The organism is Yersinia sp. SCPM-O-B-9106 (C-191) (assembly GCF_026183365.1).
In the GTDB taxonomy this organism is placed as follows: Bacteria; Pseudomonadota; Gammaproteobacteria; order Enterobacterales; family Enterobacteriaceae; genus Yersinia; species Yersinia rochesterensis.
This window is the reverse complement of record NZ_CP110791.1, coordinates 2,015,786-2,246,471: the sequence shown is the minus strand read 5'-3', so window position 1 is coordinate 2,246,471 and position 230,686 is coordinate 2,015,786. Positions and strand designations below refer to the sequence as shown.

Below are 230,686 nucleotides of genomic sequence, written 5' to 3'. Positions count from 1 at the left end.
GACCTTTTACTGGCCAACAAAATCGGAAACTCGCGCCTCCTAACGAACTGGCATCAACGGAAATACTCCCCTGATAAGCCAATGCAATGGAGTGAACGATTGCCAGGCCCAATCCACAGCCCCCGGTTGCGCGATCCCGGCTAGGGTCCAGCCGGACAAAAGGCTCAAATACTCGGGCGCGTTCTTCTAATGGAATCCCCGGCCCGTCATCTTCAACTTGTAAGCAAGCATTATCGCCATCAAACCACAGCCCAATTCGCAGCCGTTGGGTCGAATAGCGCAGGGCATTATTGACCAAATTATCCAATACTCGCTCCATCAGACGTAAGTCAACTGCGCCGAAATCGCCACGATGAGGAATATCGAGTTCTATTTCGCGCTCACTATGAATCAAGCGCATATCCATAACTTTTGCCGTGAGCCAGGCCGGTAAGTCGATAGGTTCCAGATTGAGTGAGACTTGCGGGCGATCCAGCCGAGCATAGGTCAGCAGTTCGTCAATCAATGCTTCCAACTGGCCAATATCGCGACTCAAAGCCAGTTGCTCACTTTCAGTCAGGTTGTCACTCATGGCTAACCGATAGCGCAAACGAACCAGTGGGGTGCGCAGCTCGTGAGCAATTCCATCAATAAGCAGTTTCTTGCTGACAATCAAGGTGCTGATGTTGTCAGCCATTTGGTTAAATGCGACACCTAAGCGGCTTAAACTTGAAGTGGGGTCAAAATGCGTGCGCTCGTCCAGGTGGCCCGACCCTAGCCGCTGGGCGGCATTCTCCAATTTAAGCAAATCTTTCCAATGGGGGCGCATCCAAAGAAATACCGGTAGAGCCAAAGAGAGGCCAATCAGGATAAGTAAGGCCAAATCAAGCAGCCGCATTTGATGCAAATAAAATAAATAAGGGACTGGGCCAACAGCAAGGACATAGCGGCTGCGGGGGATTCGTTGCAGGAAAGTATATTCATCATCCAAAGCAATGATTTCACCGGCTCGTAGGCGTTTATTCAAGCGCTCACCGAGATTCCGTTTATCGAGAGGTTCGATATGTAATTGAAATGAGAGATTTAAATCTAAAGTGGCAATGGTTTTATTCCAATCTTTCAGTGGAATTTCCCGCAGCTCACTGCGCATCAATGAAAGCGAGCTTTTCATCAAGTCATCTAATGACTGGCGACCAGCACGTTCCGCTGTCACTTTATAAACCAGCCCAACCAACATCGCCATCACCATAAAGCAGACGAACAGTAATAAGAAAAACTGAATAAATAGCTTCCTCATTGCTGCACAGACTCCCAGGCATTCGGGGCGAACAGGTAACCTTTATTGCGGACGGTTTTGATTCTAAAAGGTTCGAGGGCATTGTCGTAAAGTTTGCGGCGCAAGCGCGATATCGCAACATCGATACTGCGGTCCATCCCGTCATAGCTGACACCACGTAAATTCTTCAATAATGCTTCCCGGTCCATGATAATCCCGGCATGGGTTGCCAGTTCCCACAGCAAGTCAAAATCTGAAGTCGATAAAGTAATTTCTTCATCACTAAGATTAACTTGTCGATTAACAGGATCAATGCAGAGCAGACCGAAGTGAATTGCATTATACCCAGTGAGTGGCGGGCTGATGGTTTCTTTGGTTTGTTGTTGATTATGCTGGCGTAAATGCAAACGTAACCGCGCCAACAATACTGCCGGGGGCGTTGTTTTCAGGATATAATCATTCGCACCCATCTCCAGGGAAAGGATATGGTTCATATCACTGTCAAGTGAGGTCAACAGTACGATAGGGCCTTCATAGCTTGGTCGCAGGTCACGGCACAGCGTCATCCCATCTTTCCCTGGCAGCATGATATCGAGCAACACTAGGTCAGGTTGTTGCTGTTCAATAACGGCTTGTGCAGTATCGCCTCGTGGTTCAACAAACACATCAATATCATGTTTGCCAAGGTAAGCTGCAATCAGTTTTCCGACCTCCGGGTCGTCTTCTACAAAAACAATATTGGTCATGTTTTTCAGTTTATAAAAGTGCCGGAATTCAGCATAGCGCGCTGTTGGTAGCAATACTATGCACGTTACTTGATTATTAATGCCAATGAATTATCAATGCCAATGACTGATCGGTAGACAACGGGCAAAGCATTTCATTATATTAACTGGAGTGATTGTATCGTCATCTCTATTTATACCCGTCATACTTCAAGCTGCATGTGTGTTGGCTACGTTCAATTACCCGAATCACTTACAACACAGTAAGCTCATCGGGATTCTCTCTCTTGCCGCCTTCCTGCAACTCGAATTATTTAGGGTATTATAGTTGGGTCTATCGTTTATATATCAATACTTATGGTTAATGAATAGCTGTATCAATCAGCTAAGGACTGAGGGATGAGTGGCGAACACACTGGTGTGCCAGCGCACAATGAAAAAGTCTGCTTCGATTACACGGAATTTTTAGCGGTTTCTTGCAAAAAACGATGGAGTTTTATTGATGCTATTTATGGTGTCATGCCGATTTTTGGTATGGTGGTAAAGTCGCAAACTGCATCGGAAAAAACGCCTCAGGAGCGGCTGACTGCTTTAGCGCTACAGGTATTATCGACCCAACTTAGCGATGAAACGAATATTATTCGATTAATTCGTCTCGCTGAACAGCAGGGGATAACTGTATTGGAGATCCAATTACCTTACTCTCTGGAAACCGCACAACTCAATGAAATAAAACAAAAATTCCCACTTTCGATGCGGTTAAGTCAGATGGGCGAATGCTTATCGGTGGACATATCGGGAGAATAAATCGTCTTGGTAGATGATGAGGATGAGTTTATCTGCAACCAATACTCAAATGGACAGCCAGTGTCACTGGCGTGCCCATTGTCGAGTGTTTCCAACTTAATGCATTACCATCCAGGTTGCTGGAATGGTCGCAATCAGCACCAGGCCAATCGCCGCGCGTTCCACTGTATTAAGTAGCCGAAGACCTTCATGCCCTTTACGTGCATAAATAAACACCAGTAAACCGGGGGCATACAATAGGGCGGATAACAGCAGATACAGCAAGCCAGCCGCATAAATCAGCCACAAACCATACAAACAGGCGCCACTGGCGGCAATAATCAATCGCCAGTCCTGACGTTTCAGGGCCACTTTAAATAAGAATGCACCCACCAAAAAATAGGGCACTAAAATCATCTCTGATGCAATGGTCAGCAAGGTGTTGTAGTTACTGCCCGTCAGCCAGATAAGAATCAGCGCCACTTGCACGGCACAGTTAGTCAGCCATAGTGATTTCGCGGGTGCATTGTGTTTATTCTGATGTCGGAATATTTTAGGGAATGCACCATGTTTGGCCGCCACCATAGGGACTTCTGCGGCCATAATGGTCCAGCTAAGATAAGCGCCGCACACCGAAATAATCAGTCCGGTGGCAATAATCACTTCCCCCCAAGGGCCAATCATCTCTACCATAATGCCCGCCATTGATGGGTTCCGCATGCCCGCTAATTCAGCGCGCGGTACTACCCCAAGGGACAATAAGGTTATTAGCAGATAAACACATAAAGCTGAGATAACCGCCAGCATTGTCGCCCGGCCAACATCTTTTTTATTGCGCGCTCTGGCAGAAACAACAACAGCGCCTTCCACCCCAATAAAGACCCATAATGTGATGAGCATCGTGTCTTTCACTTGCTGCCAAACCGGGGTGTGTAGGGCAATACCAGTAAAATCAACGCTAAAGGTATCGAGGCTGAAAGCCATGCCGGCTAAAACAATAAACCCGCCGATGGGCAACAGTTTTGCCAGTGTCGCGGCCAGGTTGATACTGGCTGCGGTTTGAACACCACGCAATACCAATGCATGAACCATCCACAACAGGAAAGATGCACCCAAGAGCGCCTGCCAGGTATTCCCCTCACCAAAGATAATGCTGCCAGACTTATCGGTAAAAAAGCTCAATGCGGCAAAAACAATCACCAAATAAGAGACATTGGCAATGACGGCGCACAACCAGTAACCCCACGCGGAGAAAAAGCCAATAAGATCACCAAAGCCTTCTTTGGCATAGGTGAATATTCCACCATCCAGATCAGGGCGCAGACGCGTTAACAGTAGCATGGCAAAAGCCAAAAAAACGATCCCCACCCCGGTAATACCCCAGCCAATGAGTAAGGCCGCTGGGCTGGCAACTTCAGCCATATTTTGTGGCAAGCTGAAGACACCTGCACCCAGCATTGAACTGAGAACCAGCGCGGTGAGCGCCGTCAGGCCGAGTTTTCTTTCCAATTATAAATCCTGGTTTTTAGAGTATTAATGAATGGTTAATGGCTTGTAAGTAGCATTATATGAGGCTAACTTATCAATGTTTGACAGATAATAGCCCTATAATTTTCGGGCGATTTTACGGAGTGGGAGGCGATCATGCAATGATTGGTTATGCGATTTGGGCAAAAAATTATTCAGTCGGAATTCATCAGGCAAATCGCCCCCGCTGACAGATAAAAAAAGGGCAGCCAATGGCTACCCTTATGATTACGATTGCAGCAAACTTATTTAAACAAGTCAGCGCTAACACTCAGGTTACCACCACTTTGGTTCTGCCACTGGCGAGTAACATGATAATACTTCGCCCCTTTAGCCGCTGCGCGCTTAGCGACTTCATGGGAAACGTCGGTCATGCTGTTGTAGTGACCGCTGAAGGTAATTGAGTCAAACGGCACCATCTGCGCGGCAGTGGTGTTGTTTAATTCTTGAATTTGAGTGCCGTCATTAAGCGTGACAGTGTAACGCTTACCTGTGGATGATTGCGTTTCAAAGAAACGGCCCACATCAGCACTTGGTGTACCTGAAGAAGCAACGCCTGGAATTTCTACATTCGCAGCCGCAGCACCACCAGCAGCCAGTGCTGCGCGGCCAGCATCTGAATCGGCGGGGATCACATCAGGGCTTTGCACGGTACGTTTGGCAGCATCTTCTTTATAAACATACGCCGTGACGAACTGGTTGCCACCTTGGTTAGCATCAACCTGGCGCACGATGAAGAAAGAGTAAGCACCTTTCTCTTTTGCTGCTTTGGAAATAGCATCGTTAATATCTGGCTGGCTGCGGAAGAAACCACTGACAGAGACGGTATCGTAAGGTTGTAAACTGTAGGCTTCTGTTTTTGGTAATTCTTTGATGCCATTAAAAATACGATACTGAGTCTCTTTGCTCACTTCCTCAGCATCTTTATGATAAACATCGGCCGTTACACGCCAGTTGCCACCATTGCCATTGCTGTTGAGATCTTGAATATAGAACGAATCAGCGCCCAATTTATCAGCACGACGGGATACAGCATCGGCGGCTTCATTAATTGCATTAAATCTGCCGGTAATAGTAATACGATCAAATGGTTTAATGGCTGCTGCTTGCTCTGGTGTGAGTTCTTTTGCCGCATGTGCAGCAGAAAGCGCCGAGAGTGATAGCAATGCCGACGCGATGATCGTGTATTTCAGCTTCATAAAAAATCCTTTCGCCTTGCGCATTAACGTTGATACATGCGGAACAATTGATGTGTAACAGAATAGCAGATGATTATTACATGTAATAATGGCGGGTGTCTCCGCAATTTATATGACTAAATAATTTATATGACTAAATATATGAATTCCGGAGTTAGGCCTGCTAGCACTTTACATGAAGAATAGAGATAAGCTTTACGAATAATGGCTTTAACGTCATAAACACGGATTATTTACATTTTTCCAACCTGATGCCGCGCCATCACTGGGCTGCCTTATTATACTAATGCTTATTATTTTGGCTCAAACTTGCAGGACAAGCCGCTAGTAAATATTATTTTTATAGTGAATTATACAGAGTTCTTTCCGCCTGCCAGTTTTAGTGCAAAAACTGCTGCAGAACTGCATACAGATATGGATCATAAGTCACATTTTCAGTAGGTTATAGGGAGCCGTAACTAAGCAGGTTTGTCAGTAACCAAAAGAACTGAGCATATCCGAATTAATTGGCGTTACAGGTAGGTAGCTCCCGATGCGCTGACATAAGTCAGTGATGTGAGTTAATGAGCGCCGCTAACACCCATAACTTCAATTAAGAAGGGTATGGCAATCTTCATCATTAAAGATAGGTAAAGGGAACATTATGCGTATTGGTGTACCAAGAGAGCGGTTGGCCAATGAAGCCCGTGTTGCAGCAACGCCGAAAACGGTAGAACAATTGCTGAAATTAGGTTTCACCGTGGCGATTGAAAGCGGAGCTGGTCATTTAGCCAGTTTTGACGATGCGGCGTACCAGGAAGCGGGTGCCACCATTACGGATACCACCGATGTGTGGCAATCCGACCTTATCCTCAAAGTGAATGCCCCATTTGAGGACGAAATTGCCCTGATGCGTGCGGGGAGCACCTTGGTCAGCTTTATCTGGCCAGCCCAGAACCCGGAATTACTGCAAAAATTAGCAGAGCGTCAGGTCACTGTATTGGCGATGGATTCTGTGCCGCGTATCTCGCGCGCGCAATCCATGGATGCCCTCAGCTCAATGGCTAACATTGCGGGCTATCGCGCAATCGTCGAAGCTGCTCATGAATTTGGCCGTTTCTTCACCGGGCAAATTACCGCGGCGGGTAAAGTCCCACCAGCAAAAGTAATGATTATCGGGGCCGGTGTTGCAGGGTTAGCAGCCATTGGCGCGGCAGGGAGCTTAGGGGCGATTGTCCGTGCTTTTGACACCCGTCCGGAAGTCAAAGAACAAGTCCAAAGTATGGGCGCTGAATTCCTCGAACTTGATTTTGAAGAAGAGGCGGGCAGTGGCGATGGTTACGCGAAGGTCATGTCTGAAGCGTTTATCAAAGCCGAAATGGCGCTATTTGCTGCACAAGCGGCCGAAGTGGATATCATTGTTACCACCGCATTGATTCCAGGTAAACCCGCACCGCTCTTGATAACCAAAGAAATGGTTGCGTCGATGAAGTCCGGCAGCGTGATTGTCGACTTGGCCGCGCAGACCGGCGGTAACTGTGAATTGACTGTGGCTGATAAAGTGACGGTGACCGAGAATGGCGTGAAAATCATCGGTTATACCGACTTGCCAAGCCGTTTACCGACACAGTCATCCCAGCTTTATGGTACCAACCTGGTTAACTTGCTGAAATTACTCTGCAAAGAGAAAAATGGCGAGATCGATATTGATTTCGAAGATACCGTCATCCGCGGTGTTACCGTGGTCAAAACCGGTGAAGTGACCTGGCCGGCTCCGCCTATTCAAGTTTCAGCTCAGCCTCAGGTCGCTAAAGCAGCTCCGATTGTCAAAGAAGAGACTAAACCTTCATCGCCTTGGCCTAAGTACATCATCATGGCACTGGCTATCGTACTGTTTGGTTGGTTGGCAAATGTGGCACCGAAAGAGTTTTTATCTCACTTTACGGTCTTTGCTCTGGCGTGTGTGGTTGGATATTACGTGGTGTGGAACGTCAGCCATGCGCTACATACTCCACTGATGTCAGTCACTAACGCCATCTCCGGCATTATTGTGGTGGGCGCATTGTTGCAGATTGGTCATGGCGGCTGGGTGAGTTTCTTATCCTTTATTGCCGTATTGATTGCCAGCATCAATATTTTTGGTGGCTTTACTGTCACCCAGCGCATGCTGAAAATGTTCCGTAAAAACTAGTTTTTCCTGTGAAAACTGAGTTGATATATACACTAAATAATTCGAGTTGCAGGAAGACGGCAAGCGAATGAATCCCGATGAGTTGACGCCCGTCAATGATTTGGGTGAAAGAGAGTAGCCAACGCACATGCAGCTTGAAGTATGACAGGTATAACACCATGACTTATAAGAATGAAGGGGTAACTGATGTCTAGTGGTCTCGTTACAGCTGCGTACATAGTTGCTGCGATTTTATTTATTTTCAGTTTGGCTGGGCTGTCGCGCCACGAAACATCCAAACAAGGTAACACTTTCGGTGTGACCGGTATGGCCATCGCACTTATCGCGACCATTCTGGGGCCAGATTCAGGGAATGTTGCCTGGATTATCATTGCCATGGTGATTGGTGGGGCAATTGGTATTTATCTGGCGAAGAAAGTCGAAATGACCGAAATGCCGGAACTGGTGGCTATTCTGCACAGTTTCGTGGGTCTGGCGGCGGTTCTGGTTGGCTTTAATAGCTATCTGGATCATGGCACCGTGGTCATGGATGCGGTGATGGTGAATATCCATCTGACCGAAGTGTTCTTGGGGATCTTTATCGGGGCGGTAACATTTACCGGTTCAATTGTTGCCTTTGGTAAGTTACGCGGGATTATCTCATCCAAACCGCTGATGCTGCCACAACGGCATAAGTTAAATCTGGTGGCGCTGGTTGTTTCATTCCTGCTGATGATTATGTTCGTCAAGACAGATAGCGTGGCCCTACAAGTGGTCGCACTGCTATTGATGACCGTGATTGCTTTGGGCTTCGGTTGGCATCTGGTGGCATCCATCGGTGGTGCTGATATGCCGGTTGTGGTTTCGATGCTGAACTCCTACTCCGGTTGGGCCGCAGCGGCCGCAGGCTTCATGCTCAGCAATGACTTGCTGATTGTGACCGGTGCGTTAGTGGGTTCTTCCGGTGCCATCCTGTCGTACATCATGTGTAAAGCGATGAATCGTTCGTTCATTAGCGTGATTGCCGGTGGCTTTGGTACCGATGGATCTTCTACCGGTGATGCTGAAGAAATGGGTGAATACCGTGAAACTAACGCGGAAGAAGTGGCTGAGCTGCTGAAAAATGCTAGCTCTGTCATCATCACTCCTGGATATGGTATGGCGGTGGCACAGGCACAATATCCGGTGGCTGACATTACAGCAAAACTGCAAGCTCGGGGGATCAAAGTACGTTTTGGTATTCACCCAGTAGCAGGGCGCTTACCAGGCCATATGAATGTGTTATTGGCTGAAGCCAAAGTACCTTACGATGTGGTGTTGGAAATGGATGAAATCAATGATGATTTCCCAAGCACTGACGTCGTGCTGGTTATTGGTGCTAACGACACGGTAAACCCTGCCGCACTTGAAGATCCTCGCAGCCCAATTGCAGGTATGCCAGTGTTGGAAGTGTGGAAAGCGCAAAATGTTATTGCCTTTAAACGGTCAATGAACACCGGCTATGCGGGCGTACAAAATCCATTGTTCTTCAAAGACAATACTCAAATGTTATTTGGCGATGCCAAAGACAGCGTAGAAGCCATTTTACGCGCGTTGTAATGGCGCAGTAGTCTTTGATTAAGGGCCACCTCGGTGGCCCTTTTCTTTGGATTTAATCAGAATAGCGCGTGAGAAAGGGAGTTATTCGACATCATTTTGATCTTCATTGCTTTCCACCGGGCAAGTAAAACCTTCCGGTTTAATCGCTAATAAATCACATTTAAGATGATCGATCACATGTTCTGTGGTATTCCCGATAAAGGCGGCAGATAGCCCTGTACGCCCCAAAGTACCTAAAACCACCACCCCAGCGCGTAAATGTTCAGCGAGGTCAGGAATCACCTCTTCGGGCAAACCTTTTTCTACATGAGTGAATTTTTCATCAATACCAAACTGCTGGCGCAGTGCTTTCATTGCGACCAAATGCTGACCGCGAATAGCATCGTTATAAACACTCGGATCAAAATCAGGTAACTCGATGGCGATATTAATCGGAGTGACCGGATAGGCGCTAATCAAGTGCACTTGAGTTTGGTTGAGATTTTCAGCAAGTTCTCGGGTTTCTTTCACTAAACGTAAATTGAGTGGGTCATGCAGCGGGTCTTCACTTGAGAGGTTGACGGCCACCAGTGCCGTGCCACCCTCCGGCCAAGGTTGGTCTTTTACCATCCACACCGGGCAGGGACATTTGCGCAATAAATGCCAGTCAGTCGGGGTGAAGATAATAGACTCTAGGCGGTCATGCTGATGTGCCATTTTTAGCAATAAATCGTGTTTAAATTTCAGGACTTCCTGAATAATGGCTTCGTAGGGCCGATTGTGCCATACCACTTTGATTTCAATCGGTATCCCTTCATCAAGATAAAATCGGCACTGCTCGTTTATCCAAGCTGAGCGTTGGCTGATAACCCCTTTGCGCATAGCGGTGCGCTCATCGGGTGACAGCAGGGTGGTCATGTCATAAGACAAGTCATAAATAGCTAAAAATGCTTTGATTGTGCCGCCGTTGCGCCGCACAAGATAGACTGCACGTCTTAATGCAGGTTGATCATCCTGATTGGGGTCAATAGCAACCAGAATATTCTGATACTTTGCCATAGAGTCTCCTTACAACCGTGAATTAACAGTATGTTAGTTAAAGAGTAAACCATGAAAGTGAAAGAGGACAGGTGAGAGAACGAACCAGAGCAATAATATATCAATCAGCTTTAGAGTTGTAGGTGTATTGGTTGCCCTTAATCCTCCGAATCACTGACGGGAGTATGCTCGCCGGATTTATGAGCCTCCTCCTTGAGACTCACTCTGCATATTGAAACCTGGTGGGTATGGAAATTACAGACTAGGTCTTGGGTTACCCGCCAGCTTAGCCAGTGCTTCGGTATTCTCGATAGTTATATATTTACCTTTCACACTCAGAATATCGCTTTTCTGGAAACGGCCCAACAAACGGCTGATAGTTTCTACCGTCAGACCCAAATAGTTGCCGATGTCACCACGAGTCATGGTGAGACGGAATTCACGTGGTGAGAAACCGCGCTGAGCAAAACGGCGAGAGAGATTATAAATAAAGGCCGCCAGACGCTCTTCTGCATTCTTTTTAGAAAGCAGTAAAATCATGTCTTGATCACCTTTGATCTCACCACTCATTAGACGCATCATCTGTTGGCGCAAATTTGGCATTTTGCCGGATAAGTCATCCAGTGTATCAAATGGGATTTCGCAAACCATTGATGTTTCGAGGGCTTGCGCAAAGCTTGGATGCTGTAGGTTACTGATGGCATCAAAACCGACTAAATCGCCCGCCAAATGGAAACCGGTAATTTGCTCATCACCTTCTTCGGTAATGGTGTAACTTTTGATGGTCCCGGAACGGATGGCATACAGTGATTTAAGCTCATCACCTGCTTTAAACAGCGCCTGTCCTTTCTGAATAGGTTTTTTTCTTTCAATGATATTGTCGAGCTGATCCAGCTCGTTTTCATTCAAAGTAAATGGAATACAGAGCTGGCTGATACTGCAATCCTGACAATGGATTGCACAACCACCAGACTGAATACGTCGGATTACGCGTTTTTCCGGGATCATAGGGTATTCCCAATAATATTGATATGCGTCAATTTTAACATCTTTTCTTGCGTCTGATAAGAGCAAGAATAGTTAGCGTACTAAAAGATAGCCCTCATGCATTAATAGCCAGCGTTTTCGCTCGACACCACCGGCATAGCCAGTCAATGCACCTTGCTGCCCAATGACTCTATGGCAAGGGACAACAATTGAAATGGGATTCAAGCCATTAGCCATCCCTACAGCCCGCGAAGCTGTGGGGCGGTTAATGCGTTTTGCTAATTCGCCATAAGTAATGGTTTCACCACAAGGGATTTTACGCAGTTGTTCCCAAACCTGGCGCTGAAAGTCAGTACCGGCTGTTTTTACGGGTAAATTATCTATAATACTCAGCTCACCAGCAAAATAGCGCTGCATGCTGTCACTTAACCCACCGGGATTCCGTTTTTCCACTAGGGTAAAGGTATTGGTGCCGTAATGATTGCGTAGCAGTTTCATCAGGCGCTCATAATGATCCGTCCAATCAATGGCGCGTAGCCGGTTTTCTTCGTCTGCAATTAACAACAGTTCACCCTGTGGGGTTGCCATCCGATCAATTAAAAACGTTTCCATAGTTCTCCACGACTTTGCTACCACGGGTTAAGTACAAATAAATATTTACTGAAGATTATTACATGAAAAATAACATCAATAGATGACTATCAGGAACGAAAAGTAAAAACCTGCTGTTATTGCGGGGCTAATCGCATAAACCATAAAGTTTAAGTATAAGGTCGGGGTGTGCGAAGTAAGGATAAGCCGCTAGGATAAAAGTCTGTTATTTACGAAATCCATTCATATCAGGTATTCAATTCATGTCCAATGTCACTTTGATTCCTTTATTACGTGATGGCGAACCTCCGGCTGCGGCCATTGAACGCCCAGAGAGCCGTTCACCTTTTATCTTGCTGGCAGACCATGCCGGGCAGCGTATTCCCGCCCAACTTGGGGATTTGGGGTTACCCGCCGGGGAGATTGACCGCCATATTGGTTGGGATATTGGCTCATTGGCTACCGCGCAATTACTTAGCCAATATTTGGATGCAACATTGATTCATCAGCGTTACTCGCGCTTAGTGATTGATTGTAACCGCACGCCGGGTATCGCCAGCTCTATTCCTGAAATTTCGGAAAACACGCGGATACCACGCAATATTGGTGTCACGGTAGAAGAGGCTCAAGCCCGTCGAAATGAGGTATTCCAGCCTTATCATGACTTAATTACACAGACACTTAATCAGCGCCATGATTGCGGCCAGAGCAGTGTCATTATTTCCATGCATAGCTTTACCCCGTCGTTTAAAAACATTTCACGCCCGTGGCAAGTTGGAACTTTATTTAACCGTAATCCTGAGTTTTCTTTGCAGTTAGTGGCATTTTTACAGCAAGATGGCTCCTTAAATGTCGGAGTTAACCAACCTTATGCCATGACAGATGCAACCGATTTCACTTTGCCATTTCATGCGGAACAGCGCCATTTACCTTATGTAGGAATAGAGATTCGTCAGGATCTTATCACTCAACCCGATGGGCAGGAACAGTGGGCAAAGCGCCTGGCGAGATTGTTACCGCAAGTCTTATCCGCCTATAACCATTCAAAATAGGCCGCGCTCTATTTATTAACCCAAGAAATATCTGCTTTGCGTTAATTATTTTCTGAGTTTATGACTGGCCACTATTAATTGGTTATTATCGGTGGCTATAGTTATTTTTAATTCATCACTAATTCATTTATCACACAATAGTAAGGTTGAAAATCTCGTGGAATCCAAACCTGCGCGTATCCTGATCAGTGCCTGCTTGATGGGGAAACCTGTCCGTTATAACGGCAGCGCTCTGTCTGTTCATGATGAAATTATTCAGCGCTGGCAGGATGAAGGGCGACTGGTGCTAATTTGTCCAGAATTAGCCGCAGGAATGCCGGTGCCACGCCCACCAGCAGAAATTCAGCAAGGTAATGGCGAGTCGGTATTACAGGGGCAGGCGCGGGTGATTGAGCAATGGGGTAATGATGTCAGCCGGGAATTTCTGCAAGGGGCTTATCAATCCTTGGAATTGGCTCAAAAACATCAGTGCACATTGGCCATTCTGACTGAAGGTAGCCCATCTTGTGGTAGTAGCCGTATCTATGATGGCCATTTTAATGGTACTCAACGCGCAGGACAGGGAGTGACAACAGCTTTACTGCGTCGTCACGGGATCAAGGTATTCAGTCATCTTCAACTTGAACAAGCAGATGATTTTTTGCGAAACAGTTCGCAAATCAAGGTTAAAAACTAATCAAATGTCATTAAATCCCGCTATACTGTATGAATGTACAGTTATGGCGTGAGTTCGTATCTTTAGTCACTTAGTTTTTATTAAAACCATTGAGTCGAGGTAGCGATATGACATTCAAGATAGTCGAAAAAGAATCGAAAAAGATTGTGGGTATCCGAGTTGTTGGGCCTTATCACGAGACCATCCCGAAAGGATTTGACCAACTATCATCACTTTATACCCAGCACCAAATTCCAGGAAAAGATTGGTTAGCACTTTACTGGGATAACCCAGAAACCAATCCACCGGCTGAGTTACGGGCTGATGTATCCTTATCTGTCGCTGATGACTATGTCTTACCAGTAGAACTTCGCGGCCAGTTGGAGTTACAGGTGATCCCCTCAGGTCTATATGCGGTGTATCACACCCGAGTAACGGATGATGATGATGGTTATGCTAAAGCTTGGGGAGAATTGTATCACCAGCATTTACCACAAAGTGGCTATCACCCAGCCGAGGGCGCTTGTTATGAGGTTTACCTCAATGACGGCAGAAGTGACGGCTATTTTGATATCGATATCTATCAATCCGTTGAAAAAGACTAATAAATTAGCGTTGTAGCCGAGCTGGCTAGCTCGGCTGCTTATGGTGTCAGCAGCATCGCCTTTCAAGGAGATATTATTGTCAGGAAAATGCTTTCAGGAATACTTGGTTCAGCCAGTCACTGAAAATACGCACCCGTGGTGACAATTGTCGATTACGTGGATACAGAAAAGAAACCGGCATGGGGGGCGGGGCATATTCTGGGAGAATATCAATCAGTGTTCCGGCACGTAAGTCTGATTCGATGTGATAACGTGGTACCTGAATGATCCCTAATGCCAGCCGTGCGGCAGCCACAAAACTTTCTGCGCCACTAACGGATAGAACCGCCGGTAATTTCACATTTTGAACTTTCATATCTTGAACTTCAGCTGATAAATAGGGCTGTAGCCGTTGATATGAAAGCTCTTTCCTGGCGGAGGGCTGAGATTGTGTGCTGATACAAAATTCTAATGGCATTAATCCGCCAGTCGCACTGGAACGAAACCCTACCATTTGATGCCCGGCTAACTCATTAGGTGTGAGTGGTGTTCCATGTTGTTGCAAATAGCGCGGTGCAGCACAAGTTACCTGTGGTAGCAGTGCCACGCGGCGGGCCACCATATCACTATCTTGCAAATTACCGACACGCAATACGCCGTCAAAGCCTTCACGAATCAAATCAACTAGCCTATCTCCTTCGCTGATAAATAATTCGATATCGGGATATTGTGCTATAAAATCAGGTAGTTGTGGTAATACAAAATGGCGAGCCAAGGTGCCTTGTACATCGATTCTCAGTAAGCCCCGTGGCTTAGCATTAGCAAACGCCATTTCAGCATCTTCTATATCAGCAATAATTTGCAGGCAGCGCTGGTAGTAAGCTTCCCCATCCAGTGTCGGACTGACATGCCGGGTAGTGCGTTGCAATAAGCGGACATTTAAGCGTTTTTCAAGCTGCTTAACTGCATCCGTCACACTAGATCGAGGTAAATTTAAGTCTTGTGCGGTTTGGGTAAAACTGCGCTGTTCCACTACTCTGATAAACACGCGCATTGCATCAATTCTGTCCATACTATTGTTCGGCTTTCTCGGATAGTGTTAACGAATAATAGGTGATTATCCGAATAAGTAAAAGTGGCATGCTCTGTGTACCGGTTTCCGTGGGTGCAGTTCTTGAGAACATGGCTTGAGAACTAACTGCCCATAAACGAGTACAAATAATGAAATACATATTCAGGAGAATATTATGATGAAAACTACTCAGCAGGTCGCCATTGTCACAGGAGCATCACGAGGTATTGGTGCAGCAATAGCCGAGCGTTTAGCTCAGGAGGGTTACACCGTTCTCATCAATTATTCTCGAGCTGATGAGGAAGCCGAAGCTTTAGTGCGTAAAATCCAACAAGCGGGCGGAAATGCATTGAGTGCTAAAGGGGATATCAGTGATTCCGCCGCTGTAGTTCAATTGTTTGCTAAAGCAGAAGCCGCTTTTGGTGGCGTTGATGTTTTGGTCAATAATGCCGGAATTATGTCACTCAGTACGATTGCCGATAGTGATGATGAACACTTTGACCGCCAGATTGCAATTAATCTGAAAGGGAGCTTTAACGGGATGCGGGAAGCCGCAAAACGCCTTAGAGACGGTGGGCGAATTGTTAATTTTTCAACCAGTGTGGTGGGTTTAAAGTTGGAAAAGTATGCTGTTTATGCTGCGACCAAAGCCGCGGTTGAAACAATGACGGCAATCCTGGCGAAAGAGTTGCGGGGCCGCAATATTACCGTCAATGCCGTGGCTCCGGGGCCTACCGCAACTGACCTTTTTCTTAATGGGAAATCGGAAGAACTTATTGAAAAAATGGCAAAAATGGCACCATTGGAAAGGCTGGGTACACCAGAAGATATTGCTGCGGCAGTAGCATTTTTGGTGGGTAAAGACGGTGGTTGGATTAATGGGCAAGTGCTGCGCGCTAACGGTGGCCTGATTTAGCGCCATTTTGTGGAATGGTGGCGACAGAACAGGGGGATGGCTCTGAAAGATAAGGGATAATAATCAATCGTGGTTTTTATAAAAGCATTGATTGTTATAAATACGTGGATTGCCATAAAAACGTTGATTGTCATAAAAGCGTCATTCGCCTGTTCTAGTATCCGTTGTAACCAATCAATACAAATTGTATGACTGTTTTACAACAAGGAACTCTACTGATGCAGAACCGCGTATCCACTTTGTCCGGCATAGCGCTATCGACCCTGATGCTGAGCAGCTCTCTGTTCGCACCCAATGCTGTTGCGGTCGCCACCGGTTTATATGACCGCAGCGCCCACGGTGATATCACCCAGTTTGGTGGCGCTCGCCGTTTGACAGAAGATCAAACTCAGGCTCTTCGTGATTCGTTGTCTAACAAAACAGTAAAAAATGTCATTTTACTGATTGGCGATGGGATGGGAGACTCAGAGATTACTTCGGCGCGTAACTATGCCATGGGCGCGGGCGGTTTCTTTAAAGGAATTGATGCATTGCCGCTGACCGGGCAGTACACGCACTATTCATTAGATAAAAAAACGCAGAAACCTGATTATGTGACTGACTCAGCAGCTTCAGCTACCGCATGGTCGTCAGGTGTGAAAACCTATAATGGCGCACTGGGTGTTGATGTGTTTGGGAAAGACCATGTCACCCTATTGGAACTGGCTAAAAAAGCAGGTAAAGCCACCGGCAATGTTTCAACGGCTGAACTGCAAGATGCAACTCCCGCGGCACAATTTGCTCATGTCACCGGCCGGAAATGTTATGGCCCGGAAGAAACTAGCGAAAAATGCAGCACCAATGCGCTAGAAAATGGCGGCCGTGGCTCCATTACTGAGCAAATGATTGAAGGGCGCGCCGATGTTACATTGGGCGGCGGTTCTAAATCATTCAGCCAACTCGCTAAAGCGGGTGAATGGAAAGACAAATCTTTGCGTGACCAAGCTCTGGCTCGCGGCTATGTGATTGTCGAAAATCTTGATGACCTGAATGCAATCAAACAGGCCGACCAACAAAAACCGCTGTTGGGACTCTTCAGCCCAGGCAATATGCCGGTTCGCTGGCAGGGGCCAAAAGCCTCTTATCACGGTAATATAGATAAACCGCCAGTGGTTTGTGAAAACAATGCCGAACGAACTACAGGGACACCGACCTTAGCCGTGATGACGGAAAAGGCTATCGATTTGCTGAAAACCAATAAAAATGGCTTCTTCTTGCAAGTTGAAGGGGCATCAATTGATAAACAAGATCACGCGGCTAACCCTTGTGGCCAGTTTGGTGAAACTGTCGATCTGGACGAAGCGGTTCAAAAAGCGTTGGAATTTGCCCGCGCTGATGGCAATACATTGGTCATCGTGACCGCAGATCATGCCCATTCCAGCCAAATCATTGAAGCTGATGCTAAAGCTCCGGGTTTGACACAGGCATTAACCACCAAAGACGGCGCGGTAATGGCTATCAGCTATGGTAACTCTGAAGATGATTCTCAAGGCCATACTGGCACACAATTACGCATCGCCGCTTACGGCCCACATGCGGCAAATGTTGTTGGTCTAACCGACCAAACAGATTTGTTCTTTACCATGCGCGATGCGATGGCCCTTAAATAAATACCGGCCTATTGGTAGCAGATCCCAGTGCAGTAATGGCTGGGATTTTTCTTTTCTGTCATATGCCCATCGTATTTTTAACCCGTTTTTTAACCGCTATTTGTAGTATGGCGTTTATCAATAGAGAAAACGTGGATGGTTTGATTAAAAAACAAACCAGAAACATTCAATTCCATTATCTGAACACAAATTACCCGCCACCTAACCTTATTATTTAATTTATTCTAACCAGACACGAGACAAACTGAAATCATGGGAGTTTATCCTGCGGTTACAGAGTCTTTACTAGCTGATTGCATAATGAACTGGCATAATTGATTTATTGAAAGTTTTATCATGCTGTTGTGCCAGGCAAGCTGTTATTAACATAAAATATTGATTTATTATTTAACCGATAAATTCGACTTAAGTTAAATTTATCGGTTATCTCTATGGTTTTTTGCTGCATTTTTTGGTTAAAAAGAATTTTTTATTAAAAATTGCCATTAAAGGCAGAATAAAAATTATTATTTTAGGATAGGGGCATATAAATCATCGTGACGAAAAAAAAGTCTACCGGTACTGGCTGGGTTATCCTACTGATAGTCGTTTTGGGGCTGATCACCGGTATCCCGAGAGAGGCGTGGATTGCACTGAGTGCGGCTATCTTATGCCTGTATTTTGTCTGGCAAAATATCCGTAAGACTAAGACGCATGCGGGCCAACCGGGTAAACCTAATAGGCAAGAGATTGCGGTGATACCGGATCTGGGCAATTATCAAATGGCCCCGTCACAGTTGGAACCAGAACAAACTACTGCACCCGATGAGCTGAACAAGAAGCCCTCCGCTGAACCTAAAGTAAAACAACCCGACATCTCACGGGGTTCTCTAGCCCGTGCATCCTGGTTGCGTCCTGGTGAACTGGCCGTGGTTGCAGGAATAAATTTACCTGATGGTATGGTTTACATTGGTAATAAATACAAAAGTAACCGTACTGGTGCAGAACCCGCCTTTATTAATCCATCAATGGATGTTGCGCCAGAAGAAATAGATATTTCATTACCTCTGATTGATAGTGCACCTGATTATTCGACCTGCTCACCAGAGGCGCGAAAAGGGTATTTACAATGGTTATCAGAGGGCCGTAAATCACCCAACGCAGATATTAGCTATGTTTTCTTATTTTTCTATGGACTAGAACATAGAATACTCATTGATGCTGCTATAGATCCGATAGCAAAAAAAGAACTGCCCATTCTTGAATCTGAACTTAATCGCTTGCTAAATATTTACGGGAAAAATAACGCATTCAATCATTATGCGCAGAACTTATTAGTTTATATCACCAGGGTAAATATAGATGAGAAACTCTATCTTTCTGCCCCTCCGGCAACCCGCGAAGTTTCAACTGAACTGCCACTGGCATTATTAGTTGGATTGGGGCAATTAGCTCTTGACCAGAAACCCTTGCCGGTTGAGTGGGCGCTCGCGTGGGGGGAAGCCGACCCCGCGATTAACCAAAATATCTCAATGGCACATTGTGCAGATATTTTTGCCACATTGTTCCGCCAGCGCTACCAAGAACAATATGGCGATGGATTTTTATTACCCGTTAATAAAACAAAATTACAAATATTCTATCGTCCAGCATCTACGGGCTTAATGGGGCAAGAATTCTTTCGGCAAATTACTGATCTACCCAATGTTGCTGTGTGCAAATCTCATCGCGATAAACTGCGAGCAATCTTTGAGATATGTCAGCAGGAACTTGATATTTACAATCGTTTTGCCAGCATCAACCCGAAGAAAAAAATGTCATTAGAAGGGCAGTTATTAATGCCCGTGGCGTTATGGTCTGTGGCATTAAAAACCGAATTAGAGAATATCAAAACCCGAGTGGGTTATGGTTTGCTAATGGTCACTTTGGGTGAGTTGTTTCTTCAACTCAGTACCGCCTGTGGCACCAAACCACCAGAGCGCCTGTCGCGCAGCCATGTAATGGCATTAACTTACGCATTAGCTTCTTTGCAAGTGGGTATCGAACCTGATGTCAGAGCGGATAATCGCACACCGGTATTGCAGGACACTGTTGCACTGTTTCCTATTGAATCGCTGGTTACAGAATCGACCACCTTTGATGCCTATCGCGTCACTATGCTTACCGTTGAATTGGCTTGTGCTGCGGTGATGTTTGATGGCCGAATCGGCGAACCTGAATCCATAATATTGACCCGGCACATTGATGCATGGGGCTTTCTTAGCCCCGGCCAACGTATGCGCTTAAAAGCCTACCTGCAACCGGGTATACGAAAAAATAACACATTGTTGGCTCTGAAGAATAATATGGAACCACTCTCGTTGGAAAATCGTCGTGTTATTGCGCGTTTCCTCGCACACCTGCTGCAAGTTGAAGGGACAATTACACCTCAAGAAGTGAAGTTTCTTGAGCGGGTATACCAACGTTTTGCGCTGGACAGTAAATGGGTTTATGCCGATTTGGATAGCCGTGCAACCCCAATGACATTGAGTTTACCGTCGGCGGCTGTTGAAGTGGTGACAGATACCGACCGTGTGAACCTGCTGAAAAAAGAAAGCCAAGAATTAGCCAAATTATTGAAGGATTTGTTTATCACGGCCAGTGTCGCGGCAGCGACTACGGCAGATATTAATCCGCAATCTCTGGCAGCCATCACCGCTCATTTACCTGATAGCATTGCGACATTCTTGAAATTACTGATTTCACGTGATTCTTGGGATCGTGAGAAATTAGTGGATATCACTGCGGATATGGAAGTTAAACTTGATGACGCTTTGATTGAAATTAACCGGAAAATATTAGCCGCGTTTGATGCCCCGTTAATCACCGGTGATGTCACTATTACCATCAACCGTGATATATCAGCGGCACTCCTTATTTGAAAGAAAAAGGATGTGTTAGGGGGGTGGCGTAACTTGAGCTGGGCCTCAATACTCGCTACCATAGCGCGCCTAATAATGCCAAATGTCAGAGAGATAATCGTGATGAAATACCAATGGATACTGTTCGATGCGGATGAAACTCTATTTCACTTTGATGCTTATCAAGGGTTAAAGCTCATGTTTTCCCGCTTTAATGTAGATTTCTCTGCACAAGATTTCGACCATTATCAGTTGGTTAATAAACCTCTCTGGGTTGATTATCAAGACGGAAAAATATCCGCGGCCGAATTACAAAGTACCCGTTTTGAAATGTGGGCCGAGAAGCTCGGCGTGACAGCGAACCGCCTGAACAGTGAGTTTTTAATTGCCATGGCGGATATCTGTGCATTGTTACCTGGCGCGCGCGAGTTAGTCGATGCTTTGAGTGGCAAAGTAAATATGGGCATCATTACTAATGGTTTCACCGAATTGCAGACCATCCGATTGGAACGCACCGGGTTAAAAAATGTCTTTTCTCCGCTGATTATTTCGGAGCAAGTGGGTGCGGCTAAGCCCGATGTTGCGATATTTGAGCATGCTTTCAATTTAATGAATAACCCGGCGAAAGAAGATATTTTGATGGTGGGAGATAACCTCCATTCGGATATTCAAGGTGGTATCAATGCAGGTATTGATACTTGCTGGCTTAATATTCATGGCGCTGTGGCGGATGAAAATATTGCGCCGCGTTATCAAGTCAGTTCACTGGCTGAGTTACAGAAATTACTGCTGGCGTAATTGAGTTATATTCCATGAAATAAGGGCTGTTAACGATATCGTCTCGATAACAGCCCCTTGTATTTTCGTCATACATTATTCAACTCATCGGATAATAAGTATTAATCTATTGACACGTATTGCTCTTTACCGACACTGCCATTTAATCGCAACAGTGTCGATGAAAGAGGGTGACCTGTTATCGTTGATTGGCGACTAAGTCTTCAACCTGATCAAAAATCGGCATTTCAGAGTCAAAGCGGCAAACCTGAAGCACATCTTCGAGTTTTTCCAGTTGGCTTATCATTTGTTGTAAGCGCTGATCATCTAAGACCTGCAACCAGATACGGCTCTCTTCTCCGCCGGCCAGTGGCATACATAATATTCCATCGACGTTAAATGCGCGGCGGGCAAATAACCCACAAATATGGGACATGACTCCAGGATGGTTGCGTACGGTGAGCAGTAACGTGACGCGCGCAGAAATGACTTGCTGCGGGGTTATTGGTTGAGCTGTCATATTATTCACCTCCAATCATATCAATATTTGCCGCGCCCGGAGGCACCATTGGGTACACTTTTTCATCCACATCAATCAGTGCGTGAATCAGTACCGGGCCAGGGCGGTTTAAAGCCTCATGTAAAGCAGCATAAGGATCGCTGGCAGTATTAAGGTCACAGGTCGAGAAGCCAAACCCTTCAGCAATATGAATAAAATTAGTGCGATAAGGGTAATCCGCGGCAAAAATTCGTTTGCCGAAGAACAAATCTTGCTGTTGATGGACTAAACCTAATGACTGGTTGTTCATCAAAATAATCTTAACGTTCAGCTGTTGCTCTGCTGCTGTTGCCATTTCTTGAATGTTCATCATCAGGCTACCATCACCCGAAAAACACACCACTTTTGCTTGCGGCTTGGCCAGCGCGGCGCCAATCGCAGCGGGCAGCCCAAACCCCATAGTACCCAGCCCGCCGGAGGTTAACCACTGTCGAGGGCGATGCAGAGGGTATGCTTGCGCCACCCACATCTGATGCTGGCCAACATCTGTGGTAATGATAGTCTCGTCATCAAGCGCAACCGCGGCCGCACGAATCAACCCATAGTGGCACAATGGGTTACCGCTATTGGGTTGATTGAACGGAAATTCGCGCTGTATATCACTGACCATAGAACGCCATTCATCGCGTGTTTGCATGTCAATTAAGGGCAGCAAGTGGGTCAATACCTGCTTGATATCTGCATTCATTGCCAGATGTGGGCGGCGAATTTTGCCCAGTTCAGCTGGGTCAATATCAATATGAATGATACTGGCATCAGGGCAGAACTGTTCAGCTTTGCCGATAGCGCGATCATCAAATCGTGCACCTAACACAATCAATAAATCAGCTTGTTGCATGATGAGATTGGTTGAGCGCGCGGCGTGCATACCCAACATGCCCAAAGATAATGGGTGGTCAACTGGCATCGTGCCCAATGCCATTAATGTCATTGTGGTGGGTAAACCGGCATGTTCGGCCAACTGTATTGCCTGCTGATGAGCTTCAGAACTGACTATTCCGCCTCCCAGATAGAGTACCGGCCGCACAGCGCGGTTGATCATTTGAGCGACTTGTTCAATTGCCGCCAGATCAATTTGACCTGGTTCATCAGCAACACCCGGTTCTGGCAAGCTATCAAGCTCGATTTCCGCTGTCTGAACATCTTTAGGAATATCAATCCAGACCGGGCCAGGGCGGCCCGACTGGGCGATGCGAAATGCGGCGGGGATCACCCGTGTGAGTTCACTGATGTCGCGAACCAAATAATTATGTTTGGTAATAGGGATCGACATTCCATAGGTATCAACCTCTTGAAATGCATCGGTACCAATCATTGAAGATGAAACTTGCCCAGTAATACACACCAGTGGAATGGAATCGAGCTTAGCATCAGCGATTGCTGTGACCAGATTAGTTGCGCCCGGGCCACTGGATGCCAAACAAACCGCAGTTTGTCCAGTCGCTCGAGCCATGCCTTGAGCCATGAAACCCGCACCTTGTTCATGTCGCGCCAGCACATGGCGAATAATACGACTTTGCCCCAGAGCATCATACAGCGGTAGCGCGGCTCCGCCTGGAATACCCGCAACAGTGGTAATGCCTTGCTGTTCCAGCAAACGAACTATCAATTGGGCGCCTGTATAACGCATGGTTATATCCTTCATCAGGGCCGGTAGCTAACAGAGTGGGGCTAAAAAGAAACCCCGCTCGGCTGGCGCCGGCGGGGTTTGGGAATCTTTCTGGATTCGGTACCCGTTACGGCGCGCTGCCGACCACCACCACCACGCGCACGACCACGACTGCGTCAACATGCGCAGTATTGAGTAGGTCGATGCTTAGTAGAGCTAAGTTGGCAGCGGAATAGTTCACGGGGTATCTCATCAGTAAATGTAATAAGCCTTAAAAGATAAACACGATTGGTAACAAGGCACAAGAGCATGGGATGAAAAGAATGCAAAAATCTAAGATTGATCACAAATTGACGCCCACCAAGACTAAAAGGAGAATAATTTAATCAATTGAAAAAGAGAGAGTTACCCCTATTTTCATGGTAATTAACCTTGCGGGGGAGTGTTCAAAAAAGTCCGACGACCAGGTTGTCATGATTAATCAACCTCATTGAATGGAATCTTGTTGATGCGTTGTTTAAATATCAAACAGTAAGGTGGCAATTCTTAGCTTGTATGGAATAACTGGATAAGACGCAAAAGGGACTTATGTATAAATCATTATCTTTGGCTGTAATAGTAGTTTTAGCGGGCTGTGGCGCGAAAAATAACCCTCAAGAAAGAGTTGATATTGATAATTACACGGCTAATCGCATAACTGCCATTATAGAAACACAAGTAAAAACAACCGATAGCCACCAACCCGGAGAGATTATTAATAAAGTCTCTGCTAATTTTCTGGGAACGCCTTATAAGGCGAATATGCTTATTGGCTCACCGACAAAACCTGAAGAGTTAGTGATTGATTTCAGAGGGCTAGATTGTTTTACTTATCTTGATTATGTTAACTCGCTGCGTCAGTCTAAAGATACAGCAGATTTTATTCAGCAGCTTATTGCCACTCGCTATATTGATAGTGATATCAGCTATAAAAATCGAAAGCATTTCTTTACTGACTGGTCTCATCAGCAACCATTAAACGCACAAGATATTACTGCAAAAATAAGTTCACATGCTGTTACCGTGGTTAAATTTTTGAATCAAAAAAAGGATGGTGGTGAGTTTATTCCGACATTGGGCACGGTTAAACGCAATGTTGTTTATATTCCAGCTGAGTTTATTAATGACGCTGTTGTCAGTCAGTTAAAAACCGGTGATTACATTGGTATTTATACAAAAATCAATGGATTGGATGTGACGCATACGGGCATTTTTATCATGACACCTGATGGGCCAATGCTGCGTAATGCCTCTTCACTTAAAAGTAATATGAAAGTTGTTGATTCACCTTTTATTCAATATGTTAAAGATAAACCTGGGATCATCGTCCTTAGAGCACTATAAAGTATCATATGGATGAAAAGAGAAAATTGTATTAATTGATATATATTGACTGAAATTCAAATTACAAGGAGTTTAATATGTATATGATTGACTATAATAATTTTCGCGCTATCAAATCATTTAATTCCCGTGTGCGATTCTTAGTTTTGCACTACACCGCTGAGAATTTTGAAAACTCTATAAAATCCCTAACAGGTAATAACGTCAGTGTTCATTATTTAGTGCCCGACCTTAACGATGAAAGTTATAAAAAATCCGGGTTTAATGATATACGGATATTTAACTTGGTAGATGAAAATGCGCGAGCCTGGCATGCAGGGGTCAGTAGTTGGGCAGGGCGCACTAATCTCAATGACACCTCTATCGGCATTGAGATTGTCAATTTAGCCACTGAACATGGTGGCATTTTCAACTTCCCTCCGTATCCGGAAAACCAAATTGCCGCCGTAAAACAACTGGCGGCGAATATTTTACAACGCTACCCTGATATTTCGCCGGTAAATGTTGTTGCTCACTCTGATATTGCCCCCACTCGCAAAAGTGACCCAGGGCCAGAGTTTCCTTGGCAAGAATTGTATAATGACGGTATTGGTGCTTGGTATGATCCGGATACTAAGGAAAAATTCACTCAGCAATTTACCCAACACGGATTACCGGCTAAAACTGACTTACTAAATCACTTTAGTACTTATGGATACGATGTTTCTATTGCCAGCAATGATGATGGTTATCAACATCTGATACGCGCATTTCAATTGCACTTTAGGCCCAATAATTATCAAGGTAATATTGACATTGAAACAGCCGCCATTTTATATGCTTTAGTGGAAAAGTATTTTCCGGCGTCTTGATAATGAGTATTTAACGCATTAATGACGATGCCCCCTCCTGCTGATTATGGGAGGGGGTTATTATAGCGATGAGTTTTACTCGCTATGGGTTAATTAATGTTGGTTTTGTTTGACCAATATTAAGATAGCCGCCAACTGCTCACGATGATGATCACTGATTTCACTGCTGGCAGAGTAACCCTCATTGTGAATAATCATTTCACCTAAGCCGACCAACCAATCATAAATATAAAATGCAGTATTATTAGTCGGTGTGAGGGCCAATTTAGTTAGCCTTTGTGATGCACCCAATGGTGATGATGATTGAGGGGATTGAGCGAAAATCTTATAGCCTCTATTAATTCGGCTATCTGGCCGCAGGGCTTCATTAATGTGTAAAAAACCAAGCCAAGCGACGAAATCACCTAATACTGTCAGGGCACGAGACACTTGGCGGTCAGCCTTAGTATCACGATGTAAGCCAACTTGCTCATTATCAGCCAGTATTTTGACTAATTGTCCGGTGATATCTAATCGGATACTGGTAGTTATTAGCTCTGTAACCAGCAGCTCAATCGTCGGTTTGGTGATGCCCAATAACTCAATGAGTGGGGCATTATCTGGTAACTGCCTCAGGTGATTGATCCAGTAACGTTGCACATTTTTGGCATATTCTGTTTCATAATCGCCACTTGATGGTGTTGCTGCTGACGTTGGCAGTTCAGGCGATAAAGGTGGGTCGCTGAATAAATCGATATCAATGCCAATACTGAACGGCTCGTGATGACTGACGGTTGGGGTGACCAGCTCAACAGCACGGTTTTGTTGTCGCAAACGGTTTGGTTGTTGTAAATAGAGGGCGCGCAACTCATCACGCGAAGGCAATAACCGCTCCAATAACTCGCCGTGTAAGCCGGTTCGGGTTTGTAGTGTTTTAAGCAATGTTTCGGCGATACACTGCTTTTGTTGTAATTCGCTGGTTGCAGGTTGAGCCCAACCTACCAACAAATTCTCTGTCAGCTCTCGCTGGAGTTCATGGAGTTGCTCAGTAATACGTTTGGCTTTAATGTCACGACGAATTTCTTGTGCCAGATAAGTCACCATGCGCTCAATACCGCGGGTATCCAATGCCAGCATAGTGCCCCAGCTATCACCGGGGTTTCCGACATAACGTTGTACTGCTTCGTCATGGTTTTTCGCGCCAGCCGAGGAAATGCGTTGATCAAAAGGCGTTAGCGCCCAGATAAGCCCTGGGTTTCTACGCGAACGAACGTGTTTATTTTCGCCCTGAGACTGTTTAACCCAATAGTCCAGCGCCTTACCCACCACTTTTACTTCGGTACGGTTGTTCGCAGCAGTACAGACCAGTAACAGGTTTATTTGTTGTTTGTCTGTGTAGCGCTCAAGCAGATAGGTATTCTTAGCCTGTGATAGCGCAGCGGCTAGCGGATAAAGTGTGTGCTCAACATGAGTTGGGACATCGAATACGTCGCTATAATCGGGGAACTCCAATAAGTCGACGGATTCAAACACCTTATCTGAATTAAGTAAATGGTCGGCCGCCGACACGCGTAGCGGGATCTGTAATTCAACTGACAGTAACGTTAGCTCCGCGAGTGACACTGTCACGGGGTCTCTTGCAACAATATTCTTTGCTGCAATATTCTTTGCTACTGAGTCTTTCAGTGGCAAAACTTGAATTTGAGTGTCAGCTGGGGTGTTTAGGTAGTTGAGTGCGGCGACATTCATGATGCCGTTGGCAGGTAACAATGTATCGTCCACTAACACACTGAGTGGGGCTAATAATTGCGACGTGCCTCCCAAGTGCTGCAAGGTATAGGCAAAATGACGATAAGCATCCGTCAGCGGTGGTGACTCGGCCCACAGCAATGAGAATAAAATAGCCCGATCATCAATACTTAAATAAGGTGCCAATTCAATCGCGAAGGGCCAGAAATGCGTGTCTAGTGTCTTCTGGCGTAATGCGTCATGGCGAATCAAATAATCCCAAAGACTAATGACTTCATCACTGGTAATACCCGCGATGGCTAACGGTTGTCTACGCATCACCAATTGTTGTAGATGATCGCTAATATGTTGCTCATCCAGTGAATACATGCGCATTTCTTGCTGTTTATCCCGCAAAAACACACTTGCCACTATTTTGGCAATATCCATTTCATTGAGTAGCGAAAGCTGCACTGGATGGTTTTCATGATGACTTATTGATTGATGATTAGCTGAATCATTGACAGTTGAATGACTAATAACTGCTTGATGGCTAAAGCGGGTCACCAATCCACTAGACTGATATCCGGGTTTAATTTGTTGCCAAAAGTTGAGGGTCTTCCCCGCGAGGGTCGTTTCCAGTTGGCCATTTTCACCAGCAATCAATGCAGAAATTAGGTGCTGCTTCCCGGCGGAGGATTGCCCGAAAAAGCCAATGCTCATAGGGGTTAGCGCCATTTCAGACAGATGGCGAGCTTTGTTACGGTGGCGGCGCAGTTTAACCGCCAGTTGAGAGGCTTCTATGTCCAGACGGATGGCGTGTTGGCGCGTATTGTTAATCCAATCAATCGTCTGATCAATACCTTGAGTCACCTGCTTAAGCTGGCTATTGAGCTGCTGGTTGGTTAATGATTTCATTTTTTAAATACGCTCCCACTATCAATCCAATAATGGGTTGATGCTGAGCCATTGCTGGCGAGTGTGTTTAGCTTGAGACGCAGATGATGCAACGGGACACGGCTGCCATCTTGCAGTACGGCGTCAGCTATCTCAAAACGTTCTGGGCTACCCTTTTTATCAATAAATGGCTTATCACCTTTGGTGAGTTTCAATCTAACATGCAACACGCTGTCACCGGCGACTTTGCGGGCCAGTTCTTGATCCACAATTGACAAAGTATAGAGAGGGGATGGCGGCCAACGGTCATTATCAAGCTGGCGGAATCCAAGGCACAATGAGCCTCTCACCTGAAAACGAGTGTCGGATGGCAGAGCAAAATCAGCACTATCCAAGTCGATATCACGATAGTAAACATTTTCATCCGTCAGGGTATCGTTACTGCCCAGCATACCAAGGTAGCGGATGGTCGAATAAGGTTGGAAATCGCCTGCTTTAAAGTAAAAACCCGCCAGCCGTAAATCGAGCGCCAGCAAACACAGCATTGCACCCACCGCAGCAGTGGATTTCGGGTTATCAATTCGGCCCTGTTTGTTAAACGGATACCAATCGCTGGTATGGTATCCATCCAGCGAAAGAATACGATTATTCGGTAGCGGTTGTAGATGGCGGAATAAAGCTTGAATACCGGGGAAGCGCGAAGGGCGGCCAGTCAATAGCAGCACGTCGCAACAATAGAGCGACACCACCTCGGACAACGAACGTAGGTTTTGCGTAATGCTCATCCGGTTAGACAAAAACTCGCCATGCAATTTACTTAATTTCAATACCAGCGGCACATGCAAGATATCAAATTCCCCGGCATCGGCGGGCAATTCACGCTGAACTTCACTGTTAATGTATTCCAATACTTTCGATGTTGGGTTCTGGGATAATAACTCACCAAAGCTGGCGTCAATTTCTGCATTGGTATCCAGTGGATCAAAGCCTTCATAAGCTTCAAGAATTGCTCGCCCGACTGGCATAAATATTTGTAACGTAGCTTGTTGGCGCAATGCCGATTGCCCATCCATCCGGCCATCATTGCCAAACAATTTATCCATCAGGGCATCAGTATTGATAACCGCTGCTTTCTTAAGCCGAGCTTGAAGTGCCGGTAAAATATACAGTTGAATAACATCCAGCAAAATATCGTCGCCAGCGACTTTGAAACCTTCACGGAACAGCAGGCGTGGGCTGATTTTAACATTATTACCTATGCCATCGTCTAACCAGTATTGTGTGATGGCCAGATCGGTGGTGCCGCCACCAATATCAATTGAGGCGATGCGTAAGGTTTTTCCTGCAGTTTCTCCGGCTTCAAGTTGCTTGTCTGGCCGCGCCATACTGGCAAAAAAGGCCGCAGTCCGGCCACCGAAGTTAACCTGGGTTTCGTTATACAGATAAACCATCTGGCCACAGGTGGCTTCATCCCACTCCATCTGGACAGTCGGTACCGGGACTTGGCTTTTGGCGCGGTCTTGCTCGGAGACAAAGTTATCATCTGCCGGATGCCAACCCATTGATTTCCAGACCAGAGCAATAGCTTCATTCATCCGGCGGCGGAAAATTTCTCGCTCAGGTTTGGGCATGGCTGACGGCAACGTCAGAATAATGGCCCGTAACTGCCGTGGGGCGTTGGCATGGGTCATTTTCAAACGTTGGGCGGCGCTATTAATGTGCATCAACGCCTGTGTTAGCAATTCCGATAACATAAAAGTCATCAATGAACTGCGGCTATAATGTGGCGAGAATACCGGCAGCCGATCATCCATCGGCATGCTATACAGGGGCTGGCCGTCATCATTAACCAAATTAATCAGCGGCAATGCGGTCGCCAGCGGCTCATGTATTTGCGTGGATGATGCTTGTGTAGATGATATTTGTGCAATGGGGGTTTCATTAAATCGCCAACCTGGGGTATAGGTCTCTTCATCCCACAGGTAGCGGCGTGGGCTGGAAATACCGGTAGAACCCTCAGTGCCCAAGCGGTGTAGCGCCATGCGGCTGGCTTCGCTGCCAACACGGGTAATCGACGGCCAAATAAAGGCGTCATCACGGCCACTTTCTACTGAAAAGTTCTGCTTGCCGAATTTCGCTGGTGAAAATTCAACTCGGCTTTCAAACAATTCGTTATACAGATGGTGAGGCTCACTCAAATCACGGATTTGTAATTCATAGGTTTGTTTCAAACCATGACTTTCATCGCTACTTTCTTCCACTAAAATACCGCAGGTATGTGAATTGCCGACATCAAGAATAAGGTCGACGCTCACAGCGGGTTCTTGCAGGGTACTGGTATTGATTTTAATTTCTGGCACACCGACCTGACTACCCAGTAATTCCAATAAGTTAAGGTAGTGGGCTTGATATTCAAACTCGCGCAATGAGGCACTAATATGGCGAGCGGTACGTTCTTCCTGCTCAGAGGCTTGCTGAATAAAGACTTCCCGCAACCAACCATCAACCCAGGTTAAATCAAGGAATTCGGCTAATTCTTCATTATGGTAAGCCAGCGCAAAACTCAATCCTGTTTTAATATCGTTTTCGTTGGGTGCCAAATATTCGTTGGCGTGGCCTTCAGGGTAAACTTTGGTGTCAAAGGCCATGGTGATCCGTAATGTATTGCCATCCTGATCCGGGCTATCCAACACTAAAATTTGTACTCTGGCCCAATTATCCGGCCCACTGACGAAAGTGCGCGGCGGATTAAAGCGCATGAAAGGCAGGGGGAGCCAAATTTTATTCAGCAATTTCAATGATTGTTCTAGCGAGAAACTAAACTCGGGTTTAACAATTTCAGGGGCCGCGCCCGGTACCATCAGCGAATATTTGCCATTATGCTCATGATAATTCAGGCGCAGCAGCGGGCCATTAGCACTTTTACGCACAAATTTATTCGGCAGTTCGCTATTACATTCAGGTTTTAAGGCGAAGTCCAAAAACTGGATACCACTATTCTGAATCAGCGAAATTTTCTGTTTATAGTCAGTGATCGTTGCCAGCATAATATTATTTAGTCTCGCGCTTCATCGTCATTGGAAGTGTGGTATTGGCATCATAGCGGCCTTTGCAATCAGCAACGCCGGTAATGCCTTGCTTACAGACGATCTCAGGAATTTGATATTTTGAACCATCACTACACTGCGCCCTATAGCGGCTGTTGATCACCAGATTGCCCGATTTCATTAACCCGGCGGTAATATTAGCCTGGCAGGTGACATTATCACCGTGGGTAATTCTTACCGTGCCTTTGCCATTTTTAATCTGATATCTCAAGCTGGGCGCTTTACCGGTTTGGGCCGCTTTAATATCGGGGCTGACGCGCCAATTGCCATTAAGAAATGCCGTTGACCCCACTTTGACCGCCTCGAAAGGCAGTATCAGTGCGCGTTTGCTCTGCGCCGCAGTTAACTCTGGCACTTCCACAGACTCCGCTACCACCGGTTGAGAGGGAATAATGGTGGCATTATTCAGCGGGAGTTGCGGCTCAGGGGCGGGCTGGATGATCGTGATGGCAGGGGCACTGACCTCTGGTGCGCTCTTCTCCTCAGCCGTTATATCTGCAACAATTTTATCCTTAGACACCACTGGCGCTGCCGAAACGCTCTCTGGCATACCGCCACTAAATTGCACAATTAATGCAATGATTAAGGCCAGCACTGGCAATATCCAACTGAACCGCAACCAGCGGGGCAGTTTTTTCTCTGGTGTGGATAGCAATGTGGGTTCTACGGCTACAGCCGGCTGTATCACGGGAGCAATATCGGTTGGCGGGGGTAATTCGGCAGCGGCAACCGGTGGCGTTATCGGCGCAGAGGGCGCAGCACTTAGGGGGATAATAGTTGGCTCAATGGCTTCAGCTGTTTGCCGTAAGCAATCAAGAGGATCCGTCCGTGTTTTCTGACCCCGGCTGACAAAGCCCCAGAAGGTCAACACCGGCTTGCCCGCCACCAGATAAACATGATTCTGATCAGGGAATTGCATGGTTTTCGCTAGCAACACCCCTAATAATCGGTGGGCGGCTTTATCTGATTGTTGTGCATGCTGGCATAAATCATTGATGCTAGACAGACAGGCTGACAATTGCTTTATGGCGGATTTTCGCTCAGTGGTGCTGGCCGCAACCCATGAGGTGACTTTACCTTCAATAGGGGCATACCAATCAATGCGATCCCCTCGCTCATTGAGCTGAGGAATCGCCAGGCAATCAGCAATATGTTGCTGTTTTTTAAGGCGTAATGCCTCTCTAATCTGAAACGCAGAAGCATAAACGGGTTGTCCGTTTTCGCCCAACGCCAGAATATCGTCCAAACTACCACTGCGTAAAAATGATTTCGCCACGCAAAAGAGACCTTTTCAAAGCAGAAAATAAAGTGTTATCTGCGACAGTAACTATTTTAAGGTGGGTGAAGGGAATCAAACGCAGGAATAAGTGGCAAAATGGGTCGTTGTTTATAAGAAAAGCGCTGACCCGACAAGGTCGCGGCTCGCGATAATAAGTCCACCGTGGGCACCGCTTATAATCTCAATTAACCATTTTAATCCTCATATTTCTATTTCTGCCCAGCTTTATTGAGTAAGCTAAACACCGCCTTTACGCGTATTGAAAGGAGATACCTTGAATCAATCACAAGTTACAACTCATCTCTCGGCCATTGAGGCAATAGAGAGACTGGAGACGTTATACGAGGCGGCGCTGAGCGCATTGCGTGATGCTATCAGCGCATATATTCGTGATGGAGCTTTGCCAGATGTGGGTGACCGGGCGAAAGGCTTATTTTCGTATCCGCAACTCAGTGTCAGTTGGGATGGCCGATTCCGCTCACATCAGCGTACTCGGGCTTATGGGCGCTTCTCACGCACTGGCCAATACAGCACCACTATCACTCGGCCAGCCTTATTCAGGGAGTACCTGACTGAGCAACTCACATTACTGGAAGCTGAGTATGGTGCAGTATTCGAAGTGACAGCGTCACAACAAGAAATGCCTTATCCCTTTGTTATTGATGGCTCCGACCTTATTCTCGACCGCTCGATGACAGCAGGGCTAGCTCAGCACTTCCCAACCACGGATCTGGCTAAAATCGGCGATGCCATCACTGACGGTATTGATATTGCTGGCGCTGATTTCCCGTTATCGCATTTTGATGCGCTGCGCACTGACTTCTCCCTGGCGCGGCTCAAACACTACACCGGCACACCGGCAGAACATATTCAGCCCTATATTCTGTTTACCAATTACAGCCGCTATGTTGATGAGTTTGTCAGTTGGGCTTGTGAGCAAATCCTTGATCCCGCCAGCCCCTATAAAGCCTTATCCTGCGCCGGGGGGAGCTACATAACTGTGGAAAATGCCGATCCGGAGAAGACAACCTCCGATCTGGCGTGGAAAAAATATCAAATGCCCGCCTATCACTTAATCGCAGAAAGTGGGCATGGCATCACCTTGGTGAATATTGGCGTTGGCCCATCCAATGCCAAAACCATTTGCGACCATCTGGCAGTGATGCGGCCACACGCGTGGCTGATGATCGGGCATTGCGGCGGTTTACGTGAGAGTCAGGCGATTGGCGATTATGTCTTGGCGCATGCTTATTTGCGCGACGACCATGTGCTGGACGCGGTGTTGCCACCGGATATTCCAATTCCAAGCATCGCTGAGGTTCAACGGGCATTATATGACGCCACCAAAGCGGTGAGTGGCATGCCGGGCGTTGAAGTCAAACAACGGCTGCGTACCGGAACCGTGGTCACTTCCGACGATCGCAACTGGGAACTGCGTTTTTCTGCCTCTGCCTTGCGTTTTAATCTCAGTCGGGCGGTAGCCGTTGATATGGAAAGTGCCACGATCGCGGCACAAGGTTATCGGTTCAGAGTACCTTATGGCACATTATTGTGTGTCTCAGACAAACCTTTGCATGGCGAAATCAAACTGCCGGGGCAAGCGAATCATTTTTATGAGGGCGCTATTTCCGAACATTTGCAGATTGGTATTCGGGCAATAGATTTGCTGCGCGCGGAGGGCGACCAACTGCATTCACGCAAGTTGCGCACCTTTAACGAGCCGCCGTTCCGTTAATATCCCGTGCAATAGCGAGCAAGGTATTCGTTGATATTTTGCTCGCTATTCAATTGATTTAAATACAGAAATAGGTCAGTTTTTGCCTTTAATTCACGGCCACATTCAGTATATAAACGCAGTAATGTAACAACAAGGGGCGGGAACCCCGTCTACCTGCGAACTCCGGTACCAATACTGATACTGGATATGCCGCTCGAACCGCCACTCACACCAACATGGCCGGTATTGGCACAGGCCACCAGTAATAAGGTGAGCATCACGAGAGTTAATTTTTTCATTTGACGCCCTTGGTTAGATAAATATCAGCAACTTTGTCATTAACCTCAGCTTGTATCATATCATTCAGTATATAACTAAAGCGTATGGGAAACGGTGGTTTCATTTTGCTGACAGCGGAATAAGTCGTGTGGAAAATTATAAACAGCGTAAATGTATAGTCGTAACGGGCTGATTCAACCTGATTGGTGACAGTATCTGTTTAATAATCAGATCAATAGTTTCGCTCCCAATTAAGAGAATCGCTATGTACTTTACTCAAGCTATTGCCAGACTCCCTGCTGATACCTGTGGTAGCGGCCAGACAACCTCCCAATTGGGTGCGCCGGATGTTGCCGCCACCGGCCAACAATTTCTGGCTTATGTGGATACTTTGCTGCGACTTGGCCTGAAAGTGACCATCTTACCGGCGGCATCGGCTTTTCCAGATGCCCACTTTGTCGAAGATACCGCAGTCGTCATGCCGGAACTGGCGGTGATAACTCACCCCGGAGCGCCGAGTCGCCAGGGCGAAGTTGACACCATCGAGCCACTGTTTACCGACCGCCCGGTTTTTCGCATGAGTCCCCGCGGGCACCTCGATGGCGGTGATGTGTTATTGGTGGATAAACAGTTTTTTATCGGGCTGACATCCCGCACCGATGAAGCGGGCATTAGCGAATTTACTGCGGCAGTAGGGCGTTATGGCTATCGCGTGACCGCCATTGAAGTGAGTGCCGGGCTGCACCTGAAATCCATTGTTAACTATGTCGGTCGCAATACTTTATTGCTAACCGCAGATTATCAACATCATCCTGCCTTTGCCGATTTCAATACTATTGTGATTCCAGAAGCGGAGTCGTACGCCGGTAATACCTTATGGATCAATGATACGCTGATAACGCCGCGAGGTTATCCTGATACATTGGCGCAAATTGAAAAGCTGGGGATGCCCATTGTTCAACTTGATACCAGTGAATTTAAAAAAATGGATGGCGGCTTAACCTGCCTCTCGTTGCGTTTCTAACAGCTTGCTGTTGCTATGACTTACCGCTTCTATGGCTTACCTAAACGGGACTTTAATGATGAAAAAAACATTAGCTGCATTATTGACTGGTTTGATACTTTCCGCGCCCGTGGCGGCTCAAACAATAGAAACTATCAGTTTTGGTGTGGACGGCGGATATCCACCTTTTGATGTTCTGGCCCCCAGTGGCGAGATCACCGGTTTTGATATTGATATCGCGAATGCTTTGTGTGACAACCTGCATGCCAAGTGTGTTTTCGTCAAACAGCCCTTTGAAAGTATGATTGCGGCCCTGAATGCGCGCAAGTTTGATGCCATTATTGCATCGCTCAGTATTACCGATGAGCGCAAAAAAGAAGTCGATTTCACTGACCGCTATTACCGCAGTGCCGCGCAATTAGTCGCGCGCAAAGGCAGCCCATTATCACCGGATGTTGCCAGCCTCAAAGGAAAAACCGTCGGGGTTCAGACCGGGTCTATCCATGAAACTTACGCGAAAAAACATTGGGGCGGGCAAGGGGTCAAAATTGTCTCTTACGCCAATCAGGACAATGTCTATCTCGATCTGCTGTCAGGGCGCATCAACGCCTCGTTGCAAGATAATATTCAGGCCGCCAGTAGTTTTATCGACACCCCGCGCGGGCAAAAATTTGCTTTTGCTGGGCCAGTCATTCAAGACGAAACTATCTCTTCTGATGTCGGCATCGCCGTCGGTAAAGATAATCCGGCTTTGCGCGATGCCCTTAATGGGGCCATAAAGGCGATTCGTGCTGATGGCACCTATGATGCCATTCAGAAAAAGTATTTTAGTTTCGATATTTACGGCGAGTGATTTTTTGCCATAACTGTGACGAGCACCGGGCAATGGCACCCATGCCCGGTTGCCGTTGGTTAGCCTCGGGAGGTCAATAATGGTCACAGACTATTTGCCGTTACTGGCACAAGGGGCGGGGTTATCACTGTGCGTGATGCTGCTATCACTGGCTGTCGCACTCACACTCGGCCTGATCAATGCGGTTATCAAGCTGTTTGGCCCGCGCTGGTTACGTTGGATATCAACAGGTTACACCACCTTAGTGCGCGGCATTCCTGAACTGGTGATTATGCTGCTGCTATTTTTTGGTGGCGAAATGCTGGTGAATGGTTTTCTCGGCCTGTTGGGCTTGGGGCCGGTTCGCTTCAATACTTTTATTTCCGGTGTACTGGCCATAGGCATTGTCTTTGGTGCGTATTACACGGAAACCTTCCGTGGTGCTTTTCAAACAGTCGATCGTGGTCAGTTGGAAGCCGCAATGGCTTACGGCATGCGCCCCAGTCAGGTGTTCCGGCGCATTATGCTGCCGCAAATGCTCAGTTTTGCCATTCCCGGCATCAATAATAACTGGCTCGGTCTGATGAAAGCTTCGGCCTTGATATCCATTCTGGGATTGGAAGATATGGTGTGGCTGGCCGAGCAGGCAGGGCGCGCGACACAAAAACCTTTCCTGTTTTACTTCCTGGTGGCGATGATTTACATGGCCATTACTGCGTTGTCCAGTTGGGGCTTTAGTCTGTTGGCGCGGCGTTATGCGCTGTCGACTTCAACTGCGGCGAGGGCGCGCTGATGAATCTGCAAACCATATTGGAAGCAGTCCCGACATTTCTCTACAGCGACGGCTCTGATACCACGGGTCTGGCGATGACGGCCAAACTGTTTTTACTCTCGGTGTTTCCTGGCTTATTACTGGCGCTAGTGATGGCGGTCGGGCAAGCATTTGGCCCACGCCCGCTGGCTTGGCTTATCCGCAGTGTGACTTATTTCTTTCGTAGCACGCCGCTCTATCTGCAACTCATGCTTATCTACTATGGTCTGTCGCAGTTTGATATTGTGCAGTTGGGTTGGCAGGACGACCAACCTTTCTGGCTGCTATTTCGGGATGCCACTTTCTGCGCCACACTGGCCTTGGTGCTCAATACCAGTGCTTATGTCGCGGAATTATTGGCCGGCATGATGGTGACTTTTCCACGTCAGGAGTGGGTGGCTGGCGAAGCGTTCGGTATGAGTCAGTGGCAAATCATTCGCCGATTAGTGTTACCGGCGACATTACGCCGTGGTATTCCGGCGTTGAATAACGAAATGGTGTTCTTGCTGCATGCCACCTCTCTGGCCAGCACCGTCACCTTGCTCGATATCACTGGCGTGGCACGGGCTTTCTATGCCACCACTTATTCGCCATTTATTCCGTTTTTAATGGCGGCGGCGCTTTATTTGCTGTGTACCTTTATCTTGATTTTCTTGTTTTCGCGCGCGGAACGGCGCTGGCTAGCCTTTGCCCGCCATGATTGAGTCCGGCGGGCAAACCAGCTTTAAGCATTTTTAACCGTGTTAAGCGCGTTTGATAGCTTGTAACTCAGTGATGGTGACGATTTTATCGACGCGGAATTTTTTGCTGGTTAGCCAAGTGTCGGCCAATAGTCGGTAATGCTCCATGTTGCGGCACCCAATGCGCACCAAAAAATCAAAGCTACCGCCGACCAACCAGCAATCCAGCACTTCGGGCGTTTTACGCACTTCTTGCTCGAAAGCCGCCTGTGAGTGTCCGTGGTCGGCCAAGGCAATTTGTGCTTGGATAACAAAGGCATGCTCAGGTTCTGGCAGCTCAATAATCGCGCTGTAGCCACGGATAATACCGGCGCGCTCGAGCAGCCGAACCCGCTCCAGACAGGGGCGGGCGGTCAAATTGACCTGCTCGGATAGCTTCTGATAAGAGATACGGCCATCCTGGCTGAGGATTTCAAGGATTTTTTTGTCAATTCGGTCAAGCCGGGGTTTCTTTTCCACAGATAGGACGTCCAATGAAAATCAATAACCATAAGTTACCTGAACATGCCCTGAGTGGGCAGCGTCAATTAACCAGTTTTCATTTCGGCCAGCCGGGTGTGGGCGAGAAAATCTACTTACAGGCTGGCCTACATGCCGATGAACTGCCCGGAATGTTGGTATTACATTATCTTAAAAGATTACTGAGTCAGGCGGAACGGCGCGGAGAAATTCAGAGTGAAATAATTATTGTGCCAATCGCTAACCCGGTTGGTATGGCGCAAGTACTGCTAAACAGTGGAATAGGCCGCTTTGATTTGGTCAGTGGCCGCAATTTTAATCGTGATTTTCCCAATCTGGCTCAGTTAGTCCATCAGCAATTGGGCGCGGGCGTATTAAGCGAAAAAGAGAATTTGTGGCAACCAATTCGCCGTGCCATGGTAGCGGCATTGCAAGATTTACCGGCACGGAGTGAAGTGGATGCCTTGCGCCAACACTTGCTGATGCTGGCCTGCGATGCCGATCTGGTGCTGGACTTGCACTGCGACGACCATGCTATTTTGCATCTGTACGCAGATCCGGCTTGGCGAGAATCAGTGGGTATTCTCGCGCGTTTTTTGCATATCGACACTGTGTTACTTTCACAAGACAGCGGCGGCGGTTCTTTTGATGAGGCCTGCGGCTTGCCGTGGCACCGCTTGACGGCACATTATCCTGACCTGGCTCCAGCTTGTATGGCGGTGACTGTTGAATTGCGCGGACAGCAAGATGTCAGTCACTCGCTGGCCAGTGCTGATGCCGAACGTATTTATCAATATTTACAACATCGTGGTGCGATTGTCGGCGAACAGCCTGAAATTCCACAGCGTGAGGTGGTAATGCTGCCGTTTTCTGCGGGAGAGATAGTTAATGCCCCAGCCAGTGGTTTGCTGTTGTTATTGCGTCAGCCGGGTGAATGGGTGGCTAAGGATGAAGTGGTCGCTGAAATCATTGACCCAATAACGGATACAGTTAAAGCGGTGCGGGCCAAAGCGGGCGGGATTATCTATGCCAGCAGGCGCGCCCCCTTTGTGACGTTGGGCGCTGAAGTGATGAAAATTGCCGGAAAAACCCCCTACGCAGGCGGTGGGGGGTTAGCATCCTAAAGGTTAAAGACTTAACTCACGTAGCAGTGAAAATGCGTGTTGGGTCTGCTCTTCACTGACCACAAAAGCGCGTAACTGATGCTGGCTGTCTGTTGCGCGCGCAGTTATTCCTTGTGGCGTGAGATTTATTTCCCAGTTAAGGTCACGTCGGTGGGTTTCACCCGCGAAATATAACGGCAAATCTGGTGTTTTGACTTTAACCAGCATCGCTGGCAGCGTAAGGCAATGTGCGCCGCCTAATAGATTTTTCGCCAGAGTCATGGCACCCATCAATATGGGCTGCAAAAAAGGCATCACTTTCCCATCAATCTCAGCACAATCGCCAATAGCAAAGATATTAGGATCCGTGGTTTGCAACTGTTGGTTAACCTTGATACCACGTCCTATATCAAGCCCGGCCGCCGCCGCGACAGCGGTTTCCGGCTGTAATCCCATTGCCGCAATAACAGCATCAACACTATAGCTATGGCCGGAATGGAGTACGACGCGTAATCCATCCGCCACTTTTTCAATGCTGTTCAGCTGATTATTAAAGGCGAGGGTAATGCCCATCTGACTGAAGCTATGCTGCAAGCGGCTGCTAATTTCCACTGGCAAGACCGAGGCCAGCAAACTGTGGGCTTTATCCACCAAAATGACGCGTTTACCCGCGCGGTGTAAGTCCATCGCCAGCTCCGCGCCGATTAAACCGCCGCCTAATACCAAGATACGGCGGGCTTTTTGGAGTAACTCTTGATGCAATCGGTACTCATTTTGGCTGTTAAATGTGCATATCAACTCATTACCCGCGATTGGTGGCAGCATTGCCGTAGCCCCGGTTGCCAATACCAGCTTGTGATATTGAAATACCTGATGGCCACATAAAATTTGCTTTTCCTGTCGCTGAATGGCAGTGACTCGAGTCTCGGTGTGCAAGGTCAGGTTATTCTCTTGCGCAAATTGTTCAGCGGACATGCGAGTCAGGTCGTCAGCACTTTGCTGATGACTAAAGACATGACTCAAATCCGGTTTGTTATAATCAACGCCACTATCAGCGGCGATCATATTGATTGCTATCTGTGAGTCGAGTTTGCGGATGTTTTTTACCACCTGGCGAGCAGCAAACCCTGAACCGACAATCACAATATTCTCTACCATGGCCGCCTCCTTTAGAGTGGATCAAAAACAGATTTGCCCAACCCACATTCTGGGCAGAGGAAGAAATCCGGCACATCATCCCAGCAGGTTCCCGGTTTAACATCTTGAAGCGGCTCACCCAGTGCGGGGTCATATATCCACTGGCACACACTGCATTGCATTGAAATACCCAGATCCAGAGGTGCAACAGATGTACTTTCTGTATTAATGGAACGACTTCCCGTATTAATGGATGGAGTTTCGACATCAAGCAATGTGCTGTTATTCAACGGATGTAAGGCCCATTCGCGGGCAATCTTGCGCCCATGTTCGCGGCATTCGTCCAACCCATCATTGTCCGGTCGCCATTTCATTTTTAGTGAGAGCGAAATATCAAATCCGGCATCCATCAGGCGAGTTTGAATCCGGTCAACCGCGCCGCCCGTCCAACCAAAACTGCCAAAAGCCGCCGCTTTTTTATTACGGAATCGCAGTCCGGCCAGTTCTTCAAGCATGCCGGCAATTTTGGGCATCATCACATTGTTCATGGTTGAGGAGCCGACTAACACACCTTTAGAGCGGAATACCTGTGTCAGTATTTCATTCTTATCATGGCGAGCAATATTGTAGATTTTCACAGCAACAGCGGGGTCGGTTTCATGAATCCCCTGAGCAATAGCGTCGGCCATCATCCGGGTATTGTTTGACATGGTGTCATAGAAAATGGTGATACGGTCTTCTTGATAATCAGCTGCCCACTCCAGGTATTTGGCGACAATTTGGGTGGGATTATCCCGCCACACCACACCATGAGAGGTGGCAATCATGGATACCGGCAGGTTGAAGCCAAGGATTTCATTGATCTTGGGTGTGACTAACCGGCTGAAAGGCGTCAAAATATTGGCATAATAGCGGGCGCATTGCTCATACAGTTCAATTTGGTCCACTTCATCATTGAACAAATGCTCGTCACAATAGTGCTGGCCAAAAGCATCATTACTAAACAGCACTGCATCGCCAGTGATGTAAGTCATCATGCTGTCAGGCCAGTGCAACATAGGTGTTTCAACAAAAATCAGTTGTTTACCATTACCGATATCCAGTGTGTCACCCGTTTTGACCGTGATGAAATTCCATTCAGGATGATGATGATGCCCATTAATAGAATCGATAGCATTTGTGGTGCAATAAATCGGAATGTGGGGGATACGCGCCATTAACTCGGTTAATGCACCGGCGTGGTCTTCTTCTGCATGGTTAATAATAATGTAATCAAGCGCATGCAGATCGATTTCCCGCTCTAAGTTAGCCACAAAATCGCGGCCAAATTTCTGGTCGACGGTATCAATCAGCACGTTTTTTCCTTCGCGGATCAAATAGCTGTTGTAGCTCGTGCCTTTAAGGGTTTTATATTCGGTACCATGAAAATCACGCACTTCCCAATCACGCTGCCCAACCCATTTAATATTATTTTTAACCTGAATGGCCATGAACCGTTCCTTACTAAAGTGAATGAAGAACCTCACTATAAATAGCAAAGAGCGTGCCAGTGTTTATCCAATTGATTTTATTGATTTAAAATTTAACGTTTGTCATTTGGACACTATCGGATTATTGTCATAAAGACTAATACAGTGTCGGAATGACAATACATGAGTTTATCCATTCAATCGCTCGCTCAAATAGCCATTGAGCTACAAAGCGGTTTATCTGGGCAGGATCGTTTTCAAAAATTAATCAGCAGCTTAAGGCAATTATTACAATGTGATGCTTCGGCGCTGTTGCGTTATGAACATCAATTGTTTCGCCCACTAGCGATTGATGGCCTATCACCCGATGTGTTGGGAAGACGTTTTTCGCTGTCATCTCATCCTCGGCTAGAAGCTATTGCTCGCGCCGGTAATGTGGTGCGTTTCCCCACGGACAGCCACCTTCCTGACCCTTACGACGGCTTGATCCCTGGCCATGATGAACTTAAAGTTCATGCCTGCATTGGTTTACCTTTATTTGCTGATCAAGAACTTATCGGTGCGTTGACTTTCGATAGTATGAATCCTGCTCAATTTGACAGATTTAGTGATGAAGAGCTGAAACTGATTGGAGTATTGGCCTCCTCAGCACTGAATAATGCGCTGTTAGTGGATGTTTTAGAAAAACAAGCTGTGCCCACAGTCAGCTCTTTAAATATCCACAAGCAGATAGTTCAACATTCAGAAGATGAGATGATTGGCCTTTCGCCGTTGATACTGCAACTTAAGCATGAAATCGAAGTCGTTGCCGGATCAGAATTGAATGTGTTGATCACCGGCGAAACCGGGGTAGGGAAAGAACTGGTTGCCAAGGCAATTCACCATTTATCCCCCAGAGCGACCAACGCGCTTATCTATTTAAACTGCGCGGCATTACCGGAAAATGTGGCCGAGAGTGAATTGTTTGGTCATGTTAAGGGCGCTTTTACCGGTGCGATACATGACAGAACCGGCAAATTTGAAATTGCTGATAATGGAACCCTTTTTCTGGACGAAATTGGCGAACTTTCTTTGGTGCTTCAGGCCAAATTGCTGCGTGTTATCCAATATGGTGACTTACAAAGAGTGGGTGATGACAGCACCAAGCGGGTCAATGTGCGTATTATTGCAGCCACTAACTGTGACCTGAAACAAGCTGTCATCGAAGGGCGTTTTCGCGTTGATTTGTTCCACCGCCTCAGTGTATTCCCGTTACATGTTCCGCCACTGAGAGAAAGAAAAGGGGATATCATTCTACTGGCGGGATTTTTTGTTGAGCGAATAAGAAAGAAGTTAGCCATCAAGCAATTAGGTATTCCGCCAGCGACATTGGCTATGCTTGAAAATTACCGTTGGCCGGGGAATGTCCGTGAGCTGGAACATGCTATTTACCGCGCGGCGGTATTAGCTCGCGCCTCACAACATCCGGCAGAGTCATACTTTTTATATCCTGACTTATTTAATATTGTCGCGTCAGCAGCGCCGAGTATTTCACACGAGATATTTAGCGATGATAAAAATATAGCCCCGCAAAATTTACAATCTGCCACCCGTGATTTTCAGCGGCAATTAATAACTAAGGTGCTAAAAGAAAAGGGGATGAATTGGTCGGCTTGTGCTCGCGCTCTTGAGCTTGATACCGGCAACCTGCACCGTCTTGCCAAGCGGCTGGGCATCAAACGTTCTGGCTAAATAACCGCCCTAAAACCCGGTGAGAATAGGGCGTTAGGGCGATGTTATTGATTAAGAAAAGTCAGTTATAAGTGGTCAAAATCGGAAGCATCATGACGTTCAGCTAACTGTTCTTCTGCTGCACCCCAGGTTTTATTGACGATACGGCCGCGCTGTACCGCAGGGCGCTTGGCAATAGTTTCAGTCCAACGTATTAGGTGGGGATAGGATTTCACATCTAGGAATTCACCCGCCTCATATTGCAAACCCAACACCAAATTGCCATACCACGGCCAGATAGCAATATCCGCAATAGAATACTCATCACCGGCGATATATTCATGAGTCGCGAGCTGTGTATTGAGCAAATCGAGCTGACGTTTGGCTTCCATGGTGAAACGGTCGATGGCGTATTCGATTTTTACCGGTGCATAGTGATAAAAATGACCGAAACCGCCGCCTAAATAGGGGGCAGCGCCCTGTAACCAAAATAGCCAATTGAGCGCTTCGGTTCTTGCCGCAGGAGATTTTGGCAGGAAATGGCCGAATTTATCTGCTAAATAAAGCAAAATAGCACCAGATTCAAATACCCTGATCGGCGGGGTGGTTGAATGGTCCATCAAGGCTGGGATCTTTGAATTTGGATTGACGGCAACAAAACCACTTGAGAACTGGTCACCCTCGCCGATACGAATCAGATGAGCATCATATTCCGCACCTTTTTCGCCCAAAGCCAACAACTCCTCCAGCAGAATGGTGACCTTCTGACCATTCGGCGTCCCCATGGAATACAGCTGCAATGGGTGTTTACCAATAGGTAGGCTAGCTTCATATCTGGCACCCGCCGTTGGGCGGTTGATTTTCGACCACACACCGCCGCTGGCGTTGTTTTCTGTCCAGACTTTCGGTGGCTGATATTCGTTATCTTTCATCATGGATGACCTTTTTGCGAATGAATACGAAATTAATAATACTCATAGTGATTATGCCTCAATCATAAAGAATAACAGGGATAATATTTCTGTCATTCCCGCTCCCTATAGTGAAATTGCTTTTTACCTTTGGGCAATAAAAACAATTAGGGGACTTAACATGCATATGAGCAAATTCCGCTTGGCACTGCTGGCCAGTAGCATCGCGTTCAGTACCTCTTTATGGGCGCAGGCTGTCGAGGTACCCGCAGTCCTCGCCGGGCATGCTATTCTGCCGGTGAAATCGACGGTGGCGACTCCTGCGGATGCGCCGACTGATTTACAGCAAAGTGGTAAATACACCAGTGGCCAACGCGTGAGTACCTTGGGGGCCGTAGCCGGCAAATCCGCCGATCGTCCAACAGGTATTGGCTTGCCGATCTCTGGGCAGCCATTGCAAGGGCATTCGGGTATCAAACACATGCCGGATGGCACATATTGGGTGCTGACCGATAATGGATTTGGTAGCAAAGCCAACTCGCCGGACGCCATGTTGTATCTCAATCACTATAATATTGATTTTAAAAATGGCAGCGTAACACCGCTGCAAACTGTGTTTCTGCACGATCCAGATAAAAAAGTACCTTTCCATATCACCAATGAAAGCACTGAAAAACGCTATCTGACCGGCAGCGATTTTGACCCCGAAAGCTTCCAGTTTGCTGATGACGCACTATGGGTGGGGGATGAGTTTGGCCCCTACCTGATTAAAGCCGATTTGAATGGTAAAGTGCTGGCAGTCTTTGAGACTCAGGTTGATGGCAAGGTTGTAAAATCGCCGGATAATCCAACGCTTACGTTGCCAGGAGCTCCTGATGGTAAGCAGAATTTTCAGGTGGCGCGCTCCAAAGGATTTGAAGGAATGGCGGTGTCACCGGATGGCAGCAAACTGTATCCAATGTTAGAAGGGGCGCTGTGGGATGGTGAGCAATTTGAAAACATTGATGGTAAACGTTACCTGCGAGTGCTGGAATTTGATGTTAAAAATCAAGCATGGACAGGGCGCAGTTGGCAATATGTTCTGGAAGATAACCAGAATGCCATTGGTGACTTCAATATGATTGATACGAACCATGGATTGGTTATTGAACGCGACAACGGCGAAGGCACGGCGGATAAAGCCTGTGCTGCTGGGGCGGCGACAGACAAATGTTTTAGCCAGATAGCCAAGTTCAAACGTGTCTACAAAATCGCATTCTCTGATGATAACGTCGGCAAACCGGTAGAAAAAATATCCTATATTGATTTGCTAAATATTAAAGACCCGCAGAACCTGGCGCGTAAACCGCTAAATGACGGCGTGCTGACATTCCCGTTCTTTACCATTGAAAACGTTGATGTGGTGGATGCCGACCATATCATTGTCGGTAACGATAACAATTTCCCATTCTCCTCCAGCCGGCAACCTAATGAGGCGGACGATAACGAATTTATCTTACTGGATGTGAAACAGTTATTGAGCCAATAGTCGATATTGAGTTAATAGCTGACGCCATTCTTCTTGAAAAGCCCGTGTAGCGCGGGCTTTTACTCTTCAATATCCGGCTTCATACCGCACTTTTGATGCTTCTTTAACCTGTCTTTCAAGAAGATTAAGCGTCGTGGATAATACATTCTCTTGCTCTCTGAACCATTTATCTTTATCGGGTAAAGAAGTGGCCAGTCGCCATGATTCTTCTTCCTCAAGAGTGTTCAGCTCGTGCAATATCACGTCAATCTGCTTCCTGACATCATTAATTTTTCGGCGAAGCCGTTCAAGGTCATCAATAAGGTCACTGGCCATCAGTGGCTCAAGCCCTTGCTTTAAACTCTCCAGCAAAGCATGAATTGTCGGAAAATCCCCTTTTTGGCGAGCTTGATTAAGCTGAACCATCAGTTGATGGGCTTTCTCTTTAAACTCATCTGCCACTAAATCTGGATGGCACAGCCGGCTAGCTTGCCGCCATAACCGCTTGAGTTCCTGACGTTGTTCAGAAGAGAGTTTCTTATCGTTATTGAGCCGCTGCTCGGCATCGGTTTGTTTTTCCTGATAACTTTCGTATTTCTCTTTGGCTTCTTCACGGGCTTTGCGTGTTGACTCAGTATTGCGGGTGCAAAAACTGTTTTCCAATCCTTTGATCTCCGCCAGCAATGCGGTAATCAACTCAGCTTGTTGCTGAATCCGGTTTCGAATCTCAATAGTTTCATTCGAGATGGTGGAGAGTGACAGCCAGCGCTGTTTTAGCGAAGCAAGCTCATCTATAGCTTGAGAAATATACTGTTGGCAGTTGCGATAATCGCGCTCTCTGCGACGGGCTTCCGCCTCGGCTTTACGCAAGGTACTTTCCGCCAACTGTTTGCGTAAATTGAGGATTTGCTTCATTAATGGGCCGAGGCGCACCAGGTAAAGGTCATTAAAATCATCTAGCAACTGAATACGTTCATTGCGTTTATCAATCAAATCGCTTAACTGTTCCTCCAGCGCTTTCAGCTCAAGTTTGCAAGCTGATAATTCGATATCTTGCCACTGCGTGACACCTTGCTTACTGCCCAACCATGCTGAAATAGCTTCCAGAGCATGGATGAATTTTCCCTGTTCAATCGCCATGACGATAAAAACAAGCACAGCATCCTGAGTCTCACTTTTAAGATAAGGGAGTTGATGCCGAATAATGTCGTCATCTTCAAGCTCAATACCGCTTTTAATGATCTCCAGCCGTTTAATAAGTTTTTTCATAAATATATAATTTGCTGATAGCGTAGACAGGATACCTACATATTAAACAACGGCTTCGCATTGTTCCAGATGAATGAGGAGTGATCCCGTCCGGATAGTAAGATAGTTAAGCGGGCATGTGCTATAAATCACATTCAACGCGTCGACGGCAAAATCAAAGTGAATCTACAGGGTAGGGAGAGACAATTTCTCAACACGACTACGTGGATTCTGCATCATTACGGTACTGCAAAAAATACAGAATTCGCGTAGCGCGATCGTTGGGTTATTATTGTTTAAATTCAAAAAGTTAAAATGAGCTAATTTGGAGTTAATCAAATCAACCTGATTAAAAGTAGAATAGGGTGGCCGCACCGCAAAATATTGAAATAGCGTTTTAAAAAACGTAAGATCCATTGACACGTTAACGACCATGCACCGCCACAACAAGTTGCCAAAATGAATAAACCACAAGAACCTGCTAGCGCGGCGACTAAAAACCCCTTCAAAAATCGAGAAAATAGCGACATCAGCGCGGAGAAAAATGAGTGAATGCCAATACCGCAGGCTCATCTTCCCGCCATGTATTTCACTATGCGCCGTTTAGAAACTTATTTTTCGCCCGACTTCTCACGGTATTAGGCAATGGTATTGCGCCTATCGCCTTGGCTTTTGCTGTGCTGGATATTGGCGGTTCCGCCACCGACTTAGGTTTGGTGGTTGCAGCGCGCTCTATTTTCAATGTGGCTTTCTTATTGATTGGTGGGGTGCTCGCCGATCGCTATTCCCGCAGCATGGTGTTGCTCTCTTCATCCACCATTGCCGCCTTATCCCAAGGCGTTGTTGCCTGGTTAGTGCTTGATGGAACAGCAACCATCATGGGGTTGGCTGTACTTGGAACTATTAATGGCGCAGCGGCGGGTATCGCGCTACCTGCTTCTTCGGCTATGGTTCCACAAACTGTACCCGCCTATAACCTCAGGGCGGCCAATGCTTTTATTCAAGTGGGTATCTATGCAGGAACAGTGATTGGAGCTTCATTAGGCGGCATTCTGACCAGTGCTGTTGGGCCAGGATGGGGTTTAGCTGTTGATGCTTTAGGATTTGCTGCCTCCGCACCACTCTATTTTTTTGTTCGAACCAACTCAGCACCATCTTTAGCATCGAACACCAACATCTTGCAGGATCTGCGCGATGGGTGGAAAGAATTTATTGCTCGTGCGTGGGTGTGGTCTATTGTCGCTCAGTTCACGGTTATTAATGCCGCTTTCAGCGGTGTCGTGATGATCCTTGGCCCGATCATTGCCGATAATTCATTTGGTCGGGCAAGTTGGGGCATGATAGTGGCAGCAGAAAGTGTTGGCCTGATTATCGGCTCATTTATTGCTCTGCGCTGGCGTCCTCGACGCGACTTGTTTATTGGTGTGATTCTGGTTTCGTTTTGCGCTATCCCGATTATTCTCCTCAGTATGGTTTCTTCAACATTCATTCTGATGACAGGATTTTTTATTGCTGGGATTGGTTTTGGTCAATTCGGTGTAGTTTGGGCGAATGCGCTACAAACGCATATTCCCCCCAATAAACTCGCTCGTGTTTATGCCTATGATGCTATGGGGTCATTCGTGGCGATCCCCATTGGGGAACTTGCGGCAGGCCCACTGAGTATGCATTACGGTAATTCCGCTGTTTTATTGGCTTCCGCAGTTGCTGTGGTGATAGCCACCGTCGCAACCGGCCTTACCCCAGCGATTAGGCAGCTTGATAATGGGTCTAAAGTAAAATCATGCGATGAGCGATAACCGCATTCGTGGCAAAATATGGCGGAGTAAAAGGGCAGGGAGCGGCTATTTTCCAATACCGCTATGTAAGTTCTGCTCTTCTTACTTGATATTATTTATTGGAGTATGGGGTTAACCCTGAACGCAAGGTTTTACAAACTTAGGTGGGATATATAAATCTAAACCTAAGTGACCACAATATTCTCTAAACATATTTATGGATCTAACACCGGACTTTTCATATATCAGTCTTAATTTATTTTCTATTGTCCTATGCGATAAAGACAGCCTTTTAGCAACCATTTTAGACGTCATTGGCTGCAATATGAAAAAAATTATCTCAAGTTCTTTCTCGCTGAAAAGGTCAGTGGGCGGGGTCAGTGTCAATACTGAGGGGGTACGGCGGCCTATATATTGGGAAAGAGAAATAAAATTTAATTTACTGGCATTTGTTAATGTTCCTATACATTCACCAACTTTATTGTAAATAGGAAACCTGGGTAAATAATAGGGTTCTAATATTTTGTCTCGCCCATAATAATTGGTTGAAATAATGGCTACTCGCTTTCCACTTTTTTCCGCTTTTCTGTCATTGGCTTGATATTGCTCAGCAAATTCTGCCCAATCCGCAGGGCATTCGTTATCTAATCTTCCCTCAATATCAAAGTCAGCGGGTAAACTTAAAAAGTCCAGACCAGCTTGATTTACATACACATAGCGGGATTCGCAGTCTCTTATAACCCAAGGTTCATTACTGTATTCCATAATAGAAATCAGTGGCAATGAATTTAGGGATTCTACAATTAATTTATTGGCATTCAGTGGCTTATTTTTTTCATCCATGATTAACTCAGCCTCTCGATTTTTTCTTTACTAAAATAAAAACTCGACGATTGACTCTAACCGTTTAAATCTTACTCCTGAAAACTTGCCACATCAAGATGGTTCAATTTATTAATCCTTTTATAAATTAATTTACCTGCCTAAGTATTCTTTGCAATAGTAGTTATTTTTAATAAGTAAATTACCAATTCATTATGAAGCTTAACTCGTATATTTATAAGTGGAATGATTTTGCTAGATGCAGTTCAATAATAATGATACTAATTAGGGTCACATAGGGTTGTCCGGCAATTTCTGCCGACGTAGGTCGCAACTCAAAATCTCTTATGAGGATGTTATCGCCAGATGTTGCCCCCGGTAAGGTGCTGATGAGAATCACCAGAGCAGCAGAGCGACATTCACAGAAACCTGCATTATCTGATGTAAACAACCGGCACGAATAAGCGCGGACTTTTTGTGTCTGTCGTTTAGCAAAATCTGACGGGCAATCATGCTGTCAGTTATACAGATTTCACGTAGCGTCATCGGACAAGAATGAGGGAAGGGGTTTTAATTTGTAGCTTTTGTTATTCTGGCTGAAGTATATAGCTAAAGAATTATGGTTAACAGAAACATGACTCGGCTGAATGAATTACAGGTGGGGCTAGAAGAAACCCTTAGCGCACATAAATATTCAATTTAACATAATATACATTATGCGCACCAAGATGAGGATAGGCAGAATCTGGGGTTTTGTGGTCATGATTTGGGCTGATGCGATAACGCCGGTTTTTCCCCATTGCTTGAGTCTTTATCTTTATCTTGATCTTTCTTCCAACGGATAACTCTGGAAACTCCATAGTCCGTCAGTTTGTTATAAAAAATCTCCGTTTTATAAACTATGCTTTAAAACAATTCATATATGAAATATCATATGTATTATTGTCTTTCCTTGAGGTTAAACATGCTACAGCCTGTTCAGCTTTTTAAACTACTCGCTGATGAAACCCGCTCGACTATCGTGATGCTCCTCAGGGAGTCCGGCGAGATGTGTGTCTGTGACATCTGTACAGCAACAACAGAGTCTCAGCCCAAGATTTCCCGTCATATGGCTCTGTTACGTGAGTCTGAGTTGGTCGTCGATCGCCGTGAAGGAAAATGGGTGCATTACCGGCTGTCGCCCCAAATGCCTGCATGGGCTGCGATCATTATTGATTCAGCGTGGAATTGCGAGCGAGAAAAAATACGAAATAAACTCAGTGGCGCGTCTTCGTCCTCATGCTGAAATTGAGAGTATATATGCATCTAATTAGATATGAATGGAGTTCATGATGTTACTGGCTGGTGCAATTTTTTTGCTCACTCTCGTTCTGGTTATCTGGCAACCCAGAGGACTCGGGATTGGCTGGAGCGCAATGTTGGGCGCTGGTCTGGCATTACTGACCGGTGTCGTTCACCTGGACGATATCCCAGTAGTCTGGCAGATTGTCTGGAATGCGACCGCCACTTTTATCGCCGTGATTATCATCAGTCTGCTGTTGGATGAGTCCGGTTTCTTTGAATGGGCTGCATTGCATGTTGCCCGCTGGGGCAACGGCCGTGGCCGATTGCTCTTTACCTGGATTATTTTGCTGGGTGCGATGGTCGCGGCATTGTTTGCCAATGATGGTGCAGCTCTTATCCTGACCCCGATTGTTATTGCGATGCTGCTGGCGCTGGGTTTCAATCAGGGGGCCACTTTAGCTTTTGTCATGGCTGCGGGATTTATTGCAGATACGGCCAGTCTGCCGCTGATTGTCTCGAATCTGGTGAATATCGTCTCGGCTGATTACTTTAACATCGGCTTCACTGAGTATGCCGCAGTCATGGTGCCTGTTAACCTCGCCGCCATCGCTACAACGCTAGTCATGTTGCACCTGTTTTTCCGCAAAGACATTCCCGCTGTTTACGATGTTTCCCTGTTAAAAGAACCGAAAAAAGCTATCCGAGATGTCAGTACCTTTAAAACCGGCTGGCTGGTGCTGGTCTTGTTGTTAGTCGGTTTCTTTGGCCTCGAACCACTCGGTATACCAGTCAGTTTGGTCGCCGCCGTTGGCGCACTGATTTTGCTTGCTGTCGCGAAGAAAGGCCATGCCATAAATACCGGCAAAGTACTGCGTGGTGCGCCCTGGCAGATTGTGATTTTCTCACTGGGTATGTACCTGGTGGTTTACGGTTTACGCAATGCAGGACTGACTCACTACCTTTCTGCCCTGCTAAATCAACTGGCTGAACAGGGATTGTTGATATCAACTTTAGGAACAGGGTTCCTGGCGGCTTTCCTCTCTTCCGTTATGAACAATATGCCGACCGTTCTGGTCGGGGCCTTGTCGATTGATGGCAGCGCAGCCACGGGTGTTATCAAAGAAGCGATGATTTATGCCAACGTAATAGGTAGCGACTTGGGGCCTAAGATTACTCCAATTGGCAGTCTGGCGACGTTGCTATGGCTGCATGTTTTGTCGCAGAAGAATATGACGATTACCTGGGGATATTACTTCCGGGTCGGCATTGTAATGACCGTCCCTGTGCTGTTTGTCACACTGATGGCATTAGCCTTGCGGTTATCCGTCGTACATTAGCTATTGTTTAACACATAGCTCCAGGCGCAATAATGTACTGGAGCCTCGACAAGAGATCATCCCGATGAGCAATGTCATTATTTATCATAATCCCGCATGTGGGACGTCCCGTAACACGTTGGCATTGATTCGCAACAGTGGCACTGAACCTAAAGTTATACTGTATCTGGAAACACCGCCAACCCGTGAAGAGTTGATGAAGTTGATTACAGATATGGGCATCAGGGTTCGGGCGTTGTTGCGCAAGAATGTCGAACCTTATGAACAATTGGGCTTGGCAGAAGATGCCTTTAGCGACGAACAATTGATTAATTTCATGTTGCAGCACCCTATTCTGATTAACCGGCCAATTGTTGTTACCCCTCTGGGTACTCGTTTATGCCGACCTTCTGAGAGGGTTCTGGATATTTTGACTGATGTGCAACGCGCTGCGTTTACCAAAGAAGATGGTGAACGGGTTGTTGATGAACAGGGTAAGCAGATCAATAAATAAGCACTGAAGCACTGATCGAGGGGGGCACTAAGTATTAGCCTATAAGCATTCACTTAGTACGCCCTATCCCACCTTTACTCTCTTTAATTGACTTCGGTCAACCATATGTCTGTATCCCATCATCATACAAGTCACTAGCAGAAATAATGGGTTTTATTTTAGTGACGCCGTCACGTAAATCGGATCTTTTTAAACCCTGTGGAATCTAATTTGAGGTTTGATAGTTAGGGTCTTGAGAATTGGCCCCGCTGTTACCTCCCTGGGAGCTACTGCCACCACTCGAACTTAGTTGACCACTACAGACAAATATCGCATTTTGTATGCTTCGCTCCCACTGGGCCAAATAGCCAATACCCACACAAAAGATAACATATGATTAAATCAATCAACATTAAATTAACTATTGTTGCACTATTTATTCTTTCAGTATCTGCATGCTCATTGAACCAGGGAGCTAGTCATTTCGAAAAGGCATTGCTCACTCCAGAACATATCAAAGAAGCAATTACCTACCAGAAGGATGCAGATAAAAATCAGGATGTTGAACCGAAACATGGGGAGAAATGGTTTAACGTTATCTTAGGTCGGGGGCCCATTATCATCAGCGCTCCACATGCTACCCAACCGTTTCGGGATGGGAAATATCGTTTCTCTGACGGAGGGGGTACGGCAGCTCTGGCAGTTATGTTGGGAAAACTGACGGATTCGACGGTGATCTATACAACAAAAGCCTCTCCTTCAGACCCCAACTATTACGATAATAATGATTATAAAGTGAGGCTGGCCGAATTAATAAAAGCACAAAAGCCGAAACTCATTATTGATATCCATGGCAGCCATCCTTTCCGACCATATGATGTCGATATTGGAACCATGAATGGAAAATCGCTGCTGGGTAAAGACGAACTGGTGACTAAGCTCATAACCTCATTACGAAATGAGGGTATTTCCAATTACTCAAACAACTATTTTGCCGCCTCCAAAAACGAAACGATTACAAAGTTCGGCGCAGCACATGGCGTACCAACGATCCAACTGGAGTTCAGTAGCATTTGGATGGTGCCAAGTGACGGTAATTATGAATCACATCGGTTTGCACAACTGCTCCAGGGCATGGTTCGTTACGTCACTACAGTTAGCTCCAACTAAGACAAATGTCGCATTTTGTAGCTTCGCTCCCACTGGGCCTTTTAGCTGTTTTTGCTGGTAACTTGGCCATGAAGCCTTTTACCTCCGCTATCTTATATCGATTCCGTTTCCGCTCTACCTTGCTGATCAATGGGTTATTGAATGCAGTGGCTATCCCCGTTGGAAAATTTCCAGATAGCATTTGTGGTTATTGGTGTAGTCGCATTACTATCAATTGTGGATATATTAACACTTAGCCGTGATGCGGGTGATGAAGTGCGTAAGAGGCCGTCCAAACTGAAATGAAGACAGCCATGCGATACGGCAATAGCGTCCTGCTGTACTTAAGAGTATGTTAATCATATCAATTATATTATTGGCACCGAAAAATAAGGAATGCACATGATCGTTTTCGTCACAGGCGCGACCTCCGGGTTTGGTGAAGCTATCACTCGCAAGTTTATCAGTCACGGTCATCAGGTTATTGCAACGGGGCGGCGTCAGGAGCGGTTGGAAGAATTAAAGGCCGAATTAGGTGAACCGCTGCATATTGTGCGGTTAGATGTCCGTAATCGCGCGGCTATTCAACATGTTATTGATGAACTCCCGACAGAGCTGAAAAACATTGATGTGCTGGTGAATAATGCCGGTTTGGCATTGGGGCTGGAACCCGCTCACAAAGCCAATGTTGAAGATTGGGACACAATGATTGACACCAATACCAAAGGTTTGGTGAATATGACCCGAGCTTTGCTTCCTGCAATGGTGGCGCGCGATATGGGGCATATTATTAATATCGGTTCTACCGCGGCTAACTGGCCTTATGCCGGCGGCAATGTGTATGGTGCGACCAAAGCTTTTGTTAAGCAGTTTAGTCTGGGGCTGCGCGCCGATCTGCATGGCACCCATATCCGCGTAACGGATATTGAGCCAGGAATGGTCGGTGGCACTGAATTCTCGGCAGTTCGTTTTAAAGGCGACGGGGATAAAGTCAATAAAACCTACGATGGGGCCAATCCATTGATACCTGAAGATGTTGCTGAAGCGGTATATTGGGTGGCCACATTACCTGCTCGCGTGAATATCAACACACTGGAAATGATGCCGGTGAGCCAATCTTTTGCTGGATTAAGTATTCACCGCGAAGGTTAGCCGATAAGTAATATCGATAGATAATATCGTGTTTGGGGCGTTGACCGCCCCACTCTTAATTTACCCGCCAGCCAGCAACAATAATTAGCATGCCCGCCAGCGCTACTGCCGCGCCGACCCAATCGAATACTGAGAGCTTCACACCATCAACAACACGTAGCCAAATTAATGCTGTCGCGACATAAACGCCGCCGTATGCGGCATAGACTCGCCCACTGGCCGTGGGATGCAGGGTTAATAGCCAAACGAATAAGGCCAAACTGGCTGCCGCTGGCAATAATAGCCAAATAGTTCCGCCTTTTCGTAACCACAAATAAGGTAAGAAACAACCAATAATCTCAGCCAATGCGGTTACAAAAAACAGTAACGTAGTTTTTATCACATTTAGATCTCTTTTAATGTTGACAATGAGTTACGTCAAAACAGTTGTGGGAATTAATAGTAGCCCTAAATAATGCGAGTTGCAGGAAAGCGGCAAATGAGGGAACCCCGCTGAGCTTCACCGCGCATGTAGCTTGAAGCATGACGGGTATACCTATTATCAACAAGCTTATCACTGACTAGTCTATATGCTGCGAGCGATGGTATAATTTTTTATCTGCTGATAATGGCCTGATGAATTAATATCACCGACTCATAAAGGACTTAAGACGATGAACATAAGTAGCCTGCCACGCCTGATGCGCGTTTTCCTCCCCTTAGCCGTGTTGGCTTTACCGCTGATGTGGCAAACGCCTGCGTTGGCGCAATCGGCCACTTGTACTCAAGGTAGCACCTGTGTTTCCGTTGGCGGGAACAATGACCCAATGTCAAAAGAACAAGCACGCCAAAGCCAACAACAATGGGATGAAACCCAGCGCCTGCGTAACAAAGTGAATAACCGGGTAGAAAAGAATTTCGATAAAGACGACCGTGCTGAAGATGCGAAAGATAATTGCGAAAGCAGCGAAAATCTCAATGCTTATTGGGAACCTAACACCCAACGCTGTCTGGATCGTTTGTCCGGTCGTAAGATTAATCCCTAATAGACGAGATTGGCTCAGATTAACTTGAGGTTATGTGAACCAAGGCTATCCTTAGGTTAGGCAAGCTATTCATCCACATAAGGATTTTATGATGAAAAAAACGTTTATTATCAGCGTATTGTTATTATCTTTAGCACCATTGGCTGCTTTGGCATCTTGTGAAAGTGTCAAAGCCGATATCACGCAAAAGATTATCAGTAATGGCGTGCCTGAATCTGGTTTTAAATTGGATATCGTTCCTAACGATCAGGTACAACAAGCGGGTGGACAAGTTGTTGGGCATTGTGAAAATGATACCCAGAAGATTGTTTATACCCGTATCACTGACGGCGAATAACGTTTTGATTTTAGGGTGCACTTTTCGGTGCGCCCTTTCCGTTTATGCTTATCAACTCTTCATCAAACCGGAACCAGCCAGAACCCACATAACACGGGGGACAGGACAGGAAACATATATATCCAGGATTCTTTATTCAGGTGTGGTCGTTTCTTTGATGTCTGGCAGATAAAAATAATATTGACGATTAAGCAGCATATGAAATAAAAGACTGCCAACATGTCATAACCCAAGCCACCATATCCTGTATTTTTCGGGATGATAAAGTAAAGAAGCGCCGCTGATGCAACCGGATAGAGTGATAACAACAGCAACCATAATATCTGGCTGCGAACGCTTATAGTTTCCTTCATGGTACTTGTCCTTCCCTGAGAATAAAGCTGCGTTTGAAAACACCAATATATACTTATTATTTATATTAATGTGGAATTTTACTGAGCAGTATCAAGAAAATATTACTTCGGGAGTCATCTATACAAAAAGCAGTATTGGCGTAGGATATTATTAATTTGGCCCTACCCTAAAATTTACTGGTCATTAGCGTGATGACCAGTAACAATCTATCTGTATACCTACCTCTTTATGATAAAAATATGGGGCCAACCGCGATATGTCAGTCAGTTTTTTGCTATGAAACGGCCCGCTCATTGGTATTACTACCGCGCAATGCTGCGCCGACTGATAATTGCCATCATGCTGGGCATCATGTCTGCGGTGATTGTTTGGTTATTTCATCAGGCAATGTTGGGTCTTGAGTGGGTATTATTTGCTCGGACGGATGGCAGCCTGGTCGCGGCGGCTTCTTCTATTAATGGCTGGCGGCGTGCAGTAACACCGGCTCTAGGTGGGCTGGCCGCAGGATCATTATTATGGGTCTATCAGCGTTATCGACATCAAAAGCCCAGTGCCCCTACCGATTATATGGAAGCCATTGAAATTGGAGATGGTCGATTAGATGTTTCCGCCAGTTTAATCAAGTCTCTGGCCTCATTATTGGTGGTTTCTAGCGGCAGTGCTATTGGCCGTGAAGGTGCGATGGTGCTTTTGGCGGCATTGTTTGCTTCTGTTTTCGCACAGCGCTATGCCAAACCCAAAGAATGGAAATTATGGGTTGCTTGTGGTGCCGCCGCCGGTATGGCCAGCGCCTATCATGCACCACTGGCTGGTAGCTTATTTATTGCAGAGATTCTGTTCGGTACTCTAATGCTGGCTTCTCTCGGGCCAGTGGTTATTGCGGCCGTCAGTGCATTGCTCACCAGCAATTTGTTACACGGCGGTCAGGAAACACTGTATCAAGTACAAGCACTGCCATCCCCCTGGCCGATACAGTATCTCCTAATGGCACTATTAGGATTATTAGCCGGTTTTTGTGGGCCTCTATTTCTCAAAGCGATGACCGCCAGCGGACATGCTTTTCGGTCGTTGAATTTATCACCGCCACTACAATTAGCACTGGGCGGGATAATTGTAGGGTTATTATCGCTAATTTTCCCGGAAGTCTGGGGCAATGGTTACAGTGTGGTGCAATCATTATTAACCACGCCTCCGGGGATTTTATTAATTGGCGGCATACTAATTTGTAAGTTATTGGCGGTATTGGCCAGTAGCGGCTCGGGGGCTCCCGGCGGGGTATTTACCCCCACTCTGTTTGTTGGTGCGGCGCTAGGTATGTTATGTGGGCAAATGTTTGCCTGGTGGCCATGGTTTGGTGGCAATATGTTTGGCGACAATATTGCGCTATTAATGGCATTAACAGGAATGGCGACATTGCTGGCTGCCACCACGCACGCGCCTATCATGGCCGCGCTGATGGTGTGTGAAATGACCGGTGAATACACCCTGCTTCCAGGGCTACTATTATCCTGTGTTATCTCGACAACAATAGCCCGTTGGTTACGCCCTATTTCTGTCTATCATTCACGCTAAAATGCGTCGATAAAGACGTCAATTAGAGACGATTATTAATTTTACCAATAACACTATTTCACTTATAACACTATCAACAAGTAACCGTCATAGCCCCTAAATAATTCGAGTCGCAGAAAGGCGGCCAACGCACATATAACTTGAAATATGGCGGATATAAATATATCACTTAACCATTGCGGTTAGATCTAAATACTTGGCCAGAGGCTTTTGTTCTGGGTGCGGCAGATAAGGTAATTGCCCTAATTGTGGTGCAGGTAAACGCTCGCGTAACATTGCGATTGTTTCAGCATAATGGGCAAGTCCGGGATTAATACGGTTAGCAACCCACCCTAATAAGGGTAAGCCATCATTGATAATAGCTTGAGCTGTTAATAAAGCATGATTAATACAGCCTAATTTAATTCCGACGACTAAAATAACCGGTAACTGCTCTTGCACCACCCAATCAGAATAAAAGCGCTGATCATTCATCATCACTTTCCAGCCGCCACAACCTTCGACGACAACAGTGTCGGCTTTGGTGGCTAATTGCCGCAATCCTTCCGTCATTTTGTTGTAGTTAATGAGGGTGCCCGAACAAGCATGGATAACATCCCCAGCCAGTGGGTATGGGTTAACTTCCTGATAATCCACTTCAATTGAAGATGAAGCTTGTAAAATCAGTGCATCCTGGTTACGCAATCCATCCGGAGTTTCTTGACTCTCTGTCGCTACCGGCTTATAGCCCACAGCTGTTCTGCCATTTTGGCTTAAGGCCTGAAGTAAGGCCCGTGACACTACGGTTTTACCAACAGCTGTGTCGGTACCCGTCACAAAAACACGCGTTAACATAACAATACTCCGCAATCTGGCCACGTCGACTCAAGTCTTTCCGCCTAATATTAGCGAAATTGATAACATAGATAAAAGTCTAGGCGATGCCGACAACAGACAGCTTGCGTTAGCGCAATGTTTTGCTGAACTGGGTGATATTTTTAACGGATAGTGCCCAATAACACTGGGAATATGGCCTATATACTCACTAATAATTAACTCTTAATTATTAGTGACGCCCTATCCTTGGAGTAATTTCACCAACAATGAGCCATTATATAATGCTTCTTTTACCAGTGCCGCTCCGGGCATGGTTCCCTGATTAAAAAATGCGGTCGGTTCAACAAGAATATTCTCACTGTAAGCTAGAAGCGCTTGCTGGCGGATACAAGATGCAATGGCGGGATGGAGAATAGAGGCCGCTTTATTTAATGGTGAACCAACCAGAATTTTTTCTGGATTAAATAAATTGACCATAATGGCAATAATTCGCCCGACGCTATGGCCAACACCTAAAATAATATCTTTAGCTAATTGATCACCAGTTAAAGCCGCATCACATAAAGATTCAACGGTCAGTGGTGAGCCATGTAATAAAGAACTCATTGAGCCATTTAATCGTTGCTGAGCAATTTCCAGCATATTTTCAATACTGGCAACGGTTTCCAGGCAACCATGATTACCGCAATAACAGCGTTTGCCATAAGGGTCAACTTGAGTATGACCAATTTCAATAACACTACGGCTACCCGCATGTAATACTCGGCCAGCAGTAATCACCCCAGCGCCAACATTATGATCAATCACGACTTGAATAACATTCTGGCAGCCGCGCGAAGCCCCATACAGAGCTTCAGCCATCGTCCAAGCGCAAATATCATGTTGCAGATAAACCGGTAACCCAGTTAACTCTTCTAACGCCGGGCCAAGTAGCATCTCATTGACGTCATAAAACGGCATTTTATGCACAATACCTGCTGGCGCATCAATGATGCCCGGCATGGTAATGGCGATGGCAGTCAGCCTTTCAAGTTTTTCCTGATGCCGGATAAAGAACTGTTCGACTTCGCTGAGAATACGGTTAAGTAAAGGTTCTGGATGACTATCCGGTAATGGAATCTGGTCTTCGACGACCAGTTTACTGCTGAGATCACGCAATGCGAGAGTAATAAAACCTCGGCTGATTCGCCCAGAGACGTAGTGCCAAGCCTCGGTATCGAGCACCAAACCAATTGCTGGCCGCCCACGGCTGCCCACATCTTGATATTCGGTCTCTTTCACCAGATGCGCTTCAACCAATTCCCGCACAATCTTGGTGATACTGGCGGGGGCCAGTTGCGCCCTTTTAGACAGTTCAATACGGGATATCGGGCCGAACAAATCAATCAGCCGATAAACAGCCCCTGCATTGGTTTGCTTGATTTGATCAATATGCCCAGGCGGTCCATCCGTTATCACTAAACCGGCTCCTTCTCTGTCACCGAGTATTTTTCGCGCTTCTAAATAAAGATTATGGGCTATGTTGGGGCTTTTAGCATATGGCGTCAACTATTTGATTAGTTATGTGATTTACTGCACATAATCACCCATACCCTTTGACTCCGTGCTGGTTATTCACACGAAATAAGCTTAAAAAAACAGCCGCCACCATTATTGACTCTCGGCAGACTAAACTGCCGCATCGGGAAGATCCGCCATCATCAGGCGAATCAATGCTTCTGCCGGCGCGGTCACTGGCCGATTTTTATGATTAACCAACCACACCTCGGTAGTGGCACTGGCTTCCGCCAAGGGTAAATATTTCACCCCATCCACTTTTACCCGTGTAAATGACGCGGGCAAGATAGAAACACCTAAACCTGAGGAAACCAGACCGACAATCGTCATCGCCTCCCCGACTTCTTGCGTAATATAAGGCGTGATACCGGCGCGGGCTAACAATGCAAGAATCTCATCGTAAAGTGCGGTACCAACCTCCCGCGAAAAGAACACAAAAGGCTGTTCAGCCAAGGCGCTAAATTTAATACGGCCTGGGGGCAAAGCGGCTAACGGACTTTCTTCGTGCACCACCGCGACTAAGGGCTCACGTAACAGCAGACGGTATTGCAATGCATCTGGCAAGCGAGTGTTGCGCATTACGCCAAGATCAAGTCGCCCGTCCAATAATGGTTCAATTTGCTGTTTGCTATTGATTTCACGCATTTTAATATGGACTTGCGGATGTAATTGACGAAAAGCCCGCAAATTTTTGGACACTGTGCTAATAAAAGGGGCGGATGAGGTAAAACCGATGGTCAGTTCCCCGGATTCTCCGCGATGCAGCCGCGCAGCTTTCTCAGATGCCGAATTTACCTGCGCCAGAATTTGATAAGCTTCTTTTAAAAACAGTTCGCCAGCTTGAGTCAGACTGACATTGCGGTTATTGCGGGCAAACAACCGCGCCCCAATTTGTTCTTCCAGAATTTGAATTTGTTGACTCAATGGTGGTTGAGAAATACGCAAGCGCTCTGCAGCTCGTCCGAAGTGCAACTCTTCTGCCACCGCAATGAAATAACGTAAGTGCCTGAGTTCAATACTCATTCAACCCCATTGATACTTTTAAAGTATTATTACTAATGATTAATATATTAGACAAAAAACTCCGCTATTCCTATGATTTTGTTATTAGCTGGCCCCTTGCTCCCGCAGCACCTGTATTATTGATAAGGAAATACCGTGACTCCCTCTTTGCGCGCTCCGACGACGGATACCGCAGTGCCATCCCATCCAGTAAATGATGCTACCACTCGCTTAATTGCGGCGCGAAAACGCCCTTATATTCAACGCGGTACGCCAGAGTTTATGCGCGTCACACTGGCTTTTTTTTCCGCTGGTTTAGCCACCTTTGCCCTACTCTATTGTATACAACCCATCCTGCCGCTGTTATCGCAGGATTTTTCTATCTCTCCGGCAAGCAGCAGTTTATCGCTTTCATCTGCGACTGGAATGCTGGCCTTGGGGTTGATGTTTACCGGCCCATTATCAGATGCAATTGGCCGTAAATCGGTGATGGTGGTCGCGCTGATGCTGGCGGCTATCTGCACATTAATTTGTTCTTTTATGACCAGCTGGCATGGAATTTTGTTGATGCGGGCATTGATTGGCTTATCCCTTAGTGGGGTTGCTGCTGTGGCCATGACCTACCTCAGTGAGGAGATCCACCCCAGTTTTGTTGCTCTCTCTATGGGGCTGTATATCAGCGGAAACTCTATTGGCGGGATGAGCGGCCGCTTGGTCACTGGGGTATTGAGTGATTTCTTTTCCTGGCGCATTGCATTGGCGGTAATTGGTTTATTTGCTTTGGCCGCCGCTTGTCTGTTCTGGCGTATTCTTCCAGCTTCTAAACACTTCCGGGCAACCCCGCTACGGCCCCGAACGCTGGTGATCAATTTCAAGCTACATTGGCGTGATTCGGGCTTACCTTTGCTGTTCGCCGAAGGTTTTTTAATTATGGGCAGCTTTGTGACTTTATTTAATTACATTGGTTATCGTTTGTTGGCGCAGCCCTATTATCTCAGTCAGGCCATCGTGGGTTTATTATCGATAGTTTATCTTACCGGCTCTTATAGCTCACCCAAAGCCGGTGCTTTGACTAGCCGTTATGGTCGGGGGCCGGTGTTAATGGCGTCAATAAGCATGATGTTGATTGGGGTTATCATCACCGGTTTCTCCCCTGTGATAATAATCTTTATCGGGATGATGATATTTACCGCTGGTTTTTTTGCCGCACATTCTGTGGCCAGCAGTTGGATTGGTCGCCGTGCCCGTCGTGCTAAAGCACAGGCTTCTTCACTTTATCTATTTTGCTATTATGCAGGTTCGAGTGTTGCAGGAACATTAGGCGGTATTTTCTGGCTTAATTTAGGTTGGACTGGCGTTGTTTCATTTATCGCCACTCTTTTGTTGCTCGCGTTGTATGTCGGTCAGAGATTACGAAAATTGCCCGAAGCCGCCAGAATTTAATCTAAAATCAAATAAAGTCGATGTGATGTCACATTACAATTTGACGTCCTCTCTGCTATGTACCTATGATTAGAACGAACCTAACGATTTTAGGTGACTGTTGCTTGGAATATAAATTAAGTCTCTAATGTATTAAGGGATTTTATGACGAGACGTTTCCTTAATTTATTTAATGTCAGGAGAAAATATGACAACTCACTTTCTTACGCTTTGGGACATACTGGCGACAACATTTTCAATTTTCTTTTTCATCGCATACTTGCTGATTTTGTTCCAGGTCATTTCCGACCTATTCAGGGATCATGAGCTTGGTGGCTTTTATAAAGCAATTTGGATCTTGTTCTTGCTCTTCATCCCGTTACTCACCTCTCTTGTGTATCTTATTACCCGTGGCAAAGGCATGGCGCAACGCTATCGGGCCTCGGTGCAGAAATCAGTTTCTGATACTAATGAGTATATCCGGCACGTTGCGGGTAAATCACCGGCAGAACAGATCGCTGATGCTAAAAAATTATTAGATGAAGGGACTATCAATGAAAGCGAATACCAGCAGCTAAAAGCTAAAGCGCTATCCTAACATCCTGATTTTTGACTAAAGGCTAACGGGCATTCATTTGCCATTTAGCCTTTTTTTATTCCCAGGATTAAATGGATAAAAGTAATCGACAGTGTTTAGCGAGATTCGGCAATGAAACATTATTTATTACCGCGCTCACGACACAATCCTTTTGTAAATGACTCAAGCATAGAGAGGAAGGCCGGCGATGGCTTTCTCATAATAATATCTGCCGCAGTCAGCCCCACCCACCTGGTGATGCCGATAATGTTGTTCCATGCTGCATATATCAGTTTATTAATAGATAACTCAGGGCTTTCATAGGTGTCTTTTTACTGATATAACAGATGTATGTTGTAACTAAAATGGCATTTTTTAGAAAAGATGATGAATAAATATGATTTGATAGATCGACTAAATAACCGCTTTACCTCATTGGAAATCGGATTGCAGGATCTCCACCAGCAACTGGCTGATTTACCTTTACTTGCTGCTCGTGTTTTTTCTTTGCCCGAAATAGAAAAAGGCACCGAGCATCAGCCGATAAATCATATTCCCGTGAGCGCAACGGTTGGTACTCAAGCTCGAGAACTGGCTTTACAGCATTATCAGCGATTATTTATTCACCACCAAAGCCAGAATGTCAGCAGCAAAGCCGCCCTCCGGCTCCCTGGGGTACTCTGTTTTTCAGTGACCGATAGCCAATTAGCAGCTTGCCAACAGAGCATCCAATACATTAATCAGTTAAAAATAGAGCTGGAACATATCATTACCGTTGAATCAGGCTTACCGAGTGAACAGCGTTTCGAGTTTGTTCACACCCACTTGCATGGGCTGATAACATTAAATACTTACCGCACTATTACCCCGTTAATAAATCCCAGTTCGGTACGTTTTGGCTGGGCGAACAAACATATTATTAAAAATGTCACACGCGAAGAAATTCTGACACAGCTAAACAAAAGCTTGAATGCAGGCCGTGCTGTTCCACCATTTACCCGCGAGCAATGGGCTGATTTGATTAATAAAGAAATTAATGATGTTAAGCAACTGCCAGAAAAGGCGCGCTTAAAAATCAAACGGCCGGTAAAAGTGCAACCTATTGCGCGAATCTGGTATCAGGAACAGCAGAAACAAGTACAACACCCCTGCCCTATGCCATTGATTGCATTTTGCCAGGTTCAATCAGAGATTGAATTGCCTAAATTAGGGGAGTTAACCGACTACAATGTCACTCAGATTAAGCATAAATATAAACCCGAAGCCAAACCTTTGCGTTTGTTGGTGCCAAGGTTGCATTTACATGTTGAAATAGAGAAATAAAATATAGGTCAATTATTATGCTGTATATAAAACCTAAACGTTATGCTTCTCTCGGGGTTATTATTGCAGCTCAATCACCAGAAGAAATTAACCCCTTCGCGGAGAATTTTCTTAGGGACATAGTTATTCAACCCTGACGCGTGACAATATTCAATCAAATCTTTTAAAGAGTGACATCCCACTTTTTCATAAATAAACCTAAGCCTATTCTCGATAGTTCTCTTTGATAAGTATAGTTTCTCTGCTATTTCTTTTGCTGTCATTCTTTGAATTGCATAAAATATTATATCAAGCTCTCTTTCTGAAAAATTATCTACAGGAGGGGTTAGTGTAATAACAGAGGGTTTTAAACTGTTAAAGAAATCACATACAGAAATAAAGTTAAATTTTTTACCAAAAAAAACAGTCCCTAACACATTCCCATTGGGGCTATAAATAGGAAACTTAGGGAAATACCATGGCGAAAGAATCCTTTCACGGCCAAAAGGCGAAGTAACAATGATCTCAGCGCCCTCTCTGCTTTGCTCCGCCTTTCTGTCGTGAGCCTTGAAATCATCACTATACTCAGACCATTGGCATGGCATCTCCTCATCTAAACGCCCTTCAAAATCAAAACCAGGCTGAATATCAAACAAATCAAGACAAGACTCATTTAAGTAAACAAATTTTGAGTTGTTATCTTTTATCGCCCAAGGAATACTGGCCTTTTCCATTATGGAAATAAGCGATGTTTTACTGAGCGAATTAACCGTCAAGCTAGATTTATCTTGGGGGGCTGATTTTTCATCTTCCATAAAGTAAACTCCTGCCGAATAAAAAATAATATCTTAATAAATACAAGCCACCTTAACTATAGCCACCAGACGGCTCACGTAAAAACACTACTCAATGAAATTACTTACGAAACTAAATAACCGCTCAATTAAAAATACATTATTAATATATATCACGCATAGAGAAGTGAGTATTATTCTAAGCTAAAAACGAAAAAAAACACTACCTAAATAAGATGATTTTTTTATTTTCATCCTATTCGCTGACACTATTTTTAATCATTACGCTTATTACATTCTGATAATATAATGCAATTGGATTCCCCCTAACCACGCCGAAAAAGATCCCGACGTGGTAGGAGAGGCTTAAATGAACGTTATTTCATACTTCCAACCATATCCTCTGGTTTGACCCATTCATCAAACTGCTCATCAGTAACATAGCCGAGTTTCAAGGCAGCCGCTTTGAGTGTTAGCCCCTCTTTATGGGCTTTTTTGGCAATCTCCGCCGCTTTGTCATAGCCAATATGTGTATTCAGCGCAGTAACCAACATCAGCGATTCATTTAATAGCTGAGTAATTCGGTCGCGATTTGGCTCAATTCCCACCGCACAATGCTCATTAAAACCGCGCATACCATCAGCCAGCAAACGAATGGATTGCAGGAAGTTATGAATCACCAACGGACGAAATACGTTCAGTTCAAAGTTACCGGACGCCCCGCCAATATTGACGGCCACATCATTACCCATCACTTGCGCGCATAACATGGTCATAGCTTCACATTGTGTCGGGTTCACTTTACCCGGCATGATAGAACTGCCCGGCTCATTCTCAGGAATGGAAATCTCACCAATACCACAGCGAGGGCCTGAAGACAGCCAGCGCACATCGTTGGCAATTTTCATCAGCGATGCTGCTAAACCTTTCAATGCACCATGGCCATGAACTAATGCATCACAGGTGGCAAGTGCTTCAAATTTATTCGGCGCGGTGATAAAGGGTTGCTGAACCAATGCAGCTATCTCATTGGCTACGCGCACAGCATATTCTGGATGAGTATTTAGGCCGGTTCCCACGGCGGTGCCACCTAGCGCCAACTCACAAAGGTGAGGAATAGTCGCTTCAATATGCTGTACGCTGTGGGCCAACATTGCCACCCAGCCCGAAATCTCCTGCCCCAACGTCAATGGGGTGGCGTCTTGTAAATGCGTCCGACCAATCTTCACTATATCGCGATAGGCTTCGGCTTTCTTAGCCAAAGTCCCCTGCAATGCTTTTAACTCAGGCAATAAATGTTCTCTTAACCCAATAACTGCAGCAACATGCATTGCGGTTGGAAATACATCATTTGAACTTTGGCTTTTATTAACATCATCATTAGGATGAACCAAACGATGATTACCCCGCTCCCCCCCTAATAATTCACTAGCACGGTTAGCCAGCACCTCATTCATATTCATATTAGTTTGGGTGCCGGAACCTGTTTGCCAAATAGAAAGCGGAAACTCGCCAACATGGTCGCCATTCAATACTTCGTCAGCCGCCGCCATGATAGCTTTAGCGCGATCGGTGGGTAACAAGCCCAGCGCCATATTGACCTGTGCCGCCGCCCGCTTGGTCAGCGCCAACGCATGAATCAATTCGGTCGGCATTTTCTCTTGCGAAATACGGAAATGTTCCAGTGAACGCTGGGTTTGTGCGCCCCATAATTGACTTGCCGGCACATCGATAGGCCCCATTGAATCGTTTTCACTGCGGGTGGTCACCATCACTGTCTCCTTAGCATATAGAACAAAAAGTTGAGGTCTGACGGGTATAGCATGGCATATTTATCATCTTCTTTATGCGACTGATTCGCATTTTCACCATTTTAGTCGTTTCAGCGCCTTGGGGAATTGCATTACCACTTGCAACCCCTACATCCCCATTGTTTACTAAGGGGCAATTTTTTATCAGGATAATGTTTTTATCCGGGCGATAAGTTTCGCCAAACTCGATGGCAGATAATCAACATGCAAAAAATGAAGAATGCAGTACAAAACTACGCCTGGGGCAGCACGGATGCACTGACTAAACTTTACGGCATGGCGAACCCGCAAAATCAGCCCATGGCTGAATTATGGATGGGTGCTCATCCCAAAAGCAGTTCTGAAGTGGCTGATGCCAAAGGGCAATGGCATTCATTGCGTGAAGTTATTGAGCAAGATCCCGATGCCAATCTAGGCCATGATGTTTTCCAACGTTTCGGCGAATTACCTTTCCTGTTCAAAGTGCTGTGTGCTGCTCAGCCATTATCCATTCAGGTACACCCCAGTAAGGCTGCGGCTGAAATTGGCTTTGCTAAAGAGAATCAAGCCGGTATTCCACTGGATGCTGCCGAACGCAATTATAAAGATGCCAACCATAAGCCAGAGTTGGTTTATGCCCTGACCCCTTTCCAGGCCATGAATGGTTTCCGCATGTTGGATGACATCGAAAAATTACTCCAGCCGATAGCCGCCGCTCATCCGGATATCGCCGCGTTTCTCCGCGAACCTGACACTGAACATTTAGCAACATTATTTGCCCATTTGCTGAGTATGGCTGGCGAAGAGAAAACTCGCGCGCTGGGAATTTTGAAAGCGGCCTTGAATAACCAATTAGGTGAGCCATGGGATACTATCCGCAGTATTTCGCGTTTCTACCCTGATGACAGTGGTTTGTTCTCGCCCTTGTTGTTAAATGTGGTGACACTGCAACCCGGTGAAGCCATGTTCCTGTATGCCGAAACACCGCATGCCTATCTGGACGGTGTGGCGCTGGAGGTGATGGCGAACTCTGATAATGTATTACGCGCCGGGCTGACACCTAAGTTTATTGATATTCCCGAGTTAATGGCTAATCTGCAATTTATCCCGAGACCCGCGTCTACTCTGCTGACAACACCGCAACAGCACGGTCACGAATTAGTGTTCCCAATCCCGGTTGAGGATTTTGCCTTTTCGCTGCATACCTTAACGCCAGAGCCGCAAATGTTGGCGCAGAACAGTGCCGCGATCATATTTTGCGTTCAAGGCCAAGCGATATTGAAGAAACAACAGCAAGTCATTACGCTGCAACCGGGAGAATCCTGTTTTGTTCCGGCGAATGAATCGCCAGTGAGTGTCCTTGGAGTGGGGTCAATTGCCCGTGTTTACAACGGAGGGTGAACGAACTCACTCATTTTGTTGTCTATTGCTGGTCTTTTGATGCTGCGGTGGTTAAATTTCACCATCGCAATAAGTCTTTATCGTCGCAATAATATTTGTGAATGTTTAATCTAGGCCTATATTAGTTTGGGATATGTTGTTTTCTTACGGTGTTATTTAATTAGTCACTCATTACCGCGTTCAACATAGTGAATTTGGTGTATTAGAAAAGGATGAACAGAACAATGAAAAAATCGTTAGTGGCTGTCAGCGTCATTGTGGTACTTGGCGCTGCATGGACTGGGGCCTCATGGTATACCGGCAAATTGATTGAACAACGAATGGGCGAATTGGTTAACAACGCAAACGACCAGATCAGAACTTTGCTACCTAAAGCTGGCGTAAAATTCGCCTATAAAGATTATCAGCGCGGTCTGTTCAGTAGCCAAGTTCGCTATATTTTACAATCTGATAGCACTGTTTCCGGCGAAAAAGCCTTAAAAGATGGCGACGAAGTGGCATTTATCGAAACTATCGATCACGGCCCATTCCCATTAGCGCAGTTAAAAAAATTCAATCTGATCCCAAGCATGGCCTCGGTACACACCGAGCTTGCCAATACGCCAGCATTGAAAAAACTGTTTGAAGTCACCAAAGGCCAATCGCCCTTTACTGCAGACTCCCGCATTTCATACAGCGGCGATACCTCTTCTGCCATTACTTTCATTCCGATTGATTATCAGCAAAACACCACCAGCATGAAATTCGCTGGTGCTAAAATTGATGCTGATGTGTCGCGAGATCTGCGCAAGGTGAAAATGAGCGGTTCTAGTGACAGTCTTGTTTTTGCGAGCAAAAATCATTGGGATCAACTTGAGCAATTTAGTCTGCAAGGTTTGGTCATTAAAAGTGACACCAATGTAGGCAAGTTTGATCTCAGCATTGGTGACCAACAACTGAGCATCAAGCAGATCGGTTTAAATATCGATGGCAAAGACACCGCGACACTGGTTGGTTTTAACCTGAATACTCAATTAGGCGAAACCGATAAAGATTTGAACGGTAAGTTGACCTATACATTAGACGCGCTAAAAATTCAGGATAATGACTTTGGTGCCGGTAAATTGGCCTTCAGTTTCGACCATCTGGACGGTCAAAGCTTGAAACAATTCTCCAGCGCCTATAATCAACAAGCCTTGAAAGCTGTTCAGGCGGGTGAAAATCTGGATCCGGAAGCTTATCAGCAACAAATGGCCGAAATATTACTGGCTAACCTCCCTGCGTTGCTGAAAGGTAATCCGACAATTAGCATTGCACCACTGAGCTGGAAAAATGCCAAAGGGGAAAGCACCTTTACTCTGAATGTTGCTCTGACTGATCCAACACAAGCGAAAGCAACTGATGAACCGCTTCTCGCGCAGTCAGTGAAAAAAATCGACGCGACGCTGACCATTCCGATGGCAATGGCAACCGAACTGACAACCCAAACCGCGCGTCTACAGGGCTACAGCCCAGAAGAAGCCCAAAAAATGGCACAACAACAGGTTCAAGGCATTGCTGCTATGGGCCAGATGTTTAAACTGACCACCACCAAAGATGATGTTATCAGCAGCAGTTTCCATTTTGCCGATAACCAGGTTGATTTGAATGGTCAGAAAATGTCGCTGCAAGAATTCGTTGGCCTGTTTGGTATGTTCGGTGGTGCACCTGCTGAAGAAGATACCGGCCCCGAGTCTGAAGGTATGCCAGTAGAACCTGCACCCGCAGTTCCAGCACAATAAGTTGTTGAACGATTCTCAGTAATAGAATTCAGTCATAAAATTGAAATTGCGAACGGGGCCTGATGGCCCCGTTTTTTTATCCATCAAGGTTAGGTTTTCGCGGATAATAAGGTTTTGGTCAATTTGACCGACTGGCTGGATAAAGAATTTTCATACACAAGCGAACCCCTGCCGCAATAATTATCATTAAAATAATCCTCTTACGTGCCATAATTTAAATAACGGGTCATGTGACTATTTTTGACAAATTGTGATTTCAAAATCAGAATATCGCTTAATCGAACGTATATATGACAGGAAAGAAATGATTTAACTGCCCCTGAGTTATCGCTGTAATATGTCAATCGCTTCTGAAAATGACAAATACGCTGGCAGTTACACAGAATTATAGACAGGCTCCGTTCAACACATTGCTACATTGCTGCTGCTTTTTTGCTGACAGCATAATTGTGTATATCATGACAAACAGAGAAATATAACGATGAAACCGTCGTCAAACCTTACGCAAAAAGTTATCCCCATAGTAATCTGGACGTTGATTTATTACCTTTCTGGCGTAATTTCTCTAAAATTTGACGATCCAGCCTCACATATTTCGATTGTCTGGTTTCCAGCTGGGGTCGCCACGGCGGCTTTTTTATGTGCACGTTGGCGTCAATGGCCTGTGTTACTGGGCTGTTTTGTTATTATCAATCTTGCTCTTGATAACTCACTACAAGAAAACTATATATTATCAATAGGTTATGCGTTTCTCTCCATGCCATCAACCATGCTTATCGCCTGGATAGTACGCCACTATTCCCGTCCAAGAGATGATCTGCATGTCGTTCTCATGTGGACCTTTTCTACCATTATTGTCAGCCTGTTAGATGCACTGTTTGTCTCAATCGGTTTTGTTCTGTTTAATAAAGGGACATTTCAGGAGATTTTCTGGATCGGGTTTGTTGCTGATGTTACCGGGATATTCTTCGCTACCACGGTCATCATGGGGTTCTTCAATACTCGATTTCGTACCCAAATTTCGCCGGTCAAGAATAAGCTTTTAGGTTCTATCATCTGGCTTATGCTGTGTTTATTGACTTTATTAATCTTCAATAATTCACTAAAAGAATTTAGTAGCAATATATTACACCTCCATAACGATATGCTCATTTTCACCTTTGCCTGTCTGCCGATCATCCTGGCTGTCATGTTATCTATCTTATGGGGAAATCATGGCGGCTCTATTGCCCTACTGACATTGGCGACTATTGTCATTTACTTCACTGGGAAAGGCTATGGGCCATTTTTCATCAATGGGTTGCACCACGGGGAGCCTTTGCTTTTAGTCCAATGCTATCTGACAGCAACGGCGCTGCTCATGGTTTTCCTGCGTGTTCTTACGCGAAGTATGCCTCATTTTGACGAAACCGATGGGGTACAACATGCCGTTTACCAACTCAATCTAAACACCGGTGAGATTGAGTGGGGCCACCTTTCTGGCGAGTTGGCCAACATTGACTCCGCTATTATGTCCACGATGAATAAATTAATTGAGCAGATTCACCCTGATGACAGAAATAAAGTGCTAGAGCATTGGGGAAGCTGCGGCGAGCAACAGAACTTACCCCGACTCGACTTCCGATTTAATGACCAAAAAGGCAATTGGGTAACCATCACTGACAGTGAAAGTATTTTGTTCAACCACCATGAGCCACGCATGATCATTGGAAATTGGCATATTACGAACTCTGTACCCCTTTTTAAAGCCAACTGAGACAGGATAGTCAAGATGATCCAGATCGCATTATTACTTTTTGGCGCAGATTTCGTTCGAACAAAGTCAAAATACCTGTGGTTCATCGGCTTTCTATGGGGGATTGCTGGAAGCCTTATTTTTATCGACGGGCTTGATGGCCAGCTTTATTTCCCGCTAAAAACTTTCGGTTTTTTTCTTATATTAGAAAGCCTAATAACATTAAGTGTGGCCTCAAGTGGGGTCGGGTCCCAAAAAGCAGTCCTGTATTTTAAAGGCGGGATATTTTTCTTCAGTGCCGTGATCATTATCCTTAATCAAACCTACAGTAATCTGCTGCTCTCGATCATTTTTGGGTTTGCTTATTTTATCATCGGTTTGTTTGTTGGCGTTTCAGCCTGGGTTGTACGTTTCCCGCACTGGCGAACGGCGGCATTCTATGGTCTGGTACAGATTATTTTTGCATTCTTCCTGTTTATTCACTCCCAAGCTACCATCTCATTTTTCCTCGGTTTTTTGATGATAGACAGCGGGTACAGTTGCCTAAAAATGGCCCGGCGTACCAGCCAGATGAAGCGTGCAACATCCGTATTCCAATTGATGCAACCTACAGATATATTGATATATGAAAGTGCTAAAGAAAATCAGGAAAAAACGGAGGCGATCATAGCTGAGAATACTGATCTTTCGTTACTCCCCGCTCTCATTGTTCATATCTGGACACCGGAAGGCTCCGCAAATAATCGCCCAGTTCCACGTCCTGTCATTAACCGTTATATTGCGGCAGTAGATGAAACCGGGGTCATCTCAACAGGCCATGCGGCACTTGAAGCCCCTCCGGATGTCTACATCAGCTTATATCCTGCTGAAGATCTTGATCGCTCCCCTTCAGAGTTTTTCCGCTTGCTCAAGGCAACTCGCGACAACGATGTCAAAGGGATGTTCCAACCAAGCTATGCTGTGGAATCAGCGAACTGGTGCGATTCCGACCGGAGGATTAGCTTCAGGGATTATAATATTGAAGCCCTGTCTAATTTTTGGCAAAGTTATCGCAGAGAAGAGTCTTATAACCTGACTTACCGCAATTGCTCAAGCAGTGTCGCCTATGCGCTGGAAGCCGCGCTTGATGGTGTACTGTCGCCACGTAGCAAAAACTGGCTAACGACCTTTAGAGTGTTTTTCATGCCTGAATTGTGGATAGCAGCCCAAGTTCGTAAACGGGCATTGATGATGGCCTGGACACCGGGATTAGTGATGGACTATGCACGAGCACTCAGTGCCATTGTGCAGCCGGTTCCACAACCCTGGCATCAACGGATGCCGTGGAAAGTGCGTGGGGCTAATCAGAATACCCCTCAAGAAAAAGAGTAATATCAACCCAAATCAAGCCGAACCGCGGCGAATCAATACCGGCGGTAATATGACGTTTTGCAGTTGTAAATCGACACCGGCGATACGCTGAAGTAACCTCTGCCCGGCACTGTAGCCAATTTCTCGGGCAGAGCTGGTGATGAAGGTTAGTGGCGGTTCAGTGAGTTCTGCTTCAGGGACATCACCAAAACCAATTAATGCCACTTGCTGATCGAGATAAGCATCGACTCCGGCGCTGCCAATCGTCCGGCCGGTGCGCAAAATACCAAAGTATGCCCCTAGCGCGACTGATGCTTGATGGCAAACGATGGCACTGACATTGGGGTGATGACGTAATAACCCCTCGGCGGCATCTGCCGCGGCTTGCTGCTGACCATCACATTCAACCACCCATTCCGAACGAAACGGTAGCCCATATTGCACTAGCGTGGCACAAAATCCCCCTATCCGCTCGGCCCTGGTCAATGAGTGCGAATGCCCGCCAAGATAGGCAATTTGCCGATGACCACGACCAATAAGGAATTCTGTTGCCATTTTAGCCGCTTGCATATTATCGGGCCGTACCACATCCACCCCGTCCAATACATTTGAACGAGCAGCACAAATCAGCGGAATATCATGCTCTGCGGCCTTTTCTTGTAGCCCCATCTCGCGTTTAGCACCACCGCCCAGTACCAATCCATCGACACCTTGATCAATCAGCGTATCAAAACACCGCAATAACCCCTTTCCTTCACGGCCACTTTGCGTCAGGAACAACAGCTTGCCCTCCGCCTCAATAGCCTCACTCAGCCCTGCGGTCATTTCTGCATAAAAGGGGTCACTGATATCGCGCACAATCAAGCCAATTACGCCAGATGCCCCGCCGCGTAATTGTGCCGCCTGACGGTTACGCACATAGCCTAATTGTTCAATGGCCTGATTGACCCGGTCGGCAGTTGCCGGGGAGATACGTCCTTTGCCGCTGATTGCTAACGAGACGGTTGCCACGGACACACCCGCCAATTTAGCCACATCGATAATGGTTATTTTTTTTGTTGTCATAACTGCTGATAAATAAGCCAAGTTAAACGTTTAATCTGATGATTTACTCTAATACAAAAATAGGATCAGTAATTGTGACATATCACTCATATTATCTGGGTTAAACGTTTTATCTTGTTTTACCTCCAGACAGGGAGACGAAATAGTCGCCGTTATCCATCAATCAATCGTTATCTATCAATATTGTGTAAACGGCGTTTTTTAACATCAGGTGTATCAGTACAGGAGCCACTATGTCAGCGGCAAAAAAACAAAAAATTACGCTGTGGGAGTTTTTCCAGAGTTTAGGGAAAACCTTCATGTTACCGGTCGCCTTGCTCTCCTTCTGCGGGATCATGCTGGGTATCGGCAGTTCGCTTAGTAGTAAAGATGTCATCACTCTCTTACCGTTTATTGGTCACCCTGCTTTCCAGCTATTGTTTACCTGGATGAGTAAGGTTGGTTCATTTGCCTTTAGCTTCTTGCCCGTGATGTTCGCCATTGCAATTCCATTAGGGATGGCTCGTGAAAACAAAGGCGTTGCGGCTTTCTCTGGCTTCGTCGGTTTCGCTGTACTGAATCTGGCCACCAACTTTTACCTCACCACCAACGGTGTGTTACCCACCACAGACCCGTTGGTACTGAAAACCCATAACATCCAGAATATTTTAGGTATTCAGTCCATTGATACCGGTATTTTGGGTGCGGTGATCGTGGGGATCATTGTTTACTTACTGCATGAGCGCTTCAATACCATTCGCTTGCCTGATGCATTAGCTTTCTTTGGTGGCACCCGTTTTGTGCCGATTGTCACCACCGTGGTGCTTGGGTTAGTCGGCTTATTGATCCCATTGATCTGGCCTTGGTTCGCAGCAGGTATTAATGGGTTGGGCCGATTGATTAACGGCGCGGGTATGTTCGGGCCAATGATCTTCGGCAGCGGTGAGCGCTTATTACTGCCTTTCGGCTTACACCATATCTTAGTTGCACTGATTCGCTTCACCGAAGCGGGCGGCACCATGGATGTATGTGGCCACAGTGTTAGCGGGGCTTTAACCATCTTCCAGGCGCAATTATCTTGTCCAACCACCACCGGTTTCTCTGAAAGTGCCACGCGCTTCTTGTCGCAAGGCAAAATGCCCGCTTTCTTGGGCGGTTTACCGGGCGCTGCACTGGCGATGTATCACTGTGCAAAACCTGAAAATCGTCATAAAATTAAAGGGTTGCTGATTTCAGGGGTAGTTGCGTGTGTCATCGGCGGCACCACAGAACCGATCGAATTCCTGTTCCTGTTTGTGGCCCCATTCCTGTATCTGATCCACGCCATTCTGACCGGGCTGGGCTTTACTGTCATGGCGTTGTTGGGTGTGACCATCGGAAATACAGACGGCAATCTCATTGATTTCGTGGTATTTGGCATCTTGCACGGCACGGCAACCAAATGGTATTGGGTGCCAGTGGTTGCTGGGATTTGGTTTGTCGCTTACTACTGCATTTTCCGTTTTGCTATTCAGCACTTCAATATCAAAACACCGGGCCGTGAGAATGAGACCGCCGCCAGCAGTCATGCAGAAAAAGCCGCCAGTGGTGCGATCACCGGGAAGTCTGGCTATAACTCCCCTGCTATTTTGGCTGCTCTGGGTGGCGCTGATAACATTGTCTCATTGGATAATTGCATCACCCGCTTGCGGATGTCAGTTAAAGATATGAATTTGGTAGATAAAGAGGCGCTGAAAGCTAACCGCGCTATTGGTGTGATTCAGCTCAATGACCATAACCTTCAAGTTGTTATTGGCCCACAAGTGCAATCAGTGAAAGATGAATTAGACTCACTGATAGGCGGTGAACAATTCGCAACATCTTAGGATGGTAATTCGCTAAATAGCGTTGCCTCAATATTAATTACATAGAAACTATACCCAAAGTCATTGGAGTCGCAGGTAGGCAGCCAGCAAACTCATCCCGATGAGCTTACACAAGTCAGTGATTCGGGTAAGTGAGTGCAGCTAACCCCCTGCGGCGTCAAGGGCGAAGGGTATATTTGATAAGCGAGATGCTGATGTTTGATTTCTCCACCCCTGTCGATCGTCACGGTACTTGGTGTACCCAATGGGACTATATTGCTGACCGTTTTGGTGCTGCGGACTTGCTGCCATTCACTATCTCGGATATGGACTTCCCCACAGCGCCAGTTATTTTACAAGCACTTAATCAGCGCATCGGGCACGGTGTGCTGGGGTATAGCCGCTGGCAACATGAAGATTTTCTCGGGGCAATTCGTCATTGGTATCAACAGCGTTTTCATTGCTCGATTGATACCTCAATGGCGGTCTATGGCCCGTCGGTTATCTATATGGTGGCCCAGTTGATCCGCTGCTGGTCAGCGCCCGGTGATTTTGTCGTCACCCACACTCCCGCTTATGATGCTTTTTATAAAGTGATCCTCGGCAATCAACGCCAATTACTCAGTTGCCCACTGCAAAAAATTGATAATCAGTGGCAATGTGATATGGCGCATTTGGAAGCATTACTGGCCCGCCCGCAAACTAAAATATTGTTGCTGTGCAGCCCGCATAACCCCACAGGGAAAGTTTGGACAGCGGAAGAACTTACACTCATGGCGGAGCTGTGTGAGCGCCATCAGGTCAAGGTTATCAGTGATGAAATCCACATGGACATGACTTGGGATAATCAAGTACATACCCCCTGGAGTCAGGTGGGACAAACCCCGTGGGCTTTACTGACCTCCGGCTCTAAGACATTTAATATCCCCGCGTTAACCGGTGCTTACGGTTTTATCAGTGACACTGAAACCCGCGATAGCTACAACCAAATGCTAAAAGGCCGCGATGGCCTCTCTTCTCCGGCGGTACTGGCGATCGTCGCGCATATCGCCGCTTACCGGCAGGCAGAACCTTGGTTGGATGAATTACGCCGTTATCTGCAAGCCAATTTAGCTTATGTTGCGCAGCGGTTGCATGAAGCATTTCCTGCTTTAAACTGGCAGCCACCACAGGCAACTTACTTAGCGTGGATTGACTTACGCCCATTAAATATTGACGATCATCAATTACAGAACGTGCTGATTGAAAAAGAAAAAGTCGCCATTATGCCCGGTTTCACCTACGGCGAAGAGGGTCGCGGCTTCCTACGTCTCAATGTCGGTTGTTCGCGCAGCAAAGTTGAAGCTGGGATGGATAAATTGATTAGCGGCATCCAGTTTTTACAGGGGAAATAGCATTTCCCCTCGGTTTTTATCGGCACCTTTTTATCTCTAAAAGGTGCCAAAGTGAGATATAAGTCACTTTTTCATGCAACACGTTAGCTATTTTCACTGGTTTGTTTTTATAATGTTCTGCACTTTACCGACAAAATCCATTTAAAAGAGTGAGTGCACCTATGATTGACCTCCGCCTTCCCTTGACTGACATTCATCGCCATCTTGACGGCAATATTCGTGCGCAAACTATTTTGGATTTGGGCCGCCAGTTTAATCTGTCGTTACCTGCTGATGAATTAGAAACCCTGCGTCCACATGTTCAAATCACTCAGACTGAACCTGATTTGGTTAGCTTCCTGCAAAAACTGGATTGGGGTGTCGCGGTGTTGGGTTCTCTTGATGCCTGCCGCCGTGTGGCGTATGAAAACGTCGAAGATGCCGCCAATGCAGGATTGCATTATGCCGAGCTGCGTTTCTCCCCATTTTATATGGCGATGAAACACCAGTTACCCGTCGCCGGTGTGGTCGAAGCTGTCATTGATGGCATCCAATCGGGTTGCCGTGATTTTGATATTGATATTCGTCTCATCGGGATCCTTAGCCGCACTTTTGGTGAGCAAGCCTGTTTGCAAGAACTTGATGGTTTACTGGCGCATCGTGACGGTATTACTGCGCTGGATCTGGCGGGTGATGAGCTGGGTTTCCCTGGCGGCCTATTCCGCAGCCATTTTAATCGCGCGCGGGATGCCGGTTTGCGGATTACTGTCCATGCCGGTGAAGCTGCAGGCCCTGAAAGTATCTGGCAAGCTATCCGTGAGTTAGGCGCAGAACGTATCGGTCACGGTGTTAAGGCCGTGGAAGATATTAAGCTGATGGATTATTTAGCTGAGCACAGCATTGGCATTGAGTCCTGTCTGACTTCCAATATTCAGACCAGCACGGTTGCCTCACTGGCGGCTCACCCCTTGGCCATCTTCTTACGCCATGGGGTGTTAGCATCAATAAACACCGATGACCCTGCAGTGCAAGGCATTGAAATTGCCAATGAATATCATGTTGCCGCGCCAGCTGCGGGCCTAACACCACAAGAAATTCGTCAGGCTCAGGAAAATGGGCTGACAATGGCCTTTATTAGCGAACAAGAAAAACAGGCGCTGCGCGATAAAATCCGCGCTTAAGTGACTGAAAGAATACTAACAAAAACGCCCGTGTTTCAATGAAATACGGGCGTTTCTTATTGATAACTCGCTATGACTTGGTTTCAGTATTCTCAGCCAAAAGCGGTTGGGCGCTCGCCAGCTCTTTGGCCGCATTTTCTTTAGCAACCCGTTTGGCGTAATGTTGTGCCAATACCGCACAAACCATCAATTGAACCTGATGGAATATCATCAGCGGCAATACCATAACCCCCACCACTGAGGCAGGAAACAGTACATTAGCCATCGGGATCCCATTTGCCAGACTTTTCTTCGAGCCACAGAACACAATGGTAATCTCATCGGCCGTGTTGAAACCCAGCCAACGTGCAGCCAGCGTATTGATAACCAATACTAATGTCAGTAACACCATTGAACAAACTAATATTGCCAACAAAGACCAGCCGTCGATTTGGTGCCAAATCCCCTCAACCACTGCCTCACTGAAAGCCACATAAACCACCAATAAAATTGATGACCGGTCAGTAATATTAACCAGCTTTTTATGACGTTCGACCCATTTGGCAATCAGTGGACGGGATAAATGGCCGACAATAAATGGCACCATCAATTGCATGACGATAGAACCGATAGCATGCAAAGTATCAGTATCGCCCCCTTGTGTTTGCATCAGCATGCCCACCAGAATCGGTGATAAAAACACACCGAGGATACTGGAGGCCGATGCGCTACATATGGCGGCCGCCACATTCCCGCCCGCCACCGAGGTATAGGCGATGGCGGATTGAACTGTCGCTGGTAATGCACACAGATAAAGGAAACCCAAATACAATGTTGGTGTTAATACCCCCGGAACCAATACATTCATGCCCAATCCCAGTAACGGGAACAGAGCAAAGGTACTGAGAAATACCACCAAGTGCAGCTTCCAATGCCCCATACCGGAGACTATCGCGGCGCGGGAAAGTTTGGCCCCGTGCATAAAGAACAATAATGCGATAGCCGCCGTCGTCAAGTGCTCGAACCACACCTTAACTTCGCCCTCACAGGGGAAGATTGAAGCAATGATAACGACCAGTATCAATACCAATAAAAATTTATCTATCCGTAAGCGTTGTAGCCAGGACATGCCTTAGTCTTCCTTCAATTATCCCCGTCATACTTCAAGCTGCATGTGCGTTGGCTGCTCTCTCTCACCCGAATCATTGACTGGCGTCAACTCATCGGGATTCATTCGCTGGCCGCCTTCCTGCAACTCGAATTATTTAGGGTATATACCTTTCGAACTTTTCGTCTCTGGGAATTAGCTACGCACGCTCACCGGCAGCGCTCTTTTCTGTTGATCAGAAGCGATACCCAGCTCAATCAACTCCATCACCTTAATCGCCTCAGAAGCTGGCACCGGATTGGCTGCTGTACCCCAAATGGCATCGCGGATCCCGGCATAGTAAGCAGGATAATTACCCGGTAATGTCAGCAGAGGTTTCTCGGCCAGCACACCGTCATGTGACAGTGTCACGATACCATCGCGCATATCATAGCCCCAGTCAGCCTGTGGTAAACGCTCGCCCGCCTTCAGCCGGTCTTCCTGCGGGTCTAAACCAAATTTAATATAGCTGCCCTGCATACCGTGGACGATATAACGCGCGGTTTCTGCGGCCGCGACCACCGTGCCGTGCAAGACCACGCGTTGCCCCGGATAGCTGAGAATGGCATGGAAATAGTCAACGGATTGCGCTCCTGGGCGCAACATCCCTAAATCCACATTCAGCTGGTCTGGCAAACCAAACAATTGCAGCGCTTGATCCAATAAATGTGGCCCCAAATCGTACCAAATGCCACTGCCAGCACCGGCTTGTTCACGCCAACGCTGGCGGATCTCCGGGCGATAGCGGTCAAAGTGAGATTCAAAATAGACCACTTTGCCCAGCGAGCCTTCCGCCAGTAAGGTTTTTAATGTCAGGAAATCACTGTCCCAGCGGCGATTGTGGAACACAGACAACAAAAGACCGGCGTCATCAGCTTGTTGCTTCAGAGCATTTGCTTGTGACAGTGTCACAGTAAACGGCTTATCAACCACCACATGCTTACCCGCTGCCAGCGCCTTTTGAGCCAAAGGAAAGTGGGTATCATTAGGGGTTGGAATGACGATGAGATCAATGGCAGGGTCATCAAATAACGCTTGCGGGTCAGAAACAACAGTCATCGACGGCCAGTCAGCATGAACTTTACTGGCATCACTACTAGAAACGCCCGCCAGTTCCAGCCCCGGAGTCCCCATAATTAGCGGCGCATGAAACGTTTTACTGGCGTAGCCATAACCCAGTAAACCCACTTTTATTTTTTCGGCCATCATGTATTTCCTCTTGCCCAATATATGCCCTAAATAATGCAAGTTGCAGGAAGGCGGCAATTGAGTAAATCCCCAGGAGCTTACTCAAGTAAGTGACTGGGGGAACGAAAGCAGCCAACACAGATGCAGCTTGGAGTATGACGGGCATGCCCGCTATTTGATATCACTCGAGCAATAGATTTGACACCATGATGATTGCCGCGACAAGAGGTAATTTCTTGCTGAACATGACTGGCGGGTTAAATCCGCGTCATTTCCGCTGAATCATTACGCCATTCAGGGGCGCGCAAGCTACGTTGTGGGTAGTTGGTTTCAATGCTACGACGCCTGAAATCACTGGGGCTGACGCCAACACGCTTACGGAAGACCCGGGAGAAATACAGCTGGTCATCATAGCCCACGACACGGCCAATGGCGGCAATAGGTTCTTGCGTGGTTTGCAGCAATAATTTAGCTCGGATAACCCGTTGGTCTTCGCGCCAACGCAAGATATTGATACCCACCTGATCGCGAAATAGATGCGCCAGCCGTGACGGCGACAAACACACATGCCGCGCCACTTCATCAATGCGCAACTCACCAGCCAGATTGCCAGTGATAAATTGACATGCTTCGATAACGCGTGGGTCCATAATGCGTTGCGGGCTGAGGGGGTCTTCTTCCATTGAACGCAATAACAGCCGCTCCAGTAAGTTCATCCCTAGCTCTTCGCCAAAACGCCGCCCAGACTTTTGGGTTTCTTCTATATTGGCAAACAGCCGATCAAACTCCAGCAGTAAATTATTGTTGGTATTATTCGGTAAGGATAAACGCCCTACTTCATGGGCTTTACTGTGCCACTCTAGCCAATCAGCCCAATAGGCCCGAGGCCGGAAATAGACCCAACGGTGATACCAACAATCACTGCTAGGTGAGCGGCCATAATAATGAGCAACCTTAGGCGGAAATAACAGCAAGTCACCGGGATTACTGTAAAACGTGTTTTCTCCGTCAAAAATTTGGCCCTGCCCCTTAATCGTCAGGTTCAGAATGTAACCTTTCATACCGCCGGGTCGGTCGATAAAAAAATCGAGCGGCCCATCAGCCAGAATAGGCGTTAATCCTGCCACCAGATAAGCATTAAAGGTATAACCTGGCAGCAAGGGGTTAGGTTGCGGTTCCTGAGCCATTCGATGATACATTGAGTCTCCTTGCCGTCTCTTTCTGATTTTATGCGCTTCTCTCAGTTTATCGGACCAATTTTTGCGCTGCCCGATAGTGATGACAAAATTGTGAGCCAGAGTGGTTTTTTATGGATTATTCTGTCACCCATCCACTGATACTGTCTATTTAGCCCACAGTTTCTGATGTCAGCCTTATGGATTGGCCGTGGTATTGCTTCTCACTTTTTTATGCCCTTCCATTAGCCACCTTTTCATAAGATCTAAATAAATGTACAACCCGATTTAATAAACCGTTCAGGAATATAACGATTCAAACCTTCTGCTTTGCAGTATTCTTTAAAGGTGCTTAGCGAGTTTACTTTTGCCTTGCCGTATATCAATTGCAATTTATTTTCTATTGTGCGGTAAGAAAGATTGAGTTTTTGCGCTATCTCTTTAGCGTTAAGGGATTGTAATAAGAAAAAAATCACTTCAAGTTCTTTTTGATTAAAATCATTTGTAGGTGGTTTCATTACCAATACAGGAGGAATCTCCTGATTAAATAAGTCATATAAAGAAATAAAATTGAACTTTGTCACATGATAAATAGTGCCTATACATTTTTTTTCATTATCAAAAAGAGGGAATTTTTCGCAAAGCGTATGCTCTTGTCCCCATAAACAGGTCTGAATCATCGCCACACGTTGCTTATCTGTTTCAACCTCCCGGTCTTGTTTTTGTAAATCTGACGCAAATTCTGCCCACTGGGCAGGACACTCGCTGTCTAATCGGCCTTCAATATCAAAATTAAGCGGTAATTGGCTAAGTTTAAGGGTGGCTTTATTGACATACATAAAGCGCGATTCGCAATCTTTTACGCCCCAAGGCTCTTCATTATTTTCCATAAATGATACGAGCGAACCAAAAGTCTCTTCATTAAGGCCTTTAGAACCCATTATTTTTGGGCGATTAATTTTATCTATCATTATTAGCTCCTTTTAAAAGGATCAATGTTCTATGGTAAAATGCCGCAACATTATCATTTAAAATATTATTTTTTCTTTATGCTACCCATTATCCAATAAATAACACTGGCAATGATTAATGAATTGAATGACGGAATACCAAGTTCAATATTCATACTGCCGATAGTGCCCACGATACAAGCCGCAATAGCCTTCCAGCCAATTAATGACGTTGATTCAGGCAATGTCTGTGCCTGGCGAGTGGCATCAAGCAATTGGCGGCTGCTGCGTAACACATAGTAGTCCACCAGCATGACACCTGATATTGGCGGAAAGACAACACCGAGTAACGTGAGAAAATCAGTAAACTTATCTAAAATCCCTGCGATTGAAAGGAGAGTCCCTACGATACCGAGTAACAGCGTCAGCCAAGTGCGACTCCACCGGTTACCCGTGACTCCCTCTACCACGTTGGTCAGGGCGAGCGATGATGAATACAAGCAAACATCATTTATCTTGATAGTCGCAAGAATAACGGTAAGCAACCCGATCCACCCTGATGTTTGGATCATGATGGTGACCACATCGTCAGTGTTGAGCGCATGCGCAATCAATATGGCGATGCCATTGACCATAAACTCCCCCACCAAGATGCAGACCATCGTCATCCAGAATACGTGCCTGCTATTTTTACAATAGCGGCTAATATCGGGTGTCATCAGTGCGCCGACGATGTATCCCCCGGCAACCATCGTAGCACCTGCAGCAATAGTCATCGGCGTTCCGGTCGGGATGACGACAGCCAGATCAGCAATATTGTGTCCGGCTAGCAGATTTAACGAAATCCAACCTATCGCCAAAAAAAAGAGCGGCACGGCAAGTTTTGCCGTCCAGCTTAACGCTTTGAATCCAAATGCAACCAGTAGTGTAAATACCATGCCAGAGATCGCAGCAGCCCATTTAAAGCTGAGATAATCGCCCAACATATGATTCAAACTATTAGCAAAAACGGCATTCAATATACCAAACCAACCCAGAAGGCTAATAGCAATTCCGCTGCCAATAATCACCGAACCAACACGACCAAAACCGCACCAGCGAGCCAACAGACTGATTGACAATCCCTCACGCGCACCGGCAATGCCGAGTCCAAGACTAATAAATTGGAGCAGTAAACTCCCTAATAAAGTGGCCAGCATCGCCTGGCTAAACGTCATCGCATGCCCTAAAGTGGCACCTAACATAAATTGTGCTAAGGTTGTGATTGCGCCCACTCTGATTAAAGTGACGGAGAGAAAACTTGATTTTGCAGATAACGGTAAGCGACTCAAGGAATAATCGTCACCGGGGGAAGAGAGTCCATTCATATGCTTATACTCCTTATATTCTTGAACTTTAAACCACTTCAAATTGGCTTTATTAATGTGAATGGATTTGGCTTCATTTATACAAATAAAATCAGCCTTATCAATGAAAATATATTTATAATTATTCCATGAACCATTGTCTTAAATGGAGGATTTATTATAAGATAAATAACTCCGAAAGGATTAAAAAGCAAGTTCCGTTTAATCTAAAGCAGCTAATAATTTTTATTTTGTAATATAACCTTACTCAATATTTAACATGAGAATTATATGTGCAAAAATAACAAACACTTTCACCTTCCTAACGAAGTTCCATCGCAATTCATTTTTTTGTGGGAGAGTAGTGATGAAGCTTGGGGTTTCAAAGACATTGATTCACGCTATTTATATGCTAACACCCCATTTCTTGAACTATTAAATTTGCCACCAAAATTTCGTATTAAAGGTTTGTCACAGAGTGAACTGCCCCACTCCTCTTTTGCAAAAATATCATCCCAATTCAAAGCACAAGAGCAGCTAGCGATAATAACTAAAAAACGAGTCTCTTCAATTGAGATTCAATATTTTGGCCGCGAACAAAAACTTCAACCTTATATATTTGATAAATTCCCACTTTTAAATAGAGAAAAAGAATGCCTGGGTGTTATTTTCCATGGGAAAAAACTGGATTTACTCACCGCTGAGCAATATGTTAATCAAGAGTTACCTCTTGCATTCTTAGTTGAAAAGCCAGATGATTTTTTTACTGATGAAGAGTTTGATGTCGTGTTTTATGTACTTCAAAACGCAAGTAATAAAACTATCGCCCAGAAGCTGGCACACTCTGAGCAACAGGTCGAAAGTTATCGGAGAAAAATTTATCTTAAAGCACATTGTTATTCATTCTATGACTTTAAAAAATTCTGCCATAAAAAGGGATATAACCATTATGTTCCGCAAAAATTCCTCGAACCTAGTTCAATAATAATTCCGAATGCAGCATGGAATTTTGGTGATACCGGGCGGCCAGACGAACAAAATTAGCCCGGCGGCTGCTTGTTGTTGACTGACATCACAAAAACACTATACGAAGCAGAAAAGTGCATACTTCCAGCGATTGGCTCCTCACCTTTGCCTGCCACTCACTCCTATCTTTGTTAGCAATCAATGGGCAATTGCCAATGAATCTTTTTTCAGCAATGAGTTAGGAGCAACCACCATGACAGGCGAAGTTATATCGATAGACAGCCCTATCGCGCTCGGGTTGGATTTTGGCAGCGATTCTGTCCGGGTATTGGCGGTGGATTGTCAACATGGCACCGAGATTGATACTGAGGTTGTTTACTATCCTCGCTGGCAAAAAGGGCTTTACAGCAACGCGGCACAAAACCAGTTCCGTCATCATCCTCTCGATTATATCGAAGCTATGGAACAGGCTATTTTTCAGTTAGTTAGCCGTCTATCAGCAGAGCAACGTCAGCATATTATCGGCATTGGCGTGGATACGACCGGCTCAACTCCTGCACCGATTGATGAACACGGTCAGGTATTGGCGTTACGCCCTGATTTTGCTAAAAATCCCAATGCTATGTTTGTGTTATGGAAAGACCACACGGCTATAGAAGAAGCCGAGGAAATCAACCGTTTATGCAGCAGTGGTGAATTTGAGGATTATGCGCGTTATATCGGCGGTGTGTATTCATCTGAGTGGTTTTGGGCAAAAATTCTGCATGTTACGCGTGCGGATCAAGCCGTCCGTGACGCGGCAGTGTCATGGGTTGAGCTGTGCGACTGGATCCCAGCACTACTCTCTGGCACCACTGCCCCTAAGGATATTCAGCGGGGGCGGTGCGGCGCCGGGCATAAAAGTTTGTGGCATCCATCTTGGGGAGGATTACCCCCTCGCGAATTTTTGGCCGCACTCGATAGCCGTTTAGTCGACCATCTCGATTATCCAATGTTCACCGATACCTACACGGCTGAACGCCCGGTGGGCAAGATTACGGCTGAATGGGCCGAGCGCTTAGGATTACCCACGACTGTGGTTATTTCTGGTGGTGCATTCGATTGCCATATGGGTGCCGTCGGTGCAGGTGCTCAACCTTATACTTTAGTGAAAGTCATTGGAACTTCCACTTGCGATATTTTGATTGCCGACAAAAAGTTAGTCGGTGAGCGGGCAATTGCAGGGATTTGTGGTCAAGTGGAAGGTAGCGTAGTGCCCGGTTGGATAGGTATGGAAGCGGGCCAGTCTGCATTCGGCGATATGTATGCCTGGTTCAGCCGGTTATTAAGCTGGCCATTGCATCAAGCCGCGCTGGCACAGCCAGAATTACAGCCACAGTTAAAATTGATTGAATCTACTTTACTGGCCTCACTGACGACAGAATGGGCTAAAAACCCTTCATTGGAGAACCTGCCAGTGGTGTTGGATTGGTTTAATGGTCGCCGCACCCCAAATGCTAATCAGCGGCTAAAAGGGGTTATCACTGATCTGAACTTGGGGACTGATGCCCCCACGCTGTTTGGCGGTTTTATCGCTGCTACTGCATTTGGTGCTCGCGCGATAATGGAATGCTTCGAACAGCAGGATATTCCGGTTGAAAACATACTGGCCTTAGGCGGTATTGCACGTAAATCGCCGGTTATCATGCAGGTTTGTGCTGATGTCATGAATAGGCCGCTCCAAATTGTGGCATCGGATCAATGCTGTGCATTGGGTGCGGCTATTTTTGCGGCTGTTGCCGCGGGTGTTTTTGCTGATGTCCCAACCGCACAGCGCCATATGGCGTGCAAAATTGAGCGCACCCTGACACCCAATGAGACCCAAGTGGCCCGCTATCAGCAGCTTTATCAACGCTATCAGCAATGGTGTTTGTCGGCCGAGCCACACTACATACCCGTCACCAAAACGACACTATGACCTTGATGATCAGGACGATTTATCACTGTATGCTGTATGAAAATTGATTAAATGGAGTATTCGATGGACGTATTCAAGCAATCAGAAGTATGGTTTGTGGTCGGTAGCCAAAATTTGTATGGCCCTAAAACCCTGCAACAAGTTATGGATAATGCCCATCATGTCGTTAACAGCCTGAATAATGAAGCCGGTTTACCGATAAAACTGGTGCTGAAACCGCTGGTAACTACGCCAGATGAAATCACTACTTTGTGTCGTGAAGCCAACTACAATACCACCTGTGTCGGTGTTATGGTCTGGCTACATACTTTTTCTCCCGCCAAAATGTGGATTGGTGGACTGAGTATTCTAAGTAAGCCGTTGCTACAATTCCACACCCAGTTTAATGCTCAAATCCCATGGGAAACCATGGATATGGACTTTATGAACTTGAACCAAACCGCCCATGGTGGCCGGGAATTTGGTTTTATCGGTGCACGGATGCGCCAGCAACACAGTGTTATCGCCGGCCACTGGCAAGATAAAGCAGCACATCAGCGTATCAGCCAGTGGATGCGCGTCGCGGCGGCTAAACAGGAAAGCCAACAACTGAAAGTCGCCCGTTTTGGCGATAATATGCGCGAAGTGGCGGTTACCGAAGGAGATAAGGTCGCGGCACAAATTCAGTTTGGCTATTCGGTTAATGCCTATGGTATTGGTGATTTGGTTACAGTGGTAGATGCCGTCAGCAAAGGTGATATTGATACCTTGGTTGAAGAATACGAAGTGACTTACCGGCTGACAGACGCCGTGAAATTGAATGGCAATAAACGCGAAAATATACTAGATGCTGCTCGTATTGAGTTAGGTATGAAGCGTTTTCTGGAACAAGGTGGCTTTAAAGCTTTTACCACTAACTTTGAAAATCTTTATGGATTGAAGCAGTTACCGGGTCTGGCTGTTCAACGCCTGATGCAACAAGGCTATGGTTTTGGTGCCGAAGGCGATTGGAAAAGCGCCGCGTTATTGCGCATTATGAAAGTGATGGGAACTGGCCAGCGAGGTGGTACGTCCTTTATGGAGGATTACACTTATAACTTCCAGCCGGGTAATGATTTAGTGGTTGGCTCCCATATGCTGGAAGTCTGCCCGTCGATCGCCAAAGAAGAAAAACCGCTGTTAGATGTACAATATTTAGGTATTGGTGGTAAAGCTGATCCCGCTCGGTTGATCTTCTCGACTCCCGCTAGCACGGCACTGAATGCCAGTTTGATCGATATGGGTAACCGCTTCCGTTTATTGGTTAATGTAGTCGACACCATTGAGCAACCCCATCCGTTGCCCAAACTGCCGGTAGCCCGTGCTATTTGGCAAGCTCAGCCTTCACTAGCAACAGCCGCCGAAGCTTGGATTATCGCCGGTGGCGCACACCATACTGTGTTCTCGCAAGCTATCGGCGTAGATGAGTTGCGTTTGTATGCCGAAATGCATGGCATTGAGTTCCTGCTTATTGATAACGACACCACTTTGCCCGCATTCAAAAATGAAATTCGCTGGAATGAAGTGTATTACCATCTAAACCGTTAAATTAACCGCTGCGCATTTAGCGTTTATTATCGACAAACTTTATCGGCGATGCCAGGGGCCTAACCGCCCCTTATATTTTTAACTCATTATTTTTTAAACTTATTTTTTTTACTATATATCTCTAACGTGATGGCCATTGCCAATCTGGGTTAGTTTCTTGTTGTACCGTCGTTTCACTTAGTTCTTTATGTAACAAGATATGGCGGCAGTTCTTTTCCTGCTCAAGCGCGGCCACCAATTCTGCGGCATGGGAAACAACAATCACCTGGGTGTGTTGTGCTGCCTGAGCAATCAGGCGGGCTAAAGGTTTGAGTAAATCAACATGTAAGCTAATTTCTGGTTCATTGAGAATCATCATTTCTGGTTCATTGAGAATCATCATTTCTGGCGGACGTGGAGAGAGCAATGCCGCCACCAGCAATAAATAACGCAATGTGCCATCAGATAGCTCGGCCACTTTAAGGGGCCTTAACAAGCCGTGCTGTGCCAGCAACAGCTCAAAGTTCGATTGGATGTTCAGAGTGGTACCGGGAAATGCATCGGCAATGGTATGGTTTAGCGCCTCGATGTCCCCTATCTCTCTGATAGTTTGCAGCGCTGCGGCCAAATCAGATCCGTCGCTAGCAAGCACCGGTGTGTAAGTTCCAATTTGTGCCTGACGTGCCGGTGCATGGCGATCTGTACGCAGGTTGTCATAAAAACGCCATGCCCGCATTCGCTCACGCATGACCAAAATCTCCGGGGCATCACGGGGGTCGGTACTGTGCGTCATCATGCTGTCATAGGCTGCCAGCCCATGATATGCCTCGCGCCAAACACCGTTGTCATCACGAATTTTAACTCTCGGGCCACGACGTTCAGCAAAAATATTACTGTGGTGTAGAGCATCGCCACACCATAAGCTTTCAACCTTAATTTCAGGGTCACGAGTAAAAAAGGAGCCTTCAACCCCAGCATTACTGACAGCAAAGCCACCGCGAGCAACAGGAAGCCCTAAGTCGATGGCATAGCCGTAATCTGCCCCTGAAAACCCGAGTTTTAGGCTAACAGGATTATTACGAACCACGCCTTGAATCGGCTGTTCTCCTTGTTTCATTGCCCGAGAGAATGACTCCGGCCCAGCCCAGAGAGTAGATTGTAACCCCCCCTCTGCCGCCAGTGACTGGATAACCTGCCCTTGGCCAATATCTGACAGCAATCGTAGCGCACGATAGAGGCTAGATTTACCGCTGCCGTTAGCACCGGTAATCACATTCAACTGCCCCAATTCCAGCACCACATCACGTAAAGAACGGTAGCCAGAGATAGCAAGCCGAGTAATCATAACTCTCCTTTTGAAACGACAAGTTCCATAACATCCAATAAACTGATTATATATACAGTAGTTTCTGATTGCACGGCTTGTCTAATCTCTGTTTAGCGAATATTTAATTTCTATGGAGTGTTTACAGCATCCGTACACTTACTCGGTCTGCAATCGCCACAAACGTGCATAAGTACCGGACTGATTCAGTAACTCTTGATGGCTACCTTGCTCCAATATTTGCCCCTCTTTTAATACAAAAATACGATGACATTGGCGCAACGTATTTAGCCGATGCGCGATGCAAATGACAGTACGATTGCGGGTGATTTCGGGTAACTGGCGCATGATCGCGGCCTCTGACTCATAATCCAATGCACTAGTGGCTTCATCAAGAATCAGTATTTTGGGGTTTGCCATCAATGCCCTTGCCAAGGCGATTCGCTGCCGTTGCCCACCTGATAACAGCGCGCCCCGCTCACCCACTTGCGTTTGATAGCCCTGTGGCAATGCCGTAATAAAATCATGTGCACCAGCCAGCCGGGCAATATGCTCAACCTGTGTATCATCCGCCGTTGGGTGACACTGGCATATATTGTCTCGTATCGAACCAGAGAACAGTATGCTTTCTTGTAACACCACACTCATCTGGCAACGTAATGTGGTGGCATCAGTAATAGCCAAATCCTGCCCATCGACTAGAATTTGCCCGTGTTGCGGAGTGTATAATCGTTGGAGTAGCTTGGTTAATGTCGATTTTCCACAGCCGGATGGCCCGGTAATGCCGATAAATTCCCCCCCTGCAATCTCTAAATTTAGGTTTTGTATCACTTCAGCAGTATCTGCCCGATAACGAAAACGCACCTGTTTAAAAGCCAAACTCCCTAGCCTATGATCTTTAGATAGCAGCCCAGCGCTGCCCGGCTCGGTGGGGGAGTCCAAAATGGTGCCAATGCGTTTTAGCGCCACTTGCGTATGCTGGAAATCTTGCCATATCTGTGCCAAACGTAAGATAGGCTGAGTGACATAGCCCGAGAACAGTATAAACGCGATAAACTGCCCTGGGCTGAGTTCCCCAGCCAATACCAGCGTCACGCCACTCCACAGCAAAATCGCCGCCGTCACTTTATTGATGAGCGCGATACCTTGCTCAGCAACATTGGCCGCTCTGGCACAGGCAAATGAGGCTCGCACATAACCGGCCAATGAGTGCCGCCAGCGCCGATTAAACTGAGGCTCAGTGGCTGATGTTTTGATGGTTTCCAACCCGCTGATGGCTTCGGTTAGAAACGCCGAATTCTGTGCACTGGCTTCATATTGGCGTTCCACCCGCTGACGTAGCATCCCACCGGCAGCCCACCAGAACACCAAATAGCAAATCAGAGAACACAATACTATCCATGTCAGTTGGACACTGTAGCAAAACATCACCGCAATAAAGGTGCTGACAAAGACTAAATCCAGCAACATAGTAAGAGCAGAACCTGTCAGAAAGTGGCGTATTTGCTCCATTTCCCGCACTTTAGCAATGGTTTGTCCGGTTTGTTGCGAAGCAAAGTAACCCAGTGGCAGCCCCATTAAATGGCGATAAAGCCCGGTATTCAGTTCAGTGCCCACTCGGCTGGATAAATGTGAGAACAACCAGCCGCGCAAAAAGGTATAGCACGGCTCCACAATGGCCAGCGCAACCATGGCAATCCCCAGCACCATCAAGCTCCCCATCCCTCGGCTCACCAAAACTTTATCGATAACAGTTTCAAATAGCATCGGCGTCACCAGCAAAATGCTCTGCAATAGCAGTGACACCAAGATGATATTACGCAACTGATGGCGATATTTAGTGATGACCGGCCTAAACCAGCCAAACCCAAAAGGTGTTTGTTTTTGCCCCTGTGGTTCGGCTTTCGCCAATAATATCGCCTCACCACACCACAAACTGGCGAGTGCCTGCTGGCTTATCTGTTTCTGCTGGCCCTCGGCAGAAGAATAAATGCGGGCTCCTTGTGCATTAAGGGCCAGCAGCACATACCACTGCGCGCCATTATTGAATAAAATAGGCAGCGCCAAATGGCCTAACCGCGACAAGGGCTGATTGACGATTCTGGCCCGTAAACCAATCCAACTCGCACAGCGGCAGACGGCAATATTATCGATATCTTGAGGCGCTAATCCGACCTTGTGGGCTAAGTGCGATGCCTCGACGGCCAGATCAAAACACGCCGCAGCGCGGACCAGTGCATCTAATGGCTGAATGGCCTGAGTCACGGTTGAATTTATCATATCAACGCTCCCTCATGGCTTCTGATTGATATTGCTGCAAGGGGCTGAGTAAGTAATCAATAACGCGTCGGCGGCCAGTTTTAATCTCGACGCTGACAGCCATACCGGCAGATAACCGCACCGGTTTGCCCTCAACGGTTAGCGTATCGCTATTGAGCCGGACACGGGCCGGAAACACTAAACCTTGCTGTTGATCTTCCATAGCATCACGGGAGATATGTTTGACTTCACCAGAAAGCGTGCCGAACCGGGTATAGGGAAAACTGTCGATTTTGGCCTCTACCGCTTGGCCGGGGTGAACAAAACCGATATCTTTATTGAGGATCATCACATCCAGCTCTAGCTGATAATTTTCCGGCACCAACACCATCAGGGGTTGAGCGCTGGTAACCACACCGCCAAGCGTATGCACCGTGGACTGCTGTATCACGCCAGCCACCGGCGCGCGTAAGGTTTGTTGCCGCTGTTTTTCAACCAATTTCACCCGTTCTTGCTGCAATTGATTGATGACTTCGTGGGCCTTATTCAATTGCTCCTGATAACTTCGCTTTTTCTCCGCCAAATAGTGCAATTGGGTTTGCTTTAGATGGTGTTTTTTAGCCTGCAAAACAGCTTGTTCATTCTGTAAGCGACTGGCTTCCGCCTTGGCATTCAGCCATTCTCTTTCTTGTATTAATACCTCGATCTCAGCAATGGATTTGGATTTCGCCAGTGTCCGCAATGCCTGTAACCTTTGATAAATATTTTTCATCAAATCTTGCTGATGAACAACATTAGCGCCTCCAGCCTGAATATAAGCTTGATTAACCGCCTGTTCACTGCTTTGGCGGGTCAGTTCGGCATTCACCTCGTCATTTTCTTTCGCTAACAGCGCGTTAGCTGCCGCCACTAAATTATCAGGACTATTAGGGGGATAGATGAAGGACGTGAGCGGATCATCGGTCAGTAGCGCCGTCATTCGCGCAGCTTCCAGCGAACGATGCATTAATTGTTGGTTAATATTGCTAACCTCGGCATCAATACCAATAGGGTTAAGTTCTATTAACACTTGGCCCGCTTCCACCCGGTCGCCATCACGCACCTTAATTGCTGCTACCACCCCCGGTTCGAACGGTTGGATAACCTTGGAATGCTCGGAAACAATCACCTTGCCATTGGCGGAGGCATGAATATCAAGCTCCCCAACAATCGACCAGATTAATACCAATAACAATGTCAATGTCAAAAACCAAGCGGTACGCCGTGCCAATGGTGCTACCGGGCGCTCAACAATATCCAGATAAGCCGGGAGAAAGTCATATTCATCACGGGTTCGTGCGGCTGAAAAATGGCTTTGCCAGCGTTTTTTTAGCGCTTTAAAAATCGGTAACGTCGCCAGAGATTGCTTCAGTTTCATGTCGCCCCCCCAAGGGAAAAGACGGCTTGCTGCCGCCAAAGTTGGGCATAAACGCCTTTTTGGGCCAGCAGTTGGTCGTGATTTGCCAGCTCAGACACCCGGCCTTGAGTTATGACGGCGATACGATGGCAGTGCCGTACCGTCGAAAGACGGTGAGCAATGGTGATAACCGTGCGATTGGCGATAATTTGGGCCATGTTTTTCTGTACTTCGGCCTGTGACTCATCATCCAGAGCACTGGTTGCTTCATCAAAAATCAACACGCGGGGGTTCGCCAGCAACGTGCGGGCAATAGCAATACGTTGACGTTGCCCACCAGAAAGAGAGGTTCCGCCCTCTGACAACACAGTGTCATACCCTAGCGGCAAGGCCAGAATAAAGGCGTCGGCACCAGCCAAACAGGCGGCATCGACGACCTCACTGAGCGAAGCGGTTGGCCGAGAATAGGCAATGTTTTCACGCACTGTGCGGTTAAACAGGTAATTTTCCTGCATCACCACACCGACTTGACGGCGTAAGTATTCAGGAGGGAAATTACTTATCGGGCAGCCATCAATATTAATAACGCCCTGTTCAGCTATATAAAGGCGCTGTAATAACCGCGCGACGGTACTTTTACCCGAGCCTGATGGGCCGACCAGCCCAATATGCTCGCCCGCACGCAGTGACAATGAGAAATTATTCAGCACGGGTTCAAGATCAGGGCGATAACGAAAAGTCACATTTGCCAGTGTGATATCTCCGTTTATTTGGCGGTTAGGCGGTGCGGCACCGGTAGCGTGTTCGACCGGCAAACTCAATATATCGGATATCAGCATTAGTCCAACTTGGGCTCGTATGCTCTGTTGCCATAAATCAACCAATTTACTCATCGGCATTAATGCCTGAGTGGCCAGCATGTTAAAGGCAATTAATTGCCCGATACTGAGCTGTACAGACATCACTTGATAGGCACCAATGACGATAACCAGTGCCCCTGCCAGCTTTTGCAGTAATTGAGCACATTGACTGCTGAAGTTTTGCAGATTTTGCACTTGGAAATTGGCTTGGGCAAAATCCCGCGTTTGTATTTCCCAGCGCTGCTGCATTTGCGGCTCTAGCGCCAAACTTTTTACCGTTTCGACCCCCGAGACAGTTTCGGTTAAAAACGCGCCATTTTGTGCTGCACAGCCGCACAGCATTTCGACTTTTTTTTGCAATGGCCGCGTAGTCAGTGCCGCCAATAACAGATAAAAAGGCAATGTGCCCAGAATAATGGCGGTCAGGAGCGGTGAAATACACCACATAACAATAAATAATACGAAAGTAAAAACAACATCGACGCATAAAGTCAGGGCGGTGCCGGTAATAAATTCACGAATATTATCTAATTCCCGCACTCTGGCGACAATATTCCCCACATGGCGCTGCTTAAAATAACTTAATGGCAATTTAATTAAGTGGTTAAATAGTTTTCCACCCAATAAAATATCCACTCGAGTGGTAGTATGACTAAAAATATATTCACGCAGGAAATTCAATGAAACTTCATATATCCCAACCACCAGCAATACAATAATTAATACATCGAGTGTCGTCAGTGCATTATGGACCAAAACCTTATCCATGATGACCTGAAAGAAAAGCGGTGATATCAATGCTAAGAACTGCAATAATATTGATAATACTAATACCTGAATCAGCGATTTACGGTGATGCAATAAAACCGGAATAAACCAACGAACACCAAAACGCGAAGAGTGGCAACAGAGTACCACTCCGCCCCACAACTCACTAAGTTGTTGATAAGTTATCACTTTAGGTTTGTTGCTGTCAGGATATTGCAATAATGCCTGATTATCATTTAATCCAGCCAATAAGATAAACCGGCCTTGAGTATCACGAAATGCCAGTGGTAATTGCCCTGCTTTGATTGTCTTTAACGGTTGTTTTTTGACCTTAAAACGGGTGGCTGTCGCGCGTGATAATTGTGATAAATACCGTTTTAATGACGTAAATGTAACTATCATGGCGCTATCGATAGCCGCATTTCGACTGAATATCTCCACGGGCTCGGCATTAACCCCCGCTAAACGAAGTAACCGCGCCGCACAGACTAAAGAAGAGTGAATGTGATTTCCCATAAATTACATTGCCTGTTATTTTATTGTTAAAGGCAGATGACTGCCCATCGTCATAGAATATAATGATGGAATTATAGGGCCACGTAGATATACAGTTTTCATGCAATAAGGCTTTATAATGAGTTTCAGTTCAAAACTTCTTTCATTTTATTTTAAAAAATGAAGCTCATCTCAAAATCTCACAAAATTAAATATCTAGAATATCAATCAAGATTATGGTGTCTCTGGTGATACCACCTAGCCTATCGTGCTGTATAGCCACTTATCCCTCACATTAATTGATTTGTATCGCCAATTCCGGGTCGCTTTATGTGATAATTTTGCGGTGATTTATAGCCTAAATAACTCGAGTTACAGGAAATTCCTCACCATGACACCCAAACTACCGACGACCGCCAATGATCTCGCCCCGCTATCTGATGCCAATCCTGATGCCCATTTGCGCCCTATCCAGCATATTGCTCAACAATTAGGCTTGACCGCAGAGGATTTAATCCCGTATGGGCATCATATGGCGAAAGTCGATATCAGCGCATTACGCCCCGGTGGCCCACAGGGCAAGCTGATTCTGGTTTCCAGCATTACCCCTACACCGCTGGGAGAAGGTAAAACCGTCACGACGATTGGATTAAGTCAGGGAATCAACCGGCTAGGTTATCGGGGGGTCGCTTGCATCCGTCAGCCTAGCCTTGGCCCGGTGTTTGGTGTTAAAGGCGGCGCAGCAGGCGGCGGGGCAGCCCAAGTCTTGCCCATGGAGAAACTGAACCTGCATTTGACGGGGGATATCCATGCCATCAGTGCCGCGCATAATCTGGCGGCGGCGGCGCTGGATGCGCGGTTATATCATGAACAGCGTCTAGGGCAGGCTTTTAGTCAACAAACCGGGATGCCACTACTCAATATTGATGTCCAACAAATTCTCTGGCCACGGGTGGTTGATCATAATGATCGGGCGCTGCGGCACATCCGAGTGGGCATGGGCGGTGGGACTCACGGAGTGGAACGGCCCGACCATGTGGAAATTACTGCCGCATCAGAACTGATGGCAATTTTAGCGCTGTCCGAAAGTTTGCATGATATGCGCCAGCGTATTGGCCGGATTATTTTAGCCCACAGCACCGCCGGGCACCCTATTACTGCCGATGATTTGGGCGTGGCCGGTGCCATGACCGCGCTGATGAAAGAAACTATCCACCCAACTCTGATGCAAACCAGTGAGCAAACACCGGTGCTGATCCACGCGGGGCCATTTGCCAATATTGCACATGGGAACTCCTCAGTGCTGGCCGACCGTCTGGGATTGCAGTTAGCTGAGTATGTGGTGACTGAGGCCGGTTTTGGCTCGGATATGGGCATGGAGAAATTCTTTAATATTAAGTATCGCCAATCCGGCATTGCCCCGTCCTGTGTCGTCTTGGTCGCCACATTGCGTAGCCTGAAAGCTAATAGCGGTGTTTTTGACATCAAACCGGGCCAACCCCTACCCGCTGACATTCTCAATACCAATATCCCGTTATTGAGCCAAGGTTGCGCCAATCTAAAATGGCATATTCAGCATGCTAAAAGCTATGGTTTACCGGTGGTGGTGGCGGTCAATCGCTTCCCTGATGACAGTGCCGAAGAACTGGCGTTTTTGAGCGACTATGCGCTATCCTCCGGCGCAGTTGCCTGCGAAATCAGTGAAGCGTTTGCCAAAGGCGGCCTCGGGACGACCGCTCTGGCGCAGCAAGTTATCAATGCCTGTGCCCATGCCCCTGAGCCTGTTCTGCCTTATCCTGATAGCGCCTCACTGGAGCAAAAAATAGCGGTTTTGGCCCAAAGTTATGGTGCCCGCGACATCACCTTTACCCCGCAAGCACGCCAGCAACTTGCGGCCATCACGGCGGCAGGTTTTGCTCATTTACCCCTGTGTATGGCCAAAACGCCACTTTCTATCAGCGCCGATGCCCGTTTGAAGAATGTTCCACGGGATTTTGTGTTGCCCATCACCGCCTGTGCGGTGTCAGCCGGTGCCGGATTTGTCCGCATTTATGCGGGGGATATCATGACAATGCCAGGGCTGGGAACTCAGCCCGCGTATTATCATATTGATATAGATGACGAGGGGTGTATTCGCGGGTTAAGCTAGTATGATGCAGATAAGGGATTACCCTAATGATGGGTTATCCCTTTTAATGAATAAATAAGGTTTATTATGTCTCAACAGCAAGAATATCAACGTATTGGCGGCTGGCTATTGGCTCCACTGGCCTATCTGATTGTGACATTGCTCAGCGCCAGTTTAATGTTGGCGCTCTATGCTATGGCGATATTTACGCCAGAATCCAGAGAATATCTGGTGACTAACTCACAGGCATTTACCCTGCAATGGTATTTCTCTGTGGTTACCACACTAGTGATGTGGCTTTATACTTTATGGGTCATCTGGCTGTTTTGTAGCCGTTCAAAGCGTTTGCCCAAATGGCTTATTTTGTGGTTATTACTCACCGTATTATTAGCGTTGAAGGCATTTGCTTTCTCGCCAGTCAGTGATGATATCGCCTTGCGCAGCTTGGGTTGGCCCCTGCTGGCGGCCGCTGTTTTTGTGCCCTATATCAAACGTTCTCAGCGGGTGAAGCATACGTTTATCGAACATTAAGGCGATTTCATACCTTTTCCCTCTTAAATCGTAATAACCTTGTACTTCATCTGTTGTCCTTAGGCCGCCAATTCTGGATAATAGGCGGCTTTGATTTTTTTAGGCTCCGCAATGACTTTTTAGGCTCCGCAATGACTGAATACCTGCTCCTGTTTGTCGGTACTGTTTTGGTAAACAACTTCGTTCTGGTCAAATTTCTTGGCCTGTGCCCTTTCATGGGCGTCTCCAAAAAACTGGAGACCGCCATTGGTATGGGGTTGGCGACCACTTTTGTACTGACTTTGGCCTCGGTTTGCGCCTGGATGGTTAACAGCTTTATTTTGCTACCTCTTGGTTTGGTCTATTTACGGACGCTGGCCTTTATTTTAGTTATCGCGGTGGTGGTGCAATTTACTGAGTTGGTGGTGCGCAAAACCAGCCCGACGCTTTATCGCTTACTGGGGATTTTTTTGCCGCTTATCACCACTAACTGTGCGGTGTTAGGTGTGGCTTTGCTTAATGTCAATCAATCCCACAATTTTATGCAATCGGCGGTTTATGGCTTCAGTGCTGCCGCCGGTTTCTCTCTGGTCATGGTGTTATTCGCCGCAATCCGTGAACGGCTGGCCGTTGCTGATGTTCCCGCGCCTTTCCGCGGTTCATCCATTGCGCTGATAACCGCCGGGCTGATGTCATTGGCCTTTATGGGCTTTACTGGGTTGGTGAAGTTCTAATGATGTCGCTATGGATTGCCATTGGGGCATTAAGTACATTGGCGTTGATTTCTGGCGTAGTGCTGGGTTTTGCTGCCCGTCGTTTTCAGGTTGAACAAGACCCGGTCGTCGAACAAGTTGATGCTATCTTACCGCAGAGCCAGTGTGGTCAATGCGGCTATCCCGGCTGTCGCCCTTATGCCGAAGCGGTTTCGGCTGGTGGTGAAAAAATAAATAAATGCGCACCAGGCGGCGAGCAAGTGATGCTCAAATTGGCCGAGTTACTGGCCGTTGAACCACAACCGCTGGATGGTGACGAAACTGCCGCCCACCCACAACGCAAAGTCGCATTTATCGATGAAGAAAATTGCATCGGTTGCACTAAATGCATTCAGGCCTGCCCAGTTGATGCCATTGTCGGTGCGACCCGCGCTATGCATACCGTGTTGCCAGATCTCTGCACCGGTTGCGACCTCTGCGTCGCTCCATGTCCGACCGACTGCATTGAAATGATCCCGGTAGCTACCACCACCGCCAACTGGAAGTGGGATTTAAGCACCATCCCAGTGAAGAATCTTCCTAGCCAATTAGCTGCCTCGCAGATGATTCCGGTGAAAATGATAGATGTGGAGCAACATGTTTAAGCTGTTTTCTGCCCGGCAAATTTTTGTCCATCAACACGACAAAATTTGGGATTTCGACGGCGGTATCCATCCGCCGGAAATGAAGCTGCAATCCAGCCAAGTTCCGATGCGTATCGCGACGTTGCCGGATCAAATGATTATTCCTTTGCAGCAGCATCTCGGGCCTGAAGGTGAACTGCGTGTCAGAACCGGCGAACAGGTGTTAAAAGGGCAACCACTGACGATAGGTCGTGGCCGCACGGTGCCGGTACACGCGCCAACTTCCGGTGTTATTACCGCCGTCGCCCCACACACCACCGCCCACCCATCGGGTTTGGCGGAACTCTGTGTGCATATTACCCCAGACGGTGAAGACCGCTGGCGCGAGCAACAGCCGTGGGGGGATTATCATCAGCGCGATAGAAATGTGCTATTGGAGAGGATCCACCAGGCGGGTATTGCCGGTTTAGGTGGCGCTGGTTTCCCCACCGCCAGTAAGTTACAAGGCGGTTTGAACAACGTTACCACACTCATTATCAACGCAGCTGAGTGCGAGCCTTATATCACCGCTGATGACCGTTTGATGCAAGACCATGCTACTGAAGTGGTCTTGGGGATTCAGATTTTAATCTACTTGCTGCAACCTCAGCAGGTGTTGATTGGCATTGAAGATAATAAACCCGAAGCTATCGCCGCCCTGCAACAGGCGCTACGCGGTCAGGATGAAATACAGCTACGCGTGGTCCCCACTAAATATCCGTCAGGTGGGGCCAAGCAACTCACCAAAATCCTGACCGGCAAAGAAGTGCCTTTCGGTAAACATTCGTCATCCATTGGGGTATTGATGCAAAACGTCGGTACCGTGGTAGCTATCAAGCGGGCGATTATTGACGACGAACCATTAATCGAGCGCGTAGTGACATTAACCGGCGATGCATTATCACAACCGGGAAATTTCTGGGCCAGGATCGGCACCCCCGTCTTGCATTTGTTGAAACTGGCGGGCTTTATGCCGCAGCAACAGCCCATAGTCATTATGGGCGGCCCCTTAATGGGCTTTACCCTTCCCAGCTTAGATGTGCCGATTGTTAAAATTAGTAACTGTATTTTGGCTCCCGCTGAAGCTGAGATGGGGTTATCCGAGCCGGAGCAATCCTGTATCCGCTGTGGTTTATGTGTAGATGCCTGTCCGGCGGGCTTGTTACCTCAGCAACTCTATTGGTTTAGTCGTGGCGAAGAGCATGAGAAAGCTCGCAATCATAATCTATTTGACTGTATTGAATGCGGTGCCTGTGCTTATGTTTGCCCAAGTAATATTCCGCTGGTGCAATATTACCGTCAGGAGAAAGCCGAAATACGCGCCCTTGATCAAGAGGCCGCGCGCGCTGCCGAAGCAAAAGCGCGGTTTGAGGCCAAACAAGCACGTCTTGAGCGGGAAAAACTGGCGCGAGAATTGCGCCACAAACAAGCTGCCGTCAAGCTGACCGATGTTGATCAGCAGACTGTTGACGCAGCCGTCAGCCGTTTAGCGCGTGAGTCTAATAAGACAGATTCAGCTATCACTGTGCCCCTTGGACAAACACCGGATAACAGTGCGGTTATTGCTGCCCGTGAAGCTCGTAAAGCCCAAGTCAGAGCGCGTCAGGCAGAGAAAGAACGGGCTGCCGTCGAGGAAGAAACTAACGCCACTGATCCACGTCAGGCAGCAGTTGCTGCGGCGATCGCCCGAGTAAAAGCCAAAAAAGCTGCCCAAGCACAGCTTGAATCAGAACCGGTGGAAAATGAAAGCGCAGCGGCAGAGGAAGATCCGCGCAAAGCTGCCGTCGCCGCAGCCATCGCCCGAGTAAAAGCCAAAAAAGCCGCCCAAGCACAGCTTGAGTCAGAACCGGTGGAAAATGAAAACGCAGCGGTGGAGGAAGACCCGCGCAAAGCTGCTGTCGCCGCAGCCATCGCCCGAGTAAAAGCCAAAAAAGCCGCCCAAGCACAGCTTGAGTCAGAACCGGTGGAAAATGAAAGCGCAGCGGTGGAGGAAGACCCGCGCAAAGCTGCTGTCGCCGCAGCCATCGCCCGAGTAAAAGCCAAAAAAGCCGCCCAAGCACAGCTTGAGTCAGAACCAGTGGAAAATGAAAGCGCAGCGGCAGAGGAAGACCCGCGCAAAGCTGCCGTCGCCGCAGCCATTGCCCGAGTAAAAGCCAAAAAAGCAGCCCAAGCTGTTAATCCGGATTAACGACTGAACTGACGCCCTGCAATAGGGTGTCAGTTCACTGACATCAGGTAAGTATAAGCGGCTGTAATATCGCGCAATTTAGATTCTGCATGGCAGCTATCCACCTCAATAACCTCCATTTCGATACCGCCGCCGAACTCATCACGCAACTTAGGCAGCACTTCATTAAACAGATATATTGAAAACTTTATACATTCTTTAGCATTACCTTGATGGGAAATAGATAAAAACTCTCCCGCCGGGATAGACAGCGCATCAACCTCGCGATGTCCCTGAATTTCATGCCGTTTCTCTTTATCAATGGCAGTCGAGTAATACATACTTTTCTGTCCTTGCTGAGACGGCTTAGCGGACAACAGTGAATAGATCCGCTGGCAAGAAAAATTTACTTCCTTGAAAAAATCGAGCAAAATTTCATCTTTCATGGCCATACAAGACGAATGTTGACCACTGCAATGATTGTGTTCATCAAAATCCAGCCGTCGGGTAAAGCCCACTAGCTCTTGTGGAGGTAAAGATATCCGCTTGATTTCTGGCGTATAATTTTCATAGAAATTAAAACGGGGAAGCATCCCTTGCACATCCCACTGCTCCATCTGGCGAAAACTATTGGGAGTAACACCAAAACGCTTCTTAAAAGTACGAGTAAACGTCTGTTGTGAGTCAAAACCCAACTCATCAGAGATTTCAATGATGGGCCGACGCGAGATACGCAAGGCTACCGCCGCACGAGTCAGTACCCGCCCACGTATATAGGACGCTAATTGTAACCCCACAACACTTTTAAATTTTCGTTGCAGATGCCATTTTGAATATCCGGAAATTTTTGCCACATCATCCAATGTGGGGCGTTTTTCTAAATTAATTTCAATCCATTCAATTAATTCATCTATAAACAATATGTCTTCATTAATCATTTCATTGTTCTTTAAATATATAATTACCCTGCATACTACATTAATTTATCATTATGCCAACGCTTTTCTCAACCCTAATTTCAATTGTTAATAAGTCTTTAACTTACAATTAATTACAAATAAAACACCCATAATAGTCGCTATTATAATCAAGTTGTTAGGCTCCTTTTCTGTTACTAAAACCTAATTATTCTCATAGAAAAAACAGTATTCCCGAGGGGGAACTTGTTACTAGTCGGATATAAATTGCAAGTGAATTCTTAAGATTAGCCGTTTATTAAATGCACGAATTCCCTTAATATTTCTGCATATAATGAATAATAACCCTATGATTAAAGCGTATTACACTTTGCCCGAATAGGGTAGAATCCGGCACTTGTATTATCCTCCTGACGACTGAGTGTACCAACGCCTGCGTTTGAGAACTCTGTTAAGTATTCGACATATGGTTGCAATTTCATGAAATTCAGGCCTGTAACACCGACCCATAACAAAGGGTTGCAGATAGCCAGTTCCCCTTTTACACATAATCAACGTAGCACCCGCAGTATTATGCTGCTGGTTATTTTGGCTTGTATTCCGGGGATTGTCGCCCAGACCTATTTCTTTGGTTATGGCAGCCTGATTCAGATGGCGTTGGCCATGGTGACCGCCGTGCTAGCCGAAGGCGCTGTTTTGCAATTACGTCAACAGCCCATCCTGATGCGGTTGCAGGATAATTCTGCCCTGCTCACCGGCTTGCTATTGGGGATAAGCCTTCCCCCGCTGGCCCCTTGGTGGATGATTGTATTAGGGACGTTATTCGCCATTGTCATTGCCAAGCAGTTGTATGGGGGCTTGGGGCAAAATCCCTTTAACCCCGCCATGGTCGGCTATGTCGTTCTACTGATTTCATTCCCGGTGCAAATGACCAGTTGGCTCCCTCCGCTACCCTTGCAGGGAACCCCGGTTGGTTTCTATGACAGTCTATTAACCATATTCACGGGTTTTACCCAGAACGGCGCGGATATTCATCAATTGCAGATTGGCTATGATGGGGTCAGTCAGGCCACCCCGCTCGACAGCTTTAAAACCGCCCTGCGTTCGCAACCGACCGAGCAAATTCTGCAACATCCTATTTTTGCTGGGGGGCTAGCGGGCGTCGGTTGGCAATGGGTTAACCTCGGTTTCTTGGCGGGTGGGCTGTTACTGCTGTGGCGTAAAGCGATTCACTGGCATATTCCGGTGAGTTTCTTGGTGGCTTTAGCCGCTTGTGCCGCCCTCAGTTGGATGATTGCGCCACAAAGTTTTGCCCCGCCGATGCTGCATTTGTTTTCCGGTGCCACCATGCTAGGGGCTTTCTTTATTGCCACCGATCCCGTCAGCGCATCAACCACGCCCCGTGGGCGACTGATTTTCGGCGCATTAATTGGTATTCTGGTGTGGCTCATTCGTGTTTATGGCGGTTATCCTGATGGCGTAGCATTTGCTGTGCTGCTGGCTAACATCACTGTTCCGCTGATTGACCACTATACCCAGCCACGCGTTTATGGTCATCAGCGTGGGCACAAATAAGGAGCCGTTATGCTAAACACCATGAGGCGTCACGGCATCACTCTGGCACTGTTTGCTGCCGGTGCCACTGGCTTGACGGCAGTAGTTAATGCCCTGACTGAAACCACCATTGCTCATCAGGCGGCGCTACAGCAAAAAGCCTTGCTGGATCAGGTTGTTCCCGCTGAGTATTATGACAATGACATGCAAGCTGAATGTTACGTTGTCACAAATCCTGCATTAGGTAATATGGCCCCTCACCGCCTTTATCTGGCACGCAAAGAGGGTCAGCCGGTCGCCGCCGCCATTGAAACTACCGCACCAGATGGCTATTCCGGTGCTATTCAATTATTGGTTGGGGCAGATTTTCGCGGTAACGTACTAGGCAGCCGAGTAGTCGAACATCACGAAACCCCCGGTCTGGGTGATAAAATTGATATCCGCATTTCTGATTGGATAAGTCATTTCAGTGGTCAACAGGTAGAAAGTGAACAAGATAAGCGCTGGGCGGTGAAAAAAGACGGGGGTGATTTTGATCAGTTTACCGGTGCGACCATTACCCCCAGAGCAGTGGTTCAGGCGGTGAAAAATACCGCGCTATTTTTAGAAACTCTGCCAGCAAAACTTGATAGTTTGCCCGCCTGTGGAGAAAATCAATGAGTGAAGCAAAAGACCTCTTCGCCCAAGGGCTATGGAAAAATAACTCGGCATTAGTGCAACTGCTGGGCCTCTGCCCCCTGCTGGCCGTCTCATCAACGGCAACCAACGCACTGGGCTTAGGGTTGGCCACCACGCTGGTATTAGTGTGCACCAACACAGCAGTATCGGCGTTACGCCGCTGGGTGCCGAATGAAATCCGCATTCCTATTTACGTCATGATTATTGCGTCAGTGGTCAGTACCGTCCAAATGCTGATTAACGCCTATGCCTTTGGCTTATATCAGTCTCTTGGAATATTCATCCCATTGATTGTAACCAACTGCATTGTGATTGGCCGGGCGGAAGCCTATGCCGCTAAAAATCCAGTGGGATTATCTGCACTGGATGGCCTCGCGATGGGGCTGGGAGCAACTTGCGCCTTATTTGTCTTGGGTTCACTACGTGAAATTTTGGGTAACGGCACCTTGTTTGATGGCGCAGATATGCTGCTCGGAAGCTGGGCAAAAGTGTTGCGCATTGACGTCTTGCATCTGGACAGCCCGTTCCTGTTAGCCATGTTGCCACCGGGCGCTTTTATCGGCTTAGGTTTACTGTTAGCCGGTAAATATGTGATTGATGAAAAAATGAAAGCGCGCAAAACCAAAGCCAAAGCATTAGCGGCTGCGCCACAGGCTCGGGATATCGTGGTAGAGAAAGTCTTATGAATAAAGAAAAACGCGTCGCTATTTTGACTCGCCTGCGGGATAACGACCCACACCCCACGACCGAGTTAGTCTATAGCACGCCCTTTGAGTTATTGATTTCGGTACTTTTATCGGCGCAAGCAACTGATGTCAGTGTCAATAAAGCCACTGCCAAGCTCTATCCGGTAGCTAACACTCCACAGGCTATGCTGGATCTGGGTGTTGATGGCCTCAAATCATATATTAAAACTATTGGTCTATTTAATACCAAAGCCGAAAATGTGATTAAAACCTGTCGGATATTGCTGGAAAAACATCAAGGCGAAGTGCCAGAGGATCGCGCTGCACTTGAAGCGTTGCCAGGTGTGGGCCGCAAAACAGCCAATGTGGTGCTGAATACCGCCTTTGGCTGGCCTACCATTGCGGTTGATACTCATATATTCCGCGTATGTAACCGTACCGGTTTTGCCCCCGGCAGTAATGTGGATCAGGTTGAAACCAAGTTACTCAAAGTGGTTCCGGCTGAATTTAAACTGGACTGTCACCACTGGCTTATTCTGCATGGTCGCTACACCTGTGTTGCTCGTAAGCCGCGCTGTGGCTCATGCATTATTGAAGACTTATGCGAGTTTAAAGAGAAAGTCTATCCTGAACATTAATCACCAGGCCCAGCAAAATAGGCTGGACTGGTGATTTAAATAGGCTGCCGGCTACACTGATACTCCATTGCTAGGTTCAGGCTGACCACTCATAAAACTGCCGACCTCCACCTGTTTAGCATCAATATTCTTACTACTGGCATAAGCATCTTTAGCCGCTTGGGTAAATGCCCCTGTCTCTTTGTGATTAGGATGATCTATCGTCTGTTTACGATAATATTTTACTTTACCCAACGTGCCAGAATCCATTGATTGAACCATATATTTAGGCATAGTTAACCTCGAAAGTGTCAGTGAAATAAAATATCATTTAAGTGAGCATCGGCTTAAATGAGTTATTACCATGATAGAACAGCACTCATTGTGTTATAACTGAACGAACTGTTTGATTAATGACTCTAAATAACTCTGTTGTTTTATTAGTGGCTTAGATAGCCCAATTTCATTCAGTGCTGTACCCTGCAATGCCGTTATCTCATTAATAAAAATATGCCATGCGTGGCTAAGTTTTTCAGCTTCAGCAACAACAGCACTTTTCTCTTTATCAATTTTAATGACAGCGTTAATACCAGAAACTAACTTATCTGACTTTTCTAACTGATGATTTAGCTCTGTTAAATGGGTGGAAATTGTATCTATTTGGTTATCCAGTTTTTTCCGTGCTTCAGTTAAATCTATATACTTCAAACCCGCAGAAAACTGCCCCAATACTTTTTTGGTAATCTCTAATGACTGTTTAATCAACTCCAGTTCAGGTTTAGCCAGATCTAATTCACTTAGATTTTCTCCTGTCGGAATAAGATCTTTAAATGCATCAATTAGATTATGCTCACGGATAACATCCATAGCCTCTATTATTTTATCCCTTTTTTTCTCTATCTCTTTTATTTCCAGTTTTTTTATACCGACATCCTCTGTCAGTTGTTTCTGGCGTAATTGTTCAGCTTGCAAGACTTTATCGGTTCCCTCAATAATGACTACATTATGAAGATCAGCCGCCGATTTATCGAGTAACTCCGCTTTTTCGATAAAGAGTTTCCTCAGTTGAGCGATGTCATTACCTAAACTTTTAATCAAATCAAGGCGCTCTTTACGCATTTCAGATTTACTTTCTTCATCAATATCATTACTTCCAAGTGCCTCGTCGATTTCCTCCAGGGTAGTAAAATAGGTTTGTGCCAGCGTATTTTTCAATTTAACCTGTAGGCTTGATAGTGACTCGCGCACATTAACATCCAACCTTTGTGAATATAAACTGACTCGCAACGCTTTTTCCTGTAATACTTCGATGCCTTCCGTTTTCAACTGAGCAAGATGTGATATATTTTTAACCCCTTGGTTCAGAGCTTTAATGTTAACGTCTGGGTAATTCAGGGCACTGTGCGGAAATGTGCTTATTTCAGCCATAGTGATAATCCTCATAATAAATGATTAAACAGGGTAAAATGGATTAGCCATATACTTTTTTATATTCATTTATTGCTTCATCAAATATATGCACCAGCTGGAGGGCCGAGTCTGCGACACTTTTCCATGGTGTAATCACCTGCTGGAATTTATTAACAAAGCTAGTCAGGCGCAATGCATTGTTAATCGTGCTGAACTGCGTCTGAGACTCATTGATTTGATTGAGAACAGATAACCACATAAAATCCAGATGGTTAAGTGCAGACTCGGCATCCACCATCCGAATGCCAATATCACTGAATAACAGAGAAAGTGTCTCTAACGAGCTTTGCAATGTTCTTTGATGGCTAACTTTCGCTTCTAATTCAGAAACTTCATGGATTAATGCATTCTTTTCTTTCCTGGCTTTTTCGGCTTTGGCACCAAAGATCCCACCAGTAATAGCAATACCTATTATGCCCCCGGCGGCCCCGGTAAAAGATAGACCGACAAACTTATCGTAATCTTTTTTTAACTGCTCAATTCTCTGTTTCTTCTCTTTTATTTTTTCGTCTAATTCCTTTATTGACTTTCTCATGTTGTTTTTTTCCATCAGGTCATATTTTGCTTTGACCTGCGGCTCCAATCCATTCACTTTATTTCCCGATGATAGTTCACCGCCAGTCAAGGTTATTCTATAATTCGATACCTTTTTCCTAATATTTTCAGTTGTTTTCTGATGTCTATTGATATCTGTCTTCATGTCATCAAGTATATCTTTTAATGCTGTGGCTATTTCATGATCAGCAGATTCATAAGTGATATTTTCCAACTGTTTATCTGTAATATCACCCAGCAAGGTTTTGACTCGCACTGTTATTGGCATTTGATTTATCACATTGATAATTTCATCACCCGTGCTGACGATATTCTTGGCGGCAACATCCAAGTCCAGACTCTGTTGCAATACGCCTTGTTCAACATCGTTCCAATTTAATGCATGATTATGAATCTCATCAAATAAAACTTTAATATCTGTCGGTTCAAGACCAGGAATATCTATTTTTTTATATCCAAGGTAAGTTTCCACTTCATCCTGCTTGATGGGTAAAGAGAGTCCCTTCCTGACATAAAGCTTAAGGTTAATTAAGTCCTCTTTGGTGAAAATGCCCCCAGAGCGCGCAACACCTGTTTGTTCCCCGGTAATAAAGTCCAGGACAACTTCTGGTAACTCATTAATTTTCACTGTGCTTTCAGCACTCGCCAAGACATTATCAATAGCCAGTTGGGTTTGTGTCATTGTATTATCCTCACCTAAATCATTAGGGGTATAGACGAGTAAAGGCAGGTAAAATTTGCCTTTATATTTCAACAGTAACGTGAACATCACTGTTATTATTATTTGTTTTTTAGAATGACCATCATGAAGATATAAAATGCCATTTCGCACTTATATCCTCATGAATTTTAATCACATGGTGTTTGTAATGAGATGTGATAAACCAGCGAACACAGCAACATGGTTTAAGTATAATAGTAGCTACTTTGGGTTATTTATATTTAGTCTTATATTAAACAAGCTAAGCTGTCTGTTATTCAATAGTAGAGCAGTTAAATAATATTTCCATCATTTAAACCAGATGATTAGACTGTTATAAGATAAATATCAGTCTAATAATCTAACGAAGCGAACAATCAAGACGAAAATATCATTAAAGTGATTAATTTATTTGATTAAATAGGATTTTAATAAAACAATCTTATTTCCTTTCATAAATTGATTAGCAAATTAATAATTTAAATTAAATCTATATTTTAAGCATAATCAATTTTATTATTTATCGACTTAGTTAGGGTCTCATACTGAATAAATGCCCTCATATGCAATGCCATAGCGCCCAGCTAACCAACCAGTGATAGGCCCCCTCTATGCCGCGATTGCAGGTTTCGATTAGACGTCAGTGCCGCGCCCCACTAGACTTGTGACAAAATAGAATCAAGTTGTTAATGATTTAGCTACCAACTTGAAACAATAAAAACACCTGCGGCGTATCATGATGAAATTTAAATCGACCATAAAACCCTACACTGGCGCGGCTGGTGGCTGGGGTTCTCTTGAAGCAACCACGCGCTTTGTGCTCGACAGCAAGCAAGCATTGAAAAATATCCGTAACTTGTTACGCGTCAATCAGGTTAAAGGCTTTGACTGCCCCGGCTGCGCATGGGGAGATGACAATCACAGCACTTTCAGTTTTTGTGAGAATGGGGCTAAAGCAGTCAGTTGGGAAGCCACTCGCAAGGCGGTGGAGCCGGAGTTTTTTGCTGAACATAGCCTTACGACGCTGCGCCAACAAAGTGACTATTTCCTTGAATATCAAGGGCGAATTACTCACCCTATGCGCTATAACCCCGACACTGACCGCTATCAACCGATCAGTTGGGAAAGCGCCCTTGAATTAATTGCTAAGCATATTAATGGGCTGGATAGTCCAAATCAATTGGAGCTGTATACCTCAGGCCGCGCCAGTAATGAAGCTTCCTACCTTTATCAGCTATTTGGCCGCATGTTGGGGACAAATAACTTCCCAGATTGCTCAAATATGTGCCATGAAGCCAGTGGCACTGGGCTGAAACAGAGTATTGGGGTGGGTAAAGGCACCATTCGTATGCAGGATTTTGAGCTAGCTGATGCCATTTTTGTCTTCGGGCAGAATCCGGGCACTAATCACCCAAGAATGTTACACAGTTTGCGCCATGCAAAAGACCGCGGGGCGCGGATTGTCAGCTTCAATACCTTGCGCGAACGCGGGTTGGAACGTTTTGCTGACCCACAAAATCCGATTGAAATGTTGACGCCAAAATCCTCGCCGATCAGTTCTGCCTATTTTCAGCCAAACCTTGGCGGTGATATGGCGGCAGTGCGCGGTATGGTGAAAGCGCTTCTGGAAACCCATCGCCATCAACGGGTACAAGGGTTGCCCGGCTTATTCGATGAAACCTTTATTGTTACGCACACCCAAGGAATTGATGATTATCTGGCGGCGGTTGATAGTACCTCATGGGCGCAGATTACCCAGCAATCGGGCCTAACGGAGGAGCAAATACGCCACGCGGCAGATATTTATCAGCATGCAGATCGGGTGATTTTGACGTGGGCGATGGGTATCACCCAGCATAAACATTCGGTGAGAACCGTCAGAGAGTTAGCCAACCTGCAACTGTTGTTTGGTCAGTTAGGCAAACCCGGTGCCGGTTTATGCCCGGTTCGCGGCCACAGTAATGTGCAAGGCAACCGTACCATGGGGATTGATGAAAAACCCTCTGCCTCGATGTTAGCGCGCTTAGGCCAGCATTTTGGTTTCACCCCACCGCAAGCCGCCGGCCATAATACTGTGGAAGCGCTGGAGGCGATGCTGCGCGGTGAAGTTAAAGTGTTGATTGCCCTGGGGGGTAATTTAGCCGCCGCTGCTCCGGATACCGAGCGCACCGCGCAAGCATTGCGCCGTTGTGACCTAACTGTGCATATCAGCACCAAACTGAATCGCAGCCACCTGATTACCGGTACTGAAGCCCTGATCCTGCCAACATTGGGCCGCACAGAGCGCGATATGCAAGCCAGCGGTTCGCAATTTATTACAGTAGAAGATTCATTTAGCATGGTGCATGCCTCTGAGGGCGTGGGTAAACCGCTGGCGGAGACTCAATACGCTGAAACGGCTATTGTTTGCGGTATCGCTAACGCGGTTTTTGCTCAAAAACCCGCTGAAGGTAAAGCGCTGAATTGGCTGGCATTAGCCGATGATTACAACTTAATTCGCGACCATATTGCCGCCACTACTCCCGGCTTTGATGATTTCAATGCCCGTTGTGAGCAACCGGGTGGCTTCTATCTGGGCAGTGCCGCTGCCGACATGCAATTTGCTACCCCCAGTGGTAAAGCCGAGTTTTGCGCATCCATGTTGCCAGAGAGTTTGTTCCCGCAGATTGCGGGCGTGCCCGTTCCCTTTGTGCTGCAAACCTTGCGCTCGCATGACCAATACAACACCACCATTTATGGCCTCGATGACCGCTATCGCGGGGTGTACGGTCAACGGGAAGTGCTGTTTATTAACCCACAAGATTTGGCCGAGCTGGCCTTGGAAGATGGTGATTTAGTCGAAATTGAAACCCTGTGGAATGACGGAATCACCCGAAAAGTCAGTGGATTCAAACTGGTGAGCTATGATATTCCGCGCGGGAATCTGGCGGCCTATTACCCTGAAACCAACCCGCTGGTGCCCTTGTCCAGCTTTGGTGATGAGACCCACACACCCACCTCAAAATCTGTGCCGGTGACCGTGCGCCGTTGGCAACAGCCGCAAACATTGCGCATTGCTTGAATACGGCCCTGATTCGTCGGGGCCAATTATTGTGGATCACGGCTGACAAAAGGCACCAGACATACCCCTGCCTTTAATAGGGAATTCCTCTACAAAATGATATGCCGCTTGCCCGATGGGGCTGATTCGCGTAAAACTGTCAGCCGGATTAATCCCACTTACTAGACCATTCACTGGACGATATGTTTCAAGATAACCCGCTGCTGGCGCAGCTAAAACAGCAACTTCACACTCAGACTCCACGCGTCGAAGGCGTCGTTAAAGGTACTGAGAAAGGCTTTGGCTTTCTTGAGGTAGACGGGCAGAAAAGTTACTTTATTCCGCCTCCACAGATGAAAAAAGTCATGCATGGCGATCGCATTATTGCGACCCTTCATACCGATAAAGATCGTGAAATTGCTGAGCCGGAAACCCTGGTTGAGCCATTTTTATCGCGCTTTGTTGGCCGCGTGCAACGAAAAGATGACCGCCTGTCTATCGTCCCTGACCATCCTCTGCTGCGCGATGCCATTCAATGTCGTCCGGTGCGCGAACTGACGCACGATTTCCAAACCGGTGATTGGGCCGTAGCCGAAATGCGCCGCCATCCATTAAAAGGTGACCGGGCTTTTAATGCTGATCTGACTGCTTTTATTACTGATGGTGAAGATCATTTCGTGCCTTGGTGGGTGACATTAGCACGCCATAATCTGGAGCGTGAAGCGCCAGCGATGGTGGAATCAGCTCTGCATGATGCCAATCTGCAACGTGAAGATTTGACTGCGCTTAATTTTGTCACTATCGATAGCGCCAGCACCGAAGATATGGATGACGCCTTGCATGTGAAAGACAACGGAGACGGTTCTCTGTTGTTGACCATTGCCATTGCAGACCCTACTGCTTATGTCGATGAGAACAGTGAGTTGGATTTAATTGCCCGCAAACGCGCATTTACCAACTATCTGCCGGGCTTTAATATCCCGATGCTGCCACGCGATTTATCCGACAATCTCTGCTCACTGCGCCCGAATGAACGCCGCCCGGTATTGGTGTGCCGTGTCACTATTGCCGCTGATGGTGCGCTGGGTGATGACATTCAATTCTCAGCCGCTTGGGTAGAATCAAAAGCCAAGCTGGTCTATGACGAAGTGTCTGACTGGTTAGAGGGTCAGGGTGACTGGCAGCCGCAAAATGCTGATATTGCAGAACAAATCACATTACTGAAACGTGTTTGTGAAGCGCGCAGCAATTGGCGTCAGGCCCATGCACTGGTGTTTAAAGACCGGCCGGACTACCGCTTCCTGTTGGGCGAAAAAGGCGAAGTGCTGGATATCATTGTGGAACATCGCCGCATTGCTAACCGCATTGTTGAAGAGTGCATGATTGCCGCCAACGTCTGCGCCGCTATTGCGCTGCGTGATAATCTTGGCTTTGGCATTTATAACGTGCATGCCGGATTTGATCCTGCGCTGGTTGAGCAAGCCGCCAATGTGTTGCAAGCCAATGGGGTGGAAGCCGATCCACAAGCGCTGCTGACTCTACCTGGTTTCTGTGAATTGCGCCGTCATCTTGATGCCTTGCCGACCCAGTTCCTCGACAGCCGTATCCGTCGTTTCCAAACATTCGCTGAAATCAGTACAGTTCCTGGCCCCCACTTCGGTTTGGGGCTTGAAGCTTACGCCACCTGGACCTCGCCAATTCGTAAATACGGCGATATGGTCAATCATCGCCTGCTGAAAGCCATTATTACCGGCCAGCATGCAGAGAAGCCACAGGATGAAATCACGGTGCAATTAGCTGAACGCCGTCGGTTGAATCGCATGGCTGAACGCGATGTCGGGGATTGGTTGTATGCCCGTTACCTGCAACCTATGGCTGGCACAGATACCCGCTTCCCTGCGGAAATCATTGATGTCACCCGCGGTGGTCTACGCGTACGCTTACTGGATAACGGCGCAGTGGCCTTTATTCCGGCACCCTTTATTCACGCGGTACGTGATGAAATGGTATGCAGCCAGGAAACCGGCACCGTGCAGATCAAAGGTGAAACGGTCTACAGCCAGAACGATAAAATTGAAGTGCGCATTGCAGAAGTGCGAATGGAAACACGCAACGTGGTTGCCCGCCCAGTGGTTTGATAGAGTAACCAACGCACATGCAGCTTGAAGTATGACGGATAGAAGCCGTGGTGATGCACAACATCCCACGGCTTTTTTATGTTCATCATCCCCGCCCCCATTACTTTGGCCTCATGATCAGCACAGTCGGGTGGCCGTCACAATATGTAAGAAAATGATACCAATGGTGAGAAAAAAACAATTAGCTCATCACAGTTCTCACTTTCGCTACTTTTCTTTCACATTAAACCTCCTATGTTAACTAGCAGTTTGCATCTTTTGTCATAAACAGGTGCTGATAATTGCTATAGCCTAAATAATTCGAGTTGCAGGAAGGCGGCAAGTGAATGACAAATTGGTTGTAAACCATTTTGAACAGCGCCAGCGCTGGCCCACAGGGTGAGCCTCATTGAGGCTCATAATCCCGATGAGTTGACGCCAGGTCAATGATTCGGGTGATTGAACCTAGCCAACGCACATGCAGCTCGAAATATAACGGGTACCCCTAACATAACAAGGAGTTGTTCCCCATGAAGAACGTCAAGACTGTCTTCATATGGCTGACCGTGGCGTTAATTGGTGCATTTGCTTTTGCCATGCTGGCACTGAGCCGAGGCGAGCATGTCAACGCCATCTGGTTGGTGATTGCATCGGTAGCTTGTTACAGCATCGCTTATCGTTTTTACAGCCTGTTTATCGCCAAGAATATCTTTGAACTGGATGACCGCCGTTTAACCCCCGCTGAGCGGCGTAATGATGGTCTGGATTATGTTCCAACCAATAAATGGGTACTTTTCGGTCACCACTTTGCCGCTATTGCTGGTGCAGGGCCGCTAGTTGGGCCTATTTTAGCCGCACAAATGGGCTTCTTACCCGGCACTATCTGGATTCTGGTGGGGGTGATGATGGCCGGTGCGGTGCAGGACTTCTTGATCCTGTTCATCTCCACCCGCCGCGATGGCCGCTCATTGGGGGAAATGGCAAAACAAGAATTAGGGGCTTTTGCCGGTATTATCACCATGTTAGGTGCATTGGGGGTGATGATCATCATCTTGTCCGCACTGGCCTTAGTGGTGGTAAAAGCTTTGGCAGACAGCCCGTGGGGTCTGTTCACCATTGCGGCCACCATCCCAATCGCGCTGTTTATGGGCGTGTATATGCGCTTTCTGCGCCCGGGTAAAATTGCCGAAGTGTCATTAATTGGTTTTGTGCTAATGATGGCGGCAATTATTTACGGCGGGAATATTGCGGTTCATCCTTATTGGGGGCCATTCTTCACCTTACACGGCACTACCCTAACTTGGGTGCTGGTTATTTATGGTTTTATTGCCTCCGTGCTGCCGGTATGGCTGCTGCTGGCACCGCGAGATTATTTATCGACCTTCCTGAAAATCGGCGTCATTATCGGTTTGGCAGTGGGTATTGTGTTCGCCATGCCAGAAATGAAAATGCCCGCCGTCTCGCGCTTTATTGATGGCAGCGGCCCGGTGTTCTCCGGCAGCTTGTTCCCATTCCTGTTTATCACCATCGCCTGTGGCGCGATTTCGGGCTTCCATGCGCTGGTTGCCAGTGGTACCACGCCGAAACTGATTGAACGCGAAAGCCACATTCGCTTTATCGGATATGGCGCGATGCTGATGGAGTCATTCGTCGCCATTATGGCGCTGATTTGTGCATCGGTTATTGATCCGGGCGTTTATTTTGCGATGAACTCCCCGGCGGCGCTGATTGGCACCACTGTAGAAAGTGCCGCGTTAGCTATCAACAGCTGGGGATTTGTCGTCACTCCTGAAACTCTGGCTATGGTTGCCAAAGATGTCGGCGAGAACTCGATATTGTCTCGTGCTGGCGGCGCGCCGACCTTTGCCGTCGGGATGGCACATATCATTAGCGAAGTCTTTAATAGCCGCAATATGATGGCATTCTGGTATCACTTCGCCATTCTGTTTGAGGCGATGTTTATTCTGACCGCCGTTGATGCCGGTACCCGTGCTTGCCGCTTTATGGTGCAGGATTTGGTGGGGGTGGTGGTGCCGAGTCTGGCGAATAACCGCTCCTGGTTGGGTAACTTATCCGGCACCACCGTGGCCGTGGCTTGCTGGGGCTTCTTTGTTTACCAAGGGGTGGTCGATCCACTGGGCGGCATCAATACCCTGTGGCCATTGTTTGGTATCGGTAACCAAATGCTGGCGTCAATGGCGCTGATTTTAGGGACTGTCGTCCTGTTTAAAATGAAGAAGCAGCGCTATGCTTGGGTAACCATCCTGCCAACAATTTGGCTGTTTATTACCTCAATGACGGCCGGCTGGCAGAAGATTTTCCATGAAAAACCGAGTATTGGTTTCCTCGCTCAGGCGAAAAAATTCTCGGCGGGTGTCGAGCAAGGGGTATTGATTGCCCCGGCCAAGAGCATTAAGGACATGGAAACTATTGTGTTTAACAACCAGATCAACGCCGCCTTGTGCGCCTTCTTTATGCTGGTGGCAGTGACGATGTTAATTTCATCTTTCTTCGTGATTCGGCGCGCGCTGAAATCCAGCAAGCCCACCACGCATGAGACTGAAGTTGTATTCCGTGAGGAGACTGTTCGTGGCTAATGTAGGTATCCCACTGCGCAGGCAGCACCCTAATCTGTTGCATAACCGGCCATTACCCGCTGGACCGCGTCAGATTACACGCTGCATACCGCTGGTTCCCATAGCAACTCGCCCGACCACGTTGTGGGCTTGGGTACGTCTGATTACACGCCGGGTGGCACAAAGTTTTCGCTTGATGGTGGGAGTGCAGGATTATGGCAATTATGTCAATCATATGCGCCGTCATCATCCCGAGACACCGCCCATGACCGAGCGTGACTTCCACCGTTATTGTCTGGAGGCCCGTTTCCCGAGTGAAGCGGGTAAGTTGGGGAAATGCCCTTGCTAGGATAAAAGCCGTTTTATCCCGCCCTAACAAGTGACACCGTAACGCCCTGTGATTTTCTAGCAGGGCGTTTTTTTATGCTTTAGTGTGTGAATGAAACATTAGTCCGTGAATGAAACTCTAGCTCAAGATTGTCGAGCCAAATGCGCCCTGCCAATCATGTTCAAACTGTTCAACTGCGGCTTTAACCGCCGGTGTACTGATAAATTGCTCTGCAACATCCACAGGAATAGTCACTGACTGACATCCCGCCAGTAAGCAATCCAGTACCTGCCGTGGCGTCCGGAAGCTAGCAGCCAACACTTTAGCCCCCGGAGCATGTAAGGTGAGCAACTGCTGTAATTCGCGCACCATGGCGATGCCATCGCCCCCCTGGGCATCTAACCGGTTAACATAAGGGGCAACATATTCAGCCCCGGCTAAAGCCGATAATAGGCCTTGTCCGGCACCGTAAACCGCCGTACCCAATGTCGGGATTGACATCGTTTTCAACTTTTTGATTGCCGCTAACCCTTCTGCGGTGGCGGGCACTTTGATAACCAAACCGGGAACCCGCTGTGACAGTAAAACGGCCTCCGACACCATCAACTCGCTGTCACTGGCCAACACTTGTGCAAAAAGTTTACCTGTTCCCCCCAAAGCATCGCGCAGCGCAGGGAGCACTTCCCAGATAGGTTTGCCCGCTTTAGCCAAAATACTGGGATTGGTGGTGACGCCCTGCAAAGGCAGGACTCGCGCCAGCCGTTTAACTGCGGCCACATCTGCTGTGTCGAGATAAAGCTCCATAACAACCTCCGATTGTGATGATTAAAGCAGCCAAACTGGTTAGCCGCAATCATAGAGCAACCCTTAATCAATAACGTGATCTCGCTCAAACATCTTTCATTCGAAAGTGAATTACACTTCAAACGAAAGTTTATTTTTTGGCTGACCCATTATGAACCTAAGACAGCAAACAATTTTACAGCAAGTGAATGACCGTAAGCGGGTTAGCGTTAGCGAATTATCGCAAACGACCCAGGTATCGGAAGTGACTATTCGGCAAGATCTTAATCTGCTGGAGAAACGGGGTTTTCTCAAGCGCGTACACGGCTCTGCTGTTGCCCTTGAAAGTGATGATATTGATGTTCGTATGATGCGCCATTTTTCTATGAAACAAAAACTGGCCAATCATGCAGCCTCGCTGGTCAATGACGGCGAAACAATATTTATTGAAAGCGGCAGCAGTAACGCCCTATTGGCCCATCAGTTGGCAAAACGGCCGGCCATCACGCTGGTGACAGTCAGCGGCTATATTGCACGGCAATTAAAAAACTCCGCCTGTGAAGTCATTCTATTGGGGGGGATTTATCAGAAGAAAAGTGACAGCATGGTCGGCCCATTAACACAACTGTGTTTGCGTCATGTGAATTTCAGTAAAGCATTTATCGGCATTGATGGCTATCAGATGGACTGCGGGTTCACCGGCCGTGACATGTTACGCGCCGATGTGATTAACAGTGTGCTGGCAAAAGGTGCCGAAAATATCATCCTGGCGGATGCCTCTAAATTTGGTCAGGTACATCAAAATTTGCTGGCCACTGACTCAGTTATCAGCAGAGTGATTACCGATAATCGCCTGCCCGCGTGCTATCAACAGCAGTTGACGGCGCAAGGAATTCAAGTCGACATTTTGGGCGAGTAATGGCTGAGTTATCATTATCAAACCGCCCTAATCGGAGCAATACTCATGGCAGAGATGACGTTTACCCGCGAACAAACACAGCGGATGACCTACAAACTTCAGCGTTACCTGGAGCAAGAACACAATATTGAGTTGGAGGATTTTGACACGGAGTTTTTACTGCAATTTATCAGCCGTGAGTTAGGTGCGCATTTTTACAATCAGGGAATCAATGACGCCATCACGCAAATCGAAGCAAAAATGCTCGATATCAGTGACGCCATATTGTGGTTGGAAAAGCCCGTGCAAGACTAAACACGGGCAGCCGTCAAACGCGGTTTTTATTGCCCATAATAGGCATTTTTCCCGTGTTTGCGCAGGTAATGTTTATCCAACAATTGCGGCTGCATATCCGCCAATTGCGTGTTCAACTGGCGAGAGAAAATGCCCATATAAGCCAATTCTTCTAACACCACCGCATTGTGCACCGCGTTATCAGCACTGCTTCCCCAGGCAAATGGCCCGTGCGAATTCACTAAAACGGCGGGCACATCTTCTGGCTTAATACCGCGTTGTTGGAAAGTTTCGACAATGACATTACCGGTCTCCCACTCATAACGACCAGCAATCTCTTCCGGGGTCATCAAACGGGTACAGGGAATAGTGCCATAGAAATAATCCGCATGAGTGGTGCCCCAGGCGGGTAAATCTAAACCGGCTTGCGCCCAGATGGTGGCATGGCGTGAATGGGTGTGAACAATACCGCCGATTTGTGGGAAATTAAGGTAAAGCGCCCGGTGAGTATCGGTATCCGACGAGGGTTTCTTGCTGCCCTCCACTACTTTGCCACTGTCCAACTCCACGACCACCATATCGTCAACCGTCATGACATCATATTCCACGCCCGAAGGTTTAATCACCAGAAGCCCTCGATTTCGGTCGACGGCACTGACATTTCCCCACGTGAAAGTGACCAGATTATGGCGCGGCAATGCCAAATTAGCGGCGAGTACCTGCTGCTTCAGTTCGTTGAGCATGGTCATATCCTGAATAACTGAATTTGTCTCATTTTCAGCGCCACAGGGGAGAATCGGTATGGGATAAATAGCTATAAACTGCGTGCGGATCGGCTAGAAAGCGCAGTATGAGAGATATACGCCCATACAGCGAAGCTTTATTGAGCGGTGCCAAGAGGTTAATTCAGTTTTGGCTTCAGATAATCCTTAATTACTGCCCACATTAGGCCAAATTAGGATTATTCACCTATCAAATAACTCTCGGACATTTATACTATTTTTCATTAGTGATAAACCTAGTTTTTAGCATTAATCCTGAATTTAAACTTAAATGCCGTTCTTTATTCTGAACACTAACCGAATAAGACCTCGGCTAAAATGAATACAAAGCCTATACTTAGTCTAGGCAAGTTCATTCTGATACGGATAGCTCAGGGCATATAAGTTGAAGACCTTTACGTTGAAGGTCATAACCTGCTCGATCCGTATTTAGCCACTGTCTGGAGAATTATTATGATGATAATCAATAAACGATTTGCTACTGCCGCGCTGGCACTCACTCTGGCTTTATCTCTATCCGCCTGTTCTAACATGTCCAAACGTGACCGTAATACCGCGATTGGTGCCGGGGCCGGTGCCGTTGGCGGTGCAGTCTTGACGGGCAGTACACTAGGGACGTTAGGTGGTGCTGCTATTGGTGGGGTTATTGGTCATCAGGTCGGTAAATAACCTTTATCCTTCGTACTTGTCGTTGCAGGGGTGTTAGCTACACTCACTTACCCGAATCACTTACCCGTGTAAGCTCATCGGGATACGTTTGCTTGCTGCCTACCTGCAACACCAATGACTTTGGATAATATGGACGTGATAGTTTTGTAAGGCGTTTAGTGGTAAACGCCTTAATATATACTCAACCACCCGCCAGTTTGACTTTCATCCCTTTGGCTTCGAGCAATTGTTTGAGCAGATCGCGCTTATCTCCTTGAATTTCAATCACGCCATCTTTCAGCGCACCGCCACAACCACACTTTTTCTTCAATTCTGCCGCCAATTTCTCAAGCATCTCATCACTGCCATCAATACCGGTAATCAGACACACGCCCTTTCCTTTGCGGCCACTGGTTTGGCGCTGGATGCGAACAATACCATCGCCCTTAGGTCGCTGCGGTTTTACCTCGGGTTCGGTGATACGGCCAGTGTCAGTTGAATACACTAAGCGGCTATTATCATCACTCATTGTGCCCCCTTAGGTAGCGACGCCAAAATATCAGTCAGGGCTTTTTCAGGATCAGGAGATTGGGTGATCGGACGCCCTATTACCATATAATCCACCCCGGCGACCACGGCTTGTGGCGGTGTCATAATGCGGCGCTGATCACCCGCATCACTGCCTTCAGGGCGGATCCCCGGAGTGACCAGTTTGAAATCCTCACCGCACACTTGTTTTAGCCGCACCGCTTCATGGGCAGAGCACACCACGCCGTCTAAACCGCAATCCCACGTCAATTTCGCCAACCGCTCAGCCTGTTCAGCTGGGGTGATGTTAATGCCAATATCACGTAAATCTTCACCATCCATACTAGTGAGCACGGTCACGGCAATCAGTAACGGCGCTTGCGGCCCGTAGGGCAATAAAGCCTCTTTTGCTGCGCTCATCATACGCGCCCCGCCGCTAGCATGGACATTCACCATCCACACGCCGAGTTCCGCTGCCGCCGCGACAGCACGGGCGGTGGTGTTAGGAATATCGTGGAATTTCAAATCAAGAAACACTTCAAAGCCGCGTTGATGCAGATCACGTACCAATTGCGGGCCATATAAGGTAAACATCTCTTTGCCCACCTTTAACCGGCAATCTCGCGGGTTAACACGATCAGCAAAGGCTAGCGCCGCGTCTTTATTGGCATAATCCAGTGCGACAACAATCGGGGAAGATATTGAGCCACTGTTATTAGTTTTAGTTGCAGACGTCATTTTCCAGCCTTTTTCAGTCAGTCATTATTTTTCAGTCAATAACCAGTCATTATTTTTCAGTCAATAGCCAGTCATTATTAGTCAATAAATAGTGGTAACGCCCATATTCTACAGGGTGTATCACAGAAATTACAGCAATCGGACGTTCGAGGTTTACCGTCTGTTTGTCAGACTTTGATTGGGTAGGTCAATTTAGGTAAAACAGACAGATGCCCCATACCCGCAGTTGAGTAAATTAGTTTCAAGAATCGTAAATTCTTAATCAATATATTTGATTATTCAGCTCAGTATTTTGGCATTTCATTTAAACGACCATGCGGTATCATGCACTCCATCGCCAGACAATGATTGTCTAACCAATGATTTAAATAATAATTTATTATTTAAATGGTAAATAAGTAACTGGAGTATTACATGAAAAATATTAAATATATCATCCCTGCATTGGCCCTTTCTTTCGCATCCTTTGCCAGTGTTGCTGCAACACAAGTCCAGCATGCTCCCTCAACTGGATTGAATCAGATTGGCACCATCTCAGCCAGTAATGCCGGTACTTTGACTGAATTAGAGAATACACTGGCGAAAAAAGCAGATGAAGCCGGTGCAACCTCATATTTGATCACCTCTGCGACTGGCAATAACAAACTGCACGGCACCGCGGTCATTTACCGCTAAGTTGCCCCGACCCTCAAGTTAAGTCTGTGTCGTAGCAACCAAAGAACACTAAAGTGCTCTTTGGTTGCTTTTCCAATGTGAATTTTTTGTGACAATTGTGTTATCCCCTAGACAGTTCTGCGTTCCTCGCTTAGCTTGGTATTTTCCCTTAAGTTGAAGGTTATATGATGAGCGAAATATCTACCTTAACCATTAAAATCCCTCTGGAATTAAAAGAAAAAATCAAAGCCGCCGCCTTAGAAAAGCAATTCTCTCTCAGTACTGAAGTCTGCGAAAGATTAGAACAAAGTTTTGAGCTTGAGGTTAAAAGTAGCAAAAGCAGCCGTAAAGAAGCCAAGTTGCATCACAGCGAGATTGATAATCAAGGTGTGGAAGAAATGTCAGAACAGCCATTGAGTCAGAAAGAATTGAAGAAATTGCGCCAATTGCTGAAAGATGGCGTTAAAGCGCCGCAGAAGAAAAAGTAAGCCATTTTATTGTCATACACGACCTATTCATCGGGTGATTCAATTCACCCGATACTTATAGCTAATCCAAATTATAGCCATCTCACTTATTGCCCATCTAGCCCTCTGATGGGCTTAATCGATGCCCAGGCACGGCAAGATGGACAATGCCAGTAGAGCGAATGTGCGGTAAAACCACATTTGTGGCAGCGATAACGCGGTTTGGTGCGGATTTGCTCACCGACCATATCACGCAACAACAGCAAACTCTCTTTTGCTCGCCCGTCTTCAGCATCGGCCAAGTGATAATCCATTAAACGATAGAAAACTCGCATGGTTGGATGGCGCTGTAACTGGCGATTAATATAGGTTTGCGCTACATCCCGGCCTTCATTCTGCTCAAGAATTTCGGCCAACATTAACTCAGCCATCGCGCCGGTATTATCTTCAACACAGCGTTTAAGAAAATTAGCCCATGCTTCGGGTTGCTGTAAGTGCTGATAACATTCACTCAGCATCTGCAATGCTTCGCTGACCACTTCTTTGTCTTGATCTAACACGCGCTCCAGCGCCTCGACGGCTTTTGCGTATTCACCTTTGGCCAAATAGACCCGGCCTTGCATGATGGACACTCTGGCGCACTGTTTATCGGCTGAAGCCGCTTTTTTCAACAGGCTCATCGCCTTATCAAGGTCATCACTGCCCATGGCTTGCAGCGCTAACTCACAATAAAAATGCGCAATTTCCAACCGCTGATTATCTTTGCCCATCTTGACCAGCTTTTCTGCCACTTCAATGGCATTGTTCCAATCACTGGTGGCCTGATAGATAACTAATAACTGCTGTAATGCACCCAGGCGAAAATCTTTCTCTTCAACCAATTGGTTGAACATATCTTCCGCTCTGTCATATAGCCCCGCCGCCATGTAATCGCGCCCCAACTGCTGGACCGCCAACAAGCGCTGTTCAAATGTCAAGGAAGCGCTCTCCATCAAGGCCTGATGGATGCGGATAGCGCGGTCAACTTCACCACGAGAACGGAACAGATTGCCTAACGTCAGATGCGCTTCAACTGTTGAACTGTCTTCTTTCAGCATTTCAAGAAACAGATCAACCGCTTTGTCTTGCTGGTTTGAGAGAAGGAAGTTAACCCCGGCCACATATTCACGAGACAGGCGGTTAGCATCCTGCTGCCTATCCTGCTGAGCACTTCTTCGCCCCATATACCAACCATAGGCGGCAGCGACCGGTAACAGCAGAAACAGCATTTCTAACATAGAAAATTATTCCTTGCTGACAGCAGGTATAGATGCCGTCGCGCTGGGTTCAATCGGTAGCTCTTGCTGCGATTCAAGACGTTTGATTTTCCGCTCGGCGCGGCCCAGTAAAATCCGAACTCGCAGATAAAAAAGCCCGCAAATAATCCATCCCAACACCAGACCCGCAGCAAAAAGCGCCGCTAATAAGGTCGATACACGATATTCGCCCTGAGCCAATAAATAATTGAAGGTAACGACCTGATCGTTATTTGCCCCTAACGTGATCGATATCACAAAAACCACGAGTACTAATAAAAAAATCAGCAAATATTTCACGTTTTTTCCTAAAGGCCGAATCAACCTGATGAATTATGCCAAAAATGTGGCGTCCTTACTCAATAAATTAGCACTTCCATACCCAGCAAAGAAACCCTGCACCAAGATAAAGCGCTGAACCTATGCTTAATAGAGATTATTTTAAGCAATTTAGTTGAGAATCCTGAACGGTGAAAAATCATTAATCGCTTAATTTTCCCCGTGCTCGCGCTTTTCTATTTCCTGTTGTTCTTGCGGTGGAATATTAAGTGGCCCGAACCACCGCTGCACCAGACTACAAACAATAGCAACCAATAGACCGCTGATAAGGGTGGCCGCCATCAAATCGCCGGGCCAATGCATCCCTAAGGCCAAGCGGCTCATCATCACACCCTGCGCCCAAAGCATCAGTAAAATAACCGTTTTGTAATGTCGACGTGGCCATAACAGCCCAACCGCCAATAATGCCCAACTGGCAGCAAAAACAGTATGTCCGGAAGGAAAAGCAAAACCGGTTTCAAATTGCCAGTGGCTGCTTAACCACGCTGGAATGATGGATTGGTCCTGCAATTGCTGCTTAACCAACTCGCTGCGCTCGGTACGGGGTAAAGAATAGAAAAAGCGGTTATCAATATGATATTCAGCTTCAAGCCACACCACAAAGGGCCGCGGCTCCTGCACATTTTCTTTAATCAGCGATTTCAAACCCTGCCCCAACACAATGACCACGCCCAGTAGCGCTAATAGCCCGATAGCCGGTTTGAGCCGAAAACGCAGGCACCACAAAAACCAACCACTAAGGATAATACTGGTGATGATGCCCCACGGCGCGGTCACTGTCTCTGTCACCCAAAAAAGCGCTTTTAACGCACTTTCACTGCCACCTGGCTGCCACTGCCAACCAGAAAGCCAAATGACAAAAGTTGGCAACAGTAAAATAACTGCTCCCACGGTAATTCGTTTTGTTATATTCCACATCTGTTGCCCTTCTTTCTGGCAAAACCCACAACACATTACCCGTGGTGATGGCACGTTTTATATAAATGCTATACCCAATAGATTTCGAGTTGCAGGTAGGCGGCAACAAAATGAACCCAAGGAGTTGAGATAACTCAATGACTTGGGTGAGTGATGACAGCCAACACCCCTGCATTTTGAAAGGTGACGGGTATATATCTATATAATATAAGTCTCTCTAACCATTGATAACATACAAAATTTTTTTGTCACTTGCGAAATAAATCTCAAACAGCCATTCATGCTGGCCTTATTGCTGCTTTGTTGAACAGCAGGTCATCAAAAGTTATGGCAATATAGCTAATAATGATCGCAGAAAATTTTTTATTTAACCTTTATATCGCAACATACCGAGGTATAAGGTTAAAACAGGCATTCACGGTAGGGTGTGCGACAACCTTTCTAAGGGTATGAAGTTATAATATGAACAATAAGATGCAGCTAAAACGTGTAGCAGAAGCTAAATTACCGACTCCTTGGGGTGATTTTCTGATGGTCGGTTTTGAAGAATTAGCCACTGGCCATGACCATCTGGCATTAATCTTTGGCGATATCAGCGGTGATGAGCCGGTGCTCTCGCGTGTTCATTCTGAATGTCTGACAGGTGATGCCCTGTTTAGCCTGCGTTGTGATTGTGGTTTCCAGTTAGAAGCTGCACTGGCGCATATTGCCGAAGAAGGCCGTGGTGTGCTGATTTATCATCGTCAGGAAGGCCGTAATATTGGTTTGCTAAATAAGATTCGAGCTTATGCCTTGCAGGATTTGGGGGCCGACACTGTTGAAGCCAATCATCAACTGGGTTTTGCTGCCGATGAACGCGATTTCACACTGTGTTCTGATATGTACAAGTTATTGGACATAAAAGCGGTGCGCTTGCTGACCAATAACCCGAAGAAAGTTGAAATTCTCTCCGAAGCGGGGATCAATATCGTCGAGCGCGTCCCTCTGATTGTCGGGCAAAATCCTAAGAATGAACACTATATGGCAACAAAAGCGGCTAAAATGGGCCATTTGTTGACCAAGTAATCACCTTGGATTCTCACTGCTTATATACGTTTTTGGCTAACACAAGCTATAAGGGTGGTCTCGCAACCACCCTTTTTAATGATTTAATTTAATAGTGACACCGTCACATAAACATCAATCTATTACAGCATTTTGCGGATCACATAATGCAAAATGCCGCCATTTTCGAAATAAACCAATTCATTGCCAGTATCTATGCGGCAGCGAGTATCAATCTTTTGTTGCCGCCCGTCAGCATAGGTGAGTGTTACAGGAACAATTTGCCCCGGAGCTAAGCCTTGTAACCCACTGACACTAATAGATTCATCGCCCGTCAGGCCCAATGTTTTGCGGTCTACACCAGCAGGGAACTCCAGCGGCAGAATGCCCATCCCGATTAAATTAGAGCGGTGAATACGTTCGAAAGACTCCGCAATCACCACCCGAATCCCCAGCAAACGCGGCCCTTTAGCAGCCCAGTCGCGGCTTGAACCTGAGCCATATTCCTTACCGGCAATCACCGCTAATGGCACATTTTCCTGCTGGTAACGCATAGCCGCATCATAGATAGCCATTTGATTTTGCGATGGAATATGGCGAGTAATTCCCCCCTCAACACCGGGCACCATTTCATTACGGATACGGATATTGGCAAAGGTTCCGCGCATCATCACTTCATGGTTACCCCGGCGCGAGCCGTAGGAGTTGAATTCTTTAATTTCAACCCCGCGATCACGCAAATAACGTCCTGCTGGGCTGTCCAGCTTGATATTTCCGGCGGGTGAAATGTGGTCGGTAGTGACTGAATCGGCCAAAATTGCCAAAATACGGGCGTTATGGATATCCTGAACGGGTTCTGGTAATGCTTTCATATCACTGAAGAAAGGCGGCAAACGAATATAGGTAGAATCACTCTGCCAATCATAGGTGGGCGTACTATCAACTTGAATCGCCTGCCACTCTTCATCGCCATCAAACACCGCAGAATACTCCTTGCGGAACATATCGGTTTTAACCTCTTCAACCGCTTTGGCGATTTCAAGGCCGGTCGGCCAAATATCTTTTAAGTAGACCGGATGACCCTCGGGATCGTGGCCCAACGCATCTTGCGTCAAATTGACATTCATATTCCCCGCCAGAGCATAGGCGACCACCAGCGGCGGCGAGGCCAACCAGTTGGTTTTTACCAAAGGATGAATGCGTCCCTCAAAATTGCGGTTGCCAGAAAGCACCGCCCCGACGGTTAAATCCCCTTCTTTGATGGCATTTTCTATTGGTTCTGGCAATGGGCCGGAGTTACCTATACATGTGGTGCAGCCGTAACCCACCAGGTTGAAACCCAAATGATCCAGATAAGAGGTTAAACCCGCCGCTTTCAGGTATTCGGTCACCACTTTGGAGCCAGGAGCCAGGGAGGTCTTCACCCATGGCTGAGTTTTAAGCCCCTTTTCTGCCGCTTTCTTGGCGAGTAATCCCGCCGCCATCAGTACACTGGGGTTCGAGGTATTGGTGCATGAAGTAATGGCCGCGATGACCACCGCGCCCTGTTGCAGCTCGTGGGTTTTGCCCTCCAGAGTGAAGGAAACGCCGCTGACTTTGTCTTTTTTACTGTTAACTTCCAACTCTTCAAACGCGTTAAACGCCAATGGCACTTTCGCTAATGCGACTCGGTCTTGCGGGCGTTTCGGCCCAGCCAGACTGGATTCCACCGTGCTCAAATCCAATGATAATTGGCTGGTAAATATTGGGGCATCCCCCGGGTGACGCCATAATCCTTGCGCTTTGCTGTAGGTTTCCACCAGCGCGATTTGCTCGTCGCTACGGCCACTTAAGCGCATATAGCCCAGAGTGACTTCATCGACCGGGAAGAAACCGCAAGTCGCGCCATATTCCGGAGCCATATTAGCAATGGTCGCGCGATCCGCTAACGGCAAATCCGCCAAACCATCACCGTAAAACTCAACAAATTTACCGACCACACCGTGTTTTCTCAGCATTTGAGTCACGGTCAATACCAAGTCAGTGGCGGTAATTCCTTCGCGCATTTTGCCAGTCATTTTGAAACCGACCACATCGGGAATAAGCATGGATACCGGCTGCCCTAACATTGCCGCTTCGGCTTCAATGCCGCCAACCCCCCAACCCAGAATCCCCAAGCCGTTAATCATGGTGGTGTGGGAGTCGGTTCCGACTAAGGTATCTGGATAAGCAATCTGCTTGCCGCCCTGCTCTTCATGCCAGACAGTTTGCCCCAGATACTCCAGATTCACCTGATGACAAATCCCGGTGCCCGGCGGTACCACGCGGAAGCGGCTAAAAGCTTTTTGCCCCCAACGCAGGAAAGTATAGCGTTCGTGGTTACGTTCCATTTCTAACCGGACGTTTTCACCAAACGCGGCTTTATCACCAAATTCATCGACGGTCACTGAGTGGTCGATAACCAGATCAACCGGCGACAATGGGTTAACCTGCGCGACATTACCGCCGAGGCGTTTCACCGCCTCTCGCATCGCGGCTAAATCCACCACAGCCGGCACACCGGTAAAGTCTTGCATTAATACTCGAGCAGGCCGGTAAGCGATTTCTTTCTCGGCATGCCCAGTTTGTTGCCAGGCCACGATGGCTTTGAGATCATCCTCCTGAACCTGCTCACCATCCAGATGGCGGAGTAAGTTTTCTAGTAACACTTTCAGTGATTTAGGTAATCGGTCGATATCCCCCAGCACTGCCGCCAATTGCGGCAGGCTGTAATAGTGATATTCATGATTGAGGGCGACCAACTTGGCCATACTCGTTTTTCGCAGATCTAACGACATAGCGCCTCCATTGTTTCTTATCGTGTTCTAAACAACATTCATCTCAACAAGGTAATTCCCTTGAAATCATGAGGTCTAGAATCAATATAACACAAAGAAACATTAACATTTTGGCAACAATGGCGATTAGTATGATTGGTGGTCTAAATATCAGCTTTACGCGAGGTTTTTACTCCGTCAATAAAACCATTAATATATCCCACGTTTTCTCCTGATTTGTAGATTTCTTCTGGACTAGTATATTTATATTCAATTTCAGACATCTCGTCATCAATATAAATATCTTCAGTTTCAGAATTTATTTCCAGCATAACATCTTTAAGCTGGCAATCTGTTAAATTTTCAAATGGTGGAACCCATACTTCAAATTCATTTCCTGGCGGTGACATAGTATTCGCAGCAGCATAAGAATTGGGAGTGAATAACTCTTTAAACCAATCTAAAATCATTTTTATGATACTATTGCGATTCACATCACTCCTTAATTCACCTGAACATTCCTTTTCAAACTTAAAAAAAATGCGCGATTTCTCTTCATCGAGCTCAAAGTCTTTACCTAAAAATAGCTGGCAACCCAAGGTGAATAAAGGTTGGAATCCATCGGTATAAGATACTGAATAATTCATTTCAAGCCCAGAATGATTATCTGACTTAAATTCCATTGAAATATCATCATGATGTAAATAAGGATGCCCTCTCTTGGCGTGTTCAAGAGCAACTGTCGCCATTGAATATTTACTCAATAAATTCAGTACAGTAGCTCTTCGGTTATCTTCCTCTTTATTCCCAGCCTCTAACCAACCGATATCGACTAATTTTTCTAACACTTCACTAATATTTCTATAGCCCGTCAAACGCCCTTCAATATGAAATTGAGTTTTTTCACATGGGGAGTTTTGAGCCTTTAATGCGCTGACTGTGTTAGTCAGCCCCAGACACTCTATTGGGTAAGATATTTTATTCATTTATTCCTCTTGACTATGTTTATATAAAAACCAAGATTCCATATCAATAAAATATCAAACTACTTTTAAAGTATCTTTTGAATTTATACTTAATACTTCCGTTATTGAAATAACGCATTATCCTTTCAAGTAAGATTATTAAATAACTTTAAGGCAGTGTAATTTGAACATCATACTGTTTGTTTATACAGTTTGAATAATATGTTGTGTTGTTAAGACACGGCATGAGGTACACCCTACAAACAAAATGAGATCAATTAATGTCGAAAAATAAAAAGAAAACATCAGCGTCGGTAGCAGCACAGGCGGCAATAATACTAAAAGACCCTAATGCCTCCGCCCTTGAAAAAAGTTTGGCGGGTTCAGCTCTCTCTCAGACCAATACTGATAATCAGACAGGTGTTTATATGGAAGATGTTGCGGCACAAGTGCTGGCAAACCCCGAGTCCACTGAAAAAGCCAAGACACTCGCGGGCTCTGTACTCGCACAAGCCAATAAGAAACGCTAATCATGCAAAAAGCCCCTTTGCAGGGGCTTTTTTAATCGATGCTAGCATTACTTCGTCGGCAGTTTAATATCTTTAAACATCGCCTCAATATCCTCATTCGAGCGCAACGCAACGGCTTTATCCACCACATCTCGCGTTAAATGAGGCGCAAAACGTAGAATAAAATCATACATATAGCTGCGCAAGAAGGTACTGCGACGGAAACCAATCTTGGTGGTGCTGTAGGTAAAGATATCTCGCGCATCTACAGTAACCAGATCAGGGTCTTGGATCGGGTCAACGGCCATGCTGGCAATAACACCCACCCCCAGCCCTAATCTCACGTAAGTTTTAATCACATCCGCATCTGTCGCAGTAAAGACAATACGCGGTGTCAGACCAGCGCGATTAAATGCAGTATCCAGTTCAGAGCGCCCAGTGAAACCAAAGGTATAGGTCACAATCGGATAGGCGGCCAGCTCTTCAATGCTAACATGGGTTTTACCGGCTAATGGATGATCGGGCTTAACTACCACCGCACGGTTCCAGTGATAACACGGCAACATAATCAGGTCGTCATATAAATGCAACGCTTCCGTCGCGATAGCAAAGTCGGCACTGCCTTTCGAAACCGCTTCTGCTATTTGCGTCGGTGACCCTTGATGCATATGCAACGATACGCGCGGATAGCGCTCAATAAAACCTTTGATGACATTAGGCAATGCGTAGCGCGCTTGAGTATGAGTGGTCGCGACATACAAAGACCCTTTATCAGGATAGGTATGTTCGCCGGCAACAGCTTTAATAGCATCAACTTTTGAAAGGACTTCACGGGCAATACGGATAATTTCCAGCCCTGCGGGGGTTACCTGTGTGAGATGTTTACCGCTGCGGGCAAAAATCTGGATACCCAGCTCATCTTCCAACATTCTAACCTGCTTACTGATCCCAGGTTGCGAGGTGTACAGGCCTTCTGCGGTGGATGATACGTTAAGGTTATGATTTACCACCTCAACAATATAACGGAGCTGCTGCAATTTCATATCTATACCATCCTAGGTTAAACACTGCGGGAGGCCCACAGTTTGGTATATCGGTATCACCCGGTATGCCGAGAAGTTATCAACTGAAACCCATAACTGCATGATGCCAAAGTGGTCAGTATTGACCTTATAATAACATTAGGTGATAAAAAACTATTTTATATAACTACTATATCATTTCATCAGCCCCTGTATACACCCTTGTTATGTCGTCTGTCTCCCGACTTAACCCGCGGTTTTAACTCGCGCGCATACCCATGCTATTAATGATTTAGTGATAAATATTAGCTCAAAATAATCGGCGTTTTGCCCAACACAGACAGCCGTTAACAATTTATAACTTCAACGGTTTAACCAAGACTATAAAACACTTGAATAGATTAGCCCAATAAAAAAACCAGCCATTTAGGCTGGTTTTTACATATACGACTCAGTATTTCACATCACAGAAGTTTTGGCTTTTCAGTAAAAAAGTATCCACTAAGCCGCATTCAGATGGATGTCAAAACACCTATTTCTTAGTTTCAACCCATTTACCATCAATATAGAAAGCCGACCAACCGGTCGCTTTCCCCTCTTTCTCAGAGGAAACATATTGTTGCTTAGTCTTGCGGCTAAAGCGAACCAGGGTCTTATTACCTTCGTTATCCGCCACTGGCGCGTCAGCCAGATAACGCAATTTTTCCGGTAAACGATCTTTAAAGCGAACCAATTCTTCTACCAACGGCGCACGGGTTTCGCGCGATTTAGGGAAAGTATTGGCAGCCAGGAAGACACCTGCCGCGCCATCACGTAACACGAAATAAGCATCTGACTTTTCGCATGGCAGTTCAGGCAAAGGTACCGGATCTTCTTTCGGCGGCGCGACTTCACCACTGCGCAAGATTTTGCGCGTATTTTTACACTCATCATTGGTGCAGCCCATGTACTTACCAAAACGCCCCATTTTCAGATGCATTTCAGAACCACATTTTTCGCACTCAACAATCGGGCCTTCATAGCCTTTAATGCGGAACTCACCTTCTTCTATCTCATAACCATCACATGCTGGGTTATTACCACAAACATGCAATTTACGCTGGTTATCAATCAGATAGCTATCCATGGCGGTGCCACATTTCTGACAACGACGTTTGGCGCGTAATGCGTTGGTTTCCGCATCATCACCTTCCAGAATATTAAGAACTTCAGCTTCCGGCACCAGATTGATGGTGGTTTTGCAGCGCTCTTTCGGCGGTAATGCATAACCAGAGCACCCGAGGAACACCCCCGTGCTGGCAGTGCGAATCCCCATCTGACGGCCACAAGTTGGGCAATCAATGCTGGTCATCACCATTTGATTCGGGCGCATACCGCCCTCTTCAGGATCTTTTTCAGCCTTTTCAAGTTGCTCACTGAATTCGGCAAAGAAGCCATCCAATACCGCTTTCCACTCAGCCTGATTATTGGCAACCTGATCCAGGCCACTTTCCATACGCGCGGTAAAATCGTAATTCATCAACTCGCGGAAGTTTTCTTCCAGACGATCAGTCACGATTTCGCCCATTTTCTCGGCATAGAAACGGCGGTTTTCTACCCGGACATAACCACGGTCCTGAATGGTCGAAATAATCGACGCATAAGTAGATGGGCGGCCAATACCCCGTTTTTCCAGCTCTTTTACCAATGATGCTTCGCTGTAACGCGCCGGTGGTTTGGTGAAGTGTTGGCTTGGGATCAGTTTTTGTAAATCCAGTTCACTACCTACTTCAATGACGGGCAAAGTTCTGTCTTCATCACCTTTGCGCAAGGCTGGCATCACCTTAGTCCAACCATCAAAGCGTAAAGTTCGGCCTTTGGCGCGCAGTTGGAAATCACCCGCCTGTACCGTCAAGGTAGTCGAGTCATACTTGGCCGGTGTCATCTGGCAGGCCACAAACTGACGCCAAATCAGCTGATACAGCTTCTGGGCGTCGGCTTCCATATCTTTTAACTGCTCAGCCAGCACATTCACATCAGAAGGACGAATAGCTTCATGCGCTTCTTGTGAATTCTCTTTGCTGCTGTATTGATTCGGTGCAGATGGCAAATATTTATCGCCAAAGTTATCACCGATATAACCGCGCACCATGGTCAGAGCATCCTGACTTAAGTTGGTGGAGTCAGTACGCATATAGGTAATGTGGCCCGCTTCATACAAGCGCTGCGCCATCATCATGGTTTTCTTCACACCAAAGCTCAGGCGGGTACTGGCGGCCTGCTGCAAGGTAGAAGTAATGAACGGCGCACCCGGCTTGCTGCTGGTCGGTTTATCTTCACGATCCAACACCTTATAGCGCGCGTTTTCCAGCAATTTAAGCGCAGCGTGGGTCTGCTCACGGTTTACCGGTTTAAAGGGTTTATTGTGAGCATGGGTGACTTCCATTTGAATAGGAACTTCACCTTTCGCCAGCAAATCGGCATGCAACTCCCAGTATTCTTCAGGGACGAATGCTTTAATATCCCGCTCGCGTTCAACCACCAAACGCACTGCGACCGACTGCACTCGCCCGGCTGACAGACCACGGGCAATCTTTTTCCACAACAGTGGAGAAACCATATAACCCACAACCCGGTCCATAAAGCGACGGGCTTGCTGGGCATTCACCCGGTTGATATTCAATTCACCCGGTTGATTAAACGCCTGTTGGATAGCATTTTTTGTGATTTCGTTAAACACCACACGGCTGAAGCGCGCATCATCACCCCCAATCACTTCCCGCAAATGCCAGGCAATGGCCTCTCCTTCGCGGTCAAGGTCGGTTGCGAGATAGATGTGGTCGGCGTTTTCAGCTAATGCTTTAAGCTCGGCAACCACTTTTTCTTTGCCGGGCAAAATTTCATACTGCGCTTTCCAGCCATGATAAGGATCGACGCCCATGCGGTTAACTAATGCAACCTTTTCGTCTTTCTTTACTTTAGTTTTGGGCTTGTCGGCTTTCTTGGCTTTATCTTCAGTTGAGTTAGCGCTCTTTTTACTGGCTGAGCCACTGGTCGGCAAATCACGAATGTGACCGACACTGGACTTAACCACGTAGTTATTCCCTAAGTATTTATTAATAGTTTTGGCTTTTGCCGGGGACTCAACTATTACGAGAGCTTTACCCATAATTACCTTTACCTAAATTATTTCTTCTAAAAGAAGGTTTTTATCTTGCCGTACCGCGGCATTCTGAATCTCTTTTTTATATTGCGGTACTTTTTCAGGAGATCAACCTGTTTTTTTGATCGGAGCCATAAAAGCGCTTTCCGAAGCTCAGTTGACGATCTGTCAAAATCTTTGTCTGCGCCCAGTGTAACAGCAGTGAATTCTGCCCCATGGCGTCAACAAAACCTTCCACCTAATAGTATAAAATCCCACACTGTACCTGATAAAAAGCGACACGCAACCTAATTAGCTCGGAATCTGAATTTATCCAATTGTGATGACAAACCTGCCAGCAGTTCAAATAAACCTTAGTTGGTTTGCGGACAAACGCTAACCCGCAGTACAATAGTAAGAGAAATCACCTTGTGGTGAGGAAATATAATTGTATTGAGGAAATATGATGTTCGGAAACACAACACCGATTGAACGTAATAAATTATTGGCAGAAGCTAATGAGATTATTCGTCAACATGAAGATTACCTGCATGGAATGAAAGCCACTGAGGTTGAACAAAAAGGGCCTGTTTTGGTATTTCGCGGGGAGTTCTTTCTCGATGAGCAGGGCTTACCTACAGCCAAAACAACCGCCGTATTTAATATGTTTAAACATCTCGCGCACGTGTTGTCTGCTAAATATCATTTAATCGACTAATGGCAGATTATTCTCTTTTTATTACGTTCTTTTTTAGCGATTGCGCAAAAAACAACAGGGGCTTTCCCCCTGTTGTTTTCATATCAGATTCGCTTTATCTCCGCTTATAGCAGGGGTTTTTCACCGCGCTGCCACCAACGTAATAATAGACGATCAGCACTTTCTGCGGCGCTACCGGTAAAGCGATCCATTAAGCGTTTACGGCGTGAATAACGCACACCAATAACTTCATGATTATCCATTTCAGCAATCAGTAAATCATCGCTGGTACCAATGGCATCAACCAGCCCTTTTTCTTTGGCTTGGGTACCAAACCAATGTTCACCAGTAGCAACTGCATCAATATCTAAAGAAGGCCGTTGTTGCTGGACGAACTGCTTAAAGAGCAAGTGTGTTTCATTCAGATCTTCACGAAACTTTTCGCGCCCCTGCTCAGTATTTTCCCCGAATAATGTCAGGGTTCGCTTAAATTCACCGGCAGTATGCAGCTCAACATCAATATCATTCTTTTTGAGTAAACGATGGAAGTTGGGTATTTGGGCGACGACGCCAATAGAGCCAATAATGGCGAACGGCGCGCTAATGATACGGTCAGCAACACAGGCCATCATATATCCGCCACTGGCGGCAACTTTATCGACGGCAACCGTCAGACGAATGCCTTTGTGGCGCAGACGCTCTAATTGCGATGCCGCCAAGCCATAGCCGTGTACCACGCCACCTGGGCTTTCCAGCCTGAGCAACACTTCATCCTTGGCTGTCGCCACGGCTAACACCGCAGAAATTTCTTCGCGTAATGAAGTCACTTCGTGGGCGTCAATGCTCCCTTTGAAGTCAATGACATACAGGCAAGGTTTCACCGCAGCCACCGCGCCCGATTTGGCGCGTTGTTTTTTGAGTTTTTGATCAGATTTTTGCTGCTTTTTAAATTCTTTGACCCAAGTTTTTTGCTCAACATGACTCATGCGGGCCAACCGCATTTCACGTTGCATTTCCTTATATTGCTCCCCCAAATCAACCAGATTAAGTTCTCCCCGTTGCCCTTGTTTCCTTATTCCCTGACTGACAACCAACAAGACTACTGCGCCAATCGCGACCACGATGGTCACCACTTTAGCGAGAAACAACCCGTACAGAGAAAATAACTCCACAAATACCGCCTTTATTCATCTGCAATTTCTGCAATTAAAGAGATACCTGCATTCTAGCGAACCCTTAAGCCGCCGTCTTGCGCAAATGAAAAATTGCATTGGTTTCGCTTAAATATAAGAATGTAAGAGATATCGCGGCCTATAAAAGCCCAATTTCCGCCGTCCGTAAAAGGAATAATTATGCATTACCAACCCAAACATGACCTGCTCGATAATCGCACTATCTTAGTCACGGGTGCAGGTGATGGTATTGGTCGCGAAGCGGCTCTAACTTATGCACGCTTTGGCGCTCGCTTGATTCTTGTCGGCCGAACCCTACACAAACTGGTTGCTGTGCAGCAGCAAATTGTAGAGGCAGGTGGCCAGTTGGCCACTGTTTGGGCGCTGGATTTACTGCATGCAACTGTGTCAGATTGCCAACAATTGGCGGATGCGCTCAGCCATCAGATTCCGCATCTGGATGGTGTATTGCACAATGCCGGTTTATTAGGTGAGATAGCCCCGATGGCGGAGCAAAGTATCACCGTCTGGCAAGAGGTTATGCAAGTGAATGTCAATGCAACATTTATGCTCACTCAAGCACTTTTGCCATTACTACTGAAGTCACCCAGTGCTTCTTTGGTTTTCACCAGTTCCAGTGTTGGCCGTCAGGGCCGAGCAGGATGGGGAGCTTATGCCGTGTCAAAGTTTGCCACTGAAGGCATGATGCAAGTGCTTTCAGAAGAATATAAACAGGGTAACTTGAGAGTTAATTGTATTAATCCAGGGGGAACGCGCACTCAGATGCGGGCCAACGCCTTCCCGGATGAAGATGCCAGTAAGTTAAAAACACCGGCGGAGATTATGCCACTGTATCTCTACCTGATGGGCGACGATAGCCGCAGAAAGACCGGTATCAGCTTCGATGCACAACCCGGCCGTAAACCCGGCCCCGCAGAATAAAGGAATGTTTCATGTCTGAAGAACGCCACCAGCAACGCCAACAAAAAATAAAAGAAAAGGTTGAGTCACGGGTTGCAGCAGCGCAAGAAATCCGCGGCATCTTGATTGTTTTTACCGGCAATGGCAAAGGTAAGACCACCGCCGCCTTTGGTACCGTAACCCGTGCTGTTGGTCATGGTTTGAAAGCGGGTGTGATACAGTTTATTAAAGGTGAATGGCCGAACGGTGAGAAAAATCTACTGCAACAACATGGTGTTGAGTTTCAGGTGATGGCTACTGGGTTTACCTGGAATACGCAAAATAGAGAAACAGATACCGCGGCTTGTCAGGAGGCCTGGCAACACGCGCGGCGGATGTTAGCGGATCCGACGTTGGATTTAGTGGTGTTGGATGAACTGACTTATATGGTCGCTTATGATTACTTATCACTGGATGAAGTCGTTGATGCGCTGAAGCAACGCCCTGCCCATCAAACAGTGATTATTACTGGCCGTGGTTGCCATCGAGATCTATTGGAAATGGCTGATACCGTCAGTGAATTACGCCCGGTTAAACATGCTTTTGATGCCGGTATTAAAGCTCAAATGGGTATTGACTGGTAATTGTCAGCAATCATTCAAATCAATCAAATGCCGCAGACAGAATATCTGCGGCATTTTAGCTTTATAGTGATATCCAAACCTGACTAACCCATATTGACTGGCTTAGTTTTTCTCATTATTTCTCTAGTGGGATCATAGGGATATTGGGTGGAGTTAGTGTCCCAAGAGCCGGAGTTAGCCCTCCCATCCCCGGAACCACTTGACTCGATGGCTGGCCTTTATCCTGTGTACCGCCAAAGTAACAGATTGACTTCCATGGCTCTGAAAGTGGGCTACAGGTTTTTTCGCAATTATCGCCGTAATGAGAATGAGGGCCGCCGCAAGCATAAGTCACAGAGGAAAATCCGGTGCCGACAACAAATAAAATAGCTGCGCTGGTAGTTAACAGAGATTTTTTCATGTTAATGCTCCTTAGATTTTGAATTCGATGGGGGATTCCCCAAGAGCAATGTAGGCACACAGAATATCTTGAGACCAGTGCTATTCAACCTTGGTTGATGGCGTGTATATGCTGCAAAACCATTTATTATAGGTATTTTATGCTTTCGAAAGAAACGAAGTAAGTTTCTTATACTATAGGAAAGAAAAAGGAATAGCTGAGAAAGGGGTAAAGGAATGCTTACAATGAATAATTGGGAAGGAAATGATTCCTTCCCATAGATAACTTATCCGCGCTTGTTAGACCCACGACGCCCGGTAGCGGCTGCTGGAGCTGCGTTACCTGCATGTTGGCGGGTAGAACTTTTACGCGCTGAGCCTTGACGACCGGCAACCTGACGGCCTGCGACTTCGGTATGGCGTTTAACCGCACGACGAATTTGATTCGCTTTAACCCGACGACGGTCTTTCTCAACTGGCAATTTACTGACAGTTTCAGAGTCCAGCTCCACCAACTCACGTAGGTAGTTAGTGGCTTTCAAATCCAATTCAGTCCAGCCGCCACGAGGCAGGCCTTTGGGCAGATTGATATCACCATAACGTACACGGATCAGGCGGCTAACTTGTACACCGACAGCTTCCCACAAGCGGCGAACTTCGCGGTTGCGCCCTTCGGTCAAAGTGACGTTATACCACTGATTAATCCCCTCTCCGCCTTGGAAACTAATGGTGCGGAATGCCGCTGGGCCATCTTCCAATTGAACACCACGGCTAAGTTGCTTGATTTTTTCGTCATCGATTTGACCAAACACGCGCACCGCATATTCGCGTTCAACTTCACGGCTGGGATGCATCAAACGGTTGGCCAGCTCACCATCAGTGGTAAACAGCAATAAACCGGAGGTATTAACGTCCAAACGCCCTACCGCAACCCAACGCGAACCGCGCAGTTTAGGCAGGCGATCAAATACCGTTGGGCGGCCTTCTGGGTCATTACGAGTACAGAGTTCACCTTCCGGCTTGTAATACGCCAGAACACGGCACACAGCCTCTTCAGATTCTGTAATAGAAAGAAGATGACCATCCAGGCGAATTTTTGTGGCCTGTGTGACTTCAACGCGATCACCCAACTTTGATATTTTACCATCAACGCTGACGCGGCCCTGTTGAATAATTGTTTCGATTTCCCGACGTGAGCCATGACCGGCCCGTGCCAAGATTTTCTGTAATTTTTCACCTACAACTTTTGTTTTTTCACCCACAACCTTGTCATCCTGCGGTTTAGGGCTGGATAACTTTACGTTGGGTAACTTTTGGTCTTTTGACTTCTCGCTCATTGAGCAACCTCTAATGTCGCCTTCACAGGCGTCGTGTTATATATTGTAATCAATAAGTTACGCTCACAATCAAGCAGAACTCATTGATTGTAATACATTTTGGAACACAGCATGCCGTCGTGACCGTCACACAGACGCCTCTACACGCTGGTTCGTGACCGCACATATTACACTAATTTCACAGTCAGGGATTCAAAAAGTATCCGTGTACCGGAAATGACGTTTCCGGGTTATAGCGGTAAACATGAAGGCAGGATATAAAAGAGACTTTTCCAATGATGCGACTTTTTCGGTATTTCCCTGACCGGCAGTGATTGACTGTATGTCTTATTTCACTTGTCACACATAAAACATGATTTCAGTTTTTAATTGCCTGATTCATCATTATCCCTTACCTTTTTGAGCTTATTGCCAAATTGATATTGGCAAATGGATGAATAAGGGATGATATGGCAGCAGGATACTGGATAGTTAAAGGTGACAAGACCAGTTGTGGCGGGATAGTTCATGAGGGGATAGCGGAGAGGACATTTGCCAATAATCCGGTCGCGGTGAATGGCAGTAAAGTTTCGTGCGGGAAACACCCCGGCAGCTACAGCGTGGGTGGAGGGCATCCGGGCGAGATAGTGCATGGACATTACGTCGCCAGCACGCTATATAGCCGCTCAACCTGTCCGTGCAAAGCATTTTTCATTCCGTCACAAACCTGGGCATCTCATGGCCCTTATCAGGGGGGGCAACCACAGGCCGCCTCTTCCCGCACAGCGGCAAATTCGCCTGTTACTGAGCCACAGCAATATGCCCAGTCAGCTAAAAGAGCCAGTGCGCCGCCCTATCTCACGGGTGAAAAACCACCTTCTGAGTTTGTGCCGGATTATCCAGTGTTACGGAATACCCGTACTCTACCAGATGACGCTTTACGCGCAATGTTGGCACGAACCCATCAAGATGTGATGCTACTGACACTCTCTGAGAGTTTGGAAGTACTCCAATCATGGGGTTGGAAAGACACCAAAACTGCTTGGGTGGAAACCACACAGTCCGGTGCCGGGCAAGTGATGGTTAATTACGGTGTAAACGGAAAGGATGTTGTCACCACCTCGATGATTATTGCTCGATTAGGTGACTTCGGTATTAGGGCTACGGTCTACGTTAATCATAAAGGTACTGAGTTAATAAAACTGACGGGCTATGCTGGGGTTAGAAAAGTATTAACCGCGCCTGTATTTGCGTTAAAGAATCCGAAAGTGGTTGATTTAGGTATCGGTAAATATGGGCTGAGAAATTCAATTGTTAGTGGTGCCCGATTAACATTTTATGTGGCAGCAGCTTACCGAACTGTTGATTTTATATTGAATGACGCTACCTCACTGTCTGAGTTTATCGGTTCCTTAGCAACCGATGTAGTAAAAATAGGTATTGCGTCAGCGATTAGTTGGGGTGTTGGGACTATAGCTCTAGGGGTTGTTTCTACCGTTGCGGTTCCTTTGGTTGTCGTTGTTGTCGCCGGGTTGGTTTCTGCAATTGGTTTAAACCATTTAGATGATAAATTTGGTGTTACAGATAAAGTTGTTAAGTGCATTGAAGATGCACAGCAAGAATTTGTAGAAAAAGCTCGCGAGGTGGAACAAGGGATTTGGGATTTGGGGGCTATGTATGCAGATAAGATGCTTGATAAAGGAAAAGAAGTTATTGAGTATGAAGTCAGAAACTATATCAAGGAAGTATTGAGTAACTTTAATACTAGGTGGTTTTAATGTACGAACTCACATTAAAAAGAAGAGTATCTATGTTTTTTGGTGTGTTATTTTTAGTTATACCGTTAAGCGCTGGAGGTATATATCTGACTTTAGATGCCATAAATGAGTATTTATCTTTTCCTGATGTTATTGTTTTTTCATCTTTTATCATATACGGAATTACGTGTTTTCTTATATTGCTCCCACTTACCTTTCTTTCTGTTCCGCCTATTTTTTTAGGGCGCCAAGCCTCCAACTCTGTCCAAAAGACAGTTTCTAAATTCATTATCGTCTGTTTCCTTACGTCTATTGTTTTTCAGATAGGGTTCAGGTTTTATTTTATAAATGAATTTGAAAAAAGAGGATATATAGCTTGTCGGGGTATTCCATCAGGCTGGATGCCGGGAATGGCAACTAAGTATGTCACGAGTGAGGCGCTGTGCTTGAAAAAGCCCAATTGAAACGCTCTTCTCTCAGATAATCTCTTAAGCACTCAACGATAGCCACTGCTACTCACAGTGGCTTTTCGATAGTTATTCAGTGCTGTTTAGCTGCTCTCATGTCACTAGTAAAATAGTAATAATCTATTTTTATAGTCTAGTTCATCAGAATATTACGCTGTCGCGTATTGTGGCTCAGCGCTGATATTCTCCAGTAATTGCGAGACAATTCCTGAGTTCATCAGCATCGGTTGTAATGTGGGGATGCCTAATTTACCCAGAGCACTGCGCTTATGATAGCTGATAGTTTTATTACTTAATTGCAAGTGATCTGCAATAGCATTGTTTGATTTACCTTGCAGTAATAAAGCCAGCACTGTTCGTTCGCGCTTCGATAATACACAGGGCGGTTTCCCACTCAGCACCATTGAGCTTGAAAATACCCGGTTTAGTTGAGTGATAAATTGACTAACAGACTCATTTTGCGCAATAACAGCACAGACTTGGGAAACACCGGAAAAAAACTGCCTCACGAGAGAAACACAAAACTCCTCGGCGATAATAATCACACGACAGTTTGGGCGGTGTATTCGTAACCAGTCGACAACCAGACTAAGACTATCGCCAGAGGTATAATCCTCTCCTCGTAAACTCAGAATAGCTAAATGAGTTTCCGGGAACTTCACCAGATTATCATAGCAATCACTAAGAGAATTGACACTGGCTACGATATTGACCGATTCACTCATTAATAATTTTTTCAAAATACGTTCCAGGCTAAATCGGGTAAAAGAACAAGGGTGTTGAACGATTGCAAGCTTATCTTCCATAGCGCTTATCTCCTTTAATAACACATGTAAATCGAGTTTTTGTTTAGCTAAATTCTTTTAATTTCTTGAAAAATACATCTATAAAAAACATGGCGATTATTGCAGAAAAAAATGATAACCATAGAGAGAGAGCAATCAGAGAATCGTAGGTATCCTCCGATACATTCGCACCCAAATAAATTGAATGTATGTAACTCATTATATCAGGGAATGTTTCAACAATAAGTAAACTAAAAAGGCAGAATAACCAAACAAACCAGAATAAAGATAAAGAAAATGAAACCAATTTACTCATGATATTAATTCCAATACACTTTTATTTTCCATTGGGTTACCTACAAAATATATTCTGTGTTCACAGGCAGCCCACCCTGAGGAAAACAGCAATAACCCGATATCACTGCATCAATAGCGCCATCGAGATTAATGACTTCATCCCTTTTGTGTACATAGCCACGAACGCCTATTTCAAGGCATTTTTTCAGGTAGAAAATTGACATTAAAGAAGTATAGATAAGGACTTTAGACTCAGGGGAGACAATCATTAATTTATGAATAAGATTAAGCTGGATACTTTTATACCCGACAAAATCCACTACAATTAAATTTGGCTTGTAAGTATTAGCCATTTTTATTGATTCAAGTTCTCCACCAGTTTCATAAACCCTGCCCCCTTTATACTCTATAATCCCTCTCACTACAGAGCGAATTAATGGGTGTTGATCAATAATTAACGCTGAAATTTCCCCTGCCATAAGAACCTCATCCGTAAAATTAATTTAAATCCGTTGATTGGGCAGAATGACTCGATATCGGCATTCTGCCAGATACTTTATTAAGAATTAATTCAGTGTGTATCCCCCTGATAAACCACAGTTAAGCGCAAGGGATGTTTCAGCAGTCGTTGATGGTGTCGAAACATATAATCCATAATAAATAGGGTCAGTATCATATTCCACTATCATACTGTCATAACCGGGTATGCTAATGTTTTTGGAGAATGTGTATCCGGGCTGAGTTGTTGATATGTCATTGACATAAGCACCGCATGTCACTTCAGTATTACTCCCAGTCGCCATAACCACATTAGGAGAAATGGTAAATTTCAAAGTCTTGCTTTTGGCTGTTGGCAACCAATTAACACAGTTAACGGATAAGTTAATTGCACCAATATTCTCTGACCGACGCGATGCATTACTATTATATAAATAGATATGTTCGCCACTTAAGATATTTTCAATACTGGTCGCCCCCTCAGCTTTGGCTTCGCAAGCAACATCTAAATTTTGTTGAACAAGATCGAGGGTACTGGTGGTATAGCTATCTGGAGTCGGCGTGCTACAAGAGGTACTGCTGTTGCAAATACTCCCCACGCCGTAGGTACTTACCCGAAACTTTCCTGAACTGCCGGCCAATGAAGTAATATTGGCGCGAGAAATTGAAATATGTTGATCAACAGCGACGCCATGTGCAATCGCCACTTTAACCGCATCGTAATGGGTGGCAGCATCCATTAATTCATCGTCGTAAGAACCATTACCGCGAAGATCCACATCATATGTTTGAATATCCGGAGCTAGTAATCCACCACTTGAGTTCACCATACTAAATCTATATCGCAAAACACAGGAATTAAGTGAGACCGTATTAGATGCCCTTTTACATCTATTGACATGGGTCATATGAGAATTTTTGTCACCCGCTGTCGGCGGGTTATTTGTCCCATCCCAATAAGTATGTATTAAGTCGAAAGAAAGCTCACTCAAACTGGTTTGAGGGTTTTTAACTTCATAATGTGCCAATAGCGTATTTGGCAACACTAAAAACAGTGACGAAAATAAAAATAATTTTAATAATTTCATAATAAATATCCACGCGAAAGTGACTGCAAAGCAGGTGTTAATTCAAGGGCTGGTACCCTGAGTTTGAAATTTTTGCGTGATAATAAGAGAGTATTAAAGGTGATTTTTAATACTCTCTATATCATCGTTACTCTATTTCCCTACCGGCTTAGATTTCCAAGGTAAATTTGACACTGAATGCCACCGGCAAAAACGTCACAACATCAGAATCGGTGGTGCTATTGATTGTTGCCGTTACTTTGCTGTCCCCTGGATTAACACTGATTAATGTCATGATGACCTCGCCATCGGCCCCTGTTATTCCGCTAGTTGCCACCATCGCGTTATTTGTTGCGCTGAAACTGACTGACTGATTCGGGATCGCGTTACCAAAAGCATCCGTAACTTTAGCTTTGACACTATTTTGCGCGGTGCCGTCCGCGGGCATATTGCCAGTGACCGCCTCAATAGTGACGATTGCCGTGCTGACATCAGGAATAAAGGTTGAATCAACGCTCAGACTTTGGTTATTAACCGCCGCTGTCACCTGGGTGATACCTGATTTTATATTAGTGAATGTCAATGTGACCGAGCCATTTGCATCAGTGGTGCCACTGGCAGCAATCACCGCATTATTATTTGCGCTGAAGTTCACCAACATGTTGGGCACGCGATTGCCCAAAGCATCCGTCACCACAGCTTTAACACTGTTCGTGGCGACGCCATTCGCCACCGCGCCATCATCCTCAATGCTGAACGCCCCGCGAATAATAGTTGCCGTACTTTCATCAGCAATGAAAGTCGCCTCTACACTTTGACTGTTACCGTTGACGGTGGCGGTTACCCTGATTACGCCCGCCGTGGTGTTAGTCAGTGGCAAGATCACCACACCTTGGTTATCCGTTGTCCCACTGGCTGCAATCACCGTATTGTTATTGGCACTGAATGTGACAACTTGATTCGGTACCCCATTACCGGTGGCATCCGTGACCATGGCTTTCACCTCATTCTGTGCCACCCCATTGGCAATCGCATTATCATGAGTGAGGGTAAGCGCACCACTGAGGATAGTGGCCGTCGTGCTGTCAGGAATAAAGGTGACATCCACACTTTGGCTGTTTCCATTGACCGTGGCCGTAACATGAGTGACACCCGCGCGAACGTTAGTCAGTGGCAAGGTCACCACCCCCAGATTATCCGTCGTCGCACTGGCTGCAATCAGCGCATTGTTATTGGCACTGAATGTCACCAACTGATTGGGTACTTTATTCCCAGCGGCGTCAGTGATAACCGCTTTCACCTCATTCTGTGCCGTACCATTCGCTAGCGCATTGTCTCGTGTGACGGTCAGTGCACCACTGAGAAGTGTCGCCGTGCCGCTGTCGGCAATAAAGGTGACATCCACACTTTGGCTGTTGCCGTTAACCGTGGCCGTGACTTGAGTGACACCCGCCGTGCTGTTAGTCAGTGGCAAGGTCACCACACCATCACTATCGGTTGTTCCACTGGCGGCAATAATCGCATTGTTATTCGCGCTGAATGTCACCAACTGATTCGGCACCACATTACCAGTGGCATCCGTGACAATAGCTTTTACCTCATTCTGCGCCACACCATTCGCCAGCGCATTATTACGCGTAACAGTGAGTGCGCCACTGATAATAACCGCCGTACTGCTGTCCGGAATAAAGGTGACATCCACACTTTGGCTGTTCCCATTGACCGTGGCCGTGACTTGAGTGACACCCGCCGTGCTGTTAGTCAGTGGCAAGGTCACCACACCATCACTATCGGTTGTTCCACTGGCGGCAATAATCGCATTGTTATTCGCGCTGAATGTCACCAGCTGATTCGGCACTTTATTCCCCGTCGCATCAGTGACAACCGCTTTTACCTCATTCTGCGCCACACCATTCGCCAGCGCATTATTACGCGTAGCAGTGAGTGCGCCACTGATAATAACCGCCGTACTGCTGTCCGGAATAAAGGTGACATCCACACTTTGGCTGTTCCCATTGACCGTGGCCGTGACTTGAGTGACACCCGCCGTGCTGTTAGTCAGTGGCAAGGTCACCACACCGCCACTATCAGTTGTTCCACTGGCGGCAATAATCGCATTGTTATTCGCGCTGAATGTCACCAGTTGATTCGGCACTTTATTCCCCGTCGCATCAGTGACAACCGCTTTCACCTCATTTTGCGCCGTGCCATTGGCAATCGCATTATCACGGGTGATGGTCAGTGCGCCGCTGAGGAGTGTTGCCGTGCCGCTGTCTGCCGTAAAGGACACATCCACATTCCGACTATTATTGTTGACAGTCGCCGTGACATGAGTGGTCCCCGTGGTCGTGTTGGTTAGTGGCAAGGTCACCACACCATCACTATTGGTTGTCCCACTGCCCGCAATCACAGCATTGTTATCAGCTAAGAATGTTACCACCTGATTGGGCACCTTATTACCGTAGGCATCCGTGACAATGGCTTTTACTTCATTCTTCGCCGTACCATTAGCAATCGCATTATTACGCGTGACAGTCAGTGCGCCACTGATAATAACCGCCGTACTGCTGTCCGCGATAAAGGTGACATCCACACTTTGGCTGTTGCTGTTAACTGTCGCCGTTACGCGCGCCCCTCCCGCAGTCGCATTGGTTAGTGACAACGTCACAGAACCATCTGCTCCGGTCGTCCCACTGGCGGCAATGATTGCATTGTTATTAGCACTAAATGTCACCACCTGATTGGGCACCACGTTTCCAGTGGCATCCGTGACAATAGCTTTCACTTCATCCTGCGCTGTGCCATTGGCCAGTGCATTATCGCGGATGATGGTCAGTGCACCGCTGAGGAGGGTTGCTGTCGTGCTGTCCGCGATAAAGGTGATATCCACACTCTGGCTGTTACCGTTAACTGTCGCCGTGACATGAGTGACACTTGCCTTGGTGTTGGTTAGTGACACCGTCACAGATCCATCGCCCCCCGTTGTGCCATTGCCGACTATAGTGGCGTTATTATCGGCACTAAATGTCACCGCCTGATTCGGCACCACATTACCGGTGGCATCAGTCACGATAGCTTTTATTGCATTGGTCGCCACACCATTGGCAATGGCATTGTCATGAGTGACGGTCAGTGCGCCACTGAGGATGGTCGCCGTCCCGCTATCAGGAATAAAGGTCAGGTTAACTTTCTGGCTGCTCCCATTGATCGTGGCAATAACTTGAGTCACACCCGCTTTGGTATTGACCACCGGCATGGTCACTACGCCATCTGCATCGGTCGAGCCATTGGCCGCAATCACTGCACTGTTATTGGCACTGAACGTCACCACCTGATTAGGTACCCGGTTGCCAGTAGCATCAGTCACGATAGCTTGTACCGTATTGGCGGCTAAACCATTAGCCAGCGCATTATCATTAGTTACCGTGAGGGCTCCGCGCAAAATGGTCGCGGTGCTTGAGTCTGGATTAAAGTTCACCTCCACACTCTGGCTAACGCCATTAGTCGTCGCGGTCACACGCGTCACACCCGCCGTAATATTAGTTAGCGATTGTGTCACCGCCCCGTCTGCACCTGTCGTCCCACTAGCGGAAATACTTGCACCATTGTTGCTGACAAAGTTAACCACTTGGTTAGGAATCGGATTACCACGAGCATCAGTGACTACCGCTTTGACACTGTTACGATCACGGCCATTAGCAAGTGCATTATCAATAAGTATCGTCAGCGCCCCGTCAGCAATGGTTGCTGTGGCGCTATCAGGGACAAAGTTAACCAGCACACTTTGGCTGACGCCGTTTAGCGTTGCGGTAACATTGGTTACTCCCGTGGATTCATTAGTTAATGTCACAGTGAGTGAGCCATCAGTGCCGGTCATGCCACTGGAAAGTGAAAGCGTGGCGTTGTTATCAGCACTGAAACTAACGCGGTAGTTTGGTACAGCATTGCCATTGGCATCTTTCACCATAGCCTTAACACTGTTGGTCGCTACGCCGTTTGCCAAAGCATTATTGTGTAAGACCACCAGATCCTCGCTAAGGAGGGTCGCGGTACTTTCATCCGCGATAAAAGCAACTGGGGCCTGCGCCCTGTTGCCATTATCCAACACCGCATGAACCTGCCCGCCACCAGCCAAGATGCTCTTAACTGAAACCGTCGCCCTTCCCTGACTATCAGTGGTCGCACTCGATGAGACCACATCACCCAGAGTGGAGTTGAATGCCACATTCATGCCAGCCATAGGTGTATTAGAACCATTGGCGGTATCCAGCACAGAGGCTCGATAAGTCACTAACGCCGCACCATCAGCCGTGGCCGTGGCACTTGAACCCACGACACTCAGTGCTATCTGATGCGGTGATTCCTGGACAATAATCTGAGTGGTGGCGGTGTTCGATTTATTACCGCGAATATCATAGGCAACAGCGCTAACTTGATAGCTATTGATGTTTTGCAGATGTTGATAGGCAGGAAGTCTAACGGCGGCTGATTCGGTGGTCAGTGCGGCTAAGGCTCCCCAGCAGTAATCAGAACCGGCGCGCTCCATTCAACCCGATCAGTGCCATATTTTGATGACACTGCCCCTGTCAGAGTGACATTTTCCAGCGCATGAGCTGAAATTGTGGCGGGCAGAGTTAAATTGATCAGGTCTTGTTTCTGATACTGCATAACAATATTGTAGTTACGATCGACCAAATCATAGCGGCTGCCCGCAAGGCTGCGCATCAAGCCGACAGCATCTTTATTAATTTGATCAATCCACGGCACACCGAAGCGGTAGTTAAAGTTCAAACCGAGCTGAAGCTCATTTGAGGTGTTCTGACCGTTCTTGTGGGCAACATCGACTGTTATCAATGGAATTGGTGTGTAATTCGCCCCTATCGTTAGCGCTGACGGCGAATCACCTAAGTCATTTGGGCTGGTAGTTCCGCCGTTTAGCGCAACGCCTTTACCAAAGTATTTTTCATACATTAATGAGCCACCCAACTGAGGGTATGCTGGCAAATATGCCAAGGCCCGGACATCAAAACCATTCGCTGGCCGTTCGTTATAATCTTCCATATTCGACAGCACTGACTGGTGCCAATCTGTCAACCGGAAATAGCCATTGGCGGAGAACTTAAGATTATCAGTCCAAATCTCAGCCCCTGCCCCTAAACGACTATTTTTACCCGTCAGATCATAATCATAAAAACTGTTAACCCCGAACATCCAGTTATCAGTAAATTGGCGTACGCCAAGGCCCGCATTATTTGTCGTCCGGTCGCCGTTATAACGGACTCCTAGCTGACCAAATAACAGGTTGTTTTGCGATTCAACCAGCGGCAGTAAAATATCTGCATTGGCCGTTCCTGTAGAATTGAGCTGAACCCTGGCATGGCCAAATTGGTTAAGCCAATCGGAGGCCGCCTGTGAAGCTAAACCGGAAGATACGCCTCTCACCGCGCTTTCTGCGGCTTTGGTAGAATTCTCACTGCCCATTACGCCCCAAATTTGGGTAGCAGTATTGGCAACATTATCTTCAGTAAAATTAAATTTATTGGCAGAAGAAATATCTGATGTCTGATTTTCAGATCCCAAATCGGGTAGCGTTTTACTCGGCTGTAACAGAGGTGGCTCTTCTTGCGCGATGAAAGGATTCGAGGGTTTAAATTTGTCAGGAACTGCTGAGTTATCAATATGACCTTTAGGCTGCTCAGAATATATTGGTGCTGGCGCTGTTGTGGATTCAACCAATATCTCGGCTGATCGCATCTTCATCATTATTTCATCTAGCTCATCGGCGCGCACCGATAATGATATTAGTGGAGTAAATGCCATGGATATAGGCAGCAGTAATTGCATTAATAATGTATTAATGGCAACTGCTCGCATGAGTAATTTATTTGAGTGGAAACCGTTCATAGTGAATTCAAAGTTCCGATTTTGAATGGCGATATCCGTTACCGCAGAGATATAAGCCGTTTTATTATTGACAGACATACGAGAGTTCATCATTAATTAATTTAATGATGTCATTCAGTATCTCGCCCAATAAACTCAGTTTATTAATGGTGCGATAAAATAACTAACGATAAGAAATGAGCAATTTAGCGAACTAAACTGCCCTAATCCCAGTGATTGTATTGGTGGCATATCATCATAAAATATTCACCCGACTAAAAAGTGAAGAACATAATGATATAAAACCTAAACCACGAGTTTACACACGGAGTTATTATAATAATTACATATAGTCACACTACAGTATTTTAGTGAATAACTGATTAGATCCGTGAGAGATAGTTTACTTTGCTTTGGACTTCGTTGAACGCAGTGTTTCTAACTCTGGCACACACCATTTTAAGTTTTGAGTCTAATTCAAGAGAAATGAGCTGTTTAGGATCATTATCTAAAATATTTCTATTTTGTTCTAAGAATGCATACATGTCATTGATTTTGTCAAACTGGCCTCTAAATACACCGAATTCATTCGCATTCAGCTTTTTGACCATAGAGAAATTATTGACACATTGATCATTGGTGCTTTTTTTAATAATGGCTGCGGTCTGTTGCTCGGAATCAACCTTTGCTTTCGTGCTGCACCCTCCCAATACCGCACTTGCCATCAATATTACTATTGCCACTGATTTCATAAAATACCCTCATTAATCCTTTATAAGTACTCAACCTTCTATTGAATATGCACTCTCTTATACTGACATCATTGTTGCATAGCGATTTCAGCTGTATTTTTCAATAGAATGCAATCCAACGCTTGTAGCAGGACACACTGTACATCGCGATCTTTTATGCTGTCAAATGGTGATAAGTCAGATCTATACACTATTTAAAGCAAATAGAATAGATGTAAATTCTGCTGGAGGGACTTAAAATGGCGGGATAGATCGTATTCTTATGAATTGATAGTTTTATATTTCAACTTATTTATATAACTCAGCGGAACAACCTAATTAAATTGAAAGCAAAAAAAATTTAAAATTAATTAGAATTATTGACATAGTGCAAAAAAAAAACGAAAGTAATTACCATCTACCATAATAAATAAAAACATTTCATCAGCAAATCAACAACAAAAAATAACAAGGCTATATTTTTACTAGAATATAGTTATTAAAATACCAAAGATTAAGAATTATCTTGGTTAATAATAATTAATCCTATATGGGGAAATAATCATTCTTTATAAGAACAAATCTATTTTATTTTAGAATTAATAAATTTCTTAATGTTTGATTTATTGCTTTAACCCCTAGTTTATTATATATATTCCTTCTGTGAGCACTGGCTGTTTTATTCTTCATCTCAAGCACTCTTGATATGTCACTATTACTCAACCCTGACAATATACATTCAAAAACTTCATTCTCTCTCTTCGTTAACTGGTTCTTTATTTTCTTCGTCAAATCTAACTGATCAAATTTCTTTGGGGGTTTACGCGAAGAGAGCAGTTTAACAATCAAACTCTCTATTCTATCAATAGAAGCTGTTTTGCATAGGATGCCATCAGAAACAACAGACAAACAAATGAAATCTTCTGTCTTTTCGTCTTTACGACAAAATACCATAATAAAAGCAAGAGGATTCAACTCTCTGACTTTGCCAATAGTGTTAAATATTTTAATGGCAGGAATATTATCAACATCAAGAACGACAATATCTCGGGTATTTGATTGGCTATATATATTTTCGTTATCAACAGAGTAATATAGCTCTACACCAATGTCCTGCCCTCTATCTATAACGCGTTTTATTCCTTTAACAATAATCTCTAAGGATAGTTTTGTTAAACCGCAGTCACTAACCACAATAACTCTCATGACGTTGTATCATTCCTTGTCTATTATTTTTTATTTATTCAGAACGGGATTTCATTGGGATTGTAGTATATAAATAACGGTGCCGAAGCACCGTTATTTATCAGGACAAACAATCGATTAGAAGTTGTATTTAATCCCTAACATCACAGCAGTATCACTGTAGCCTTTATCACCCAATTGCTGGCCTACGTTACCCCAAACATTCAGTTGCTTGTTCAGTTGCCCCTCAACACCCAGTTTCAACTCACCGATATTTTTCGTACCGGCCTGCTTCACATCAACCGAGTTCATGTTGGTACCGAAGTCTTTGGTATTGTGGATCCAGTTGGCTTCTACAAACGGCTGGAATTCACGATCTTTGTCATTGTCGATAGCATGGTGCCCTTTCATATAAGAACGCACACCCAGACGCGTCTGGATATTACCGTCGCCTTGGCCGCTCACCTGTGTACCATTGGCTTCACGATGCTCGTCAGCTTTCACACCCATCCAGGTTATCTGCGCTTTTGGCTGGATAAAGTAGGTTTCGTTCTTAGACTTATTTTCACCTATCTTGAAGGTGTAGCCGCTCTCGACCGACGCGGTTATCCCTTTAGATTTGTACTCTTCAGTCGCCAGACCTTCGCCCTTCACAGTATTGTTGAACCAGCTGTACTGCGCCCAACCATCGACATACAACCCAGACTTATCTTCGTCATTGGCATACCAAGTGCTATAGACACCGGCAGTGTAGCCATCAACGGAACCATCAGAGTGGTAGCCGGATTGCGAGCGAGTATTGCTTTTGCTGTTACCGTAACCGGCCATCACACCTAAATGTAAACGGTTCAGGTCATTGTTGCTCCACTGGGCGATATCGCCACCCAATTGCATCACATAACGGTTGCTTTGGGTTTTCAGTTGACCGCTGGTATCACGCGAACGGTTATGCCCACCTTCGTTGCGCAACCACATGCTCGTCACTTTCTGCTCACCAGTCAGGGCATCAATATATTGAGTTTCCCCTAAACGATCATGCAGACGGGTCACAAACATATTGTTAGCAGCAGCCAAGTTTGCTGTGTAACTACCCGCTTCAGGACGTTTAACTTCTTCCTCTGGGCCGACCGGGTTTTCTGGATCAACTGGGATTTCAGGATCAACCGGCAAGTTGCTCAAGCTGGTCAGATACCAGTTAGCCACATTTTTGCCCACGCCGCGTTTCAGACTGTAATCATATGCGCCAGCCACAATACGGCCACTTTGCACGAAATCACCCTCTGACAGGCCATTAACCTGAATCAGTTCAATACCGTTCAGCGTCTTAGCCCCTGAACCGCCCGCATTATCCACACTAACTTTGGTGGTTCCGCTGGTGCTGCCGTTGACTATCATGCTGTCCGTGGCGGAGTCATCATCACCTAACGCGGTGTTGAAATGCAGCAAGCCGTTGTTACCCACATAGTTACCATTTACCACCAATTGATTGCCAGTGGTGCCGGTTCCATTACTGGTTTTGTTGCCGATAAAGACAATACCGCTGTTGGTTAAATCCGTCCCTACAGTGAACACATTACTGGCAGGTGCCAGACGGCTCAATATTGACGTCACTGGTGCAGTTGGGTTGCCAACAAACAAGGAACCTTTGTTATCAATCGCGCCCGCTACACCACCAAAACCGCCCATGAAAGCACCGCTGGCAATATTCACCTGCTGGCTCGCCAGTGTCATTGGGTTGGCATTGCTGCCCAGCATAATCCCGCCAGCGTTAATATCTGTTTGGCCGGTATAAGCTGCTGATGAGGTTAACGAAACTGTGCCAGCGCCATTTTTGGTCAAGCTACCGGTGCCGTTAACGTTGTTAGCCAGTGCCCAATCGGTGGCTGAGTTCAAGACCAGCGAACCATTATTGGTGACGGATGCGCTGCCCAGGTTTGCCGCCTGAGAAACCGCTAACTGGCTGCCACTGTTGATGTCAAACAGGCCGCTGAACAGACTGTTATCGCCGCTGGCGGTAATGTCGCTGTTATCCTGCAACACTACGCGACCGGCATCGCTGATAGCATTCACCAGCTGACCGGCTGCACCTTTCAGTGTCAACAGACCGGCGTTGACAATATTGCCATCCCCCAGACCTGCCGCATTATTGAGCACCGCTTCTGCACCGTTAGTAATGGTAGTGACCGCACTCAAACCACTGTTGGCACCATTAACGGTCAACACATTGGCAGCAATCGTCAACGCGCCACTGCCCGTCAGTTCGCCGTTAGAAATGCCGCCTTGACTCAACGTCAGGTTGCCACCATTAAGGTTCAATAATGAGCCTGCGGTGCCATTCAACTCGCCCACAGTTTGGCTGTGACCGTTCATATCAAAGGCGGTAGTGGCGGCCAAAGATAACAGTGAGGTATTACCCAGCACATTATCATTCAGCATCTGCAAGGTACCGCTGCGCACCTCGGTAGATCCGGTGTAATCATTTAACAGATTAGACAGTGTCACGGTATCGCCCGCGCCAGTATCAATCGCTAAATCACCGCTCCCCGTAATTTTGGCGCTCAAATCGGCGGCCGGGCCGGTTTTATTGGTGGCGTACAGTGACAGCGCATCAGCACCACTGCCCAACAACTCAACCTGAGTCAGACCGTAACCCACATACAAACCATCGTTATTTACGCCACTGGTCAGGCGATAGTCGTAAGTGCCTTTGGCGACCGTCGTGCCGTTCTGTGCAATATCTGCCGTGGTGGCATCGGTAATAATATTGCCATACTGGTCTTTCAACACCAGATTGCCACCATTACCTTGTACCGCAACATCACTCACCGCCAGTTGCAATAGGGTATTAGCATCATCCTGCTCCAGAATTGGCAGCACAGGATTCACCGGAGTTTGGCTATTATCGATGCTGTCGATATTCACTTCCACGGTCCCGGTACCCAGCAGATTCATCTCGGTGGTGGTATGAATGGTGCTTTTCGCTACCGTTTCACCTGGGGTGCCGGTGTCAAATTTCGCCGTCCCGCCGTCAAAGATTAATCCGCCGATAGTCTGAACGCCATCACCGACCGTGGTGATGCTGTCAGCACCCAATTTCAGGGTCGCGTTCACCAGTGCGGTGGTGTTGCTCGCTGCCAGATCAAAAGTCGAGTGGCCTAATGCCAGTACACCGTTAAAGGCATTCTGGGCCGCGTTAGCAGTAAAGTTAAACGCGTTACCCGCCGTATTGACCGCAACAGTGCCGAGGCCATTGAGTTTGCTATTAAAATTCACTGCATTCAGATTGTTAACCTGCAACAAGCTGCCGTCACCCAAGTTAAAACCAGTGTTGACGTTGTCATCTTTCGCATTACCCAGCGCCAGCAGGACATTTTCCAGTGTCAGCGTGGAGTCATTGATCAGGTCGATGTAATCCATATTCTGAATAGCATCAGCATCTTTCAGCGTATACACCGAGCTATCAAAGGTCACAGTGTCTGTGCCGGTTCCGCCGTTCAGTGAACTGAATACGCCAGTATCTGTTGCTGTCAGCCCTTTAAGAATAAAGGAATCATCGCCGCTACCCGTGGTGAAGTCAGTCCCTTTACTGCCCTGCATCAGGGTCACGGTATTGTTACCCGCCAACAGATTGACCTGACCGATAATGCTGCCGCCGGTCTCATTGGTGAAGGCCACGCCGCTGCCGGTGTTGGTTAACACAGCTTGCTGCGCCGCACTGTTAGCATGGATGCTGCCGCTATTGACGAAGCTAGTAACATTGCCATTGTTGATATCAACCACTGGGCTAGTCAGTGACTGGGATGTCAGTTTGCCGGACTGCTCAACACGGCCAGTCGTGCCTTTAACAATCAAGGCCGCGCCGCCAGCAGCATTGTTCACATTGACACTGGCACCGGTTTTCAAATTTTGACTGGAGTTGGTAACAATCCCTTTACCCGCCGCCGAATTAACATTAATCACCAAGCCAGCCGAATTAGACATATCCAGCGCGTTAGTCGTTATGGTATCGCCGGTGTTGGCGAACAAAATACCGGTGCCGCTGCCATTGACATTAATCACGCCAGAGTTGGTCGCCGCCATCGAGGCTCCGGTACGCACACCTGCGCCATTACCCACAGTCAGAGTGGTATTCTTTAATTGGATACCCGCGATTTCTGCTTTATTTTCAATCGCGTTGCCGGTTCCCCCCGCCGTCATAGTGATGGTTGCGCCGTCAACTGTCAGAGCGGTAGCGCCGGTATCAAGCAATACGCCATGAGCCGTGCCGCCTGCGTTGGTTACACCATTACCAGACAGTGTCAAACTTGATCCGGAACCTAACAGGAAGGCAGCGGTACCATCAGTTGCGGTCACTGTGCCCGAGTTATTCACTGTTGAGTTAGTGCCCTGAATATTCACCGCAGTGCCATTCACAGAGATGATATTTTGGTTGGTCAGTATCCCGCCATTCACCAATACACCGGTGCTGCCCGCCTGGGTAAAATCAATGGAACCTTTATGAATAAGCTCGCCGCCATTACGGGCGATATAGCCATAAGCACCAGAAGCGGTGTTACCCGTGGTTAATACCGCCGAACTGGTCAGAATAGAAGTACCGGTAGCACCGGTCGCGATACCGTCCAGCCCGTAATATTTACCATCAACGATACCGGCCGTCGCCCCGTTACCACTCAGTTCTAAGGTTGCATCTGCTGTGATGGTACCTGTGGCGCCACCCTCAACTTTTACGCCAGTAGAACCCTCACCCGAAAGCACCATATCTAGCGCACCGGAGTTAAACGTACTGCCAGCACCGGTGACCTGAATAAGGGATGAGTTTTTGCCGGTGGCATTCATGGTTGAAGCCGTGGTCCCGGCAAAGCTGGCACCTTTATCAACGCGATATAAAGTCGAACCTTCGGTTGAAACAGTTTCGGCACCCACGGCGGTGTTATTGACACTAGCACCGGCACCGTAAATCAGGTATCCGACTTGTTTGGTGCCAGAAACGAACTTAACCTGACCATTACCGGTGACATTAATGGTGCCTTTATCTTCGGCAACCACCCCGATAGCCCCGTTGCCAGTAAGATTAACCTGGCCGGAAAGATTAGCCACAGCGCCCGTTCCCATCGCCTGAATGCCGTAGTTCGCTAGATTGGTGGCAGCATCAAGCCCTTTATTGACATTAATGTTACCGGCATTGGTCGCGGTACTGTTGGTCAGCACTTTCATACCAACGGTATTGATACCATTGATAATGATATTGCCATTATTGACAACATTGTTGGCACCTGAACTAGCGGAAATACCAATATTCTGCGCTGCGTTTTGTCCTGGTGTTGCCCCGGCACCATTCAACTCAATGGTGCCGTTCTGATTAACGGCGGTTCTGACCCCTTGTGCGATAATTGCGGTGGAGTTCTCAGTTTTGCTGCCAATGACAATTTTACCGCTCGCATTATTGATAAAAGTGGCGATATTGCTCAAATTGACGGTGTCTTGCACTAATTTAACCGCATAAGACTCTGTTTTTATTGCCAGATCAGTAACCACATCAGTGAGCGAGCGCTGGGCTTGGCGGCCAATATAGACAGTGCCATTATTGGTAAAAGTAGAGCCTTTTTGAACACTCACCCCTTCGTTCAGATACCCTGCTGCAGGAGAGTTATCGACAGTTGCAGCAATGTTAATAGCCCCGTTATTGATGAAAGTCGATGTGCCATCAATAATCGCGGCACGGGTATAAACACTGGTGCCACGTGAAGCCGTGTTAATGACGCCATTGTTAGTAACTGAAGAGCTGCCATTCGCCAAAATCGCGGTATGACTCCCACTGGCGACATTCAGTGGCAATGTGGCGGTCGGTGTCGATTTGAAATCCAGCATGTCAGGGTTAGTCCCGGCATCCAGCACCCCAGTGGCCTCATTAATGACGTTACTGTCAGTAGCGAAAATAATATTGCTACCGCGAACACTGCCAGCGGCCGAACCTAATATGCCGGCATTATTCAATGTCGCACCATCGTTCAAACGCACCACGGAAATATCCGTACCCAAAGCCTGAATATTGGCATCAGCAGTAATATTCACAATAGCGTGTTGGCCATCTCCGTGAATAAAAGCAACGCGACCAGAATCAATGATGTGATTGATGGCGTCGTTAGCATCAATACCCATATCAAGATAAATAGGGGTGACTTTCGGTGAAGTGCCGGTACCGGTAAAATAGGCACGCGCCAGCTCGGCCTGATAGCCTTTGCTGTCTAAGACAATCGCGCCACTCTTAATACCTGCAATCAAAGCATTATTGTAATTTTGGAAATCAGCAAAATTTTGAACATTCTGCGCACCTAAATAAGGGCTGGTGAAGGTGCCGGTAAAGTCATCAAGCACCGCATTAGCCACTGAGGTGCTGCTATCACGAATGTTATTACTGTTACTTCCTAAGTTGACCACGGTCTTAGCGTTATAATTTAAAACTGTATTCTGGGCAGATGTCGTCGAGTCAACATAGAATCCTGAAGAGGTTGTTGCCTCCGGTTGACTTTTCAAACCGCCTTTAAGAATAGCGCTAAAGTAGTTGGTGCTCTCATTAACCCAACCCGCAGCGGTGCTACCCACATTCACTGTCAGGTCACTGCTATCTTGTACATGAAATAAGTTACGGTTCACATACTGACCATTCTCACCGACCGCATAAGAAACCGGCACCACAAAATCAGCCAATGGCTTAATTGACATCGCCGTGCTGCTATACACATTAATAGTAATTAATGCGCCGGTTCCTTTCGGATCAAGGAAAGTTTCAGTAACCATATCCCCTAAATTGAAAATATTTTTACTGATCAGATTCTCTGCACCATAGAGGAAATTCCCCGGGGGAATATCACCCAGTTTGCTATTTTTAAAACCACTGTCACCTCGGGCAATGTTGCTAAAGCTCCCCGATAAGGTATTGCCTGGGCCGGTGAAGCTCTGTTCAAATGCAACATCAGGTGCAAATACCGGAACATTAATGTTTGCGGCAAAGGCAGAACTTGCCCCTAAGGTGAACATTAAAGTGATTGCAACCTGGCTCAAACGAGAAGGTGCTGTTAAGGCTAAAGTCGTATCAACATTACCTGAGCAAGAGGACTTAGCTTTCTTTACTGATTTAGAAAACTCAGATGCAACATCGTAACGGCCTAAAGCACTATTCCAAATGACTTTAAATACTCGATTCATAAAACTCTCAATTCTCTCTAGATATTATGGGTTATAAATAACGAGCAACATTCTTACTTAACCAAGAAGTAATTAAGTTGGTGAACTTCCACTGGTGTATACCTTAAAGTCTGATATTGCATCATTAATAACAATGATAAACGTACGAGGTTATGTAGATATATAGGAGGTGGAGACCACATTCGTAGGAACAATCCTACAATTATTAAAAATATTAAATATTATTTATAAATATCAGATAATTAAACAAAAATACAAGATAAGAATAATCTCATATAGACATAAGAATTCTGTACTAAAAAACTTTATTTTTATTTTAATTCAGTCACTCAGCATGGGTATTTATCAGCAAGACAAAATAGAATAAATGCTTCTTAACTCAGACTTACCCAATGAGTTATGGATAAAAAATTATATTTAACTTTAGCGTTTTCATTAGTCCCGCCCAGACTTGATATCATATAGTAAAATCAAGTTTTTTTAATATTTATGATCATTATAATAATAAATCCGACACATATAACCATAAAAAATCATAATACTATGATTATGCAGATTATTGTTCTGTAAAATGATTTGGAACCTTAGAATAAAAGATCGTCAAATAAAAATAATAGTTATATAAATATATTTACAATTAAATCCGTATTGGATCTGTCTTAAAAATAACCATTCATAAAAATCAATTAAACAAGCATAAAATATAAAGTTAATTATCAATGATAAATTAGTTTCAAGAAAAAAAAGTTCATCAATATTACACAATGATTATTGTTAGGCATAAATCAGCCAGCAAAACAAATTCACCACAAGATAATAACAAGTTGAATTATATGGCTATTTTACAAAAAAGGGATTGAGTGTAGCAAGAAAAAAAATAAAGATAAAATGAACTCCATTAGTATTGCCTAAAAATTTAAACCCATGCTTAGATAAAACGTTGGTAGAAAAAGTGACTCATTAAGCACCTCAAATACATTATAACGACAGTACGTTTTTTTTAAGATAAGAGCAGGACACTGAAAAGGCCTGTTATAAGTAGGGGAATTTAACAAAACGGAGGGGGGGAATCGAGCAAGCGGGTTGGATACTCACGGTTAAAAGCAAATTAACTGGCGTATCCAACACGCGTATGACATTCACAATGGTTATCAATCACAAGAGCTATCAACCCGCAGCCGCTTAGCGGAACGGAGTGGCGTCACCGGCACCTTCGCGGATAACTTCAGGGGAAGAATCTGTTAGATCAATCACCGTAGTCGGTTGTTGGCCCAGAGAACCGCCGTGAATAATTAAATCCACTTGTTTGCCCAAGTGCTCTTTGATCTCTTCTGGATCAGACTCCGCAAAATCATTGCCCGGCAACATCAATGTGGTCGACATCAGCGGTTCACCCAATACATCCAACAGCGCCAACGCAATAGGATTAGACGGTACACGCAAGCCGATAGTTTTGCGTTTGTCATTCATCAAACGCCGAGGCACTTCTTTTGTCGCTTTCAGTATAAATGTATAATTGCCCGGAGTATTATTTTTGATTAACCGAAACGCGGAGTTATCAACATAGGCGTAAGTTGATAACTCGGACAAGTCACGGCATACCAATGTGAAGTTATGGTTTCCATCCAACTGGCGAATGCGACAGATACGTTCCATTGCCGCCTTATCTTCTAAGCGGCAGCCCAGGGCATAACCCGAATCTGTCGGATAAACCACCACCCCACCCTTGCGCAAAACATCAACACTTTGGTTGATTAACCGCGGCTGCGGGTTTTCTGGGTGAATATAAAAAAATTGACTCATGATTCTGCCTTATCATTCAACGTACAAGTGGATTAGCGCTCTATCAGCCAATCACGCCATACCGGTTCTACCCCAGCGGGCAGCCACAATTTGCGGCCCAACTCAATCCAGGAACAAGGTTGATGGAAATCAGACCCCTGGGATGCAAGTAAATTATAGTCGCGCGCATATTGGGCAAGTTGTGCCCGCTCATGGGGGGCTTGCTGGCACTGGGCAACTTCCATAGCATCACCGCCATGCTCAGCAAAATGCGCTAATAACCGCTTCAGCCATTTCGCTGTTAAATCATAACGCCCAGGATGCGCCAGTACAGCCTGCCCACCAGATTGCTTAATAGCATCAATAGCTTGTTCTATTGTACACCATTGCGCGGGAACATAGCCTGTCTTGCCTTTGGCCAGATACTTTTTAAAAACCTGACCGACATTGCTGGCCAGACCTAACTCCACCAGATAGCGGGCAAAATGGCCCCGCGTCACCTGGCCGCCCTCTGCTAAGCGATTTGCCCCTTCCCAGGCACCCAGGATCCGTGCTTTTGCCAACCGAGCACTGATCTCCTGCGCTCGAATATAGCGGCGCTCTGATTGTTCGCTTAATAGCTGGCGAAGACTGGCATGCTGGATATCCATGCCCAAACCCACAATATGGATCTCATGGTTTTCCCATAATGTGGAAATCTCGACTCCGGGAATCAGTCGGATGGGCAATTGCTGTTGCTCGATAGTCGCGGCGGCTTCTGCTAACCCTGCGGTGGTATCGTGATCAGTAATCGCCAATACACCTACACGCATTTGCGCCGCCCGGATAACCAACGCCGCGGGGCTTAACGAGCCGTCCGATGCCGTGGTGTGGCTATGCAAATCATAGAGTGTGAAAGCCGTTGATGTGACAGCATCAGTTAAATCAGCCGTGTCAGGTGATGTGGAGTTATCAGATAAAACGGGTTTATTAGCCAAAACTGATTTATTAGTCAAAACATGAGTCCGGAAAAAGCGTGGCTTTCAATTATACTCGCTAATGTGACATTAACGTTAATCAATCTTATTTATACCCGTCATACTTCAAGCCCAGTAAGACCAATGCCCTGACAAAAAGAGTTTGTTAAAAAACAATCATCAGGGGTTGACATTCATCTCGCGAACCAGTTAACTAGTACACAAGTTCACGAGAGACCAATATGCTGTTCAGGTCTATTCGATAACACAATCAAAGCAATTATAGCGAGTGACTGATAATGAAAATTTCCCTGATTTCCTTACTGCGTTGGTGGCACATCTCCCTCTCTCGGGCGGTGTAATCGCGCATATCAGTCACCAGACAATGCAGATTGCTTCAGCCCGCTAATAGCGGGCTTTTTTATGGATAGATTTCGGCGTAAACACTTTTTCAGGAACGACAAACAATGCAAACCTCGCGCCCTACTTTACAGTTATTGACCACCACGGGATGTTACCGTGATGACCCAACCGCACTGTTCCACCAGCTCTGCGGCGCACGGCCAGCAACATTGCTGCTTGAATCTGCGGAAGTGACCAGCAAACAAAACCTAAAAAGCTTGCTGATTGTCGACAGTGCGCTGCGTATCACCGCACTGGGACAGAAAGTGACGATAGAAGCGCTGACACGCAATGGCGCTTCTTTATTACCACTGTTGGACTCAGCATTACCCGCGCAAGTTGAGATTCAAGTGCGCCCAAATGGCCGCGAACTGACGTTTCCCGTCATTAATGACGAGCAAGATGAAGACTCTCGCTTACAGGCATTATCCGTTTTTGATGCTTTGCGCCTGCTGCTGAAACTGGTCGAGGCTCCAGCGGCAGAGCGGGAAGCCATGTTTATGGGTGGTTTGTTTGCCTACGATTTGGTCGCCGGTTTTGAAAACTTGCCGCAGTTGCGCCATGAAAGCCGCTGCCCGGATTTCTGTTTCTATTTAGCCGAAACATTATTGGTGCTGGATCACCAACACCGCTCCACACGTTTGCAAGCCAGTTTGTTCACTCCGGATAACAGCGAGCATCAGCGCTTAACGGCCCGTTTAGAACAGCTTGCCCACCAATTGCAACAAGCGCCACAGCCTATTCCAGCCAAATCAGTGCCGGAAATGACGTTACAGTGTAACCAATCAGATGAAGAGTACGGCGCAGTGGTCAGTGAATTACAGCAAGCCATTCGCCAAGGTGAGATTTTCCAAGTAGTGCCCTCTCGCCGCTTCTCATTACCGTGCCCATCACCACTGGCGGCGTACCAAACACTGAAAGACAGTAATCCAAGCCCTTATATGTTCTTCATGCAGGATAATGAATTTTCTTTGTTCGGTGCCTCACCAGAGAGCGCACTGAAATACGACGCCACCAATCGCCAGATTGAAATTTATCCGATTGCCGGTACTCGTCCTCGTGGCCGTCGCGCTAATGGTGAACTGGACCGCGATTTAGACAGCCGCATTGAGCTGGAAATGCGCACCGACCATAAAGAACTGGCCGAGCATTTGATGTTGGTGGATTTAGCCCGCAATGACCTGGCGCGCATCTGTGAGCCGGGCAGCCGTTACGTGGCGGATTTAACCAAAGTTGACCGCTATTCCTTTGTTATGCATCTGGTTTCTCGCGTAGTGGGCACATTGCGCCACGATTTAGATGTGCTGCATGCGTATCAAGCCTGTATGAACATGGGGACATTAAGTGGCGCGCCCAAAGTTCGGGCGATGCAATTAATCGCTGACAGTGAGGGATCGCGTCGGGGCAGCTACGGCGGTGCCGTCGGCTATCTCACCGCCCATGGCGATCTGGATACCTGCATTGTGATTCGCTCTGCTTATGTTGAAGACGGGGTTGCCACTGTACAAGCGGGTGCTGGTGTGGTGCTCGACTCAATCCCACAAGCGGAAGCCGATGAAACGCGTAATAAAGCCCGCGCGGTTCTACGGGCAATTGCCACTGCACACCACGCCAGGGAGCTGTTCTAATGGAAAATGTTCTAATGGAAAACAATCTAATGGCCGATATCTTGCTGCTCGATAATATCGATTCCTTTACTTACAACCTGGTTGATCAGTTGCGCTCAAGCGGCCATCGCGTGGTGATTTACCGTAACCACATTGCCGCCGACACCATTATTGAGCGCTTGCAACAGCTCGAGCGGCCGGTGCTGATGTTATCACCCGGCCCCGGCACGCCCGCAGCAGCGGGCTGTATGCCGGAATTGTTGCAGCGTTTACGCGGTCAGTTGCCGATTATCGGAATCTGCCTCGGCCATCAAGCCATTGTCGAAGCCTATGGTGGTCATGTGGGTCAGGCCGGTGAAATATTACATGGCAAAGCGTCAGCCATTGAACATGACGGGCACGGCATGTTTGCCGGAATGCCAAATCCGTTACCGGTCGCCCGCTACCATTCATTAGTCGGCAGCAATATCCCAGCAGAATTAACCGTTAACGCCCATTTTGGCGAGATGGTGATGGCGGTTCGTCATGATGCCCATCGGGTTTGTGGCTACCAATTCCACCCGGAATCGATTTTAACCACCCAAGGGGCCAGGTTGCTGGAGCAAACCTTAAACTGGGCGCTATCCCCTGCGCGGGTATAACCGCAAGAGTGTTAGCTGTGATGCCAAGCCCTTTGGGGGTTGAATATTTAAGGAATTGATGATGCACAATCTATTACCAAAAGAATTGTTATTAGAAAAACTGTTCCGCGCCGAGTCTCTGAGCCAGCAAGAAAGCCAGCTATTATTTGCCGCGATTGTGCGTGGTGAACTGGAAGCCAGCCAATTAGCGGCGGCATTAATCAGTATGAAAGTACGCGGTGAAACGCCAGCCGAGATTGCCGGTGCCGCACAAGCTTTATTAGCCGACGCGCAACCTTTCCCGCGCCCAGATTACCTGTTTGCTGATATTGTTGGCACCGGCGGCGACGGCACCAACAGCATCAATATCTCCACCGCGAGCGCCTTTGTTGCCGCCAGTTGTGGCGTGAAAGTGGCCAAACACGGTAACCGCAGTGTCTCCAGTCGCTCCGGCTCGTCAGACTTGCTGGCCGCCTTTGGTATTCGCCTCGACATGAGCGCCGAACAATCGCGTCTGGCCTTGGATGAGTTAGGCGTTTGCTTCCTGTTTGCGCCGCAGTATCACACGGGTTTTCGCCACGCGATGCCGGTGCGCCAACAGTTGAAAACCCGTACCCTGTTTAATGTGCTGGGGCCATTGATTAACCCCGCCCGCCCGCCGTTGGCGCTGATTGGTGTGTATAGCCCTGAACTGGTTTTACCGATTGCTCAAACTCTTAAAGTATTGGGTTATCAACGCGCTGCCGTGGTGCATGGCGGTGGAATGGATGAAGTGGCGATTCATGCGCCGACACAAGTCGCCGAGCTGAATAACGGCCATATTGAAAGCTACGAATTAGCGCCCGAAGATTTTGGTTTAAATCGCTATGAACTTGGCTCACTGCAAGGCGGCGCACCGGAAGAAAATCGTGACATTTTAGCACGGTTGTTACAAGGTAAGGGTACACCAGCCCACGCGGCAGCCGTCGCGGCTAACGTGGCGTTATTGCTGAAGTTGCACGGGCAAGAAAACTTGCGCCACAACGCACAGCAAGCATTGGAAATGATTCACAGCGGCCAGCCTTTTAACCGGGTTACCGCTTTGGCAGCAAGAGGATAAATCATGCAGGATACTGGGCTTAACAAAACTGTACTCCACAAAATAGTGGGCGATAAGGAAATCTGGCTTGCTGCGCGGAAATTGCAACAGCCTCTGGCCAGCTTCCAAAATGACATTACCCCGAGCCAGCGCGATTTTTATCACGCGCTACGGGGCGACAAAACGGTGTTTATTCTGGAATGCAAAAAAGCATCGCCGTCCAAGGGTGTCATTCGCGATAATTTTAACCCGGCTGAGATTGCCGCAGTTTACAAAAATTACGCCTCGGCTATCTCGGTATTGACCGATGAAAAATACTTTCAGGGCAGTTTTGATTTCTTGCCGCAAGTCAGTGCCGTAGTGACTCAACCGGTCTTGTGCAAAGATTTTATTATTGATGCTTACCAAATCCAGCTCGCCCGTTTTTATCAGGCAGATGCTATTTTGCTGATGTTATCTGTGCTTGATGATGAAACTTACCGCCAACTGGCCGCCGTGGCTCATAGCCTGAAAATGGGCGTGTTGACGGAGGCCAGCAACGCCGAGGAGCTGGAACGCGCCATTGCATTAGAGGCGAAAGTCGTCGGTATCAATAACCGTGACTTACGCGACTTGTCTATCAGCCTTGATCGCACCCGCGAATTGGCTCCCCGCTTACCCGAGGGCGTGACGGTCATCAGCGAATCCGGCATCAATAACTACCAGCAAGTGCGTGAACTCGGCCACTTTGCCAACGGTTTCCTGATTGGCAGCGCCTTGATGTCCGAACCCGATCTGAATGCTGCGGTACGCCGCGTATTGCTGGGCGAGAATAAAGTCTGCGGGCTGACCCGCGCCCAAGACGCTACCGCCGCTTACCAGGCCGGTGCTGTATATGGCGGGTTGATTTTTGTCGGCAATTCACCACGTTATGTGGATATTGCACGCGCCCGCACAGTTATTAGTGGTGCGCCGCTAAAATATGTCGGGGTGTTCCGTGATGCCGAAATCGAAACTATACAACAAACTGCCGAGCGCCTGTCACTAACCGCCGTGCAATTACATGGGCATGAAGATCAAGCCTATATCAACCAACTGCGCGAAATATTGCCCGCCAGTTGCCAAATTTGGAAGGCATTGAGTGTCAGTGACACGGTGCCAGCACGCAATTTACAGCATGTCGAGCGCTATGTTTTGGATAATGGCCAAGGTGGCACCGGTCAACGCTTTGACTGGTCATTATTAGCCGGCCAGCCATTGAATAACGTATTGCTGGCGGGTGGATTAGGGCCGGATAACTGCGGTGCTGCGGCCCAATTGGGTGCTGCTGGCCTGGATCTCAATTCCGGCGTCGAAAGCGCCCCCGGCATTAAAGATCCTCAAAAGATTGCTGCGGTGTTCCAAACATTACGCACCTATTAGATCATAAACACATTTGGGTTAACCCTATGCCCAATAGATTTCAAGATGCAGGAAGGCGGCAAGCAAGATAATCCCGATGAGCTTACACAAGTAAGTGATTCGGGTTAGCGAGTGCAGCCAACACACCTGCAATTTGAAAGATGACGGGTATATAAAGGACAGAATAATGACCACATTGAATCCTTATTTTGGCGAGTTCGGGGGCATGTATGTGCCACAGATTCTGATGCCAGCATTGAAGCAACTGGAAGAGGCTTTTGTCAGCGCTCAGTTAGACCCTGAGTTTCAAGCGGAATTTCAGGATTTGTTAAAGAACTATGCCGGGCGTCCCACTGCCCTAACCCTATGTCAGAATTTGACCGCTGGGACAAAAACCAAGCTATATCTGAAGCGCGAAGACCTGTTACACGGCGGTGCGCACAAAACAAATCAGGTGTTAGGCCAAGCTTTATTAGCAAAACGCATGGGTAAGACAGAAATCATTGCTGAAACCGGTGCCGGTCAGCATGGTGTGGCGTCAGCGTTAGCCTGCGCACTGCTCGGCTTAAAATGCCGCATTTATATGGGCGCTAAAGATATTGAGCGCCAGTCACCCAACGTATTCCGCATGCGCTTGATGGGAGCGGAAGTTATTCCGGTGCACAGTGGCTCCTCAACATTGAAAGATGCTTGTAATGAAGCCCTGCGTGACTGGTCTGGTAGCTACGAAACCGCCCACTATATGCTGGGAACCGCCGCTGGCCCGCACCCTTATCCGACTATTGTGCGTGAGTTCCAACGGATGATCGGCGAAGAAACTAAAGCACAAATGCTGGACAGAGAAGGCCGTCTGCCAGATGCCGTGCTGGCATGCATCGGTGGCGGTTCTAACGCCATTGGGATGTTTGCTGATTTTATCGATGAGCCGGGTGTTGGGCTGATTGGTGTCGAACCGGCGGGGCTGGGTATCGAAACCGGTCAACATGGCGCGCCCCTCAAACACGGTAAAGTGGGTATCTACTTCGGTATGAAATCGCCGATGATGCAAACCAGTGATGGCCAAATTGAAGAATCTTACTCAATTTCTGCGGGTTTAGACTTCCCGTCAGTGGGGCCGCAACATGCTTATTTGAACAGCATCGGGCGCGCTGACTATGTTTCCGTGACCGACGATGAAGCTCTGGAAGCATTTAAAGCGCTGTCGTGTAAAGAAGGGATTATCCCGGCATTGGAATCGTCCCATGCACTGGCACATGCTTTAAAAATGATTAAAGCATCACCGGAAAAAGAACAGATATTGGTGGTGAATCTGTCCGGGCGTGGTGATAAAGATATTTTCACTGTTCACGATATCCTGAAAGCACGGGGAGAAATTTAATGGAGCGTTATCAGCAGCTTTTCCAACAATTGGCCGCCAAAAAAGAAGGCGCGTTTGTTCCTTTCGTCCAACTTGGTGACCCAACACCGGCGCTTTCTTTAGAGATTATCGACACCTTAATTGCCGCCGGTGCCGATGCATTGGAGCTGGGTATTCCCTTCTCTGACCCATTGGCGGATGGCCCGACGATTCAAAATGCGGCGCTACGTGCTTTCGCCGCCGGTGTTACCCCGAGTATTTGTTTTGAAATGCTGGCAGAAATTCGCCAAAAGCATCCTACCATTCCTATTGGGCTGCTAATGTATGCAAATCTGGTATTCCATAACGGAATTGATACTTTCTATCAGCGCTGCGCTGATGTAGGTGTCGACTCGGTGCTGATTGCTGACGTGCCGTTTGAAGAGTCACTGCCGTTCCGCACAGCGGCCTTGCGCCACGGCATTGCGCCTATCTTTATCTGCCCGCCTAATGCCGATGATGATTTGTTGCGAGAAATTGCCTCTCACGGCCGTGGCTATACCTATCTGCTTTCTCGTGCGGGTGTGACCGGTGCAGAGAATCATGGCCACCAGCCTTTGAATCATTTAATAGATAAACTGCGTGAATATAATGCCGCGCCAGCCCTGCAAGGTTTTGGTATTTCAGAACCAGAACAGGTAAAAATCAGTCTGGCGGCCGGGGCTGCAGGGGCTATTTCGGGTTCTGCAATTGTCAAAATCATTGAAAACAATGTCTCACAGCCCACAGAGATGCTCGCGCAATTGGCGAGTTTTGTGACTAAAATGAAAGCCGCTACCCGCAACTAGTTTGCTCTGAGCGCCTGATGTCCCAGTTCAGGCGCTCTACCCGCCATACTTCAAGCTGCATGTGCGTTGGCGATTTTCATTACTCGCCCGTCCATAGACTTCGCCTCTGTAAGGCTTTCCTGCAACTCGCATTATTTAGGGTATATCTTCCTTATTTTCAATACTTTTCTCGCGGTCTATTCAGCATGAAGTTGTATAAAAACCATTCATCACCAATACTAATAATGTGTAACACACTACGCATTTTTTACATTTAAGATGTGGTGAGTGTCAGCACCCCTGAGTGAAATATGAGTTAATAGTACTTTGAGCTAAACATGGAGAGTCATTTATGAAGATTTTTAAGACCTTGGCAGCCTTATGTATTGCAGTGGTCATGGCGATGGCAATATCTGCTTGTGCGCCTACAGCAAAATCGGAAGGGACTGGTGGTTATCTGGATGATACCGTGGTTACCACGAAAGTGAAAACTGCGCTGCTGGGTGAGAAGAATCTAAAATCGACTGAAATCAGTGTTGAGACGTTCAAAGGGCGGGTTCAACTGAGTGGTTTTGTTAGCTCGCGTCAGGATGCTAACCGCGCGGTACAGATTACCCGTGGTGTACCTGGGGTGAAATCTGTTAGTGATCAGATGCTTATCAAGTAATCCCCCTCTCGGAGGCGCATTCCTGCGCCTCCTTTTTAATACACATCAGTGATTCAGGTAAGTGAGCGCAGCTAACACCGCTGTAACGCCTCAAGTCGGATTAGCCAAAGTCATTGGTGTTACAGCAAGGCAGCCAGCAAACGAGTCCCGATGAGCCTATTTATTTTAAGGTCAACGAACAGTCAGTGATTCGGGTAAGTGAGCGCAGCTAACACCGCTGTAACGCCTCAAGTCGGATTAGCCAAAGTCATTGGTGTTACAGCAAGGCAGCCAGCAAACGAGTCCCGATGAGCTGACTCAAGTCAGTGATTCGGGTGAGTGAGCGCAGCTAACACCGCTGTAACGCCAAGGACGAAGGATAATTAGAAACGATAGCCAGCGCCAAACATAAACACCCATGGATCAAGACGGGTATGAATACTTTGCTCTTGACCTGCTGCTTTGAATTTCACGTCAGTTTCGATATTCATCCACCAGACAGACATATTCACCATCCAGTTTTCGCTGACCATGTAATCCAAACCGGCCTGACCGGCTACACCCCAAGAGTCTTTGACACTTAAATCCGTCAGCCCAGCAGAAGTGCCGGTATTGTTGAATTTCTCATCAAAGAACGTGGTGTAGTTCAGACCTATCCCCAGGTATGGGCGCAATTTGTCTTGTTTATCTCGGAAATAATATTGTGCCATTAATGTCGGTGGCAATTGCTTAACTTCTGCAATATCGCCGGTCGGCCCAAGGCCAACCTTATGACGAAACGGCGTCGCGGCCAAAAGTTCAACCCCGATGTTATCAGTAACCAGATAACTGAAGGTCAGACCCAACTGGGTATTGTTATCCGCTTTGAAAGAACCATAACCTAGCACATCATCAGACCCGGTATTGGGTCTGACAGTTGCCGTCCCTGCCCGGAAAATATAATCGCCTGCTTGGTGCGCACTTACCGCAGTCGATGCCAGAGTTGCTACGGCTAACAATGCCAAAGTGACTTTTTTCATTATCCATTCCATTTGTAGGTATATTCGCGAACAGAATATACCTACAAATAAGTATTCATGATCCAATCGAGATCACATCTTTCGTAACAACTTGAATAAATCCTAAATTAAGTAGGGTTATTTAATTCCTTAATAACATTGAAATTGATCTGGATCATAAATAGCTGTTTGCATCAAATTGTGCTCAGAACCATGGCTGAAAAAGACAACAGTGGTCATGCTTGCCACCCTTACCTGTTGATAACATCCAGATAATGAGAGTAGAAGAAATCCGCCGTTGACCAATGACGGGATCCCACAGCGCGCCATAACAAGGTATAATCATCGGCTAAGCGCTATTTTTTCATCCCAAGGAGCTTTCATGCCTATCACGGCTAACACTTTATACCGTGACAGTTTTAACTTTCTACGCAATCAGCTACCCGCCATTCTGTTGCTGGCACTGCTGACTGCGTTCATTACCGTCATGTTAAATCAGGCATTTATCCCTGATACTGAACAATTGAGTAGTTTAAGTTCTACAGAAAGTGATTTCGCGTCATCAGGCAATCTCAGCATTACAGAATTAGTGGCGCAGCTCACACCGGAGCAACAGATTGTGCTGCTCAAAGTGTCAGCGGCGGCAACTTTTTCTGCATTAATCGGTAACGTATTATTAGTCGGTGGCATGCTGACGCTGATTTCTATGGTTTCTCAAGGCCGTCGTGTTAGCGCATTGCAGGCAATTGGCATCTCCCTGCCTATTTTACCCCGCCTACTGCTGCTGATGTTCATCGGCACCTTGTTGATTCAGTTGGGAATAACCCTGTTTATCGTGCCGGGTATCGTCATTGCTGTCGCACTTTCCCTGTCACCTGCTATCGTCACGACAGAAAAAATAGGCGTTTTTGCTGCCATGAAAGCCAGCACTAAATTGGCATTTGCCAATGTGCGGTTGATTATTCCGGCAATGATGCTGTGGATAGCGGCTAAACTAATTTTACTGTATTTGGTCAATCACCTGACGGTGTTGCCGACGCCAATTGCCAGTGTCGTTTTAGCTTCACTGAGTAATCTGGTTTCTGCATTACTGCTGGTGTATCTGTTCCGCTTATATATGTTATTGCGTCCAACGGATGTTGCCGTATAAGCATCAGTGCCGATAAAATCAGAAAAGGGCCATTACGGCCCTTTTTGTTATTCAGGATTCAATACATTTGCTGTTGTACTGATTTCCGGTTCAGTTTCCGGCTCTTGTCTCTCTGCCACCCGCTGTTTACTCTGAATCAGCTTGAGGGCTAAATAGAGATCGGGCACCAAAATCAGGTCATCATCATGACTTTTCAGCCGATTAATCCGGAACCAGCGCGTCAATTCAGTGCGCCGCCCGGCCAATATCAGCTTAATATTGCGCTGTTTTAAGTCGCGCTTAAGCTCATCAATAGCCGCCAACACACTGATATCCGCATAGGTAAAGCTGGCAACCGCATCAATCACCACCCAATTGGCTGGATGTGGCGTGCTGTCGACCAAATTCAGAATGCGCCGTTTAAAATAGGCGACGTTGAAATACGTCAGTGGCGAGTTAAAACGGTAAATCATCACGCCGGGTACGGGTTTAATGCCATTTCCACTGCGCATTGAATGGATCATGCCATCAGCATTCACCCCCAATAACTGCTCTGTCGGGCGGAAAACGGTGCGCAAGAATTGTAATAACCCCAACAATACCGCCAAACCAATGCCACTGATAACACCGACCAATACCACGCTGACGAAAGTAAAAATCGCCAAATAGAAAGCTTGCGTATTACGTTTGCGTAATTGCCATAAGCTCCTAAATCCGAGCAAAGACCAGGCGGCATAAATCAGCACCACGCCCAGTGCAGCTATCGGAATATATTGCAGTGGGCGAGTTAAAAACAGCAATACCATGGCGATAACCAATGCGGCAATAATGGACACCAACTGGCTTTTACCATTATTGGCATCATTCACCGCAGTGCGGGTGCTGGCTCCACTGATGGCAAAACCCTGAGACAAAGCAGAAACAATGTTGGTGACACCGAGCGCGCGCAGCTCGACATCCGCATCGACTTCATAACCATTCTTCGCTGCAAAACTGCGGGCCGTGAGCATCATACTGACAAAGCTGACTACCGCGAGGTTGAGTGCCGGGATCACCATGTCACGTAACAGACCCGGCTGGAAATCAGGCCAATGCACCATCGGCAAACCGCCTTCAAAGCCCCCTACCACCCCAACACCAAATTGCTGCATATTGGCAGCCCAAGAGACAAAGGTCGCCATGACAATCGCCAACAAAGGCGCGGGCCAATTTGGCCGTAACCACTTGACGCCATACAGCACCACAAAAGTCAGTAGTGAAATCGCGACAGTGGGTAAATGGCTGTTAACCAAATTATACGGCAGTGCCAAAACCCGCTCAATCAATTGAGGTGGGCGGGTCATAAAACCAAAAACTTTGCCTAATTGATCAACAATAATGGTGATCGCCACCCCATTGAGTAAGCCGGTCAGTATCGGCCGCGATAATAAATCCGCTAACGCCCCCAACTTGAAGCGGCTAGCCACCAAGCACCATGTCCCCATCATCAGAGTCATCATGATGGTAAGCTGCCAGTGAACCTCGCTATTCCCCGCCGCCAATGGGGCAACCACCGCGGCTATTACCGCGCAGGTTGCTGCATCCGGCCCGACAATCAATTGCCGCGATGAACCAAAGAATGCATAAGCAATCATTGGCAAAATACAAGAATACAAGCCGACGGCGGCACTAACACCGGTCAATTCCGCATAGGCGATGGCGATGGGTAATGCCACTGCCGCCACCGACAACCCGGCTCTCATATCTGGCTTGAGCCATTCGCGTTCATAAGCCATTAATTGGGTCAAACCCGGCATCCAATACCGGAGTGATTTTCTCTGCATAGTAACTCCACCAAACTTTAACCCAATATCTATCACTTATAATGCTGGGTTAGTATCTGACTAGCAATATACAGACCAAATCTGTTATGTGTTTATCGTAAGTTTCTGCAAATTCCGCTGGCAGAGCGCGCATTCCAGCAGATAATTAAGGATAATAGTGTTTTGTCGCAGGTACCCTCACCTCACTGAATCCGGTATAGTCAGGCGGTGTATAAATGATGGATTGATTCATGAAGCAACTTTTAGATTTTCTCCCATTGGTCGTGTTTTTCGTTTTCTACAAAATGTATGACATTTTTGTCGCTTCAGGGGCACTGATTGTCGCCACATTGTTAGCGCTAGCTTTTACCTGGGTCAAATACCGCAAGGTAGAAAAAATGACACTGGTCACCGCCATTATGGTGCTGGTATTTGGTACCTTGACGCTGGCGTTCCACAGTGACTTATTTATTAAGTGGAAAGTGACTGTGCTGTATGTTTTGTTCGCCGTCGCGTTGCTCGTCAGCCAGTGGTTTATGAAAAAGCCCTTGATTCAGCGGATGCTTGGCAAAGAACTGACCTTGCCCGATACCGTTTGGTCGACACTGAACCTGTCTTGGGCGGTGTTCTTCTTGGTGTGCGGGCTACTGAACATTTATGTCGCGTTCTGGTTACCACAAGATATTTGGGTCAATTTCAAAGTCTTTGGCTTAACGGCTCTGACGCTGGTATTCACACTCATCAGCGGCGTTTATATCTACAAACATATGCCGGAAGAACAGAAAAAGTCATAATTTAAAATAGTAGGCAATGATGACCCAAGAACAAATATCACCTCGCGGTGAACCGGTATTACCCAACGGTGAGCTGGTACTTCGCACCCTTGCGATGCCCGCCGATACCAATGCCAACGGGGATATTTTCGGTGGTTGGTTGATGTCACAAATGGACATTGGCGGCGCTATTCAAGCTAAAGAGATAGCCCATGGCCGAGTCGTCACGGTGCGGGTTGATGGCATGACTTTCCTCAAACCGGTTGCCGTGGGTGACGTGGTTTGTTGTTATGCCCGCTGCATTAAGTCTGGCCACAGCTCTATTACCATTAATATTGAAGTCTGGGTGAAAAAGGTCTCTTCTGAGCCAATTGGACAGCGCTATAAGGCCACTGAAGCGGTATTCACCTATGTGGCCGTTGATGATGCAGGTAAAGCCCGCGCCTTGCCTGAAGGCAGCCGAAATTTTGAAGTTGGCGCGGCGCAATAACCATAAAGTTATCCGGTAAATGCAAAAAGGGCCGCTATAAAGCGGCCCTTTTTATTGCAGCGTGAAGATAGCCAAACAGCCATATCACTGCTTAGTTCATTTCCGTCGTGCCACCAATTTTGAACACGATAGTGGTAACGCGATTTTTGTCCGTCCCATCAAAACGCCATTTGCGCATCACCTGCTTCACTTCGCGCTCAAAGGTATTGCGCGGAGTTGCTTCCAATATCTGCACATTGGTGACTCGGCCATCTTCGTCAATGTCATATTGTACTTTAACCTGCCCTTCAATCCCCAAGGCCAGTGCCCGAGCAGGATAATTCGGCTTCGCTTTGCTGAGTGCTCTTGGCCCGGCCGATGTTGATACCCCCGGCACCGTCGCCTTAGGTGCAGATTTTACCGGTGCATTAGTGGAAACCAATGCGGGTTCATCCGACTTAAACGGCTTGTCATCCGGTGGCGCAACCGTCTTTTTGACATCCGGTTTTTTCACTTCTGGCTTTTTAACTTCTTTTTTCACCGGTTTTGGTTTCGGCTTCGGTTTCACCGGCTCAGGAAGCGGGACAGGTACCGGCTCTGGCAGCACTTCTGGCTCTGGCGGTGCTTCTTCAACAGCTTCGGGTTCAGGTTCCGGCTCAGCCTGTGGCTCCGCCGCCGCTGGCTGAGGTGCCGCGAAGGTATCTATATTCACCATGGTGACAGCCAGCGGCGCGTCTTCTATCTCTGGCTGTATATTCATTTGCTCTACAGATACATACAGCAGCGCCGCAATGACGCTGCCATGTAGCCCTACTGAAAATACAAGTGGCCACGTAACCCGTCGACCCAGGAAAATTTTATTTAGCTGCATAATAATTCAGTGTCCTCTAATGCAGCTAAGTTTAAATGCAAATAGCAATCATATTCAATAAGCATGAGCAAACAATCTTACTGAACAGCTTTAAATGATGCTTTAAACGGCAATATCTACCAAATAACACTTTCCATTTACGCTTAGTTATCATTTTATTTCATTATAAATTACCGGTGTATTCATCTGAGAATTTTAGATGCTACCCTTTATGCAGATTATTGAATTTATGGATAGAACATGGTGTTATGGAACACTAAACACAAATCATCATATTGAAGTATATACATTTAAAAGGTGAAACATGCTGTACATAATCTTTGCGACCGATGTCCCTGATTCACTTGAGAAGCGCTTGTCTGTGCGCCCTGCACATTTGGCGCGCTTACAGACCTTACAAGATCAAGGCCGTTTATTGACGGCGGGCCCTAATCCCGCCATCGACAGTGCTGATCCTGGTGCTGCTGGGTTCACCGGTTCTACAGTGATAGCTGAATTTGAATCGCAGCACGAGGCCGAGGCTTGGGCTGAACAAGACCCTTATGTTGCCGCTGGGGTATATCACTCGGTTATTGTAAAACCTTATAAACGTGTATTTTGAATCAAAGATTATGAAGGTGCCGCGCCCCTAATGGCGGCAGCTGTTTGAAAGAAGATATTTCTTACCATTCCCAGCCAGATTTTGGCTCGCATTTCCCGAACACTGCCGGGTTATTACATGTATTTAATCAACTTTACTTATAATTACAGAGAATTAATGTCTAATTCTGTATCGATTCTTATGTCGAGACGATAAGCCATTTTGTTAAATGCGGAGATGAAGACTATGCAGTGTCCAGTATGCAAAGATACCCAACTGGTTATGTCTGAACGTAAAAGCATTGAGATTGATTATTGCCCGAACTGCCGTGGTGTTTGGCTTGATCGCGGAGAGCTTGATAAAATCATTGAAAAATCAACTGAGAGCGCGCCTGCGGCCTCTTATGCTGAGCCAAGAAATAGTGATCGTGATCGCGAGCATCACGGATATTCAAAGCCCAAGCACTATAAAAAGAAAAGTTTTCTGTCAGAGTTATTTGATTAACTCTAATGATGACTTTGATTGGAATCATACGCCTGGCTCCAGGCGTATTAGCTTGATTGCACCATCACCTGACCGACTAAACTTTGTAGTGTTTCAGCCAATGATCTTCACAGGCATCTACCGCTTTATCTAACATATGCGCCGGAGATTTTAGGATCATATGGTCTTTTCTTACCCAGACAGAATAAGTATGTTTGCCGGCAGCAATGACTTGTTCAGAATAAATTGCAGCGTGATATATCAGCTCAGACTCTTCACAATAAATCTCATATTTATACAGCGCCGTGCTGATTTTCAAATCCCCGAAGAATACTGTTTTCGCTAATTTATATTGAGACATTAACTGTAGCCTTTGCTGAAATAGGGATTACATCATCCGCTGAACCGCATGATATAACTGTGATATTCACAGCAAAAGTTTACCTAAGTTGATGTCATATCGATAAATTTTGACTTTCCTCTCCCCCACTTGATGCCCCGCTAACGGCATTCTCTAATATTAAAATGATCATATTGCAGAGGCAGGTAGCTCACCGCATCTAATGGGCAAGAACTGAATAAATAACCTTGCATGGCATCAATGCCCATATCGGCAAGTTGGCTAAACTGCTGGTGAGTTTCGACACCCTCAATAATCACATGCTGGCAATGGCTGCGCAAACTCACGACCAGATTGTCAAAGCTGGCCCCCCCACCCCATTGCCAATAATAGTGCTTATCAACTTTTACACATTCAAAAAAGCCGCTGGCTGCTGCTGCAATGTGAGCATCACCGCTACCAAAATCGTCCAACCAGAGAGAGTATCGTTTAGCCAGCTTACTCAATAATGCATTCTCAGCGCCATCACTGAGATTAGGAAAACATTCCATTATTTCTAATCGGATAAAAGGCATTGAACTCAACAACAATATGACTTCTTCATCATTCAACACCGCATTTGCCATATCAAAATCTATATTTATTGAGAGTATTATTTGATGTTCAGTAAACCACTGCTGCTGATTTTTTACTTCACATAATTGAGTACGCAATAATTTTGCTTTCATCTGAGCATTAAGTTGATGTAAGAAGCGCTCAGTATAAATGGGCGATTTAAAAGAGGCTGTGGTAAAACGACTCAATAACTCTACTGCAAGTAACTTACCGTCACGTTTGTAAACCGGTTCACAGATAAAAGTGCAATCAACAGCAATGTTTAGTCTGCTATCCACAGTAAAATCCTTTTATTTGATGAGAACTGTAGTATTGATCAATTGATAAAATTGATCAATTTTTTATTATTGATCAATAAAAACGATGATGAAAATGAGTGGGATAAATAAAAAATTAAATAACACATTGATAACTAAGAAAATACAAGATAACCATAATGTTCATAATGTTTATTATTTCATAATCATTTATTTCATCAGGGAATGGTCGCCTCGAACAACCCGACAGTAACACCCCTGAAACTGAAAAATTAGAACGAAGCGACCGAATATATAGAGTAGCGCGAACGCATTCTGATGTGAAATAAACTGCGAAAAGACTATTTTGCGCCTTTTATTATTAATATGAACATCAGAATTATCGTATTTTGATAATTTAGGATAGGAGCCGTTTTTATGCGCAAAAAAGTGAAATTTAAAGCCTAAAGTATCTCTCAAAAATATCCTATCAATATCATTATTTTAGCAAAATCATGGGATAGAATAGAGATGAAAAGTGTATTATATCAAGTGCTATTCGGCGTAAAATAAATATCTTGTGGATTTGCACACGGGAAAAAACAAAAACAGCCTCATAAAGAGACTGTTTTTATTACCATCACAGCGAATCACCATTCATAAGCCACAGTGAACAATAGTGCTCTACGATGTTGATGCTCGTGGAGTTGCCGAACACTATAGATATGGCGATAGCGCCGTGATTGACCTTCAAGCCAGCGATTTCTTCTGCGCTGATGTTGCCGCAACATACGCCAACGGCCTACCTCATTTTTACTCCGTCTCATGAAGCCACTCTTTCCAAGCTGAGAACCGGGCCATTATAAACTTTTCATCTCTTGAGCCAAGTCACACCGAGAAAAAAAGTACACTGAGGAAAAAACACATGTTTAGCGCTAAATCATCTAATCTTTATTGTGATAGAACAAAGGTCGCTAACTCTATATCTCTATTTGTCCTTGCAAGTCCTTTAGCTTAAAAGACTTTATCCATAATATATCTGATTAAAGGTTTCGTCTTCTCCATACTGTGCGTACACTCTTTAGTGACCGTTTGTGAACAGGATTCCCGCCCTTATGACAACATTTTACACCGTAATCAGTTGGCTCTCAGTTTTTGGCTATTGGTTGCTTATTGCCGGGGTTACATTGCGTATTCTCATGAAACGCAGAGCTGTTCCTTCGGCTATGGCATGGTTGCTTGTTATCTATATTCTGCCTTTGGTGGGCATAATCGCGTACCTCTCATTTGGTGAGCTTCATCTGGGTAAGCGGCGCGCTGAGCGAGCAAAAGCCATGTGGCCCTCCACTGCACGTTGGCTCAGTGAACTGAAAGATTGCCAGCACATTTTTGCCAGCTCCAACAGCGAAGTGGCGACCCCATTATTCCAATTATGCGAACGTCGCCAAGGGATCAGCGGCGTTAAAGGCAATCAATTACAGTTATTAACCACCACCGATGACACATTAAAAGCATTGGTGCGCGATATTGAATTAGCTCGCCATAATATAGAAATGGTTTTTTATATCTGGCAACCGGGCGGCTTAGTTGATCAAGTGGCCGAATCCCTGATGGCTGCGGCGCGACGCGGTGTCCATTGCCGACTGATGCTGGATTCAGCCGGTAGCCAGCAATTCTTCCGCACCCCCTATCCGGCCATGATGCGCAATGCTGGTATTGAGGTAGTCGAAGCGCTCAAAGTGAATGTCTTCCGGGTATTTTTGCGCCGAATGGATTTGCGCCAACATCGTAAAGTCGTATTGATTGATAACTATGTTGCTTACACTGGCAGCATGAATATGGTTGACCCACGTTTCTTCAAACAAGATGCGGGTGTCGGTCAGTGGATTGATATGATGGCGCGAATGGAAGGCCCAGTGGCGACAACCATTGGCATCGTCTATGCCTGCGACTGGGAGATTGAGACCGGCAAACGTATTTTGCCGCCGCCGCCCGATAACCATATTATGCCGTTCGAAGAAGAGAGCGGCCATACTATTCAGGTTATTGCTTCTGGCCCGGGCTTCCCTGAAGAAATGATTCATCAGGCATTGTTGACCGCCGTGTATGCAGCACGTAAACAGTTGGTCATGACCACACCTTATCTGGTGCCAAGTGATGATTTACTGCACGCCATCTGTACAGCGGCACAGCGAGGTGTCGATGTCAGCATTATCGTTCCGCGCGATAATGACTCAATGATGGTTCGCTGGGCCAGCCGCGCTTTCTTCTCTGAATTACTTGAAGCCGGGGTTAAGATTTATCAATTTGAGGGCGGTTTACTGCACAGTAAGAGTGTCCTGGTCGATGGTCAGTTAAGCTTAGTGGGAACCGTGAACCTGGATATGCGCAGCTTATGGCTGAATTTTGAAATCACACTGGTCATTGACGATGACGGTTTTGGTGCCGATTTAGCCCAAGTCCAAGATGATTATATTGCTCGCTCGGTATTATTAGACGGCGAACAGTGGAATAAGCGCCCGTTATGGCATCGCGTAACTGAAAGATTATTCTACTTTTTCAGCCCATTCCTGTAATCAATCGGAAACTGACAATCATCCAATTGTAGATTCTCTGAGTTATTCGCTTTCAATAGCATATTAATTGTAAAAGCCGCATAGAGAATGTTTTAATAAGCGTAATCTGTAAATGACAAATGGGAATCTGCAAATGGATCTTAATAACCGCCTGACTGAAGATGAAACGCTGGAGCAGGCTTACGATATATTTCTGGAACTGGCCGGTGACAACCTCGATCCAGCAGATATTTTATTGTTTAATCTTCAGTTTGAAGAACGCGGTGGTGCTGAGTTATTTGATCCCGCTGAAGATTGGCAAGAACATGTCGATTTTGATTTAAATCCGGACTTTTTCGCCGAGGTGGTCATTGGTCTGGCGGACAGTGATGGTGAAGAGATAAACGATGTATTTGCTCGTGTTCTGCTGTGCCGTGAAAAAGACCATAAACTTTGCCATATATTGTGGAAAGAGTAACAAACTCCCCCACTGTTTAGGCCGCGGCGTTACCCAACGAATATGTGTCGCTCATGCCATTATGCCCATAAAAAAATCCCCGCTGATTTATCTGGCGGGGATTTTTATTGGACATCAATATCTATACTCTAAATAATCCGAGTTGCAGGAAGGCGGCGACAGAGCGAGTTCCATGGACGGGCCAAGTCACAAAAGCAGCCAACGCACATGCAGCTTGGCGTATGATGAGTACAATTGATGGCCTTATAACGGGTCTACCTTCAGGCAAGAGACCGCATGGCGGAAACTGCCTTCTAATAGTGGGCGGGTTTTTGCACATTCTGGCCCGGCGATGGGGCAGCGAGTGCGGAATACACAACCTGATGGCGGGTTAATCGGTGAGGGTAATTCCCCTTCGAGCAACTGAATCACTTTCGCCCTTTCTTTATCCGGATCGGGGATAGGCACGGCCGACATCAATGCTTTGGTGTAAGGGTGCTGAGGGTTATGGTAAACCTCATCATAAGTCCCCAGCTCCACCGCATGGCCCAGATACATAACCAATACTCGGTCAGAAATATGTTTTACCACCGCCAGATCATGCGCGATGAAAATCAGTGACAGCCCCATTTCACGTTGTAATTGCTGCAACAGATTCACAACTTGCGCCTGGATTGACACATCCAACGCCGATACTGGCTCATCACAAATGACCAGTTTCGGCTCAAGAATCAAGGCGCGGGCAATCCCAATACGCTGGCACTGGCCACCCGAGAATTCATGAGGATAGCGGTTGATTAAGTTAGGCAGCAAACCCACCTTTAACATCATGGCCTTAACTTTATCTTTGATTTCCTGACGTGGCATTTTGGGATGATAAGTCCGCAATGGCTCGGCAATGATTTCGCCAATAGTCATTCGCGGATTAAGGGACGCCAGCGGATCTTGGAATATCATCTGAATATCACTGCGTGTTGCCCGCCACTCGGCATCACTCATATTGAGTAAATCTTTACCTAACCAAGTTACAGTGCCGCCTGTCGCTTTCACCAAACCAATAATGGCACGCGCAAAAGTTGATTTACCGCAGCCAGATTCACCCACCACGCCCAAGGTTTCACCTTCATACAGACGCAAGGTAACGCCATCAACCGCCTTAAGTGTTTTTGACGGCTGCCAAAACCACTGCTTACCATCCTGAATATCAAAGTGAACTTTCAGGTCGGCCACTTCCAACAAGACTTTTTGCTCTGTCATGGTATTCATACCAATTCCCCTACTGGCTTATAGCAGGCACGTAAACGGCCATCACCAAAGTGTTCTAATGCCGGAGCTGTCCCGCAGCGTTCCATTGCATATTGGCAACGAGGCTGGAACGGGCACCCTTTCGGCAAGCGCAGTAAATTAGGTGGATTACCCGGAATGGTCATGAGAGATTCGCCTTCAGCATCAAGACGAGGGACTGCATTTAGTAAGCCAATAGAATAAGGGTGGCTGGGGTGATAAAACACATCACGGGCCTGACCATATTCCATAGTTCGGCCCGCATACATCACCAGAACTTTATTACAAATACCGGCAACCACCCCCAGATCATGGGTAATCATGATGATTGCAGTATTAAACTCATTCTTAAGTTCATTCAGCAAAGTCATGATTTGAGCCTGAACTGTTACATCCAGTGCAGTTGTCGGCTCATCAGCAATCAACAGTTTAGGGCGACACAGCAACGCCATGGCTATCATCACCCGCTGGCGCATACCCCCAGAAAATTCATGAGGATACATCCGCATGCGCTTACGCGCTTCCGGCATTTTTACCGCGTCAAGCATGCGGATTGACTCTTCAAACGCTTCGCTCTTACTCATCTTTTTATGCAATTGCAGCACTTCCATTAGCTGCTCACCCACGCGCATATAAGGGTTAAGAGAGGTCATTGGGTCTTGGAAGATCATCGAGATTTCTTCGGCCCGTAAGCGGTTCAATTGTTTCTCGGGTAAATTGAGAATTTCACGGCCATGAAACTTCGCCGAACCGCCTATGCGGCCATTACTGGCCAGTAACCCCATCAAAGCAAAGGCCGTTTGCGATTTGCCGGAACCTGATTCACCCACAATACCGAGCGTTTCACCGGCGCGCAGGTCAAAATTAAGGGCATTAACGGCAGTAACATCGCCGTCTGGTGTACCGAATGTGACGGTCAAGTCTTTGACATCCAACAGGACATCATGCTGAACAGCAGACTGATTATCAATAGTCGTCATCGTGCTACTCCTCAGCGGTCTTTCGGGTCGAGGGCATCACGCAAGCCATCGCCGATAAAGTTGAAACAAAACAGCGTCACTACCAAGAAACCGGCAGGAAACATCAATAACCACGGAGAAACTTCCATTGAGTTGGCACCATCACTGAGTAATGCGCCCCAACTGCTCAATGGCTCTTGCGTCCCTAATCCTAAGAAACTCAGGAATGATTCAAACAAAATCATGCTGGGAACCAGTAAAGAGGCGTATACCACCACCACACCCAATACGTTCGGTACAATATGGCGCAACACAATATTGCGCGTGGAAACCCCGCCCACCAACGCCGCTTCGATGAACTCTTTGCGTTTCAGACTTAAGGTTTGCCCGCGCACGATACGCGCCATATCCAGCCAGGACACCATCCCGATCGCCACAAATATCAACAGAATATTCTGGCCAAAGAAAGTCACCAACAGAATGACGAAGAACATGAAGGGAAATGAGTTAAGAATTTCCAGCACACGCATCATCAGTGAGTCAATTTTCCCGCCGAGATAGCCTGATAATGACCCATATAATGTGCCGACCACCACCGCCACCAAGGCCGCAGAAACCCCCACCATCAATGAGATGCGCCCACCAATAGCGACTCGCACCAATAAGTCACGGCCAGATGAATCAGTACCAAAGTAGTGTCCGGATTCAATATCGGGTGCCGCTGACATCATGCCCCAGTCAGTATCTGCATAGGAAAACTGAGCTAACATCGGGGCCAGAATAACAAATAAGGTAATTAACATTAGGATCACCAAACTGGTGATCGCCGCGCGGTTATGAATAAAGCGGCGGCGGGCATCCTGCCAAAGGCTGCGCCCTTCAACTTCCAGTTTTTCACTGAAAACTTCCAGAGCTTCGCTATTTTTCTTGCTCAACATAATTGGCGTGCTCCAGTGTTAATAACGGATTTTCGGATCGATAACGGCATACAGCACGTCGACAATCGCATTGAATAAAATGGTTAATGCGCCTACCAAAATGGTCAAACTCAGGACCAGAGAGTAATCGCGGTTTAACGCTCCGTTGACGAACAACTGACCAATACCCGGCAACCCAAAAATAGTTTCAATCACCATTGAACCGGTGATAATGCCAACAAATGCTGGCCCCATATAGGAGAGAACCGGTAGCAATGCCGGTTTTAATGCGTGGCGTAATACAATCGTTCGCAGTGGCAAACCTTTGGCCCGCGCTGTGCGAATAAAGTTGGAATGCAGAACCTCAATCATTGAGCCGCGAGTAATACGCGCGATACTGGCAATATACGCCAATGACAGCGCCACCATCGGCAAAATAATATATTGCGGTGCCCCGCCATTCCAACCACCGCCAGGTAGCCATTTTAATATAATGGCGAACACCAGCACTAATAAAGGTGCCACAACAAAGCTCGGGATAACCACCCCGGTCATAGCAAACCCCATGACCATATAGTCCCACTTAGTATTTTGATTCAGCGCAGCAATAACACCGGCACTAACACCTAATACTACAGCGAGTAAAAATGCAGCCAGCCCAAGTTTAGCTGAAACAGGAAACGAGGCGGCAACCAGCTCATTGACAGTGTAATCTTTATATTTGAATGATGGCCCAAGATCACCCTGTGCCAATTGGCCCAAATAATTAAAATACTGCTTATAAACTGGGTCATTGAGGTGATATTTCGCCTCAATATTCGCCATCACTTCAGGGGGAAGATTACGTTCGCCGGTGAATGGACTGCCCGGGGCAAGACGCATCATAAAGAATGAGATGGTGATCAAAATGAAAAGTGTCGGAATTGCTTCCAGACAGCGGCGTAGAATAAATTTTAACATTGCCTGTACCTTTAGCCTTTTTGAATTATCAAACAATAAGGGCAGCCCACAAATTTGGCGGCTGCCCTTAAGATATTACTGCTTGATAATATAAAGATCTTTAACGTGCATGTTATCCAGTGGGTCTTTACCGGTATAACCACCGACATAAGGTTTCACTAAACGGGCATTCACGTAATAGAACAAGGGTACGATAGCAGAGTCTTTATCCAGCAAGACTTCGGCTTGTTGGTACAAACCAGCACGCTCTTTCTCAGTTTTAACTTTCAGCGTATCTTTTATCAGCTTATCAAACGCCGGGCTTTTATAATGCACGGTGTTGTTGCTGCTGTCAGATAGCATCATATTCAGGAAAGAAGAAGGTTCGTTATAGTCAGCACACCAGCCGGCACGCGCCACATCGAAAGCCCCTTGGTGACGACTATCTAGGAAGGTTTTCCACTCTTGGTTTTCCAACTTAACGTCAACACCCAGGTTTTTCTTCCAGATAGAGGCGGCGGCAATAGCCAGCTTCTTGTGTAAGTCTGATGTGTTGTATAACAGATTGAATGTCAGCGGTTTATCTTTAGTGTAACCAGCTTCCGCCAGTAACTTTTTAGCCACTTCATTTCGTTTTTCTTGTGTCCAACTGAACCATTCTGGCGGAGTCAACTCGGCACCACTGGTGTATGGCGGGGTGAAACCATAGGCCGGTAAATCGCCTTGGTTTTTCACTTTGTTCACGATGATATCGCGATCCATACCCAGTTTCAGGGCTTCACGAACGCGAGCATCAGTGAATGGCGCTTTTTGGTTGTTGATTTCGTAGTAATAGGTGCACAGATACGGGTCAACATGAACTTCTTCTGGGATCTCTTTTTTCAGCTTCTGGAATAATTCAATCGGCATGTTGTTATAGGTCATGTCGATTTCACCACTGCGATAGCGGTTAACATCAGTCACTTCGGAAGAGATTGGCAGGTAAGTTACCTGATTAATGACGGTCTTGGCATTATCCCAATAAGTCGGGCTGCGCTCTAACACGATACGTTCGTTAACGACCCAATCTTTCAACTTATAGGCACCGTTACCGACAAAGTTCTGCGGCTGAGTCCACTTATCGCCAAATTTCTCTATCGCGGTTTTGTTCACCGGGGACATAGAAGGATGCGCTAATAATTTATCCAAATAAGGCACTGGCTCACTCAACGTGACTTCCAGAGTATGGTCATCCAGAGCTTTCACGCCCAAGGTATCGGGTGCTTGTTTACCGGTTATAATATTGTCGATATTAGCAATATGGGCATATTGCACATAGCTTGCGTAAGGAGAAACTGTTTTAGGATCCGCCAGACGTTGCCAGCTATAAACAAAATCTTGTGCCGTTACAGGGTCACCATTTGACCATTTAGCATCTTTACGCAGATGGAAAGTCCACACTTTAAAATCTTTATTGTCCCAACTTTCTGCCACACCGGGTAAAATTTTGCCGTTAGGATCGTTAATAACCAACCCTTCTAATAGATCGCGTGAGATATTTGATTCAGGGACACCTTCAATTTTATGTGGGTCTAATGACTGAGGTTCAGAACCATTATTTCGCACTAAAACTTGTTTTTCAGCCAGTTGTACGCCTGCGGGCACATTCGCTGCAAAAGTATTGCCTACAGCCATCATACCTAAAGCAGCCACAATGCCTGCGGCCAGGAGACTTTTCTTCGTGATGTTGGTCATGCTTATATCCACTCCAGTTTTTATTATTGCATCGCCCAATAATCAGGCGAGCTTCACCTTTAAAAGGTATGTATAAATTACATCGCGCGGGGAACGAATCCGCCCTGTAATACCCTATATGTATTAACATCAGACGAAAATTCGTACTGTGTTATACATCCCTAATACCCTATTTGTTTTCCTAAGTACTTTATGACTCGACTTCCTACGGCTAACCGCTTTTCACTACTCTAATTTACGAATATAAAGATTTTTTAAATCTATTAAATCTTGTGGATCCTTACCCGTAAACCCGCCCACGGTTGGCCGAATTAGGCGCACACTGACGCGATAGTATACTGGCACCATGGCAGAGTCTTTATCCAATAAGTTTTCAGCCTGTTGATATAACGCAGTGCGCACTTTGGCATCCGGGGCCGCTAATGTTTTGGCTAATAACGCATCAAACTCAGGATTCTTATAGAAAAAAGTATTATTACTGCTGTCCGATAACAACATATTAAGGAATGCCGTCGGCTCATTGTAATCACCGCACCAGGTTGCTCTGGCAACATCAAATTGGCCTTGATGGCGACTTTCTAAAGAGGTTTTCCACTCTTGATTCTGCAAAGTGACAGTGGCACCGAGATTTTTTTGCCACATTGAGGCGGCAGCAATAGCCTGTTGTTTATTTTGATCTGAGGTGTTGTAGAGCAAATTAAACTTCAATGGATTCTCAGCATTGAAACCGGCCTCAGCGAGTAATTTCTTCGCTTCAGCATTCCGTTTTTCCTGAGTCCAACTGGCCCACTCGGGTAAAGCGAAATTACCGCCATCGGTAAATGTTGGGGTGAAACCATACGCAGGAATCTGCCCTTGCCCCATAATTTTGGTCGCAATAATATCCCGATCTAGCGTTAATTTAATGGCAGCTCGAACCCTTGCATCCGTGAAAGGGGTTTTTTGATTATTAATCTCGTAATAAAAAGTACAAAGGTATGGGCTGACATGAACCTGCTCTGGCAGGTCTTTTTTCATTTTGGCAAACAAATTGGGGGGAATGGCGCTGTTGGTAATATCGATTTCACCGCTACGGTAGCGATTGATATCACTCACTTCAGAAGTAATGGGTAGAAAAGTCGCCTTATTGATGATGGTGTCTTTATTATTCCAATAAGTCGGGCTACGTTCGAGCACAATACGCTCGTTAACCACCCAGTCTTTTAATTTATAGGCACCATTACCGACAAAATTCTGTGGAAGCGTCCATTTATCGCCATATTTTTCAACGACATCACGCTTAACCGGTTTCATTGAAGTGTGTGACAGCATACTAATAAAATAAGGAACGGGTTCGGTCAAAGTGACTTGCAACGTCTTGGTATCTAATGCTTTCACGCCTAATTCATCTGGCTTTTTGACACCTTTTAGCACCGCATCAATATTCTCAATTTGGGCATACTGTAAATAACTGGCATAAGGAGAACCTATTTTAGGATTAGCCAGGCGCTGCCAGCTATAAACAAAATCCTGCGCAGTAACCGGCGTGCCATCACTCCAGACCGCATTATCGCGCAGATGGAAAGTCCAGACTTTATAACCATTATTATCCCAATGGCTTGCAACAGCCGGAATGATATGGCCGTTAGCATCATTACTTACCAGCCCTTCTAATAGATTTAGAATAATATTGGTTTCAGGATTTCCCTCAACCTTATGCGGGTCTAAAGAGGCAACCTCAGAACCATTATTAATAGTAATACTCTGATCTAACGCTAATTCTACGCCCGGAAGAACGGTTGCAGCCATCGATCCCGCAGAGAATGACAAACCCAAAATAGTGCCAATTATTGCCAGTGGTCGCTGTTTAAACTTTATTTGCATTTCTAACCGCCCTTTTACGAGATTTGTGATGTTTTTCTCAAGGTTATGCGTCAATCTGCCGCCAACAACCACTAGCAATAACTATTCCAAAAATAAAAACCACGGTTCAGTTTCATTGAAAAAACAAGAAAACTCTCGTTAGGGAGTTGCCCGAAAGCTAACAGAACCCGAAATCTGACGCCAATAATTTTTACAGAAATGTTAAGCAATTCTCTTTTTTACTGAGTCAGTATCAGTAGTAATGCAGGATATTATCATCCAAGAAAACACATAAGCACATGAATTAATTGGTTATAAATGATAATATTTTTAACTTCACGTCAAAAATTATGTTTAAAAACAGTGATAAGAAACATAAAGTTAACATTTTTATCATTGTTAGAATAAACGCCTACTCACTGCGTACTAATCACTAATAACATCTAGATAAATTCAGCACAAGCCCTACAGAATGATGTGAGCATTTTAACAACAAATAGCGTATTTAATTTAATCGGAAGGTTATCCAACCCTTTATTAAAGATGAATAAATAAGCCTTAAACCAAATTATTTGTTCAGAATATCTATTAGTGCAGCATTTGAGTGCAACAGATTAAATTTCCTGCATCATTTGCACCAAAATAACGCGCGGGGACTTAAATATCATGCTAATGGCAAGAAAAAAGCCACCGGTCATAAACCCGTGGCCTCTTAATGATGAGTTGTCTTATGAGGAGGTTAAAGCAATCCTGGGAAAATAGCCTTAATACCGGTAACAATGAATTCGATACCCAATGCCATCAGCAGTAAACCCATAATACGGGTAATAACGTTAATGCCGGTTTGACCGAGTAATCGAACCAATAGCGGCGCAGCCCGGAACAATAACCAACAACAAAAAGCAAACAGTGCAATTGCAACAGTTAACCCCAGCAGGTTCTGCCAACTGTGATAGCGAGAACTCCACACGATAGTTGAACTAATTGCCCCCGGCCCGGCCATTAATGGTAATGCCAATGGGACAACGCCAATACTTTCGCGTACTGCAGTTTCTGTTTTTTCCTGTTTATTCTGTTTATCTTCACCCAGTTTACCGCTGATCATCGACATGGCAATACTGACCACCAAGATGCCCCCGGCAATACGGAATGAATCAATAGAAATACCAAATATTTTCAGGATGGCATCCCCAAGGAACAGAGAGATCCATAAAATAATCGCCACTGACAGGTTAGCTGTCAGGTTAGTTTTATCCCGGCCCGCAGCTGCCTGATAACTTGTCATACTGATAAATACTGGCAAGATACCCACCGGGTTAACCAGTGCAAATAAGCCAACAAAAAACTTGATGTAACCTGAAAGGTCCAACAGGGATTGACTCACACATCACTCCGCGCAATTGCTTATAAATACATCACAGATATCAGGTCACTATACCTAATGTCCCGAGGCAACACATCTTACGGCTAAACCTTGGAAAATTCGCGGGCAAATAATGATGCCACCACACGCCGCAACTGGCCTCCACTGCTCACCCCCCTGACAACAGTTCTTTTCACTGAAAATCACCCTTAGGACAACCCCAAAGTAGATGTGCGCGCTAATGTAATAGAATTAGTCACAGGAATCCATGGAATAAACCCGCATTTAGGCGGGATAAATCTCCACTGTCTAAAATAATCATTATTGTTAATATTCTGTGGCGTCAATGATGATTTAACGTCATGAATTGTCACTTTATTTACGCTAATGATAATTACTCTCGACTAATAATTGCTGAATGGTGTCAGCTTGCGGATTTTGTGATTTAAATCACGAAAATCAGTCCTAAGAATCGTTAAGCTCAGAGCCGTAGTAGAGTGAACCTTTAGCAAGAAATGGAGTATCTGGGTTGAAAAGAGTGTTTTTCTCCCACTTTATTCCTGGCGAACTTAAAGCTCTTTCAGTAAATCAGCGGTAAAGAATGAGAAAGTAAGATATAAAAACTATCTCTATTCGAGAGTACAGCACGGCTTAGCCTGTCTATACTCATTGCTTCAACAGCTCATTTACTAAAAGAGTTTAACATTATCAGGAGAGCATTATGGCTGTAACGAATGTCGCTGAACTTAACGAGCTAGTAGCACGCGTCAAGAAAGCCCAGCGCGAGTATGCCAACTTTACTCAAGAGCAGGTTGATAAAATCTTCCGTGCCGCAGCTCTGGCTGCAGCAGATGCCCGTATTCCTCTGGCCAAACTGGCTGTAGAAGAATCTGGCATGGGTATTGTGGAAGACAAAGTGATCAAAAACCACTTCGCTTCTGAATACATTTATAATGCATACAAAGATGAAAAGACTTGTGGCATTCTGGAAGAAGATAAAACCTTTGGTACTATCACTATCGCTGAACCAATCGGTTTGATTTGCGGTATCGTGCCAACGACCAACCCGACCTCTACCGCTATCTTCAAAGCATTGATTAGCTTGAAGACCCGTAACGGTATCGTATTCTCTCCACATCCACGTGCTAAAGACGCAACCAATAAAGCTGCAGATATCGTGCTTCAAGCCGCAATCGCCGCAGGTGCGCCAGCAGATATTATTGGTTGGATTGATGCCCCTACTGTTGAGTTATCTAACCAACTGATGCACCACCCAGACATTAACTTGATTCTGGCCACCGGTGGCCCAGGCATGGTTAAAGCTGCTTACAGTTCTGGTAAGCCTGCTATCGGTGTTGGTGCGGGTAACACGCCAGTTGTTGTTGATGAAACAGCCGATATCAAACGTGTTGTTGCCTCTATTCTGATGTCTAAAACCTTTGATAACGGCGTCATTTGTGCGTCTGAGCAATCTATCATTGTTGTTGACTCAGTTTATGATGCTGTTCGTGAGCGTTTTTCTTCCCACGGCGGCTACCTGTTACAGGGCAAAGAACTGAAAGCTGTTCAGGACATCATCCTGAAAAATGGTGGCCTGAACGCGGCTATCGTAGGTCAGCCAGCAACTAAAATTGCTGAAATGGCCGGCATCAAAGTTCCTGCTAATACTAAGATTCTGATCGGCGAAGTTAAAGTTGTTGATGAATCAGAGCCATTCGCTCACGAAAAACTGTCTCCAACACTGGCGATGTATCGTGCGAAGAACTTTGAAGACGCTGTTGAAAAAGCAGAAAAACTGGTGGAAATGGGCGGTATAGGCCATACCTCTTGCCTGTATACAGACCAAGATAACCAGCCTGCGCGCGTTAAGTATTTCGGCGATAAAATGAAAACCGCCCGAATCTTAATCAATACCCCTGCCTCTCATGGTGGTATCGGTGACCTGTATAACTTCAAAGTAGCGCCATCTCTGACGCTGGGTTGCGGTTCTTGGGGTGGTAACTCCATCTCTGAAAACGTCGGTCCGAAACACTTGATCAACAAGAAAACTGTGGCTAAGCGAGCAGAAAACATGTTGTGGCATAAACTCCCGAAATCTATTTACTTCCGCCGTGGCTCCCTGCCTATCGCGTTGGAAGAAGTGGCAACTGACGGTGCAAAACGTGCCTTCATCGTGACTGACCGCTACCTGTTCAACAACGGTTATGCTGATCAAATCACCAGCGTACTGAAATCTCACGGTATCGAAACTGAAGTCTTCTTCGAAGTAGAAGCGGACCCTACCCTGAGTATTGTGCGCAAAGGTGCAGAGCAGATGAACTCCTTCAAACCAGACGTGATCATCGCGCTGGGTGGTGGTTCACCGATGGATGCTGCGAAAATCATGTGGGTCATGTACGAACACCCAGAAACCCACTTCGAAGAACTGGCATTACGCTTTATGGATATCCGTAAACGTATTTACAAGTTCCCGAAAATGGGCGTGAAAGCGAAAATGATCGCCGTAACCACCACATCAGGTACGGGTTCAGAAGTTACACCATTCGCGGTAGTTACCGACGATGCCACAGGCCAGAAATATCCATTGGCTGACTATGCATTGACTCCAGATATGGCAATCGTTGATGCCAACCTGGTTATGAATATGCCTAAGTCTCTGTGTGCGTTCGGTGGTTTGGATGCAGTGACCCATGCTCTGGAAGCTTATGTTTCTGTATTGGCGAACGAATACTCCGACGGCCAGGCTCTGCAAGCGCTGAAACTGCTGAAAGAATTCTTACCAGCCAGCTATCATGAAGGGGCAAAAAATCCGGTTGCACGTGAACGTGTTCACAACGCCGCGACTATTGCCGGTATCGCTTTTGCTAACGCCTTCTTGGGTGTCTGTCACTCAATGGCCCATAAACTGGGTTCTGAGTTCCACATTCCACACGGCTTGGCAAACGCCATGTTGATTTCTAACGTTATCCGCTATAACGCGAATGACAACCCAACCAAACAGACTGCATTCAGCCAGTATGACCGCCCACAAGCGCGTCGTCGTTATGCTGAAATTGCAGACCATCTGGGTCTGAGTGCTCCGGGCGACCGTACCGCACAGAAAATCCAGAAACTGCTGACTTGGTTAGATGAAATCAAAGCTGATTTGGGTATCCCAGCGTCAATCCGTGAAGCTGGCGTGCAAGAAGCAGACTTCCTGGCGAAAGTAGACAAACTGTCTGAAGATGCATTTGATGACCAGTGTACCGGTGCTAACCCGCGCTACCCACTGATCTCTGAGCTGAAACAGATCCTGATGGATACTTACTACGGCCGTGAATTCAGCGAAGAGCTGGATCATGAAGAAGTTGCAGTAGCCGCTCCAGCCCCAAAAGCTGAGAAAAAAGCCAAGAAGTAATTTCTATCTTAATGTGTAGTCTCACCGGTGGTGAGGCGAGCCACTGAAAGATATAACCCCCGACATCTGTTGGGGGTTTCTTTTTATATTCATCCAATGAATTTATACATAGTCTGCATACCATGCTTTACTCATTGCTTCTAAATCCCCGACAACGGCGATTTATAGTTGCCCTTACCTCATTCACCTGCCCCATCAAATAAACTCACCACATCTCACCAGATGCGATTTACTGAGGGATATCGTCGGATTAATAACTTATAAAAATGAATAGCTCGATGTCATCCCACCAATGATACTCAATAAAATACCTTGGTCATTTATGACGCGGTCAGAAATAGAGGTTAGAGAGTATGAGTCATACGCATAAGCACAATGAATGAAGCTGTACGGTGCTATATAGTGTTAATAACGTAAAAAGTAACTACCCCACTGCCTTTAATAAAGGAGCCAGTGAGGTGTTCTCTGGGCCGTTAAGGATATTGAGAGAGGGAGGCAGCTTTGATGGCTTCTTTATAATGGCGTCGGCAAACAGAAACGTAGCTTTCATTCCCACCGATAACAACTTGTTCACCATCGTGAACAGCCCGGCCCTGTGCATCTAAACGTAACACCATATTAGCCTTACGCCCACAATGACAAATTGTCTTTAGCTCGACCAATTTGTCAGCCCACGACAATAAGTATTTACTGCCAGGGAATAACTCACCGAGGAAGTCAGTGCGTAAACCATAACACAGCACAGGGATATGCAATTCATCCACCACCTGGCACAATTCCTGAACCTGCTCTTTAGTCAAAAATTGGCACTCATCGAGTAAAATACAATGGACCGGACTTCCCTGATGCTCGGTGTTGATTATAGATAATAATGATGTCCCACTATTGTAAAGCAGGGCCTGTGAAGACAGACCAATACGCGAACTGACTGTTCCAACCCCAAAGCGATTATCAATCTCGGCTGTAAACACCAGAGTGCGCATACCACGCTCTTGGTAGTTATAAGAGGACTGCAATAGCGCTGTAGATTTACCTGCATTCATTGCTGAGTAATAAAAATAAAGTTGAGCCATGGGCCTGTAGCTCCAATAGTATAATAAATGGTCACATTGACAACATATACACAGTTTATCATAAATCCCAAGGTTTCGTGGAGCAGAGGATCTCCTCTATATTACTGTTTTTTCTATTAAGTAATGAGATAACTAATGAAGTTGACAGAGCTTTGATGTGGAAATGCTTATGTATTATTAGCTAGGTTACATGACCCATTTCACAATATTGAGACAGTAAAAGTATTCTGTTTGAACATTAACCAGATTAGCGCGAGATGAAAGCAATAGTGTTTGATATGTAGGTCGCACGATTGGTACATTAATGATACGGGTAATGTGTTCTCATGATTAATTCGTAAATAGTGATAACAAATATTGCCGTGACCTGACAAAGCTTGGACTGCATGTTTTTTCTTACTCAATATTTCGTTGCGGCTATATCAATATCTCGGTGTTGTCGTGTGATCAGTTATTGTGCATCCCAACATGAGAAGTAACCTATTTTTGCTTTATTGATATAAAGCAAACTTATAACTTAGTGAGAAAATCATGCTCTCGAGCAAAATCATTAGTGAGTGAAACGAAAATTTACGTTAAAAACAGCTCAGATAATAACAAGTGCCCATCGTTTATTAGTAGTAAGCAGCAAGTTTTCGCTAATAAATACGTGAATTCGAGTATGCTAATCAAATTGGCTATTGCAGAAATTAAAATAGCACTCTATTATTATCCAGACGCCCCCCCACCAATTATAATTTGAGACCAGGACAATGAGCGAAGCGTTAAAAATTCTTAACAACATCCGTACTCTGCGTGCACAAGCGCGTGAATGCACTCTTGAAACTTTAGAAGAGATGCTGGAGAAACTCGAAGTGGTCGTTAATGAACGCCGCGAAGAAGACTCTCAAGCACAGGCAGAAATTGAAGAACGCACACGTAAATTACAGCAATACCGTGAAATGCTTATTGCAGATGGTATTGATCCAAATGAACTGTTGAATACTATTGCAGCTGCTAAAGCCGCAACTGGTAAATCAAAACGTGCTGCACGCCCTGCTAAATATCAGTACACAGACGAAAATGGCGATGTTAAAACCTGGACAGGCCAAGGCCGTACTCCAGCAGTGATTAAGAAAGCCATTGAAGATGAAGGCAAATCACTAGATGATTTCCTGCTGTAGTCGTAATAGTTAATTTACTATTGTGATAAAAATACCCTCCTATTATACGGGGGGTATTTTTTTGCGTTCTCTTTTAAGAGTCAAAACTCGTACTCCTCCAATGAATTACCCTATCTAACGGTTTACATCCAATCGGTAAACGACAGTCAATCTAAACATATCATTTTCAATAAATAACGTTCTGTTATCACTCTCAATGAGAGTCGATAAGAAGACTTCGCTAATTTATAACAATATAATAATCGCTATAACAGCCAAATCGGCATTATCCTTTGTGATATAAGATAAATTTAGCGATAAGCCACTGTTATTGAATCAGATGAGGATTAGTGTTGGCTACACAAAAAGAACTCCTTTAATTTTGTACCCAACACATAAACCCACTTTTACCACTTATTGCGCACGATTAATCGAAGCACCACGGCCAATCCCGTAATAAGTAAAACCTTGTCTATTTAGACGCTCGGGATCGTACAAATTGCGCCCATCAAAAATAACGGGGTGTTTAAGCTGGGACTTGATCATCCCAAAATCAGGCGCCCTAAAATTCTGCCATTCAGTACAAATAATCAAAGCGTCAGCGCCTTGTAATGCTGACTCCTTTGTACCCATTAATTTTAAGTCGTCCCTGGCACCATAAATCCGCTGTGCTTCATCCATTGCCTCGGGGTCATAAGCTTGAATAGTCACACCGGCTTTCCACAATGACTCCATTAAAATCCGACTCGGAGCTTCGCGCATATCATCCGTATTGGGTTTAAATGCTAACCCCCAAAGAGCCAATGTTTTTCCCGCCAGTTGTGAGTTAAAGTGACGCAGAATAAATTCGACCAATTTAAACTTTTGCTCATTATTGATTTGCTCAACAGCCTGTAACAACTGAGGCTGATAACCACAATTTTCGGCTGTACGAATTAACGCCTGAATATCTTTGGGGAAACAAGAACCACCATAACCACAGCCAGAATAAATAAAATGGTAGCCAATGCGCGAGTCAGAACCAATGCCCTGTCTCACCTTTTCGATATCTGCGCCAAGACGTTCAGCGATATTAGCAATTTCATTCATAAAACTGATCTTAGTTGCCAACATGCCGTTTGCTGCATATTTCGTCAGTTCAGCACTGCGAATATCCATTATTAACATCCGGTCATGATTTCGATTAAATGGCTCGTATAACTCGCTAATTAAATCGATAACACCGTTATCATCAGTATCAATGCCGATAACGATGCGTTCTGGACGTTTACAGTCAGCGACTGCCGCCCCTTCTTTTAGAAACTCAGGATTTGAAACCACATTGAATGCTATTTTCTTCCCTCGTTGCTGTAGAACAGTTTGTATCCTTTCTTGCACTTTATCCGCAGTCCCTACAGGGACGGTAGATTTATCGATAATAACTTTGGGAGTATCCATATATTTAGCAATGGTACTGGCAACGGCAAGCACATACTTCAGGTCAGCGGCACCATCTTCATCAGGAGGAGTGCCAACGGCTATAAATTGAATAGTGCCATGTGCTACACCAGCTTCTGCATCCGTGGAGAATTGTAGTCTGCCACTCTCATAATTCTCTTTTACCAGTGGTGCTAATCCGGGTTCGAAAATAGCGATATGGCCTTTTCGTAGATCAGCAACTTTCTTTTCATCAATATCTATACACATAACATCATGGCCAACTTCAGCCAGGACAGCAGCCTGGACTAACCCGACATAGCCAATACCAAAAACCGTAACCTTCATTCAATCTATCCTCAAGTCAAAAATTCAATAAGGGGCGTGCTACAGGTCATTATCAGTAACTAACCTTAATTTAGCCTGAGGCGACGTATCTTATTGCCTGTAAAAATAAAGCAGGTTGAAAATTTTCAGATATAAGTAAGGAAGAAAGTATATCAACCGATAATTATTACATCTCGGTTATACACATCGATTGAAGCATATTGGGCTTATTTCACAGATTCGTTATAGAACCATTTATATTAAGATAGATGTAGTCGTAAACAAATGTGTCAATATATTGATTTATTAAACTCATTATTCTATTTTCATAGCACGGCTGGCTCATCCGCGGACAGCATCAACCGTAACCGACTCCCTCCGCCCCAAATTTGGCACTGCCATGCAGCGCAACGCTGGCTAATTTGATTTAAATGGGTTGTTTTTAATGTTCCTAAAGGCACGCCATTACTGAGTTGAATCTGATGTTTACCTGCATGGACATTGGCATGTAACCCAGCGGAAATCAGTATCAAATTTTGATGCTCCACATGGTAATAGCCCATCAGCAAAGGAAATTGCCCCTCTAAATGGGTACGTCTTAAGAGCTGATTAACTTGTTCGAGTAAAGATGACATCTGTGGTAGACGGTGTTGTTGATGTGCTAAATGCTCTTGAAGAATCCCATTAAATAATACCCTTAGCAATAAAGCGGCTAAAACGCCGTTATCTCCCGCCCGTGTAACATCAAGGCAGTAGAAAGCGACATCTTTATCTGACAATGCTGCAATATCCAAGACTAACCCCGGTTTTTCAACCATGGTCAATTGCCGGTAGTTTATGCGGCAGTGAGCAATTGTTTGTTGTGCTGGAGGTTGGAGCTGCTTTAATAACTGAGCGGCATAATAAGGATTTTGGCGCAGCGCCTCCCAATCTTGAATAAGTTCAGTTTCTTCAATTGCATGGGAGGTAAATAATGCAGGATAAAGGCAGGCCAATACGGTTTCTCGCAAGCGTTTTAAGTCGACAATTGGCTTCAGCAAAACGTCTTTTACACCTAGACGCAGAACCTTAGCAATATCCGTCATTTTATCGGTTGCTGATATAACCAGAATGGGAATTTTCACCCCTTGAATGAGTAAACGCTCAACAAACTCTATCCCTCCCATCACTGGCATAGCCAGATCGCACAGTATCAGATCAGGAACCTGAGTTTTTAATCGTTCTAAAGCCACCAGTCCATTTTCCGCCTGGTGCACTGTCGCGCCGAGTGAACCTAAGAATTCCGCAATGACTGAGCGAAAAACTGTTTCGTCCTCAACGACTAAAATATTTTTACCTACTAGTGGTTTTTCCATGTACTGCTTCTCTTACTGACCTTAATGGTAATAGTGGCTCAAAATGATTGTTTGTGCTTGTCAGAAATTGTTATGCGCTATTTTGCCGACACCGACTTATGCTATCTGTGCTTTATCAGGGGATATAACTGTTCCGCGCACTTCTCCACGGCCAATTCTCCGGCAGCAATGGCTTCATCCGCACGGTGAAAATCCAACATTGATATTTGTGGACAATAAGGCTGAATAAGGACATCAGGAGGATCGCCGGCCATACGATTACGTTTCAATCGGTTTTCCAATACTTGTATCGACGTAGACATAATATCCATTGCGCTGGGTGCATTCTTTGGCGGGCTAGATGTTAGGTTCGTTATCCGTGCTTTCAAGCGCCGGTGCCAATTATCCGGGATCTCCGCAAGCTTGCTTTCAAGTGTTTGTGGAGAAAATATATCTTGCGCAATAAGATGTGCATCATGCTGCAAATCAACCGCAATAACGATATCAGCCCCCATAGCCCTGGCCAAAGAGATTGGAACCGGATTAACAACTGCACCATCAACAAGCCAATATCCCTCTAACAAAACAGGTGAGAATAACCCAGGCATACTGCACGATGCTCTGATAGCTTGCTTGATATCCCCCTCTGTAAGCCATAGCTCCCGACCAGTGGTTAAATTTGTTACCACGCACCCGAAAGGCAATGCGCATTCGGCGATATCTTGTACTTCAATAATTTCATTTACCACACTAAATACGCGCTTCCCGTGCAGTAGCCCACCACGCCGCCACGAAAAATCCATCATTCGGATAACATCCCAGTATTTAAATGAGCGCACCCAGCGTTCCATTACCTCCAGGTGATCACTGGCGTAAGCTGCACCAACTAATGAGCCAACTGAGCACCCAGCGACCACATCAATCTCTACGCCCATCTTTTTCAGTGCATTAATGACACCAATATGTGCCCATCCTTTAGCAGCTCCAGCTCCTAGTGCCAATCCAACCTTACTTTTTCTCATTGTGTTTCATCCATTTCGAATCACTTTGGCACATCCCCTACCCTGAAAAAGCAAATAAATGTAACGCCTCACACCCTGCACGTTGATAGTCAATTTAGTTGATATTAACCTTGCTGTAGCTAGGGAATAAAATGGGTATTTATTCTTTTACTTCACAGCCTTACTTATATAACTATAGTGAATATTTATTCTTCTGCTATTTTGATACAAATACTTTACATTTCATGGCTAAGATATAGCGCGGGGACGAAAAGACATACAATGAATATTGAAATATGCAAAATTGATCGGTTTATTTCTGAGATTGTTACACTAATTAATCAATTAGATGCGTACCAATCTGCACTCTAGCCCGCAGAAAACAATCATGCGGAGCCTATAGAGCATTTGGCTCAGATAAAAGCATATATTTATGTCGCGAAGTGGGAAGGCCGCATTGTCGGATGCGCGATTCTGGTACTACATGGGGATAGCGCCCCTGAAGTTAAACGCATTTTTGTCACGCCAGATTGCCGAGGTCACGGTATTGCATCATTGCTGATAACCGCCCTATTTGACAAAGCTAATACTTTAAAAATAAAGGAAATTTATCTTGAAACGGGAGTATTCCAGCCTGAAGCAATATGCTTATATCAACGACTAGGTTTTGAATTGACAACTCAACTCGGCCATTATGCCTATGATCCATTGAGTATATTTATGGTGAAAAAGTTATACCCCAATCAATGAGTAAAACATAAGAAGCATATATGAAGGACATACAACTAATTTATTAATTATATTCTTTTAATTTTATTATCATCAACAGCAGATAAAAAGCAAAATAGCCACCTTAATGGTAGCTATTTAGAGTTAATATTCAGGATCACGCGCTCAACAGGCGAAATATCATCTGATAAAAACAAACACGAGAAACAGGTCATGCACAGTGCATTGTTACTTTATGGTCTGTCTGCAATAAGCTCAGAACCATCACCTATGAACCGAGTTTCGTCCAGAATATTATGAAGACTAATATATTAATAACGAAATAATTAACCGTTAATAGTACCGAATGAGACATTCATTTTTTCGAACATTGCGATAACTTTGTTAATCAGTTTCATGGCTAGCTCCAGTCATATCTTTATTTTTATGTGATACACATCACAGTTGTAAAGTTAATCCAAAATGAAACGGCGGTCAAGTATTTTTGTGAGTTAAGTCACAAAACTTATGATTACACTCGGTCTCTTACGAGACTATCAGCTTTGAACCTCAACACATGATTAGGTAAGATACCCCCTATTCGCAACAGCTCGGCTTTGCTTGTGCTGATCTGCCGTTAATGAGTAACTCGCGGTGATCACGGCATATTGATTATTTTGGAGAAATTTTGTCAGAACAGTGTCCTTGCGGCAGTACACTTGAATATCAAGAATGTTGTGAACCTTATATTCTAGGTACTCAAGTTGCGGTTAACCCGGCGATATTGATGCGTTCCCGCTATAGCGCCTACGTGAAAAAGAATGTGGATTATCTGGTCAATACTTGGCATCCCGACTGCAATGCGCAAAAATGGCGTGATGGAATAATTCAAAGTTTTAATAATACGACATGGCACGGATTAACTGTCATTGCTGAAATCGAGAGTGATCGTGATGATGAAGCATTTGTTGAGTTTATCGCTCGTTTTTCTGATACAAACAATACCGATACAAACAATACTGATACAAATAGTACCCAGATAAGCTCCATGCATGAACGTTCTCGCTTCCTTCGCATAAATGAACACTGGTACTATATTGACGGAATCCGGCCATCTGTGGGTAGAAATGATGCATGCCCTTGTGACTCGGGGAAAAAACATAAGAAATGCTGCGGGCGCTAACGGTAAGATCGTTCTCTTATTGGCCGTAACATCAAACAATTACATAACATCAAGTCATGTTAAGACAGGATTTACCACCTTATGCCACACCAGAATGTACAAAAGAAAGTGTTACGCACCATTTGCCCTGATGCCAAAGGTTTAATCGCAAAAATCACTAATATTTGCTACAAACACCAACTCAATATCGTGCAAAATAATGAGTTCGTCGATCATCTGACGGGTCGCTTTTTCATGCGTACAGAGCTTGAAGGTATTTTTAACGATACCACCTTGCTCGCCGATCTGGACGACGCATTACCGGAAGGGACTAATCGCGAGCTGCATACTGCTGGGCGTCGTCGCATTGTCATTATGGTCACCAAAGAAGCACATTGCCTGGGTGACTTATTAATGAAAAGCGCTTACGGCGGTCTGGATGTTGAGATTGCTGCCGTCATTGGCAACCATAGTGAATTACAGCATTTGGTCGAGCGTTTTGATATTCCGTTCCATCTTATTAGCCATGAAGGTTTGACCCGTGACCAGCATGATCAACTGTTGATTGAACAAATAGAACAATACCAGCCAGATTATGTTGTATTAGCAAAATATATGCGCGTGTTGACACCCGCTTTTGTGCAGCGCTTCCCATATCAGATTATTAATATTCATCACTCTTTTTTACCTGCCTTTATTGGTGCACGTCCTTACCATCAAGCTTACGAGCGAGGTGTGAAAATCATTGGTGCTACAGCGCATTATGTCAATGACAGCTTGGATGAAGGCCCAATTATTATGCAGGATGTGATTCATGTTGATCACTCATATACCGCAGAAGATATGATGCGTGCCGGGCGTGATGTCGAGAAAAACGTATTGAGCCGGGCGCTCTATCGTGTATTAGCACAGCGGGTTTTTGTTTACGGTAACCGAACTGTTATTTTGTAAATACACAATAAATCGATATTTTTTGTCCATATAATCATCGTCACGGACAAAAAAACATCGAACGAATTATTTTTTTCATTTCAAGTCTTTACAGCGGCGCTTCATTTGATATGATGCGCCCCGCTTACCAAGACAGTATTGTTAAGCAGATAGGCCAGTGGTGGGGTTCCCGAGCGGCCAAAGGGAGCAGACTGTAAATCTGCCGTCATCGACTTCGAAGGTTCGAATCCTTCCCCCACCACCATTTTTAACCTTAAGCAGCAAGCTGATTCAGCATCAAGAGTTCAGATAAGCACTTAAGGGAAAGATGAGAGTCTTCAAAGGAATAGCACGGCCAAGTATCATTCATTAAACCACGAAATCAGTGGTGGGGTTCCCGAGCGGCCAAAGGGAGCAGACTGTAAATCTGCCGTCATCGACTTCGAAGGTTCGAATCCTTCCCCCACCACCATCTCCTCATAGTGTTTCTAATTCTCAGATAAATAACGTTGCTCAAATAGCGCAAATCAAGGGAAGATAATGAACCTTCGACAAGGTTCGCGCCGAGCAAAGCGAGACCACGCCGCATCGCGGCAGCCCAAAGGGTGAGGAACGTAGTGACGAATAATCCTTCCCCCACCACCATCTCCTCATAGTGTTTCTATTTTATAATCAATCAAATTATCCCGAATAGTTCCGATCAGGGATAAATTAATCATTTTCTCTGAAAAATAAATAACATTGTATGGTTATACCAAACTATAAATATAATCAATTAATCCATTTAGTACGCTTGAATGTGACCTTGATTTGTAAAAATACAGTTTGTTTTCATCTTGGAAATTGGCTAAGTTTATGAAATCCAATTTTGAATCACCATTAAAATTATCCATGATAGAGTCTGTAATACAGATATATCGACCTGAATAGATAAAATCCAAACAGCAAGCCAAGTTATCTACCTGTCTAACACTGACTTTATCATGTTGTTTTTTAACCAATTCCTCTAAATCCTTAACAAATTTACTTCTATATAATGTAGGATTACACAGCCACGTATTATTATGAAGGATATTTATTATATCTGGACTTTCATTAATTATATCTTTTCTGCCATAAATACCAAAGCCACTATCTGGGACTTCATTCAATAGTATAAATCTGTCACTGGGAATTTTTTCTGATGAGAGTATCAGCGAGTTTCCATCATAATCTCCAATCTCATCAATATTTTCATAATAAAATTTTATTATATTAGCTTGGATGTTATTTTTCTCAGCGACTTTATACAACTTCGTCAGCTTTTCACTTTTCCCCCAATCGTAATAAATATTGATAACATTAGAAACATGACCAGTAAGATGTTTTTTGGTTATTTCTTTTTCTTGCTGATATAAATCTTTTAGATCATTATATAAAACCTCGCCATCCCGAGTTAAACTCATACCAAACTTTTCTCGTTTAAATAATTTTTTGCCTATTATGCTTTCAAAGTCTTTTATAGACTTTGCTACAGGGGGTGTAGTTCTATTCATTACTCTTGCAGCCTTACTCAGCGAACCATTTTCAACTACAGCCATAAAGGCTTCAAACTTACGAGATAGAAACATAATTCACCAATCCTTTGCTTTGCGTAAAAATTAATCAGAAAAAACAACAAGCATGCCTACGTGTATAATGCTAACTGTAGATATTCTTTGATATATAATAAAAAAAACACCCGTTGGATTTAGAATAATTTATAGATATATTATCAAAAATTATTGTCGCGTAGACACTAACGACGTGAAGTTACATTTTTTGCAATCAAAGTTTTGGCGATTTTGTGTATTATCACCCTAACATTACAAACATTTTTAACAGACAATCCGATGTAGATCTATGATATCAAATAACTATTTTTTATTCTCCTTGTTACAAAATCAGTTAATGCCATCAAATATGAAAAAATAAACGTCACTGCTAATATTTATAATTGACAAAATAGTTAATATTTGCAGGAACTTTTTTTGCAGCTGAATCCATTTTCCCACACAAGGCGAAGAGTGAGATAAACCAATAGATTCTCATGATGATAATCACCGCGAGAATATGACAATAAATTTATGATGATTTGAAAAATACGAAAATAACTCTATAGTGATTAATGCTATAAATAATACCAGTGAAAAGTAAATCTATATTTAACCACAGTGAAACTTAATGGTGAATAATATAGTTATTTTTTTCACCTTATATAGGATCAGTAATCTATTTTTTTAAATATTTTTTCTTTCAGTGATTTTTCATTGTTTAATTTTTATAATAGCCTAGAGGCATTCTCTTATTATGGATTACATTTTCATTCGGTATCTGCTAATATTCGGAATCATTTCTAGCGAACATACGGTGCTGACCATGAAGTTTGTCTCTTTTAATATCAATGGCCTACGTGCTCGACCACATCAACTGGCTGCAATAATCGAACAACATCAACCCGATGTTATTGGGCTTCAAGAAACAAAAGTACATGATGATATGTTTCCGCTTGAAGAGGTCAGTCAACATGGTTATCACGTCTATTATCATGGACAAAAAGGCCATTACGGCGTTGCATTGTTAACCAAGAATGAACCCTTGGCCGTGCGACGCGGTTTTCCTACCGATGAAGAAGATGCGCAGCGCCGTATTATTATGGCTGACATTGCGACACCGCAAGGTCCTTTAACCGTGATTAATGGCTATTTCCCTCAAGGGGAAAGCCGTGACCACCCCACAAAGTTTCCTGCTAAAGAGCGTTTTTATGCTGACTTACAGCAGTATTTGGAGCAGCAACTGTCATCTGATGCCCAAGTACTGATTATGGGAGATATCAATATCAGTCCAACAGATTTGGATATTGGTATTGGCGAAGAGAGTCGCAAACGCTGGTTGCGTACGGGCAAGTGTTCATTCCTGCCTGAAGAACGTGCATGGCTGGAGCGTTTACAAAATTGGGGGCTGGTGGATACATTCCGTGCAGCAAATCCTGATTGTAATGACCAATTTTCATGGTTTGATTATCGTTCGCGTGGTTTTGACGAAAATAGAGGCTTACGCATAGATTTATTATTGGCGAGCCACCCTCTGGCAGCTCGCTGCATTGCCACAGGTATTGATTACGATATTAGAAGCATGGAAAAACCCTCGGACCACGCTCCAGTATGGTCTGAATTCGCACTCTAATAACGCCAGATTTTGCTATGCCCTATTTGCTTATAGGGCACATCTAAACGAAATAAATAAACCACTGTAGTCAGGCAAATAAAAATGATTGATGTCGTCGCGGGGATTATTGAACGGAACGGTAAAATTTTATTGGCGCAACGAGATTTACATCGCGACCAGGCGGGTTTATGGGAATTCCCTGGCGGGAAAGTCGAGGCTGGAGAAAGCCAACCGCAAGCATTGATACGCGAACTTGCCGAAGAGTTAAATATTGACGCGGTGATAACCCAATATATTGCGACTAATCAGTGGGATTCACCGAAAGGCATCATTCGACTGCATGCCTGGCACATTGAAAGCTTCTATGGTGAGCCTGTTTTACATTGCCACTCTGCCCTCGTCTGGCTAATGCCAGAGGATGTTCATAACTACCCTCTGGCACCCGCCGACATTCCATTATTAGAAGCTTTTATCCGCCAAAAAAGTAATTAGCTATCGGGTTAATCTTTTCCAGATCAATGGGTTAGTTCCAATCACATTAGGGTCCCGCACACATTGTAAAACTTCACCCTCAACCCGCAATACCGCACCTTCCGAATAGTTTTGATTTTGATAAATACAACAACGGGTACACGGATTACTGTTGCGATTTGATGAGTTATTCCAAACTTCGGGAGGTAAAGGAACGACGACATCAACATTATTCCGGTTTGCCAAAACCTGGCCAGAAATAAGTGTGGCAAACCCCATGCACCCTAGCATTACCCATATTTTCATGACTTAGTCTCCTTGGTTTTGGTCGGCGTTTTCTTGCGTTTCTTTATCGCCCCTGTAGGAGCAGTTGGCAACCCACGAAAAACCTGAGGCGACCGATTTTGTTTTGCCTGACTGATTAAATCCTGCAATGTGGCCACCAGCGGTTGCATAAAATCCTGATAGCGACAGTTTTTTTCACTGATTTGCGTCAGTGTTGATTCCCAATGAGCCGTCATATCGGGCCGAGCAGCGATATCGGGTAATGCATGAATTAATGCTCGTCCTGCCGGGCTGGCATGAATATAACGGCCTTTCTTAAACAAAAAAGTTCGTTTGAACAGTAGTTCAATAATCCCTGCTCGTGTGGCTTCCGTTCCTAAGCCATCGGTAGCGCGTAATACTTTTTTCAGTTCTTTATCCTGCACAAAACGGGCAATGCCGGTCATGGCTGATAATAAACTGGCATCAGTAAATGGCCGCGGCGGCTGGGTCTGGCGTTCAACAACTTCGCCACGTTCACACAGTAACTCAGCGCCTTTCTCAACCACCGGCAATGGCGCGCCTTCATTCTCTTCATCCCGCTCTTTACTGCCAAGCAAGGTACGCCAACCTGCCTCCGCCAGAAAACGAGCTTTGGCGATAAACTTACCGCCTGCAATATCCAGTTCAATAACACATTTTCGAAATTGCGCATCAGGACAAAACTGCATCAAATATTGCTGCGCGACTAATCGGTAAACTTTGCTCTCATCGGCCGTCAAATTCACTTTGCTGGCGCGCGCTGTTGGAATAATCGCGTGGTGAGCATCGACTTTTTTGTCATCCCAACAGCGGTTACGCCGGTCACTGTCCATCACTTCCAGCGGCAAAAGGTCTGCCTGATGGATACTGATAGCATTGAGCACTGAATGACGTCCGGCAAAATGTTCTTCAGGTAGGTATCGGCAATCCGAGCGCGGATAGGTAATCAATTTGTGCGTTTCATATAATCGCTGGCAAATATCCAGCACTTGTTGCGCGCTCAATCCGAATCGTTTTGCCGCCTCAATTTGCAAAGTAGAAAGAGAGAATGGCAACGGGGCGGTTTCTGATTCCCGTTTATCATTATAGGACGTTACAACCGCTGGCTGACCTGTTATGCGGTTAACGACGTGCTCTGCCAGTGGGCGATGTAACAAGCGCCCTTCTTCATCCTGATAGGATTCACAAGAATCACTCGGTTGCCATAACGCCACAAAACGTTCATCAGCCGGCGTGACGATATGGGCTTTTACCTCAAAAAAATCTTTGGCGACAAAATCTTCAATTTCTTCATCGCGGCGTACCACTAGCCCTAATACCGGCGTCTGCACACGGCCAACCGACAGCACGCCATCATAGCCTGCATTGCGCCCAAGAATAGTATAGGCGCGAGTCATATTGATGCCATATAGCCAGTCGGCTCTGGCTCGGGCCAATGCTGAAACACAAAGCGGGATAAACTCACGGTTGTAACGCAAACGTTCTACCGCGCGCACCACAGCCTGCGGGTTTAAGTCATTAATCAAACACCGGCGTACGTTTTGCCGCTTTTCTGCCGCTAAATCGAGGTAATCCAAGACTTCATCAACTAAAAGTTGGCCTTCGCGATCAGGGTCACCCGCATGAACGACTTCATCGGCTTGTTGCAACAATTGTTTGATAACATTCAATTGTTTACTCACCGAGGGGCGCGGCTGCAATCGCCATTTTTCAGGAATAATCGGTAAATCCGCTAATGACCAACGCGCATAGCGGCTGTCGTAAGCATCGGGTTGAGCTTGTTCCAATAAATGACCAACACACCAGGTCACCATTTGATCATTACCACAGGCAATGAATCCATCACCCCGACGATGCGGTTTTGGCAAAATATCCGCTATCGCCCGTGCCAGACTGGGCTTTTCGGCAATAAAAAGTCGCATCATTTACCGCGCGAATGCATCAAAAAAAAGGGCAGCAAAGGAAAAATCATTCTGTTATCTCAATCAGTGCTCGACGACTATCCACCGTAGCTAACTCGCCAATAGCACTGAGCACCAAGCCATGTTGAGCTGCAATTTCATGTACTTGTGCCTCAGCTTCTGGTAAGACCGCTAACAGCAAGCCGCCGGATGTCTGAGGGTCACAGAGTAAACTCTTCTGTAAATCGGACATTTTGCCAATCAGATGACCATAACTGTCAAAGTTGCGGCCGGTTCCCCCCGGAACACACCCCGCCGCAATATATTCTTCAACCGCCGGTAAACGCGGGATAGCCGAAAAATGCAATGTCGCCTGGACACCTGACCCCTGACAAATCTCACTTAAATGGCCCAGCAAGCCGAACCCGGTCACATCGGTCATGGCAGTGACCCCGGGAATATGTGCAAAGTCAGCGCCAGACTTGTTCAACTGGCACATGGTTTTGGTTGCAACCCCTTGATGCTCCGGCCGTAATTGACTTTTTTTCTCGGCCGTGGTTAGGATGCCAATCCCCAATGGTTTGGTGAGAAACAGTTTACAGCCTGCTTTTGCGGCACTGTTTTTCTTCACGTGGTCAGTGCCGACAATACCGGTGACAGCCAAACCGAAAATAGGCTCCGGTGCATCAATAGAGTGCCCACCCGCAAGCGAAATCCCTGCCTGTTGGCAAACATATCGCCCACCTTCAATGACTTGCTGAGCAACTTCGGGGGCCAGTTTATCAATTGGCCACCCCAAAATTGCAATAGCCATAATCGGTTTGCCGCCCATGGCATAAATATCACTGATGGCATTAGTCGCGGCAATGCGCCCGAAATCAAAGGGATCGTCGACGATCGGCATAAAAAAGTCGGTGGTGCTGATAATACCGACCCCATTACCAATATCATAAACAGCAGCATCATCACGGGTCTCATTGCCCACCAGCAGGCGAGGATCGAGGAATTTTTCCTGCTCCGAATGTAAAATTTTATCCAAAACTTTGGGCGAAATTTTGCAACCGCAACCCGCTCCATGGCTGTATTGAGTAAGACGTATCGCTGGCGATGTCATGGCACTCTCCCATCTGATGATTCAGTAATAACCAGTTTAAAGATATATATACCCTAAATAATTCGAGTTACAGGAAGGCGGCAAGCGAGAGAACCCGATGAGCTTACATGAGTAAGTGATTCGGGTAATTGAACGTAGCCAACACACATGGAACTTGAAGTATGACGGGTATATGCATCCATGGTGTCTATGGTAGCGCCTATAGCTTAGCTTAGTAAGTAGAGAGCCGCGGTCGGGCAGATAGGTTGGTCACAAAGCGGGCGAAAACGCAGCTTATTGCCGATAAAAGCGACAGGCTGCGCAGTTTCGCATAGTAAATTTCAGAAATAGCGGACAAAAGTCGAGTAATCTGGCGGCGTTACTTTGGTCGCTGATTTCAATTGCGGTGTCCCCAAATACAGGAAGCCGACGATTTCATCTTGTTCACGGCAAGCAAACCCCTGACGAACAACAGGATGGTGCGTCCAGGAGCCGGTGCGCCAAATACCATTGAACCCTTGAGCCAGAGCCGCCATCTGCATCGCTTGCACCGCGCAACCGGCAGAAACGATTTGTTCCCAATTAGGGACTTTCGGGTTTTCTGTGACATGGGCAATAACAGTAATGATTAATGGCGCGCGAAAAGGAGCCAGTCTTGCTTTCTCCAACACCGCATCATCAGAGCCATCGTGCTTGACCGCATCCTGTAGCAATTGGCTAAAGCGTTCCAGCCCTTTATCTTGGATTAAAACAAAGCGCCATGGCTGGAGTGTGCCATGATCGGGCGCCCGCATTCCTGCATGAATAATGTGATCCAATACCTCGCCTGCTGGGGCTGGAGCGGCTAAGCGCGACGCCGAGCGGCGATTAAGTAACAGTTCCAATGCATCCATCATTTTCTCCTGATAACGATTTTCATTTTCAGCAAGGTAGCATAAGTTGTCGTTTTGTTACCAGTGCTGACCTATTAGCTAAGCTTCTCGATGATTTAAAGCTGACTTTTGTTCGTCAGGTCATTAGGATAACTGTACTTGCCCGGTTTTGTTGGAGATAACATGCGCACTTTGTGGCGAATTATTGCTGGTTTTTTCAAGTGGACCTGGCGTCTGCTGAATTTTGCCAGAGAGTTTATTCTTAATCTTTTCCTGATACTGCTGATTTTGGTCGGTGTCGGTGTTTACCTTCAGTTCCAAAGTAAGCCGACAGAGCCAGTTAAAGGCGCGCTGTTAGTGAATTTAACGGGTGTCGTGGTCGATCAGCCCGCGGTTAATAATAAACTGCGTCAATTAGGGCGTGAGTTCTTAGGTGCATCGAGCAATCGTCTACAGGAAAACTCCCTGTTTGATCTGGTCGAAACCATCCGTCTGGCAAAAACCGATAACAATATTACTGGTTTGGTATTATCACTGAGTGACTTTACCGGTGCTGATCAGCCCTCTCTACAATATATTGGGAAAGCACTGCGGGAGTTCCGTGATTCGGGCAAACCCATTTATGCTATTGGCGATAGTTATAATCAAACTCAATACTATTTAGCCAGCTTTGCCAATAAGATCTATCTATCCCCACAAGGGGCGGTCGATCTGCATGGGTTTGCCAGCAATAATCTGTATTACAAATCGTTACTGGAAAAACTCAAAGTCACCACCAATATCTTCCGTGTCGGCACCTATAAATCGGCGGTAGAGCCGATGATTCGTGATGATATGTCGCCGGCTGCACGGGAAGCAGACAGCCGTTGGATTGGCGGTCTATGGCAAAATTATCTGACGGCGGTTTCCGCTAACCGGCAATTAACCCCAGAACAATTATTCCCAGGGGCTGCAGGGGTTATCAGTGGTTTACAGGCCGCTGGCGGTTCTCCGGCGCAATATGCACTGGCGAGCAAACTGGTTGATCAATTAGCCACACGTCCGGATGTGGAAAATGAGTTGGTTAAAGCCTTTGGCTGGGATAAGAAAAGTAACGATTTCAACTATGTCAGCATTTATGACTACCAACCGACGCCAACCCCACAACAAGGCGAGCAGATAGCGGTTCTCTTTGCTAATGGCGCGATTATGGATGGCCCACAGACCCCTGGGAATGTTGGCGGTGATGCTCTGGCGGCGCAAATTCGTCAGGCGCGTTTGGATCCAAAAATTAAAGCTGTTATCTTGCGGGTAAATAGCCCAGGCGGTAGCGTGAGCGCCTCTGAACTGATTCGCTCTGAATTAGCGGCGTTACGTGCAGCCAATAAACCATTAGTGGTATCAATGGGCGGTATGGCGGCGTCAGGTGGGTATTGGATCTCAACCCCAGCTAACTATATCATCGCTAACCCAAGCACTTTGACCGGCTCGATTGGTATTTTCGGGGTGATTAATACTTTCCAAAACACACTGGAAAGCATTGGCGTGCATACCGACGGTGTCGCGACTTCACCACTGGCGAATATTTCTGTGACCAAAGACTTGCCGCCTGAGTTCTCTCAGATGATGCAAATCAATATCGAAAATGGTTATAAAACCTTTATTGATTTGGTCGCGACTGCCCGCCACAAAACGCCAGAGCAAGTTGACCAAATCGCGCAGGGCCATGTGTGGATTGGGCTGGATGCCAAAAATAATGGTCTGGTAGATCAACTGGGTGACTTTGATGACGCCGTTAAGAAAGTGGCTGAGCTGGCACAACTGAAAACCTGGCAACTGAACTGGTTTGTTGATGAACCCAGCCTCAGTGATTTGATTTTCGGTCAAATGAGCGCATCAGTACAGGCGATGTTGCCTGCTGCAATTCAAGCCTGGTTGCCTGCGCCTATTTCCGCAATGGCGCAAGCGGTGAAAGATCAACCCAATTTATTAAATACACTCAATGACCCGCAGAATCGCTATGTTTTATGTCTAACATGCGGTGATGTGCGCTAGTCAATTGAGTAAATAGTAGATAAATACTCTGCCCGGCACCCGCCGGGCTTTTTTTCCTCGCCAGTCGCCCTATAATTCATCTATCTCATTTTGTACTATTTTTTAGGCATATGACCCATGCAAAAGAAATCTATTTATGTCGCCTATACTGGCGGGACTATTGGCATGCAGCGCTCCGATAACGGATACATTCCTGTTTCCGGCCATCTACAGCGCCAGCTTGCGCTAATGCCGGAATTCCATCGCCCCGAGATGCCGGATTTTACTATCCATGAATATGCCCCATTGATTGATTCTTCGGATATGACACCGGAGGACTGGCAGCATATTGCCAATGATATTCAGCAAAATTACGATTTATATGATGGCTTTGTTATTTTGCACGGCACTGACACCATGGCATTTACTGCCTCCGCCCTCTCTTTTATGCTGGAGAATTTAGCTAAACCGGTGATTGTTACCGGTTCGCAAATTCCTTTAGCCGAGTTGCGTTCTGACGGGCAAACCAACTTACTCAACGCGCTCTATCTGGCTGCCAATCACCCGGTGAATGAAGTTAGTTTGTTCTTTAATAACAAACTTTTTCGCGGTAACCGCACCACCAAAGCACATGCTGATGGATTTGATGCTTTTGCTTCTCCTAATTTGTCGGTGTTGCTTGAGGCCGGGATTCATATTCGCCGGATGGCCGCAGTCGAATCCCCGGCGGTTAACGGCCCATTGATTGTTCACAAGATCACACCTCAACCCATTGGGGTCGTCACTATTTATCCTGGAATCTCTGGGGCGGTGGTGCGCAATTTCCTGTTGCAACCGGTAAAAGCGCTTATATTGCGCTCCTATGGTGTGGGAAATGCACCACAAAAAGCCGAGTTATTAGATGAGTTAAAAAATGCCAGCGACCGCGGTATTGTAGTGATGAATCTGACACAGTGTATTTCTGGCAGAGTCAATATGGACGGATATGCCACCGGGAATGCGTTAGCGCACGCCGGTGTTATCAGTGGCTTTGATATGACGGTGGAAGCGGCACTGACTAAATTGCATTATTTATTAAGCCAATCTCTCTCCCCCGAAGAGATTCGCCAGTTGATGCAACAAAACCTGCGCGGCGAACTGACTGAGACTAACTGATTTGGTGGAATGTGAATGAATACCGCACTGCTCTTAATTGATTTGCAAAATGATTTTTGTCCCGGTGGTGCGTTGGCAGTTGCCGAGGGTGATGCAGTGATTGCCATTGCTAATGAGGCCATTGACACCTGTCTGAGACATAAAATACCGGTCATCGCCAGTCAGGATTGGCACCCTGCCGGGCACCGGAGTTTTGCCGTTAATTCACAGGCTGAGCCTTGGGCTGTCGGTGATTTGGCGGGATTACCCCAAGTGTGGTGGCCAGTGCATTGTGTCCAAAATACGTCTGGCGCGGCTTTGCATCCGCAGTTAAATCAAGAGGCGATTACCGACATTTTCCGTAAAGGCCAAGATCCTGATATCGACAGCTACAGCGCCTTTTTCGACAATGGTCGACGAGCGAAAACGCCGCTGGACGATTGGTTACGACAGCAGGGAATTGACCATTTGTTCATTATGGGGTTGGCAACAGATTACTGTGTGAAATACACCGTGTTAGATGCATTGACATTAGGTTATAAAACATCCGTCATCAGTGAGGGTTGCCGTGGGGTCAATCTGCAACCACAAGACAGCCAGCAGGCCCTTGATGCAATGAATGCAGCAGGAGCAAACATACAGTCGTTGGAACAGTTTATGGCTGAAATAAAAGCACTGGTGGGTTGACGGGTATAAACATCAACGGAGCCGAATGTGGCTCCGTTTGAACCTGCAACTTAAATTGTGCATTCAACCTGACTTACCTTAGTGAGCACTCAGGCTTCAACTTGACCAGTGTCGGCTGGCTGAATTGCTGCTTCAGCTCTTGTTTGGTTTTCATCACTATCTGGCCATCGGTGCCGATGCTCATATGCTGTGCATCCTTATTATGACGCGCTTGCCACAGCATGACCATTTGCAGGCTGTTCTCTTTCTGTTCCGGCGTCAGTGCCACCCCATCTGGCCATTTACCTAACTCAACGGCTTGCATCAAACGCTGGTAAATTTCGGGCGTCATCACTGAAATCAGGTCTTCAAGCTCCATCAGAGCATCCTCAGTAAACGAATAATAAGCTGAATCGATTTTTCACATCTAAAATGAGGGACAAAAATGCACATTTAACCTGCAGTTTGTTCACCATTTTGATCATCAACAAAATTCAGTGATGCCGAGTTCACACAATAGCGCTCGCCGGTCGGTTGTGGGCCATCAGGGAAGACATGCCCCAAGTGCGCATCACAATGACCACAACGGATCTCAACACGGTGCATATTATGAGAATAATCATCAATATAGCGGATAGATTCTGCATCAAGCGGCTGATAAAAACTCGGCCAACCACAGCCGGAATCAAACTTTGATTCTGAGATAAAAAGCGGCTGATGACAGCACAGACATTGGTAGATGCCCTCGCGCTTATTATGCAGTAACTTTCCGCTAAAAGGTGCTTCCGTCCCCCGCTGTTGGGTGACATGCCGCTGAATATCGGTCAGTTTCTCAATATTTTCTGTAGGGTTCAGTTCTTTAGCCATTTGTGCGGTTCTCTGGCAGGGAATAAAGTCAACGAAAACAACGTCTAATAATAACAAAAAATTAACAACAAAGCAGTTAAAATTGTCCTAAACTGTATGCCATCAAAGTGGCAACAGTATAAATGTGATAAAAATCGCAAATATTACTGATTCTCACTTTAAACTGAATAATTCGCCCCAATATAAAAATGAGGCTAATCGTATCTGGAAACGCGTGATTAATGTTCGATCTAACGTCCTTGGTTTGATTTGTAGCAATAATTGACACGATTCCGCTTGACGCTCGGTAAGGTTTTTGTAATTTTACAACCAACCTTTTATTCACTAACAAATAGCTGGTGGAATATATGACTATCAAAGTAGGTATCAACGGTTTTGGCCGTATCGGTCGCATTGTTTTCCGTGCTGCTCAGGAACGTTCTGACATCGAGATCGTTGCAATCAACGACCTGTTGGACGCTGAATACATGGCGTACATGCTGAAATACGACTCTACCCACGGTCGTTTCGACGGTACTATAGAAGTAAAAGACGGCCATCTGGTTGTTAACGGTAAAACCATCCGTGTTACCGCAGAGAGAGATCCGGCTAACCTGAAGTGGAACGAAGTCAACGTTGACGTTGTTGCTGAAGCAACTGGCTTGTTCCTGACCGACGAAACTGCACGTAAGCACATCGCTGCTGGCGCGAAGAAAGTTGTTCTGACTGGCCCGTCTAAAGATGACACCCCAATGTTCGTTATGGGCGTAAACCACAAAGAATACGCAGGTCAGGAAATCGTTTCTAACGCTTCTTGTACCACTAACTGCCTGGCTCCACTGGCTAAAGTGATCAACGACAAGTTCGGCATCGTTGAAGCGCTGATGACCACTGTGCATGCAACTACCGCAACTCAGAAAACTGTTGATGGCCCGTCTCACAAAGACTGGCGCGGCGGCCGCGGCGCATCCCAGAACATCATCCCTTCTTCTACCGGTGCAGCTAAAGCAGTGGGTAAAGTTATCCCAGCACTGAACGGCAAACTGACGGGTATGGCGTTCCGCGTTCCTACTCCTAACGTTTCTGTTGTTGACCTGACTGCACGTCTGGAAAAACCAGCTTCTTACAAAGAAATCTGTGCTGCAATCAAAGCAGCTTCAGAAGGCGAGCTGAAAGGCGTTCTGGGTTACACCGAAGACGACGTTGTTTCTACCGATTTCAACGGCGAAAAACTGACTTCAGTATTCGATGCTAAAGCCGGTATCGCGTTGAATGACAACTTTGTGAAACTGGTTTCTTGGTACGATAACGAAACTGGCTACTCAAACAAAGTTCTGGATTTGATCTCTCATATCTCCAAATAATGGATTGATATTTAGAGTATAAATTTCCACCAAAAGCCACTTTCATTCGAGTGGCTTTTTTATTACCTGTCATTGATGAACCCACCGCCCTGCCCATTTCAGCCCTATAAAAAGTTGCGCAATATCAATGATACGCTACTACTTTATCGTTGATTTGCTGCAAGATTTAAAGCCTGTGATATTATCGAAAGTCTGAAGTTCAATGGATCTCCAGCCCCTTTTCTCATAAGGCCAAACGAATGAACGAGAAAATCTTCACCCTACCTGTTGTTGAACAAATTTCACCTTACATCAGTCAGCGTCAGTTGGATGACCTGCCAATTGTGGTCGTTTCCCATCCAAAAGTACGTGCCGCAGTTAGCTTGCAAGGTGCTCATTTATTGGCTTACCAACCAAGCGGTGAACAACCGGTTATCTGGTTGAGCAATAACACGCCATTTAAAAACGGTGTCGCTATTCGTGGTGGTGTACCCATTTGTTGGCCTTGGTTTGGCCCATCAGCGCAACCTCCTCATGGTTTTGCTCGTTTACTGCCATGGACGCTTAGCGCCCATGATGAGAATGAAAATGGGGTTATCCTGACCTTCACACTGGAAGACAGTGATGCATCCCGTCAATTCTGGCCACATCCATTCACTTTGATTGCCCGCTTCAAGCTAGGTGAAGAATGTGAAATGGAATTAGAATCACACGGCGATTACGAAGCGGTTGCTGCGTTACATACTTATTTCCAGATTGGCGATATCAACCAGATTAAGATCAGTGGCTTAGGCGAAAAGTATCTTGATAAAGTGCTGAAAGTGGCTGATGCCACTCAACAAGGCGATTTGGTGTTTGATGGTCAGACTGACCGAATTTATACCCAGCCAGAAACTTACAGTTTGATAAAAGATGCCGCGCTGAAACGGACCATTGAAGTACATCATCATCATCAAAGTGATGTGGTTGCATGGAACCCAGGTGCAGAGCTGTCCAGCAGCATGGTTGATATGCCAAATGATGGTTATAAAACAATGGTTTGTGTCGAGACTGCACGTGTCAACAAACCTTTGGTTGCGACGTCAGATTCCCCTGCTCGCCTCGCCATGACCATCCGTAGCCGTAAGAATTCTCAATAACGACCTATATTACAGATACAAAAATGGGGCTTTATGCCCCATTTTTTATGGTTCAGATATCGTGCGCGATAAATTAGCGGAAGGTGTAAGTCACCCCAGTCCACAGCACACCCGTCCAAGATGCATCTACCATAGGGCTATTCTTCACTTCATTTGCCAAATGGATATAACGGCCAGTAAAGAAAGCATTCCAATTGGGATTGATATTGTAATTAGCCGACAGTTCCAGATAGGGTGACCAGCTATCATTCGGGCTGTACTGCGCCAAACCACTGCGGGCTGATTCCCCACGCTTCACGCCATAGTAATACTTGTTCTGATCTTCACTGTTCCAGCTAACACCAACGCCCGGAGTTAAAGTCCAGCTATCAACGCTATAGCGGTAAAGGTAGGCCAGATCGCCGACAAAGCCACCACTGTTATCCAGCACGTCACCAGAGAACATGGCTCGCAAAGTCCCCCAATCCTCAATATGTGAATATGACATTCCGGCCATCATGGTGCTGCGGCGTTTATCCAACTGCTTCATCTGCTGGTCATCACTGTCACCTGGCGTAAAATGCAGCGGCAGATAATAAGCATCAATCGATAAACGATTGTTATCATCTTTCCACAAGTAATAACCGGCAGCCAATGTGCGGAAATAGAAATTATCACTTTCATAAGAAACGATAGGCACGGGGTAAACACGGTCATTTTTGCCACGATAAGGGTCAGGACTGACTAATGCTGATGCCCCTACAGACCATGTTCCCGCCATCGCGGTTGGCATACAAACGGCGGTAGCAACAACCAATGCTGCCAGTGTTTTGACTTGCTTCGTTTTTATGTAATGTTTTTTCACGGATGAAATCCCTTTGGTAACAAAATCATGAGTTAACTTAGTGTAAATCAATTGCTTGCCCGTGGCGAAATCTTTACACATTCCCACACGATATCAACATTCGCTGTGCAATTTATCGCCGATATACGGCAAATTAACAACATAAAAATTTACGCAGATTTGATTACAATAAAATAACAAGATATTCAAATAGATAATCTTAATTAATCATATATAAAACACTGGGAATGAAATAAAAAATAGATTTAATTACCGAATAATGGTTATTTATTGTACTGGAAGTGGCGGGTTTGTGCTTAATGTCTACTTGACCTTTGTGAGAGACGCGACCATAACAATAAGGTAGTAGTTTCAAAATTTTAACCCAATAAAGCACTACTATTATTTTATGTTCCCAACCATTCAAACAGGACGGGCATCGCTATGAACATATTTGATCACTATCTCCAGCGCTATGAGGCTGCCAAGGACGAAGAGTTCACACTGCAGGAGTTCCTCACTATTTGTCAGCAAGATCGCAGTGCATATGCTAATGCGGCTGAACGTCTGCTGATGGCTATTGGTGAGCCTGTCATGGTCGATACCGCACTTGAGTCCCGGATGTCGCGGCTATTCTCTAATCGAGTTATCGCCCGTTACCCTGCATTTGAAGAGTTCTATGGTATGGAGGAGGCCATAGAGCAAATCGTTTCTTACCTCAAACATGCCGCTCAAGGGTTAGAAGAAAAGAAACAGATCCTTTATTTGCTCGGCCCGGTAGGTGGTGGTAAATCATCACTGGCTGAACGTTTGAAAGCCCTGATGCAACGCGTCCCTATCTATATATTAAGTGCTAATGGTGAACGCAGCCCGGTCAATGACCACCCATTGTGCTTATTCAACCCGCAGGAAGATGCGGCGATTCTGGCCAAAGAATACAGTATTCCCAGCCGTTATCTTGGCACGATTATGTCGCCGTGGGCGGCCAAACGTCTGCACGAATTTGGCGGCGATATCACCAAATTTAAAGTCATCAAAGTCTGGCCTTCTATTCTTGAGCAGGTTGCGATTGCGAAAACAGAGCCAGGTGATGAGAACAATCAGGATATCTCTGCTTTGGTCGGTAAGGTTGATATCCGTAAATTGGAAAATCATGCCCAGAACGACCCCGATGCTTATGGCTATTCCGGGGCATTGTGCCGGGCGAACCAAGGGGTTATGGAGTTCGTCGAGATGTTCAAAGCGCCCATTAAGGTGCTGCACCCCTTGCTGACCGCAACTCAGGAAGGGAACTATAACGGAACTGAGGGGATATCCGCCCTACCATTCAGCGGTATTATTCTTGCGCACTCTAACGAATCAGAATGGGTGACATTCCGTAATAACAAAAACAATGAAGCCTTCCTTGACCGTGTGTATATCGTCAAAGTGCCTTATTGCCTGCGGGTTTCAGAAGAGATCAAAATTTACGACAAGTTATTGACTCACAGTGAACTGACTCATGCACCTTGCGCCCCCGGCACCTTGGAAACACTGGCGCGCTTCTCCATTCTTTCAAGAATGAAAGAGCCGGAAAACTCCAGCATTTACTCCAAAATGCGGGTGTATGACGGTGAAAGTCTGAAAGATACTGATCCTAAAGCCAAGTCTTATCAAGAGTATCGCGACTATGCTGGGGTTGATGAGGGTATGAACGGCCTTTCGACCCGTTTTGCCTTTAAAATCCTCTCAAGGGTGTTTAACTTTGACCATGCCGAAGTGGCTGCCAACCCGGTGCACCTGTTCTATGTATTGGAACAGCAAATTGAACGCGAGCAATTCCAACAGGATATCGCGGAGAAATACCTCGAGCACCTGAAAGGGTATTTGATCCCGAAATACGCTGAGTTTATCGGCAAAGAGATCCAAACCGCCTATCTGGAATCTTACTCTGAGTACGGTCAGAATATTTTCGACCGCTATGTTATTTACGCCGATTTCTGGATTCAGGATCAGGAATACCGTGATCCGGATACTGGGCAACTGTTTGACCGTGAATCACTGAATGCTGAACTGGAGAAAATTGAAAAGCCAGCGGGTATCAGCAACCCGAAAGATTTCCGTAATGAAATCGTCAATTTTGTGTTGCGCGCCAGAGCCAATAACAATGGCCGGAATCCAAACTGGACCAGCTATGAGAAGTTGCGCACCGTGATTGAGAAGAAAATGTTCTCCAACACTGAGGAGTTATTGCCGGTTATCTCCTTTAACGCCAAAACCTCAACGGATGAGCAGAAAAAGCATGATGACTTTGTCGATCGAATGATGGAGAAAGGTTATACCCGCAAGCAGGTTCGTTTACTGTGTGAATGGTATCTGCGGGTAAGAAAATCATCATAACCTGTTATTAGTCCGCCATGATATCGCGGGGATTGATTCCACATTGTTGCTGTGTTGCTCGTCAGCACAGCAACAGTGCGGAAGATGCAGGGAATAGAGGCAGGGGGAGTTATGGGCTACTTTATTGACAGGCGACTTAACGGCAAAAATAAAAGCATGGTCAATCGCCAGCGCTTTTTGCGCCGCTATAAGTCGCAAATTAAACAATCAATTTCCGATGCTATCAATAAAAGGTCAGTAACTGATACTGAGAGTGGCGAATCAGTCTCAATACCTATTGATGACATCAATGAGCCGATGTTCCATCAAGGCCGTGGCGGATTACGCCATCGAGTTCACCCCGGCAATGACCATTTTGTCACCAATGACCGCATAGAACGCCCGCAAGGTGGTGGCAGCGGTAGCGGCAGTGGTCAGGGGAATGCCGGTCAGGACGGTGAAGGCGAAGATGAGTTTGTCTTTCAGATATCCAAAGACGAATATCTCGATTTGTTGTTCGAAGATCTGGCGCTGCCTAACCTGAAGAAAAATCAGTATAAACAGCTGACCGAATTTAAAACTCACCGTGCAGGTTATACCTCCAATGGGGTACCGGCCAATATCAGTGTGGTGCGCTCACTGCAAAACTCACTGGCCCGCCGTACTGCCATGACCGCCAGTAAACGTCGAGAATTGCGCGAATTGGAAGAGACACTGAAAGCGCTGGAAAACTCGGAACCGGCGCAATTGCTGGAAGAAGAACGCATACGCAAAGCCATTGCCGAATTAAAACAAAAAATCGCCCGGGTACCTTTTATTGATACCTTCGATTTGCGTTATAAAAACTATGAACGCCGTCCAGAACCTTCAAGTCAGGCAGTGATGTTTTGCTTGATGGACGTGTCTGGCTCCATGGATCAAGCCACCAAGGACATGGCAAAGCGGTTTTATATTCTGCTGTATCTGTTCCTGAGCCGCACTTATAAAAACGTCGATGTCGTGTATATTCGCCATCACACCCAAGCGAAAGAAGTTGATGAACAAGAGTTTTTCTATTCGCAAGAAACCGGTGGGACGATTGTCTCCAGTGCGCTGAAAATGATGGACGAAGTGGTGCAAGAGCGCTATGACCCCGCACAATGGAATATCTACGCGGCTCAAGCCTCAGATGGGGATAACTGGGCCGATGATTCGCCGCTGTGCCATGAATTACTGGCGAAAAAAATCCTGCCTGTGGTGCGTTACTATAGCTACATTGAAATCACCCGCCGTGCCCATCAAACACTGTGGCGGGAATATGAAGACTTGCAGGAAAAATACGATAATTTTGCCATGCAGCATATTCGGGATCCTGAAGATATTTATCCGGTATTCCGTGAATTGTTTCATCGGCAAACCGTCGATAATTAACATTTATACATAATTAACATTTATACATAATTAACAACCAAACTAGCCGGCAATCTTTTTCTACCACAGAAATGGCTTTCCGGCTTTTTAATGCGCTAAAATTTCTACTCCCCTTCATTCTCAGAGCGACCTCCATGAAATGGCATGATGGACTGCGACAACCGGGTGTATTAGCGGCATTAACGGCGGCAGCATTGTTTGGTGCCGGAACCCCGTTGGCGAAACAATTGCTGAATACGGTTAGCCCGTGGCTACTGGCTGGTTTACTGTATTTGGGTTCAGGTGTGGGTTTGGCGCTGTATCGCTTGATAACCCGCCCAGCCGCCGTCAGCCTGCCGCGTAATGAGCTATGGTGGCTTATCGGCGCGATTACTGCGGGGGGGATTATTGCGCCGGTGCTGCTGATGATTGGCCTGACCGGTATGCCCGCATCGGGAGCCTCACTGTTACTCAATGCTGAAGGGGTATTTACTGCCCTGCTCGCCTGGTTTGCTTTCAAGGAGAATTTTGACCGCCGCATTGCTCTGGGCATGATGGTGATTGTTGCCGGTGCAGCTATTCTGAGCTGGCCGGGAGAAGCGCATTTTGCCGGACTGTGGCCAACACTGGCTATTCTGGGTGCCTGTTTCGCCTGGGGGATTGATAACAATCTGACCCGCAAAGTCTCTTTGACGGACGCCACGTGGATTGCTTCGGTTAAAGGATGGGTGGCGGGTATAGTGAATCTCGCATTGGCCTTTGCCCTAGGCGCAACCTTACCACCACTGACCAATCTGGCCGGTGCCCTGCTGGTCGGATTTTTTGCCTATGGTGTGAGTCTGGCGCTGTTTGTTATTGGTTTACGCCACCTCGGCACCGCCCGCACTGGCGCTTACTTCTCCATTGCACCATTCTTGGGCGCGGCGCTGGCTGTTGCGATGGGGGATGCTGTGACATTACCTTTAGTGGTTGCTGGGCTGTTGATGGCAATTGGGATTGGGTTGCATCTGACTGAACAGCATGAGCATCAGCACAACCACGAAGATTTACTGCACGAACACGAACATCTTCATGATGTACATCATCAGCATTCACATGATTTTCCGGTCAGTGCCGATGTGCCGCATAAACATTCTCATCGGCATCAGCCAATGGTGCACTCTCATCCCCATTTCCCAGACTCGCACCATCGTCATAAGCATGAATCGCAAACCAAAGATAAATAACAAGCATAGGCGGCCAATATCGGCCCCCCTATAAACAATGATTGATGCCAGAATGGCCTTATTGATCATCAAGTTGGCTAAAACGCAGTGCCAAATAATCGAGTACACTGCGCACTGAGGGTAATAAACCGCGTCGTGAGGGGAAAACGGCATGAATAATTTCATGGCGCAGTGACCACTCCGGTAATAGGCGGATGAGTTCACCGGCGGCCAATTGCTCCGTCACCATCATCACCGGAAGCTGCACCGCCCCGACACCACTGAGAGCAGCGCTGCGTAATGTAGTCATGTCTGCGGTCACCAGCCGGGGTTGATGATAAATTGCCGCATGCGCCCCTTCTGGCCCCTCTAAATTCCAGATAAATTCCTGCTGAGGTTGCCCTAGCCCAAGACTTGGCCAACCGGTCAAATCAGCGGGCACTTTCACTTCCCCTTGGCGCGCAATCAACTCAGGGCTGGCAACCAGACACTGGCAGCGGTTACCCAACACCTTCAGCACCAAATCACTGTCTTGCAATGGCGGTGGCCGCACTCGAATAGCAATATCAATGGCTTCGGCCACCGGATCGACCTGTCGATTTGTCGCGTCAAGATGAAGAGTCACCAGAGGGCAACTGGCCATAAAATCCGCTAACATGGTGCTGACTGTGGCTTGTAACAGTGCCACTGGGCAAGTAATGCGCACCACACCGCGAGGTTCTGCTCGCGTTAAATCAATCGATTCTTGTGCAGCTTTGGCTTCTTCCAGCATCGCTTTGCAGTGTTCATAATAGGTGCGCCCGACATCCGTCACCGCAAAGCGCCGAGTTGAGCGCTGAATTAATCGCACCCCCAGCCGCTCCTCCAATAAAGCTAACCGCCGGCTCAATTTTGACTTTGGCACTCCCAATACTCGAGCTGCGGCACTGAATCCTCCGTGCTCGACCACCTCGGCATAATAATAAAGGTCATTGAGATCCTGCATATCCTGCCTTTCTGTTACCTACAGTTATTATTGTCCCAATAATAGAACAGTGATAATCACTTTTGCTAACTACTGCTTAGATTATCCTGAATATATACTTTACCCAATCTGTAGCCAAGCAGATTGAACTGTAAGGCTGCTCTCTATTATTAAAGATGTTGTAAGGAGATTACGATGAAAAAAGTCCAAGGTATTTATCGTGCGCCGCGCCAACATTGGGTGGGTGATGGTTTCCCGGTTCGCTCACTGTTTTCATACCAAAGCCATGGCAAACAACTCAGCCCATTCCTGCTGCTGGACTATGCCGGGCCGATGGATTTTACCCCGACCCAGCATCGGCGTGGAGTCGGGCAACATCCACATCGCGGCTTTGAAACCGTGACTATTGTGTATCAGGGTGAAGTTGAGCACCGTGATTCTACTGGTAAAGGTGGAATCATTGGCCCTGGTGATGTGCAGTGGATGACGGCAGGTGGCGGTATTCTGCATGAAGAGTTTCATTCAGATAGCTTTGCACAACACGGCGGTGCTTTTGAAATGGTGCAGTTGTGGGTCAATTTACCGGCAAAAGACAAAATGACCACACCGGGTTATCAGGCCATTCGCAATGAAGCTATTCCTCAGGTTACATTGCCTGAGGGCGCGGGTAGTCTGCGCGTCATTGCCGGGGACTATGCTGAGGAAAATGGCCCTGCCCAGACTTTCTCACCCTTGAATGTGTGGGATATCCGGCTAAATCAGGGCAAAAGCACTGAGTTTTCACTGCCCGATGGCTGGAACACCGCGCTAATTGTGTTGCGCGGGACTGTGCAGATTAATGGCGATGCCGTTGCCCGTGATGCAGAAATGGTGTTGTTGAGTTCTGCCGGTAGCAAGGTGATTGTCGAAGCCAATAATGATGCTGTGCTGTTATTGCTCAGTGGTGAACCAATCGAGGAACCCATTATCGGTTACGGGCCTTTTGTGATGAATACCGAGGAGCAAATTGCCGAGGCTATCGCTGATTTTAACAATGGCCGCTTTGGTTCGATGGATAATCATGCCTAACCACTGATCTACTCGCTCGCCATTACCTGATATGCCCTTGTCAGGTAATGGCATTTAACGTGTTATCAAGCAATACGTGTTATCAAGCAATAATAGTTATTGGTATTCATTAAAAATAATCTCCGCACGGCCCGATACTCACGACAAATCTTCTCTTTCCCTGCCCGGTTATCGACTAAACTTAATGCCAGATACCGATACAGCAATAAAACTGACATAAATAAGACTGCCGTATTATTTATGCATTCCATAAATTAATGAGTATTTAAATATTTATCATTAATTTTGTTTATTAGAAAATAGTGCTATTTCAATAACCCCATAGGTGATTTCACTCAAACAACACAACTGCCAAGCGATTCTTTTTCATGGGAATTTATAATGAAAACAAAAAAGACAGTAAAATGGCAGAAAGCTGAGCCGTCTGATTATGACGAAAACAATGCCTTATTAAGCGCATTAGATAACTCATTAGCTATTATTGAGTTTGACCTTTACGGTCGTATTATCGAAGTTAATCAGAACTATCTTGATTATTTTGGCTATAAACGCGAAGAAGTCATTGGTCGACCTCATTTAATGTTTTGTCATCCCGGTTATGCCAACAGTGAAGAATACCAAAAAATCAAAAAATACTTACTCGCGGGGCAATCACTGGAAGGACATTTTGAGCGATTACATAAAGACGGTTCAACTGTCTGGTTGGCGGCTATCTATCAGCCGGTTCGCGGCCCTGACGGTTCAGTGACCCGGATGGTCAAAATCGCCAAAGACATTACCTTTTTCATTGAACAACAAAAATTAACCCGAGAGTGGGTGAAACTTTATCCGGTGTTAGCTGCATTAGTTCAGGAACGCCCACTCGACGAAGTGATGTCTATGCTGTGCCTCGAAATTGAGCGAATAGCCCCGGAGGTGACCGCCAGCATTTTACAGATCAATGGGGAAAATTATCTTACGTTCCTTGCCGGCCCCTCTCTATCACCGGTTTATACTGCCGCACTCTCCTGTGTGCCGGTCGGCCCATATGCTGGATCCTGCGGTACAGCTGCATTTCGCAAGCAACCCGTCGAAGTACAAGATATCGCCACTGACCCACTATGGGAAAATTATCGCCATTTGATTCTCCCCCACGGGCTGCTGGCATGCTGGTCAACACCGATTCTCTCTAGCCAAGATAAAATTCTGGGGACTTTTGCTTTTTATTACAAACAGGTACGAGGCCCAAGTGAATTTCATCGCCAACTGGTCAAGTTAACGGCTGATTTGTGTTCTCTTGCCATGGAGCGGGAACTATCACGCAAACAAATTCAACATTTAGCTTTTTATGATTCATTAACCGGGCTGCCCAATCGCAGCCAGTTTTGGGTTTATGCTAAACAAGCCATTGCGTTAGCGGCTGAAATGAATCATCCGCTGGCCGTGCTGGTGATTAATCTGGACCGTTTTAAACAAGTCAATGACTCGCTCGGCCATGCTGCAGGTGATACATTTCTTGCCGCTATTGCCGAGCGCCTGCGCGACAGTCTGCCCAAAAATGACATTATTGGCCGCCTGTCTGGTGATGAATTTATTATTATTTTGGCCTCCAGCCCCCTGCAACAAACCACGGCGCGAGTGGAAAAGATGCTCAGCTTGTTGTCTCAGCCTTGTCAAATAGCCAATATGAATATTATTCCTTCGGCCAGTGTGGGGATCAGTTTGTATCCGGAAAATGGCATGGAGATAGACACTTTGATGAACCATGCCAATATCGCGATGCATAAAGCGAAAAATATGGGCCATGGGCATTTCAATTTCTTCAGTGTAGAAATGAATAATCTCAATCAACAACGCCAGGATATGGAAGATGCGCTGCGTCATGCATTTCATATTGGCTCCCTTGAGCTATTTTATCAGCCGCAAGTGATGCTAAAGGATGGTCATCTGTATGGTGTCGAGGCGCTAAGTCGCTGGAATCATCCGGTATTGGGCAATATTCCGCCGCAACATTTTATTCCTATTGCTGAGGATAGCGGCCTTATCAACGAGCTTGCCCTGTGGGCAATTGATACCGCGTGCCGGCAACTGGCGGACTGGCGCTTAAGGGGCATTGACATTCCGTCGGTGTCAGTCAACTTATCCCCGACTAATTTCCATAACCCCGGATTACCGGACATGATTTTGCATATTTTGCATCATTATCATCTGCCGCCACAGGATCTCACACTGGAAATAACTGAAGATATATTGATTGAAAGTAACCCGGCAATTTTCACCACTATCGAAAAAATTCATCGTCTGGGCGTCCGGTTATCGATGGATGATTTTGGCACTGGTTATTCCAGCCTCAGTTATCTACGCCGCCTGGATCTCGATGAAATCAAGCTGGATAAAAGTTTTGTCCATGACCTTGAGCATGATGAAACCAGCCGAACCTTGAGTGAAGCAGTGATTCGCATCGGTGAAAGTTTGCAATTGTCGGTGATAGTTGAGGGGGTCGAAAATGAAGCCCAACGCACTTTGCTGAGCCGGCAAGGTTACTTGATTGGTCAGGGATTTTTGTTTTCAGAGGCGCTGCCCGCGACCAAGTTGGAAGAGTGGTTGGAGCAGCGCACCACCATTAACTGATAAATGACATTTAGCTTATGAATAACAAGAGATATAAAATTAATTGTAGTAACCTAATGACAGATTTAATCGCCCATAAGTGACATTGTCACTGTTACAGGGTCACTCGCGTGAAGGTGGGTACCGCCCACCTTTTCATCTGTCGGCAAATTCTTTATCCTTGCTGCCTTTGTCATTTGGATGTTGCATTATTGTTATGCAAAAAAATGTTGTTATGCAAAAAATGGTTGTTATGCAAAAATTTCTCTTCCTACTGTTAAGCCTAATTCTGCTCGGCCCTCTGGGCATCGACCTTTACCTACCGAC

Annotated in this window: 189 protein-coding genes, 2 tRNA genes, 1 other RNA gene, 2 pseudogenes and 1 other annotated feature (2 of these 195 cut by a window edge); of the genes and pseudogenes, 101 read left to right on the top strand and 93 right to left on the bottom strand. The window is 46.2% G+C overall.

The genetic code is table 11. The features are described from left to right. Positions 1-1,276: the 5' portion of a two-component system sensor histidine kinase RstB gene (rstB, locus tag OP863_RS10280; RefSeq protein WP_145588964.1), read on the bottom strand. Its footprint begins 38 nt before the window's first position; 1,276 of the gene's 1,314 nt are visible here — the first part of the coding sequence; the start codon lies at positions 1,274-1,276; the stop codon falls past the left edge of the window. Continuing rightward, positions 1,273-2,001: a two-component system response regulator RstA gene (gene rstA, locus OP863_RS10275; protein WP_038632783.1), complete on the bottom strand. Its 729-nt coding sequence runs from the start codon at positions 1,999-2,001 to the stop codon at positions 1,273-1,275. The genes rstB and rstA overlap by 4 nt, the downstream gene beginning before the upstream one ends. A gap of 378 nt (positions 2,002-2,379) precedes the next feature. Between rstA and OP863_RS10270 the strand changes: the two genes are divergently transcribed. Then, entirely contained in the window at positions 2,380-2,787 is a 408-nt protein-coding gene (locus OP863_RS10270) for a hypothetical protein (RefSeq protein WP_145591282.1), read from the top strand. Between the two features lie 96 nt (positions 2,788-2,883). Here OP863_RS10270 and OP863_RS10265 read toward each other — a convergent pair whose 3' ends face one another. Continuing rightward, the gene (locus OP863_RS10265) at positions 2,884-4,275 is read right to left on the bottom strand and encodes an amino acid permease (RefSeq protein WP_145591283.1); all 1,392 of its coding nucleotides are present in this window, start codon (positions 4,273-4,275) and stop codon (positions 2,884-2,886) included. 263 nt (positions 4,276-4,538) lie between these two features. Beyond that, positions 4,539-5,492 (bottom strand): DUF1471 family protein YdgH, encoded by a 954-nt coding sequence (gene ydgH / locus OP863_RS10260; RefSeq protein ID WP_038632789.1) that lies wholly within the window; start codon positions 5,490-5,492, stop codon positions 4,539-4,541. Positions 5,493-6,135: 643 nt separating this feature from the next. On the opposite strand from ydgH, the gene pntA reads away from it, so the two are divergent. Further along, positions 6,136-7,662, top strand: coding sequence for a Re/Si-specific NAD(P)(+) transhydrogenase subunit alpha (gene pntA, locus OP863_RS10255; RefSeq protein WP_038632793.1), 1,527 nt, complete (start codon positions 6,136-6,138; stop codon positions 7,660-7,662). 186 nt (positions 7,663-7,848) lie between these two features. Further along, on the top strand, positions 7,849-9,240 hold the full coding sequence (gene pntB / locus OP863_RS10250) for a Re/Si-specific NAD(P)(+) transhydrogenase subunit beta (RefSeq protein WP_038632795.1): 1,392 nt from the start codon (positions 7,849-7,851) through the stop codon (positions 9,238-9,240). 81 nt (positions 9,241-9,321) lie between these two features. Here pntB and uspE read toward each other — a convergent pair whose 3' ends face one another. The 3 genes from uspE to ogt form a co-directional block, all read right to left on the bottom strand. Then, entirely contained in the window at positions 9,322-10,278 is a 957-nt protein-coding gene (gene uspE, locus OP863_RS10245; protein ID WP_038632798.1) for a universal stress protein UspE, read from the bottom strand. Positions 10,279-10,512: 234 nt separating this feature from the next. Next, positions 10,513-11,265: an FNR family transcription factor gene (locus tag OP863_RS10240; RefSeq protein WP_004390269.1), complete on the bottom strand. Its 753-nt coding sequence runs from the start codon at positions 11,263-11,265 to the stop codon at positions 10,513-10,515. 72 nt (positions 11,266-11,337) lie between these two features. Continuing rightward, complete coding sequence (ogt, locus tag OP863_RS10235) at positions 11,338-11,856, bottom strand: methylated-DNA--[protein]-cysteine S-methyltransferase (protein WP_038632801.1); 519 nt, start codon at positions 11,854-11,856, stop codon at positions 11,338-11,340. Between the two features lie 242 nt (positions 11,857-12,098). Here ogt and OP863_RS10230 point away from each other — a divergent pair, with 242 nt between their 5' ends. The 3 genes from OP863_RS10230 to sbmC all read left to right on the top strand — a co-directional run bounded on the left by OP863_RS10230 (position 12,099) and on the right by sbmC (position 14,147). Further along, positions 12,099-12,887 (top strand): N-formylglutamate amidohydrolase, encoded by a 789-nt coding sequence (locus OP863_RS10230; protein ID WP_038632802.1) that lies wholly within the window; start codon positions 12,099-12,101, stop codon positions 12,885-12,887. A gap of 157 nt (positions 12,888-13,044) precedes the next feature. Continuing rightward, positions 13,045-13,563, top strand: coding sequence for a DUF523 domain-containing protein (locus OP863_RS10225; protein WP_265525224.1), 519 nt, complete (start codon positions 13,045-13,047; stop codon positions 13,561-13,563). Positions 13,564-13,670: 107 nt separating this feature from the next. After that, the gene (gene sbmC / locus OP863_RS10220) at positions 13,671-14,147 is read left to right on the top strand and encodes a DNA gyrase inhibitor SbmC (RefSeq protein ID WP_038632804.1); all 477 of its coding nucleotides are present in this window, start codon (positions 13,671-13,673) and stop codon (positions 14,145-14,147) included. 79 nt (positions 14,148-14,226) lie between these two features. Here sbmC and OP863_RS10215 read toward each other — a convergent pair whose 3' ends face one another. Beyond that, entirely contained in the window at positions 14,227-15,198 is a 972-nt protein-coding gene (locus tag OP863_RS10215; RefSeq protein ID WP_265525223.1) for a LysR family transcriptional regulator, read from the bottom strand. A 175-nt stretch (positions 15,199-15,373) separates the two neighbouring features. Between OP863_RS10215 and OP863_RS10210 the strand changes: the two genes are divergently transcribed. The 4 genes from OP863_RS10210 (at position 15,374) to yjjG (ending at position 21,440) form a co-directional block, all read left to right on the top strand. Next, positions 15,374-16,114: an SDR family oxidoreductase gene (locus OP863_RS10210; RefSeq protein ID WP_265525222.1), complete on the top strand. Its 741-nt coding sequence runs from the start codon at positions 15,374-15,376 to the stop codon at positions 16,112-16,114. Between the two features lie 218 nt (positions 16,115-16,332). After that, a complete protein-coding gene (gene phoA / locus OP863_RS10205; RefSeq protein ID WP_145588971.1) occupies positions 16,333-17,763 on the top strand; it encodes an alkaline phosphatase in 1,431 nt (476 codons plus the stop codon). Between the two features lie 536 nt (positions 17,764-18,299). Then, positions 18,300-20,663, top strand: a complete 2,364-nt coding sequence (locus OP863_RS10200) for a TerB N-terminal domain-containing protein (RefSeq protein WP_145588972.1) — start codon at positions 18,300-18,302, stop codon at positions 20,661-20,663. Positions 20,664-20,765: 102 nt separating this feature from the next. Beyond that, entirely contained in the window at positions 20,766-21,440 is a 675-nt protein-coding gene (yjjG, locus tag OP863_RS10195) for a pyrimidine 5'-nucleotidase (RefSeq protein ID WP_050114641.1), read from the top strand. 178 nt (positions 21,441-21,618) lie between these two features. On the opposite strand, the gene ilvN is transcribed toward yjjG, so the two are convergent. From ilvN to ivbL, 3 genes are all read right to left on the bottom strand, one after another. Beyond that, positions 21,619-21,939 carry an acetolactate synthase small subunit gene (ilvN, locus tag OP863_RS10190; protein ID WP_050291700.1) on the bottom strand — a complete coding sequence of 107 codons (321 nt, stop codon included), beginning with the start codon at positions 21,937-21,939 and terminating at the stop codon, positions 21,619-21,621. A gap of 1 nt (position 21,940) precedes the next feature. Beyond that, positions 21,941-23,608 (bottom strand): acetolactate synthase large subunit, encoded by a 1,668-nt coding sequence (gene ilvB, locus OP863_RS10185; RefSeq protein WP_186368267.1) that lies wholly within the window; start codon positions 23,606-23,608, stop codon positions 21,941-21,943. Positions 23,609-23,714: 106 nt separating this feature from the next. Then, positions 23,715-23,840: an ilvB operon leader peptide IvbL gene (gene ivbL, locus OP863_RS10180; protein WP_145588974.1), complete on the bottom strand. Its 126-nt coding sequence runs from the start codon at positions 23,838-23,840 to the stop codon at positions 23,715-23,717. Between the two features lie 335 nt (positions 23,841-24,175). Here ivbL and OP863_RS10175 point away from each other — a divergent pair, with 335 nt between their 5' ends. Further along, on the top strand, positions 24,176-24,970 hold the full coding sequence (locus OP863_RS10175) for a DUF1460 domain-containing protein (protein ID WP_145591289.1): 795 nt from the start codon (positions 24,176-24,178) through the stop codon (positions 24,968-24,970). Positions 24,971-25,047: 77 nt separating this feature from the next. Then, the gene (locus OP863_RS10170) at positions 25,048-25,821 is read left to right on the top strand and encodes an N-acetylmuramoyl-L-alanine amidase (protein ID WP_038632827.1); all 774 of its coding nucleotides are present in this window, start codon (positions 25,048-25,050) and stop codon (positions 25,819-25,821) included. A 93-nt stretch (positions 25,822-25,914) separates the two neighbouring features. On the opposite strand, the gene OP863_RS10165 is transcribed toward OP863_RS10170, so the two are convergent. From OP863_RS10165 to OP863_RS10155, 3 genes are read right to left on the bottom strand one after another with little or no spacing between them, the layout of a single operon-like run. Then, entirely contained in the window at positions 25,915-28,446 is a 2,532-nt protein-coding gene (locus OP863_RS10165) for a putative virulence factor (protein ID WP_265525221.1), read from the bottom strand. Beyond that, complete coding sequence (locus OP863_RS10160) at positions 28,443-31,472, bottom strand: virulence factor SrfB (RefSeq protein WP_038632833.1); 3,030 nt, start codon at positions 31,470-31,472, stop codon at positions 28,443-28,445. Before OP863_RS10160 ends, OP863_RS10165 begins: the two co-directional genes overlap by 4 nt. Positions 31,473-31,476: 4 nt before the next feature. Next, on the bottom strand, positions 31,477-32,808 hold the full coding sequence (locus OP863_RS10155) for an SrfA family protein (protein WP_186368268.1): 1,332 nt from the start codon (positions 32,806-32,808) through the stop codon (positions 31,477-31,479). Between the two features lie 277 nt (positions 32,809-33,085). On the opposite strand from OP863_RS10155, the gene OP863_RS10150 reads away from it, so the two are divergent. Then, a complete protein-coding gene (locus OP863_RS10150; protein ID WP_038632839.1) occupies positions 33,086-34,546 on the top strand; it encodes an AMP nucleosidase in 1,461 nt (486 codons plus the stop codon). A gap of 152 nt (positions 34,547-34,698) precedes the next feature. Here OP863_RS10150 and OP863_RS10145 read toward each other — a convergent pair whose 3' ends face one another. Beyond that, complete coding sequence (locus tag OP863_RS10145) at positions 34,699-34,827, bottom strand: hypothetical protein (RefSeq protein ID WP_259275165.1); 129 nt, start codon at positions 34,825-34,827, stop codon at positions 34,699-34,701. A gap of 245 nt (positions 34,828-35,072) precedes the next feature. Between OP863_RS10145 and OP863_RS10140 the strand changes: the two genes are divergently transcribed. The 4 genes from OP863_RS10140 (at position 35,073) to OP863_RS10125 (ending at position 38,157) form a co-directional block, all read left to right on the top strand. Continuing rightward, complete coding sequence (locus OP863_RS10140) at positions 35,073-35,831, top strand: dimethylarginine dimethylaminohydrolase family protein (RefSeq protein WP_038632842.1); 759 nt, start codon at positions 35,073-35,075, stop codon at positions 35,829-35,831. 58 nt (positions 35,832-35,889) lie between these two features. After that, positions 35,890-36,663 (top strand): ABC transporter substrate-binding protein, encoded by a 774-nt coding sequence (locus OP863_RS10135; RefSeq protein ID WP_038639507.1) that lies wholly within the window; start codon positions 35,890-35,892, stop codon positions 36,661-36,663. A 79-nt stretch (positions 36,664-36,742) separates the two neighbouring features. Next, a complete protein-coding gene (locus OP863_RS10130; protein ID WP_145588979.1) occupies positions 36,743-37,435 on the top strand; it encodes an ABC transporter permease in 693 nt (230 codons plus the stop codon). Then, entirely contained in the window at positions 37,435-38,157 is a 723-nt protein-coding gene (locus OP863_RS10125) for an ABC transporter permease (protein ID WP_038632848.1), read from the top strand. The genes OP863_RS10130 and OP863_RS10125 overlap by 1 nt, the downstream gene beginning before the upstream one ends. A gap of 39 nt (positions 38,158-38,196) precedes the next feature. Here OP863_RS10125 and OP863_RS10120 read toward each other — a convergent pair whose 3' ends face one another. Beyond that, positions 38,197-38,652: an Lrp/AsnC family transcriptional regulator gene (locus OP863_RS10120; RefSeq protein WP_005165550.1), complete on the bottom strand. Its 456-nt coding sequence runs from the start codon at positions 38,650-38,652 to the stop codon at positions 38,197-38,199. 14 nt (positions 38,653-38,666) lie between these two features. Between OP863_RS10120 and OP863_RS10115 the strand changes: the two genes are divergently transcribed. Continuing rightward, on the top strand, positions 38,667-39,776 hold the full coding sequence (locus OP863_RS10115) for a succinylglutamate desuccinylase/aspartoacylase family protein (RefSeq protein ID WP_265526216.1): 1,110 nt from the start codon (positions 38,667-38,669) through the stop codon (positions 39,774-39,776). A 3-nt stretch (positions 39,777-39,779) separates the two neighbouring features. Here OP863_RS10115 and norW read toward each other — a convergent pair whose 3' ends face one another. Further along, complete coding sequence (gene norW / locus OP863_RS10110) at positions 39,780-40,913, bottom strand: NADH:flavorubredoxin reductase NorW (RefSeq protein WP_265526215.1); 1,134 nt, start codon at positions 40,911-40,913, stop codon at positions 39,780-39,782. A gap of 11 nt (positions 40,914-40,924) precedes the next feature. Then, the gene (norV, locus tag OP863_RS10105; RefSeq protein ID WP_265526214.1) at positions 40,925-42,382 is read right to left on the bottom strand and encodes an anaerobic nitric oxide reductase flavorubredoxin; all 1,458 of its coding nucleotides are present in this window, start codon (positions 42,380-42,382) and stop codon (positions 40,925-40,927) included. Positions 42,383-42,544: 162 nt separating this feature from the next. On the opposite strand from norV, the gene norR reads away from it, so the two are divergent. Then, on the top strand, positions 42,545-44,092 hold the full coding sequence (gene norR / locus OP863_RS10100) for a nitric oxide reductase transcriptional regulator NorR (RefSeq protein WP_038632861.1): 1,548 nt from the start codon (positions 42,545-42,547) through the stop codon (positions 44,090-44,092). Positions 44,093-44,157: 65 nt separating this feature from the next. Here norR and yghU read toward each other — a convergent pair whose 3' ends face one another. After that, positions 44,158-45,003 carry a glutathione-dependent disulfide-bond oxidoreductase gene (gene yghU / locus OP863_RS10095; RefSeq protein WP_038632864.1) on the bottom strand — a complete coding sequence of 282 codons (846 nt, stop codon included), beginning with the start codon at positions 45,001-45,003 and terminating at the stop codon, positions 44,158-44,160. Positions 45,004-45,163: 160 nt separating this feature from the next. Here yghU and OP863_RS10090 point away from each other — a divergent pair, with 160 nt between their 5' ends. Beyond that, complete coding sequence (locus OP863_RS10090) at positions 45,164-46,510, top strand: esterase-like activity of phytase family protein (RefSeq protein WP_145591295.1); 1,347 nt, start codon at positions 45,164-45,166, stop codon at positions 46,508-46,510. Between the two features lie 66 nt (positions 46,511-46,576). Here the strand turns inward: OP863_RS10090 and OP863_RS10085 are convergent, their stop codons facing one another. Then, a complete protein-coding gene (locus OP863_RS10085) occupies positions 46,577-47,758 on the bottom strand; it encodes a DNA repair protein (protein WP_038632878.1) in 1,182 nt (393 codons plus the stop codon). 527 nt (positions 47,759-48,285) lie between these two features. Between OP863_RS10085 and OP863_RS10080 the strand changes: the two genes are divergently transcribed. Further along, positions 48,286-49,536 carry an MFS transporter gene (locus tag OP863_RS10080; RefSeq protein WP_038632884.1) on the top strand — a complete coding sequence of 417 codons (1,251 nt, stop codon included), beginning with the start codon at positions 48,286-48,288 and terminating at the stop codon, positions 49,534-49,536. Between the two features lie 111 nt (positions 49,537-49,647). Here OP863_RS10080 and OP863_RS10075 read toward each other — a convergent pair whose 3' ends face one another. Continuing rightward, a complete protein-coding gene (locus OP863_RS10075; protein ID WP_038632886.1) occupies positions 49,648-50,358 on the bottom strand; it encodes a helix-turn-helix transcriptional regulator in 711 nt (236 codons plus the stop codon). Positions 50,359-51,301: 943 nt separating this feature from the next. Between OP863_RS10075 and OP863_RS10070 the strand changes: the two genes are divergently transcribed. From OP863_RS10070 to ydfG, 6 genes and pseudogenes are all read left to right on the top strand, one after another. Next, positions 51,302-51,622: a metalloregulator ArsR/SmtB family transcription factor gene (locus tag OP863_RS10070; RefSeq protein ID WP_145589816.1), complete on the top strand. Its 321-nt coding sequence runs from the start codon at positions 51,302-51,304 to the stop codon at positions 51,620-51,622. Between the two features lie 46 nt (positions 51,623-51,668). After that, positions 51,669-52,958 (top strand): arsenic transporter, encoded by a 1,290-nt coding sequence (locus OP863_RS10065; protein WP_265526257.1) that lies wholly within the window; start codon positions 51,669-51,671, stop codon positions 52,956-52,958. A gap of 64 nt (positions 52,959-53,022) precedes the next feature. Then, positions 53,023-53,451 carry a glutaredoxin-dependent arsenate reductase gene (gene arsC, locus OP863_RS10060; RefSeq protein WP_038632897.1) on the top strand — a complete coding sequence of 143 codons (429 nt, stop codon included), beginning with the start codon at positions 53,023-53,025 and terminating at the stop codon, positions 53,449-53,451. A gap of 372 nt (positions 53,452-53,823) precedes the next feature. Then, positions 53,824-54,600 carry a hypothetical protein gene (locus OP863_RS10055; RefSeq protein WP_265526212.1) on the top strand — a complete coding sequence of 259 codons (777 nt, stop codon included), beginning with the start codon at positions 53,824-53,826 and terminating at the stop codon, positions 54,598-54,600. Positions 54,601-54,623: 23 nt separating this feature from the next. Next, positions 54,624-54,885, top strand: a pseudogene (locus OP863_RS10050) (MFS transporter); the annotation flags it as partial. 96 nt (positions 54,886-54,981) lie between these two features. Next, positions 54,982-55,731: a bifunctional NADP-dependent 3-hydroxy acid dehydrogenase/3-hydroxypropionate dehydrogenase YdfG gene (ydfG, locus tag OP863_RS10045; RefSeq protein ID WP_038632915.1), complete on the top strand. Its 750-nt coding sequence runs from the start codon at positions 54,982-54,984 to the stop codon at positions 55,729-55,731. A gap of 55 nt (positions 55,732-55,786) precedes the next feature. Here ydfG and OP863_RS10040 read toward each other — a convergent pair whose 3' ends face one another. After that, a complete protein-coding gene (locus OP863_RS10040; protein WP_145589819.1) occupies positions 55,787-56,113 on the bottom strand; it encodes a YnfA family protein in 327 nt (108 codons plus the stop codon). A 271-nt stretch (positions 56,114-56,384) separates the two neighbouring features. Between OP863_RS10040 and OP863_RS10035 the strand changes: the two genes are divergently transcribed. Beyond that, positions 56,385-56,756 carry a DUF1283 family protein gene (locus OP863_RS10035; RefSeq protein ID WP_145591806.1) on the top strand — a complete coding sequence of 124 codons (372 nt, stop codon included), beginning with the start codon at positions 56,385-56,387 and terminating at the stop codon, positions 56,754-56,756. 91 nt (positions 56,757-56,847) lie between these two features. Beyond that, positions 56,848-57,093 carry a DUF1161 domain-containing protein gene (locus tag OP863_RS10030; protein ID WP_042562371.1) on the top strand — a complete coding sequence of 82 codons (246 nt, stop codon included), beginning with the start codon at positions 56,848-56,850 and terminating at the stop codon, positions 57,091-57,093. 62 nt (positions 57,094-57,155) lie between these two features. On the opposite strand, the gene OP863_RS10025 is transcribed toward OP863_RS10030, so the two are convergent. Next, positions 57,156-57,446 carry a hypothetical protein gene (locus tag OP863_RS10025; RefSeq protein ID WP_265526211.1) on the bottom strand — a complete coding sequence of 97 codons (291 nt, stop codon included), beginning with the start codon at positions 57,444-57,446 and terminating at the stop codon, positions 57,156-57,158. Positions 57,447-57,723: 277 nt separating this feature from the next. Between OP863_RS10025 and clcB the strand changes: the two genes are divergently transcribed. Next, positions 57,724-59,019 (top strand): voltage-gated ClC-type chloride channel ClcB, encoded by a 1,296-nt coding sequence (gene clcB / locus OP863_RS10020; RefSeq protein WP_042562370.1) that lies wholly within the window; start codon positions 57,724-57,726, stop codon positions 59,017-59,019. Positions 59,020-59,184: 165 nt separating this feature from the next. Here clcB and bioD read toward each other — a convergent pair whose 3' ends face one another. From bioD to OP863_RS10005, 3 genes are all read right to left on the bottom strand, one after another. Beyond that, on the bottom strand, positions 59,185-59,853 hold the full coding sequence (gene bioD / locus OP863_RS10015) for a dethiobiotin synthase (RefSeq protein ID WP_042562369.1): 669 nt from the start codon (positions 59,851-59,853) through the stop codon (positions 59,185-59,187). A 222-nt stretch (positions 59,854-60,075) separates the two neighbouring features. Next, positions 60,076-61,293, bottom strand: coding sequence for an ROK family transcriptional regulator Mlc (mlc, locus tag OP863_RS10010; RefSeq protein ID WP_038632921.1), 1,218 nt, complete (start codon positions 61,291-61,293; stop codon positions 60,076-60,078). A 210-nt stretch (positions 61,294-61,503) separates the two neighbouring features. Next, positions 61,504-62,415, bottom strand: a complete 912-nt coding sequence (locus OP863_RS10005; RefSeq protein WP_145589821.1) for a LysR family transcriptional regulator — start codon at positions 62,413-62,415, stop codon at positions 61,504-61,506. A gap of 174 nt (positions 62,416-62,589) precedes the next feature. Here OP863_RS10005 and OP863_RS10000 point away from each other — a divergent pair, with 174 nt between their 5' ends. The 3 genes from OP863_RS10000 (at position 62,590) to tus (ending at position 65,716) form a co-directional block, all read left to right on the top strand. Then, entirely contained in the window at positions 62,590-63,837 is a 1,248-nt protein-coding gene (locus OP863_RS10000; protein WP_413081181.1) for an MFS transporter, read from the top strand. 187 nt (positions 63,838-64,024) lie between these two features. Further along, positions 64,025-64,414: an SHOCT domain-containing protein gene (locus OP863_RS09995; protein WP_038632927.1), complete on the top strand. Its 390-nt coding sequence runs from the start codon at positions 64,025-64,027 to the stop codon at positions 64,412-64,414. 366 nt (positions 64,415-64,780) lie between these two features. Next, a complete protein-coding gene (gene tus / locus OP863_RS09990; protein WP_222423009.1) occupies positions 64,781-65,716 on the top strand; it encodes a DNA replication terminus site-binding protein in 936 nt (311 codons plus the stop codon). 74 nt (positions 65,717-65,790) lie between these two features. Here tus and OP863_RS09985 read toward each other — a convergent pair whose 3' ends face one another. Both OP863_RS09985 and fumC read right to left on the bottom strand, forming a co-directional pair. Further along, on the bottom strand, positions 65,791-66,510 hold the full coding sequence (locus OP863_RS09985; protein ID WP_265526209.1) for a helix-turn-helix transcriptional regulator: 720 nt from the start codon (positions 66,508-66,510) through the stop codon (positions 65,791-65,793). A 356-nt stretch (positions 66,511-66,866) separates the two neighbouring features. Further along, positions 66,867-68,261 carry a class II fumarate hydratase gene (fumC, locus tag OP863_RS09980; RefSeq protein ID WP_145589825.1) on the bottom strand — a complete coding sequence of 465 codons (1,395 nt, stop codon included), beginning with the start codon at positions 68,259-68,261 and terminating at the stop codon, positions 66,867-66,869. A gap of 243 nt (positions 68,262-68,504) precedes the next feature. Between fumC and manA the strand changes: the two genes are divergently transcribed. The 4 genes from manA (at position 68,505) to OP863_RS09960 (ending at position 74,546) form a co-directional block, all read left to right on the top strand. Further along, positions 68,505-69,680: a mannose-6-phosphate isomerase gene (manA, locus tag OP863_RS09975; RefSeq protein ID WP_265526207.1), complete on the top strand. Its 1,176-nt coding sequence runs from the start codon at positions 68,505-68,507 to the stop codon at positions 69,678-69,680. Between the two features lie 224 nt (positions 69,681-69,904). Further along, positions 69,905-71,440, top strand: coding sequence for a YdgA family protein (locus OP863_RS09970; protein ID WP_145589827.1), 1,536 nt, complete (start codon positions 69,905-69,907; stop codon positions 71,438-71,440). 481 nt (positions 71,441-71,921) lie between these two features. Continuing rightward, complete coding sequence (locus OP863_RS09965) at positions 71,922-73,196, top strand: MASE1 domain-containing protein (RefSeq protein WP_145589828.1); 1,275 nt, start codon at positions 71,922-71,924, stop codon at positions 73,194-73,196. 15 nt (positions 73,197-73,211) lie between these two features. Continuing rightward, entirely contained in the window at positions 73,212-74,546 is a 1,335-nt protein-coding gene (locus OP863_RS09960; protein WP_038632948.1) for an HdeD family acid-resistance protein, read from the top strand. 12 nt (positions 74,547-74,558) lie between these two features. Here OP863_RS09960 and malI read toward each other — a convergent pair whose 3' ends face one another. Next, a complete protein-coding gene (gene malI / locus OP863_RS09955; protein WP_038632952.1) occupies positions 74,559-75,590 on the bottom strand; it encodes a Mal regulon transcriptional regulator MalI in 1,032 nt (343 codons plus the stop codon). Positions 75,591-75,823: 233 nt separating this feature from the next. Here malI and malX point away from each other — a divergent pair, with 233 nt between their 5' ends. From malX to add, 3 genes are all read left to right on the top strand, one after another. Next, entirely contained in the window at positions 75,824-77,434 is a 1,611-nt protein-coding gene (gene malX, locus OP863_RS09950; RefSeq protein ID WP_265526205.1) for a maltose/glucose-specific PTS transporter subunit IIBC, read from the top strand. Between the two features lie 194 nt (positions 77,435-77,628). Next, positions 77,629-78,807, top strand: a complete 1,179-nt coding sequence (locus OP863_RS09945; protein ID WP_265526204.1) for a MalY/PatB family protein — start codon at positions 77,629-77,631, stop codon at positions 78,805-78,807. 161 nt (positions 78,808-78,968) lie between these two features. Beyond that, on the top strand, positions 78,969-79,967 hold the full coding sequence (gene add, locus OP863_RS09940) for an adenosine deaminase (protein ID WP_038632959.1): 999 nt from the start codon (positions 78,969-78,971) through the stop codon (positions 79,965-79,967). Positions 79,968-80,037: 70 nt separating this feature from the next. On the opposite strand, the gene OP863_RS09935 is transcribed toward add, so the two are convergent. From OP863_RS09935 to OP863_RS09915, 5 genes are all read right to left on the bottom strand, one after another. Continuing rightward, positions 80,038-81,075, bottom strand: a complete 1,038-nt coding sequence (locus tag OP863_RS09935) for a bile acid:sodium symporter family protein (RefSeq protein WP_038632962.1) — start codon at positions 81,073-81,075, stop codon at positions 80,038-80,040. Positions 81,076-81,249: 174 nt separating this feature from the next. After that, positions 81,250-82,299, bottom strand: coding sequence for an oxidoreductase (locus OP863_RS09930; RefSeq protein ID WP_145589844.1), 1,050 nt, complete (start codon positions 82,297-82,299; stop codon positions 81,250-81,252). A gap of 239 nt (positions 82,300-82,538) precedes the next feature. Next, positions 82,539-83,480 carry an arabinose operon transcriptional regulator AraC gene (araC, locus tag OP863_RS09925; protein WP_145589833.1) on the bottom strand — a complete coding sequence of 314 codons (942 nt, stop codon included), beginning with the start codon at positions 83,478-83,480 and terminating at the stop codon, positions 82,539-82,541. A 242-nt stretch (positions 83,481-83,722) separates the two neighbouring features. Further along, positions 83,723-84,427 (bottom strand): PAS domain-containing protein, encoded by a 705-nt coding sequence (locus OP863_RS09920; protein WP_265526202.1) that lies wholly within the window; start codon positions 84,425-84,427, stop codon positions 83,723-83,725. 65 nt (positions 84,428-84,492) lie between these two features. Beyond that, a complete protein-coding gene (locus OP863_RS09915; RefSeq protein ID WP_038632967.1) occupies positions 84,493-85,773 on the bottom strand; it encodes a cytosine permease in 1,281 nt (426 codons plus the stop codon). Positions 85,774-86,043: 270 nt separating this feature from the next. Here OP863_RS09915 and OP863_RS09910 point away from each other — a divergent pair, with 270 nt between their 5' ends. The 3 genes from OP863_RS09910 to araA all read left to right on the top strand — a co-directional run bounded on the left by OP863_RS09910 (position 86,044) and on the right by araA (position 90,241). After that, positions 86,044-86,796: a PAS domain-containing protein gene (locus tag OP863_RS09910; protein WP_265526200.1), complete on the top strand. Its 753-nt coding sequence runs from the start codon at positions 86,044-86,046 to the stop codon at positions 86,794-86,796. A gap of 175 nt (positions 86,797-86,971) precedes the next feature. Beyond that, positions 86,972-88,675, top strand: a complete 1,704-nt coding sequence (locus tag OP863_RS09905; RefSeq protein WP_265526199.1) for a ribulokinase — start codon at positions 86,972-86,974, stop codon at positions 88,673-88,675. 63 nt (positions 88,676-88,738) lie between these two features. Beyond that, positions 88,739-90,241 carry an L-arabinose isomerase gene (gene araA / locus OP863_RS09900; RefSeq protein WP_265526198.1) on the top strand — a complete coding sequence of 501 codons (1,503 nt, stop codon included), beginning with the start codon at positions 88,739-88,741 and terminating at the stop codon, positions 90,239-90,241. Positions 90,242-90,362: 121 nt separating this feature from the next. Here the strand turns inward: araA and OP863_RS09895 are convergent, their stop codons facing one another. From OP863_RS09895 to OP863_RS09880, 4 genes are all read right to left on the bottom strand, one after another. Next, positions 90,363-91,565, bottom strand: coding sequence for an AAA family ATPase (locus OP863_RS09895; protein WP_265526197.1), 1,203 nt, complete (start codon positions 91,563-91,565; stop codon positions 90,363-90,365). Positions 91,566-91,703: 138 nt separating this feature from the next. Next, positions 91,704-93,824, bottom strand: coding sequence for a type I secretion system permease/ATPase (locus tag OP863_RS09890; RefSeq protein ID WP_265526196.1), 2,121 nt, complete (start codon positions 93,822-93,824; stop codon positions 91,704-91,706). 1 nt (position 93,825) lies between these two features. Continuing rightward, complete coding sequence (locus tag OP863_RS09885) at positions 93,826-95,220, bottom strand: HlyD family type I secretion periplasmic adaptor subunit (RefSeq protein ID WP_265526194.1); 1,395 nt, start codon at positions 95,218-95,220, stop codon at positions 93,826-93,828. Beyond that, entirely contained in the window at positions 95,217-97,343 is a 2,127-nt protein-coding gene (locus tag OP863_RS09880) for a peptidase domain-containing ABC transporter (RefSeq protein ID WP_145589839.1), read from the bottom strand. The genes OP863_RS09885 and OP863_RS09880 overlap by 4 nt, the downstream gene beginning before the upstream one ends. A gap of 370 nt (positions 97,344-97,713) precedes the next feature. Here OP863_RS09880 and OP863_RS09875 point away from each other — a divergent pair, with 370 nt between their 5' ends. The 5 genes from OP863_RS09875 (at position 97,714) to rsxC (ending at position 103,523) form a co-directional block, all read left to right on the top strand. Continuing rightward, on the top strand, positions 97,714-99,471 hold the full coding sequence (locus OP863_RS09875) for a formate--tetrahydrofolate ligase (RefSeq protein WP_145589840.1): 1,758 nt from the start codon (positions 97,714-97,716) through the stop codon (positions 99,469-99,471). A 66-nt stretch (positions 99,472-99,537) separates the two neighbouring features. Then, positions 99,538-99,981 (top strand): DUF2569 domain-containing protein, encoded by a 444-nt coding sequence (locus tag OP863_RS09870; protein WP_038632994.1) that lies wholly within the window; start codon positions 99,538-99,540, stop codon positions 99,979-99,981. Positions 99,982-100,112: 131 nt separating this feature from the next. Then, positions 100,113-100,694 carry an electron transport complex subunit RsxA gene (gene rsxA / locus OP863_RS09865; RefSeq protein WP_025383905.1) on the top strand — a complete coding sequence of 194 codons (582 nt, stop codon included), beginning with the start codon at positions 100,113-100,115 and terminating at the stop codon, positions 100,692-100,694. Next, positions 100,694-101,317: an electron transport complex subunit RsxB gene (rsxB, locus tag OP863_RS09860; protein ID WP_145589841.1), complete on the top strand. Its 624-nt coding sequence runs from the start codon at positions 100,694-100,696 to the stop codon at positions 101,315-101,317. Before rsxA ends, rsxB begins: the two co-directional genes overlap by 1 nt. Beyond that, a complete protein-coding gene (rsxC, locus tag OP863_RS09855; protein ID WP_265526192.1) occupies positions 101,310-103,523 on the top strand; it encodes an electron transport complex subunit RsxC in 2,214 nt (737 codons plus the stop codon). Before rsxB ends, rsxC begins: the two co-directional genes overlap by 8 nt. Positions 103,524-103,552: 29 nt before the next feature. Here the strand turns inward: rsxC and OP863_RS09850 are convergent, their stop codons facing one another. Then, positions 103,553-104,440, bottom strand: coding sequence for a helix-turn-helix domain-containing protein (locus tag OP863_RS09850; RefSeq protein ID WP_038633005.1), 888 nt, complete (start codon positions 104,438-104,440; stop codon positions 103,553-103,555). 459 nt (positions 104,441-104,899) lie between these two features. On the opposite strand from OP863_RS09850, the gene rsxD reads away from it, so the two are divergent. From rsxD to nth, 4 genes are read left to right on the top strand one after another with little or no spacing between them, the layout of a single operon-like run. After that, positions 104,900-105,994, top strand: a complete 1,095-nt coding sequence (gene rsxD, locus OP863_RS09845) for an electron transport complex subunit RsxD (protein WP_265526191.1) — start codon at positions 104,900-104,902, stop codon at positions 105,992-105,994. A 9-nt stretch (positions 105,995-106,003) separates the two neighbouring features. Then, positions 106,004-106,633, top strand: a complete 630-nt coding sequence (gene rsxG / locus OP863_RS09840; protein ID WP_145589358.1) for an electron transport complex subunit RsxG — start codon at positions 106,004-106,006, stop codon at positions 106,631-106,633. Continuing rightward, positions 106,630-107,337, top strand: a complete 708-nt coding sequence (locus tag OP863_RS09835) for an electron transport complex subunit E (protein WP_265526190.1) — start codon at positions 106,630-106,632, stop codon at positions 107,335-107,337. The genes rsxG and OP863_RS09835 overlap by 4 nt, the downstream gene beginning before the upstream one ends. After that, positions 107,334-107,975 carry an endonuclease III gene (gene nth, locus OP863_RS09830; protein WP_038633016.1) on the top strand — a complete coding sequence of 214 codons (642 nt, stop codon included), beginning with the start codon at positions 107,334-107,336 and terminating at the stop codon, positions 107,973-107,975. The genes OP863_RS09835 and nth overlap by 4 nt, the downstream gene beginning before the upstream one ends. A gap of 51 nt (positions 107,976-108,026) precedes the next feature. Here nth and OP863_RS09825 read toward each other — a convergent pair whose 3' ends face one another. From OP863_RS09825 to OP863_RS09815, 3 genes are all read right to left on the bottom strand, one after another. Further along, positions 108,027-108,224 (bottom strand): hypothetical protein, encoded by a 198-nt coding sequence (locus OP863_RS09825; RefSeq protein WP_145592070.1) that lies wholly within the window; start codon positions 108,222-108,224, stop codon positions 108,027-108,029. A gap of 117 nt (positions 108,225-108,341) precedes the next feature. Beyond that, positions 108,342-109,382, bottom strand: coding sequence for an alpha-xenorhabdolysin family binary toxin subunit B (locus OP863_RS09820; protein ID WP_265526189.1), 1,041 nt, complete (start codon positions 109,380-109,382; stop codon positions 108,342-108,344). 43 nt (positions 109,383-109,425) lie between these two features. Further along, positions 109,426-110,661, bottom strand: coding sequence for an alpha-xenorhabdolysin family binary toxin subunit A (locus tag OP863_RS09815; RefSeq protein WP_038639531.1), 1,236 nt, complete (start codon positions 110,659-110,661; stop codon positions 109,426-109,428). A 757-nt stretch (positions 110,662-111,418) separates the two neighbouring features. Here OP863_RS09815 and OP863_RS09810 point away from each other — a divergent pair. From OP863_RS09810 to OP863_RS09795, 4 genes are all read left to right on the top strand, one after another. Then, the gene (locus tag OP863_RS09810) at positions 111,419-113,740 is read left to right on the top strand and encodes an FdhF/YdeP family oxidoreductase (RefSeq protein ID WP_265526255.1); all 2,322 of its coding nucleotides are present in this window, start codon (positions 111,419-111,421) and stop codon (positions 113,738-113,740) included. 182 nt (positions 113,741-113,922) lie between these two features. Beyond that, positions 113,923-115,857 carry an exoribonuclease II gene (locus OP863_RS09805; protein WP_265526188.1) on the top strand — a complete coding sequence of 645 codons (1,935 nt, stop codon included), beginning with the start codon at positions 113,923-113,925 and terminating at the stop codon, positions 115,855-115,857. A 509-nt stretch (positions 115,858-116,366) separates the two neighbouring features. Continuing rightward, positions 116,367-118,433 (top strand): carbon starvation CstA family protein, encoded by a 2,067-nt coding sequence (locus tag OP863_RS09800; protein WP_265526187.1) that lies wholly within the window; start codon positions 116,367-116,369, stop codon positions 118,431-118,433. Then, positions 118,426-118,761, top strand: a complete 336-nt coding sequence (locus OP863_RS09795; RefSeq protein ID WP_145591345.1) for a YbdD/YjiX family protein — start codon at positions 118,426-118,428, stop codon at positions 118,759-118,761. The genes OP863_RS09800 and OP863_RS09795 overlap by 8 nt, the downstream gene beginning before the upstream one ends. Before the next feature lie 117 nt (positions 118,762-118,878). On the opposite strand, the gene fsa is transcribed toward OP863_RS09795, so the two are convergent. After that, complete coding sequence (gene fsa / locus OP863_RS09790; RefSeq protein ID WP_038633033.1) at positions 118,879-119,544, bottom strand: fructose-6-phosphate aldolase; 666 nt, start codon at positions 119,542-119,544, stop codon at positions 118,879-118,881. Between the two features lie 151 nt (positions 119,545-119,695). On the opposite strand from fsa, the gene OP863_RS09785 reads away from it, so the two are divergent. Together OP863_RS09785 and OP863_RS09780 are read left to right on the top strand one after the other, a co-directional pair. After that, positions 119,696-120,442, top strand: a complete 747-nt coding sequence (locus OP863_RS09785; RefSeq protein WP_145589362.1) for a DNA-binding transcriptional regulator YciT — start codon at positions 119,696-119,698, stop codon at positions 120,440-120,442. A 45-nt stretch (positions 120,443-120,487) separates the two neighbouring features. Beyond that, complete coding sequence (locus OP863_RS09780; RefSeq protein ID WP_038633039.1) at positions 120,488-120,736, top strand: DUF2164 domain-containing protein; 249 nt, start codon at positions 120,488-120,490, stop codon at positions 120,734-120,736. Positions 120,737-120,762: 26 nt separating this feature from the next. Here the strand turns inward: OP863_RS09780 and araD are convergent, their stop codons facing one another. Beyond that, complete coding sequence (gene araD / locus OP863_RS09775; protein ID WP_265526185.1) at positions 120,763-121,458, bottom strand: L-ribulose-5-phosphate 4-epimerase; 696 nt, start codon at positions 121,456-121,458, stop codon at positions 120,763-120,765. A gap of 492 nt (positions 121,459-121,950) precedes the next feature. Here araD and osmB point away from each other — a divergent pair, with 492 nt between their 5' ends. After that, the gene (gene osmB, locus OP863_RS09770; protein WP_002210611.1) at positions 121,951-122,166 is read left to right on the top strand and encodes an osmotically-inducible lipoprotein OsmB; all 216 of its coding nucleotides are present in this window, start codon (positions 121,951-121,953) and stop codon (positions 122,164-122,166) included. A 181-nt stretch (positions 122,167-122,347) separates the two neighbouring features. On the opposite strand, the gene yciH is transcribed toward osmB, so the two are convergent. Together yciH and pyrF are read right to left on the bottom strand one after the other, a co-directional pair. Beyond that, positions 122,348-122,674, bottom strand: coding sequence for a stress response translation initiation inhibitor YciH (gene yciH, locus OP863_RS09765; protein ID WP_145589364.1), 327 nt, complete (start codon positions 122,672-122,674; stop codon positions 122,348-122,350). After that, on the bottom strand, positions 122,671-123,411 hold the full coding sequence (gene pyrF / locus OP863_RS09760; RefSeq protein ID WP_038633047.1) for an orotidine-5'-phosphate decarboxylase: 741 nt from the start codon (positions 123,409-123,411) through the stop codon (positions 122,671-122,673). The genes yciH and pyrF overlap by 4 nt, the downstream gene beginning before the upstream one ends. Positions 123,412-123,825: 414 nt before the next feature. Here pyrF and bhsA point away from each other — a divergent pair, with 414 nt between their 5' ends. Further along, complete coding sequence (gene bhsA / locus OP863_RS09755) at positions 123,826-124,086, top strand: multiple stress resistance protein BhsA (RefSeq protein ID WP_145589365.1); 261 nt, start codon at positions 123,826-123,828, stop codon at positions 124,084-124,086. A 167-nt stretch (positions 124,087-124,253) separates the two neighbouring features. Beyond that, the gene (locus tag OP863_RS09750) at positions 124,254-124,553 is read left to right on the top strand and encodes a hypothetical protein (RefSeq protein WP_038633054.1); all 300 of its coding nucleotides are present in this window, start codon (positions 124,254-124,256) and stop codon (positions 124,551-124,553) included. A gap of 86 nt (positions 124,554-124,639) precedes the next feature. Here the strand turns inward: OP863_RS09750 and lapB are convergent, their stop codons facing one another. From lapB to pgpB, 3 genes are all read right to left on the bottom strand, one after another. Continuing rightward, positions 124,640-125,809: a lipopolysaccharide assembly protein LapB gene (gene lapB / locus OP863_RS09745; protein WP_145591346.1), complete on the bottom strand. Its 1,170-nt coding sequence runs from the start codon at positions 125,807-125,809 to the stop codon at positions 124,640-124,642. Positions 125,810-125,815: 6 nt separating this feature from the next. Further along, complete coding sequence (locus OP863_RS09740; RefSeq protein WP_038633058.1) at positions 125,816-126,127, bottom strand: LapA family protein; 312 nt, start codon at positions 126,125-126,127, stop codon at positions 125,816-125,818. 189 nt (positions 126,128-126,316) lie between these two features. After that, positions 126,317-127,084: a phosphatidylglycerophosphatase B gene (gene pgpB, locus OP863_RS09735; protein WP_145591347.1), complete on the bottom strand. Its 768-nt coding sequence runs from the start codon at positions 127,082-127,084 to the stop codon at positions 126,317-126,319. Positions 127,085-127,558: 474 nt separating this feature from the next. Here pgpB and ribA point away from each other — a divergent pair, with 474 nt between their 5' ends. Next, complete coding sequence (gene ribA / locus OP863_RS09730; protein ID WP_038639534.1) at positions 127,559-128,149, top strand: GTP cyclohydrolase II; 591 nt, start codon at positions 127,559-127,561, stop codon at positions 128,147-128,149. 122 nt (positions 128,150-128,271) lie between these two features. Here the strand turns inward: ribA and acnA are convergent, their stop codons facing one another. After that, entirely contained in the window at positions 128,272-130,944 is a 2,673-nt protein-coding gene (gene acnA, locus OP863_RS09725; RefSeq protein ID WP_145591348.1) for an aconitate hydratase AcnA, read from the bottom strand. Positions 130,945-131,087: 143 nt separating this feature from the next. After that, a complete protein-coding gene (locus OP863_RS09720; protein ID WP_145591349.1) occupies positions 131,088-131,909 on the bottom strand; it encodes a hypothetical protein in 822 nt (273 codons plus the stop codon). A 260-nt stretch (positions 131,910-132,169) separates the two neighbouring features. On the opposite strand from OP863_RS09720, the gene OP863_RS09715 reads away from it, so the two are divergent. After that, positions 132,170-132,418 carry a hypothetical protein gene (locus OP863_RS09715; protein ID WP_265526183.1) on the top strand — a complete coding sequence of 83 codons (249 nt, stop codon included), beginning with the start codon at positions 132,170-132,172 and terminating at the stop codon, positions 132,416-132,418. A 47-nt stretch (positions 132,419-132,465) separates the two neighbouring features. Here OP863_RS09715 and cysB read toward each other — a convergent pair whose 3' ends face one another. After that, positions 132,466-133,440 (bottom strand): HTH-type transcriptional regulator CysB, encoded by a 975-nt coding sequence (gene cysB, locus OP863_RS09710; RefSeq protein WP_005278296.1) that lies wholly within the window; start codon positions 133,438-133,440, stop codon positions 132,466-132,468. A 511-nt stretch (positions 133,441-133,951) separates the two neighbouring features. Further along, positions 133,952-136,567, bottom strand: a complete 2,616-nt coding sequence (topA, locus tag OP863_RS09705; RefSeq protein WP_038633076.1) for a type I DNA topoisomerase — start codon at positions 136,565-136,567, stop codon at positions 133,952-133,954. Between the two features lie 439 nt (positions 136,568-137,006). Here topA and OP863_RS09700 point away from each other — a divergent pair, with 439 nt between their 5' ends. Next, positions 137,007-137,258, top strand: coding sequence for a YciN family protein (locus OP863_RS09700; RefSeq protein ID WP_038633080.1), 252 nt, complete (start codon positions 137,007-137,009; stop codon positions 137,256-137,258). A gap of 104 nt (positions 137,259-137,362) precedes the next feature. Here the strand turns inward: OP863_RS09700 and sohB are convergent, their stop codons facing one another. After that, the gene (gene sohB / locus OP863_RS09695) at positions 137,363-138,409 is read right to left on the bottom strand and encodes a protease SohB (RefSeq protein WP_145589035.1); all 1,047 of its coding nucleotides are present in this window, start codon (positions 138,407-138,409) and stop codon (positions 137,363-137,365) included. 180 nt (positions 138,410-138,589) lie between these two features. Here sohB and OP863_RS09690 point away from each other — a divergent pair, with 180 nt between their 5' ends. Both OP863_RS09690 and cobO read left to right on the top strand, forming a co-directional pair. After that, entirely contained in the window at positions 138,590-139,351 is a 762-nt protein-coding gene (locus OP863_RS09690) for a YciK family oxidoreductase (RefSeq protein WP_265526181.1), read from the top strand. Between the two features lie 11 nt (positions 139,352-139,362). After that, complete coding sequence (gene cobO, locus OP863_RS09685) at positions 139,363-139,953, top strand: cob(I)yrinic acid a,c-diamide adenosyltransferase (RefSeq protein WP_038633089.1); 591 nt, start codon at positions 139,363-139,365, stop codon at positions 139,951-139,953. Positions 139,954-140,068: 115 nt separating this feature from the next. Here cobO and OP863_RS09680 read toward each other — a convergent pair whose 3' ends face one another. Then, on the bottom strand, positions 140,069-140,353 hold the full coding sequence (locus OP863_RS09680) for a hypothetical protein (protein WP_038633092.1): 285 nt from the start codon (positions 140,351-140,353) through the stop codon (positions 140,069-140,071). Between the two features lie 265 nt (positions 140,354-140,618). Continuing rightward, the gene (gene rluB / locus OP863_RS09675) at positions 140,619-141,668 is read right to left on the bottom strand and encodes a 23S rRNA pseudouridine(2605) synthase RluB (RefSeq protein ID WP_145589033.1); all 1,050 of its coding nucleotides are present in this window, start codon (positions 141,666-141,668) and stop codon (positions 140,619-140,621) included. A 449-nt stretch (positions 141,669-142,117) separates the two neighbouring features. On the opposite strand from rluB, the gene OP863_RS09670 reads away from it, so the two are divergent. Beyond that, positions 142,118-143,425 (top strand): PAAR domain-containing protein, encoded by a 1,308-nt coding sequence (locus OP863_RS09670; protein WP_145590974.1) that lies wholly within the window; start codon positions 142,118-142,120, stop codon positions 143,423-143,425. Here the strand turns inward: OP863_RS09670 and OP863_RS09665 are convergent. The 11 genes from OP863_RS09665 to rnm all read right to left on the bottom strand — a co-directional run bounded on the left by OP863_RS09665 (position 143,412) and on the right by rnm (position 164,300). Continuing rightward, complete coding sequence (locus OP863_RS09665) at positions 143,412-143,693, bottom strand: hypothetical protein (RefSeq protein ID WP_050291740.1); 282 nt, start codon at positions 143,691-143,693, stop codon at positions 143,412-143,414. The two genes, OP863_RS09670 and OP863_RS09665, sit on opposite strands and share 14 nt — an antisense overlap. Positions 143,694-144,020: 327 nt before the next feature. After that, complete coding sequence (locus OP863_RS09660; RefSeq protein WP_050291741.1) at positions 144,021-144,677, bottom strand: helix-turn-helix transcriptional regulator; 657 nt, start codon at positions 144,675-144,677, stop codon at positions 144,021-144,023. Between the two features lie 335 nt (positions 144,678-145,012). Next, entirely contained in the window at positions 145,013-145,432 is a 420-nt protein-coding gene (locus OP863_RS09655; protein ID WP_145588435.1) for a response regulator, read from the bottom strand. 87 nt (positions 145,433-145,519) lie between these two features. Next, on the bottom strand, positions 145,520-146,539 hold the full coding sequence (locus OP863_RS09650; RefSeq protein WP_145591810.1) for a heme utilization protein: 1,020 nt from the start codon (positions 146,537-146,539) through the stop codon (positions 145,520-145,522). 148 nt (positions 146,540-146,687) lie between these two features. Further along, positions 146,688-151,064 carry a beta strand repeat-containing protein gene (locus OP863_RS09645; RefSeq protein WP_265526180.1) on the bottom strand — a complete coding sequence of 1,459 codons (4,377 nt, stop codon included), beginning with the start codon at positions 151,062-151,064 and terminating at the stop codon, positions 146,688-146,690. After that, the gene (locus tag OP863_RS09640; RefSeq protein ID WP_265526178.1) at positions 151,025-152,500 is read right to left on the bottom strand and encodes an inverse autotransporter beta domain-containing protein; all 1,476 of its coding nucleotides are present in this window, start codon (positions 152,498-152,500) and stop codon (positions 151,025-151,027) included. Before OP863_RS09640 ends, OP863_RS09645 begins: the two co-directional genes overlap by 40 nt. A 284-nt stretch (positions 152,501-152,784) precedes the next feature. Next, on the bottom strand, positions 152,785-153,153 hold the full coding sequence (locus tag OP863_RS09635; RefSeq protein WP_004390870.1) for a hypothetical protein: 369 nt from the start codon (positions 153,151-153,153) through the stop codon (positions 152,785-152,787). Between the two features lie 567 nt (positions 153,154-153,720). After that, positions 153,721-154,338, bottom strand: coding sequence for a helix-turn-helix transcriptional regulator (locus tag OP863_RS09630; RefSeq protein ID WP_265526177.1), 618 nt, complete (start codon positions 154,336-154,338; stop codon positions 153,721-153,723). A 117-nt stretch (positions 154,339-154,455) separates the two neighbouring features. Further along, complete coding sequence (locus tag OP863_RS09625) at positions 154,456-161,523, bottom strand: autotransporter outer membrane beta-barrel domain-containing protein (RefSeq protein WP_265526175.1); 7,068 nt, start codon at positions 161,521-161,523, stop codon at positions 154,456-154,458. A gap of 1,182 nt (positions 161,524-162,705) precedes the next feature. Then, positions 162,706-163,326 carry an L-threonylcarbamoyladenylate synthase gene (locus OP863_RS09620; protein ID WP_038633141.1) on the bottom strand — a complete coding sequence of 207 codons (621 nt, stop codon included), beginning with the start codon at positions 163,324-163,326 and terminating at the stop codon, positions 162,706-162,708. Positions 163,327-163,358: 32 nt separating this feature from the next. After that, positions 163,359-164,300: an RNase RNM gene (gene rnm / locus OP863_RS09615; protein WP_271301878.1), complete on the bottom strand. Its 942-nt coding sequence runs from the start codon at positions 164,298-164,300 to the stop codon at positions 163,359-163,361. Positions 164,301-164,584: 284 nt separating this feature from the next. Further along, positions 164,585-164,686 (top strand) — a sequence feature (Trp leader region). Positions 164,687-164,728: 42 nt separating this feature from the next. Here rnm and OP863_RS09610 point away from each other — a divergent pair. From OP863_RS09610 to OP863_RS09580, 6 genes and pseudogenes are all read left to right on the top strand, one after another. After that, the gene (locus OP863_RS09610) at positions 164,729-166,291 is read left to right on the top strand and encodes an anthranilate synthase component 1 (protein WP_145586955.1); all 1,563 of its coding nucleotides are present in this window, start codon (positions 164,729-164,731) and stop codon (positions 166,289-166,291) included. 29 nt (positions 166,292-166,320) lie between these two features. Beyond that, positions 166,321-167,989 (top strand): annotated as a pseudogene (gene trpD, locus OP863_RS20000) (anthranilate phosphoribosyltransferase). 3 nt (positions 167,990-167,992) lie between these two features. After that, a complete protein-coding gene (gene trpCF, locus OP863_RS09595; protein WP_145591678.1) occupies positions 167,993-169,369 on the top strand; it encodes a bifunctional indole-3-glycerol-phosphate synthase TrpC/phosphoribosylanthranilate isomerase TrpF in 1,377 nt (458 codons plus the stop codon). Between the two features lie 163 nt (positions 169,370-169,532). Beyond that, on the top strand, positions 169,533-170,726 hold the full coding sequence (gene trpB, locus OP863_RS09590) for a tryptophan synthase subunit beta (RefSeq protein WP_172667612.1): 1,194 nt from the start codon (positions 169,533-169,535) through the stop codon (positions 170,724-170,726). After that, complete coding sequence (gene trpA, locus OP863_RS09585; protein WP_038633161.1) at positions 170,726-171,532, top strand: tryptophan synthase subunit alpha; 807 nt, start codon at positions 170,726-170,728, stop codon at positions 171,530-171,532. The genes trpB and trpA overlap by 1 nt, the downstream gene beginning before the upstream one ends. Before the next feature lie 331 nt (positions 171,533-171,863). Next, complete coding sequence (locus OP863_RS09580) at positions 171,864-172,178, top strand: BON domain-containing protein (RefSeq protein WP_038633164.1); 315 nt, start codon at positions 171,864-171,866, stop codon at positions 172,176-172,178. A gap of 362 nt (positions 172,179-172,540) precedes the next feature. Here OP863_RS09580 and ompW read toward each other — a convergent pair whose 3' ends face one another. Further along, entirely contained in the window at positions 172,541-173,176 is a 636-nt protein-coding gene (gene ompW, locus OP863_RS09575; RefSeq protein ID WP_072089123.1) for an outer membrane protein OmpW, read from the bottom strand. A 361-nt stretch (positions 173,177-173,537) separates the two neighbouring features. On the opposite strand from ompW, the gene OP863_RS09570 reads away from it, so the two are divergent. Then, positions 173,538-174,305, top strand: coding sequence for a YciC family protein (locus OP863_RS09570; RefSeq protein ID WP_145586959.1), 768 nt, complete (start codon positions 173,538-173,540; stop codon positions 174,303-174,305). A gap of 47 nt (positions 174,306-174,352) precedes the next feature. On the opposite strand, the gene OP863_RS09565 is transcribed toward OP863_RS09570, so the two are convergent. Continuing rightward, a complete protein-coding gene (locus OP863_RS09565) occupies positions 174,353-176,107 on the bottom strand; it encodes a SulP family inorganic anion transporter (protein WP_038633172.1) in 1,755 nt (584 codons plus the stop codon). A 230-nt stretch (positions 176,108-176,337) separates the two neighbouring features. Here OP863_RS09565 and OP863_RS09560 point away from each other — a divergent pair, with 230 nt between their 5' ends. Both OP863_RS09560 and yciA read left to right on the top strand, forming a co-directional pair. Beyond that, positions 176,338-176,880, top strand: a complete 543-nt coding sequence (locus tag OP863_RS09560; RefSeq protein ID WP_145588291.1) for a septation protein A — start codon at positions 176,338-176,340, stop codon at positions 176,878-176,880. 19 nt (positions 176,881-176,899) lie between these two features. Next, positions 176,900-177,349, top strand: coding sequence for an acyl-CoA thioester hydrolase YciA (yciA, locus tag OP863_RS09555; protein ID WP_038639539.1), 450 nt, complete (start codon positions 176,900-176,902; stop codon positions 177,347-177,349). 91 nt (positions 177,350-177,440) lie between these two features. Here yciA and tonB read toward each other — a convergent pair whose 3' ends face one another. Next, complete coding sequence (gene tonB / locus OP863_RS09550) at positions 177,441-178,199, bottom strand: TonB system transport protein TonB (protein ID WP_038633178.1); 759 nt, start codon at positions 178,197-178,199, stop codon at positions 177,441-177,443. 304 nt (positions 178,200-178,503) lie between these two features. On the opposite strand from tonB, the gene OP863_RS09545 reads away from it, so the two are divergent. Continuing rightward, positions 178,504-178,800, top strand: a complete 297-nt coding sequence (locus OP863_RS09545) for a YciI family protein (RefSeq protein WP_038633181.1) — start codon at positions 178,504-178,506, stop codon at positions 178,798-178,800. A 225-nt stretch (positions 178,801-179,025) separates the two neighbouring features. Next, entirely contained in the window at positions 179,026-179,283 is a 258-nt protein-coding gene (locus tag OP863_RS09540; protein WP_265526174.1) for a zf-TFIIB domain-containing protein, read from the top strand. 76 nt (positions 179,284-179,359) lie between these two features. On the opposite strand, the gene OP863_RS09535 is transcribed toward OP863_RS09540, so the two are convergent. From OP863_RS09535 to OP863_RS09525, 3 genes are all read right to left on the bottom strand, one after another. After that, positions 179,360-179,623 carry a hypothetical protein gene (locus OP863_RS09535; protein ID WP_038633186.1) on the bottom strand — a complete coding sequence of 88 codons (264 nt, stop codon included), beginning with the start codon at positions 179,621-179,623 and terminating at the stop codon, positions 179,360-179,362. A 140-nt stretch (positions 179,624-179,763) separates the two neighbouring features. Next, positions 179,764-180,495 carry an EAL domain-containing protein gene (locus OP863_RS09530; protein ID WP_265526173.1) on the bottom strand — a complete coding sequence of 244 codons (732 nt, stop codon included), beginning with the start codon at positions 180,493-180,495 and terminating at the stop codon, positions 179,764-179,766. Between the two features lie 608 nt (positions 180,496-181,103). Continuing rightward, positions 181,104-181,280, bottom strand: coding sequence for a YciY family protein (locus OP863_RS09525; protein WP_071777623.1), 177 nt, complete (start codon positions 181,278-181,280; stop codon positions 181,104-181,106). A gap of 288 nt (positions 181,281-181,568) precedes the next feature. Here OP863_RS09525 and cls point away from each other — a divergent pair, with 288 nt between their 5' ends. Continuing rightward, positions 181,569-183,029 carry a cardiolipin synthase gene (gene cls / locus OP863_RS09520; protein WP_038633191.1) on the top strand — a complete coding sequence of 487 codons (1,461 nt, stop codon included), beginning with the start codon at positions 181,569-181,571 and terminating at the stop codon, positions 183,027-183,029. Between the two features lie 127 nt (positions 183,030-183,156). Beyond that, a complete protein-coding gene (locus OP863_RS09515; RefSeq protein WP_196333107.1) occupies positions 183,157-183,486 on the top strand; it encodes an HI1450 family dsDNA-mimic protein in 330 nt (109 codons plus the stop codon). Between the two features lie 243 nt (positions 183,487-183,729). On the opposite strand, the gene oppF is transcribed toward OP863_RS09515, so the two are convergent. The 7 genes from oppF to OP863_RS09480 form a co-directional block, all read right to left on the bottom strand. Then, positions 183,730-184,731, bottom strand: a complete 1,002-nt coding sequence (gene oppF, locus OP863_RS09510; protein WP_038633194.1) for a murein tripeptide/oligopeptide ABC transporter ATP binding protein OppF — start codon at positions 184,729-184,731, stop codon at positions 183,730-183,732. Continuing rightward, the gene (locus OP863_RS09505) at positions 184,728-185,729 is read right to left on the bottom strand and encodes an ABC transporter ATP-binding protein (protein ID WP_042562365.1); all 1,002 of its coding nucleotides are present in this window, start codon (positions 185,727-185,729) and stop codon (positions 184,728-184,730) included. The genes oppF and OP863_RS09505 overlap by 4 nt, the downstream gene beginning before the upstream one ends. 11 nt (positions 185,730-185,740) lie before the next feature. Next, positions 185,741-186,649, bottom strand: a complete 909-nt coding sequence (gene oppC / locus OP863_RS09500) for an oligopeptide ABC transporter permease OppC (protein WP_186378142.1) — start codon at positions 186,647-186,649, stop codon at positions 185,741-185,743. Positions 186,650-186,664: 15 nt separating this feature from the next. Continuing rightward, the gene (gene oppB / locus OP863_RS09495; protein WP_038633200.1) at positions 186,665-187,585 is read right to left on the bottom strand and encodes an oligopeptide ABC transporter permease OppB; all 921 of its coding nucleotides are present in this window, start codon (positions 187,583-187,585) and stop codon (positions 186,665-186,667) included. A 75-nt stretch (positions 187,586-187,660) separates the two neighbouring features. After that, positions 187,661-189,298, bottom strand: a complete 1,638-nt coding sequence (oppA, locus tag OP863_RS09490; RefSeq protein ID WP_038633203.1) for an oligopeptide ABC transporter substrate-binding protein OppA — start codon at positions 189,296-189,298, stop codon at positions 187,661-187,663. A gap of 225 nt (positions 189,299-189,523) precedes the next feature. Next, complete coding sequence (locus OP863_RS09485) at positions 189,524-191,161, bottom strand: ABC transporter substrate-binding protein (protein ID WP_145591458.1); 1,638 nt, start codon at positions 191,159-191,161, stop codon at positions 189,524-189,526. Between the two features lie 718 nt (positions 191,162-191,879). Next, positions 191,880-192,524 (bottom strand): YchE family NAAT transporter, encoded by a 645-nt coding sequence (locus OP863_RS09480; protein WP_004708395.1) that lies wholly within the window; start codon positions 192,522-192,524, stop codon positions 191,880-191,882. 700 nt (positions 192,525-193,224) lie between these two features. Here OP863_RS09480 and adhE point away from each other — a divergent pair. Next, the gene (gene adhE, locus OP863_RS09475; RefSeq protein WP_145589052.1) at positions 193,225-195,900 is read left to right on the top strand and encodes a bifunctional acetaldehyde-CoA/alcohol dehydrogenase; all 2,676 of its coding nucleotides are present in this window, start codon (positions 193,225-193,227) and stop codon (positions 195,898-195,900) included. Positions 195,901-196,373: 473 nt separating this feature from the next. Here the strand turns inward: adhE and OP863_RS09470 are convergent, their stop codons facing one another. Further along, positions 196,374-196,973: a thymidine kinase gene (locus OP863_RS09470; protein ID WP_038633214.1), complete on the bottom strand. Its 600-nt coding sequence runs from the start codon at positions 196,971-196,973 to the stop codon at positions 196,374-196,376. Positions 196,974-197,725: 752 nt separating this feature from the next. On the opposite strand from OP863_RS09470, the gene hns reads away from it, so the two are divergent. Then, positions 197,726-198,136 carry a histone-like nucleoid-structuring protein H-NS gene (hns, locus tag OP863_RS09465; protein WP_004390904.1) on the top strand — a complete coding sequence of 137 codons (411 nt, stop codon included), beginning with the start codon at positions 197,726-197,728 and terminating at the stop codon, positions 198,134-198,136. 393 nt (positions 198,137-198,529) lie between these two features. On the opposite strand, the gene OP863_RS09460 is transcribed toward hns, so the two are convergent. The 3 genes from OP863_RS09460 to rssA all read right to left on the bottom strand — a co-directional run bounded on the left by OP863_RS09460 (position 198,530) and on the right by rssA (position 202,214). Further along, positions 198,530-199,879, bottom strand: coding sequence for a UDP-glucose dehydrogenase family protein (locus tag OP863_RS09460; protein ID WP_265526172.1), 1,350 nt, complete (start codon positions 199,877-199,879; stop codon positions 198,530-198,532). Positions 199,880-200,184: 305 nt separating this feature from the next. After that, the gene (gene rssB, locus OP863_RS09455; RefSeq protein ID WP_038633220.1) at positions 200,185-201,213 is read right to left on the bottom strand and encodes a two-component system response regulator RssB; all 1,029 of its coding nucleotides are present in this window, start codon (positions 201,211-201,213) and stop codon (positions 200,185-200,187) included. Between the two features lie 101 nt (positions 201,214-201,314). After that, positions 201,315-202,214 (bottom strand): patatin-like phospholipase RssA, encoded by a 900-nt coding sequence (gene rssA, locus OP863_RS09450; protein WP_145588392.1) that lies wholly within the window; start codon positions 202,212-202,214, stop codon positions 201,315-201,317. A 387-nt stretch (positions 202,215-202,601) separates the two neighbouring features. Here rssA and OP863_RS09445 point away from each other — a divergent pair, with 387 nt between their 5' ends. From OP863_RS09445 to OP863_RS09420, 6 genes are all read left to right on the top strand, one after another. After that, positions 202,602-202,943 (top strand): GNAT family N-acetyltransferase, encoded by a 342-nt coding sequence (locus OP863_RS09445; protein WP_186378144.1) that lies wholly within the window; start codon positions 202,602-202,604, stop codon positions 202,941-202,943. Between the two features lie 646 nt (positions 202,944-203,589). Continuing rightward, positions 203,590-204,084 carry a YchJ family protein gene (locus tag OP863_RS09440; protein ID WP_265526171.1) on the top strand — a complete coding sequence of 165 codons (495 nt, stop codon included), beginning with the start codon at positions 203,590-203,592 and terminating at the stop codon, positions 204,082-204,084. An 81-nt stretch (positions 204,085-204,165) separates the two neighbouring features. Beyond that, positions 204,166-205,014: a formyltetrahydrofolate deformylase gene (gene purU, locus OP863_RS09435; RefSeq protein ID WP_038633234.1), complete on the top strand. Its 849-nt coding sequence runs from the start codon at positions 204,166-204,168 to the stop codon at positions 205,012-205,014. A gap of 159 nt (positions 205,015-205,173) precedes the next feature. Next, positions 205,174-205,258 (top strand) — tRNA-Tyr (locus OP863_RS09430). Between the two features lie 122 nt (positions 205,259-205,380). Then, a tRNA-Tyr gene (locus OP863_RS09425) sits at positions 205,381-205,465 on the top strand. 45 nt (positions 205,466-205,510) lie between these two features. After that, positions 205,511-205,638: non-coding RNA, RtT sRNA (locus OP863_RS09420), on the top strand. Between the two features lie 104 nt (positions 205,639-205,742). On the opposite strand, the gene OP863_RS09415 is transcribed toward OP863_RS09420, so the two are convergent. Next, positions 205,743-206,603, bottom strand: coding sequence for a LysR family transcriptional regulator (locus OP863_RS09415; RefSeq protein WP_038633237.1), 861 nt, complete (start codon positions 206,601-206,603; stop codon positions 205,743-205,745). Positions 206,604-207,390: 787 nt separating this feature from the next. On the opposite strand from OP863_RS09415, the gene xthA reads away from it, so the two are divergent. After that, positions 207,391-208,197: an exodeoxyribonuclease III gene (gene xthA, locus OP863_RS09410; RefSeq protein ID WP_038633240.1), complete on the top strand. Its 807-nt coding sequence runs from the start codon at positions 207,391-207,393 to the stop codon at positions 208,195-208,197. Positions 208,198-208,281: 84 nt separating this feature from the next. After that, on the top strand, positions 208,282-208,671 hold the full coding sequence (locus tag OP863_RS09405; protein ID WP_145588627.1) for a pyrimidine (deoxy)nucleoside triphosphate diphosphatase: 390 nt from the start codon (positions 208,282-208,284) through the stop codon (positions 208,669-208,671). Here OP863_RS09405 and OP863_RS09400 read toward each other — a convergent pair whose 3' ends face one another. The 4 genes from OP863_RS09400 to OP863_RS09385 form a co-directional block, all read right to left on the bottom strand. Next, on the bottom strand, positions 208,672-208,956 hold the full coding sequence (locus OP863_RS09400) for a DUF1496 domain-containing protein (RefSeq protein WP_038633246.1): 285 nt from the start codon (positions 208,954-208,956) through the stop codon (positions 208,672-208,674). Next, positions 208,953-210,878, bottom strand: a complete 1,926-nt coding sequence (locus OP863_RS09395; protein WP_186368388.1) for a DNA topoisomerase III — start codon at positions 210,876-210,878, stop codon at positions 208,953-208,955. Before OP863_RS09395 ends, OP863_RS09400 begins: the two co-directional genes overlap by 4 nt. Before the next feature lie 46 nt (positions 210,879-210,924). Further along, positions 210,925-211,971 carry a selenide, water dikinase SelD gene (gene selD, locus OP863_RS09390; RefSeq protein WP_145592036.1) on the bottom strand — a complete coding sequence of 349 codons (1,047 nt, stop codon included), beginning with the start codon at positions 211,969-211,971 and terminating at the stop codon, positions 210,925-210,927. Between the two features lie 320 nt (positions 211,972-212,291). Beyond that, positions 212,292-212,843, bottom strand: coding sequence for an NAD(P)H nitroreductase (locus OP863_RS09385; protein ID WP_145509997.1), 552 nt, complete (start codon positions 212,841-212,843; stop codon positions 212,292-212,294). Between the two features lie 162 nt (positions 212,844-213,005). Here OP863_RS09385 and sppA point away from each other — a divergent pair, with 162 nt between their 5' ends. The 3 genes from sppA to pncA all read left to right on the top strand — a co-directional run bounded on the left by sppA (position 213,006) and on the right by pncA (position 216,656). After that, the gene (sppA, locus tag OP863_RS09380; protein WP_265526169.1) at positions 213,006-214,856 is read left to right on the top strand and encodes a signal peptide peptidase SppA; all 1,851 of its coding nucleotides are present in this window, start codon (positions 213,006-213,008) and stop codon (positions 214,854-214,856) included. Positions 214,857-214,973: 117 nt separating this feature from the next. Then, complete coding sequence (ansA, locus tag OP863_RS09375; RefSeq protein ID WP_038633260.1) at positions 214,974-215,990, top strand: asparaginase; 1,017 nt, start codon at positions 214,974-214,976, stop codon at positions 215,988-215,990. Positions 215,991-216,005: 15 nt separating this feature from the next. Continuing rightward, positions 216,006-216,656: a bifunctional nicotinamidase/pyrazinamidase gene (pncA, locus tag OP863_RS09370; protein ID WP_265526168.1), complete on the top strand. Its 651-nt coding sequence runs from the start codon at positions 216,006-216,008 to the stop codon at positions 216,654-216,656. 73 nt (positions 216,657-216,729) lie between these two features. Here the strand turns inward: pncA and OP863_RS09365 are convergent, their stop codons facing one another. Further along, positions 216,730-217,014, bottom strand: a complete 285-nt coding sequence (locus OP863_RS09365; protein WP_265526166.1) for a YeaC family protein — start codon at positions 217,012-217,014, stop codon at positions 216,730-216,732. A gap of 74 nt (positions 217,015-217,088) precedes the next feature. Next, positions 217,089-217,502 (bottom strand): peptide-methionine (R)-S-oxide reductase MsrB, encoded by a 414-nt coding sequence (msrB, locus tag OP863_RS09360; protein ID WP_038633268.1) that lies wholly within the window; start codon positions 217,500-217,502, stop codon positions 217,089-217,091. A gap of 347 nt (positions 217,503-217,849) precedes the next feature. Between msrB and gapA the strand changes: the two genes are divergently transcribed. Both gapA and OP863_RS09350 read left to right on the top strand, forming a co-directional pair. Next, positions 217,850-218,845 carry a glyceraldehyde-3-phosphate dehydrogenase gene (gene gapA, locus OP863_RS09355; protein WP_265526165.1) on the top strand — a complete coding sequence of 332 codons (996 nt, stop codon included), beginning with the start codon at positions 217,850-217,852 and terminating at the stop codon, positions 218,843-218,845. Between the two features lie 239 nt (positions 218,846-219,084). Continuing rightward, positions 219,085-219,963 (top strand): D-hexose-6-phosphate mutarotase, encoded by an 879-nt coding sequence (locus OP863_RS09350; protein WP_038633270.1) that lies wholly within the window; start codon positions 219,085-219,087, stop codon positions 219,961-219,963. A 73-nt stretch (positions 219,964-220,036) separates the two neighbouring features. On the opposite strand, the gene OP863_RS09345 is transcribed toward OP863_RS09350, so the two are convergent. Then, positions 220,037-220,807, bottom strand: coding sequence for a MipA/OmpV family protein (locus OP863_RS09345; protein ID WP_145588637.1), 771 nt, complete (start codon positions 220,805-220,807; stop codon positions 220,037-220,039). 423 nt (positions 220,808-221,230) lie between these two features. Here OP863_RS09345 and yeaG point away from each other — a divergent pair, with 423 nt between their 5' ends. The 3 genes from yeaG to OP863_RS09330 all read left to right on the top strand — a co-directional run bounded on the left by yeaG (position 221,231) and on the right by OP863_RS09330 (position 225,759). Further along, entirely contained in the window at positions 221,231-223,165 is a 1,935-nt protein-coding gene (yeaG, locus tag OP863_RS09340) for a protein kinase YeaG (protein ID WP_265526164.1), read from the top strand. Positions 223,166-223,276: 111 nt separating this feature from the next. Continuing rightward, positions 223,277-224,554: a YeaH/YhbH family protein gene (locus OP863_RS09335; RefSeq protein ID WP_265526162.1), complete on the top strand. Its 1,278-nt coding sequence runs from the start codon at positions 223,277-223,279 to the stop codon at positions 224,552-224,554. Positions 224,555-224,688: 134 nt separating this feature from the next. Then, positions 224,689-225,759, top strand: coding sequence for a DMT family transporter (locus tag OP863_RS09330; protein WP_265526161.1), 1,071 nt, complete (start codon positions 224,689-224,691; stop codon positions 225,757-225,759). A gap of 58 nt (positions 225,760-225,817) precedes the next feature. Here the strand turns inward: OP863_RS09330 and OP863_RS09325 are convergent, their stop codons facing one another. Continuing rightward, the gene (locus OP863_RS09325; protein WP_265526160.1) at positions 225,818-226,723 is read right to left on the bottom strand and encodes a LysR family transcriptional regulator; all 906 of its coding nucleotides are present in this window, start codon (positions 226,721-226,723) and stop codon (positions 225,818-225,820) included. Positions 226,724-226,897: 174 nt separating this feature from the next. Between OP863_RS09325 and OP863_RS09320 the strand changes: the two genes are divergently transcribed. From OP863_RS09320 to OP863_RS09310, 3 genes are all read left to right on the top strand, one after another. After that, entirely contained in the window at positions 226,898-227,770 is an 873-nt protein-coding gene (locus OP863_RS09320; RefSeq protein ID WP_038633282.1) for a pirin family protein, read from the top strand. A 381-nt stretch (positions 227,771-228,151) separates the two neighbouring features. Then, positions 228,152-230,380 (top strand): EAL domain-containing protein, encoded by a 2,229-nt coding sequence (locus OP863_RS09315; protein ID WP_145592040.1) that lies wholly within the window; start codon positions 228,152-228,154, stop codon positions 230,378-230,380. A 232-nt stretch (positions 230,381-230,612) separates the two neighbouring features. After that, positions 230,613-230,686: the start of a multidrug effflux MFS transporter gene (locus tag OP863_RS09310; protein ID WP_038639545.1), read on the top strand. 1,117 nt of this gene lie beyond the right edge of the window; 74 of the gene's 1,191 nt are visible here — the first part of the coding sequence; it begins with the start codon at positions 230,613-230,615; the stop codon falls past the right edge of the window.

What these genes read in the sequence shown, in the direction of transcription:
- oppF (WP_038633194.1), bottom strand. Translation starts at nt 184,731, where the DNA reads ATGAATACCATGACAGAGCAAAAAGTCTTGTTGGAAGTGGCCGACCTG.
- OP863_RS09715 (WP_265526183.1), top strand. Translation starts at nt 132,170, where the DNA reads ATGTCGAAAAATAAAAAGAAAACATCAGCGTCGGTAGCAGCACAGGCG.
- osmB (WP_002210611.1), top strand. Translation starts at nt 121,951, where the DNA reads ATGATGATAATCAATAAACGATTTGCTACTGCCGCGCTGGCACTCACT.
- yeaG (WP_265526164.1), top strand. Translation starts at nt 221,231, where the DNA reads ATGAACATATTTGATCACTATCTCCAGCGCTATGAGGCTGCCAAGGAC.
- OP863_RS09320 (WP_038633282.1), top strand. Translation starts at nt 226,898, where the DNA reads ATGAAAAAAGTCCAAGGTATTTATCGTGCGCCGCGCCAACATTGGGTG.
- sbmC (WP_038632804.1), top strand. Translation starts at nt 13,671, where the DNA reads ATGACATTCAAGATAGTCGAAAAAGAATCGAAAAAGATTGTGGGTATC.
- OP863_RS09935 (WP_038632962.1), bottom strand. Translation starts at nt 81,075, where the DNA reads ATGTCCTGGCTACAACGCTTACGGATAGATAAATTTTTATTGGTATTG.
- OP863_RS09920 (WP_265526202.1), bottom strand. Translation starts at nt 84,427, where the DNA reads ATGATAGATAAAATTAATCGCCCAAAAATAATGGGTTCTAAAGGCCTT.
- fsa (WP_038633033.1), bottom strand. Translation starts at nt 119,544, where the DNA reads ATGGAGCTTTATCTCGACACAGCAGATGTGGCCGCAGTTAAACGGCTG.
- OP863_RS09690 (WP_265526181.1), top strand. Translation starts at nt 138,590, where the DNA reads ATGCATTACCAACCCAAACATGACCTGCTCGATAATCGCACTATCTTA.
- OP863_RS09580 (WP_038633164.1), top strand. Translation starts at nt 171,864, where the DNA reads ATGAAGATTTTTAAGACCTTGGCAGCCTTATGTATTGCAGTGGTCATG.
- OP863_RS09635 (WP_004390870.1), bottom strand. Translation starts at nt 153,153, where the DNA reads ATGAAATCAGTGGCAATAGTAATATTGATGGCAAGTGCGGTATTGGGA.
- OP863_RS09815 (WP_038639531.1), bottom strand. Translation starts at nt 110,661, where the DNA reads ATGACACAAACCCAACTGGCTATTGATAATGTCTTGGCGAGTGCTGAA.
- norR (WP_038632861.1), top strand. Translation starts at nt 42,545, where the DNA reads ATGAGTTTATCCATTCAATCGCTCGCTCAAATAGCCATTGAGCTACAA.
- pyrF (WP_038633047.1), bottom strand. Translation starts at nt 123,411, where the DNA reads ATGACGTCTGCAACTAAAACTAATAACAGTGGCTCAATATCTTCCCCG.
- rsxB (WP_145589841.1), top strand. Translation starts at nt 100,694, where the DNA reads ATGATGTCGCTATGGATTGCCATTGGGGCATTAAGTACATTGGCGTTG.
- OP863_RS10175 (WP_145591289.1), top strand. Translation starts at nt 24,176, where the DNA reads ATGTATAAATCATTATCTTTGGCTGTAATAGTAGTTTTAGCGGGCTGT.
- OP863_RS09365 (WP_265526166.1), bottom strand. Translation starts at nt 217,014, where the DNA reads ATGGAGCTTGAAGACCTGATTTCAGTGATGACGCCCGAAATTTACCAG.
- OP863_RS09910 (WP_265526200.1), top strand. Translation starts at nt 86,044, where the DNA reads ATGTGCAAAAATAACAAACACTTTCACCTTCCTAACGAAGTTCCATCG.
- ilvN (WP_050291700.1), bottom strand. Translation starts at nt 21,939, where the DNA reads ATGACAGCTCAACCAATAACCCCGCAGCAAGTCATTTCTGCGCGCGTC.
- OP863_RS10230 (WP_038632802.1), top strand. Translation starts at nt 12,099, where the DNA reads ATGTCCAATGTCACTTTGATTCCTTTATTACGTGATGGCGAACCTCCG.
- purU (WP_038633234.1), top strand. Translation starts at nt 204,166, where the DNA reads ATGCCACACCAGAATGTACAAAAGAAAGTGTTACGCACCATTTGCCCT.
- oppA (WP_038633203.1), bottom strand. Translation starts at nt 189,298, where the DNA reads ATGACCAACATCACGAAGAAAAGTCTCCTGGCCGCAGGCATTGTGGCT.
- OP863_RS09885 (WP_265526194.1), bottom strand. Translation starts at nt 95,220, where the DNA reads ATGAAACTGAAGCAATCTCTGGCGACGTTACCGATTTTTAAAGCGCTA.
- tus (WP_222423009.1), top strand. Translation starts at nt 64,781, where the DNA reads ATGAATAAATATGATTTGATAGATCGACTAAATAACCGCTTTACCTCA.
- OP863_RS09660 (WP_050291741.1), bottom strand. Translation starts at nt 144,677, where the DNA reads ATGGAAGATAAGCTTGCAATCGTTCAACACCCTTGTTCTTTTACCCGA.
- norV (WP_265526214.1), bottom strand. Translation starts at nt 42,382, where the DNA reads ATGGCCATTCAGGTTAAAAATAATATTAAATGGGTTGGGCAGCGTGAT.
- manA (WP_265526207.1), top strand. Translation starts at nt 68,505, where the DNA reads ATGCAAAAAATGAAGAATGCAGTACAAAACTACGCCTGGGGCAGCACG.
- OP863_RS09665 (WP_050291740.1), bottom strand. Translation starts at nt 143,693, where the DNA reads ATGAATTTAGAAACTGTCTTTTGGACAGAGTTGGAGGCTTGGCGCCCT.
- OP863_RS09880 (WP_145589839.1), bottom strand. Translation starts at nt 97,343, where the DNA reads ATGGGAAATCACATTCACTCTTCTTTAGTCTGTGCGGCGCGGTTACTT.
- OP863_RS09700 (WP_038633080.1), top strand. Translation starts at nt 137,007, where the DNA reads ATGTTCGGAAACACAACACCGATTGAACGTAATAAATTATTGGCAGAA.
- cysB (WP_005278296.1), bottom strand. Translation starts at nt 133,440, where the DNA reads ATGAAATTGCAGCAGCTCCGTTATATTGTTGAGGTGGTAAATCATAAC.
- OP863_RS09850 (WP_038633005.1), bottom strand. Translation starts at nt 104,440, where the DNA reads ATGATTAATGAAGACATATTGTTTATAGATGAATTAATTGAATGGATT.
- OP863_RS09805 (WP_265526188.1), top strand. Translation starts at nt 113,923, where the DNA reads ATGTTTCAAGATAACCCGCTGCTGGCGCAGCTAAAACAGCAACTTCAC.
- OP863_RS10215 (WP_265525223.1), bottom strand. Translation starts at nt 15,198, where the DNA reads ATGGACAGAATTGATGCAATGCGCGTGTTTATCAGAGTAGTGGAACAG.
- rsxD (WP_265526191.1), top strand. Translation starts at nt 104,900, where the DNA reads ATGAAATTCAGGCCTGTAACACCGACCCATAACAAAGGGTTGCAGATA.
- OP863_RS09825 (WP_145592070.1), bottom strand. Translation starts at nt 108,224, where the DNA reads ATGGATTCTGGCACGTTGGGTAAAGTAAAATATTATCGTAAACAGACG.
- rsxA (WP_025383905.1), top strand. Translation starts at nt 100,113, where the DNA reads ATGACTGAATACCTGCTCCTGTTTGTCGGTACTGTTTTGGTAAACAAC.
- OP863_RS09945 (WP_265526204.1), top strand. Translation starts at nt 77,629, where the DNA reads ATGTTTGATTTCTCCACCCCTGTCGATCGTCACGGTACTTGGTGTACC.
- OP863_RS10070 (WP_145589816.1), top strand. Translation starts at nt 51,302, where the DNA reads ATGCTACAGCCTGTTCAGCTTTTTAAACTACTCGCTGATGAAACCCGC.
- ansA (WP_038633260.1), top strand. Translation starts at nt 214,974, where the DNA reads ATGCAAAAGAAATCTATTTATGTCGCCTATACTGGCGGGACTATTGGC.
- OP863_RS10090 (WP_145591295.1), top strand. Translation starts at nt 45,164, where the DNA reads ATGCATATGAGCAAATTCCGCTTGGCACTGCTGGCCAGTAGCATCGCG.
- OP863_RS10145 (WP_259275165.1), bottom strand. Translation starts at nt 34,827, where the DNA reads ATGAAAAAATTAACTCTCGTGATGCTCACCTTATTACTGGTGGCCTGT.
- OP863_RS09395 (WP_186368388.1), bottom strand. Translation starts at nt 210,878, where the DNA reads ATGCGACTTTTTATTGCCGAAAAGCCCAGTCTGGCACGGGCGATAGCG.
- malX (WP_265526205.1), top strand. Translation starts at nt 75,824, where the DNA reads ATGTCAGCGGCAAAAAAACAAAAAATTACGCTGTGGGAGTTTTTCCAG.
- ydfG (WP_038632915.1), top strand. Translation starts at nt 54,982, where the DNA reads ATGATCGTTTTCGTCACAGGCGCGACCTCCGGGTTTGGTGAAGCTATC.
- OP863_RS09505 (WP_042562365.1), bottom strand. Translation starts at nt 185,729, where the DNA reads ATGACGACTATTGATAATCAGTCTGCTGTTCAGCATGATGTCCTGTTG.
- OP863_RS10240 (WP_004390269.1), bottom strand. Translation starts at nt 11,265, where the DNA reads ATGATCCCGGAAAAACGCGTAATCCGACGTATTCAGTCTGGTGGTTGT.
- OP863_RS09970 (WP_145589827.1), top strand. Translation starts at nt 69,905, where the DNA reads ATGAAAAAATCGTTAGTGGCTGTCAGCGTCATTGTGGTACTTGGCGCT.
- norW (WP_265526215.1), bottom strand. Translation starts at nt 40,913, where the DNA reads ATGGTAGAGAATATTGTGATTGTCGGTTCAGGGTTTGCTGCTCGCCAG.
- trpA (WP_038633161.1), top strand. Translation starts at nt 170,726, where the DNA reads ATGGAGCGTTATCAGCAGCTTTTCCAACAATTGGCCGCCAAAAAAGAA.
- acnA (WP_145591348.1), bottom strand. Translation starts at nt 130,944, where the DNA reads ATGTCGTTAGATCTGCGAAAAACGAGTATGGCCAAGTTGGTCGCCCTC.
- OP863_RS09800 (WP_265526187.1), top strand. Translation starts at nt 116,367, where the DNA reads ATGAAGAACGTCAAGACTGTCTTCATATGGCTGACCGTGGCGTTAATT.
- OP863_RS10165 (WP_265525221.1), bottom strand. Translation starts at nt 28,446, where the DNA reads ATGAAATCATTAACCAACCAGCAGCTCAATAGCCAGCTTAAGCAGGTG.
- OP863_RS09385 (WP_145509997.1), bottom strand. Translation starts at nt 212,843, where the DNA reads ATGGATGCATTGGAACTGTTACTTAATCGCCGCTCGGCGTCGCGCTTA.
- lapB (WP_145591346.1), bottom strand. Translation starts at nt 125,809, where the DNA reads ATGTTAGAAATGCTGTTTCTGCTGTTACCGGTCGCTGCCGCCTATGGT.
- pncA (WP_265526168.1), top strand. Translation starts at nt 216,006, where the DNA reads ATGAATACCGCACTGCTCTTAATTGATTTGCAAAATGATTTTTGTCCC.
- OP863_RS09960 (WP_038632948.1), top strand. Translation starts at nt 73,212, where the DNA reads ATGATCCAGATCGCATTATTACTTTTTGGCGCAGATTTCGTTCGAACA.
- OP863_RS10210 (WP_265525222.1), top strand. Translation starts at nt 15,374, where the DNA reads ATGATGAAAACTACTCAGCAGGTCGCCATTGTCACAGGAGCATCACGA.
- OP863_RS09625 (WP_265526175.1), bottom strand. Translation starts at nt 161,523, where the DNA reads ATGAATCGAGTATTTAAAGTCATTTGGAATAGTGCTTTAGGCCGTTAC.
- OP863_RS09985 (WP_265526209.1), bottom strand. Translation starts at nt 66,510, where the DNA reads ATGGAAGATGAAAAATCAGCCCCCCAAGATAAATCTAGCTTGACGGTT.
- gapA (WP_265526165.1), top strand. Translation starts at nt 217,850, where the DNA reads ATGACTATCAAAGTAGGTATCAACGGTTTTGGCCGTATCGGTCGCATT.
- clcB (WP_042562370.1), top strand. Translation starts at nt 57,724, where the DNA reads ATGAAACGGCCCGCTCATTGGTATTACTACCGCGCAATGCTGCGCCGA.
- OP863_RS09750 (WP_038633054.1), top strand. Translation starts at nt 124,254, where the DNA reads ATGAGCGAAATATCTACCTTAACCATTAAAATCCCTCTGGAATTAAAA.
- OP863_RS10055 (WP_265526212.1), top strand. Translation starts at nt 53,824, where the DNA reads ATGATTAAATCAATCAACATTAAATTAACTATTGTTGCACTATTTATT.
- OP863_RS10115 (WP_265526216.1), top strand. Translation starts at nt 38,667, where the DNA reads ATGAAAATCAATAACCATAAGTTACCTGAACATGCCCTGAGTGGGCAG.
- oppB (WP_038633200.1), bottom strand. Translation starts at nt 187,585, where the DNA reads ATGTTAAAATTTATTCTACGCCGCTGTCTGGAAGCAATTCCGACACTT.
- xthA (WP_038633240.1), top strand. Translation starts at nt 207,391, where the DNA reads ATGAAGTTTGTCTCTTTTAATATCAATGGCCTACGTGCTCGACCACAT.
- OP863_RS09400 (WP_038633246.1), bottom strand. Translation starts at nt 208,956, where the DNA reads ATGAAAATATGGGTAATGCTAGGGTGCATGGGGTTTGCCACACTTATT.
- rssA (WP_145588392.1), bottom strand. Translation starts at nt 202,214, where the DNA reads ATGAGAAAAAGTAAGGTTGGATTGGCACTAGGAGCTGGAGCTGCTAAA.
- OP863_RS10125 (WP_038632848.1), top strand. Translation starts at nt 37,435, where the DNA reads ATGAATCTGCAAACCATATTGGAAGCAGTCCCGACATTTCTCTACAGC.
- OP863_RS09905 (WP_265526199.1), top strand. Translation starts at nt 86,972, where the DNA reads ATGACAGGCGAAGTTATATCGATAGACAGCCCTATCGCGCTCGGGTTG.
- OP863_RS09540 (WP_265526174.1), top strand. Translation starts at nt 179,026, where the DNA reads ATGCAGTGTCCAGTATGCAAAGATACCCAACTGGTTATGTCTGAACGT.
- rstA (WP_038632783.1), bottom strand. Translation starts at nt 2,001, where the DNA reads ATGACCAATATTGTTTTTGTAGAAGACGACCCGGAGGTCGGAAAACTG.
- OP863_RS10075 (WP_038632886.1), bottom strand. Translation starts at nt 50,358, where the DNA reads ATGGATGAAAAAAATAAGCCACTGAATGCCAATAAATTAATTGTAGAA.
- OP863_RS09680 (WP_038633092.1), bottom strand. Translation starts at nt 140,353, where the DNA reads ATGAAAAAATCTCTGTTAACTACCAGCGCAGCTATTTTATTTGTTGTC.
- OP863_RS09350 (WP_038633270.1), top strand. Translation starts at nt 219,085, where the DNA reads ATGAACGAGAAAATCTTCACCCTACCTGTTGTTGAACAAATTTCACCT.
- OP863_RS10030 (WP_042562371.1), top strand. Translation starts at nt 56,848, where the DNA reads ATGAAAAAAACGTTTATTATCAGCGTATTGTTATTATCTTTAGCACCA.
- araD (WP_265526185.1), bottom strand. Translation starts at nt 121,458, where the DNA reads ATGCTCAACGAACTGAAGCAGCAGGTACTCGCCGCTAATTTGGCATTG.
- OP863_RS09870 (WP_038632994.1), top strand. Translation starts at nt 99,538, where the DNA reads ATGTCTCAACAGCAAGAATATCAACGTATTGGCGGCTGGCTATTGGCT.
- msrB (WP_038633268.1), bottom strand. Translation starts at nt 217,502, where the DNA reads ATGGCTAAAGAACTGAACCCTACAGAAAATATTGAGAAACTGACCGAT.
- add (WP_038632959.1), top strand. Translation starts at nt 78,969, where the DNA reads ATGATTGACCTCCGCCTTCCCTTGACTGACATTCATCGCCATCTTGAC.
- OP863_RS09810 (WP_265526255.1), top strand. Translation starts at nt 111,419, where the DNA reads ATGAAATTTAAATCGACCATAAAACCCTACACTGGCGCGGCTGGTGGC.
- uspE (WP_038632798.1), bottom strand. Translation starts at nt 10,278, where the DNA reads ATGGCAAAGTATCAGAATATTCTGGTTGCTATTGACCCCAATCAGGAT.
- pgpB (WP_145591347.1), bottom strand. Translation starts at nt 127,084, where the DNA reads ATGTGGAATATAACAAAACGAATTACCGTGGGAGCAGTTATTTTACTG.
- malI (WP_038632952.1), bottom strand. Translation starts at nt 75,590, where the DNA reads ATGACAACAAAAAAAATAACCATTATCGATGTGGCTAAATTGGCGGGT.
- OP863_RS10035 (WP_145591806.1), top strand. Translation starts at nt 56,385, where the DNA reads ATGAACATAAGTAGCCTGCCACGCCTGATGCGCGTTTTCCTCCCCTTA.
- OP863_RS09460 (WP_265526172.1), bottom strand. Translation starts at nt 199,879, where the DNA reads ATGAAGGTTACGGTTTTTGGTATTGGCTATGTCGGGTTAGTCCAGGCT.
- OP863_RS09630 (WP_265526177.1), bottom strand. Translation starts at nt 154,338, where the DNA reads ATGAGAGTTATTGTGGTTAGTGACTGCGGTTTAACAAAACTATCCTTA.
- cobO (WP_038633089.1), top strand. Translation starts at nt 139,363, where the DNA reads ATGTCTGAAGAACGCCACCAGCAACGCCAACAAAAAATAAAAGAAAAG.
- OP863_RS09525 (WP_071777623.1), bottom strand. Translation starts at nt 181,280, where the DNA reads ATGAGACGGAGTAAAAATGAGGTAGGCCGTTGGCGTATGTTGCGGCAA.
- bhsA (WP_145589365.1), top strand. Translation starts at nt 123,826, where the DNA reads ATGAAAAATATTAAATATATCATCCCTGCATTGGCCCTTTCTTTCGCA.
- OP863_RS10140 (WP_038632842.1), top strand. Translation starts at nt 35,073, where the DNA reads ATGTACTTTACTCAAGCTATTGCCAGACTCCCTGCTGATACCTGTGGT.
- OP863_RS10170 (WP_038632827.1), top strand. Translation starts at nt 25,048, where the DNA reads ATGTATATGATTGACTATAATAATTTTCGCGCTATCAAATCATTTAAT.
- OP863_RS09995 (WP_038632927.1), top strand. Translation starts at nt 64,025, where the DNA reads ATGACAACTCACTTTCTTACGCTTTGGGACATACTGGCGACAACATTT.
- OP863_RS10025 (WP_265526211.1), bottom strand. Translation starts at nt 57,446, where the DNA reads ATGAAGGAAACTATAAGCGTTCGCAGCCAGATATTATGGTTGCTGTTG.
- rsxG (WP_145589358.1), top strand. Translation starts at nt 106,004, where the DNA reads ATGCTAAACACCATGAGGCGTCACGGCATCACTCTGGCACTGTTTGCT.
- OP863_RS10085 (WP_038632878.1), bottom strand. Translation starts at nt 47,758, where the DNA reads ATGAAAAAACTTATTAAACGGCTGGAGATCATTAAAAGCGGTATTGAG.
- OP863_RS10005 (WP_145589821.1), bottom strand. Translation starts at nt 62,415, where the DNA reads ATGAGTATTGAACTCAGGCACTTACGTTATTTCATTGCGGTGGCAGAA.
- ydgH (WP_038632789.1), bottom strand. Translation starts at nt 5,492, where the DNA reads ATGAAGCTGAAATACACGATCATCGCGTCGGCATTGCTATCACTCTCG.
- trpCF (WP_145591678.1), top strand. Translation starts at nt 167,993, where the DNA reads ATGCAGGATACTGGGCTTAACAAAACTGTACTCCACAAAATAGTGGGC.
- ilvB (WP_186368267.1), bottom strand. Translation starts at nt 23,608, where the DNA reads ATGCGTTATACAGGCGCCCAATTGATAGTTCGTTTGCTGGAACAGCAA.
- ribA (WP_038639534.1), top strand. Translation starts at nt 127,559, where the DNA reads ATGCAGCTAAAACGTGTAGCAGAAGCTAAATTACCGACTCCTTGGGGT.
- rssB (WP_038633220.1), bottom strand. Translation starts at nt 201,213, where the DNA reads ATGGAAAAACCACTAGTAGGTAAAAATATTTTAGTCGTTGAGGACGAA.
- OP863_RS09820 (WP_265526189.1), bottom strand. Translation starts at nt 109,382, where the DNA reads ATGGCTGAAATAAGCACATTTCCGCACAGTGCCCTGAATTACCCAGAC.
- yciH (WP_145589364.1), bottom strand. Translation starts at nt 122,674, where the DNA reads ATGAGTGATGATAATAGCCGCTTAGTGTATTCAACTGACACTGGCCGT.
- OP863_RS09655 (WP_145588435.1), bottom strand. Translation starts at nt 145,432, where the DNA reads ATGGCAGGGGAAATTTCAGCGTTAATTATTGATCAACACCCATTAATT.
- OP863_RS09930 (WP_145589844.1), bottom strand. Translation starts at nt 82,299, where the DNA reads ATGGCCGAAAAAATAAAAGTGGGTTTACTGGGTTATGGCTACGCCAGT.
- fumC (WP_145589825.1), bottom strand. Translation starts at nt 68,261, where the DNA reads ATGGTGACCACCCGCAGTGAAAACGATTCAATGGGGCCTATCGATGTG.
- sppA (WP_265526169.1), top strand. Translation starts at nt 213,006, where the DNA reads ATGCGCACTTTGTGGCGAATTATTGCTGGTTTTTTCAAGTGGACCTGG.
- OP863_RS09915 (WP_038632967.1), bottom strand. Translation starts at nt 85,773, where the DNA reads ATGAATGGACTCTCTTCCCCCGGTGACGATTATTCCTTGAGTCGCTTA.
- OP863_RS10270 (WP_145591282.1), top strand. Translation starts at nt 2,380, where the DNA reads ATGAGTGGCGAACACACTGGTGTGCCAGCGCACAATGAAAAAGTCTGC.
- OP863_RS09315 (WP_145592040.1), top strand. Translation starts at nt 228,152, where the DNA reads ATGAAAACAAAAAAGACAGTAAAATGGCAGAAAGCTGAGCCGTCTGAT.
- rluB (WP_145589033.1), bottom strand. Translation starts at nt 141,668, where the DNA reads ATGAGCGAGAAGTCAAAAGACCAAAAGTTACCCAACGTAAAGTTATCC.
- OP863_RS09890 (WP_265526196.1), bottom strand. Translation starts at nt 93,824, where the DNA reads ATGATAAATTCAACCGTGACTCAGGCCATTCAGCCATTAGATGCACTG.
- pntA (WP_038632793.1), top strand. Translation starts at nt 6,136, where the DNA reads ATGCGTATTGGTGTACCAAGAGAGCGGTTGGCCAATGAAGCCCGTGTT.
- OP863_RS09545 (WP_038633181.1), top strand. Translation starts at nt 178,504, where the DNA reads ATGCTGTACATAATCTTTGCGACCGATGTCCCTGATTCACTTGAGAAG.
- araA (WP_265526198.1), top strand. Translation starts at nt 88,739, where the DNA reads ATGGACGTATTCAAGCAATCAGAAGTATGGTTTGTGGTCGGTAGCCAA.
- OP863_RS09335 (WP_265526162.1), top strand. Translation starts at nt 223,277, where the DNA reads ATGGGCTACTTTATTGACAGGCGACTTAACGGCAAAAATAAAAGCATG.
- yjjG (WP_050114641.1), top strand. Translation starts at nt 20,766, where the DNA reads ATGAAATACCAATGGATACTGTTCGATGCGGATGAAACTCTATTTCAC.
- adhE (WP_145589052.1), top strand. Translation starts at nt 193,225, where the DNA reads ATGGCTGTAACGAATGTCGCTGAACTTAACGAGCTAGTAGCACGCGTC.
- OP863_RS10130 (WP_145588979.1), top strand. Translation starts at nt 36,743, where the DNA reads ATGGTCACAGACTATTTGCCGTTACTGGCACAAGGGGCGGGGTTATCA.
- OP863_RS10065 (WP_265526257.1), top strand. Translation starts at nt 51,669, where the DNA reads ATGTTACTGGCTGGTGCAATTTTTTTGCTCACTCTCGTTCTGGTTATC.
- araC (WP_145589833.1), bottom strand. Translation starts at nt 83,480, where the DNA reads ATGTATCATCGAATGGCTCAGGAACCGCAACCTAACCCCTTGCTGCCA.
- selD (WP_145592036.1), bottom strand. Translation starts at nt 211,971, where the DNA reads ATGACATCGCCAGCGATACGTCTTACTCAATACAGCCATGGAGCGGGT.
- ompW (WP_072089123.1), bottom strand. Translation starts at nt 173,176, where the DNA reads ATGAAAAAAGTCACTTTGGCATTGTTAGCCGTAGCAACTCTGGCATCG.
- ivbL (WP_145588974.1), bottom strand. Translation starts at nt 23,840, where the DNA reads ATGAGATACCCCGTGAACTATTCCGCTGCCAACTTAGCTCTACTAAGC.
- phoA (WP_145588971.1), top strand. Translation starts at nt 16,333, where the DNA reads ATGCAGAACCGCGTATCCACTTTGTCCGGCATAGCGCTATCGACCCTG.
- OP863_RS09645 (WP_265526180.1), bottom strand. Translation starts at nt 151,064, where the DNA reads ATGGAGCGCGCCGGTTCTGATTACTGCTGGGGAGCCTTAGCCGCACTG.
- OP863_RS09330 (WP_265526161.1), top strand. Translation starts at nt 224,689, where the DNA reads ATGAAATGGCATGATGGACTGCGACAACCGGGTGTATTAGCGGCATTA.
- yciA (WP_038639539.1), top strand. Translation starts at nt 176,900, where the DNA reads ATGACCCAAGAACAAATATCACCTCGCGGTGAACCGGTATTACCCAAC.
- OP863_RS09325 (WP_265526160.1), bottom strand. Translation starts at nt 226,723, where the DNA reads ATGCAGGATCTCAATGACCTTTATTATTATGCCGAGGTGGTCGAGCAC.
- OP863_RS09780 (WP_038633039.1), top strand. Translation starts at nt 120,488, where the DNA reads ATGGCAGAGATGACGTTTACCCGCGAACAAACACAGCGGATGACCTAC.
- OP863_RS09875 (WP_145589840.1), top strand. Translation starts at nt 97,714, where the DNA reads ATGACACCCAAACTACCGACGACCGCCAATGATCTCGCCCCGCTATCT.
- OP863_RS09720 (WP_145591349.1), bottom strand. Translation starts at nt 131,909, where the DNA reads ATGAATAAAATATCTTACCCAATAGAGTGTCTGGGGCTGACTAACACA.
- OP863_RS10135 (WP_038639507.1), top strand. Translation starts at nt 35,890, where the DNA reads ATGAAAAAAACATTAGCTGCATTATTGACTGGTTTGATACTTTCCGCG.
- OP863_RS09535 (WP_038633186.1), bottom strand. Translation starts at nt 179,623, where the DNA reads ATGTCTCAATATAAATTAGCGAAAACAGTATTCTTCGGGGATTTGAAA.
- OP863_RS09565 (WP_038633172.1), bottom strand. Translation starts at nt 176,107, where the DNA reads ATGCAGAGAAAATCACTCCGGTATTGGATGCCGGGTTTGACCCAATTA.
- OP863_RS09965 (WP_145589828.1), top strand. Translation starts at nt 71,922, where the DNA reads ATGAAACCGTCGTCAAACCTTACGCAAAAAGTTATCCCCATAGTAATC.
- nth (WP_038633016.1), top strand. Translation starts at nt 107,334, where the DNA reads ATGAATAAAGAAAAACGCGTCGCTATTTTGACTCGCCTGCGGGATAAC.
- arsC (WP_038632897.1), top strand. Translation starts at nt 53,023, where the DNA reads ATGAGCAATGTCATTATTTATCATAATCCCGCATGTGGGACGTCCCGT.
- ogt (WP_038632801.1), bottom strand. Translation starts at nt 11,856, where the DNA reads ATGGAAACGTTTTTAATTGATCGGATGGCAACCCCACAGGGTGAACTG.
- OP863_RS09470 (WP_038633214.1), bottom strand. Translation starts at nt 196,973, where the DNA reads ATGGCTCAACTTTATTTTTATTACTCAGCAATGAATGCAGGTAAATCT.
- bioD (WP_042562369.1), bottom strand. Translation starts at nt 59,853, where the DNA reads ATGTTAACGCGTGTTTTTGTGACGGGTACCGACACAGCTGTTGGTAAA.
- OP863_RS09570 (WP_145586959.1), top strand. Translation starts at nt 173,538, where the DNA reads ATGCCTATCACGGCTAACACTTTATACCGTGACAGTTTTAACTTTCTA.
- OP863_RS10160 (WP_038632833.1), bottom strand. Translation starts at nt 31,472, where the DNA reads ATGCTGGCAACGATCACTGACTATAAACAGAAAATTTCGCTGATTCAG.
- OP863_RS09560 (WP_145588291.1), top strand. Translation starts at nt 176,338, where the DNA reads ATGAAGCAACTTTTAGATTTTCTCCCATTGGTCGTGTTTTTCGTTTTC.
- hns (WP_004390904.1), top strand. Translation starts at nt 197,726, where the DNA reads ATGAGCGAAGCGTTAAAAATTCTTAACAACATCCGTACTCTGCGTGCA.
- OP863_RS09405 (WP_145588627.1), top strand. Translation starts at nt 208,282, where the DNA reads ATGATTGATGTCGTCGCGGGGATTATTGAACGGAACGGTAAAATTTTA.
- OP863_RS09650 (WP_145591810.1), bottom strand. Translation starts at nt 146,539, where the DNA reads ATGAAATTATTAAAATTATTTTTATTTTCGTCACTGTTTTTAGTGTTG.
- topA (WP_038633076.1), bottom strand. Translation starts at nt 136,567, where the DNA reads ATGGGTAAAGCTCTCGTAATAGTTGAGTCCCCGGCAAAAGCCAAAACT.
- OP863_RS09415 (WP_038633237.1), bottom strand. Translation starts at nt 206,603, where the DNA reads ATGTTTCTATCTCGTAAGTTTGAAGCCTTTATGGCTGTAGTTGAAAAT.
- OP863_RS09485 (WP_145591458.1), bottom strand. Translation starts at nt 191,161, where the DNA reads ATGCAAATAAAGTTTAAACAGCGACCACTGGCAATAATTGGCACTATT.
- pntB (WP_038632795.1), top strand. Translation starts at nt 7,849, where the DNA reads ATGTCTAGTGGTCTCGTTACAGCTGCGTACATAGTTGCTGCGATTTTA.
- tonB (WP_038633178.1), bottom strand. Translation starts at nt 178,199, where the DNA reads ATGCAGCTAAATAAAATTTTCCTGGGTCGACGGGTTACGTGGCCACTT.
- OP863_RS09835 (WP_265526190.1), top strand. Translation starts at nt 106,630, where the DNA reads ATGAGTGAAGCAAAAGACCTCTTCGCCCAAGGGCTATGGAAAAATAAC.
- rsxC (WP_265526192.1), top strand. Translation starts at nt 101,310, where the DNA reads ATGTTTAAGCTGTTTTCTGCCCGGCAAATTTTTGTCCATCAACACGAC.
- OP863_RS09785 (WP_145589362.1), top strand. Translation starts at nt 119,696, where the DNA reads ATGAACCTAAGACAGCAAACAATTTTACAGCAAGTGAATGACCGTAAG.
- OP863_RS09895 (WP_265526197.1), bottom strand. Translation starts at nt 91,565, where the DNA reads ATGATTACTCGGCTTGCTATCTCTGGCTACCGTTCTTTACGTGATGTG.
- OP863_RS09640 (WP_265526178.1), bottom strand. Translation starts at nt 152,500, where the DNA reads ATGTCTGTCAATAATAAAACGGCTTATATCTCTGCGGTAACGGATATC.
- yghU (WP_038632864.1), bottom strand. Translation starts at nt 45,003, where the DNA reads ATGAAAGATAACGAATATCAGCCACCGAAAGTCTGGACAGAAAACAAC.
- OP863_RS09620 (WP_038633141.1), bottom strand. Translation starts at nt 163,326, where the DNA reads ATGAGTCAATTTTTTTATATTCACCCAGAAAACCCGCAGCCGCGGTTA.
- cls (WP_038633191.1), top strand. Translation starts at nt 181,569, where the DNA reads ATGACAACATTTTACACCGTAATCAGTTGGCTCTCAGTTTTTGGCTAT.
- OP863_RS09670 (WP_145590974.1), top strand. Translation starts at nt 142,118, where the DNA reads ATGGCAGCAGGATACTGGATAGTTAAAGGTGACAAGACCAGTTGTGGC.
- OP863_RS09610 (WP_145586955.1), top strand. Translation starts at nt 164,729, where the DNA reads ATGCAAACCTCGCGCCCTACTTTACAGTTATTGACCACCACGGGATGT.